Genomic DNA, 230,686 nt, shown 5'->3' with positions numbered 1-230,686 from the left:
GAAAACCATCCCAATATTTTCACGGACTAAATCAACATTGGTTTTTGGATCGGTTAGATCATATCCATTTACGGTAATTTGACCTTTTGTCACTTCTTCGAGGAGATTGAGACTACGTAGGAAGGTCGATTTACCAGAACCGGACGGTCCGATAATACAGACCACATCCCCTTCGTAGAATTTCGTTGAGATTCCTTTTAAGACCTCATTTTCACCATAGTATTTGTGGAGGTCATGGACATCAATTTTTAATTTAGCCATTAGTTAACCTTCTTTTCTAATTTTTTTGCAAATCGTGTTAGCAAGGTGATAATCACGAGGTAGAAAACGGCAAGGATAGCATACATCTTGAAACTTTGGTAGTTTCGAGCAATGATGATCTTACCAGTTTGGAAGAGTTCGACCAATCCGATCGCAGAAACGATCGTCGTATCTTTCAGGGCAATGACGAATTGGTTAACAAAGTTTGGAAGCATGAGTTTGGTTGCTTGTGGCAAGATGATCTTGCGCATGGTCTTGCCATAAGAGATCCCAAGGCTTCGGCTGGCTTCCATCTGTCCAATCGGTACAGCTTGGATCCCCCCACGAACAATTTCTGCGATATAGGCAGCAGCATTGAGAGAGAGGGCGATGGTACCTGCGACAAAGTCGTTGATTGGGGATTGATGACCTGTGACCGATTCAATCAAGTTTGGAATTCCCCAGAAGATGAAGGCAGCGAGGATCATGAGTGGGATCCCACGAATAACATCGACAAAGATTTCTGCTGTCCAGCGGAGCCACTTATAAGGGCTAACACTAAACATCCCAAAGATAACACCGATCACCATAGCAATCGCGAAAGAGAGAAGTGCAAGGGCAAGGGTTACACCCAAACCACTTAGCAATTGTTTGTAGTTGTTTTGGAGCAAGCCCCAGATTGTTGTTTCATCTACGGCTGTACTTGAAGTACTTGATTTGCTATCTGACTTAAGATATTTATCGAGAATCTTTTGGTATTGGCCATTTTTCTTCAAGTTTGCAAGACCGTTATTGAACATTTCGATCAATTCAGGATTTTCACCTTTTTTAACGGCAAATGCTAGTTGACCACTTGGAGTTCCTTCGATAGGTGTTTTGAATTTACGTCCTTGTTTAATAGAGTATTTGATGACGGGTTCGTCATCCATAATCGCAGCGACAGAACCTGAGTTCAAGCTATCATACATAGAAGCCCCGTCAGAGAAAGTTTTGATCTTGTAACCATATTTATTTTTATTCTTTTCAAGGAAGGTCTGTGATGCAGTTCCGTTTTTAACACCGACCGTCTTACCTTTTAAGTCATCGTAAGAATCAATCTTGCTATCTTCTTGGACTGCAAGAATAGAGTTAGCAGTATAATATGGTTCAGAAAAATCAAATGTTTCTTTCCGAGCATCGGTCACAGTCATCCCTGCGATCATTCCTTGTGCATGACCAGATTGGACATCACTTACCGCAGCGTCAAATCCAGGGTTATCAATTTCAATGGTAAATCCTTGGTCTTTGGCAATGGCCTTGATCAAGTCCATATCGATCCCTGTATACTTATTTTTCCCATTCTGGAAGACAAATGGTGCAAAAGATGAGTCACTTGAAATTACATATTTTGACTTTTTAGGCGTTGCTTTTTGTCCAGCAGGAGTTGTTGTTGTTGGAACAGCACTGTTAGCAGTTGATTGGCTTTCACCGGTCCATTTCTTGATGATCTCATCAAGTGTTCCATCAGCTTTCATTTGAGCGAGGGCCTTGTTAAATTCAGTGATCAACTTTTCATGATTTCCACCTTTTTTAACACCAAAGGCAAAGCCACCGACTGCTTCCCCGTCCATATTGATAGCTAGGTCCTGACCCTTTTGGATGGCATATTGAATAACAGGTTGATCATCCATGACTGCATCCACTGCACCAGCTGTTAAACTGTTGTACATGAGATCACCCGTATCAAAAGTCTTGATCTTGTAGCTATACTTGTCCTTGTTTTTATCGAGGAAGCGTTGGGCTGCAGTACCGTTTTTGACACCGACTGTCTTTCCTTTTAATTGGCTGTACTTCGTGATTTTGTCAGCTTTCTTTGTCGCAATGACAACTTTTGTATCGTAGTAAGTATCAGACATGGTGAAGACTTTTTCACGTTCAGTTGTTTTGGTCATTCCGGCCATAATGGCATCTGCTTGACCAGCTTGGACAGCATTGACTGCAGCATCAAATCCAGGGAAGGATTTCTCTAAATCCCAGCCATTGATTTCAGCGACCTTGTCCAAGATTTCTACGTCAATTCCTTTATAGGTTTGATCTGAATCTTTAAATTCAAATGGTGCATAAGCTGTGTCGAAAACGACCTTGATCGTCTCAGCATGAGCATGACCAGCGAATGCTACCAGTGGAAATAAGAAAAGCAAATAGGCTAGTAATTTTTTCTTCATTTCTGTCTCCTTTTTCTTCATTTCTCTTTGGGTATTTGACCCATGAGTGCATTGACCAAAGGATGGCCTGAAAAAACAAAACATTCATACCAAATAGAGTATGAATGATCTTATGTTTTTCTATAAAAGCTATTATATCAGAAAAGTATCAGTTTAGCAAGAAAAACCAGCTTTTGATGTTAGGTTTTCTGACATGAAGTGGTGTTGCAGGTCTGGATTTTCTTTGCTACAATGGACCTATCAGATAAATGGAGGTTACTAGATGAAGAAAGGGTTGATCATTCAAGGTATTAAAACGAAAACTTCTGTGTCAGTTTTCGTTTCTACACTATTCTACGTGTTTTTAGCTTCCTTCTTTATAGAAGGGGGGCTATGGCTCAGTAGTGAATTGGTGGTACCATTTTCCATTGCAATAGGTTATCTAGCCGAGTTCTTCTCACCAGGAAATAGGGTTGCAAGTATTCAAGAGTTTTTCTTCCATTATATTCTCTATTATGAGCTCTTCAGTTTTGTATTTATTCTCATCCTCTTTATTTTTTGGGTGAAAGTAATAGAGAAGAATTCCTTATCAACTTTAGGTTTTGTAAAAAAGAACTGGCTCAAGTATCTAGGTTTGGGGATCTTGCTTTCCCTTCTTCAAATGGGTGTGATTGCCCTTGTCTACCAAGTCAGTGGCATCGGGTCTTTTGTGTTAAATGAGCTCAGTTTAGAGCCCTTGCTTTTTATCCTAGGATTATTTCCATTTTGGCTCCTCCAAGGGGGGACGGAAGAAGTAGCGACGCGAGGTTGGCTTCTGACTCGGATTGCTGCAAGAACTAATCTGCCTTTAGCGATCGCGATTTCTAGTAGTCTCTTTGGCATTCTGCATATGGGAAATGCAGGAGTGACCTTCTTATCCGTTCTGAATATCATCCTCGATGGAGTGCTGGCTGGTCTGCTTTTTATCTATACGGATAGTATCTGGCTAGTGGTCGCCCAACACGGAACTTGGAACTATGTACAAGGAAATCTCCTTGGTTTTCAAGTCAGTGGCACAGGCGCAGATGCGTCTATCTTTAGTTTTACCATGGGAGATGGACCTGACTGGTTGACCGGAGGGGCATTTGGAGCAGAAGGATCAATCATCACCACTCTGGTTCTTCTTGTATCCCTAGTGATTGTCTATCGCTTAGGGGAGAGGAAAGAAAAGTTTGATGACTAACCTCTGTGTAATGTCTGAAAGTCATATATGAAAAAGACAAACACCAAAAATGACGTTTGTCTGCCTTCTGAGTCGAACACATATTGATGAGTTCGGCTTTTTCTATATAATAATGGGAATGATTAGCTTGACTTGTGCACCATTATGAATATTTTCTAAATGCATAGTTCCATTATGAAGTTTCATGACGCGTTTCACGAAAGATAAACCAAGTCCAAAGTGACTTTCTTGAGAGGGTGTTCTTGCTTGGTCCTCTTTATAGAAAAGATTTCCAGCATGGTGTAATACATTTTTTGAAAAAGTAGATTGATTATTCCATATGGTTAGAACTAATCGATTATTTTCTTGTGACATTGTTAGCTGGATCTTTGCATCATTTTCTTTTTGATGTTGTATTGCATTATTAATAATATTGGTGATTGCTCGAAAAAATAGATTGGAATGAATGGCAATTTGTGTTGATGGAGTTACTGTATTTGAAAAAACAAATTGTGTACTTCTAGGGAGTAACGGAGTAATATGTTCCTTCAATTGATGAGTTAATTGTTGAATCGATATATTTTCAAGTTGAATATCATGGTCGTAAAAGGTTTTGGAATATTGGATAAAGTGGTTAAAATAATCGTTTAACTGAATGCTTGCTTGCTCAAGATCTTTTAGACATTCCATTGTTTGAGGTGTTTGCTCAGTGGATTGTAAGAATTCAGCATTTCCTCTGATAACAGTTAGAGGGCTACGAAGATCATGTGCAGCGCTAGATACTTGAAACATGAGTTCTTTTTTTTGATCTTTTTCATTTTGAATTCTATTTTTTATATCAGATTGCATTTTTTCAATCAGATCGTTTGTTTCAATGAATTCTTTAATCTGCAAATGGTGATGTTCATTTTTGGTGAAATATAGTCCACTATGATAAACCATGTTCATTTCTTTTTGAATCTTGGTTAATAATTGTCTAATATTTATTACAATGATAAAAATTAAAATGATGCAAAGATAAATCCAAGAACTGACGCTAAAAAATAAAGCAAAGCGATTAGCATTTTTCTCATTGATTCCAGATACAGAAGATAGAAGAGCTGGAACTATGTAAAAAAGTATCAGACATAGAAGAAATTGCCAAATGATTTTAAGGTAGGTACGCTTAATGAGTTGCTTGATTGTCAATTCTTTTTCCATTTGTATCCTCCTCCCCATACTGTTTTGATGGGATCAATTTGATGAATCTTAAATTTTTGTCTGATTTGATAGATGTATTCAGTAATGGATCGTAGTTGTGCATCAGAGTCTACAGGATAAAGATAATTGTAAAGTTCTTCTATGCTAAATATTCGGTTTTCATTTTTTGCTAAAAGATAAAGTAAATCAAACTCTCGCTTGGTTAATGAAATTCTCTTTGATTGATAATAAACTTCTTGACTATCTCGATAAAAAGTTATATTTGAATCCATCTCTTCTTTAGAGGCGTTGTGAGATCTTTCTTCCCTCCGAAGATGCATTTGAATTCTTGCAATCAATTCCTTTATGCTGAATGGTTTTGTGATGTAATCATCGGCTCCGGCTTGTATTCCTTTTAGTAAATCTTCTTCAAAATCTTTAGCTGTTAGAAATAGAATTGGAGTAGTAATTTGTGAACGAATGGAACGACAGATTTCTAAACCAGAAATAGGCATCATGACGTCAAGTAAAATTAGATCGAATCCAGTAAAGTCACAGATATTAATCTCCTCTATATTTTTACGAGTTTCCACGTGAAAGTTGTTCGCTTTTAATGTATTCGCTATTAATCGTAAGATTTTTTCATCATCGTCAATGGCTAAAATTTTATACTTCATAGTTCCTCCAATTATATGAGCATATTATAGCAAATATAGAATGCAATTTGTTAGAAATGAAGAAAATAATTATTCTGATAATTTCCTGATTTTCTCCTGTTATACTTGCTCCAAGTGAAGGTGGAATTTCACTAAAAGTCAGAAGGGAAAAAGAATGAATGATAACAATTCAAAAGCTACATAAGGAATATAATAATAAAATTGTCCTTCAAAACGTGTCTTTCAAAGCTAAGAAAGGTGAGATTACTGGATTGATTGGACCGAATGGATCTGGAAAATCAACTTTAATCAGAATTTTACTTGGTTTAGAAAATAGTCAAATGGGAATGGCGTTGATCGATGGAAAAAAATACTCTCAATTGGGAGATAATCCTTTTGGTATTGTTGGATCGTTCCTTGACAGTTGCCAACCTTACCCAACCAGAACAGGATTTCAGCATCTTCGGTGGATTGGCTTGGCTTGTGGGGTTGATAGAAATAGGTGTAAGGAATGTTTAGAGTTGGTGGGGTTAAGTGAAGCTAAAAATAAAAAAGTAAAAGACTATTCATTAGGAATGAAGCAACGTCTTGGGTTAGCGACAGCCTTATTAGCAAATCCTGACATCTTAATTTTAGATGAACCAATCAATGGACTAGATCCAGAAGGAATTCGCTGGGTACGTAATTTTTTACAATCTTTTGTCAATGAAGGTAAAACTGTATTAATGACAAGTCATTATATGAGTGAGTTAGAATTAACTGTAGATCATTTGGTTGGTATTTCTAATGGCAAAATTGTTATTGATGCTCCTACAAAAGATATTTTGAAACAGTTTGGCTCTTTTGAGGAAGCATATTTTAAAGCACTCGAAGGGAAAGAAGGTGAATAATTTGTTGAAGCGTTCCTTTTTTAGTGACCTTTATAAATATAGTAGTTTACCTACTTTTAAAGTTACTTTTTTTCTTATTTTGGGAGTCAGCATATTTTTTTCAATTCAAAATATCCAGGTGATAAATGCCTTAGTAGAAGGAAATGGACAGGCGGTTAACCTTGATCCATCTATGTTATCATCGAATCCAGTGTATACAGTCAGGGATGCTCTCTTATCTTCACCCTACCAAGCAAGTGTTATTTTCTTGCCAATTCTTGTTTCACTTGTTTATTCAACCCATTATCAATTTGGTGATGATTATTTTAGCCAGTTATTGATTCCTAACTGGAAAGTTCGTCTTGCTGGGTTTATTGCAAGTTCGATTGTCCTATCGTTATTTTCTACTTTAATATTTTCTATAGTAAACGCTGTTATTTTATTCGTTTTTCTAGATTCAACTCTAAAGAATTTTTTAGAATTGACATTGTTTTTAGATGTCACGGTAAGAGTTATGATATTTGCAATCGTTCTTACTTTATTAGCTTTACTTTTCGTAATCGTAACAAAAAAATCAATTACTTCATTAATCGCAAACGTTTTATTATTAGTCATCACTTTGTCAGGTGTTTTAAGAGGAATTTCTTCGAAATTAGAGAATCTAATGCCTTTAATCGGAGCAAAATCATTTGCTTTTGGCCGAATTGAAGGGACTCAAACGAGTCAATTGTATGGATGTACTCTTTTAGTAGCTGAAGGGATCTTGTTCTTGGTATTAATAATCGTTGTAGAAAAGATTCGAATGGGGAGGAAGAATGGCAAGTCTATTTAGAAGTCTTATCGTCAAAAAATATAGTTTAAAACCTGTAAAGTACCAGATAGCCATACAGTCACTTTTAATAGTTTTCATATGTCTATTAGGTGTGTTACCAGTTGCAATTAATGGTACAATTGTAGAATTATCTTTAAAGCAAGCTCTTGTTTTTGCATCAATGCTCTCTGTTGGAATTGGATGTGTTAATGCATTTGTTGAGTTACAATCACACGAAACAAAACTAGTTTACTTGGTAAGCGGAAAAAGGATCTTGAGTTCAATTAGGATTCTGTTTGTAGAGTTATGTGATGTAGTACTACAATCAACCTTGTATTTCAATGTACTGCTTATATGGTTTCATTTTTTTAGTAGCGAAAATGGTGTCAGTTTAGATATTTTCAGCTTCTATTTGATTGGCTCCATCCAATACTTTTTGATTTCTTACTTTTTAAGTTATTTTTTCAAAAGTCCAATGGGGAGTTTAGCTATTTTATTGCTATTTCCTATTTTAGTACAACCATTCATAGAAAGAGTAGTGGAACCATTGACTAGTTACCTATTTTATAATATTGTTGCGGATACAATATTAGGGAGAGCTTCTTATTTGCAACTCTGTACTTACATTATTGGACTGGTATGTTCACTTGGAGCAACTCTCTACCTCTTGGTAAGGAATCAAGAAGTTAAGTAGTAAAGCGGTACGGAAAAATTGATACTGATGTTTATGACGTATTGTATTGTTTTAGAATAAAAGACAAGACTTTCGAAGGATTTTCGAGAGTCTTATTTAGTTCTCATGCTAAGACGTGTCCAATTTATTATATTTTAAATTAAGCATGTACTGAATTAATGGATTATGTTGTTACATCTTGTATCTCCATGTCATTTCCCATCTCAGAGAAATTTGGTGATTTATGGTAAAATAAGGTCTATATATGTGAGGACAAAGAGATGATTAACCGAATTACAGACAACAAATTTAAACTGGTCTCCAAATACCAACCGTCTGGGGATCAACCGCAGGCCATCGAGCAGTTGGTGGATAATATCGAGGGGGGCGAGAAGGCCCAAATCCTAATGGGGGCGACTGGTACGGGGAAGACCTATACCATGAGCCAGGTCATCGCCCAGGTCAATAAACCGACCTTGGTAATCGCCCATAATAAGACCCTTGCTGGCCAGCTTTATGGAGAGTTCAAGGAATTTTTCCCTGAAAATGCGGTCGAGTATTTCGTATCTTACTACGATTACTACCAGCCAGAAGCCTATGTGCCATCGAGCGATACCTACATCGAAAAAGATAGCTCGGTCAATGATGAGATTGACAAGCTTCGCCACTCAGCAACCTCCGCTCTTTTAGAGCGCAATGACGTCATTGTGGTCGCGTCTGTTTCCTGTATCTATGGGTTGGGTTCGCCTAAGGAATATTCCGACAGCGTGGTCAGTCTGCGTCCGGGTCTGGAGATTTCTCGTGATAAACTGCTCAATGACCTGGTGGATATCCAGTTTGAGCGCAATGACATCGATTTTCAACGGGGCAAGTTCCGTGTTCGAGGAGATGTAGTCGAGATTTTCCCAGCTTCGCGTGATGAGCATGCCTTTCGAGTCGAGTTTTTCGGGGATGAGATTGAGCGGATTCGTGAGATTGAAGCTTTGACCGGTCAAGTCCTCGGTGAAGTAGACCACTTAGCCATTTTCCCAGCCACTCACTTCGTGACCAATGACGACCATATGGAAGTGGCCATTGCCAAGATTCAGGCTGAACTGGAAGAGCAGTTAAAAGTTTTTGAAAAAGAAGGCAAGCTCTTGGAAGCTCAACGCCTGAAGCAACGGACCGAGTACGATATTGAAATGTTGCGAGAGATGGGTTACACCAATGGCGTGGAGAACTATTCCCGCCATATGGATGGACGGAGTGAAGGAGAACCACCGTACACCCTTCTGGACTTCTTCCCAGAAGATTTCCTCATTATGATCGATGAAAGCCACATGACTATGGGGCAAATCAAGGGCATGTACAATGGAGACCGCTCGCGTAAGGAGATGCTGGTCAACTATGGCTTCCGTTTGCCATCAGCCTTGGATAACCGGCCTCTGCGTCGTGAGGAGTTTGAAAGCCATGTCCACCAGATCGTCTATGTGTCAGCGACACCAGGTGACTACGAGATGGAACAAACCGATACCGTGATCGAGCAGATCATTCGTCCGACCGGCCTTCTGGATCCAGAGGTGGAAGTACGCCCTACCATGGGACAAATGGATGATCTCTTGGGTGAGATCAATGCACGTGTGGAACGTGGAGAGCGAACCTTTGTCACGACCTTAACCAAGAAGATGGCTGAAGATTTGACGGACTACTTCAAGGAAATGGGCGTCAAGGTCAAATACATGCACTCGGATATTAAGACCTTAGAACGGACGGAAATTATCCGTGATTTGCGTTTGGGTGTCTTTGATGTCTTGGTCGGTATCAACCTCCTTCGGGAAGGGATTGACGTTCCTGAGGTAAGCTTGGTTGCTATTCTCGATGCGGACAAGGAAGGATTCCTTCGTAACGAACGGGGCCTCATCCAGACCATTGGTCGTGCTGCCCGTAATAGTGAAGGCCATGTCATCATGTATGCGGACACCATGACCCAATCCATGCAAAAAGCCATTGATGAAACGGCTCGTCGTCGTCAGATTCAGATGGCCTATAATGAAGAGCATGGTATAGTCCCACAAACCATCAAGAAGGAAATCCGTGATCTTATCTCTGTTACCAAGGCAGTGGCCAAAGAAGAGGACAAGGAAGTGGATATCACCAGTCTCAACCGCCAAGAGCGCAAAGAACTGGTCAAGAAACTGCAAGGCCAAATGCAAGAAGCCGTCGAAGTGCTTGATTTCGAATTGGCAGCACAGATCCGCGATATGATGTTGGAAGTCAAGGCCTTGGATTAGATAGGATAAAGCGAATGAAGATTATCATTAAAACAATGGAAACACCTGAAGAGATAGAAGGAAAATCTCTCGTTCATTGGCAAACGTGGAGAGAGGCTTATGACGATCTTTTACCCGCGGATTTTCAGGAGACGATGACATTAGAAAAATGTCGATTCTTTAGTCAAAAATATCCAGAAAATACCTTGATTGCGATGGATGGAAAGAAGGTCGTTGGATTTATCAGCTATGGAAATTACCGTGATGAGACCATTCAAGCTGGTGAAATCATTGCCTTATATGTTTTAAAAGATTACTATGGAAAAGGTGTGAGTAAACAGTTAATGCATGCTGCATTTGTTGCTCTTGATCAATTCTCTGAAATTTATTTATGGGTATTGAAAGATAATAAGCGAGCCATTGCTTTCTATCAAAAAATGGGTTTTACTTTTGATGGCCAAGAACAAATACTTAAACTTGGAAAACCTGTTAAGGAATTGCGGATGATATGTTCTTCAAATAAAAATTCCTAAAGGACGTATCTATCAATCTTTGAGCCATTATCAATTAATCAAGTATAAAGAGTGAAAGAGATAGAACGAAAAAAAGAGTTGGAGGAGAATACGAATGAAAATATTAGTCATCCATGGGCACCCTGATAAGGAAAGTTACTGCCAAGCGATTTTTCAGACAATTGTAAGCAATTTGGATACAAGCCGTCATGAGATTATAACTATTAATCTTAATGAAGAGGATTTTGATCCTGTTTTACGTTATGGTTACCGAAAACGGATGGATGAAGATCCTTTTATCCTTCGTTCCCAAGAATTGATCCAGTGGGCGGATCACCTGATCTTTGTTTATCCCATCTGGTGGAGTAGTATGCCCAGTCTCCTGAAAGGTTGGATTGATCGGGTCTTTACACCGGGGATTGCCTACTCGGCCAATGCTCAGGGCAGCTTTATCTGGAATTACCTCAGAGGCAAACAATTTAAGAAGTTGCTCAAAGGGAAAACAGCCAGTATTTATGCGACTTCCATGGCCCCTACTTGGTGGTACAAGATTTTTTCAGGCCCTCTCAACATTCCTGATAGTTACGGCATTTCTGTCTTGAAAAATGCTGTCTTGAACCATTGTGGGATAAAAACCAAGCGTGTCTGTATTTTGGGTGAAGTCGGCCGGGATGTGAACACCGCTAGCATACGGGAACGGCATCTCCGAAAGGTCGCAGCAGAAGTGAAGAAACTCTGATCCTGTCCTCGTCTTTGTTGGACATGTCCAGGCAAGCGGTTGTATTCTTAACGGATGTTGGATAAAATAGGAATAAAATCTATTAGAAATAGGGGAAATAAATATGTTTCTATTTATGTATATGATCTATGTCATCTATTCCATTTCACAACTGAAAAAAGAAGATAAAAGGGTCTCTCTTATTACGAAGATTGTCGTTTATAGTTTATTGGTTTTATCATTGGTTAAGATCTATTTCGGCTTAGTGGCATTTATATTTTCCCCTTTACCACTAATTGGTTCTATAGTTTCTTTTGCTCTTGGCGGTATGAGACTCGTTCTTAGAATAGTTATAGCTCTTAGCTTACTTTTATTATCGCTAAGTCTATTTTTAGATAGTAAAAAAAATGATCCAGATGCGCCTCAAATTGATCATTGGATTCGATTGGGTTATCATATTCTGTTGATGTTTCTTTAGGAGATCCAGTTTAAACCAATTATTACGAAGGGGAGATCAAACATGAGAAAGTATCTGAACCTGTTTATGATCATGTATCTGATTTTGCTACTTTTTGTTTTTGTCAACTTCCTATTAAGATTGTTTGGCTACGCATTTACGCCACTTCTTTGGAATCCTTGGCTGTATCTTGGAGCTGGGACGGCTTTTGCTCACATCTGGCATCGATTCTATCGAAAACATGCTCCAAATTGGAAGAATCTTATTAGTGTTCTTTTGAGTCTCTTTGCTATGGTGATTTTGGTATTTTTCATTGAGTTGTTCTTTACCTTTGATGGCCATGGTCCGGTAACAATTCACTCGGAATATTCGTTAAAAGAGAAGACCATTGTCTTTGAGAGAGGCTTTCTTTTGGATATTTTTGATGAATACCATGAGCTGGTAAATCCCTTTGTGATGAAGAAAGAGGTAAAGAAAAAAGTTTATTTTGATTAATTGTTAACATTATAGAAAGGAAATTTATGTCACGCGCAACATCTACTGTACTTACCAATCTTTGTTTGGTAGAAGATCCTACGAATGGAAAAGTAGTCCTCCAATACCGCTCGCCAGATCGTTACAAGAAATGGTCTGGCTATGCCTTTCCTGGAGGCCATATTGAAGAAGGAGAAAGTCTTGCAGAATCCGTCATCCGTGAAGTCTATGAAGAGACAGGACTGACAATTGCAGATCCAAAACTCGTCGCAGTCAAAGATTGGCCACTAGACGATGGAGGCCGCTATATTGTCTTTTGCTACAAAGCGACAGAATTCACAGGCCAGCTCAGATCATCTGAGGAAGGAGAAGTTTCTTGGGTTGAGAAAGACCAATTAGAACAGTTGGACTTATCCTACGATATGCTTCCTCTGCTGGAAGTGATGGAAGACCCAGATTTGTCCGAGTACTATTATCGTAAACGGACAGACGATGATTGGGAAAAATTAAGATTTTAAGCAAAGGGCTAGAGGGATCTAGCTTTTTTGCTTGTAAGGTAAAAGAAGAAAGAATATTCCATTCGTGCTTGAATCTGCTTTAAAAAAGTACTATAGTATAAGCATAAAATACAATTGTAATCTTTCATACTGTGAATAGAAAGAAGGCAAGATATGAAATTACAATATAGAATCCTTATAGGAATTTGCTTCTTGATCGGTGCCTTAGTCTTTGCCTTTCAAAAGGAATGGTTATACGCTTTGCTGTTGCTTTTAGTTGGGGCTTCTTACCTTTATAAAGGAGTGCGTCGATGAAGAGTGAGTGTTTAAACATCAAGGGGCTAAATGTTTGGTATAAAAAAGACAAGCCCGTTATAAAAGACACGAATTTGCTTGTACCCAATCATTCTGTAGTAGGGTTGATTGGTCGAAATGGAGCAGGGAAGACAACCTTGCTAAAAGCTTTAAGTAGTGTCTTTGATCATCGGCAGTATGCAGTTGAGACTGTTACCATAGAAGACAAGGCGACCTCTTTTCATACGAATTACTATAAGAGCCGTACCTATACAGTTTTTACTGAAAACAATAGTTTTTTAAACTGGGATTTTGTTCATTATTTTAATTTTGTCTGTCGTTTGTATCATCGAAAGAGAGATGAAACGTTATTGCAGGACTTGATTTCAGGCTTTCATTTTGAAGAGTTTCTCAACACCGACATCGGTAGTTTGTCAACGGGAAACAAGAAGAAAGTCTTCCTGATCACAGCTTTTTATCTCAAACCTACCCTCCTTATATTGGACGAACCATTTGATGGCCTAGATTTTGATGCGACAGAATTTCTATATGGTTTGCTATTGCAGTATAAAGAAGAAGGCTCTATTCTGATGAGTTCGCATATCGCAGAGAGTATCGTTCGGGTCTGTGATACAGCTTATTCTATTGAAGATGGTCACCTAGACGCGATCGAATCGAATTTAGAAGATTGGTTTCATGACGTCAATCGTCAAAGGGGGTAGAGCATGCTACTAGCAATTTTTAGAGATTTGGTATCCAAAAATCGGCTCTTCTTGTTCTTGACTTCCTTAGCCTTTGCTCTTTATTACCATCTTGTTGGGGCCAAATTTTCTTCGAGTTTTCAAGTCTTGCTGATCAGTACGGCTATTGTTACTGCTCTATCAACCTTTCAATTGCTGTATTCCTACTTTTCGATGGAGAGGGTCCAGGCCTACTACCAGCTTCCTTTGTCTCTCAATCGTTTTAAAGGGTCTTTTCTGACGGTAACCTTTCTTCTCAATTTACTAGAGCGCGTGCTGTTATTGATCCTCTTTTTAGGAGTCAGGTTAGACCTGCTACAATCCTTTAAGCTCGTCCTCCTTTCTTTACTGGTGGTATTGAGTGTGTTTTATATCTTTATCCAGTTCAATACAAGGCTAAGTCTTCTAGGAGGAGTACTCATTTCTGTAACGACTGTTCTTACAGCATCTTCTTTATGGGTCCAACAAGTGTCCTATATGATCTTACTGTCAGCCCTCCTTACTGTCTTTATTTTTAAAAATGAGGACTTGATCGCGATTTCAAAAAATGATCAGCTGCTCGTTTCAAAGAGAAGAAGTGGAAATTATTTTTGGATTTCCTTGTTTCAAGAGCGCTATTTTTCCATCAATTTTGTCTTTACTCTCATCTTCCTCCTTCTCATTCTGATACAGGATTATGATGCTCCTTTAAAAATCATCATCCTGTTAACGATTGCTTCTGTCAATACGCCATTAACCACTCTCATTTCTGCTGATAAAGATTTGATTGATCATGTTAAGTCACTACCTAAGAGTCGGTTCTTTTACTTGATGTATTACCGTGTATTGCTGACCTATTTCCTATCTGTGAATCTATTTGTTGCTCTGTTATTAAAAATGGTGGTCATGCCTGACTTGGGGATCCTATTTTTGCTAGGAGTGATGATTCTAGCAGTAGTGGAAGCTGTTTTGCACTTACTGATTGAAATCTATTTCCCTTTAAGAAAATGGAATTTAAAGAGAGAATGTTGGAAGCACCCAAGAAAATACATTGTTCCTAGTATCGTCTTCTTACTTAGTTGGAGTCTCCTTTTCTGCTTCTAAGGAATTGCCCCTTTGCTTGTATCTGCTTCTTAATTGTAGTATGATAGAGGAGTTGAAAAGATGCTAGAAAAGGTGGCAAGTATATGAAAGATTTTCACTTTGATGCAATTGCTGCATTTGAAAATTATGAAATCGAAAAGATGAGAGATGGCCATGTAGTGGTGACAACCAAGGTCGTAGAATCATCGCTCAATTATTATGGAAATGCGCATGGAGGCTATCTCTTTACCCTGTGTGACCAAGTCAGTGGTTTGGTTGTTGTTTCTCAAGGTGTCGATGGGGTAACCTTGCAATCCTCCATCAATTACTTGAAAGCAGGGCGTCTGGGGGATGTCCTCACGATCCATGGTGAATGTGTCCACAGTGGACGGACGACTCGAGTTGTGGATGTCGATATTACCAATCAAGACGGGGCCAATGTCTGCAAGGCAACCTTTACGATGTTTGTTACGGGAGTGAGAGATGAGTCCGCACAAGTACGCATTTAAAAACTATATTTTTGATTTTTATGGAACCTTGGTCGACATCGAAACCGATGAGTCGAGTCCAATTTTATGGGATACTATGGCTCAGATCTACCAATCCTACGGGGCAAGCTACACAGGAGAAGGCTTGCGACTGCGTTATAAAGAGTTGGTGCAACAAGCCGAAGAAGACTTGGCCAAGGAAAAACAAGTTGCCTACCCAGAGATTGATCTGACGGTCATTTTTGTGCAATTGTATTTAGAAGGTCATCCAAGTGGGGATAGTGTTGCCCACCTCAAAGAGTGGGGGCGTTTGATTGCGCGAACTTTCCGTGTCCTTTCTCGCAAGCGGTTGGAGCTTTATCCTCATACGAAAGAAGTATTAGAGGATATGAAAGCTGCAGGTTGCCGAATCTTTCTCTTATCCAATGCCCAAGCAGATTTTACCAATCCGGAGATTGATTTGGTTGGTTTGAGAGAGCTTTTCCATGCCATTTACTTGTCGTCTGACGCAGGTATTCGTAAACCTCAGCCAGAGTTTCTCTTGGAAGTGATGAAAGAACACCAGTTGAACCCTGAGAAAACGGTCATGGTGGGGAATGACTTTACGACAGATGTCGCTGTTGCCCAAAGTATCGGGATGGAGAGTATCTTGATCAATACCTTCCCATACTCTGATGCTGAACTGCGCGAGAAGAATCAAGCAGGTGTGCGCGTGATTCGAGATATTCAAGAATTGCAGGAAGATTGAGAAATATCATCTATGTAGGGAGGCCAAGTCGCCTCCTTTTTTCTTGAAACTCCTACAGTCGAACAGAATTTGTCAAATTTTCGCTTTCATGGTATACTATGAAAGTTAATTTGAATAAGGAGATAAAAATGAATAACTTACCAAACTGTCCAAAATGTAACTCTGAATACGTCTATGAAGATGGAGCGCTCTTGGTGTGCCCAGAGTGTGCCTATGAATGGAACCCAGCTGAGGTCGAAGAAGAAGAGGGTGTCGTAGCGATTGATGCCAACGGAAACAAATTGGCTGATGGCGATACAGTGACCCTGATCAAAGATTTGAAAGTGAAGGGTGCACCAAAGGATTTGAAACAAGGAACGCGCGTGAAAAACATCCGTATCGTGGAAGGAGACCACAACATCGATTGTAAGATTGATGGCTTTGGCGCAATGAAACTCAAATCAGAATTTGTGAAGAAAATCTAAAGATAAGAAGAAATAGCTCTATATAAAGTTCAAAAACTAATAGAGTTGTTTAAGTTTATTATGGAACTTTCCGCTGTGAGAAAAGTAGTTGAAACAGTCTTGTTTCAACTACTCGGGAGTTTTGAAACTTTAGGTTCAAAACTAAGTCATGGAACTTCCTAGAAGTTCGCTGACGTCCGTCTTCACTTAAGGAAAGTTCCTGATTAAACCGAAGGGCCTAGCCCCTTTTCTTTCAGGAGAATACTATGAAATTCAAACTATTGTTTAGCTATCGTTTTCTATTGTTTATTTTGAGTGTCATCGGCGTTTATTTGCAACTCACCAAGCATGGTGGCTTTGGGATGATGCTCTATTACACTATTTTGTCCAACATGTTGGTCATGTTCTTCATGGGAGACATGGTTTGGCGCATGCTTCGTGGTCGTTCGACACAAATACAGGGCTATCTTCGCTTGAAGGGTGGTGTCACCATGTCAATCATGATCACCTGTGTCATCTACCACTTTATGCTAGCACCCATCGCGACACCTGAGAAGTTTTACCGCTTGGAAAACTTCCTCTGTCACTACATTGTTCCCTTGATGTTCTTCTTTGATACCCTGGTGATTGATAAGGCCAAACAGTACCGTAAGTCGGATCCGTTGGCTTGGACAGTGCTTCCCGTTCTTTATATGCTTTTTGCTCTTCTCAACGGTTTGGTTCTGAAGTGGCCAGTACCGGGTGCCAAAGATAGTCCCTTTGCCTATTTCTTTATCAATGTCAATAAATACGGCTGGGCCTTTGTTGGCAAATGGGTGGTGATCATCTTTATCGCTTACCTCTTAGCTGGCTATGTGCTCTATGGGATCAAAAATATCAAGCGAAAATCGGCTGTTTCTTAGTAAAAACCGAACGTTATTCGGGTGAAAAGTCATGTTTTTAAATTTTTTTGAAAAATGTTGAGTTTTTTCTTGCATGTCGTTTGAAACTGTGATATAGTTATCTCAATTAAATAAATCCTTTAATCCTGTCCCGTGAGGCAGGCAAGGAGACTGTGAAAAACAATGGCTAGGACCATAGGGCGAGACTCTATCCTCTTAGACCATTCATTTGCTGAACCTCCTTGAAAAAGGAGGTTTTTCTTTTACAACTAAGGAGGACTGAATGAAAACCAAAGAAGTCGTTGATGATTTGACGATGAAACGGGCCATTACCCGCATCACCTACGAAATCATTGAACGAAACAAAGATTTGAGCCAGATTGTGCTGGTGGGGATCAAGACGCGTGGTGTTTACATCGCTCGCCGGATCCAAGAACGCCTCTCTCAGCTGGAACAAATCGATGTCCCTGTAGCAGAACTAGATACCAAGCCTTTCCGAGATGACATGAAGGCGACAGAAGATACAACGGTTTTACCAGTTGATATCGCTCATAGAGAAGTCATTTTGATCGATGATGTCCTCTATACAGGTCGCACGATACGCGCTGCCATTGACAATTTGGTCAGTCACGGTCGTCCTGCTCGAGTGAGTCTTGCGGTTCTAGTTGACCGTGGGCATCGGGAGTTGCCGATTCGTCCGGACTTTGTTGGGAAAAATATCCCGACAAGTAAGTCAGAGGAAATCATTGTCGAGATGGTGGAGCTAGACGGCCAAGACCGCGTCCTCATCAAAGAAGCTTAAACAAATTGTAAACTATTTGCATTCACATTATAAAAGGAGAATCAACATGTCTGAAAATCAAATCGCTCTTAAAAACCTTGTCTCAATGGAAACTCTTACCAATGAAGAAGTAATGGCATTGATCAAACGTGGGATTGAGTTCAAAAACGGAGCAAAAGCAGCCTACGAAGACCAACACATCATCTCAAACCTTTTCTTTGAACCTTCAACTCGTACCCACAAAGCCTTTGAAGTGGCAGAGTTGAAATTGGGATGTGATCTCCTTGACTTTGATGTGAAGACAAGCTCTGTGAACAAAGGGGAAACACTTTACGATACCATCTTGACCATGTCAGCTCTTGGTGTAGATGTCTGCGTCATCCGTCACCCTGAAGTGGACTACTACAAAGAATTGGTTGAAAGCCCAACGATCACTGCATCTATCGTCAATGGTGGGGACGGTTCAGGTCAACACCCAAGCCAAAGCTTGCTTGATTTGATGACCATCTACCAAGAATTCGGTCACTTTGATGGTTTGAAAGTTTGTATCGCTGGGGACTTGGATCACTCACGTGTGGCTAAATCAAATATGCAAATCTTGAAACGTTTGGGAGCAACCCTCTACTTTGCAGGTCCAGACGAATGGAGAAGTGCGGAATTTGAAGACTATGGAACCTTCGTCACTATCGATGAAGTCATTGAAGAAGTGGATGTGATGATGTTCTTGCGTGTGCAACACGAACGTCATGATTACGAATCACTCTTCTCTAAAGAAAACTACCACCGTCTTCATGGCTTGACTCAAGAACGTTATGACCGTATGAAAGATACAGCGATCTTGATGCACCCAGCACCAGTCAACCGTGACGTTGAAATTGCGGACCACTTGGTAGAAGCTCCTAAATCTCGCATCGTAGAACAAATGACCAACGGTGTCTTTGTCCGTATGGCCATCATTGAAGCCGTTCTTAAAGGTCGCGGTGCAAAATAAGATAACTGACAATTCATTGAAAGGAAAGGAAGAGGACAGAGTAGACAGCTACATGGAATCTGACTTTCCTTTTTTTGAGGAACTATGATAAAATTGGATTAGTGTAAAAAGAAGGGAGGGGTTCGATGAAACGATTATTGGTCCTAGAGGATGGGACTGTATTTGAAGGAGAAGCCTTTGGTGCAGACTTATATGTGACTGGTGAATTGGTCTTTACGACAGCCATGACAGGCTATCAAGAATTGATCACGGATCAGGCTTTTAGTGGCCAGATCCTCTCCTTTACCTTTCCAGTTATTGGCGCAACAGGGATCAATCGAGATGATTCTGAATCGATTACGCCCACTTGTTTAGCAGTAGTCGTTCAGCATCTAGTGGAGATGCCGAGCAATTGGCGGTAGCAGATGACCTTGGATGAATTCTTGAAGCGAAAAAAAATCCCTGGTATTGTAGGGATTGATACGAAACAGGTGGCAAAAATTGTCCGCAAGTATGGACGGATGAAGGCGACTGTCATTAACAAGGGGGATTCGATCGAGCATATCTTGGATCAGTTGCGAGCAACGGTCCTTCCCAAAGACCAAGTGCGTCAAGTTTCTACAAAAACGGCCTATGCTGTACCAGGTTTTGGAAAGAGTATTGCCTTGATTGATCTAGGGGTCAAGCACTCTGTCTTACGCCAGCTGAGTCAAAGGGACTGTAATGTGACAGTTTATCCCTATGATATCTCTTATGATGAACTGATGGAACAGCAGCCCGATGGCGTTATTTTATCCAGTGGGCCTGGCGATCCCCATCAGGTGAAAAAACTCTGCCGCTTGATCAAAAAGCTCAATGGTCAGATTCCAATCTGGGGTATGGGCTTGGGAGCACAGGTATTGGCTCAAGCTTACGGGGCTGAGCTAGCTCCCATGGAAGTTGGGCATTTCGGTTTAAATATTCCTGTACGTGAAATTGCGACAGGGAAAATCGAGATAACGAGTCAAAATCACTTGTATAGTATCGCACGCGATAGCCTACCCCATGATTTATTGGTCACGCATGAAAACGTCAATGACCATAGTATCGAAGCTTTTCGCCATCGTTACCAACCGATTTTAGGGGTTCAATTCCAAGTGGATGCGAGTCCAGGGCCAAGGGAAAATCTCTATTTTTACGATGAATTTTTAGAATTGATTGATGCCAAAATTCACGAAAGTAGAAGGGAGAAGGAATGATGAAAGAAAACCAGAAATTGCTTCTCCTATGTGGAGATTCTTATCAGGATATTAGCCTCTTGGTTGCGGTAAAGGAAGCACAAAAACTTAATGCCAAGGATGGGAATGCTCTGGTCCTTTATCTGGGCGAAGAAAATACTATCACCCAAGAAGCTGGAAAACAGGTTGTAGTCAGTAAGCTTAAGCTGGATGCTCTTAGGACGATTCTTCTTTCTTATACTCGATCTCGCTTGCTCTTAGCTTTTGCGGATAAACAGATTTTAAATCTCTTATTTCGATTGGAAGAAACTGGATTTTTCAAAGAGGCATCGATTAGAATTGTGGGACCGAGCCTTCAACGTTACCGCACCTTTTATCAGCAGGCGGATCAACGACGTCTTTTTCAAGAGTTGGGCTATCAGGTACCCGCTTCCGCACTGGTTGGTTCTGTTCGAGAAGCCATTGAGTTTTCTGAAGGCATTCAATTTCCCATTATGATCTGGCCGGTAGCGAGTAAGCAAGGGCAGGGGCGAAAGATTGCTCATAACCTGGATGACTTGTGCGAAGCAGTAGAAACAGGACTTTCGGTCTCTCCAAGTCAGCAGTGTTTGCTAGAGTTTTCGACCTATGGCTTTAAGGAATTGGATTTTGTGGTCATGCGGGATCGCGAAGACAATCACTACCTGGCGGCCTCTATTGAAAGCATTGATCCTGTCGGGATCCACTCTAGTGACTCTTATCAATTTATGCCAGCGGTCACCCTGACTGACCGGGAGTTTCAAAATCTTCGTGAAGTAGCGATCCACATCAGTCGCTATTTGAAGCTGACAGGAGCCATTTCGATCAAGTTTGCTTTGGATCCGACGAGCTATGCTTTTTATATCCTAGAAGTTAATCCATTTGCTTCAGACAGTATCTCGATGGCCTCAATGGGCTTGGGCTATTCCTTGTTTGAGCAAGGTGTTCAGTTACAATTGGGACGCTCTCTCGAGCATCTGCCTCATCCCTTGTTAAAGGATTTAAAGGCCGTTTACGAACCAAGTTTGGACTATATCTTCTTTAAGATTCCGATTTTTTCTGATGCTGCTAAAAATGCCCGCCTCAATACCCAAATTCACTCTTATGGGGCGGTTTATGGATTTGGGAAGAGAATCGATGAGGCTTATCAACAAGCCCTAGAAACCATTAAAGACAAGAACTTGCTGACCGTTTTTCCTGAAGAAATGAGCGATGATGAATTAATCCAGAAAATTGCTCGTCATATGCCCCACCGGCTCTTCTATATCTTAGAGGCTCTGAAACGTGGTTTTGAGTTTGAGGAACTCTTGGATTTGAGTAAATTAGCACCTGTTTATTTGCAGGTCCTAGCCAACCTTGTAGCGATGGATAAAACAGAAGAAGTTGCAACAAGCCCAGCCTTTCTTCCGGTTGAGCCATCAGCTGGCTTATATGAGGTCAAAGTGGGAGCAGCCTATTATCTGACCCAGAATGGAACCAATGAATCATTGGGTTTGGACGCGCCTTGTGTCTTGGTGGATGATCTAGAAATCCGCGATGTCCAATTTTATGAGAAAGTCCGCCTACAAGTTCAAAAGCTGAAAGAAAAGGGACAAGAAGTGATCTTGCTCACCAATCGCCCTTTTACAGAATCCTTGGCAGATAAAGTCTACTATCTTCCGATCAATGAGACAAGCCTTCACCTGATTCAGAAAATTGATCAGGTCAAAGATATTGTCAAGCTTTCTAATAGACAATAAAGGATCCGGACAAACTATCCGAATCCTTTTTTGTTTCTTATTTTTTGGTCACAATACCGATAATGGTATCAACTGCGCGTTCCATGGTTTGGAGACTTACGTATTCAAAGCGACCATGCATGTTTTCGCCACCGGCAAAGATATTTGGTGTTGGAATCCCCATAAAGGAAATTTTAGATCCATCTGTACCACCACGGATTGGTTCAATGATTGGAGTGATTCCAAGATCTTCCATGACTTCCTTAGCAAGGGTAATCGGTGTCATATCTTTTTCAATCACTTGCTTCATGTTGTAATACTGATCTTTGAGGGTGAGGAGAACGCGTTCGCTACCGAGCTCCGCATTCATCTGATCGGCAATAGATTTCATAAGGTCTTTGCGTTTCTCAAAGCTTTCAGTTTCAAAGTCCCGAATGATGTAGCTGGCACTTGCTTCTTCGACAGTTCCATCGATGTTCATCAAGTGGTAGAAGCCTTCATAGCCTTCGGTTAATTCTGGACGTGCTCCTTCAGGGAGTTTGTTATGGAAATCAATGGCTAATTGAAGAGCGTTGATCATTTGACCTTTGGCTGTACCTGGGTGGACATTGCGTCCTTTGAAGGTAATTTCAGCCCCAGCTGCTGAGAAGGTTTCGTATTGAAGCTCTCCAAGAGGACCACCATCGACAGTATAGGCAAAGTCTACGTCAAAATCCTCTGCATCAAATTGATCTGCCCCGACTCCGATTTCTTCATCTGGACCAAAGCCGACACGGATTTCTCCGTGTTTGATTTCAGGATGAGCTGTCAGGTATTCAATAGCTGTCATGATTTCAGCGATACCTGACTTATCGTCTGCCCCCAGAAGAGTAGTACCATCCGTTGTGATCAAGGTTTGTCCCTTGTAGTTGTTCAAATGAGCAAAATCGGCTGGATCGAGTGTGAAACCAGAGTCACCAAGGGCAATGACACCCCCATCATAATTCTCAACGATTTGAGGATTGACATTTTCGGCATTGAAGTCAGCGGTATCCATGTGAGAGATAAATCCAATCTTGCGTGTAAAGCTTGGATCATTAGCTGGAAGTGTTCCAATGGCATAGCCGTTTGGCAAATAGTAGACGTTTTGAAGCCCCACGCGTTTCATTTCAGGGATCAAGACGTTTGTTGCAAAATCAACTTGTGATTGGGTACTTGGAGTGGTTGTAGAATTTTCATCTGAGCGTGTGTTAACTTTTACATAGGTAATAAAACGGTCCAACAAATTTTGGTATTTCATGATCATTCTCCTTTTTCAGTTTCAATTAATTTGTGAATAGCATGGGCCACACCATCCTCATCATTGGTCAGGGTGATGAAGTCTGCGATTTCCTTGACAGCAGCATTGCCATTTCCCATAGCAACGCTGTAACCAGCAAAACGTAGCATTTCAAGGTCATTATTGGCATCTCCAAGAGCCATAACCTGGTCTCTCCTGTAGCCCAATGTTTGACTTAATGCTTGAAGAGCAGAAGCCTTGCTCGCGCCTTTTGGCAAGATTTCAAACAAGATATCCTGTGAACGAACAGTGTTAAAATCGGCCTCTAATGCAGCCTCGTTCTGAGCTTGGAAGTCATCAATAGCAGAAGGATCTCCTACGTACATGGCTTGAAAAATAGGAACAAGGTTGGGTAGATCCTCTTCTGAGACAAGTGTCGGTTTACTATTAACAATGCCCGCATCCATCGTGACAAGTTCACTGGCTTCAGGTGCGACCACTAGGTAGTGATCTATGTCAAATAAGGTTAGCTGGACATCTGTATCTTCCGTCAAAACATGCAAGCGGTGCATATCCTCAAGGCTCAACTCTTCCTTGCCAATGATTTCCCAATTCTTAGTCGACAAGGTTGTACACCCGTTATTGATAATCATATAGTAGTTGCCATCAGGAAGACCAATCTCTTCAAAGATGGGCCGTACCCCCGCTAAGGGGCGACCAGTACAGATCACAATATCATAACCGGCTTCATGGGCCCGGTGGAGAGCTTCAATATTGCCTTTAGAGAGAGTCTTATCCTCATGCAAAAGAGTTCCGTCCAAGTCAATCGCAATTAATTTAATCATTTGATTTCCTCCAAATCAAGAGGAACAAAGCCATCAATCACTTTTCCAATCACCCCAGGTTCCTCATCTAGTGGAATGATTTGATCACTATATTTCTTATTGAGGGAAACCAGTCGAATACCGTTGGCCTCACGAAAGACACGTTTGATCAACGTTTGCCCATCAAAATCAATGGCATAAATAGCCCCTGCCTGATCATAATAGGTTTGCTTGATTAACACAACAGCCCCTTTTACGTATTTAGGCTCGAGGGAATCCGTATGAATCCAAAAAGCCAAATCGTAAGGAATCTTTTGATCAAACCAGACGATATCAGCTTGTTTCTGATTTTGGTAAGCTGCAAAAGAATCATAGACAGAATAAGAGTGGTATTGCTTTTCAATTTTCTGTCTTTCTTTCTGATGGGTCAAGAGACTCTTTCCATAAGAAAGAAGATTTTCTTGATTTCCTTCATCGAGCTTTTTATACAATCGTTCGATCTCTGAATCAATGACCACAAAATCATTGCGCAAACGAGGGTCAATTTCAGCAACTGCTACCTGGAAAAAGGCTGCAATCTTCTCTAAATTTTCAGGAACGGGAAGAGAAGTTCCTTTTACATATCCAGTCAGGGTACTTGCAGGGATTCCAGTAATACGAGATAATTCGATCTGTTTTTTTCCTTGTTCTTTCAGTAATTCTCTGATTTTTTCCGATATAATCCGTAATGCCTCTTTGTCTTGAGGGCTTGCTTTTCCACGACCTCTAGCCAACGTACTCACCTCCTTGTATTTACCCTTACTATTATAATGAATTAAATCGAAAAAGTAAATAGAAATCCCTGAGAAATGCGAAAAAAGATGAATTTGATCTAAATCGGATTTTCATTTTAAATTTTATCAGATATTCCTTTACTTTTTGAGGAAAAAGATCTAAGATAATACCAAAGGGTTCATGGAGGTGAAGGCATGATTCGTACTGTTCAAGTTAAAGATGCAGGTCAAATTAGAGATTTATGTCACCAAGCATTGGGGTATGATTCGACCCTGGAGAAAGTGGCAGCTCAGATTGATAAATTTAATTCGCCAGATTCGGATCATTTTTGCTTTGTTTATGAAGAGGACCAAACAGGCCATATTCTTGGCTATGTGGAAGCAGAAGTTTATGAAAGTCTCTATAGTGACGCCGGTCTGAATGTTTTGGGTCTAGCGGTTTTTCCATCTGCTCAAGGACGTGGGATTGGTCGCCAATTGATGGAGCGAGTTGAAGAACTTGCCAAAAGCAAGCATTATGCTTTTATCCGTTTAAATTCCGCCTCTCATCGAAAAGAAGCCCATCTCTTTTACGAACGAATAGGTTATGAGGGAAATAAAACGCAGAAGCGATTTTTGAAAATAATGAATTAAGATAGGCAAAGGCCTATCTTTTTTGTTATAATGAAGAGTACGATTAAATTTACTAGGAAGATGATTATGCCAAATTTTGAAGAATTAAAAAAACGACAAGAGAAGATTCGGAACTTCTCGATCATCGCCCATATTGACCATGGAAAGTCAACCTTGGCCGATCGAATCTTAGAAAAAACAGAAACCGTGTCTAGTCGGGAGATGCAAGCCCAACTCCTAGACAGTATGGACCTGGAACGGGAACGTGGGATTACCATTAAGCTGAATGCCATAGAGTTGAACTACACGGCTAAAGATGGGGAAACCTATATCTTCCACTTGATTGACACACCAGGACACGTGGACTTTACCTATGAGGTTTCGCGGTCGCTTGCTGCCTGTGAGGGAGCCATTCTCGTAGTAGATGCCGCTCAAGGGATTGAAGCCCAGACTCTAGCCAATGTTTACCTTGCTTTGGACAATGATTTAGAAATCCTGCCAGTCATTAATAAGATTGACTTGCCAGCTGCAGACCCAGAACGGGTGCGCACAGAAGTAGAAGATGTCATCGGTCTGGATGCTAGTGAAGCTGTCCTAGCCTCTGCCAAAGCTGGTATTGGGATTGAAGAAATTTTGGAGCAGATTGTTGAGAAAGTTCCAGCACCGACGGGTGATGTTGAAGCCCCTCTTCAAGCCTTGATCTTTGACTCTGTATATGATGCCTATCGTGGGGTGATTCTTCAGGTCCGAGTGGTCAATGGAATGGTTAAACCAGGCGATAAGATCCAACTCATGAGCAATGGTAAGACCTTTGATGTCACAGAAGTTGGGATCTTTACTCCTAAAGCAGTTGGACGTGATTTCCTTGCAACTGGAGACGTCGGCTATATTGCGGCTTCTATCAAAACCGTTGCGGACACCCGCGTCGGGGATACGGTGACCCTAGCTTCCAATCCGGCAAGTGAGCCACTACATGGATACAAGCAAATGAATCCAATGGTCTTTGCCGGTCTTTACCCAATCGAATCTAACAAATACAATGATCTTCGTGAAGCCTTGGAAAAATTGCAATTGAATGACGCCAGTCTTCAATTTGAACCGGAAACTTCTCAGGCCCTCGGTTTTGGTTTCCGTTGTGGTTTCTTGGGTCTCCTTCATATGGACGTTATCCAGGAGCGCTTGGAGCGCGAGTTCAACATTGACTTGATCATGACAGCACCGTCTGTTATCTACAAGGTCAATTTGACAGACGGAGAAGCACTGGATGTCTCAAACCCTTCTGAGTTTCCAGATCCAACCAAGATTGCTTCGATCGAAGAACCTTATGTCAAAGCACAAATCATGGTGCCACAAGAGTTTGTCGGTGCGGTTATGGAACTGGCCCAACGGAAACGCGGTGATTTTGTGACCATGGACTACATCGATGAAAATCGGGTGAATGTCATCTATCAAATTCCACTGGCGGAAATTGTCTTTGATTTCTTTGATAAATTGAAATCTTCTACTCGTGGCTATGCGAGCTTTGACTATGAGTTGTCTGAATACCGTCCTTCTAAATTGGTCAAAATGGATATCCTTCTCAATGGCGATACCGTCGATGCCCTCAGCTTTATCGTTCACAAGGACTTTGCTTATGAACGTGGTAAGTTGATCGTTGAGAAGCTCAAGAAGATTATCCCTCGTCAACAGTTTGAAGTGCCTATCCAAGCAGCGATCGGTCATAAGATCGTGGCCCGTACAGATATCAAGGCCCTTCGTAAGAATGTCTTGGCCAAGTGTTATGGTGGGGACGTCTCACGGAAACGCAAGCTTCTTGAAAAGCAAAAAGCTGGTAAGAAACGGATGAAGGCCATTGGATCTGTAGAAGTACCACAGGAAGCCTTCTTATCTGTCTTGTCAATGGATGAAGAATAACATTTAGAGAGTGGGACAGAAATCGGTAATTCGTTAGAATTCGATTTCGTCGTCCCACCTCCGCACAGTTGAGTAGGGCTGTAAAAGCTGATAAAATCAGCGTAGTAGAGCCCACTCAACCACTGCGTCTTGCTCGACAATCCAAAAATAATTGAGAGGCTAGGACTTTTGTCCCAGCCTTTTGTTTTAGGTTCAAAAGAAATAGACTGAATGAGAAAGGTTTCATCAGATGTGACACTTATCCTATTTTAAAATACCCACTTTCATGGTAGACTAGAGGAAAGAAAACGTTCTCAAGGAGGTTGAGCATGAAACACAAATTATGGGTCACATCACTGACGATTCTTTCTACCTGCACATTAATGGCTTGTAGTCACACCACTCAAAAGGACACAGCAGCTTCTTCTACAAAAGAAAGTAGCAGCAAAGTCGAAAAGCAAACAAGCAGCTCTTCGTCAAAGGATACTGCTTCTACAAAGAAAAACACTTCCAGTCAAGAAACCAAGCGGATTGGAAATGCAGATTATGGATACATCGATATTCCAAGTAAATGGTTCAAGTTCACGGATATCGATGGGACAGAAGCTGTCCAGTATACGGATGGGAGCGGCTATAATATTGTCACCTTGAATAGCTTTACGCGGGAAAAGGCCAAAGTTCCTGCGGATATCGAGTTTAATGCAGAATTTCTAGCCAAGAAACTGGCCGTTATGTGGCAAGATAACCAGGATGTTGGGAAGATGACGGGAGCGCGGACTAAAGTCGCAGGACTGGACGCCTACCAGCTTCAAATCATCATGAAATCTGGTCAATACCTGATTACTTGGATCTTCCAGAAGGGTGAAAAAGTTTATACCATTTCTTTTGAAGGGGATGCAGAAACCTTGAAAACCTTTATCCCATACATCGAAAACACTTGGAGCCTAGATGGAACAGGTGCTGTAACGGATTGATGAAGAGAGGCTAGAATCATTTCTAGTCTCTTTATGCTATAGAAATCGCACTTTCAAATCCTAGAAAATCATGGTAGACTAGAGGAAAGTAAATACATCATTGAGGAGAGAATATGAAAAATAAGTTCCTACTCGCGTCTGTTACGTTTTTGTCTGTTGTAAGCCTTTCTGCTTGTACTAGTCCAAAGAAAGCGTCTAGTAAATCATCGGTAGCATCTAGTTCCGCTAATGTGGTGAGAGAGACAACAAATTCAAGTAGTAATGTAGAGAAAAAAATTCCAGATAGTGATAAGGGGAATGTGAAAACGAAACGAATTGGATCAGCAGATTATGGCTATGTCAATATTCCAAGTGACTGGAAAAAGAATGATAGTATCCAAGTCGGAGATAATATTCAGTATACAGATAAAAACGCCTTCAATATTATTGTTTTAAATGCTGCCACTAGAGAAAAAGCAAATGTCCCTGAAGGAGTGGAATTTAATGCAGAGCTAATAGCTCAAAGATTGGAGAGTAGGTGGAATGATTATAAAATTGTTGAGAAAATGACAAAATCTACGACGACTGTTGGAGGAAATGAGTCGCTTAAAATACATATTTTTCTCAAGTCAGGCCTGCAGGTTGCTGGTTGGGTATTCCAAAAAGATGATAAGGTTTATTTGATTGTTGTTGAAGGATTTGAGAAAACAATAACTCAATTTACTCCTTATGTCGAAAACACTTGGAGCCTAGACGGAACAGGTGCTGTAACGGATTAATCAAGTGAGATAGATCTCAGGATCTATCTTTTTTTAGAGTCTTTGTGGTATAATCTTTCTATTGTTTAGAAGAGGAAATAGAGGATGACACAGGAAATTGATATTGAAAAATACCATCAGTTAGCTCTCCAAAAGCAAAAGGAGCACCGCAAGGTATTGACGAATCTCAAGAAGAAACCACCTAAGAATTTAGATAAAATAGCGCAAGAAATCCACGATGAAGTTTTCCAAGAAATCGACTGTACGGCTTGTGCCAATTGCTGCAAAACCTTAGGGCCCGATTTTAAGGAAGCCGATATCACACGGATCGCCAAATATTTTAAGATGAAACTTCCCGCCTTTGAGGCGGAATTTCTTCAAGTCGATGAAGATGGGGACAAGGTTTTTAAATCCATGCCTTGCCCCTTTCTTGGTGGGGACAATCTCTGTTCCATTTATGATGTACGCCCAAAAGCTTGTCGGGAATTCCCTCACACAGATCGCAAGAAGATTTATCAGATCAACCATCTGACCATCAAGAATACCCTCACTTGCCCAGCAGCTTATTTATTTGTAGAAAAATTGAAGGATCGTTTGTAATGGCATATACATTTTTACTTTTTGATTTGGACCATACCTTGTTGGACTTTGAATCTGCTGAAGAAACAGCCTTGACGCAGATGTTAGAAGACATGAATTTTCCATATGTACAGGCCTTTAAGGATTACTACAAACCCATGAACCAAGGTCTTTGGAAGGATTTGGAACAAAAGAAGTTGACCAAGCAAGAACTAGTGGATAGTCGGTTTGCGATTGGGTTTGCCCACTTTGGGATTTCTGTTGATGGGGCTGAGATGGCTCTTCACTACCAAGATTACATCAGTCTTCAAGGGCAGTCTTTCCCCGGTGCTGAGGACTTACTGGCTCGACTTGAAAAAGCAGGTTACCAGCTCTATGGTGCAACGAACGGAGTGACTGCCATTCAAGAAGGACGCTTGGCTCACTCTACAATCGCTTCTTATTTCAAAGAGGTCTTTATCTCTGAGCAGCTTCATACTCAGAAACCAGAACCTGCATTTTTTGACAAAGTTGGCCAACTGATTCCAGGTTTTAGCAAGGAAGAGACCCTTATGATCGGAGATTCCTTGACGGCGGATATCGCAGGAGGAAATGCTTCGGGGATTGATACCGTCTGGTATAATCCTGATCGTAAGGAAAATACCAGCCTGGTAGTACCGACTTATACCGTTAGCAACTATCAAGAAATCGCCGATTTACTGATAAAATAAAAAATTTTTAATAGTGTCAAGTTTTTTTCTTGACAGGTCTATAAAATGTGTTATAATAGATCATGTGCTAAATAGCTTGTCTATTTCACCGAAAATTAAAATATAGAAAAGAGACTTATAAAAATGGCAGTTAAAATTCGTTTGACTCGTATGGGTTCTAAGAAAAAACCTTACTACCGTATCAACGTAGCAGATTCACGTTCACCACGTGATGGTCGTTTCATCGAAACAGTTGGAACTTACAATCCACTTGTTGAAGAAAACCAAGTAACTTTGAAAGAAGACCGCGTTCTTGCATGGTTGGCTGATGGAGCTCAACCTTCAGATACAGTTCGCAACATCCTTTCAAAAGAAGGTGTCTTGAAGAAATTCCACGATTCTAAATTCTCAAAATAATCATAAAGTAGGTTGACGTATGGATACGATTGAAAATCTTATTATTGCAATTGTGAAACCTTTGATTTCACAACCGGATGCCTTAACCATCAAGATCGAAGATACTCCTGAACTCTTGGAGTACCACCTTGACCTTGATCCTAGCGATGTTGGTCGAGTGATCGGTCGGAAAGGTCGCACCATTTCTGCGATAAGAACGATTGTCTACTCTGTCCCAACTGAAGATAAAAAAGTAAGAATCGTTATTGACGAAAAATAAGAAAAGCGGGACAAGGTCTCGCTTTTTTTTGCAAGGAGAAGGAATGAAAGATTTAACAGTTAGACAACTAGAGGAATACTTACTTGATCATTACCAACAATCTAGAACAGAAGAAGGACTTTTTATCAAACTAGTAGAAGAAGTTGGAGAAGTCGCTGAGGTTTTAAATGGGCGTTCAGGTAGAAAAGAAGGTGTCCAAGATTCAAACGAGGAATTGGCAAAGGAGTTGGCAGATATCATTCACTACACAGTGGCAATTGCAGCTATCAACCATATCGACCTAACGAAGACCATTTTTGAAAAAGACAAGAAGGCAGCCATCAAGTATCAGCATGAACAAGATTTGGAAGGCTTTTTAGCAAAAAAGAGCATTTGAGAAAATCCCTTGAACGTGATAAAATAAAACCTAAGAATGTTAAGTGAATTGTTGTTTAGAAAGAGTTATTTTGATATGAACCGATTTGAAGTAACTACAAAGATTGGTTGTCTCTCTGTTACTTATAAAAAGAGAAATAAAGTACTAGTTTGTTTAAATGGTGCTGGTTTGATACCAAGTTATGAAAATTTCCTACCAATACTTGAAAAACTTCCTTCCTCAATAGGTTACTTAACGATTGATTTTCCGAATACAGGTAGGAGTCCGATTCATAGTCAAACAGGATTTACTTTGGATAATCTTGTTGAAGCGGTATACGAAATCCTGAAAGGATTGGAAATTTCCAATTATATACTTTGTGTTCATAGTTTAAGTGGTGTTTTGGCTTTAAAGTTAATGAGTAAACCAATTAAGTGTCAAGCTTTGATAGCAATTGAACCAACAACAAAAAATATAATGTTTGCTGATTTTTCAAAAAATCCTTATCCAGAAATGGAAGAACAAATGAGGATGATTGAAGAATGTGGTCCGGAAAATTATTTTAAGGGACTAACTCAAGCAACATTTGAACCTGAAACTGAAAGACTGATTTGGGAATTGATGGAAGAAAAGGGCTTAGAATTGGAAAAGCAAGTTCCTGGATTTCAGATATCTGTAACTATTACCGCTGAAGATTTTGATAGTTTGTCCTTAGCAGATAATATTCCTGTTTTCGTATTTTGTCAGGCGTACAGAGAAAAAGAGTACAGAGATTCAGAATATTGTAATTCTAATACAAAACTCATTTTAGGTGGAAACCACCACTATCTACAGTGGTCAGAATCGGAAAAAATTGCAGCTCTTATTAGAGAACTGTAGAGATAAATTAATTAAAAGAGGAATGTAAAGAATAAAATGAATTATTTTAACGTTGGGAAAATTGTCAATACCCAAGGCTTGCAAGGAGAGATGCGGGTCTTGTCTGTGACGGACTTTGCGGATGAGCGCTTTAAAAAAGGAGCGGAGTTAGCCCTCTTTGATGAGAAAGATCAGTTTGTCCAAACGGTGACCATTGCTAGTCATCGGAAGCACAAGAACTTCGATATCATCAAGTTTAAGGATATGTACCATATCAATGCCATCGAAAAGTTCAAGGGTTTTAGCCTCAAGGTTGCCGAAGAAGACTTGACAGATTTGGACGAGGGAGAGTTTTATTACCACGAGATTATCGGCCTTGATGTTTATGAAAATGACCTGCTCATCGGTCAGATCAAGGAGATCCTTCAACCAGGTGCCAATGACGTCTGGGTGGTCAAACGGAAAGGCAAACGAGACCTTCTCTTGCCTTATATCCCACCAGTGGTGCTCAATATCGATATCCCAGGCAATCGAGTCGATGTGGACATCTTAGAAGGGTTAGACGATGAAGATTGATATTTTAACCCTCTTTCCAGAAATGTTTTCACCCCTTGAGCATTCCATCGTTGGAAAGGCTCGTGAAAAAGGTCTATTAGAGATCAACTACCATAATTTCCGCGAAAATGCAGAGAAGGCGCGGCATGTGGATGATGAGCCCTATGGGGGCGGCCAAGGGATGCTTCTACGTGCTCAGCCGATCTTTGATGCCTTTGATGCCATTGAGAAAAAGAATCCGCGCGTGATCTTACTGGATCCAGCGGGTCGGACTTTTGATCAACGTTATGCAGAAGAGTTGGCTCAAGAGGAGGAATTGATCTTTATCTGCGGTCACTATGAGGGCTACGACGAACGAATCAAGACCTTGGTGACAGATGAGGTTTCTCTTGGAGATTACGTCCTGACCGGTGGGGAGTTAGCTGCCATGACCATGATCGATGCGACAGTCCGCTTGATTCCAGAAGTGATTGGAAAAGAGTCCAGCCACCAAGATGACAGTTTCTCATCTGGGCTTCTAGAATACCCTCAATACACACGACCTTATGATTACAGAGGGATGACGGTTCCAGATGTTCTCATGAGCGGTCACCATGAAAATATTCGTCAGTGGCGCCTCTATCAGAGTTTGAAAAAGACCTTAGAACGTCGGCCAGACTTGCTAGAAAACTATGAGTTGACAGCAGAAGAAGAGAAGATGTTGGAACAAATTAAACAAGAAGACTAACAGCGTCAGCTGTTTTTCTTTTGCCTAAAAAAATTATGAAAAAAACTTTTTAAACCTACTAGTTATTGGTAACAAAATGTGGTATGCTAAGGGGTAGAGAAACTTCAAGAAAATGATTAAGTTTTGGGGGTGAGTTTAATGGGAAAGAAATTAGGAAAATCGGTTTTCACGACTGGGATTGCTGCAACAACGGTCCTATCTGGTATGTTTAATCACAAGGCTAGTGCGGAAGAGGTGAAGCAAAATGAAAATGCAGAAACCAATAGTACGGAAGTAGTCGAAAAACCAATTACGGTTGATGAGTTGAAGCAAATCACAGCTCAAAAAGGCCAAGTGGTCAAAGATGTCCACTACCAAGAGCAAAAAGTGATCGATGCTCAAACGGAAGTCAAGGCTGCTGGACAAGAGCTGGAAGAAAAGAAAGCAGAAGTGACGGATGCGGAAAACCTCATCGCAACAACTTCGGATGCCCAAGTTCAAAATGCAGAAAATGACGTCAAGGTGGCTCAAGCCTATGTGACTATCGAAGAAAATAAGGTTCGAGAAGCAGAAGCTGCCCATGACCAAGTCGTAGAGGCTGTTCGTCAACAGGAAAATCAAGTTACGGCTCAGGAATCTTTGGTCGATGTAGCACAAAATGAATTGAACCAAGCCAAAGCACCGATTTCAAATGATGAGAATGTGCTCAACCAGGCTTTGTTGGAGCAAAGTCAAGTAGAGCAAAGTATCCGAGAATCTCAGAATTACCTTGCAACCTTGCAAGCGAGTCAGCAAACTGGCTCAGATACAGTGGCTCAAATTGAGAACGATATTCAACTGGCTCAAACGCGTCTGACAGATTTGAAAGCGGTCATCGCAACCAAAGAAGCAGAATTGGCAGCCTTAGAACAAGCAGCGGCCAATAGCCCAGTTCAGTTGAGTCAAGCAACCTATGAAGGTTATTTGCAACACTTGGCTGACAATGGTAATGAAGCTGCATCCAGTGCTTTAGCCCTTTACAAGCGTGGTCGGGAAGAAGACGGCTTGACAGTTGGAGAGTCTGGATCTTTGCAAGCCAACCTCCGAGCTCTTGAAATTGCCGATGCCATTAATAGTTATCGTCGCAATGCCGGCTTACCTGAATTGGAGCTGGATCCTTATTCCCTTCCTGCCAGCCAAGTACAGTTGGAATACTTCAAAAAAGCCAACTGGCATATGTTTAAGTATTTGCCAAACGAGAACATCGCTTATGGCTTCTCACCTGCTGGTGCGGTTGACTTTTGGTACAATGAAAAAGCGGCTTATCAAGACCTAGCAGCTCAATATGGTTTACCAACAGACGAAACACAAATCGATGCCAACGATATCTATATGAAGATTGGTGCTGAGGCCTTTGCTAAGGTTGGTCACTATCTCCAAATGGTAGACAACAAAGCGACAGCTTTATCAGTCGCTTATGACCCTAGCAATGCCATGTCAGAAGCAGCTTTCTTACACAGCCCGGTCAATTCAGCAGTGTCAACCAGTGCACTCGCTTACCAATTGCGTCAGGGAGCTGGGGCTACGACGACAAGATCAGATGTCAAAGCAAAATCTGATGAAGTCGCTAATCTCAAACTGAACAAGGCCAATCAAGAGTCACAAATCATTATCTTGCAAGGCAAGTTAGAAGATGCTCGCCATGCTAATTCGAATGTGGCAGTAGAAATGGCCAATGTCCAAAAGACCATCCAAAATTACAAGATTCTTCTCGTTAGCAAGGACCATGCGGTTGAAAAGGCGAAGGCGACTCTTGATGTATCTCGAGGTCGGATTGAAGCAGCCATCCAACCAAAAGAAGCAGCACTTCAAAAAGCGAAAGATTTGTTAGCAGCTGCGCGTGAGAAATTAGATCGATTAAAAGCAGAAGAAGCAGAAAAAGCCCAAGTCGTTCAAGAAGCGCATGAGGGCTTGAAGGCGGCGCAAGAGCGCCTGGTTGCTGCTGAAAAACGTCTTTCTGACTTTAAAAATGCACCAGAATTATTGGTCAAAGCCCAATCTGTTTTATCAGCTGCGGTGGCTAATTTAGAGAATAAAAAAGAAAAATTGGAAGCAGAATTTACAACCCTTCAATCTTATCAAAGTGTCGTGGAACTGTTGAATTCCCAATATGAAGATCTAGCCTCACGGATAGATCCAGCTATTTTAGAAGCAGCAGATATGCCAATGGATATCCGCTCAAGCAATCCAACTACTTTTTCGGATAGACCAACTGTTCTTCCAACAACTAGCAATAGTCCACAAGTGCAAGCACCAACAGCTAGTCCAGCGCCAAAACAAGAAGCTAAAGTAGAAGAAATCAAACCGAAAAAAGAAAACAGTCAAGCTGTGGCAAGTGCAGATTCTTCTAAATATGCAGTAGCAACAACAGGTGTTGCTGTCGGGCTACTTGCTGGATTGTTTGGTTTCAAGAAAAAGAAACAATCATCAAAAAATGATTAAGACATACCGAAGATAGAGTGGATGCTTAGAAATTTTATTGCTTAAACTCTTCAAAGAAGATATATGAGGGTGGGAAAAGAACTCGCTTAACAAAATGAGTTCTTTCCTGCTCTTTTTTTGTACAATTTTAGAATTTTTGAAAGAAAATGATAGAAAATGATAAAAAGTGTTGACATTTTTTGGAGATGGAGTATAATAGTCCTTGTAATCGATTGCAAAAGGAGGAGAAATGCTTAAGTCTGAACGAAAACAATTCATCCTCGAGAAGGTACTGAAGGAAAAATTTGTTTCCTTAGAAACCCTTGTACAAGAGCTAGGGACGTCTGAATCAACGGTTCGACGTGACTTGGATGAATTAGAAGCTGAAAGTAAACTTCGCCGGGTTCACGGCGGTGCGGAAAGCCTGCATTTTCTTCAAGAGGAAGAAAGCAATAAAGAAAAATCTATCAAAAACATTCAAGTTAAGTCAAAGATCGCTGTAAAAGCGGCGGAATTGATCAAAGATCATGATGTGATCTTTATCGATGCCGGGACGACCAATGAACTTTTGGTACAAGAAATTGTCAATCCAACAATAACCGTGGTGACCAACTCGATTCACCATGCGACCAAGTTGGTCGAGCGAAATGTTCCAACGGTCATCATCGGTGGGAAGGTAAAATCTTCTACAGATGCTAGTATCGGAGGGATCGCCCTCAATCAGATCGGTCAGTTGAATTTTGACAAGGCCTTTCTTGGAATGAATGGAATCGATGATGAATTTTACAGCACTCCAGACCTGGAAGAAGGATCTGTCAAGCGTGCGATTATCGAAAATGCAAAAAAAACCTATATCCTAGCGGATGATTCGAAAATTGGCGTGACATCCTTTGTCAAAGTGGCTCCTATCAAGCGAGCCATGATTATCACCAATCAATGTGAACCGCAACGATTAAAGGTTTTAAAAGAAAAAACGGAGGTTATAGAGGTTTGATTTATACAGTAACACTGAATCCAGCAATTGACTATATTGTCCGTCTCGATCATGTAGAGACTGGAGCGGTCAATCGGATGGCTTCGGAAGATAAATTCGCCGGTGGTAAGGGAATCAATGTCAGTCGTGTCTTGAAGCGGCTCGATATTGAGAACACAGCGACTGGATTTATCGGTGGTTTCACAGGACGCTTCATCGAAGACGTACTGACTAGCGAAGCCATTTCAACCAACTTTGTGACAGTGGATCAGGATACCCGGATCAATGTCAAGATCAAAGCTGATCAAGAAACAGAGATCAACGGGAACGGTCCAGAAGTGACAGAAGCGCAGTTGCAAGAATTACTCAGCATCCTATCAAGCTTAACAGCAGATGATGTGGTAGTCTTTGCAGGATCTGCCCCATCTTCACTTGGAAATGCCATTTACAAACAATTGATCGCAGCAACTCGTGCGACAGGAGCGCAAGTCGTTTGCGACTTTGAAGGGCAAACCTTGATTGATTCCTTGGAGTTCAATCCCCAATTGGTCAAACCAAACAACCATGAATTGGGAGATATCTTTGGCGTTACCTTGACGGAATTGCCAGAAATTGAACGCTATGCCAAAGAAATTTTGGCCAAGGGTGCACAAAACGTCATTATTTCCATGGCGGGTGATGGTGCTCTTCTGGTCAGTCCAAGCGGCACTTACTTCGCAAAACCAATCAAAGGGGAAGTGAAGAATTCTGTTGGAGCTGGAGATTCCATGGTAGCAGGCTTCACTGGGAAGCTCGCAACGACGGGAGATGTTATTGAAGCCTTCAAATGGGGAGTGGCTTGTGGAACAGCGACCACTTTCTCAGATGATTTGGCAACAGCTGATTATATAAAAGAAACTTATGAAAAAGTAGAGGTAGAAAAACTATGAAAATTCAAGACGTTTTAAATAAAAACGTGATGTTGTTTGACCTTCAAGCAACAGATAAAGAGGGCGTGATCAATGAGATGATTCAATCGCTCGTTGATAATGGTGTGGTGACAGATTTTGACACCTTCAAGGCTGGAATCATGAACCGTGAAGCACAAACTTCAACTGGTTTGGGTGACGGAATTGCTATGCCCCACAGCAAAAATGAAGCAGTCAAAGAAGCAACGGTCTTGTTTGCAAAATCAAACAAGGGTGTGGACTATGCTTCGCTTGATGGCCAACCAACAGACTTGTTTTTCATGATCGCAGCTCCAGAAGGGGCAAATGACACTCACTTGGCAGCCCTTGCTGAATTGTCTAAGTACTTGATGAAACCAGGATTTGCAGACAAACTTCGCCAAGCAAGCACTCCTGATCAAGTGATCGCAGCCTTTGATGCAGAAGAGCAAGAAGCTGCCGCTGAAGAAGCGAAAAAAGCAGAAGCAGTCAAAGAAGCAACTTCATCTGACAAGCCTCTCATCGTTGCCGTTACAGCATGTACAACTGGTATCGCCCACACTTACATGGCAGAAGAAGCCCTCATCAAAAAAGGTGAAGAAATGGGTGTTACGGTTCGTGTTGAAACAAATGGGGCATCAGGTGTCGGAAACCGATTGACAGCTGAAGAAATCGCAAAAGCTGAAGGAGTCATTATTGCAGCAGATAAAGCAGTTGAAACAGCTCGATTCGATGGCAAAAAATTGATCTCTAAACCAGTCGCAGCCGGTATTCGTCAGACAGAAGAATTGATTCAAACCATCTTGGATGGCAAAGCAGATGTCTTCCACGCTGAAAATGCGGCAGAAGCAAGCGCTAGCCAAGAAAAATTGAGCTTAGGTGGAGCCTTCTACAAACACTTGATGAGTGGGGTTTCTCAAATGCTTCCATTCGTTATCGGTGGTGGGATCTTGATTGCCCTTGCCTTCTTGATTGATCAAATCATGGGTGTGCCAACTGACCTTGAGTCTTTGAAACAACTTGGTTCTTATAACCAGCCTGCTGCTTACTTCATGACTGCCGGTAAAGCTGCCTTTGGTTTCATGTTGCCAATTCTAGCTGGATTTATTGGATTCTCTATTGCAGAAAAACCAGGTTTGGTTGCTGGTTTTGTAGCTGGTGCTATTGCTGATAGTGGTGCAGCCCTTGGAAATGTTGCATACGGAGCTACTAAAGCAACTATTCCTGCCGCGCAAAGTTCCGGTTTCCTTGGAGCCTTGGTTGGTGGTTTCCTTGCAGGTGGAGTGATTCTTGTTCTTCGTAAGGTTCTTGCAGGCCTTCCACGTTCACTAGACGGTATCCGTTCAATTCTTCTCTTGCCATTGCTTGGTGTTGGACTTACCGCAGCAATTATGTTTGTATTGAACATTCCAATGTCAGCAATTAATACTGGAATGAATACTTTCCTTACAAATCTTGGAGGAAGTTCAGCAGTTCTTCTTGGTCTTCTTGTCGGTGGTATGATGGCTGTCGATATGGGTGGACCAGTTAACAAAGCAGCTTATGTATTTGGTACAGGTACTTTGACAGCTTCAGCTCTTTCTGGTGGTGGTTCTACTGTTATGGCGGCCGTTATGGCAGCTGGTATGGTTCCTCCATTGGCAGTATTCGTAGCTACAGTCTTGTTCAAAGATAAATTTACTAAAGAAGAACGCGATTCTGGTTTGACTAACATTGTTATGGGACTTTCCTTCATCACAGAAGGTGCCATTCCATTTGGTGCAGCTGACCCAGCGCGTGCGATTCCAAGCTTCATCGTAGGTTCATCTTTGACAGGTGCCCTTGTTGGTCTCGCAGGATTGAAACTTATGGCTCCTCACGGAGGAATCTTCGTTATTGCCCTTACTTCAAATCCGCTTCTTTACATCTTGTTCGTATTGATCGGTGCAGTCGTAAGTGGTATCTTGTTCGGATTGCTTCGCAAACCTAAAAACTAATCATGACGAAAAGGTTGGGAATGCCCAACCTTTTTTACTGCGCAAAAACACCAACTAGTGATGAAGTTGCTTATCTCTATAGATTTCGATACAATTATTATAACTTTTCCTTTTCAAGGAGGACGGATCATGAAAAAAGGGAAATTGGTCATTCTTTTAGCAATCACTTCTGTATTAGCAGGAGGTGTGATTATCGCTAGTCAAAAACAAAATATCTTTTCAAATGACACGCACCCAAGTAAGCAACTTAGCGCTAGAAAGAAGCAACTAGCTTATTTAAAGGAACACGAAAAAGATATGGCCGATTTTGTAAAATCGATGAGCCCGAAAGTTGATAGTGTCCAGTTTGATTGGGATAGTATGGAAGTTGGTCAGGTAGGCAATGGGACACCTCATGGTGGTGGCTATATGTTAACACTGAGAGGAAAGGTGAATCAGAATAAACAAACGAAATTCATGGTTGGTTTTTCTTTAGATAATGCTAACAGCACACCAAAGGAATTTGGAATTTATGAAATGCAACCTATAAGAATTTTAAGAGATGGTGGGTGGTTTTTATATGACTAATCGTCATTCAAAAGCCTTTATCTTGTTTTTTCGAGCATGACAAAAGGATAATAAGCCAAACAAGCTAATAATTGATCAGAATTCGTTATCCTCTGTCTAAAGAATGGTCGGGCTTCCCCGGCTTTTTCTTCTTGTACTAGCGAAAAATTCACTTCATTCGGCGTTGGTATCTTGAGCTGAATTATGATATAATAAGCCTATCGCATATTTTTAGGAGAATAAAAATGGATATTCAACGTGAAAAAGAATTTGTCAGCCAATACCACTATGACGCTCGTAATTTTGAGTGGGAAAAAGAAAATGGCATTCCCGAAACAAAAGTAGATGTAAACTTTCAATTAATCAATCGTGATCAACAACAAAATACAACGTCTTTGATTGTGATTTTGAGCTACATGATTGTATTTGACGGCTTTGTGATCAGTGGAACCATCACTCAAATTAACCACTTGTTTGGTCGTTATGTCAATGAACCAAGCGAATTCAGCAAAGACGAAGTGGAAGAATTGGCTCGTCCTTGCTTAGATATGCTCAACCGTTTGACTTATGAAGTTACAGAAATTGCCCTTGATTTACCGGGTATTAATTTGGAGTTTTAATCAATGAAATTAGCAGTGATTACGGATTCGTCTGCCTATTTACCGCAGCACCTTCTCCATCACGACGACTTATTTATTTTAGACATTCCGATCTATATCGATGGAGAATCCTATGTGGAAGGGAAGAATCTGACACATGACGAGTTCTATCAAAAGATGGCTGCGTCTAAGGAATTACCAAAGACTAGCCAACCGAGTGTGGCAGCGTTAGAAGAACTCTTATCTGGTTTGACAGCTAAAGGTTATACGCATGCTCTTGGTCTCTTCTTGTCATCAGGTATCTCTGGATTCTACCAAAATATCCAATATTTGAAGGACGAATTTGAAGGCTTGACCGTCGAATTTCCTGACTCAAAAATCACTAGCGCTCCATTAGGAATGATGGTAGAAGATTGCTTGAAATGGGCTGGTGAAGGTCGTTTGTTTGATGAGATTGTGGCCAATGTCCAACACCAGATTGATGGGACCACTGCCTATATTATGGTCGATGATTTGAATCACTTGGTCAAGGGGGGACGCCTGTCAAATGGCGCTGCCATCATTGGCAATCTCTTGAGTATCAAGCCGATCCTTCACTTTAATGACCAAGGTGTCATCGAAGTTTTTGAAAAAGTCCGTACGGAAAAGAAAGCCATGAAACGTTTGGTGGAAATCGTTGATGAAGGACTCACCGGAGGGCATTACCAAGTCTTTATCATCCATGCTAATGTACCTGAAAAAGCCGAAGCGCTTCGTCAGATGTTGGTGGCTGAAGGGGTAGAGGGAGAAATTCCTTTTGCCACCTTTGGAGGCGTGATTGGGACGCACTTAGGTGACCATAGCTTAGCAGTTGGGTATATCCCTATCGTTTAAGGAGAATTCTATGTCAATTAAAGTCATTATCGCAGGTTTCAAGGGAAGAATGGGACAAGCAGCCTACCAGATGGTTTCTGAAGATCCTGAGCTAGAATTAGCTGGCTTGATCGATCCATTCACAGATGAGACTGACGTCGCAGGAGTCCCTGTCTTTAACCGCAAAGAAGATGTCGTGGGTCTTGAAGCAGATGTTTGGGTGGACTTTACCATGCCAAAGGTTGCTTACGAGAATACTCGCTTTGCAATTGAAAATGGCTTTGCTCCTGTTGTAGGGACAACTGGCTTTACGCCTGAGCAGATTCAGGATTTGACAGAGCTTTCGCGTGAAAAGGATTTAGGTGGCTTGATTGCTCCGAACTTTGCTATTGGAGCTGTGCTCTTGATGCAATTTGCAGCGCAAGCTGCCAAGTATTTCCCAAATGTGGAAATCATCGAATTGCACCATGATAAGAAGAAAGATGCACCGAGTGGAACAGCGATTAAGACAGCTGAGCTGATCTCTGAGAAGCGCGAGAAAATCCAGCAAGGTGCAGCAGATGAAGAAGAGTTGATGCCTGGAGCAAGAGGGGCAGATTTTGAAGGGATGCGCATCCATTCGGTTCGATTGCCTGGCCTAGTGGCTCACCAAGAGGTGATTTTTGGTAGCCAAGGTGAAGGCTTGACTCTCCGTCATGATTCCTATGATCGTGTTTCCTTCATGACAGGAGTAAATCTAGGGATTAAAGAAGTTGTCAAGCGTCATGAGCTTGTCTATGGTTTGGAACACTTACTATGAGATTAAAAAAGATGCCTTCTGAGTTTCAGGAGGCTTTACCAATATTAGAGAAGATTAAAGCAGCTGGTTTTGAGGCTTATTTTGTGGGAGGATCTGTCCGAGATGCTCTCTTGGATCGTCCGATTCACGATGTCGATATCGCTTCCTCCTCTTATCCAGAGGAAACCAAGGCGATTTTTGATCGAACAGTAGATATCGGTATCGAACACGGGACCGTCTTGGTTCTTGAAAATGGTCAAGAATATGAAATTACGACCTTCCGGACAGAGGATGTCTATGTCGATTATCGCCGTCCAAGCTCCGTGTCTTTTGTCCGCTCACTAGAAGAAGACCTCAAGCGCCGCGATTTCACCGTCAATGCCTTTGCCTTAAATGAAAAAGGAGAGATTGTTGACCTCTTTCAGGGGTTAGAAGATTTAGAAAACAAGGTCCTTCGGGCCGTTGGGCTTCCTTGTGAACGCTTTCATGAAGATGCGCTCCGCATCATGCGAGGCTTTCGTTTTCAAGCCAGTCTTGGCTTTGAATTAGAAGACGCAACCTTTGATGCTATGAAGGAGTGTGCTCCTTTGCTAGAGAAAATCTCTGTTGAGCGCACTTTCATCGAGTTCGATAAGCTCTTACTTTCTCCATATTGGAGACAAGGCTTGGAGGCCATGCTTTCAAGCAAAGCCTATCACTATCTACCAGAAATGAAGGATCGCAAAGAAGCACTTGAGCGTTTGTTTGACATAGAGTTGGAATATACCTTTTCAACTTCTGAGCAAGCCTGGGCTGCTTTAGTCTTAGCACTAGAGATTCAAGATATTCCAAAATTCTTTAAGAAATGGAAGACGTCTAGAGAGTTTGCCAAGACGGTGGAGCAGATCGTGGAGATTCTAAAGCTCCGAGGAAAAGGAAGTCTAGACAAGCGTGCCTGCTACAAGTATGAGAAGCCTTTGTTGCTACTAGCTGAAGAGCTCCGTGAAGCGTATGCCTTGAGTGTGGATTATATGGCCATCGAGCGCGTCTATGATAGCTTGACCATTCATGATAAGCATGAAGTAGTGGTTAATGGCGGTATGCTGATCAAAGACTACGGCTTTCAACCAGGTCCAGCCTTAGGAGACATTTTGACAAAGATCGAATATGCCATTGTCGATGGGGAACTGGCCAATGAAAAAGAGGCCATCATCGCCTATATCCAGCAAGCAAAAGAGGAGGAAAAATGAGCGATTTTATTGTCGATAAATTAACCAAATCTGTCGGAGATAAGACCGTCTTTCGTGAGATTTCCTTTATCATTCACGACTTGGATCGAATCGGATTGATCGGGGTCAATGGGACTGGAAAGACCACTCTGTTAGATGTGTTGTCAGGTCGCTCTGGCTTTGATGGAGATGTGAGTCCTTTTTCTGCAAAGAGTGATTATACGATTGGTTATTTGACTCAGGAACCAGACTTTGATGATCAAAAGACGGTTCTGGATACAGTGTTATCTAGTGATTTACGCGAAATGCAGCTGATTCGCGATTACGAGTTCTTGATGGCGGATTACCGAGAAGAGAACCAAGCACGTCTTGAAAAGGTCATGGCGGAGATGGATTCGCTCAATGCTTGGGAAATCGAGAGTCAGGTTAAGACAGTCCTTTCAAAGCTTGGAATTGAAGACTTGAACGCCAAAGTTGGGGATCTATCTGGGGGCTTGCGTCGTCGGGTGCAATTGGCACAGGTTTTGCTATCTCACCACGATCTGCTCTTACTAGATGAGCCGACCAACCACCTAGACATTGATACCATCGAATGGCTGACCAATTTCTTGAAGAACTCTAAGAAAACCGTGCTCTTCATTACCCACGATCGTTATTTCTTGGATAATATTTCAACACGGATCTTTGAGTTGGATCGAGCTAGTTTGATTGAGTATCAAGGCAATTACCAGGATTATGTCCGCTTAAAGGCTGAGCAAGATGAGCGTGATGCAGCCCTTCTTCATAAGAAGCAGCAACTCTATAAGCAGGAGTTGACCTGGATGCGGAGACAACCCCAGGCGCGTGCGACCAAGCAACAGGCTCGGATCAACCGTTTCCATGATCTTAAGCAAGACTTGTCTGGTCAAAGCAACCAGACGGATTTGGAGATGAACTTTGAGACCAGCCGGATCGGAAAGAAAGTCATCGAGTTTAAGAGTGTGAGTTTTGCTTTTGAAAATAAGCCGATTTTACATGACTTTAACCTCTTGGTGCAAAACAAGGACCGCATCGGGATCGTCGGGGATAATGGCGTCGGCAAATCAACCCTGCTCAATCTGATCACTGAGCGACTCCATCCTCAGTCTGGGCAAGTCATTATCGGGGAAACCGTCCGGGTGGCTTATTTCTCTCAACAGATTGATGGGTTGGATGAAAGCAAGCGCGTGATTAATTTCTTGCAAGAAGTTGCCGAGGAAGTAAAAACGACCGTCGGAACGACTTCGATCGCAGATCTCTTGGAGCAATTTCTCTTCCCACGTTCCATGCACGGAACCTTGATTGAAAAACTCTCCGGTGGGGAGAAGAAACGGCTCTTTCTCTTAAAACTCTTGATTGAAAAACCTAATGTGCTTCTCCTCGATGAGCCGACCAATGATTTGGATATCGCCACCTTGACGGTTTTGGAAAACTTCCTTCAAAACTTTGGAGGTCCCGTTATTACCGTTAGCCACGACCGCTATTTCCTAGACAAGGTGGCAAGCAAGATCCTGGCTTTTGAAAACGGGGGCATTCGGGAGTTCTTTGGCAATTATACGGATTACCTGGATGAAAAAGCCTTTGAAGCAGCCCAGGTAACGGCCAGTCACAAGCTTGAAAAAGAAAAACCTGTCAAGCCAAAAGAAGAGAAGAAGCGCATGAGCTACATGGAGAAGCAAGAGTGGGCAAGTATTGAGGCAGATATCGAAGCGATTGAAAATCGAATTGCAGAGATTGAAGTGGAGATGAATGAAAACGGCTCTGACTTTGGCAAATTGTCAGCTCTTCAAAAGGAATTGGATCAGGAAAATGAGCGACTACTTGAGAAGTACGATCGCTATGAATATCTGAGCGAATTAGATGAATAAGGAGGCCCTATGAATCAATTGAACCGGATATCCCTTGGGATTTCAGCCACTATTTTTACCATTATCGGTATCGTCTTGTTTATCAATCCAATTGAGCACATTGGCTCTTTTAGCTGGTTGATATCTTGTGGCTTCTTTTTAATCTCCCTTTCGCGTTTTTCACGCTATTACCGATTGCGTCAGGCTGGTATCATTCAGCAGCAACAGCTCTTTCATAGTATGGTCGCCTTGGTTTTTGCGGTCTACTTACTGCTCTATGGCTACAAGACCTTGCCGATTGTCTTTCCAGTCACTTTAGGAATTTGGCTGATCTACCGTTCGATTCTAAACTTCCGAAAAGCCAATTTCTACTCGAGAAAGGTTGAAGAACTGTCCAAGCGTTATATTTTCTTTGCCTTGCTACAGCTCTTCATCGGTTTATTCTTAATTGTTAGCCCACTCTCGATTAGTGTCTTTCTTTTAAATATTATTGGCTTGATTTTCCTCATTCTAGGATTTCAATCCTTTAGTCTCTTGTTAAAAAGTTAAGAAAAGTTACGTGCAAACCTTTGCGTTTGATAAAAAGTCTGATATAATAGAACTGTAAGTGTTTACAAGTTTGAAAGGAGTTACAGATGTCTAAAAAAATTATTGGGATTGACCTTGGGGGAACTTCAATTAAGTTTGCCATCCTTACTTTGGATGGGGAAGTTCAAGAAAAATGGTCTATTAAAACAAATATCTTGGATGAAGGTAGCCATATCGTAGATGATATGATCGAATCCATCGCGCATCGTTTGAAAATGCTTGAGCTTGATGCTTCTGAGTTCCAAGGAATTGGAATGGGATCACCTGGTGTCGTTGACCGTGAAAAAGGTACAGTTATCGGTGCCTACAACTTGAACTGGAAGACCCTTCAACCAGTCAAAGAAAAGATCGAAACTGCCCTTCATATTCCATTCTTTATCGATAATGATGCCAACGTTGCTGCTTTGGGTGAACGTTGGAAAGGGGCTGGTGAAAACCAACCAGATGTTGTCTTCATGACACTTGGTACTGGTGTTGGCGGCGGCATCGTCGCTGAAGGTCGTCTCTTGCACGGTGTACGTGGAGCTGCTGGGGAACTTGGTCACATCACTGTTGACTTTGATGATCCAATCCAATGTACCTGTGGTAAAAAAGGCTGTCTTGAAACGGTTGCATCTGCAACTGGGATCGTCAACTTGACTCGTCGCTACGCAGATGAGTACGAAGGGGACGCTCAATTGAAAGTCTTGATCGACAACGGAGAAGAAGTAACGGCTAAAACGGTCTTTGACCTGGCAAAAGAAGGCGATGCTCTTGCTTTGATCGTCTACAAGAACTTCTCACGTTACCTCGGACTTGCTGCTGCTAACATTGGTTCAACCCTGAACCCATCTAAGATCGTTATCGGTGGTGGGGTTTCTGCTGCTGGAGACTTCTTGTTGGATGGTGTGCGCAAGGTCTTTGAAGAAAACTCATTCCCACAAGTGCGTGAATCTACTCAATTGGCACTTGCTACTTTGGGAAATGACGCCGGTGTGATCGGTGCTGCATCCCTTGTATTACAATAAGATGAAATGGAGATCTGGCACGTGCTGGGATCTCCTTTTTTTCTGTCTCCTGTGATATAATGAAGACAAAACTGGATTCAAGGAGAGTATATGACAAAAGCAGATACAATTTTTAAAGAAAACATTCGAAAAATCATGGAAGAAGGAGTTTGGTCAGAGCAGGCGCGCCCTAAGTACAAGGATGGTAGAACGGCCAACTCCAAGTACATCACGGGAGCCTTTATGGAATTCGACCTCGCAAAAGGTGAGTTCCCTATCACGACCCTTCGTCCCATCGCGATTAAATCAGCTATCAAAGAAATGCTCTGGATCTACCAGGATCAGTCGAATAGCTTGGATCTTTTAGAAGACAAGTACAATGTCCATTATTGGAATGACTGGGAAGTAGGAGATAGCCGGACGATTGGACAACGCTACGGAGCTGTCGTCAAAAAGCATGACATTACGAATAAGATCCTCAAGCAATTAGAAGCCAATCCTTGGAATCGCCGCAATATCATCTCGCTCTGGGATTATGATGCTTTTGAGGAGACCGACGGACTCTTGCCTTGTGCTTTCCAGACTATGTTTGACGTACGGCGCGTTGATGGGGAGATCTATCTAGATGCAACCTTGACCCAGCGTTCGAATGATATGTTGGTGGCCCACCATATCAATGCTATGCAATATGTAGCCCTACAGATGATGATTGCTAAACACTTTGGCTGGAAGGTTGGCAAGTTCTTTTACTTCATTAATAACCTTCACATCTATGACAACCAATTCGAACAAGCAGAAGAATTGCTTCGTCGCGAGCCCTCTGATTGCCAACCGCGCTTGGTCTTGAATGTTCCTGACGGGACCAATTTCTTTGACATCAAACCAGAAGATTTTGAACTTGTCGATTATGACCCAGTGAAGCCACAGTTGAAGTTTGATCTTGCGATTTAGTGATAAATCAAGGTTTTTTGATGCCCTGATCTATGGGTGAAATCCTTTCAGAATTAAAACAATTTTAGCTAAAAATTTTTACTCATTTTTGAGTCAAAACATTTTGAAAATCGTTCGGGTTTTGTTAAAATAGATAAGGTTTGGAAAAACTAAACAATTTTAAAAAGAATGTTAATTTATAGATAAATATGGAGGTCCATTAGATGGGGAAAGACTTATTTAACGATCGTATTAGCAGATTCTCAATTCGTAAATTGAATGTGGGTGTTTGCTCAGTACTTTTGGGAACACTTGTCATGGTTGGGACAGCCGCAAGTGCAGCCGCAGAAGAAAAGAAAGATACGACAAATGAAAGTGTAGCGGCGGTTGCAACAGCGTCAGAAGCGCAAGCAACTTCAACAGCTGTTTCAGCAGCATCAACAGCTGAAACAACGAGCACAGCTCCAACAACTTATGAAGCAAACCCAGCTGTTACAGCAGCAGCGACTTCAACAGCACCTGCTTCAACTAGCGAAGTAAGTAGCACAAGTACAGCAGCTTCAGCAACATCAAGTGCTCCAGCTACTTCCGAAACAGCAAAATTGGAAGCTACTACGCCAGTAAACAAGGCAGCAGAAGCAGCTTCAACAACTGCAGATAAAAAAGAAACACCAACTCTTTCAGCTGGACAAGGTGTAACAGCAAACAATACAGTCGCAACGGAAGAGACAGCCAACACTTCTCGCCGTCGTACTCGCCGTGCGATCGGTGATCCTAATGACGAAAGCTTGATTGGGGATGATGTTGAAGATGCAACTTCAACTCCAAAAGTTGAAAAACCTGGCTTTACAACAAATGTTGATGCCAAATCTATGGCTAGCCAAATCTCATGGTTGGACTTTGGAGATGTAGCTAACTGGACAGGAACTACTACAGTATTAGTTCCTAAAAGTGAAGTTAAACCAACTGAGAACTTAGAAGAAAAATTGGCTCTTCAAGTTGGGTCTACCTATACCAAGGAAATCATGCCTGGTTATGTAGTTACTGTAAAAGTCAAATCCTTGAAACCTTTCCAAGCGACTGAAATCTATAAGAAACGGATGGAAAATCAAGGGGCTACAGAAGCTGAAAAAGCAACCTATGATCCAAATGCAAAAAATGGTTATGTAAGTGGAGTCACTTCAAATGCTGCTAAGCAAGCTTTTAACAATGGTGAAGAAGCCAAAATCGTCGCTGATGCCCAAAATAATTGGACTGAAATCAGATTTGAGAATATTGATACGAAAACCAAGAAGACTACCATAAGTTCAGCTTTGAATGGTGGAAATATTGGAGTTCAGTTTGAAATCTCTGCAACCTTCCGTGGCAAGACAGTTAAGCCAGCTATTGTTATGGCTGATGGGGAGTCTGCTAACCCAGGTGAATTAGTTATGTTTACTACCAATGGAGAAGGTTGGCAGCATATTGGAGAATGGAAAAAGTTTACCAGACCAAAAACTTCTGTAACTTATGAACCACAAGATACTGAAAATCTTTTTGGACCTAATCCTAAATTTAATAATACCAACTTAAACCAACTTCGTAGATCTACTGAAGTTGGACCAGAAAAGAAACCAGTAGCTTGGAAATACTTTGGAAATCCTGACAAAGTTACCGGTGGTTTAGGAACCGGTATCTTTGGACCAAACATTTCTGAAGGAAATAGAACGGTTCCAATCGTAATGACGCGCGGAGCATCTGAAGTGGGACTTTACATCGCTTCAGGTGGTAAACAGTCTGCTATGCTAGGATTCTTCCCACTTGATGAAGGGGATGCTCCTGAGTCATACGGTAAGGCAGTTCATACCATTGCAACTGTAGATGGCGTTACTGGAGCTAAAGTAAATCAACCGTATCTTGGTAACGTGAGTCCTGATATGGATGAGAATACGACTCTCGACTGGTTCGGTGATGATAAGGCAACTACGGCCGATGAAGGAATTAACCAATTGCTTCCAGATGAGCTTAAAGGTACAACCAATGAGATGATCAAGATGGACCGTACACGCCCAGGTAACTACAAGCTGTCAGTTCAAGCTCATACAGATGGAGCTTCAGAAGCACATATCTATGGTTGGGTAGACTTTAACCAAAATGGTAAATTCGATGAGGATGAACGCTCAAATCTCGCTACAATCACACAAGATGGCACTGTTGAGTTGACCTTTGCAAATAGCAAGACTTATATCGACCCTAGCGTTAAAGAACTAGGTGCTCGTGTTCGTATTGCCAAGAAAGCTACCGAGATTGAGAGCCCAACTGGTATGGCCTTCTCAGGGGAAGTGGAAGACTTCAGAACTCAAATTACGCACCCACCAAAAGGGGAATTCAAGGAAACAAGTGGTCCTCAAGGGGCAAAGCAAACTGCAACTGTAACCTTTACAGCACGTGGAGAACACAAGTATGAGCTTAATTCTAGTGCCGTTATTGACGAAACGGTAGAACCATACATCGTTGATAAAGATGGCAACCGTGCAACTCTTGATGCGGACGGTTACTATGTCGTTCCAGGACAAGGTAAGTACAAGATTACTGCCAACGGTAAAGATGTCGACGTTGAATTTATCCCAGAAGATAACTTCCTTGGAACAGCTGATGGTATTTCTATCCGTCGTTCAGATAACAACGGTTACGATACTGGTTGGTCAACAAAATTCCCAGATCAAGAAGCAAACATTAATGGTCAGTTGAATACCATGGATGGTCAATACGTTCCAACAGTCACTCCAATTGAAATCGAAGGAGTTGACAAAACTTCGACTGATGTTCAAGGTGCGACTCAAAAAGAAACTCCGACCTTTAACACAACTGCGACTAACTCAAATGGTGAAAAGATTGCAATCACTCCAAGTGCCGAATATCCTGCTAAGTTGGTGGATCCTGCCACAGGTCTCACTACTGATGCGCCATCTGTAACAGTTGAAGGGGAAGGAACTTATACGATTAATCCTTCAACGGGTGAAGTAACCTTCACTCCAGATCCAAGCTTTACTGGTACAGCCAAAGGTGTGGATGTTACATTGTCAGCGCCAGTTGGTCGAAACAAAGAAGGTAAGGTTCAAGAGGAGTACATTAAGACTGCAACAGCTAAGTACACTCCAACTGTCACACCAATCACAGTGACTCCTACAGACAAGGTTTCTGCGGATGTTCAAAACGTTCCTCAAACCCAAACACCAACCTTTGATTTGAGTAATGATAAGACTGCTGAAATCACAAGCAAGAAATTGGTGGATCCCGCAACTGGTCAACCAACTGATGAAACAACTGTGACAGTAGCAGGTGAAGGTAGCTATACTATCGACCCAACGACTGGAGCAGTAACATTTACGCCAGAAAAAGACTTTGTTGGTACTGCAAAAGGAGTAACTGTTCAGGCAACTGCTACCATTACAAATGCTAATGGCAAGACTGCAACCATTACTTCTGATGCGACTTACACACCAACTGTTGTGCCTGCAGTTCCAACTGCAAACCCAGCAACTTCTAAAGATGTGCAAGGTGCAACACAAACAGGGACACCAACCTTTGCAGGAACGACTGTCCAAGTAAATGGTGAAGATAAAGCTATTACGATTAAAGACAATAGCTATACACTCTTGGATAATGACGGGAACGAAGTTTCAAGCACACCAGCTTACGCTGAAGATGGTACAACACCAATCGGTACCTTCACTATTGACCCAGCAACTGGTCAAGTAACCTTCACACCAACTGATAAATCTTATACAGGTAAAGTAACTCCAGCTAAAGTTCAAGCCGAAAGTTCAAACGGTATCAAAGTTGATACAACTTACACACCTGAAATCGTTCCAGTAACCCCAACTGCAACTCCAGCAGAAACAACAGACATTCAAGGTGCAACTCAAACAGGTAAACCTGAATTCAAGGGTGGAACCGTAACGGTTGATGGCGTTGAGAAAACTGTTGAAATCAACGAAGCTGTTCCAGCAAAATTCGACGACGGCTCAACAACTAAGACTGTTGAAGGTATTGGTACATACACAGTAGCAGCAGATGGAACTGTGACATTTGTTCCTGAGAAATCATTTGTCGGAACTGCACCAGCAGTAACCGTTGTTCGTGAAGATAAGAACGGAACGAAAGCTTCTGCGACCTACACACCAACAGTATTACCTGTAACCCCAACTGCAACTCCAGCAGAAACAACAGACATTCAAGGTGCAACTCAAAAAGGTAAACCTGAATTCAAGGGTGGAACTGTGACTGTTGATGGCGTTGAGAAGACTGTTGAAATCAACGAAGATGTTCCAGCAACATTTGACGATGGCTCAACAACTAAGACAGTAGAAGGCGTTGGTACTTACACAGTAGCAGCAGACGGTACAGTTACATTTGTTCCTGAGAAATCATTCACAGGTAAAGCACCAGCCGTAACTGTTGTTCGTGAAGATAAGAATGGAACTAAAGCTTCTGCAACGTATACACCAACTGTAACTCCAGTAACACCTACTGCGAAACCAGTTGAAACAACTGATATTCAAGGTGCTACACAAACAGGTAAGCCTGTATTTACTGAAGGCGATAGCCGCGTGCCAATGAACGATGATGTTCCAGCCACATTTGACAATGGCTCAACTACGAAGACTGTTGACGGCGTTGGTACTTACACAGTAGCAGCAGACGGAACAGTGACATTCGTACCTGAGAAATCATTTACTGGTACTGCTCCAGCAGTGACGGTTGTTCGCGAAGATAAGAACGGAACAAAAGCTTCTGCAACTTATACACCAACTGTAACTCCTGTCACACCGACAGCGACACCAGTTGAAACAACAGGTAAGCAAGGTCAAACTCAAACAGGTAAGCCTGAATTTACTGAAGGCGACAGCCGAGTACCAATGAACGATGACGTTCCAGCTACTTTCGACGATGGCTCAACTACCAAGTCAGTAGATGGTGTTGGTACTTACACAGTAGCAGCCGACGGAACTGTAACCTTTGTTCCTGAAAAATCATTCACAGGTAAAGCACCAGCCGTAACAGTTGTTCGTGAAGATAAGAACGGAACAAAAGCTTCTGCAACTTACACACCAACTGTAACTCCAGTAACTCCAACTGCAACACCAGCTGAATCTACTGGACCTCAAGGTCTTGTTCAAACTGGCACTGTAACCTTCACTGAAGGTGATGAAGTAGCTCCAATTAACAAGGATTCGATTACTCTTCTTGATGAAAATGGTCAACCAGCAGCATCAGTAGAAGCGAAATCACCAGCAGGTGATGTGATCGGTACATACACAGTTGATAAAGATACAGGTGTAGTTACTTTCACACCAACAGATAAATCTTATTCAGGGGATGTTGTCCCAGTTAAGGTTCAAGCAGCTGATGCAAATGGAACTACAGTTGAAACAACTTATACACCGAAGATTACTCCGGTTGTTCCAACTTCTGAAGATGCTACATCGACAGATATTCAAGGTCAAACACAATCTGGTAAACCAACCTTCACGGAAGGCAATCCAAATGTTCCAATCGATGAAGATACTCCAGCTACCTTCGAAGATGGCTCAACCACTAAGACAGTAGATGGTGAAGGAACATATACTGTTGCTCCAGATGGAACCGTAACCTTCGTACCAGAAAAATCATTCACTGGAACTGCTACAGGCGTAACAGTGAAACGCGTGGACAAGAACGGTACTGAAATCACAGCTAAGTACACACCAACTGTGACACCAGTAACACCAACAGCAACACCAGCTGAATCAACAGATATCCAAGGTGCAACTCAAACTGGTAAACCTAAATTCACCGAAGGTGACAGCCGTGTGCCTATGAACGATGATGTTCCAGCAACCTTCGATGATGGATCAACTACGAAGACTATAGATGGCGTTGGTACTTACACAGTAGCAGCAGACGGTACAGTGACCTTCGTACCAGAAAAATCATTCGTTGGAACTGCTCCAGCTGTAACAGTGGTTCGTGAAGATAAGAACGGAACAAAAGCTTCTGCGACTTATACACCAACCGTAACACCAGTTACACCAACTGCAGAAGATACAACATCTACTGACAAACAAGGTCAAACGCAAACAGGTACACCAACCTTCACACCAGGTAATCCAAATGTTCCAATGGATGATGATACACCTGCAACATTTGAAGATGGCTCAACAACCAAGACTATTCCTGGTGAAGGAACTTACACTGTTGCTCCAGACGGAACCGTAACATTTGTTCCAGAAAAATCATTCACTGGAGAAGGTACAGGCGTAACGGTTAAACGTGTCGATAAGAACGGTACTCCAGTTACTGCTAAGTACACACCAACTGTAACACCAGTAACTCCAACAGCAAGTTCAGCTGAATCAGAAGCACCTCAAGGTGTGGTTCAAACTGGAACTGTAAACTTCACTGAAGGTGACCCAGTTGCACCAATCGACAAGGATACCATTACTCTTCTTGATGAAAATGGTCAACCAGCAGAATCTGTAGTTGCTAAATCACCAGAAGGTAAAGAAATTGGTACCTTCACCGTTGATAAAGAAACAGGTGTTGTGACCTTCACACCAACGGATAAATCTTACTCAGGTGATGTTGTTCCAGTTAAGGTTCAAGGTAAAGATACAAATGGAACTGTTGCTGAGACAACTTACACACCGAAGATCACTCCAGTTGTACCAACTGCTGATCCTGCAACATCGACAGATATCCAAGGTAAAACACAAACAGGTACACCAAGCTTCACACCTGGTAACCCTGCAATCCCAATGGATGATGATGTACCAGCTACCTTTGAAGATGGTTCAACAACAAAAGTTATTCCAGGAGAAGGAACTTACACAGTTGCTCCGGACGGAACCGTAACCTTCGTACCAGAAAAATCATTCACAGGAACAGGTACAGGCGTAACAGTGAAACGTGTTGATAAGAACGGTACTCCAGTTACTGCAACCTACACACCAACAGTTACACCAGTAACTCCAACAGCTAAGCCAACAACATCTACTGATATCCAAGGTGCAACACAAACTGGTAAACCTGAATTCACTGAAGGTGACAGTCGTGTACCAATGAACGATGATGTTCCAGCAACATTTGACGATGGTTCAACTACGAAGACAGTAGATGGCGTTGGTACTTATACTGTAGCCCCAGACGGAACAGTGACATTTGTACCAGAGAAATCATTTGTTGGAACTGCACCAGCAGTGACAGTGGTTCGTGAAGATAAGAACGGAACAAAAGCTTCTGCGACTTATACACCAACTGTAACGCCTGTTACACCAACTGCAACTCCAGCAGTATCTACTGACATCCAAGGTGCAACACAAACTGGTAAACCTGTATTTACTGAAGGTGACAGCCGTGTACCAATGAACGATGATGTTCCAGCAACATTTGACGATGGTTCAACTACGAAGACAGTTAAAGGTGTTGGTACTTACACAGTTGCTCCAGACGGAACCGTAACCTTCGTACCAGAAAAATCATTCGTCGGAACTGCACCAGCAGTGACAGTGGTTCGTGAAGATAAGAATGGAACCAAAGCTTCTGCAACTTATACACCAACAGTAACTCCTGTGACTCCAACAGCTGATCCTGCAACATCTACAGACATCCAAGGTCAAACCCAAACAGGTAAACCAAGCTTCACGCCTGGTAACCCAAGTGTGCCAATGGATGATGATGTACCAGCTACATTTGAAGATGGATCAACTACTAAAGTTATTCCAGGTGAAGGAACTTACACCGTTTCTCCAGATGGAACCGTAACCTTCGTACCAGAAAAATCATTCACAGGAACAGGTACAGGCGTAACCGTGAAACGTGTCGATAAGAACGGTACACCAATTACCGCAACTTACACACCAACTGTAAAACCAGTTACACCAACAGCAGAACCAGTTACTTCAATTGGTAAGAAGGGTCAAACCCAAACAGGCAAACCAACCTTCACAGAAGGCGATAGCCGTGTACCAATGAATGACGGAGTTCCAGCAACCTTTGAAGATGGTTCAACTACGAAGACAATTCCAGGTGTTGGTACATACACAGTAGCAGCAGATGGAACTGTAACCTTCACTCCAGAACCAGAATTCACTGGAACTGCACCAGCAGTAACAGTAGTTCGTGAAGATGTAAATGGAACCAAAGCTTCTGCAACTTACACACCAACTGTCCTTCCAATCACTAAGTTTGTTGATAAAGATGGTAAGGAAATCCCAGGATATCCTACAGTTGATGGAGAAGAACCAAAAGCTGAAATTCCAGGTTACCACTTTGTGGAAACGAAGAAATTGCCTAATGGTGATACTGAACACGTCTATGAAAAAGTTACGACTTCGTATGTAGACGAAAATGGGGACCCAATCCCAGGTAACCCAACAGAAGATGGGGAACAACCGAAGAAAGATATCCCAGGTTATGACTTCGTGAAGACTGTTGTAGATAAAGATGGAAACACTCAACATATCTACAAGAAGACTGTGACACCAACTCCAATGCCGGATCCAACTCCGACACCAGAGCCACAGCCACAGCCTACTCCACAACCACAACCGCAACCAACACCACAACCACAACCTAATCCACAACCAAAACCAGAAGAACCAACGATTCCTGTCGTTCCAGAAACGAAAGAAGAAGTGAAGTATATTGATCCACAAAATCCTACTGCACAACTTCCAAACACAGGAACAAAAGAATCTTCTACTGCTGGTCTTGCAATCTTTAGCGCTTTAGCAGGTCTCTCATTATTCGGATTTGCAAAACGCAAAAAAGAAGACTAAGCTAACTTGTGGCTAAGAAAAACCGCGAAATTCTCGCGGTTTTTTCTGTTTGTATTTAAAAAAATATCCTCCAAACTAGATAGTTGAAATCAGTCTTTTATAAGAAAATTTGATAAAATAGAAGTATCAGTGTAAAGGATGAGAGAATGAAAAAGATAATTGGTATCTGGGCTCAAACTGAAAATGGCATTATTGGGAAGGACCAAGTCATGCCTTGGCATTTGCCAGCTGAGCTTCAGCATTTCAAAGAAACGACCATGGGGCAAGCGATTCTTATGGGAAGAGTGACCTTTGATGGTATGAAAAAACGGGTTCTACCAGGTCGGACTAGCATTATCTTAACGCAAGATCAGGCTTATGATTCTGAAAATGATGCTGTACTCGTCATGCATAGCAAAGAAGAAGTCTTAGAGTGGTATCAGAACCAAGAGAAGAATCTTTACATTATTGGAGGCAGTCAGATTTTAAGGCTTTTCTCTGATCAGTTAGAAGAGTTGATCCAGACCATGATTCATGCAACGCTTGATGGCGATACATTGGCACCAAAATTTGATGAGAAACGTTATGAAAAGGTCCGTCAAGTTCCCCATCTGAAAGATGAGAAAAATCCATATGATTTTACGGTCAACTATTATAAGAGAAAGGATTTAGACTAATGGAGCGAAGTGTCTTTGGTTTTTTTACAGCTGTCCTATGTGTCATCTGTTTGATTTGCGCCTTACAAACCTTTCGTAAAAAACGGTTTGGCCTCGCTATTTTATTCTTACTAAATGCTTTTACCAATCTTGTGAATTCCATTCACGCCTTTTACATGACCTTATTTTAAACTAAATAGAAACAGAAAATGACAGAAAGAGGAAATACATGCCAACGAATCAAAACAATGATATGATGGTTTATTGCTCATTTTGCGGAAAGAGTCAAGATGAAGTCCAAAAAATCATTGCAGGAAACAATGCGTTTATCTGTAATGAATGTGTAGAATTAGCTCAAGAAATCATCCGCGAGGAGCTTGCTGAAGAAGTCCTAGCTGACCTTAGTGAAGTCCCAAAACCAATCGAATTGCTCAATATCTTGAACCACTATGTCATCGGTCAAGATCGGGCTAAACGTGCCCTTGCAGTAGCGGTATACAACCACTACAAACGCATTAACTTCCACGATACACGCGAAGATGAGACGGATGTTGAATTGCAAAAATCAAACATCCTCATGATTGGACCTACTGGTTCAGGAAAGACTTTCTTGGCCCAAACCTTGGCTCGTAGCCTGAATGTTCCATTTGCTATTGCAGATGCAAAAGCTTTAACTGAAGCTGGTTATGTGGGTGAAGACGTTGAAAATATTCTCTTAAAACTTCTTCAGGCAGCGGATTTCAATATTGAGCGTGCAGAACGTGGCATCATCTATGTCGATGAAATTGATAAGATCGCTAAGAAAAGTGAAAATGTCTCGATCACACGTGACGTTTCTGGTGAAGGAGTGCAACAAGCCCTCTTGAAAATTATCGAAGGGACAGTTGCTAGTGTTCCACCTCAAGGGGGACGCAAACACCCTCAACAAGAGATGATCCAAGTGGACACCAAGAACATCCTCTTTATCGTAGGAGGAGCCTTTGATGGGATCGAAGAAATTGTTAAGCAACGTCTCGGTGAAAAAGTCATCGGTTTCGGTAAGAACAATAAAGCTATAGATGAATCAAGCTCTTACATGCAAGAAATCGTTGCGGAAGATATTCAAAAATTTGGGATTATCCCAGAATTGATCGGACGTCTTCCAGTCTTTGCTGCTCTTGAGCAATTGACAGTTGACGATCTTGTCCGTATCTTGAAAGAGCCACGCAATGCTCTGGTAAAACAATACCAAACCTTACTCTCTTATGATAATGTTGAATTGGAATTTGATGACGAAGCACTTCAAGAGATTGCGAATAAAGCCATCGAAAGAAAAACAGGAGCTCGTGGACTTCGTTCGATTATCGAAGAAACCATGATGGATGTCATGTTTGAAATTCCAAGTCAAGAAGATGTCAAACTTGTTCGAATCACAAAAGAAGCTGTTGACGGAACAGAAAAACCAATTCTTGAAACAGCCTAGAAAGATAAAATATGGAAATTAACACACATAATGCGGATATCCTCTTAAGCGCTGCAAATAAGAGTCATTATCCTCAAGATGAGATTCCAGAAGTTGCACTTGCCGGTCGATCAAATGTCGGCAAGTCTTCTTTTATTAATACTCTCTTAAATCGAAAGAACCTGGCCAGAACATCTGGGAAACCAGGAAAAACCCAATTGCTAAATTTTTTCAATATCGATGATAAACTCCGTTTGGTAGACGTACCTGGTTATGGCTATGCACGTGTCTCTAAAAAAGAACGCGAGAAGTGGGGGCGGATGATTGAAGAATACCTCACCAGTCGTGAGAACTTAAAAGCAGTCGTTAGCCTAGTCGATTTTCGTCATGAACCTTCTGCAGATGATGTTCAGATGTATGAATTCTTAAAATATTATGAAATCCCTGTGATCTTAGTAGCAACCAAGGCAGATAAGATTCCACGTGGAAAATGGAACAAACATGAATCCATTATTAAGAAAAAACTGGATTTTGATCCAGCAGATACTTTCATTGTCTTTTCTTCGGTAACCAAGGAAGGACTAGAGGAGTCATGGGATGCTATTTTGGAAAATGCGTTTTACGAAATAAATTGAAATGACATGAAAATGTCATTTTTGTTTTGGATTTATCTCGCAATTGTAATAGAAGTGTAATATAAGTGGCTTTGTTTTCTTCTATTTATATGGTATAATCTCTATAAAGATAAAAGATGATAAAAAATTAATTGGAGATAAATTGTATTATGAAAAAGAAAATACGGAATAAAACGAAATTATTTGGTTTGTTCGTTTCTGTATTAGCGGTGGGGACATTTGCTGCTGCTATGAGCGAGCACGTAACATCAGTTGGTGCTAATGATGGAACTTACCAAGCATACTCGGACCCAACTGAAGCTTTCATCTCACAAATTGGTGAGTCAGCTCGTCAGCTTGGTCAAGAGAATGATCTTTATGCTTCCGTTATGATCGCACAAGCGATCTTGGAAAGTGGATCAGGACAGTCTGGTTTGGCTTCTTATCCACATTACAATCTTTTTGGGATTAAAGGAAGTTATGCTGGGCAATCTGCAGTGATGCAAACTTGGGAAGATGATGGTGCTGGAAATGCGTATACGATTAATGATGCTTTCTGTTCATACCCATCTTACTATGAATCATTGCAAGACTATGTAGCAGTTTTGAAACAAGGACATTTTGCAGGTGCTTGGAAGAGTAACACATCAAGTTATCAAGACGCAACAGCAGCTTTGACAGGTGTTTATGCGACAGATACTAGCTACTACGCAAAGCTCAATAATATCATTGAAACCTATAATTTGACTCAATATGATTCACCAAATGTTCAGGGTGGTATCACTGGTTCGGTATACAATCCATATCGTCAACAGTTCACTTCACAAGAAATCTTGAATTTGGATATCGCTTGGGCGAACCGTTTAAACTATTAAAAAAGAAAAGCAGGCAAATGCCTGTTTTTTATTATTTCCTGGTATATGATTTAAAACGTATATATTTTGAATTTAAGAATTCTTCCTGAAAACCTTTTCAAAGGCTTCTTTCTATGCTATAATGATTTTATTCACAAACATTTTATAAGGAGATTTTTATGTCTGAATCTAATTTCATTCAAAAAGTGGGAGCGGCGTGTAATAAGAAAGAGGACCTTTATCAGAAATCTAAGACTCGCTATGCAGTTCGCTCTATTTTTGCAGGAGGATTTCTTACTTTAAGTACGGCGGTCGGAGCAGTTGCAGCTGACTTATTAAATAGCTTTGTACCTGGAACGGGTCGTTTCCTATTTCCATTCATCTTTGCCTGGGGGTTGGTTTACCTCTTATTCTTAAATGCGGAATTAACCACCTCAAATATGATGTATTTGACGGCGGGAACCTATCTAAAGAAAATTCACTGGAAGAAAGCTTTGGAGATTTTACTTTATTGTACCTTCTTTAATTTAATTGGTGCTTTAATCGTAGCTTTTCTGTTCAATCAAACTACAGCCTTTGCTCATATCGATCCAAAAGGTTTCCTAGCTACGGTGGCAGAAAATAAACTCCAACGGAGCAATCAAGTGGTTTTCTTTGAAGGAGTCATTGCCAATATCTTTGTAAATATTGCTATTCTTTCTTATTTATATTTTAAAGATGAAACAGCGAAGGTGCTCTTAGCCCTATCTGCTATTTATATGTTTGTCTTTATGACCAATGAACACTTGGCGGCTAATTTTGCTTCTTTCTCATTATTAAGCTTTAATTCAGTATCTAGCCAATTGCCACATTTTGAATTTTTTAATATTTTACGCCACTATGGTGTTACCTTCTTTGCCAACTGGGTAGGAGGAGGAGTCCTAATGGGACTAGCCTATGCTTGGTTGAATAATATCAAGAGTCTTTACAACGATTAAAAAATATAAAAAAGTTTGCAAAAGTACTTGCATTCTTTTTTTATATGTGATAAACTAATTTACGGTTTGAAAAAACTGCCTAAGACAGTAGGGGAGCTCGACTCATAAAAATCCTACCGAGGACAAAACGTATCAATTAAAAGAAGCGTATTGTACTTTCGTGTCTAGGTTTGGGCGCGTTTTTCTTTTGGAAAAATTCCCCAAGCAAAATAATTACGGAGGTGAACACACTAATGAGTGAAGCAATTATTGCTAAAAAAGCGGAACTAGTTGACGTAGTAGCTGAAAAAATGAAAGCTGCTGCATCAATCGTCGTTGTAGATTCTCGCGGTTTGACAGTTGAGCAAGATACAGTTCTTCGTCGCAACCTTCGCGGAAGCGAAGTTGAGTTTAAAGTTATCAAAAACTCAATCTTGCGTCGTGCAGCTGAAAAAGCTGGTCTTGAAGATCTTGCATCTGTATTCGTTGGACCTTCTGCAGTAGCATTTTCTAACGAAGATGTTATCGCACCTGCGAAAATCTTGAACGATTTTGCAAAAGACGCTGAAGCACTTGAAATCAAAGGTGGTGCAATCGAAGGCGCTGTCGCATCTAAAGAAGAGATTCTTGCACTTGCAACTCTTCCAAACCGCGAAGGACTTCTTTCTATGCTCCTTTCTGTACTTCAAGCGCCAGTGCGCAACGTTGCTCTTGCAGTCAAAGCGGTTGCAGACAACAAAGAAGACGCAGCTTAATCTTAAGCTACGCAGCGTAGCCTAGCTACAAAATAATAAAAATATAAAATTTAAACTTATTTGGAGGAAATAACAATGGCATTGAACATTGAAAACATTATTGCTGAAATTAAAGAAGCTTCAATCCTTGAATTGAACGACCTTGTAAAAGCTATCGAAGAAGAATTTGGTGTAACTGCAGCTGCTCCTGTAGCTGTTGCTGCAGCTGGTGCTGCTGACGCAGGTGCTGCTAAAGATTCATTCGATATCGAATTGACATCTGCAGGCGACAAGAAAGTCGGCGTTATCAAAGTTGTACGTGAAATCACTGGTCTTGGTCTTAAAGAAGCTAAAGAACTTGTTGATGGTGCACCTGGTGTCATCAAAGAAGGTGTTGCAGCTGCTGAAGCTGAAGAAATCAAAGGTAAATTGGAAGAAGCTGGAGCTTCAGTTACTCTTAAATAATAGAGTTTCCAATCAAAATGAAAACCGAGGTTTAGGCCTTGGTTTTTTCGTGCATTCTTTCTTTTGTGACTTTTACAAGCCCTGTATTATCTAATCTTTCATTGAGATACGAAAAAATTATTGCTATAATAGGGATATTCGTTGAAACAAGGAGAAGGTATGAAAAATTTTAAACAGCTTCTTTTGGCTTTAGTTGCAGTTTTTGCAGCAGTCCTCTTGGTAGCCTGTGGTCTAAAAAGTGATAATGGGACTTATGTATTCGAACCCTCAACAGAAGAAGTGAGGGAGATGCTACCAAGTCAACTTGCTTATATCATTACAGATGATTATAAATTTAGGGTTTCGATTATCATTAAGGACAAAGAAGGCGTTATGAAGGTTCAAATAAAATCAAATGTTCAAAATACCAATCAATCCTATGATTTTAAGGTTGACCAAAAACACAAAATATTTGTAATGAAGAATGATGACAGTGGGACAAAGATGTCGTATAAAATTTCTAATCATATGCTAACCTTTATGGATGTGAAAGAATCAAACTCGAGTGGTTCTGATATTTTTATAAACTTTATAAAAATGGCTAAGTTTAAAAAAGTTAAATAATTTAGCGAAGGTAGGTACGGATCCTGCCTATTTAATCGTTACATATTAGTTGATAAATATATTACAAGAGTATTACATTTGTAATATTTCATTGCCGTGTGTCTGAATTGTTGATATAATAGGGTGAATCTAACTAAAAAGGAGAAGTTATGAAAAACTTTAAACGTATTCTTTTAGCTGTAGTAGCTGTTTTTGCAGCAGTCCTCTTGGTGGCATGTGGTGCCAAAAGTGATAACGGGACTTATGTCTACAAACCATCAAAAACTGAAGTGAAGGAAATCCTTGAAGAACAAGGTGCTCCAAGTTCAAGTGTAGATGCATTGATCGACAATGTTAAATTGGAAGTTTCAGTGACCATTAAAGACAAAACAGGTAGCCTTAAAATTAAAGGTGAAATGATGGGACAAAAGACTGACCAATCATTTGATATGAAAGTTGACCAACAAAAGAAAACTCTTCAATCTAAAACAGGTGAAGGTGAGAAGGTTAAATACAAAGTTTCAGGCGATGTGTTCACTTTTGATTTATCTGGTGAAAAGAGTTCAGGTCATGAAGCCGCTTTGGAAATGTTCAAAAACGCTAAATTCAAACGTACAAAATAATACAAGAGAAGGGCAGAGGGGATCTGCTCTTTTTCTTCTTTAAAATATCTTGAATCAGTATGAAAATAGTGGTAAAATCTCATTATAAAATACATTAGGAGATTGATTATGAAAAATATTAAACGTATTCTTTTAGCTTTCGTTGCAGTTTTTGCAGCAGTCCTCTTGGTGGCATGTGGTGCCAAAAGTGATAATGGGACTTATGTCTACAAACCAACAAAAACTGAACTCAAGAAGATTCTTGAAGAGCAGGGCTTATCAGGTAGTCAATTAGAGTCTATTGGAGACGTTATTAATTTTGAAGTTTCTATTAAGATCAAAGATTCTAAAGGAACCCTCAGCATCGCGGGTGAAGTCGCTGGTCAAAAGAATGAGCGATCTTATGATGTCAAAATCAATCAAAAAGAGAAAACAATCTCGTCAAATGATGGTAGTGGAGAAAAGATTACATATAAGGTCGATGGTGACTATTTGACATTTGATCTTTCTAAGTTAAGTAATAGCAACCAAGGGGATCTTATGATTCTTAAAAACGCTAAACTCAAACGCACGAAATAAAGCGACTGAAGAGCGGGGAAACCTGCTCTTTCGCTTTACTTTTATGACTGGTTTGATATAATAAATGAGACTACAGATGGGACTGAGGTAGGAATGATTTTCTTTGAAAATGATTTCGTCTCGCTCCCTCTTTTCTGTGTGATCAAGGTTATTATTTATGAAAAAGGAGAATCATCTATGCTATATATTTGGTCTTACTTGAAAAAGTATCCCAAGTGGCTAGCCCTGAATCTATTTTCAGCGGTCCTGTTTGTTATTGTCAATTTGGGCTTGCCAACGATTCTAGCTCGCATGATTGATGAGGGGATTAACCCGCGTGATGTGGATCGGCTGTATTTCTGGGGCTGGGTCATGTTTGCGATTATTTTACTTGGGATTGCGGGACGGATTATCTTGTCTTACGCGGTTGGTCAACTAACGACCACCATGGTCCGAGATATGCGAAATGACCTCTATGCTAAGTTACAGGAGTACTCGCATCGCGAGTATGAGCAAATTGGGGTATCGTCATTGGTCACTCGTTTGACTTCGGATGCCTTTGTTTTGATGCAGTTTGCGGATTCTATGTTGAAGATGGGGGTCATCACACCCTTGATGATGGTTTCCAGTGTTCTCTTGATTCTGACAACCAGTCCTTCTTTAGCGTGGATTGTAGCGGTATCTGTACCATTTCTTGCTGTCGTCGTCTGGTATGTAGCAGTTAAGACACGTCCACTTTCTGAGAAGCAACAAAAGACCCTCGACCATCTTAATCAGTTTGCGCGTGAAAATTTGACTGGACTTCGTGTGATTCGTGCCTTTGCCCGTGAAGAATTCCAGGAAGAGAAATTTGCGGCTGAAAATGCAGTCTACGCAGAAAACTCGAATAAATTGTTCAAACTAACTGGTTTGACAGAGCCCTTATTTGTGCAGATCATCATTGCTATGATTGTGGCGATTGTCTGGTTTGCTTTGGATCCTCTTCATGACGGTAGTTTGAAAATTGGGGATCTGGTTGCTTTTATTGAGTATAGCTTCCACGCGCTCTTATCTTTCCTCTTTTTAGCCAATCTCTTTACCATGTATCCTCGGACTGCGGTTTCTAGCCGTCGGCTCAAGGAAATCATGGACATGCCCATTTCGATCGATCCAAATGAGAATGGTGTAACAGAAACAACGTCTCGTGGCTATTTGGAATTTGACAATGTCACCTTTGCCTATCCAGGTGAGACGGAGAGTCCAGTTCTTCACAACATTTCCTTTCAAGCCAAACCTGGCGAAACGATTGCCTTTATCGGTTCGACCGGTTCTGGGAAATCTTCACTTGTGCAGTTGATTCCTCGATTCTATGATGTAACGCTTGGGAAAATTTTGGTGGATGGCGTGGATGTCCGTGACTACAATCTGAAAGCCCTTCGCCAAAAGATTGGTTTTATTCCGCAAAAGGCCTTGCTCTTTACAGGAACCATTGCTGAGAACCTTCGTTATGGGAAAGAAGATGCCTCTGTACAAGAGCTAGAACAAGCGGCTGAAATTTCCCAAGCCAAGGAATTTATCGACAGTCGTGAGGAACGCTTTGATACCCATTTGGCAGAAGGTGGTAGCAACCTTTCAGGTGGTCAAAAACAACGCTTATCCATCGCTCGTGCCGTTGTCAAAGATCCAGATGTCTTTATTTTTGATGATTCCTTCTCTGCCTTAGACTACAAGACGGATGCCACTTTGCGGAAGCGTCTCAAAGAAGTCACAGGAGATGCGACCGTCTTGATCGTAGCGCAACGCGTGGGAACCATTATGGATGCGGATCAAATTATTGTCTTGGACCAAGGGGAGATCGTTGGTCGAGGAACCCACGATGAATTGATGGAAAGCAATGAGATCTATCGTGAAATTGCCAATTCGCAGCTCGATAGTCCATCATTAACAGAGGAATAGAAAGGAGAAGCAGATGAAACAAGAACAAAACAGTTTTAGTAGACTATGGACTTATTTGAGAGCCTATCGCTTGGAAGTTTGCTTGTCCATTTTCTTAAAAATTCTAAGTGTCGTCATGAGTGTTGTCGAACCCTTTGTTTTGGGGCTTGCGATTACTGAGTTGACAAAAAATCTCATGGATATGGCAAAAGGCCTTGCGGGAGCTGGTCTTAATACCTCCTATATCGCGATCATTATGACGCTCTATCTATTCCGTGGGGTCCTCTATGAGTTGGGATCTTATTATTCCAACTATTTTATGACCAATGCTGTTCAAAAGACCGTTCAGGACATGCGAAATGATTTGTCTCATAAAATCAATCACATTCCCGTTTCTTATTTTGACCGGCATCAGTTCGGAGATTTACTGGGACGTTTTACTAGCGATGTCGAAACCGTCTCGAATGCCTTGCAACAGTCCTTCTTACAAATCGTTAATGCTATCTTTACCTTGCTTTTTGTCATCAGCATGGTATTATACTTAAACATCCAACTGGGGCTAGTGGTCATTTTGTCCATTCCGATCACTTATTTCAGTGCTCGATTTATCATGAAAAAATCTCAGCCTTACTTTAAAGAGCAGGCAGATGTTTTGGGGGCAATGAACGGCTTTGTGCAAGAAAATTTAACAGGCTTTAACGTCCTTAAGCTCTACGTTCGGGAAAAATCTTCTCAGGAAGAATTTCATGATATTACCCATCACCTTCAAAAAGTAGGGTTCAAGGCTAATTTCATTTCTGGCTTAATGATGCCGATTTTAAATGGGATTTCAGATTTGACTTATCTCATTATCGCTTTGTTTGGTGGCTTGCAAGTGATAGCAGGTCGTTTGACTGTCGGGAATATGCAGGCCTTCGTTCAATATGTTTGGCAGATCAACCAACCGATTCAAAACTTGACCCAATTGGCAGGTCAGCTACAAAGTGCTAAGTCGTCTCTAGACCGGATTTTCCAAGTCATGGATGAGCCAGATGAAGTAGCAGATGTGACAGAAACCCTCTCTGGAGATTTGACAGGGCAAGTCAGCTTTAAAAACGTTGATTTCCAATACGTAGCGGACAAACCCTTGATTCGCGATTTCAATCTAGAAGTCAAACCAGGTGAAATGGTGGCTATTGTCGGACCGACCGGAGCAGGGAAAACAACTCTGATTAATTTGCTCATGCGTTTTTACGATGTGACTGCGGGATCGATTACGGTGGATGGCCACGATATTCGCCATCTGTCACGCCAAGATTACCGCAAGCAATTTGGGATGGTACTTCAGGATGCCTGGTTGTACGAGGGAACCATCAAAGAAAACCTTCGCTTTGGTAACCTAGAAGCAACGGATGAAGAAATTGTGGAAGCCGCAAAAGCAGCCAATGTTGATCACTTTATCCGGACGCTTCCTGGTGGTTACAATATGGAAATGAACCAGGAGTCTAGCAATATTTCTCTAGGGCAAAAGCAGCTCCTAACCATTGCGCGTGCGCTCCTAGCGGATCCTAAAATATTGATTTTGGATGAAGCGACGTCTTCTGTCGATACGCGTTTAGAACTCTTGATTCAAAAAGCCATGAAGAATTTGATGAAAGGGCGGACTAGCTTTGTCATTGCTCACCGCCTGTCTACCATTCAAGAAGCAGATAAAATCCTTGTCCTCAAAGATGGCCAAATCATCGAGCAAGGAAATCACCAATCCTTGTTGGCAGACAAAGGATTCTACTATGAGCTCTACAATAGCCAATTTTCAAATAAAAAAGCGGAATAAGCTCGTGTCATCATAAGAGGTTTGAGAAAGCATTCTCAGCCTCTTTTTTCTTACTCACTTTTATTACTACATAAAAAGGTTAACATTTCTGCAACAAATTGATACAGAATATTCACACAATTCATCTTGTTTGTCATGATAATTTTTATTAGGATAGAATCGTTGTAAAAAATAAAAGGAGAAATATGTGATGTATCATTTAAACAAAGATATCATTTTTGGCATTCGCAAGTCTAAGCTTGGAGTCTTTTCTGTCGTAATTGCGATCATGGGGGCTTGTTTTTTGACTGGAAAATCTGTGGCAGCTGATCAAGTTGGAGAGCAAGCACAAGTCCAAACACAAGGGCAAGAAGCGACAACTTCTGATCCCGCAAGCTCTCAAGTAGATACCAGCCAATATGGAGCATCTATGCCTTACACCCGTTATGAAGCAGACAAAGGAAACCTCCTTGGAAAGGCAGAGGTAGAGCAGTCTCAAGACAGTCACTCAACAGCTATTGAAGCTTCTGATCAGACTCATGTCGCTTTAAAAGAAAAGGGAGATGGTGTTTCCTTTAAGGTCAATGAACCAGCCAATGCTTTAACCGTACGCTACACGGTACCAGATGGCGCAAGTGGACAACTCGATGTACAGGTGAATGGTCATAGTGTTCAACAATTGGATCTTTCGTCCTCATCAAACTGGCAGTACTTGAATGACAAAGGTGTACACGATAGTGCACAGGCAGATACACGTGCCCGCTTCCAATTTGATGAAGTGCATAGCCTCCTTCCAGACATTCAACTTCAAAAAGGAGATGTGGTTTCACTAGTGAAAAACAGGTCAGACGACGTCCATTACGGCCTTGACTTTGTGGAATTCGAGCAAGCTCCAGACCCGATTGCTCAAGGGGACAATGCTATCAATATTGTTTCAAAAGGAGCTACACCAAATGATGATACCGATGATAGCCAGGCCCTCTATGATGCGATTTATGAAGCCAAACAAACCGGAAAGAATGTCTATATCCCAGCTGGGCGATTTAATCTCAATCGAAAAGTCGGTATCGATGCTTCCGATATGAAGATTTCAGGGGCCGGTATCTGGCATACCCAACTGCATTTCACTAGTGACCAAGCTGGTGGCGGTGGTTTTGACTTCCTTCACCAAGACAACCATGTTGAATTTAGCGAAGTCTATCTGTCCTCTAACCTTCGTTCACGCTATGGTGAAAATGCTCAGTACAAGGCCATTTCTGGAACGCCAGGGAAGAATTCTCATATTCATGATATTTGGGCCGAACACTTTGAAGTCGGCATGTGGATTGGCGATTATGCTGGCAAAAACGATATGAAGTACACAGATGGTCTAGTAGTTGAAAATGTCCGTTTGCGAAACAATTTAGCTGACGGAGTCAACTTTGCCCAAGGGACTAAGAATTCGATTGTCCGCAATTCTAGTATCCGTGGGAATGGAGATGACGGACTTGCCAGCTGGTCAAGTATTGCGGATGGAACAGAATCAGCAGTAGCAGAAAATAATAAATTCTTGCACAATACGATTGAACTCGGTTGGCGCGCTGGAGGTGTGGGAATCTTTGGTGGGAAAGGCCATGAGATCGCCTACAATCGGATTAAAGACAATATCGGGGATGCCGGAATTCGCTTGACGACTGTCTTTAAAGGCCATAACTTTGATTTGAATGAAGAAGGGATTCGGGTTCACCACAATCTCTTGGAGCGTACAGGGACGAAGAGCGATATCTACAACAAGCATCGTGGATCGATTGATGTTGAAACGCGCTATGGAGATATTAAAAATGTCACCATTGAGGACAATGTATTTGTAGCGCCATTTGATACAGGTGTGACTGATCACCTCAATCCAAATGGAGGTATCCTAAACCATGTCGAAGTCAGAAACAATCAAACCATGAGTCAACTCTCTCATTCAGCTCAAGCAGGACTATCTGCTCCTGCTTCAAAACCAATTGGACAAGCCTTGAAGGTGAAAGAAAAACCCCTTCAAGCAAGCGCAGTGAAGGCTTCCCTTCAACCTTCGAAAGTTCAACCGTCTAAAAAACAAACCGGTCTGAATCTTAAACAAGCAAAGACAGTTACTAAAACAGTCAAACCTAACTATGTCTTAAAAGCAACAAATTCTAAGCAAAAGAGCTTTTTGAAGGCTCCGAGTGCTTTATTCCTTTACCGGATGATGGGGTTAAGTCAAACGGTTTAAGAAGGATGGAAATCCTGGATACAATTCCAGGATTTTTTGCTTGCTACTGGTCCTTCATTGACAGTGAGAAGGCTTATCGGTATACTAGCTATAATCTAATTAGGAGGCCACCATGATGATTCGACCCGTTCAGCTCAGCGATGCAGCAGCTATCCGAGCGATTTACCAACCTTATGTGACAGAGACAGCCATTACCTTTGAGGTTGATGTGCCGACTGTCCAGGAATTTGAAAGCCGCATCGCAAAAACGCTGACCCAATTTCCTTATTTGGTCGCAGAAGTGGATGGGAAAGTTGTGGGGTATGCCTATGCCTCGACCTATTATGCACGCGCTGCCTATGATTGGACCACTGAATTATCTATTTATGTAGCAAAGGAAGCGCGTGGACAAGGGATTGGATCGGCCCTTTATACGGCCTTAGAAGAAGAGCTACAAGCACGAGGCTACTTACGCTTTCTGGCCTGTATCGCAGTCCCGAACGAAGCGAGCATTTCCATGCATGAAAAGCGGGGCTATGTCCAAGTGGCTCATTTCCCAAAGATTGGCTATAAGTTTAACAAATGGCATGATATCGTCTGGATGCAAAAGACGATCGAAGGGCCGGTGAGAAAAATCAAGTAAGAGCTGTTAAGGAGTAGTAGCTAAATGAAATGAAAACTCCATATCACTTGAAATAATCCATAAATTATTCAGCATAGAAGATGTTTTTATACGAAAGAGGTTTTTATGACTCAAGAACAAAGTGCTAGACTGTTACCTCAAAAGCCCTCAAGATGGGCTAAAATTCTACTTAACCGAAAGGTTCCCATTCTCCTGTTCTTCTTACTGGAATTGGCCTTTCTTGTCTTTTCATATCTCAGCCTACAAGAGCATTTCCCATCCATTATCTTATGGGAACACTTGTTGAGTGTTTTTACCTTCTTTTACTTGCTCAATCGTTCCATGGATTCTCGTTCCAAATTGTCCTGGGTGATTATCATTGCCCTCTTTCCAATTTTTGGGACGGCTCTGCTTTACTTTTCGTTAGCTGATTTGGGTGTGAGACGCTTGAAGAAGCGGCTTGAGGATGCTACAGTGCAGGCATCCGACTATCTAAGCACCGATCCAGAAGTTGCTGATTATTTATCCCAAAGTGATCGCCAATTACAGAGATTAGCTTATTTTTTGGAGCATAGTCCAGCACAGTTTCCTATCTACAGAGACACAGAGGTTACCTATTTTCCACTTGGAGATGACATGCTTCCAGCCTTGTTGGAGGATTTGAAAAAGGCGGAGCGTTATATCTTCATGGAATATTTCATCATTGACGAAGGTATCATGTGGGGTGAGATTTTAGCCATTTTGGAGGAGAAGGCCAAGGCAGGTCTAGACGTTCGTGTCATGTTTGATGGGATGAATGAGATGACTACCTTGTCCTACGATTATATCGAGCGATTGCACAAGGTTGGGATTAAAGCCCAGGCCTTCTCACCAGTCAAGCCTATTCTATCAACCTATTACAATTACCGAGACCATCGAAAGATTACAGTGATTGATGGTCAAGTTGCTTATACTGGTGGCGTTAATATCGCTGATGAGTATGTCAATAAACGAGAACGCTTTGGTCATTGGAAGGACACGGCCCTTCGATTAGATGGTTCAGCAGTTCAAACGCTAAAAGCTCTCTTTTTGACCATGTGGACAGTGACTGGAATAGAAGATAAAAGGGATATGGAGCACTATCTACAAGAAAAACCTCAACAAAGAAAGAGTCAGGGCTTTGTACTCCCTTATGGCAATTCACCGTCGACCTACCACAAGGTTGCAGAAAATGTTTATTTACATCTTCTGAATACATCAACTAATTATGTCTATATCATGACGCCTTATTTGATTTTGGATGATGAATTGGTTCGAGCCATGACCTTTGCGGCCAGACGAGGTGTGGATGTTCGTATCATTATGCCAGGTATTCCAGATAAACAGTATGCCTTTGATATTGCGACGACCTATTTTAAAGCCCTCTTGGATGCTGGCGTCCGTATTTTCCGTTATACCCCAGGCTTTGTCCATGCTAAGGTTTATGTTTCTGATAGCCAACAAGCTGTGGTAGGAACCATTAATACAGACTACCGAAGCCTCTATCAAAATTTTGAAGATGGGGTTTATCTCTACAAAAATCTAGAAGTGCTTAAGATTGAAGAAGATTTTGAGAAAGCCCAGGCTCTCTCAGAGGAAGTCACTTTAGAAAGTTTATCAAAAATACCTATGGTTCATCGTCTGGGTGGCTATCTTTTTTCTTTGATTGGACCTTTGATGTAAAAAAGGAGGAATCATATGGATACAAAAATTCTTTTGAAATTGTTAGAAAACCAAGCTGATCCAGCGAAAGTCTCAGCAATGGAAGCTTATATGAAAAATAAATTCAGCTTTCTTGGCGTTCAAAAACCAATTCTCAAAAAGATTGAAAGAGAGTTTTTTAAACCCTTCATAAAGGATCCAATTGATTGGACTTTTGTGGAAGAGTGTTGGCAGCAACCTTACCGTGAGTTCCAATATATTGCTATGGATTATCTGGATAAAAAGAAGAAGGAGCTTAGACCTGAAGATTTTCCAAAGCTAAAGGAATTGGCTCAAACCAAATCATGGTGGGACAGTATAGATCAATTGGACCTTATCATCGGAGAGATTACTTTTCACTATCCAGAAACCAAGCAGGTTATGCTAGATTGGAGTAAGGATCAGGACTTTTGGTTGAGGCGGATTGCCATTGATCACCAGCTTATGAGGAAAGAAAAAACAGATACGGATTTGTTAGAAAAAGTGATCCTCAATAATCTAGGTCAAAGCGAGTTATTTATAAATAAGGCAATCGGCTGGAGTTTACGCAATTATTCCAAGGTTAATCCGGATTGGGTAGGGGCCTTTATCGACCGCTATCGAGAGCAGTTATCTCCTTTGAGTATTCGAGAAGGAAGCAAGTACCTACCTTCTTGACAGTTTGTGGATGTTCATGGTAAACTAGTTTCATGCGATGAGTCGATTGGCTCTTAGGAGCCTTTTGCGCTGAGGAGGTCTACATTCAATTGTAACGCAGGAGCGGACCTTGAACAGTTGTGTGAACCGGCTGTTCTCACCGAAAGGTGCCTCAAATCCTGGTCTTCGGATCAGGATTTTTTTGTGTCTTCAAAGGTCCAAAACTATTATAATACATTTGCTACAAAGTTATGTTGGTGTTATAATATAGTAAAGTGCCTAGGTCAGAAAGGAGTGGAGTTGATTGGGAGATTTCTATCATTCTAATGATTCAGCATCTACAGACTATTCGCAGAAAATTGAAGAGCTTGAAAACTCCAAACAATTTCAGGATGCCATCGGATTGATCCGAGAACAGATGAAGAACAATCTTCAGTGGAATGTTTTGCGATCCTTTGGTATTATTTGCGCCATACTGTCTCTCATTTTATTGCGTTTTGCAGCTATTCCTTTGATCCTTTTAGTTGTTGGTTTGTATTATTGGCCACAATATAAAAAACGAAAAGCCTTGTTTGGGGATCGAATTCGTTCGAACGATGAGATCTATCTTGATGATATCCTTTCGCCTGTATTAAAGGAAGTTTTTCCTCGAGCTTCGATCAAAGAGGACGGTTCCATCCCTTCTGAAGCTCTCTCGCATTTATGTCCTCGGTCGACTGATTTTCTATGTTTCAAAGAGCTATCATTTCATGATGACAAAGAGTTGACAGTGTCAAATCTCTATGCCCATCATACGGAGACTCGTTACCGGACATCTAATGGTCATACGAGGACGGAACATGTGGAAGTTACAGATTTCCTTGGACAAGTGTTCTCTTTACATCTACCGATCAATTTCTCAGGTCATCTTCGAGTTGTGCCAACCAAGAAATCCTTTCTTTTTAAGAGGGAGGTGAATGGGGTTTATCCTGGAGCCAGAGGAGATGAAGTTCAGATTGAAACCGAGGATATTCGCAATAACGAGAATTACAATATTTACTGCACGGATGAACTGTCTGCCCGTAAATTTCTCACCCCTAAGATGTTGGAATGGTTTGATCGACAAATTTCTCAAAATGTCATGTGTGTATTTTTGAAAGACAAGAAACTATTTATTTCTTTGTATACCGATCGCTATATCTTTCCGACGCCCCAAAAACCGGAAGATATTGATCAACTATCTTTGGTATCTGAATATCATAAATTATGCAAAGAACTAGCTTTAATTAAGGAAATAACAGCAATTTTTGAAGGAGAAGCATCATGAATCTCATTATTGGAATCATCCTATTATTTCTTGCCCTATTGGCCATTTGGTTTATTAGTGTAGGAAATCGCCTCAATCGTTATCTAGTAACCATCGAAGAATCAAAGAGAACGGTTGATATCGTTCTCGTAAAACGCTATGATACCATTTCGGAAATGCTAAAAGTAGCCAAAGCCTATGCCAAACACGAGCAAGAGATTTTTACTGATTTAGTTGCTTTACGCCAAGGAGCGACTATTCAAGAATCCAACCAAGTCATTACCAATCAAAATGATGTCTTGGCACAAATTCGTGCAGTCGGTGAAAACTATCCAGAGCTCTTGTCTTCTAACCAATTCTTGGCCTTGCAAAAGGAAATTGCTGACGAAAATGAAGATCTTGCTGCAGCGAAGCGAATTGTCAACAGTAATGTCAGCCATATCAATCAAGAAATTGTTTCATTTCCGGCGTCTATCGTAGCAGGTGTAAAGGGGATCCATCAAGTTCCATTTCTTGCTGAAGAAACACAAGGTAAGAAAGATTTAAGTGACTTGAACTATGACCTGAACTAACGAGCTATTTATGATAAATAACCATCAACAATCCTGGTCTTAGAATCGGGATTTTTTCCTACTGTTGGTACTTTTCATTTATGCCAAAAAATTGTATAATGGTACAAATACTCAATTTTTAGAAAATTTTGAAAGAGGATTTACTATGGGATACACAGTTGCTGTTGTCGGTGCTACAGGTGCCGTTGGTGCTCAAATGATCAAAATGTTGGAAGAATCTACTCTTCCAATCGATAAAATTCGCTACCTTGCGTCAGCACGTTCTGCAGGAAAAGTCTTGCAATTTAAAGGGCAAGACGTGACCATCGAGGAAACGACTGAAGATGCTTTTGAAGGGGTTGATATTGCTCTCTTCTCAGCTGGTGGTTCAACATCTGCCAAATATGCACCTTATGCGGTAAAAGCAGGCGCAGTAGTGGTTGATAACACTTCTTATTTCCGTCAAAATCCGGATGTCCCATTGGTTGTTCCTGAAGTGAATGCCCATGCTCTTGATGCTCACAACGGAATCATCTCTTGTCCAAACTGTTCAACCATTCAAATGATGGTAGCTCTTGAGCCAGTTCGTCAAAAATGGGGCTTGGACCGTATCATCGTGTCTACTTACCAAGCTGTTTCAGGTGCTGGTATGGGAGCTATTCTTGAAACCCAACGTGAGTTGAAAGAAGTCTTAAATGATGGAGTTAATCCACGTGATGTTAAAGCAGAAATCTTACCTTCAGGTGGAGATAAGAAACACTATCCAATCGCCTTCAACGCTCTTCCACAAATTGATGTCTTCACAGATAATGACTACACATACGAAGAAATGAAGATGACAAACGAGACTAAGAAAATTATGGAAGACGATAGCATTGCTGTTTCAGCAACTTGTGTGCGGATTCCAGTCTTGTCAGCTCACTCAGAGTCAGTCTACATTGAAACAAAAGAAGTGGCACCAATTGACGAAGTGAAAGCTGCTATTGCAGAATTTCCAGGTGCAGTCCTTGAAGATGATGTTGCTCACCAAATCTATCCTCAAGCAGTCAATGCTGTAGGTTCACGTGATACCTTCGTTGGACGGATTCGTAGAGACTTGGATGCTGAAAAAGGAATCCACATGTGGGTTGTTTCAGATAACCTCCTTAAAGGAGCTGCTTGGAACTCAGTCCAAATCGCAGAAACCCTTCACGAACGTGGACTCGTACGTCCAACAGCTGAATTGAAGTTTGAATTGAAATAGGGAGAAAAACAGAAATCAGTAACTCGAAGAGTTTGATTTCGTAGTTTTTCCCCCGCACAGTTGATTAGGAAGTACGAATGTTGCAAACATGAGTAGTTCCAATCAACCACTGCGTCACGATTCAGAAATCTGCAACTCGAAGAGTTTGATTTCTTCCTCAGCTTTCTAACGAATCAACTTGTTTTATGAACAGATCATGAGGCAAAGGCAAGCAAGCCCCAGCCTCTTTCTTATATAGAGAAAGGTTTTTCTATGTCTTATAATGATTTAAAAGATTGTAAAATCATCACTGCATTTATCACCCCCTTCCATGAAGATGGAACCATTAATTTTGACGCTCTTCCTGACTTGGTCGAGCACCTCTTGGCTCATCATACAGACGGGATTCTCTTAGCTGGAACGACTGCGGAAAGTCCAACTCTGACCCACGATGAGGAATTGCAACTCTTTGCGGCTGTTCAAAAGATTGTCAATGGTCGAGTTCCTTTGATCGCTGGTGTCGGAACCAATGAAACCCGCGACTCGATTGAGTTCGTTAAAGAAGTGGATGCTTTTGGTGGCTTTGCAGCAGGATTGGCTATCGTTCCTTACTACAACAAACCATCCCAAGAAGGAATGTATCAACACTTTAAAGCAATTGCGGATGCATCTAATCTTCCGATTATTATCTACAATATTCCTGGACGCGTGGTAGTAGAAATGACACCTGAAACCATGCTTCGTTTGGCAGAACACCCAAATATCATTGGGGTCAAAGAGTGTACAACTCTTGCTAATATGGCCTATTTGATTGAACACAAGCCAGAAGAATTTCTCGTCTATACAGGGGAAGATGGAGATGCTTTCCATGCGATGAATCTTGGTGCAGATGGAGTGATCTCAGTGGCTTCTCATACAAATGGAGATGAAATACATGAGATGTTCCAAGCTATTGAACACAACGATATTAAAAAGGCTGCGGCTATCCAACGTCAATTTATCCCTAAAGTCAATGCTCTCTTCTCTTATCCGAGTCCAGCTCCTGTCAAAGCTGTCTTAAACTATATGGGCTTTGAAGCAGGGCCGACCCGTTTACCATTGGTGCCAGCACCGGCAGAAGAAGCGAAGCGCATCATCAAGGTTGTAGTAGATGGGGATTACCATGCAACCAAAGAGATCATTACGGGAGTTCTTCGTCCGGATTATTAATAAAATTGTCATGAGGAATGTATGTCAGAGTTAGAGAAAACGGATTCAGAAAAATTAGAACTAGAAAAATTTAAAGAACGTCATAGCCTTGATAAGTTAGATGGTGTGATAATCTATGATAAACCGACCATTAAAACAGGCGAAAAAGCTGGATGCATCGGTGCACTCTTACTTTTAATTGGATTTGGTACAGGAATTATTTTGTTGCTCCTTCATTTCATATTTGACTTCGATTCCAAGCTACTCAATCTTCTTTGGGAATCAATAGCAGCTTTAGGATTCATTTTTAGTTTAGCAGGGGCTTTTCAAATCGGTCCTCTTACAATACACCGCTACTCAAGAGAAGCTGATAAGGATAAACATTTTGAAATTGATAGAGCCTATAATCTCTATAATGTTCTGTATAAACCGACTAAAACAGTCCTTCTCCAATATGATAGCGATGAAGATCAGCTGATTGCGGTCAATGCTGGTGGTGAACTACTAGTGGAACTCCTTAGAAAAGTAGAGATGGAGAAGTTACCTCTGGAGAAAATTTTGAAGACCTTCCGTTTGGACCATGTCTCTGACCATCTTTGGAGATTGACCTACAGCTATAAAAAAGAAGATGTGGTCATGGAAAAAAGTGATCGTTAGATTTTTTCATTCAATTAACCACACTAAGTCCTGAAAAGAGCTTTGATTCTTGTCAAAAAAATTATATAATAAAGTAGTAGGTCTTCATTTCATTATAAAGGAAATGGAGTATTCATGAAAATTTAAAATAAAGGAGACTCCGATGGAAGTCATTAAACGTAGTGGAGAAGTGGTTGAATTCAACCCAGATAAAATTTACCAAGCTATTTTGAAAGCTGCGCAAGTTGTCTATGTTTTGACAGATGATTTGCGACAAAACCTAGCTCAAGTGACCAAGAAAGTTGCCATGGATTTGGATGAAGCCCAAGTAGAACGCGCAACCATCAGCATGATCCAATCAATGGTTGAGCACCGTTTACTTGGTGCTGGTTATATTACCATTGCAGAACACTACATTTCTTATCGCTTGCAACGTGATTTGGAACGGAGCGGCTATGGTGATCATATCGCCGTGCATTTGCATTTTGAGCAAATTCGCTAAGCCACTAAGCTAGAGAAGTGCTCGCGAAGTAGATGCAATCGTGTTTGAACCACCCTTATAGGGTGGTTTTGACTGTCTAGCCAATTAGTTTATTTCGAAAGGTTTACATGTATGCAAAACCCAACCATCTATACCTATCTAAATCAGGATTTTACAGCTATTCCACTTTTTGATGGATTGAGCGTTGATGGTATTTCTCAAGAAAGTCAGGCAGATTTGCATCTGGCTGATGATTTTCAGTCCCCCTCTAAAGCTGTTTTCCATTTTCTAAACGGTCAATGGTTTCTGGAATGTTTGTCTGGAATGATTGAGGTGGATGGTGTCACCTATCCGAAAAATCAACGTGTTTTATTAAATCATCGTTCCATTATTCATCTTTGTGACGCTGACGGCCATGTTTTTCGCTCAAAATTCATCATTGTTGAAATGCAATCCCTTGAATGGAAGACCATTGCAAAAGATGCTTTTCCGATGGATCTGTCCTCGCTTGCTAGGATTGATTGTGCAGTATTATCAAATCAGTTGGTTGTCCAACTAGGAGAACAGATCATTTACCAAGATCTTCAGGCAGCAACTGCAGATCCATCTGTTTCAACTAGGGAGCGCGAGGATTTTTCTCATTCATCACTAACGATTGCTATTCAAGATGTAACAGTCGGAAATCTCTTAAATCGTAAGACCATCCTCAAGGATATTCAGGTAGAATTTAAACCCAAGGAAATGATCTTAATTCTGGGTGGTTCTGGTGCTGGAAAATCAACCTTTATGGAAGCAGTGACAGGACTTGTTCATTCAAATACCAGTGCTTATTTTAATGGCGTAGATCTGTTAAATGATGGGAAGAAACAAGGGGTCATCACCCTGGCACCTCAATCTCCTGATGAGCATTACCGAATGGAAGACACGGTCTATAAGAATCTAGAAGATGCGGCTAAACTCTATGGTCCATCTGAATTAGCAGACCATCCTGAACTTCGCAAAGAAGAAGTGCTATCTGTTCTGAAAAAGCTGGATTTGGAATCTGTTAAAGGATCCAAGTGTTCTTCTCTATCTGGCGGACAAAAGAAAAAACTCACGATAGCCATGGAATACATCACGCGCCCCGAAATCCTCTTTATGGATGAGCCGGATTCCGGTGTCGATGGAAGCATGGTTATGGAGGTCATGACCACACTGAGAGAGATTACAGATGAAGGAAAGATCTTATGTGTCATCACGCATACGCCCGATCGTATTCGTCATCTCTTTGACAAGGTTATGGTGGTCGGAAAGAGTTCGGAAGGGTGTGGTAGACTGTGTTACTTTGGCTCCGTAGACAATGCCCTGAAAGTCTTTGCTGCTCAGAGTTTAGAAGAAATCGTCCATAAAATTTCAGGTGCTGAAAATGCAGCTCTTGTTGACCAATATGTTCAATGGTTTGAAAATGAAAGGAGAGGTGGCCATGCTGGATAAGAAGCAAGTCTCGATTTATTTTAGAAAATTCCTTCGACTCCTTATCAACAAAAAATCTCTATTTTTTGTCTTAGAAGCGATTCTTCTTCCTTTCATCATTTCGATCGCTTTTAATGCCAATGAAGTTTTTGATAAATACCATATTACGAGAACTTCTTCCATTATGTTTATTTCTGCAGCACTCTGGATTGGTCTCTTTAATTCAGTGACCAGTATTTGTAATGAGCGTAAAGTCATCAAGTTTGAGTACCAAATTAAAGGCTTGTCCTTACCTTCTTATGTGACGGCGCGCGTGCTGACAGAGTTGGTTCTCTGTTTCGCGGAAGCGATCCTAATGATTGGAACCATTGTTGTGCGCTATCCACGTATCCAAGGAAACAGTAGCCAGATATTCCTTTTTGGGATCACTTTGTTTTTGGTGATCTTTACTTCAGATATGTTGGCCTTAATGATTTCAGCTTTTGTAAAAAAATCATCTCAAGCGATGACAGCCATGCCGCTAGTATTGATGGTTCAATTGCTGTTTTCAAATTTTCTCCAATCCTTGGATGAAAAAATTCCATTTTTAGTGTGGATCTCACATGCGACCATTACGAGATGGGGAACAACGGCCTTCTTTCGGATTGCAAACATGAACAATATGGTCCCGTCTCAAGGTCATACTGACTGGCAAGTTTATCAAAAAGATGGGGTAGGAACCTATGCTTATGATCTACTTGCGATTCTTGGAAATTGGGGAGCCTTGCTTGCTTTTGCCGCTCTATTTATAGTCGCAACTTCCCTCGTATTGACTTCTGTCCGTAAGGACGCTCGATAAACAATAAGGAGATGATTTATGAAAAACTGTACCAATTGCCAGGCACCTATTAATGCCGGTGATGCATTTTGTTCTAAGTGTGGAGCTAAAGTTCAAGTAGCTGCCCAAGCTGAACCAAAAGCTGTTGCTTTTCAACCAAAGACAGTGCAATTAGGGCCAAGTCCAACTCAAGCCCCAGCACCTAAAAAATCAAAAAGAAACATGAAAGGAATTTTAGCAGGGATTTTTGTCCTTCTTGCTGTCATTACTCTTGCAGGTTATTTCTTATTAAACCGTGGTAGCAGTGACACCATTAATTTAGAGGACTATATAAAGCTAGAATTTGAAGGGACTGATGGTGAAGGATCGATTGTTGAGAAGTCGCTTAGTTTGAATAAGAAGAATTTAGATCGGGATATCAAGAAAAAGATAGAAGCAGAAGGCTTGAATACTGAGAATTCAAACTACAATATCGATCAGCTAGTTTCAAAAGTAAAATTTAGTGTTTATAAAGGCGATGAACTGATCGAGGCAGAGAAGCGAAAGAACCTAAACAATCACGATAAAATTACGGTCAAATTACTTTACGATAAAAGCGATCTTGAAGACATGATACCTGGCCTTCACTTTACCGGTACATCTGTAACTCAGGAGGCGGATCTTATCCCGCTTGTAGGTTTTGACCCCTTTAAGGGTTTTTATCCAAAAATTAAGGGGATTTCTCCAAATGGAAGTTTATCAAAACCATCTCAATTTGAAGGAAAAGATCTAGATTTTATTGCAAAAGCAACCGCTAAATATGGCTTCCCATTTGATTATTATCTGAACGGTAAAGAAATATCAAGTAATGATCCTATTGCAGTTGGAGATGAAATTGAGATTCGTCTCAATGAAAGTGGTAAAAATGCATTGAAAGAACAAGGTAAAACTGTTGAGAAAGGAAAAGACAGTAAGAAATACAAGGTCACTTTGGCTGATTTTGAGGAAGGAGCTTATGTGACTTCCTTGTCAAAAGTGGATGAGGATACACAAGAAGCCATCTCTAAGAATGTAGAGGATGCAGCAAAGGCTTATGCAGCTGACCGCAATTATAAAGACCTTCCAAAATTTGAAGGGATGGCTTTTGCGGCAATCAAAGATGGAGTTGATTGGGGAGGTACATTTGATTCCAAAATCCCGCAATTGGTCTATGTATACTCTATTACCGATACATCTTATGGTAAATCAAAAACAAGTTATTTTGTCATTTCAAAGATAGCGGTTATTGAACAGGTCGAAAACCATGGAAAAGCCAACGTTCATAAAAAACCTGGAAAAACCATTCAAACCTTTGAGAAAAATGCTAAGAAGTACGATTTCCAAAGCATGTCTGATGAGAATGACTTGAAGAACTACTTTACTAGAAATATCGACACCTATACCTATACAATGGACGATCAATTGAAATCGTTGATAAATTGGACAGAATAGAAGAAAAATGAAGTTACCTAGGTAGCTTCATTTTTGTATTCTCGTTTAAGGCTGAGAATTCAGGAAAACATGGTATAATAGAAGAGATTGAACTGGAAAGGAATGGAGAACATGGCAACTATACAATGGTTTCCTGGACACATGTCCAAAGCTAGAAGACAAGTACAAGAAAATTTAAAATTTGTGGATTTTGTGACGGTTCTGGTAGATGCTCGTTTGCCCCTATCAAGCCAAAATCCTATGTTAACCAAAATTGTTGGTGATAAGCCTAAATTAATGATTTTGAACAAGGTAGACTTGGCAGATCCTGTGGCAACAAAAGAATGGCAGGACTATTTTGAGTCTCAAGGCATCAAAACCTTGGCTATCAACTCCAAAGAGCAATCTACGGTTAAGAAGGTCACAGATGCTGCTAAGTCTTTGATGGCCGATAAAATTGCTCGTCAGAAGGAACGAGGGATTCAGATTGAAACCCTTCGGACTATGATCATCGGGATTCCTAATGCTGGGAAATCAACTCTTATGAACCGCTTAGCAGGGAAAAAGATTGCTGTTGTAGGAAATAAACCAGGGGTGACCAAGGGGCAACAATGGTTGAAAACCAATAAGGATCTTGAAATCTTGGATACTCCAGGGATTCTCTGGCCCAAGTTTGAAGATGAAGAAGTGGCCTTAAAGCTCGCTTTAACAGGCGCCATCAAGGACCAGTTGCTTCCGATGGATGAAGTGACTATCTTTGGTCTTAACTATTTTAAAGAGCACTACCCAGCAGTTTTGCAAGGGCGTTTTAAACAAATGGATCTGGAACAAGAAGCTCCTGAAATCATTATGGAAATGACCCAGAAATTAGGATTTCGTGAAGATTACGACCGTTTTTACCAACTCTTTGTTAAAGACGTCCGCGATGGAAAATTGGGACGCTATACGCTGGATCGTGTAGGGGAAATTGATGGCAACAATTAAAGAAGTTAAAGAGCGTTTGGCAATGATTGACGAGCTAGATCATCCCTTCTTTGAAGAGTTGATCCTTGATGGTCGAGCAGGCGTTCAAGCGGCTATCAGCAAACGAAAACGCGAACTCCAAAAACAAGTGGACGAAGATTTGCGTTTGGAAAAAATGCTAGCCTATGAAAAAGAACTTTATACTCAAGGGATTCAGCTCATTGCAGGAGTGGATGAAGTGGGACGTGGTCCATTAGCGGGACCAGTTGTTGCAGCAGCCGTCATTCTGCCGAAAGCTTGTAAGATTCCCGGACTCAACGATAGTAAAAAGATTCCAAAATCCAAACACAAGGAAATCTATGAAGCTGTGCTCCAAAACGCCGTTGCGATCGGAATCGGCATCAAGGATAATCAAGTGATAGACCAGGTTAATATCTATGAAGCTACGAAGCTAGCCATGATGGAGGCCATTGGTCAGCTAGAGCCTCAACCCCAACATCTTTTGATTGATGCCATGAGGTTAGATCTTCCTATTTCCCAAACTAGTATCATCAAAGGGGATGCCAACTCCTTATCCATTGCTGCAGCATCCATCGTAGCCAAGGTGACTCGGGATCAGATGATGGAAGAGTTTGATCGAGAATATCCGGGTTATGATTTTGCTCAGAACGCTGGCTATGGGACGTCGAACCATCTGGCTGGCCTCGACCAACTGGGAGTGACCCCTATCCATCGGCGTTCGTTTGAACCCGTCAAATCAATGTGTGAGGATTAGGTTATGCTATTTACTATCGATATCGGAGGGACCTTTATAAAGTACGGTCTGATGGACGCAGACTATCAATTGGTTCATACAGACAAGATCCCAACACCACCTACGATTGAGGAGTTTTGGCAAGGATTAGAAGAAATCGTTACACCCGTAAGGGAAGAAATCGAGGGAATCGCCATTTCATGCCCTGGTGAGATCCAAAAGAGCCTTGGCTTTGTCTTTCGAGGTGGTCTCATTCCATATTTACGAGGCATTCCTCTAGCAAGTAGACTCGAACAAACATTTCAAGTACCCGTCACTGTTCTCAATGATGGAGAAGCCGCAGGTTTAGCGGAAGCAAGGCTTGGCAATCTAAAAGATTGTCCTTGCGGTGCGACCTTGGTCTTAGGGACAGGAGTCGGCCTCGCTCTTCTTTCGAATGGTGACCTATTGAGAGGATGGCAACTGACAGAATACATTCGGTCTATTGATAAGGCAGAAAGAACACCAGAAAATCGCCGCTTTCATCGCGAACTCTTTTTGCAAGGCATTTCCAATCTTTTGGAAAACACCGGTTCTGCTGTTCAATTTGTTGAGAAAGCTAGTCACATCTTGAACCTAGAAAAGGCAGATGGTATAGCTGTTTTCAAAGCTCTTGATCAAGAGGGCAACGAGGAGCTGACATCCTTGTTTCAGGAGTATTGTCATGATATTGCTATTCTGATTTTTAATCTTCAATCTTTGCTCTTGCTTGAAAAGGTGACGATTGGCGGGGGCATTAGTGGTCAACCACTACTGATCGATGAGATCAGTCGACAATACCATGAGCTGCTCTCTCAAAAAGGTCATAAACAATTTGAGGCCTTGCCGATCCAAGCGGCTCGCTTCCATAATGAAAGCAACTTGATTGGTGCCGCATCTTACTTTTATTTTTCGACACATTAAAAAAAGTTCTAGGAATAGAGCTTTTTTTCTTTTCTTTTTCGAATAAATAAGTGAGAGGAAGTAGAAGGTGACCATGGAGAAATTTGAAATCTTTAAATTAAAAGAAGCCGGTTTATCAAATGAGCAAGTCTTGAGAGTCTTGGACTACTGTAGGAAAGAGCAAGTCTTACCAAGCTTAGAAGAGATAGCAAGGATCGCTCGCTGTCGCAGTATCCTTCATTTTGTAGACAAATACCGGCAACTAGATGAAGACCATTTACACAAGGAGTTTGAACGGTTCCCATCTCTATCCATTTTTGATCCAGAATACCCTGAGGAATTGCTACAGATCTACAATCCTCCTGTACTCCTTTTTTACCAAGGGGATTTGGAGCTGTTAACCAGACCGAAGATCGCAGTTGTTGGAGCTCGGGAGACCACGCGAGAAGGGGTTCGTTCTGTAGAGAAGATTATTAAGGAACTTGGGAATGAATTGGTCATTGTTAGTGGACTTGCTAAGGGAATTGATGCGACCGCTCATTATGCCAGTATCCGAAATGGTGGCAAGACCATCGGAGTGATAGGAACGGGACTGGATGTCTTTTATCCTAAGAGCAATCAAAGACTGCAGGCGCATATGGGGGAACACCATCTGATCTTGAGCGAGTATGGTCCAGGTCAGGCACCACTTAAGTTTCATTTTCCTGAGCGAAACCGCATCATTGCAGGTCTCTGTCAGGCAGTGATTGTGGCAGAAGCTCGACTCCGTTCAGGCAGTTTGATTACTTGTGAGCGTGCTATGGAAGAAGGACGAGACGTTTTTGCTATTCCAGGAAATATTTTAGATGGAAAATCTGCAGGCTGCCATCATCTGATTCAAGAAGGTGCAAAGCTTGTCACCTCAGGCCAGGACATTCTTGATGAATTGAAATACGAATTGTGATTTTCCTATAGGAGAAGTTCCTAGTTGACATCTTTCTTAAAATGTATTAAACTCAATGAGATTTATACAATACAGAGGGATAAAACGTGGTAACAAAAAAGAAAAGCAGTACAACCAAGAAAAATTTGGTGATTGTGGAGTCTCCTGCTAAGGCCAAAACAATCGAGAAATACCTTGGTCGTAACTACAAAGTCATGGCTAGTGTTGGCCATATTCGGGACCTGAAAAAATCTACGATGTCGATTGACTTCGACAATAACTATGAACCGGAGTATATCAATATTCGCGGGAAAGGTCCCTTGATCAATGATTTGAAAAAAGAAGCTAAAAAAGCCAAACAAGTCTTTCTCGCAAGTGACCCGGACCGAGAAGGAGAAGCTATTTCTTGGCATTTAGCGCATATTTTGAACTTGGATGCTAAAGAAAAAAACCGTGTGGTCTTTAACGAAATCACCAAGGATGCCGTTAAAAATGCCTTTAAAGAACCGCGCCAAATCGATATGGACTTGGTCGATGCCCAACAAGCACGTCGTGTCTTGGACCGGATTGTAGGGTATTCCATTTCGCCTATTCTTTGGAAAAAGGTCAAAAAAGGACTTTCTGCAGGGCGCGTGCAATCTGTTGCCCTCAAATTAATCATTGATCGTGAAAATGAAATCAATGATTTCAAGCCGGAAGAATACTGGACCATTGATGGTGTCTTTAAAAAAGGGACCAAGCAATTCCAAGCTAGCTTCTATGGGATTGATGGCAAGAAGATGAAGCTCAACACCAATGAAGAGGTGAAAGCTGTTCTTGAACGCTTAGATGGCAAAGATTTTACCGTTGAAAAAGTTGAAAAGAAAGAACGTCGTCGGAATGCGCCACTTCCATACACCACCTCTTCCATGCAGATGGATGCTGCCAATAAGATCAACTTCCGTACACGCAAGACCATGATGGTTGCTCAGCAATTGTATGAAGGAATCAATATTGGCTCGGGTGTTCAAGGTTTGATTACCTATATGCGTACCGATTCCACACGGATCAGTCCAGTTGCGCAAAATGAGGCAGCTAACTTTATCGTGGATCGCTTTGGTGAGAAATACTCTAAGCATGGAAGCCGTGTGAAGAATGCTTCTGGAGCCCAAGATGCCCACGAAGCGATTCGTCCATCCAGCGTCTTCAATACTCCTGAAAGCATTGCTAAATACTTGGACAAAGACCAATTAAAACTCTACACCTTAATTTGGAACCGCTTTGTAGCTAGTCAAATGACAGCAGCTGTCTTTGATACCATGAATGTCCGTTTAGGTCAAAATGGGGTTCATTATACGGCAAATGGGAGCCAGGTGAAGTTTGATGGTTATTTGGCTATTTATAACGACTCAGATAAGAACAAGATGTTGCCGGATATGGTAGAAGGCGATATCGTTAAGCAAGTCAATAGCAAGCCTGAGCAACACTTTACCCAACCACCTGCTCGATATTCTGAAGCGACCTTGATTAAGACCTTAGAAGAAAATGGGGTTGGTCGTCCTTCAACCTATGCTCCGACGATTGAGACCATTCAAAAACGCTATTATGTGAAGCTGGTAGCCAAACGTTTTGAACCAACAGAGTTAGGGGGGATCGTCAATAAACTGATCGTTGAATTCTTCCCAGATATTGTCAACGTGACCTTCACAGCAGAAATGGAAGGGAAACTCGATGATGTCGAACTTGGAAAAGAAGAGTGGCAAAAAGTCATCGATGCCTTCTACAAACCATTCTCTAAAGAAGTCGCAAAGGCTGAAGAAGAGATGGAAAAAATCCAAATCAAAGACGAACCAGCTGGTTTTGATTGTGAAGTCTGTGGCAGTCCGATGGTGATTAAATTAGGACGTTTTGGTAAGTTCTATGCTTGTAGTAATTTCCCAGATTGTCGTCATACTCAGGCCATTGTCAAAGAAATCGGCGTGGAGTGTCCTGATTGTCATCAGGGACAAATCATCGAACGCAAAACCAAGCGCAACCGTATCTTCTATGGATGCAATCGCTATCCGGAGTGTGAATTTACCTCTTGGGATAAGCCGATCGGTCGGGATTGTCCAAAATGTGGCCACTACTTAGTTGAGAAAAAAGTTCGTGGTGGCGGCAAACAAGTCGTATGTAGCAATGGTGACTACGAAGAAGAAAAAGTGAAATAAGTTATTAAATGTCTGTTATAACAGCAATTTTTATAAATGTCTGTTATAATAGACATTCGTTGGACAGGAAGGAAAAGCCTTCCTGTCTTTTTATTTGGCTTTTTGGTATAATGGAGCAAGTAGAAAATTAGAAAGATTTGTGGGTGTCAAAACAGTCCATCAGGGTGTTTTGATACCCAAAGAGGTATTAGTGTCATGTCTCAATCTTATATCAATGTCATCGGTGCGGGCCTTGCAGGCTCTGAAGCAGCTTATCAGATTGCCCAACAGGGTATTCCGGTCAAGATTTACGAAATGCGGGGGGTCAAATCCACTCCGCAACATAAAACAGACAACTTTGCGGAGCTAGTTTGTTCCAACTCTCTTCGTGGGGATTCTCTCACCAATGCTGTCGGGCTCCTCAAAAAAGAAATGCGCCGTCTGGGTTCTGTCATCCTTGAAGCAGCGGAAGCGACTCGTGTACCAGCCGGTGGAGCACTTGCTGTGGACCGAGAAGGTTTTGCTAGCCGGGTGACGGAGAAGGTGTCCCAACATCCTCTTATTGAAGTCATTCGTGATGAAATTACTGAATTGCCGACAGATGCCATCACAGTGGTCGCAACGGGGCCTCTAACCAGCGATGCCTTGGCAGAAAAGATCCATGCCCTTAATGGTGGCGATGGTTTCTATTTCTATGATGCAGCAGCTCCAATCATCGATGTCAATACTGTCGATATGAACAAGGTTTACCTCAAGTCTCGTTATGACAAGGGAGAAGCGGCGTATCTCAACTGCCCAATGACCAAACAAGAATTTATGGATTTTCACGATGCCTTGGTCAATGCAGAAGAAGCCCCGCTCAACTCTTTTGAAAAAGAAAAGTATTTTGAAGGTTGTATGCCCATTGAAGTCATGGCTAAACGAGGCATCAAAACCATGCTCTATGGTCCTATGAAGCCAGTCGGACTCGAGTATCCAGATGACTACAAAGGGCCACGTGATGGGGAGTTTAAGACACCCTATGCAGTTGTTCAGTTACGTCAAGACAATGCGGCAGCTAGCCTATACAATATCGTCGGCTTCCAAACTCACCTTAAATGGGGTGAGCAAAAACGGGTTTTCCAAATGATTCCAGGTTTGGAACATGCGGAGTTTGTGAGATACGGCGTCATGCACCGCAATTCCTACATGGATTCTCCAAATCTGCTTGAACAAACTTATCGTTCTAAGAAACAAGCTAATCTCTTCTTTGCAGGTCAAATGACAGGGGTAGAAGGCTATGTGGAGTCAGCTGCCTCAGGTTTGGTAGCTGGAATCAATGCAGCTCGCCTTTTCAAAGGAGAAGAAGCAGCGATTTTCCCTGAAACGACAGCCATCGGAAGTCTGGCTCACTATATCACTCATGCCGACAGCAAGCATTTCCAACCCATGAATGTCAACTTCGGGATTATCAAAGAGCTAGAAGGACCACGCATTCGGGATAAAAAGGAACGTTATGAGAAAATTGCCGAACGTTCTTTACAAGATTTGGCTCAGTTTATGGAAAAATAACCCAATAAAGGAAAAAGTTTGGAGAAAATCCAGACTTTTTCTTCTAAAAATGGTATAATGAATAAAATTTAGAATATAGAGAGTTTTCTGACAATGAACAAATCCTATTTTTATTTAGATATGAAGACACACGAGTTGAAAGTGCCTTATACCGGAAAACTCCGTCGTGTGCGAGTCTTATTACCTAAGAATTATGAAACGGATACAGATAGACGTTACCCTGTGGTTTATTTCCACGATGGGCAAAACGTTTTGTACAGCAAGGAAGCTTATGCGGGTCATTCCTGGAAAGTCATTCCAGCCATTAAGCGGAATCCAGATATTAGTCGCATGATTGTTATTGCGATCGATAATGATGGTTTCCAACGCATGAACGAATACTCTGCCTGGAAGTACAAGGAATCCAATATTCCTGGCATGCAATTTGGTGGCAAGGGAGTTGAGTACGGCGAATTTGTCATGGAGGTGGTGAAACCTTTTATCGACCAAGAATACCGGACTCTTGCTGATCGAGAACATACGGCCATGATTGGTTCTTCCTTGGGGGGAAATATTACTCAATTCTTGGGATTAGAGTACCAAGATCAAATCGGTTGTTTAGGGGTCTTTTCATCCGCTAACTGGCTACACCAAGATGCCTTCAATCATTATATCGAACGCAAAAAATTATATGCAGACCAACGGATCTACATCTATGTGGGGACTGAAGAGGCGGATGATACAGATAAAACTTTGATGGCAGGAAACATCAAGCAAGCCTATATTGATTCATCTCTTCGTTATTACCACGACGTCATTCAACAAGGGGTGGCTTTGGAAAATATTGCCATTCGGATTCAATCTGGGGCTATTCACCACGAAGAAGCATGGGCCGAACATTTACCAGAATGCCTTCGTTTTTTGGCAGAAAATTGGGATTAATAGACTGTAAATAAAGAAATAAAGGAAAGAGGAAACTTATGAATATTGAACATTTAAGCCACTGGAGTGGCCAACTCAACCGTGAAATGTATTTGAACCGCTATGGACACGCAGGTATTCCTGTTGTGGTCTTTGCTTCCTCAGGTGGAAGCCATAACGAATACTATGACTTTGGTATGATTGATGCTTGTGCTCAGTTTATCGAAGAAGGACGGGTTCAATTCTTTACCCTTTCTAGTGTGGATAGTGATAGTTGGCTTTGTAATTGGAAGAATCCTCACGATCGTGCCGAAATGCACCGTGCTTATGAACGCTATGTGATTGAAGAAGCCATTCCTTTTATCAAACACAAAACAGGCTGGTTTGATCCGATGATGACAACTGGTTGCTCTATGGGAGCCTACCACGCGCTTAATTTCTTCTTGCAACATCCAGATGTCTTTTACAAAGTGATTGCCTTGAGTGGTGTCTATGACGCTCGTTTCTTTGTTGGTGATTTTGGAGGCGATGAAGCCATTTATCAAAACTCGCCATCTGATTATATTTGGAACCAAAATGATGGCTGGTTTATCGATCGTTACCGTCAGGCGGAAATCGTTGTTTGTACTGGTTTAGGAGCTTGGGAACAAGATGGACTTCCATCTTTCTACAAACTGAAAGAAGCCTTTGATCACAAAAATATTCCTGCATGGTTCGCTGAATGGGGACATGATGTCGCCCACGATTGGGAATGGTGGCGCAAACAAATGCCATATTTCCTAGGTCAAATGCATCTATAAGTAAAAAGGGAGGAGACCTCAATGAATTATATCGTTATTTCACCATATTACCCACAAAACTTCCAACAATTTACCATCGAACTAGCTAATAAAGGGATCACTGTTTTGGGAATTGGTCAAGAGCCATATGAACAGTTAGATGAGCCTTTGCGCAACAGCTTAACAGAATATTTCCGTGTTGAAAATTTGGAAAATCTGGATGAAGTGAAGCGTGCAGTAGCCTTTCTTTTCTACAAACATGGCCCAATCGATCGTATCGAATCCCACAATGAGTACTGGTTGGAATTGGATGCAGCGCTTCGGGAGCAATTCAATGTCTTCGGAGCTAAACCAAAAGATCTGAAGAAAACCAAGTTCAAATCAGAAATGAAGAAACTCTTCAAGAAGGCTGGAGTCCCAGTCGTACCTGGTGCAGTAGTTAAAACAGAAAAAGACATTGATAAGGCTGTGAAGAAGATTGGGTTACCATTGATTGCTAAGCCTGACAATGGGGTAGGAGCAGCAGCAACCTTCAAGATCGAAACGCCAGAAGATGTGGACCATTTCAAGGCAGAATGGGATGGCCATACTGAGTATTTCTTTGAGAAATTCGTCACTTCTAGTGAGATTTGTACCTTTGATGGTCTGGTCGATCGCGATGGTAATATTGTCTTTTCGACTACTTTTGACTATGCCTATACGCCACTCGATTTGATGCTCTACAAGATGGACAATTCTTATTATGTCCTCAAAGAGATGGATCCAAAATTGCGTCAATACGGGGAAGCCATTGTCAAAGCTTTTGGCATGAAGGAACGTTTCTTCCACATTGAGTTCTTCCGCGATGGGGACGACTATATTGCGATCGAGTACAATAATCGCCCTGCAGGTGGCTTTACCATCGATGTCTACAACTACGCTCACTCGATTGATTTGTACCGTGGCTATGCTGCCATCGTAGCAGGAGAACCTTTCCCAGCTTCTGAGTTTGAGCCCCTTTATTGCTTGGCAACTTCTCGTCGTGCCAATGCGGCCTATGCTCTGTCAGAGGAAGAAGTTTTGGCTAAATACCATGATCAATTCCGTGTCAAGAAAGATATGCCAGCGGCCTTTGCGGAACTTCAGGGAGATTACCTCTATATGCTTACAACACCTAGTCGTGAAGTATTGGAACAAATGATTCATGACTTTGGTCAACGCCGATCATAAGATAACAACCGGTAGGATAGGATCCTATCGGTTTTTTTATATGTATAGCAAAGGAAGAAGAGAAAATATTGTGAAATATTGTATTTGGATTTTAAAAAGCTTATAAAACCTTCTTACAAGGAATAAAGTTTGTGAAATCATATGAGCATTATTTTTGACAGTGCTTTCATTTTTGGCTAGAATGAAAGAGAATGAATAAATGCTAAGAAAGGCGAAATGATGGCAACATTAGATAAAAGTCTCTTATTGGAAATGTTCCGTAAAATGGAAGAAATCCGTCGCATGGACTTAAAAATTGCACAGTTAGTAAAAAAAGGGAAAGTGCCAGGAATGACGCACTTTTCTGTTGGGGAAGAAGCGGCTAACGTTGGAGCTATGTTGGCTTTAAACAATGATGATTTGCTGACATCTAACCACCGTGGTCACGGACAAGCCATTGCTAAAGGAATCGATTTGAATGGCATGATGGCTGAGATCCTGGGGAAATATACGGGTACTTGTAAAGGGAAAGGTGGCTCCATGCATATCGCTGACTTGGATGCCGGAAACCTTGGCGCTAACGGGATCGTTGGTGGCGGTATGGGAATTGCAGTAGGTGCTGCCCTTACACAACAAATGAAAAAGACTGGTAAGATTGTCGTCTGCTTCTTTGGCGATGGTGCAACCAATGAAGGTGTCTTCCACGAAGCGGTGAATATGGCTTCTATTTGGAATCTTCCAGTAATTTTCTACTGTATCAATAACGGTTATGGAATCTCTGCTGACATCAAGAAAATGACCAATATCCAGCATATCCACGAACGTAGTGCTGCTTACGGCATTCCTGGAATGTTTATTCCTGATGGAAATAACGTTATCGATGTCTATGAAGGATTCCAAAAAGCTGTTGAACACGTCCGCTCTGGTAAAGGACCTGTCTTGATTGAAAGTGTCACCTATCGTTGGCTTGGTCACTCTTCATCTGACCCTGGTAAATACCGGACTCGTGAAGAAGTAGAAGAGTGGAAGAAGAAAGATCCAATCGAAAACCTTCGCAAGTATCTCCTTGAAAATGAGATTGCGAGCGCAGAAGAATTGGATCAAATCCAAGAAGAAGTGAAAGAAGCAGTGGAAGCTTCAGTGAAATTTGCGGAAGAAAGCCCATTCCCTCCACTTGAATCAGCTTTCGAAGATATTTACGCAGACTAAGGGGGAGTAGAGAATTATGGAAACTAAATTAATGTCTTTCCGCGATACCATTATCCTTGCTATGTCTGAGGAAATGCGTCGCGACGAAAATGTATTGTTGATGGGAGAAGATGTCGGAGTTTTCGGTGGAGACTTCGGAACTTCTGTAGGGATGCTGGAAGAGTTTGGTCCAGAACGTGTCCGTGACTGTCCGATTTCTGAGGCCGCGATTTCAGGTGCGGCAGCAGGGGCAGCCATGACTGGACTTCGCCCAATCGTTGATATGACCTTCATGGATTTCTCAGTAATTGCCATGGATGCTATTGTCAACCAAGCTGCTAAAACTCGCTACATGTTTGGTGGTAAAGGTCAAGTGCCGATGACTATTCGCTGTGCTGCTGGGAATGGAGTTGGTTCTGCAGCCCAACACTCCCAATCGTTAGAATCATGGTTTACTCTTATTCCTGGTTTGAAAGTTGTTGCTCCTGGTACGCCAGCGGATATGAAGGGACTGCTTAAGTCTTCTATTCGCGACAACAACCCCGTTATCATTCTTGAATATAAATCAGAATTCAACCAAAAAGGGGAAGTGCCAGTTGATCCAGACTACACGATTCCACTTGGTGTCGGAGAAATCAAACGTGAAGGAACTGACGTCACTGTCGTAACCTACGGAAAAATGCTTCGTCGCGTGATGCAAGCTGCTGAAGAATTAGCAGAAGAAGGGATCTCAGTAGAAGTAGTAGACCCACGTACCTTGGTTCCACTTGATAAAGAGATCATCATTAATTCTGTCAAGAAGACAGGAAAAGTAGTCCTTGTCAATGATGCCCACAAAACAAGTGGCTATATTGGTGAAATTTCAGCTATTATTTCTGAATCAGAAGCATTTGATTACTTGGATGCACCAATCCGCCGTTGTGCGGGGGAAGATGTGCCAATGCCTTACGCACAAAACCTTGAAAATGCAATGATTCCAACAGTTGAAAGCATCAAAGATGCTATTCGTAAAACATACAACAAAGAATAATACAAAATTTAAATTATGTAATATATTCGTAGTTTTATCTTTCATTTTGAAATAGATAAAATGCGACATGAGTGAGTCGAATCGATTCTATTCGACGAACGAATTAGTAAGTCTACTAGGTTGACCGCCTGATAGCGGCAACCGTAGCAACTTGAGACACGTTCCGTGTCCAAGTTGCTTGTAGAGTTGAATCCGGACGGAGGACTGTGAAAAAAAGATAGATTTCCTCGTGTTCATGTAACACAGCGTCAATCTCCTATTTTTTCTTTGTCCTCTACGTCCTTAATATCTTGTAATAGAATAGGAGAAGTCATGGCTGATGATAAGCTAAGAGCGACTCCTGCGGCTAGAAAATTAGCGGATGATCTTGGGATCAACCTCTATGATGTTTCTGGTTCAGGCGCAAACGGTCGTGTCCACAAAGAAGACGTGGAAACATATAAAGACACAAATGTGGTTCGCATTTCACCACTTGCAAAACGAATTGCTTTAGAACACAATATTGCTTGGCAAGAGATTCAAGGAACTGGTCATCGTGGTAAGATCATGAAGAAGGACGTCCTTGCTTTCCTTCCTGAAAATATTGAGAATGAGACCATTAAGTCACCTGCTGAAATCGAGAAGGTGGAGGAAGCTCCAGATAATGTGACACCTTATGGTGAGATCGAGCGGATTCCGATGACACCAATGCGGAAGGTGATCTCTCAACGGATGGTGGAATCTTACTTGACAGCACCAACCTTTACTTTGAACTATGACGTTGATATGTCTCAAATGTTGGCCCTTCGTAAGAAGGTATTGGATCCAATTATGGAGGCCACTGGCAAGAAAGTCACTGTAACAGATTTGCTTTCTCTAGCAGTGGTTAAGACCTTGATGAAACACCCATACATCAATGCGTCATTGACAGAAGATGGCAAAACCATCATCACTCACAATTATGTCAACTTAGCGATAGCAGTTGGGATGGACAATGGCTTGATGACTCCAGTTGTCTACAATGCTGAAAAGATGACCTTGTCAGAGTTGGTGGTAGCCTTCAAGGACGTTATCGGACGTACTTTGGATGGTAAGCTTGCGCCAAGTGAATTGCAAAACTCAACTTTTACCATCAGTAACTTAGGAATGTTTGGCGTTCAATCATTTGGACCGATTATCAACCAACCAAACTCTGCCATCCTTGGAGTTAGTGCAACGGTTGAAAAACCAGTGGTTGTGAATGGTGAAATCGTTATTCGTCCAATCATGAGCTTGGGCTTGACCATTGACCACCGCGTCGTCGATGGAATGGCCGGTGCCAAATTCATGAAAGACTTGAAAGCCTTGATTGAAGACCCGATTTCAATGTTGGTCTAATCAACGAGAGAGAATAGAAACAAGAAAAAGAGGGAAATAAAATGGCCTTAGAAGTAATTATGCCAAAAGCCGGCGTAGATATGACCGAAGGACAAATCGTTCAGTGGAATAAAAAAGTCGGCGAATTTGTAAAAGAAGGAGAAGTGCTCCTTGAAATCATGACAGACAAAGTCAGCATGGAGTTGGAAGCGGAAGAAGACGGCTACTTGATCGCTATCTTGAAAGGGGACGGAGAAACGGTTCCTGTAACAGAAGTAATCGGTTATCTTGGTGAAGAAGGGGAAAACATCCCAACCGCTGGAGCAGCACCAGAAGCGAGTCCAGCACCAGCTGCAGCAAGTGCTTCAAACGATGACAATAAGAGCGATGATGCTTATGATATCGTAGTGATCGGTGGGGGTCCTGCTGGTTACGTATCTGCTATTAAGGCAGCTCAACTAGGTGGTAAGGTTGCTCTTGTTGAGAAATCTGAACTTGGTGGAACGTGCTTGAACCGCGGATGTATCCCAACTAAGACTTACCTCCACAACGCTGAAATTATCGAAAATATCGGACATGCAGCCAACCGTGGTATTATCATTGAAAATCCAAGTTTCTCAGTAGATATGGATAAACTTTTAGAAACTAAATCTAAAGTTGTTAATACCCTCGTCGGTGGAGTCGCAGGACTTCTTCGTAGCTACGGAGTAGATGTTCATAAAGGTATCGGTACCATTACGAAAGATAAGAATGTCTTGGTAAACGGTTCTGAATTGCTTGAAACCAAGAAAATCATCCTTGCTGGTGGTTCAAAAGTAAGCAAAATCAACGTTCCTGGTATGGAATCATCCCTTGTCATGACCAGTGATGATATCCTTGAAATGAACGAAGTACCAGAAAGCCTTGTTATCATCGGTGGTGGGGTTGTCGGTATCGAACTTGGTCAAGCCTTCATGACTTTTGGTTCAAAAGTTACGGTTATTGAAATGATGGACCGCATCGTTCCAGCTATGGATGCGGAAGTATCTAAGAACCTTCGCTTGATCCTTGAACGTAAAGGTATGACAATCTTGACCGATACGAAATTGCAAGAAATCATTGAAGAAGATGGTAAACTCCGTATCAAGGTTGAAGGCAAAGATGATATCATCGCAAACAAAGCTCTTCTTTCAATCGGTCGTGTTCCTGATCTTGAAGGAATCGGTGAAGTTGAGTTTGAATTGGATCGTGGACGGATCAAGGTCAATGAATACATGGAAACGTCTGTTCCAGGTATCTATGCGCCAGGTGATATCAACGGTACCAAGATGTTGGCTCACGCTGCCTTCCGTATGGGTGAAGTAGCGGCCGAAAATGCTCTTAAGGGAAATCATGCTGTTGCAAAATTGAACTTGACTCCTGCAGCCATCTACACCCTTCCAGAAGTTGCGGCTGTTGGTTTGACAGAAGAACAAGCTCGTGAGAAATACGATGTTCAAATCGGTAAGTTTAACTTTGCGGCGAACGGTCGTGCCATTGCATCAGACGCGGCTCAAGGATTTGTTAAAGTCATTGCAGACAAGAAATACGGTGAAGTTCTTGGGGTTCACATCATTGGTCCAGCAGCAGCTGAATTGATCAACGAAGCTTCAACCATCATTGAGATGGAAATCACTGTGGAAGAAATGCTCAAGACCATCCACGGACACCCTACCTTCTCAGAAGTGATGTACGAAGCTTTTGCGGATGTACTTGGCTTGGCTGTTCATTCACCTAAGAAGAAATAGTATTTGAAATGATAGAATGGCTGGACAGCAAATGCTGGACCAGTCTCTATCGTATATAAAGGAATCTTATGAAATACATTATTAATTATTCAAATGATACTGCTTTTAATATTGCTTTAGAAGAGTATGCTTTTAAGCATCTGTTAGATGAGGATCAAATCTTCCTTCTTTGGATTAACAAACCTTCGATTATCGTTGGTCGTCACCAAAATACCATCGAAGAAATCAACCGTGACTACGTTCGGGAGCATGGGATTGAAGTGGTTCGCCGGATCAGTGGTGGTGGGGCTGTTTATCACGATTTGAACAACCTCAACTACACCATCATTTCAAAAGAAGATGAAAACAAAGCCTTTGACTTCAAGAGCTTTTCAACTCCCGTGATCAACACCTTGGCTCAACTTGGGGTTAAGGCTGAATTCACGGGTCGTAACGACTTAGAGATTGATGGCAAGAAATTCTGTGGAAATGCCCAAGCTTACATCAATGGTCGGATCATGCACCATGGTTGCCTTCTTTTTGACGTTGATTTGTCAGTCCTTGCCAATGCTCTCAAGGTATCTAAAGACAAGTTTGAGTCCAAAGGGGTTAAATCAGTCCGTGCTCGTGTGACCAATATTATCGATGAGTTGCCAGAAAAAATCACGGTGGAAGAGTTCCGTGACCTACTTTTGGACTACATGAAGAAAGAATACCCTGAGATGACGGAATATGTCTTCTCGGATGAAGAATTGGCTGAAATCAATCGTATCAAGGAAACCAAGTTCGGTACCTGGGACTGGAACTATGGAAAGTCTCCTGAATACAATGTCCGTCGTGGCACCAAATTCCCAAGCGGTAAGGTTGAAATCTTCGCCAACGTCATTGAATCAAAAATCCAAGACATCAAGATCTACGGTGACTTCTTTGGTATCGAAGATGTTGCAGCAGTAGAAGAGGTACTTCGTGGCGTTAAATATGAACGTGAAGACGTCCTCAAAGCCCTTCAAACCATTAACCTAGGTCGTTACTTTGCAGGTATCACTGCAGAGGAAATCGCTGAGGCAGTGGTGGAATAAAGTCAAAAGAGATTCGCAGTAGCGGATCTCTTTTTTGAAACTAGTTTCGCATAGAAATTATTGTTTTCCAAAGGATTTTGTAGTATAGTAAAGGTGGAAAAGTGTATTCGTTTACAATAATATAATTAAAATTTTTATACTCAGTAATCACGATACAATTAAATTAATTGACTAGCTAGGTATTACTTTCCTTTTCTGCTTTAGAAAGTGTGATGATATGAAACGTGTCTTTATTATTTTATCAAACCTTTTCATCTCTAGCTTTTTGATTTGGATTGCCTTTATTTCTCCAAATACGGTTATCCACCACAGTCTTCCGGTAGTAGGGGTGCAGAGACAAGAAAAGAGCGTCACATATGAAGAATTATCTTCCAGTTTAGACCGCTTGGCAAGGGAAAATCATAGTATAATTGCCTGTCAGATACAAAGAACAGATTCTAAGGGTCAGGTTGTTTTCACCTATGATATCTACGGAGAGGGAAAACTTCCTCATGGAATTAAAAGAGAGAAGAAAGAACTGGCTGCCAAAGAAAGCCTGTTAACGAATTATTATGTATTAACAGGTGATTTAGAAACTGAAAAGCTGGATCAAACGCTTCATAATCTTGGCTTCTCACAAACTTTTATTGAGAAACCGAATTCTCTGCAGACCTTTATTGCCTTTTTTGGCTCCGGTTCACAATCACTTGCCTTAGTTATTTTTATCATTAGTTTTAGCGCTTTGACGATTATTCAAAAAACACTCGAAATGAGAAGCGCTGGGATTCGATATATCTCAGGAATGAGACGCTTGCAACTTTTCGGACATTCTCTAAAAGATGATAGTATAGAGTTGCTTTTGGGATGTATTGGCGCAAGTATAATGGGTGCTGTTCTGATTTATTGCTTTCAATTGACACCTTTTTCCTATTCCCTCGTCATTTCCAGTAGTATTATTTACAATGGGATTTTACTAATTTTGTCTGTTTTCTTATCCTTCCTCTTTGCATATAGTATTCAAACGATTCATTTAGTCCCCCTTTTAAAAGGGAAGGTTCCATTGAAGCGCATATTGGTTTTCCTCTTTATTTGTCAATTTCTCGCTGTGGCATTAATTGGCCTTGCGATTCATCGAATCAGTATTTATGGATCAGTCTGGCAAACTCACCAAGAGGGAAGTGAGGCTTGGTTAAAACAATCGAATTGGGTCCAAATTAGTACAAGTCGGGAGGATTTTTCACAGAAAACAAACAAAGAGACGCAAATTGAGGACAGAGCAAAATGGTCTAAGCTCATCGAGTCTGGTATTGAAAATGGTGGTCTTTTAGCTTACCATCACCTCGTATTTTTTAGTCCAAAAGGAGTTATGACGGATCCTAGTACAGGTAAAGAGTTTTCAATCACAGATTACGATCCTCTTGCCAATAGCCTGTATGTCACTCCAAATTATCTTGATATCCAAAGGATCTCAGTTTCCCCTGAGGAAAAAGAGCGCTTGAATCACTTGCAAGCTGGAGAATTTGGACTCTTGCTCCCTGAAAAGTTGAAGGGTCAAGAAGAGGAGCTGAAAAAACGGTATGAAGATTATCTGACTCCTAAAGATGAACAAGGAAAGGGTCAGTTGCCCATGAAAGCACGGGTGACCTATCTTCCTAACAACCGAAAACGCTTTATTTATAACAATACACCTATGAACTATCAGCAATTCTTGACCGATCCGATTTTAGTGGTTATTCAACCTGAAAGTTTTGGAGGCTATGAGAATCCATATTTCACTCATCTAAATTCCTACCTTTATTTTAATGGACTTCAGAATAGTAAGAAGCTAGTCGCTGAGTATAATCTTGAAAAAAGTGTTAGTCAGTACGACTATGCAGTAGACGTTTACCAGCAAATGGCCCAATTCATCCAAATAGAAAATCTCATGATAATTGCAGGAGGAGTCTTTGGTATAGCAACCTCTGTTCTTCTCTTTAACACCATGAATTTCCTTTATTTTGAAGAGTTTAGAAAACAAATCTTCTTGAAGAAGATTGCAGGTCTGGGATTTGTAAACATTCACCAAACGATTTTGCTCTCAGAAAGTGTCCTCTTACTATTAGGAAGCTTCCTTGTATTCATTCTCACTTCGGAATGGTGGATTGCTCTTGTCACTCTCTTTCTATTTCTTACTAATGCTTGGTTTATTCTCCTGTACCGGTCTCATAAAGAAGACCACTTGTTAGCAACTGTACTGAAAGGAGCCTAATATGATTAGCGTAGAACATTTAACCAAATCATTTGGCCAACGAACGGTCTTTCAAGATTTGAGCTTGCAATTTACAGAAGGTAAGGTCTATGCTCTGACCGGAAATAGTGGGTGTGGTAAAACAACCTTGCTTAATATTTTGGCTAAGATAGAGCCTTATGAAGAAGGGAGTATAAGCTATCAAGGGCAGGAACTGAAACAAATCAAACAACATCACTTTTTTAAGCATGAATTAGGCTATCTCTTTCAAAACTTTGGCCTACTTGAAAACGAAACGATCGCTAAAAATTTAGATTTGGGATTGATTGGTCAAAAATTAACAAAAAAGGAGAAGAAGCAGCAAGAAGAAGAAGTACTCAAAAAAGTAGGACTGGCTTACCTTTCTCTGGATCAAAAGATTTATGAATTATCTGGTGGCGAGGCACAACGTGTTGCATTGGCTAAAGTTATTTTAAAGGATCCACCTTTGATTTTAGCGGATGAACTAACTGCAGCACTTGATCCAGAAACTTCTCGAGAGGTGATGGACTTGCTCTTGACGTTAAAGAAGCAAGATCGTTTAATCATTATTGCAACCCATAATCCAGTAATTTGGGAACAAGCTGACGAAGTAATAAGGCTCAACTAGTCCATGGTTGAAGAATGGTAGGATCTTCTAGATTATCTTTTATAGCTATCCAGGAGGTATAGGCTGATGAAGAAAACAGATCATATTTATAAAGATTCTCATACGTTTATATAATTAATAAAAGAGCGGTAGACATTCAAAAAATCTATCGCTCTTTTTAAAACTAATATATTACATAATTTACGTTATGTAATATCACAAACTATCCAAAGCATTTTTCTGCTCATCATTAACGATATGCGTATACAAGTCTGTAACTTGTGTGCTAGCATGTCCCAGCTGGTGGCTGACCAAAACCTGTGATTTGGTTGCATCATAGAGACGGGTTGCTAATGTATGGCGAAGTTTATGGGGTGTCACGCGGACTTTGAAGTCTTCTGAATACTTGGCGACCATCTTTTCAACGCTAGAAGCATCAATTCGGTTTGGACCACCTCGATACAAGGTCAGAAAGAGGGCTGTATCAGTCTTTTCAGTCTTGTAACGTTTGTCTCGAATAGCAAGATATTGCTCCAGATAAGGCTTAGCAAAGGCAGCAACATTGACTGAGTCACGTTTCCCACCTTTTCGAGTAACATCAATCACCATCATCTTAAGATTGAGGTCACGAAGGTCCAAGTTGACTGCCTCAGATAAACGGACACCAGATGCAAGAAGGAGTGCGATAATGGCTAAATCTCGCTCTTTATTCTTATTAAAGGAAGATAAGGCGCGATTTGAGAGTGTTTTAGGGTATTCCTCATCGATATAATTCAAAAATCCCTCAGTTTCATCCCCTAAAAAGAGCTTTTGTTTGATATTTTCAGCACGAGCCGCCAAGGTTTCTTTCTTTTTCTTGGTAGCAACCTTCTTCATGACATTACGGTAGAAATAAGGTTCCCCTTGCTCATTTTCAACTTCCTCGGTCAAATACTTATAAAGGCTAGAAAGTGCAGATAAAGTGCGGTTAATCGTTGTTTGGGAAACCCCGTTTTTTGTTGTATTGGCATTGAGCAGAGGGCGTTCACGTAAGTAAAGAATAAAGGATTCCATGTCTTTCTTGGTCATGTGCTCCAGAACGTCTAAGGGGATCTCGGCCATGGTGTCAGCATCTGATATACCAGATTCCAAAACCCAGGTGAAAAATCGATCGTATTCCTTTAAGTATTCGTACAAGGTCGTAAAACTGTATGGAACGGCCAGTTTCGATTGGTAATATTCCAAAACGTACCAGGGCATGACTTGTTTGAGTTTATCAATCCGTTCTAATAAGATCTCGCGTTTCATGTTTTTCTCCAAATCTTTCTATACTAGTAGTATAGCATAGCCAGATATATTTTTCAAGAAAATTATAGTTTTTCGGAAAGATGTTATAGGGGCTCTATAGGACTGTTTTGTATCCCTTTCTATACACCCTTATAACTGGAATTTTTTTTCATCAAGAAAATAGTCAATTTTATACTTTATAAAAGTGAAAACTGGAAAATTTTCAAACCTGAATTTTAGTGAAAATGTACTTTACTAAATTCAAAAAACTGATTAAATCAAAGTTTCTATGCCTACAAGGGGGTTAAAAGGGACTATTTTGATACATTACGCATCTAAGCTACTCAATCAAAAAATGTACTTTATCCAGCATTAAAATAAAGTACATTTCGATTATAAAGTACATTTTTCAAAGAGTGTACATTACGCCTTAAACTCAGTCGTGTCAAGGGTTTATCCACTGTCTAGGGTAAAGTACAAAAAATTTTAGTTTTTAGATCCCTTTTAAACACAATAAAATCAGCAAACCTCATGGATTTACTGATTGGTTTCTTCTGTAACTTATTTTTCTACATATTGAAATGGAATCTTGCTACCACAGAGCCAATTATAGACTCGATCATTGACTTGAACGTTCATTGCTTCGTGGGCATATTCTGGCATGATTAAATGCTCTTTTGGACCTTCTAATCGATTATAAATGGCAAACTGCGTTTCAGGATAACAGACATCATCATCTAGACCTGTAATCATGTGAACCTGTCCTTTGATACGATGGGCAAAATTTTTCACATCAATATAGGCCAAAGTCTGCATCAAACGATCTTCCGTTTCATGGAATGGATCATGGAACTTGAAATAACGGAAAAGCTCGTCATAGGCCTCACTGGTATTTCCGATCTCTAATACCCGTCTGAAATCCGATAAGAATGGATAAATGGCGACTGTTCGTTGGATTCGGGGATTTAATCCAGCAGCAATCAGGGCCAGGGCACCACCTTGAGAGGCTCCGTAGCTGGCAAGTTTGCTGTCATCTACTTGAGGAAGGCTGGCTACAATTTCAATTAACTGGTAAAGATCTAAGTAGATATCCTTATAAAAGAGCTCTTCCGGACCTTCCACGGCTCCACGGATAATCTGTCCTTTTACCGTATTACCAAGTGGTGAACGGTCACCGTCTGTTGAGTAGCCTGACTGCCCTCTTACGTCCATAGACACAACACCATAGCCGGCTACTGTATAAGCCAACATATCAGCCCAATCCCAACAACGTCCCATATAGCCATGAAAATGGAAAATTACTGGAATCTTTTGATCCGTTTTTGGAAGAATCATTCTTGAATAGACAAGGCCATTTCTGGTTCCTTTAAAGGTTAATTCATAACAAATCACATTTGGAATGCTGAAATCTCGTTCTTCAAGCTTGTATTCAGGCAGTTCAGTCATCTTTGCTAGGGTTTGATTCCAAAAATTATCAAAATCATCAGGAACATCATCCCGTCCCTTGTATGCTTTCATTGTCTCTAGTAATTTAGGATCTTTCATAAAATCCTCCTTAGGTATGTGTAATCGCTACCAAAAATGTACCATATTTACTTAAGGATTGCAAGAGACAAATAAAAATTACATAACCTAAATTATGTAATTTACTTACAGATTCAAAAATAGACTTAATTGTTTCACTAGATCTGGATTAGTGGGTAAAGCTGAATGATGAGCCTTGCGTCCTTTTAAATTTACTTCTGTATAGGCTTGTTTCTCAAAAATAGATTTTGCTGCTTGTGCACTAGAGAGAGGGACGATGCCATCTGATTTTCCAGCAAAGCTACCAACAAAGTTAAGGACCTCTACTTCTTTTCCTAGGCGATGTTTCCATTTTTGAAAATCGTCATACATATCTTGATTGAATTGGTAAGGACTGCCAATAATAGCGAGCTTCCTTACGGTCAGCTTTTTCTTTTCTAAAAAGCCACTTTCCAGTAAACCAGTCAAAACTAGTCCACCATTGGAGTGCCCGACTGCCTTGAACTCTGTAAAATAATAGTGATCAAGGAGGTAGGTGATGGCGATCTTAAGGGATTCGATTTGCTGCTTGATATTGCTGTAGCCATCTCGATTGTTCTCAAAGCCAATCACAATCATAGGGTTTGGCTCTTTTGTATTTAGTCTTCCTTCCATCTCTATAGAATCATCTTTATTGACCTTTATTTTTAAGAGACTTTGCTTTTTTCTAGAAAAGCGATGGAGCATGCGAATGGTTCCATTGAATCGCTGGATACTTGCTGAACTCCCGGGGACAAAGATGATTGGTCTGATCGGTGGTTTCTTCGACCCTTTAGGGAATTCAAAGGGCTTGCTGTGCGAAGAAAACAATCTTGCAAAGAAACGAATGACTTGTTGAAATAGTTTTTTTAACATCTTTCCTCTAGTAGTAGTTTCTAAAAGAACCCAGAACAGTTTGTTCCAGGCCCTTATTAGAAAGAATTATTTCCGTTTTTTCTTATTTTTGCGCATTTGTTTGGCCATCTTGTTCATCGCCCGTTTCATCATAAATTCGCCGGCTTTTCCTTTGAGACCACCACCAAACATTTGGCTCATATCAGGCATTCCAGCGCCTCCGCCAAGAGCTGACAAGTCAGGCATGCCACCTTGTCCCATCATGCCTTCGAGGGCAGACATATCTGGCATTCCGCCAGGCATATTTTTCGGCATGTTATTCGGATTAAGCCCCATTTGTTTCATCATCTTGTTCATATCGCCAGAGAGGACGCCTTGCATCATCTGCTTAGCTTGGTTAAAGTCCTTGATGAATTTATTGACTTCGACAAAGCTATTTCCTGAACCAGCCGCAATCCGACGACGACGGCTTGGATTTAATAAATCTGGATTTTCGCGTTCAGCTGGTGTCATGGATGATACGATCGCGCGTTTGCGAGCAATTTCTCGTTCATCGACTTTGAGGTTCTTCATGGCAGGGTTATTGGCCATCCCTGGAAGCATCTTGAGCAGATCTTCCATTGGTCCCATATTTTGAACTTGGTCTAACTGATCAATGAAGTCATTGAAATCGAAGGTATTTTCCCGCATTTTTTCAGCGAGTTCAAGAGAGCGTTTTTCATCGTATTCTTGAGAAGCCTTCTCGATCAGTGTCAGCATATCCCCCATACCGAGGATCCGACCAGACATGCGGTCTGGGTGGAAGGTTTCGATATCAGTGATTTTTTCACCAGTACCAGTGAACTTGATTGGCTTCCCAGTAATCTGACGGACAGAAAGGGCCGCACCACCACGGGTATCCCCATCGATCTTGGTCAAGATGACCCCAGTCACTTCGAGCTGTTCATTGAACTCACGCGCCACATTGGCTGCTTCTTGACCGATCATGGCATCGACAACCAAGAGGATTTCATTTGGCTCGGCAAGGGCTTTGACATCCCGCAACTCGCCCATGAGTTTTTCATCGATTTGCAGACGACCAGCCGTATCGATCAAGACATAGTCATTGTGGTTGGCTCTCGCCTGCTCCAAACCTTGACGAACGATCTCTACTGCAGGGACTTCTGTACCAAGTGAGAAGACAGGGACATTGATCTGTTGACCAAGAGTCTTCAACTGGTCGATGGCTGCTGGACGATAGATATCGGCCGCAATCATCAAAGGACGTGCATTCTCTTCCTTGACCAATTTGTTGGCCAATTTACCCGCAAAGGTTGTTTTACCAGCCCCTTGAAGACCGACCATCATGATAATGGTTGGAATCTTAGGTGATTTGATAATTTCTGCTGTTTCTGAACCCAAAATCGCTGTCAATTCTTCATCGACAATCTTCACGATTTGTTGGGCAGGGTTCAAGGTTTCGATGACTTCATGACCTACAGCCCGCTCGCGGACGCGTTTGATGAAGTCTTTTACAACAGGAAGGGCAACGTCGGCCTCTAAGAGGGCTAGACGAATCTCTTTGGTTGCCTCTTGGACATCCGCTTCAGAGATTTTCCCTTTCTTACGAAGATTTTTAAAGACGTTTTGTAAACGTTCGGTTAAACTTTCAAATGCCATACTCTTTCTCCTAGTTAAGTCTTATATTTATTTAGTCTCGATTATCGATACTGGAAAGCACAGAAATTTGTTCCTGTAAAAAAGGATCTTCAGGGTATTTTTCAGAAATCTGATCCAAAATCTGACTACGAACAATGTAATCGGAATAGATATGGAGTTTCATTTCGTAATCTTCCAAAATTTTTTCTGTACGTTTAATATTGTCATAGACCGCCTGACGGCTCACTCCAAACTCTTCCGCGATCTCAGCCAAGCTGTAGTCATCTGCGTAGTAGAGCTCGATGTAGTTCATCTGCTTGTCCGTCAAGAGCGCTGCATAAAACTCAAAGAGCGCATTCATTCGGTTGGTTTTCTCAATTTCCATACCTTTCATTATATCAAAAAAGCCCGCTAAAGACTAGCGGGACTTGATGCTTTTTGAGCTTGAAATAAGAGGATCCGTCATTAAAGTTTCAGTGCCAACATATTGACCGTCATCCCTGCTGCAGTTCCCATCAAGAAGATGGTATCTCCTTCCTTCACATAGCCATGATCCAATGCATAGGCTAGGCCGAAAGGCACGGCTACCGAAACCATATTTCCATAATCACTGACAATATTAAGGTACTTGTCTTTGCCAACGCCTAATTTGTCCATGACCAGTGGCAAGGCACGGCTTGCTTGGTGAGGAATAATATAGTCTACAGCATCTTTAGAAATGCCTGATTTCTCTTGGAATTCTTGGAACATTTCTGGAATAACACGGGCAGAAAGCAAAAGAATCTTCTTCCCTTTCATATCAAACATGAAATCAGTCTTGGTTGCTTCAGAGTACAATTTCGGATGATAAGCTGTCAAACCACCACGAATTTCAGTATCATGGGCTCCCTCAGACCAGGTACGTTGCATACTGGCAATGATTCCTTTATCTTCCTTTGTTGCTTCAAAAATAAAGGCTGCAGCTCCATCACTAAACAATTCAAAGCTTTCTTTTTGTTTAGGATTCAGCCCTAGGCTCCCTACTTCACTAGATACAATCAGAACCCGTTGGTATTCACAACCTTCAATCAGATAAGAAACAGTGCTTAAAGCAGATACAAAACTGGTACAGGTGGTATTGATATCCATAGCAGGAATCGTTAGTCCCTTGGCCACGCGCTCATGGATCAGAGCTGCTGTACAAGGAATGGGCTGAACGCCAACAGCACTAGCCGAAACCAGGCAGTCGATGTCTGCCATCTTAAGTCCTGCATGGTTTAAAGCAGCTTTAATCGCACGCGCTGCAAGATCAATCTGTGTTTCTTCTCCTTCTTTCACGCGGTAACGAGTCTGGTCTTTGAAAGAAACTGTATGAGCTGGAAGCGCTGTTCCATAGCCTTTAATTTGCAAATGTCTTTTTACGGTAGTCATAGGATTCTCCTTTTATTGAAGTCGTTGAACACGTTTTAATTTACGTGTTGGGTCCCATTGGTAATCAATAAATTGAATACTTGGGAGAATGAATTGTTTTTGCTGAGCTAAGAGTTCAAATTGAGCAAAGATCGCTTGCTCCATAGACTCTGTCCGGTGACTCAAGGCAATGGTAATGGATCCATCTGCCAACTGAGTTACTTGATAGTCCTGAATATTTTCGACAAAGAGGATGCACCGTCGAATAAAATCCGGATAGATCATCTGGCTACTGCCATCTTCTTTTTTGAAATAAAAGATATCGTCCGATCGTCCTTCGATCTTTGCGATTCGAGTAAAGACGGAACCACAAGGACAAGGTGACTTATCTTCCACCAAAATATCATTGAGGCGGTAGCGATAGATGGGTTGACTGGTTCGTTTGAAATCCGTAATAATCGGATAAAAGCGACTATCATCAAGGTACTCTTTTTCGACATACAAAATATCTTCGTTAAGATGTAGATTGCCTTCTGAACAGGTACAAGCTAAAAATCCCTCTGTCGCTTGGTAGACCTGATCAACCTTGTCTAGTTGAAAAGCTTTGGCGATGGTCTGAGCATCTCGATCTTCTAGAATCTCTGCGACAGAAACAACCTTGACAGGTTGGATCGCAAGTTGCTGATTGCTGACATAGTTGGCTAACTCAATCAAGGTTGAAGCTGGTGCGACCACAATGGTTGGTTGATAGTCTTTGAGACGCTCTAAATGCTCCTTGCTATCCTTGAAAATATCAAAATATTCCAAGCGGATAAGGCCTGAATTAATGGTTTGATAGAGTTCATTGTCCGCTCGTAAGAAAAAGGCAATGCGATGACCAAACAGTTTTCCTTTCGGTAGCATCTTGGCTAGAATCGCTGCAGCCCACATACTTCTTTCTTTTTCTGTGGTGACAAAAACTCCTCGGTGGCCTGAAGTCCCAGAAGACAAGCCTACTGCTACTTCTCCATTCATCTCGGTAAAATCTCGTGTTTGTTCTCCGCGAATCGCCATTTCTAAAGCCTGATCTCGATCCACCCCTAGGGTATTGAGTTCATTGAAATGTGACATCATGAAGGTTTTATCCATGGTTCCAAATGATTCGGGAGAATGGGTTTGAAAATAGGGAGATTGAGAAGTGATAAAAGCATGGTAGCGTGCCAATTGTTTATCTTGGTATCGCTTCAAGGCCTCCTTAGAACGGAATCGGTGGCACCATCTGGTTTCAATAAAGGTTTTCAGAAAGACTGTTTTTTTCATTTAAAATCCTTTCAATCCGTTCTTGCGGGTCGTGGCTGACCAAAACTTGAATGCCCTCTTGCAAGAGTGTTTCCAGCAAATCAGCTCCTTTTAAATAAGCCTTCTTATCATCCTGAACCAAGGATGGAATGAGACGCATTTGCCGTGTGTAAGGCAAGAGCTCTACTCCCCAAGAAAGATCTGCTCCGATGAAGAGTTTGAACTCATCCAGATAAAGACAACCTTGCCCTCTCGCATGTCCATCGATGGACGAAACAAGGATGCTCCCATCTCCAAAAAGATCCGCGGTCGGGCGATAGGGGAAAGCAGGATGCCTTTGATCTGCTTTGAGACAAGTCACCCGATCTTTGAAATCAGCTGGCAAAAACTCTTTAAAAATCAGATCTTTAAACTTCGGTTTTTGGTACACCTCATAGACTTCCTGGGTGACAAAGAAATGAGCATTTGGAAAAAGTGCTGCTCCGCCGAGATGGTCAGGGTGCAGATGCGAAAGAATCACATAAGTAATTTCTGCTGGATCAATCCCACGCTCTTGCAATAAATAATCGATCTGGTCTTCTTTTTTCATCTGCATTGGGGTGGCTAGACGGTACCAGAAATACCGAGCTTTTTTCTTAATCTCGTAGTGATAGCCGGTATCGTACAAAATATAGCCTTTTTCACGATGATGAATCAAAAAGACACCTGCCGGAAATTGCATTTTTTCATTTGGAATTCCTTTAAATAAGAGACCAGAATGACTGCTACAATAGCCTGCTGGAAAATAATCAATGCGCTTGATCATGTTGGACATAGTTGTCAATCCCTTCTTCAATAGTCATTTTTGCATAGTAGCCAAGTTCGGTTTGGGCCTTTTGAATATCGAGGGTTTGGCTATATCGAAGGAGATAATAGGTATAGCGAGTCAATGGAGGTTCAGTTTTCAGATGGAATAATCGATACACTCCTTCAAGGCTATAGGCCGCACCTGCTACAAGACCTGCCGGAATTTTCCGATAGCGAATCGGCTCTCCCAATCCCTTTAGTGTGGTTTCGATCAAATACTTAAAGGTCTTTGGTTCCCCATTTGTAATATTATAAACCTGCCCGTGTGCTTCTTTTGCTTCCAGAGCCAAGCGAATGGCTAGGGCAACATTTTCCACACAGGTCATATCCATCAGCTGCTCTCCTTCTCGAATCAAAGGAATTCCAATTTTTCGACTGAGGCGTAAGACACGAGGCAAAATGCTGGTATCCCCCACACCAAATAATCCTCTAGGACGCAAGATGATACTTGGCACATCCGGATAGTCAGAAAAAAGTTTTTCAGACGCCAATTTACTTCGGATGTAATTGTTGAGGTGATTTTCTTTTGGAGCATCACTTTCCATGATGTTTAATTGATCTTTTCCAGCTGCGTAAATACTAGGAGAAGATACGTAAACCAAGCGTTTTACCGCATATTCACGGCACAATTCAAGGACATTTTTAGTGCCAACTACATTCGCCTGATAGAAGGCCTTCCAAGGTCCCCAAGCTGAAGATAAAGCGCCAGCGTGAACCACAGCATCGACATGCTGAAAGGCTTGTCTTAATTCCTCTGTAGAGCTCAAATTCCCTTTCACAAATTGGACGCGCTCATTTTCCAGAGTCTTCCCAATTTTTTCATTTCGGCCAAAGGCTACAATGTTATAATCGTGAGCCAACAACTCATCGATCACATATTTTCCAAGGAAGCCAGTCGCACCTGTTACAAGTATTTTCATAGTTTCCCATCCGTTCCACGTCTTAATAATCGTTGAATTTCAAACTCTAAAGTATCCAACGGCTTGTAGGTTTTTGAAAGTTTGTTTAGTCTTTCTAACTTTTCCCAAGATTCTTTTTCTAATAGGGCATTGAAACCTGCTTGAATCTCTTCGGTGCGATTGCGATGAGCTTGAAAGGCAATTCCTGCTTCTACTCCTCGAATCGCATAGTCAAATTGGTCATAATCATGTGGCAAGATCAAGGCTGGTTTTTTAAATTCGATACACTGATAAAAGATTCCAGCTCCTCCATGGTGAATGACATAGTCCATCTGCGGAATATATTCTTTGTAGGGCAGATAAGAGACGACCGTCACATTTGGTGCTACTTCTTCTTCAGAAAAGTCTTTTGCTCCATCTCCTAAGGTGACGAAAAAGTGGCATTCTGGATGGTCTTTGGCCAACTGCTTGGTTTGCTGGAGCAAGTTCTCTTTTGCCCAAGGCAACTGGGTTCCACATGTCACGAGTACCTTCGTCTTGTCCTCGTAAGGACTAAGATCTAAAGGATAATCTTCTGCTTTTTCAAGAGAAGTCCCCAAAGGGCCAAGCCAGGCATATTGATGAGGGAAGTGTGTCTTCAACTCTAGCTCCATCATACCAATTCCAAAGATGGCATAAGGAGAGTAGATGGTCTCCACTCCATTTTGATTGTACAACTTGAAATTGTAACGTTTTAAGCGTTTGCGTAAGAGGAAAGCCCCACAGTATTTTCCAATGCGCGTGAGTTTACGGCATAGTGCTTGGATCTTCTCTTCTTTCTTTGTGCGCGGGATTCCCATCCCTCCGAAGAAGCAAGGAGGACCATAAGGAGTTTCGATTGCAAATTGGGTTGCCATGGTGGTAATCCAAGGAATTTCCAACTTTTCTGCCACAAAACCAGCTGATAGAGTGATAAAATCAGCAATCACAATATCTGGACGATTGACGCGCCACTCCTCTAGCAATTGATCCGATACATGATTAATCAAATCGAGGCTCTTGGACAATTGACGATAGGCTGAAAAGATATTGAGTTTTTTATCGTTATTCGCCGCACGTTCAAATTCTTCTACTTTGTCCTCTAGAATTGGAACGACAGTGAAGCCAAGGTTTTCTGCAACGGCCTTTTTCTGAGGCCCTGTGAAAACCCGGATCTCCATCGAAGGATCATCTAACAAGGGTTTAACGAGATTTAAAGTTGGGTACAGATGCCCGCTCAAGGGAACAACTACCACATCGATTTTAATTTTTTTCATTTTTTCCTGCCTTATATCTTTTTTTAGATCTAAAACTAGCTTCTATCTATTAATTCGTAAAAAAAATCAAAAATTGAAGAAAAAATAAAAATTTTTAAAAATTTTTTTCAAATCTTTTTTTGACCATACTATCACTATTTAGAAAGAATGACTTCAACCTAAAAAAGCTCCCAAATGCCAAAGAGAGAGAGTCTCTCAAACATTTGAAGAGTTTTTTTATTACTGTGAATTGTGAGTTTAATTGTTTTCCAAATAAAATTCGAAACGTTCGCCGACATACTGGCTTTTCACATACTCAAAAGCCGTCCCGTCTTCAAAATAGGAAACCTGTGTCAATCCTAAAATAGCCTGTCCTTTTGAAATCTGTAAGTAGTCCGCAATCTTATCTTTAGCTAATCGCGCATAGATGGTCTGGTGCGACTTTCCAATCTTATAACCATGACGCTCCAAGGTTTGGAAGAAATGGCTGGTAACCTCTTCACGATTGAAATTCTTAATAAATTTCTCTGGAATAGAGGCCACTTCATAAACAACAGGGATCCCATCAGCATACCGGACCCGTTCCATCCGAATGATGGTCTCTGTCTTATCGATGCCCAATTTGTCCACTTCTTGAAGGCTAGGAATGGTTTTCCGGTAAGAAATCACTTGGCTAGAAGGTTCCTTGCCTTGCGATTTCATAATCTCTGTAAAACTGGTTGTTCCCCGCATTTTTTCTTGGACGCGCGTGCTGGTGATAAAGGTACCACTTCCTACTCGTCTTTCAAGCACTCCCTCTTCAACCAGAAGGGTAATGGCCTGCCTAAGCGTCATCCGACTCACCTGAAATTTCTCAGCTAGATCGCGTTCGCTGGGAAGACGCTCCCCGATTTTCCATATTTTTTGATCAATCTCAGACTTAATCTGATCATGAATTTGAATGTAAGCTGGAATCATAACCTTGCTCTTTCTCTGTGTTATCTCTATTGTAGCGTAAAATTCCTAATTCTTCAATCAGAGATTGGTAAAGACAAGGCTTTTGTGTTAGAATAGAGGAAAGTAAATTTCTTTAAGAAGGGGATAAGATGACAAACCTATCAACTGATTTGCATGATGTTGAAAAAATCATCGTGCTTGACTACGGTAGCCAATACAATCAGCTTATTTCACGTCGGATTCGTGAAATTGGAGTCTTCTCAGAATTGAAGAGCCATAAGATTTCTGCTGATGAAGTTCGTGCAATCAATCCAGTTGGGATCGTTCTTTCAGGCGGACCAAACTCTGTATACGAGGAAGGTTCTTTTGATATCGATCCTGAAATTTTCGAACTCGGTATTCCAATCCTTGGAATCTGTTACGGAATGCAATTGTTGACCCATAAATTGGGCGGGAAGGTCGTTCCTGCAGGTGATGCTGGTAACCGCGAATATGGTCAATCTGAACTGACTTTGACAGAATCTTCTGCTCTTTTTGCCGGCACACCAGACAAACAATTAGTCTTGATGAGCCATGGAGATGCTGTTACAGAAATTCCGACTGACTTTATCCGCACTGGTACTTCCGCTGACTGTCCATTCGCTTCGATTGAAAATCCAGACAAGAAAATCTACGGAATCCAATTCCACCCTGAGGTTCGTCACTCTGTTCACGGTTATGATATCTTGCGTAACTTTGCCTTGAACATCTGTGGGGCTAAAGGCGACTGGACCATGGACAACTTCATTGACATGCAGATCAAAAAAATCCGTGAAACCGTCGGAGACAAACGTGTCCTTCTTGGTCTTTCAGGTGGTGTTGACTCTTCCGTTGTTGGGGTTCTCCTTCAAAAAGCCATCGGCGATCAATTGATCTGTATCTTTGTAGACCACGGTCTTCTTCGTAAAGGAGAAGCTGACCAAGTTATGGAGATGCTTGGTGGCAAGTTTGGTTTGAACATAGTCAAAGCAGATGCTGCAAAACGTTTCCTTGATAAGTTAGCTGGTGTATCTGATCCTGAGAAAAAACGGAAGATCATCGGTAACGAGTTTGTTTATGTTTTTGATGACGAAGCAAGTAAACTCAAAGATGTGAAATTCTTGGCACAAGGAACTCTCTACACTGACGTGATCGAGTCTGGTACGGATACTGCTCAAACCATCAAGTCTCACCACAATGTGGGTGGACTTCCAGAGGATATGCAGTTTGAACTGATCGAACCACTCAACACTCTTTACAAGGATGAGGTTCGTGCTCTTGGTACAGAGCTTGGTATGCCAGACCACATCGTATGGCGCCAACCATTCCCAGGCCCAGGACTTGCCATCCGTGTTATGGGAGAAATCACTGAAGAAAAACTTGAAACCGTTCGTGAATCAGATGCTATTCTTCGTGAAGAAATCGCCAAAGCTGGTCTTGACCGTGATATCTGGCAATACTTCACTGTCAACACAGGCGTTCGTTCAGTAGGTGTTATGGGTGACGGCCGTACCTACGACTACACTATCGCTATCCGCGCTATCACTTCTATCGATGGAATGACAGCAGACTTTGCGAAGATTCCATGGGAAGTCCTCCAAAAAATCTCTGTTCGTATCGTAAACGAAGTTGACCACGTTAACCGCATCGTCTACGATATCACAAGCAAACCACCTGCAACTGTAGAGTGGGAGTAGAGTAGGTTATTCAAAAAAACGCTTGAAATCAATGATTTCAGCGTTTTTATTTTCTTTATAGCACCAATTAAGCACCAAAAACTATTTTTCAATATCTAAATCTAAAATCTTTTTAACAGTTTCAGTACTCTCTTTATACATACCCTTCTTTGATTCTCTAACAATTCTGATATAATCACTACCATCTTCATCTAATTCGTAAACTCGGTATAAATCATTTTTATACTCAAATTCACAACTTAACTCTTTGTTCTGATTCATATCAACCTCATTAAATCATGTTCTTATTTATATATTTATTATAAAACTTCCTACTTTTTTAGCAAATTAATCGGATTTTAGATTTATTTTTCCTTTCACGATATCTGGTATAAACTTCGATGTTATTTCATATTCAATTGTTCTAGGAACATTTTTAAATAATAGTTTAGAAGGAAATGCCATTGAAGTGTTATGTTTCAAATACTCAATATCAAACCTTAAAATATCAGATTCTGGTTTATCAAAATATCTGTATATAAATATATCGTTTAATGAATCTTTATAATAGTTTTTTTGGCTTTCATAACTAGATGTTCTATTATATGTTAGAAGTGGAGAAACATTTATTTCTTCTGACCGTAATAAGGGTTGCTGAGGATAATCATATGCACAAACCGAATCAGTTTCACTAATTTTAAATAGTATTTCTTCTATTTTAATTTCCTGTACCTCCTCTATTATATTTTCCCCTGGATATAATAGGTCATGATGTTTTAAAAGACAACCTTTAGGTACTATTAATTTAATATCAATATCTTCATCATATGACTTACCTATATTAGAAACCATTAACTCTATATATTCAATGTTATCCATGAATGTAAAATATTCCGTGTATTCATTGAATGACACTATTTCCCAGTATAATTTTTTTAATAAAGAAAATCGGTTCCTTTCTTCATCGGTTCCAATATAAGAAGGCGCACTTTTTCCGAAAGGCGTTGGCATTTGAAGTTTATTTTTTTTCAAATTTCCTAAACACCAGAATTTCTCATGTAGTTTGATTTCCTCTTTGATAGCAAAGTCGTTTATGAGTTTTTTAAAATCATCACTAATAGTCACATCATCAGCTATTTTAGAAAGAAGAATAACGTTATCTTCTTCTTTTAGAGAACGAGTCAACTTTTTAGTATTATTATCTACTTTAGCTGGAACTTCAGAAATAACAGTTTTATTTAATTTTTCAAAATAGTCAATAATTTTCTGGTAGTTTTTATTTAAAAATTCTGAATCTAGTAAATTAAATTTTATAGGAACACAACATTCGTCAGAAGATGTATTCTTATCTCTTATTGTTAAAAGAGGTTTTAATGGTTCATTTTGAAAAGTTTCTTTTTCATTAACTAAATTTAAAAAATATAATGTTAAATGATTTGTAAAATGGCGTTTAAATTCACTTTTGTCCTTAACTGTAAAAAATATTCCTCTATCCTTATATCTTTCTTTGAAATTCTTTACAGCAGCAAATTGCTCCTCATTTATTTCTGAAGGATTTATAGGAGTATCTAGAAAATACATAAAAACTTGTTTTTTTGCTAATAACATCTCCTCAATTTCTTCTTCCGTTCCAGAACCATACCTATCTGTTGCTGTACCAAATCTTGTCCAAAATATAGCAACAGCTGCATCACAGTTCCTAACAATTTGCTTATTTAATAATTCCTGTGGTTTATCACCCGACTCAGGAAAACTATCCGTTGACCAATGCTTGACTGATACTTGTATATTATTCAAACTACCATAAAGTTTATTAAAGTTATCAACAGCTTCTTTAATTAACTCAAGATATTCATTAACATCTCCAGGGCAAGAAATTAATAAATCGTAAACAGCAACTCCTTCTCTTGGCATCAATGCCCCCCCAATAACTTAATACAATATTACATAGTTTTATGTTTTATATTAGATATACTTCTAAACAAAAAATGTAAGTTTAACCTATTATAATTATAAATTAAAATAACAGTAAAATCAATTCATTTACTGTTATATTATTAGTTAGAGATACAGAATTCACTTATCTATTTATCGCAATTTAATTCTATGCTGATTACCATTAAATCTAGTCTTTCTGATATTATTATCACTCACCACTACTTTCCCAGTCATTCTAGTAGCTACTTCTTTCATTGCATTTGGTCTTAAATGAGAGTACGTTCCAAGTGTGGTCTTAATATCAGCATGTCCTAGACGATTTTGCATTTCTAGATCATTCATTTTAAGTAGATTTTGGTTATTTACCATGTCTACTTAAGAGGTATCATATCACATCTTGTCAGGAGTGCTTTCCTGCTATTTTTAACCAACCAAACCACTAAAGAATTTGACGATGGCATTCCAGATGGCTCCGAAGAAGCCGGCAATGGCATTCCACGCATTTGTGAAGAAGTTTCCACTGTCTTTTAAAATGGCATTGGTATCAAAATTGAGATTGATATTGTTAAAGGTATCGCCTGCCTTGTCTACGATACTATCTTTCAGATCCGACAAGGTCTTCGTAAAGCTTTTGCTACTGATGACGCTACTCTTTGAGAGGTTGACTGCGAAATTCACGATCAAATTAATCTGATCACCTGTCACAGTTGTATCCAGCTTATAATTTTTCAGGGTTTCTTCGACGATCTTTCGAATATCATCCTTGCTTAAATCCTGATTGTTCTGTTTGGCATTGGCTACTGCCGTTTTTATGTCGGTCAATGCTACGTTTAACTTATCCGCATCGAAGTTTTTCTTTCCCGCGTTCTCTTCATTGATCCCTGATAGAGTCTTTAACTCTTCTTGGGCCAGATCTTTGCTTTCTTGAGAAACTTTGGCACCATTTTTTTCAAGCGAGTAATAAATACCAGCCAAGGCACTTTCTCCGGTCACTTGGATAGGAGAAGCTACTGTAATTTGAGCATGCTCTAATCCAAGTGTAACGGCTGCATTACGATACATATCTGAAGTGACCTTGGTGATATTTTGAGGTGTCACGATATTCACTTCTAGTGGCTTATTTTTGCCTAATTTTTGAATTTTAACAGAGGAATAAAGTTCCAAACTATCATCGTTGGCAACGTTCATAATCGAAGAATAAACCTCTGGTGTCATGGTTTTCCACTCTTCTTTATCTTTTGAACTATCGTAGTTCAAGAGACTCAAGGTTTGTTCGATTTGACTTTGGTCCAGCGAATAGCCCAAAACATAGTCTGGCTTGACATAGGTTTCATCAATGACTTTCTGCACATTGCTATCTGCAAAAACACGTGGGACAGCTGTCAACAAGGCCAAAGTCGTCGTTACAAACAGTGCAATCTTCTTTAATTTCATCTTTTTCTTCTTTCTAACTCAAATCAACTTTGGGTATCTCTTATTACCTTTCTCACCTCACTAGAGATGAAAAAAGAAGTAAATAAAGAGTTTACCCACTTCGATTTTCATTATACAGTTGATTTCTTAAAACTAGCTTACAGTTTTTTTAAGAATGCATGACATTTTTATTATCCCTCAAAATCGGAGGCAGAACTGATCAGCTTAAAAAAGAGCCAATCGGCTCTCTGGAAAATGATTAAAACCATGAAAATAACTTCATAATCGTCATATTGGTTTCTACTAAACGAGAATAATAAATGTTCCCCCCATTAATGTAGAGTTCCATCCCGTTTAAAAGAGAGATAGGGTGGAGGTAAAGATAAGTTTCACCGGTTACATTGCCAAGACTTGGTGCCACTACATCTCGTGAATAAGCGCGGGCCAACTCGAGGGAATTTGTTCCACCGTGTTTTGCGACGTAATCGATGTAGTCTTTCCCAAAATTATAGGCTTGAACCGCTGTCCAGCTATCAACGCCTTTTTTCTTGGCTTCTTTTAACTCATCTGAAAGAGTTTGAATTCCTTGGCGAATGCTGGCCTTATTATCACTAATAGTATTGGTCTCACCACTTGCACTCTCACTCGCCTGCATGACATCGTCCTCTCGACCTTTGGTCTCCGTATAGATCATAGCAAGAATGAGGTTTTCATTGGCCGTGGTGTCCTCCTCAGCAAGGACTTCTCTAACCAGGGAGCGGTACTGCATGACTTGTTTGACATCATGGTGGATCTGAACCCCCTTGTAGATTCCAAATATTAGTAAGATGAATAAGAAGATCTTCACTATACGTTTAATCATTATTTACTCTGTATATCCTCAATATTTTTGATCAAAATAGAATAGGTTCCGTTCTCGTTTAGAATAAATTCAACAGATTCTGCATCTTCATAGACATTATTCGGAACGATTAGTTCAATTCCATTTGACAATGACAATTTCTGATTTTCGAACTTCTTCAACTGGCGACTTGCATCAATCTCTTCAAAGGTGACAGGCTCTGGTACAGCTTCTTTAACTTGGTCAATAAAACTAAGGCGAGCTGTCAGATTGTCGTCGAAGAGATAATCCGCTAATTTCTCTGGAGAGAGTTTATTTTCTTCCTCAATATGGTTAAAAATAGCTGATTTAACCTTTGATTGAAATTGAAAATCGTCTGTGTTAAAGCTTTCCGCAATCTTCTGAGCTGTTTTTTCTAGTGCCTTGATCGATTTTTTAGGGGAGATCTTGGGTTGCGTCTGCAAGAGATTCTCAGAAAAATAGTTCAAGAAAGTCCCATTGTACTTGATCCGTTTTTCAATCAAGTGGTATTTGCGACTTTGAAGATTGATGACCAAGGCCTCATCAGCACCAGTGCCAAAACCAGGTAGATTATTTTGCGTCAGCTTAATCGGATTATCCACTTCACCACCAAGATGCGTCAGGGTTTCCCGTAAGGCAATCCGAAGAAAGGCAAAATGGTCCACCCCTTCTTTTGAGAATTGAATGAACACCAAATCGTTGGTTTTTTGATTCTCAGAGACGACAAATTCTTCCTTCCAACGATTCGCTACTGCGACCGAAGTTTCTAGTAGGTCATCTGAAATCATCTCAAGAAAAGGATTGTCCTCTTCGAAAATACCGGTCCTGGCTTCATCAGAATAAACCCGTTCAATCTTTTTGCGCAAGTATTCCTCAATTTTAGGCGTGATATTGAGCAATTTATCTGCCAGATAAAGATCGGTATCGTCGGGGCTAAATTGATGAATGATGGCTTTTTTTACGTAAATATCCATAAGATGGTTTAGTCCTCGTAAAGTGGAAAGGCGTCTGTCAAGGCTTTAACTTGGCTACGCACTTCGTCTAATACTTCTTGATTGTCCGCATTCTTCAGCGCTTTGATCATCAGTTCAGCAACGGTGCGACTTTCTTTTTCACCAAAACCACGAGCGGTGATGGCCGCTGCACCAATCCGAATCCCACTGGTCTTAAATGGAGACAAGGTTTCATAAGGAATAGAGTTCTTGTTGAGGGTGATATTGACTTCATCCAACAAGTTTTGCGCCACTTTCCCATTTTCAACGACTTTAGTGACGTCGACAAGGAAAAGGTGGTTCTCTGTTCCGCCTGAAATAACGCGGAAATCAGGATCTTGCAAGAAGACATCAGCCATGGCCTGACTATTCTTAATCACATTAGCTGCATACTCTTTAAAGGCAGGATCCAGCGCTTCTTTGAAAGCGACAGCTTTGGCTGCAATGACATGCTCCAACGGTCCTCCTTGAATACCAGGGAAAATAGCAGAGTTAATTTTCTTAGCTAATTCCTCGTCATTGGTCAAGATCAGACCTCCACGAGGTCCACGAAGGGTCTTGTGAGTGGTCGTAGTCGTGATGTGGGCATAAGGAACTGGACTTGGATGAAGACCCGCTGCCACGAGACCAGCAATATGGGCCATGTCAACCATGAGCTTAGCTCCTACTGCATCTGCAATCTCACGGAATTTTGAGAAATCAATAATATGAGAGTAGGCTGAGGCACCAGCAACGATGAGTTTTGGCTTCACTTCTTGGGCTTGTTTTAAGATGGCATCAAAATCCAAGAGCTCTGTTTCAGGATCTACACTATAAGACACAAAGTTATAAGTTTGACCAGAGAAGCTCACAGTAGCTCCGTGCGTCAAATGCCCACCGGCAGCTAGATCCATCCCCATGACGGTATCACCAGGCTCAATCAAGGCCATATAGGCAGCACAGTTTGCCTGACTTCCTGAATGCGGTTGAACGTTCGCAAATTTAGCGCCAAAGATTTCTTTGGCCCGTTCGATCGCGAGACTTTCGACCACATCGACCACATCTGTCCCGCCATAGTAACGACGACCAGGATAGCCTTCGGCATATTTATTGGTCAGAATAGACCCTTGAGCAGCCATCACTGCCTTAGAGACGACATTTTCAGAAGCAATCAATTCAATATTGTTTTGTTGACGCTCTTCTTCTTTAGCGATCGCATTCCATAGGTCTGCATCATAGGCTTTGTAATCTTCTTTATCAAAAATCATCGGTCTACTCCTTTATAAAAAATTATTTATGTACATTATCACTGAGGAAGTTTATCATCCTCAAAGGAAAGCTCTGGCACTTGTGCAAGCAAATCAGCTTGTGTAATCGAACCTTGCCGCAAAATCCTGGCTTTAGAACCAGAGATATCCAAAATAGTTGAATCTTGGCCAGTCAAGAAGTCATCATCCTCTATACCAGGAACCACTTGATCAAATTCGCTTACAATAGCCTCATACTTTGTTCCACTTGCATGACCTGAAAGATTAGCCGAGGGACCAACCAAAGGACCGTACTTACGAATTAATTCCAACGTTTTTGGGTGAGCCGGAATACGGAAGCCAACTGTATCCAATCCTGAATGAATCCAGCCAGGTACCTTGTCATTCGCCTGAAGGATAATAGTCAGAGGTCCTGGTAAAAATGAATCAACCAGTTTTGTTAAATAACTAGGTTGATTTTTCGAATAAAGTCGAATTGCTTTTTCATCGGCTACATTTAAATTCAGAGCCTTGTCTCTAGGTCTACGTTTTAACTCGTATATATAATCGACTGCCTCTTGATTCAAAGCTTTGGCAAAAATACCATAGACTGTTTCAGTTGGCAGAATAACCGCACGTCCTGCTTCTAATTCTTTCTCAATGTGATCCATTGTCTACTACTACCATTCTATCTTGTCCAAATTGGTCTTTCAGAACGCGAACGCGTTTGTCGGGAAATGCCTCTTGAAAAAGCTCTTTTACCTTGCTTCCTTGCTTATAGCCAATTTCTAGGTAAATCTTTCCATCTGGTGTTAAAACACTTGGTGCTTGCTGGGCAATCTTTTCGTAGATGGCATATCCATCACGATCCGCAAAAAGAGCTAAGTGGGGTTCAGAGGCTAAAACATTGGCTCCAACCTCTTCTACATCATCCCGAGAGATATAGGGAGGGTTGGATACAATCAGGTCATAAGGACCTTCTAGTTGATCCAGTACATCTGACGACTTGAAGGCAAGGACTGCTTCTAGCTGCTTGGCATTTTTTTGAGCCAGGGCTAAAGCCTCTTCTGATACATCGCTAGCTTGAACCCGCCAGGCAGGTCTAGCAAGGGCTAAGCTAATAGCGATAGCACCACTTCCTGTACCAATATCCAGAACTCGTAAGGCTTTCTCATCGTTTTCTTCGAGAATTAGAGCCACCAACTCCTCTGTTTCTGGGCGTGGAATCAGCACGCGCTCATCCACTGTAAAAATATGGCCACAGAATTCTGCACTGCCAATAATATATTGGGCTGGGACGTGATATTTCAACTGCTCAAAGATGGATTCAAGCAAGGCCTGATCCTCTACTTCCACTTCTTTTTGCAAGGCAAGGACAAAGTCTGTAAAAGTCCAGTTTTTTAAAGCTCGATACGCGAAGGAGAGGCTTTCTGCTTCCTCTCCAACGGCTATTAATTCTTCTTCATACTGGGCTAATAATGGTCCCAACAACATTATTTGTTCAACTCTTCTAGTTTTTGTGTTTGATCATACAAGACCAAAGCATCGACCACTTCATCTAATTTACCAGATAAGATGGTATCCAGTTTTTGAAGGGTCAAGCCAATCCGGTGATCGGTCACACGGTTTTGAGGGAAGTTGTAAGTCCGGATCCGCTCTGAACGGTCACCAGTCCCGATAGTAGACTTCCGCTCAGCGTCTTGCTCGTCTTGGGCAATCTGAGCAAAGTGGTCAGCCACACGCGCACGGATGATCTTCATGGCTTTTTCGCGGTTCTTCTGTTGCGTCCGTTCTTCCTGCATCTCAACCTTGATATTGGTTGGCAAGTGGACGATACGAACGGCTGTTGCGACCTTGTTGACGTTCTGTCCACCCGCACCAGATGCGTGGTAGATATCAATCCGAAGGTCTTTTGGATCAATGTCGTACTCGACTTCTTCAATTTCTGGCATGACCAGAACGGTTGCTGTAGAGGTATGGACACGCCCTTGGCTTTCAGTCACTGGAACCCGTTGTACCCGGTGGGCACCAGATTCATACTTGAGTTTTGAATAAACCGATTGACCAGAAACCATGGCTACGACTTCTTTGATCCCACCAACGCCATTGTAGGAAGCTTCCATAACTTCAAAGCGCCAACCTTGGCTTTCCGCGTATTTTTGGTACATCTGCAAGAGGTCACCAGCAAACAATTGGGCTTCGTCTCCTCCAGCTGCTCCACGGATTTCCAAGATAATGTTCTTGTCATCGTTTGGATCTTTTGGAAGAAGTAAGATCTTCAGTTTTTCTTCGTACTCTTCTTTTTCAGCCTTAGCATCTTTTAGCTCTTGCTTGGCCATTTCTTCCAAGTCCGCATCGCCGCCTGCTTCCTTAATCATTTCCTCAGCGTCAACAATGTTTTGAAGGACTTGCTTGTACTCACGGTATGCTGTCACCGTATCACGAGTGGAAGCTTCTTCTTTTGAAAGCTCCATAAAGCGTTTGGTATCAGAGACCACATCGGGGTCACTCAATAATTCTCCTAACTCTTCGTATCGGTCTTCTACAGCTTGTAGTTGATCATAGATATTCATTTTCGCTCCTTAATTCTTGGTTGTTAGATCATAGATTGCTACAATTTCGTTTTCTATGACTTCGCCAGTTTCTTTAAATCCATAATGGAGATAGCAAGATCTCGCTTGATTATTTTCCGGTTCATAAGATAACCAAAGACTTGTTGCTTTTCCAGCTGGTTCTTTTCGAACAAAGTCAATGACTGCATCCATAGTCGGTTTAAAATAGCCTAAACCTTGAAATCGTTTATCGATCATAAAACGAAATAACAAGTAGTTCCCCTTGCTGATCCCAATTTTCTGGTCATAGGCAATCATAACAAAACCAACTAATACTTCCTTATCATAAACTGCTAAGGGAGCTATAAAATCACCATTTTTATCATATACATAGGCTTCAGCTAAGCTAATGGAATTGGATGCAATAAAATTCCTTTGATTTGGATGAACTTCTAGATTTAAAACGTCAAAATAATTCTCTATCGTAATATCTTTTAAACAAATAGACATTATTATCCTCTCTAAAACGTTCTAGACGCTTTCGGTTGGTATGTCTGGATTAAAATAATGCTTGCGGCAAACCGAGATATAGGTCTCGTGTCCACCGATCTGGATCTGCTCTCCATCATAGACAGGTTTACCCGCTTGGGTACGCAAGACCATGGTTGCCTTGCGGGAACAGTATTGGCAGATGGTTTTGATCTCCTCGATCTTGTCGGCTAACAAGAGGAGGTGTTTGGAACCTTCAAAGAGTTCATTTCGGAAATCATTTTTGAGGCCAAAAGCCATAACCGGTACATCCAGTTCATCCACGACTCTTGCCAAGTCATAGACATGGTGGCGTTTCAAAAACTGAGCTTCATCGATTAACACACAGTAAGGTTTGATTGTTTGGTTTTTAATAAAGCCAAAGATATCCGTATCGTCTTCAATTGCAACGGCTTCTCGTTTCATACCGATCCGACTAGAAACCACTCCTACTCCATCTCGTGTATCGATTGCCGAGGTCATGATGACGACGCTCTTGCCTTGCTCTTCATAATTATGGGCCACCTTCAAGATCTCAATGGTTTTTCCCGAGTTCATGGTCCCATATTTATAATATAATTGTGCCATTTTCCTTTTGTTCTCTCTAAAATGTGTTTCATTATCATTTTACCATAATTTCGCTAAGCTTTGTATCCCAAAATGTGATAAAATAGTCCTATAAAAAATTTAGGAGGTGGCCATATGCCATTTGTACGAATTGACCTATTTGAAGGACGCACCTTGGAACAAAAGAAAGCCCTCGCTAAAGAAGTAACCGAAGCTGTTGTTCGCAATACTGGTGCTCCTCAGTCAGCAGTTCACGTTATCATTAACGATATGCCTGAAGGAACCTACTTCCCTCAAGGTGAAATGCGCACCAAATAATGGTTCCACTAAAAAAGCCTTTCTTGCTTGTGATATCACATAGCAGGAAAGGCTTTTTCTTATTTTTCTTGGGCTTGACGTTCTGCTTTCCGTTCTTCGAATTCTTCGTCACTCATCAAGGTTCCGCCGACATTGGCTGATTTGGCAAAGGCTGTATAACGACGCAACCAACCGCTGGAGATTTTTGATTTGAAAGGTTTCAAATGTTTGCGACGTTCTGCAAGAGTGGCATCATCGACAAGCAAATCAATAGTACGATTTGGAAGGTCAATCACGATTTCGTCCCCATCTTCAATCAAGGCGATATTACCACCTTCTGCCGCTTCTGGAGAAACGTGACCAATAGCAATCCCACGAGTAGCTCCTGAGAAACGACCATCCGTAATCAGTGCCACATCCTTACCAAGACCGCGTCCGACAATCTTAGAAGTTGGTGCTAGCATCTCTGGCATACCAGGTCCACCCTGAGGACCCTCGTAACGAATGACAACGACATGTCCCTTCTTGACTGTTCCATTGTCAATCAACTCAAGGGCTTGATCTTGTGAATCGCAACAGATGGCCTTTCCGCGGAAAGTGGTCACAGATGGATCGACCCCACCGACCTTGATAACCGCCCCATCCTGAGCGATATTTCCATAAAGGATCGACAAACCACCTACAGGTGAAATCGGATGCTCGATTGGATGGATAATTTCTTGATTTTTGATTTCAGCACCAGCTACGTTTTCTTTCAAGGTTTTACCAGTAACTGTGATACGATCACCCTTAATGGCACCTTTTTTGATCAACTGATTGATAATGGCTGGAACACCACCAGCTTCATGCACATCATGCATAGTGTAAACACTTGAAGGAGCAATTTTAGAGAGATAAGGTGTCTTCTTAGCAATCTCGTTGATATCTTTGAGATCATAGTCAATCCCTGCTTCACGCGCAATAGCCAGCGTATGAAGCACCGTATTGGTTGAACCACCCATGGCCATATCGAGCGCAAAAGCATCGTTGATGGCTTCTTTGGTCACGATATCCCGTGGACGGATACCCTTTTTAATATTCTCTACCAATTGTTTGGCTGCTTGACGAACCAATTCCCGGCGTTCATCTGAAACAGCTAGGATAGTACCATTTCCAGGAAGAGCAAGGCCTAATACTTCCATCAAACAGTTCATGGAATTGGCAGTAAACATACCAGAGCAAGAGCCACAAGTTGGACAGGCATTTTTTTCCAAGAAATCCAGCTCATCCATGCTCATATCACCAGCTTGATAAGTACCTACAGCTTCAAACAAACTTGAGAGCGTCGCTTGATGCCCCGTCATGTCAACGCCGCCCTTCATGGGTCCACCAGAACAAAATACGGCTGGTACATTGGTCCGCATAGCTGCCAAAATCATTCCTGGTGTAATCTTATCACAGTTGGGAATATAGAAAACACCGTCAAACCAGTGGGCATTGATGACCGTTTCAGCAGCATCTGCGATCAACTCGCGAGATGGCAAACTATAACGCATCCCGATATGGCCCATAGCAATCCCATCATCCACACCGATGGTATTAAATTCAAAAGGAATCCCACCAGCCTCGCGAATATCTTCCTTGGCAACATCTGCTAATTCACGCAGGTGAACATGGCCTGGAACGATATCAATATAGGAGTTACAAATGGCAATAAAGGGCTTTTGCATATCCTTTGCTGATTTTACTTGCCCTGTCGCATAGAGGAGACCACGCGCTGGTGCTCGGTCGATCCCCATTTTGATCATATCACTTCTCATCTTGTTCTCCTTCTAGTTCTTCATTTCTACCTCCTAATCTTACCACTTTGACATCAATTGTCAAGAACTTTCAGAAAATTTATAATATTCACGGTACATAAAAAGCCTGGTTTCCCAGACTTCATTTTAGTTTGTTTGTTTTTTTTCGATCTGCCAGAGCCGAAGTTGGTAACAAATTCCACTCACGACAAGGCTAGAAATAAGGCCGATCCAATAAGCATAGGGACCGAGGTTGGTCACATGGTCAAGGAAAATCCCTAGTGGGATAGAGATACACCAATAACTAAAGACTCCTAATAAGAATGGAACGGTTGTATCCTTATATCCCCGCAAAATCCCTTGAAGGGGTGCTGCGAAGGTATCGGCTACTTGGAAAAAGAGGCTATAGGTCATGAAAATAGCTGTTTGTTGCACAAAGACTGGGTCCTTGCCGTATAGCCCTGCCAGTTGGAAGCGGAATGTATAGAGAAAGACGAGGGTGACAATCGCAAAGCCAAAGGCTGTCAGTCGTCCCAAACGGCAATATTGTTTGACCACTTCTGGTCTTCCTGCTCCCAGTTCGTAAGATACGATAATCGCCATAGTACTGGAGATACTAACTGGGAAAGCATACATCAGGGTAGAAAAATTCATGGCCGATTGGTGGCTCGCAATGGTCAGTGATGGGAATTTTGCCATTAACAAACCAACCAGCGAGAAGATGATGACTTCTGCAAAAACAATTCCACCAATTGGAAGCCCAAGGCGCAGTACTTCTTTCATCCCTTTAAAATCATAAGGTTGAGGCTTCCACAATTGGAAAGGTGCTACCTTGGGGTGTTTGCACAAGATCAAAACCGCAATGGCCAACAAGACCCAGTAGGCCAGAGAGGTTCCAAGACCTGCTCCTGCTCCTCCCATCTCAGGAAAACCAAATGCTCCATAGATCAGGATATAGTTAAAACAAGCATTGAAAGGCAAGAGCAAGAGCATCAAGTACATGGATAGACGCGTCATGCCCAAGGTATCGAGGAAGGTCCGCACGATACTAAAGAGCAACAAAGGTAAGATTCCTAGAGAAAGGAAATATAAGTAGCGAATGGCTATTTGAGCAACAACATTTTCTAAGCCGATCTGCTTGAGAATCATGGGTGCAATCCCCCAAACAAAGCCTATTAAGAGAATGGCCATACCAAATGACAGATAGAGGAATTGGTAAAAATCGCCAGCAATCCGTTCTTTATTTCCCTTTCCTAAATGATGCCCAACAATCGGTGTCAGCGCAGAGACAATCCCTGTCAGGAAAGTAAATAATGGATTCCACAGACTGGTAGCTGTAGAAACACCAGCCAAATCAAGGGTCCGGTACTGACCGGTCATGGCTGTATCGACAAAGCTGGCTGAATAATTGGCCAATTGGTAGATTAAAATCGGCAAAAATAAACTCAAAAACAAGCGCAAGCGCTCTTTAAAGTGATAGGTTAAATACATGATTCTAACTCTCTTCTCATCAAATAAGATTCTCTCCTCTTCCACTCTACTATATGTTTCCTTAAAAGTCAAAAAAACCGAAGATCCAAGGACCTCCGGTTCATGTGAGATTAGTGTTTATTGCGGTTTAAAATAGCATTGAGAACGATCGCTAAGACACTGGCAACGACAATTCCGTTTGCAAAGAACATTTGGAATCCTGTTGGAAGGCCATTGAAGAGGGTGCTGTTGTTCAAACCAACCCCTGCAGCAATCGATACAGCAGCGATCAAGAAATTGTGCTCATTGTGTTCAAAATCAACACGCGCAAGAATCTGCATCCCTTGAATCGATACAAAACCAAACATCACTAGCATCGCTCCCCCAAGAACTGGACTTGGAATGATTTGTGCTAAAGCTCCAAACTTAGGAAGGAGACCAAGAAGAACAAGGAAACCAGCCGCATAGTAGATTGGAAGACGAGTCTTGATACCAGACAATTTCACCAAGCCGACGTTTTGTGAGAATCCGGTGTAAGGGAAGGTGTTGAAGATACCACCGAGGAGAACGGCCAACCCTTCAGCACGATAACCATTGCGAAGGCGCGTGCTATTAATTGGATCTTTGGTAATATCAGAAAGAGCAAGATAGACACCAGTCGATTCAACCATGGAAACCGTCGCGATAATACACATCATCAAGATTGAGGTGATTTCAAACTTAGGAGCTCCAAAGAAGAAAGGTGTTGGAACGTGAACGACTGGTGCTTGCGTCACAGGTGTGAAGTCTACCAAGCCCATAGAAGCCGCAATGGCAGTACCTACGATCAAACCAATCAAAATTGAAATGGATTTAATAAAACCAGTCGTATAGATATTAACGACTAAAATGATGAGAATAGTCACCACAGCCAAAATCAAGCTTTGAACGGTTGGTTTTGGCGCATTATTTCCCATATTTCCAATCGCTACTGGAATCAAAGTCAAACCAATGGTTGTAATAACGGATCCCGTTACAATTGATGGGAAGAGATTGGCAATCTTAGAGAAGAAACCAGAGACAAGGATGACATAAATCCCTGAAACAATCAAGGCACCAAACATGGCCCCACTACCATGGCTAGCCCCGATCATGCTGAGAGGTGCCACAGACTGGAAGGCAACCCCAAGGACTACCGGAAGACCGATCCCAAAGTATTTATTGAGCTGCACTTGAAGGAAAGTTGCTACCCCACACATGAAGATATCTGTAGAGATGAGGTAGGTTAGTTGATGAGCGTTATAGCCCAAAGCTCCTGCGATCATGATCGGCACCAAAATAGATCCCGAATACATGGCCAAAAGATGTTGCAAGCCTAGAATGGCCGCCTGTGAATGGCTTTCTTGTTTTTGCATTAGATGTCTGCCTCCTTAAATACAACCTGACCATTTTCAAAACGGTCCAAACGTGCGAGGGATACAACTGGATATCCCAACTCTTCTAACAATCCTCGTCCATCTTGGAAGGATTTTTCAATCACAATCCCAATCGCTTCGACTTGAGCCCCGGCTTGTTCGATGATTTGAATCAATCCTTTGGCTGCTTGACCATTTGCGAGGAAATCGTCAATGATCAAAACCTTATCTGATGGATCCAAGAATTTACCAGCAATCGAAACGGTGCTGGTGACTTGCTTGGTAAAGGAATAAACCTCAGCCGTCAAGATGCCTTCATTCATCGTGATGTTTTTCGCCTTCTTAGCAAAGATCATGGGAACATCCAAGGCTTCAGCTACATAAAGGGCAGGTGCAATCCCAGATGCTTCAATGGTCACGACTTTGGTCACACCAGCATCTTTGAACCGGTCCGCAAAAGTCTGACCAATTTCTTTCATCAATTTGAAATCCACTTGGTGGGTCAAAAAGGAGTCCACCTTGAGGATATTCTCACCTAAAACATTGCCATCTTTTAAGATGCGCTCTTCAAGTAATTTCATACTTCCTCCTACTTTTTTAAAAAATCCTCTACTTCATTCACAAAATACAAAAAGGCCTGCTAAGCAAGCCTTGAAATCTCTCTAGAAAGAGAAATAATCCCGACTTACTTATTGTTAGGTGTTCCGGCACCTTGTAGAAACATCACGCCTATTCGTGAAATAAATAAGTAATTCAATTAGTGTGCATCGCCATTCCAGATAGAATTCTTAACGATCACATAGTCAACATGTTTCAAATCTGCTAATTTTCGGCCTCCTGCATAAGAGATCGAACTTTGCAAATCTTGTTCCATTTCTGTCAAGGTATCTTGCAAATGACCCTTGGCAGGCAATAAAATCTTCTTACCTTCGACGTTTTTATAAGCACCTTTTTGGTACTCTGAAGCAGATCCATAGTACTCTTTGAAAGACTCTCCATCAATCTCTACTGTTTTACCAGGACTTTCGATATGTCCTGCAAAGAGAGAACCGATCATGACCATAGACGCCCCGAAACGAATCGATTTGGCAATATCACCGTGGGTCCGAATACCACCGTCCGCAATGATTGGCTTGCGCGCTGCTTTTGAGCACCAGCGAAGAGCAGCCAATTGCCAACCACCTGTACCAAATCCAGTCTTAACTTTGGTGATACAAACCTTACCAGGACCAATCCCGACCTTGGTCGCATCAGCTCCCGCATTTTCCAATTCACGAACAGCTTCAGGTGTTCCAACATTTCCAGCAATGACAAAGGTATCTGGTAATTCTTTCTTGATGTGTTGAATCATTCGAATGACACTATCCGCATGACCATGTGCGATATCAATGGTAATGTACTCAGGCGCATCTTCCTTCAATTGACTCACAAAGTCGTATTCGTATTCCTTAACACCGACCGAAATAGAAGCGATCAAACCTTGATCATGCATACGTTTGACAAAAGGAATCCGACCTGCTTCATCAAAGCGGTGCATGATATAGAAGTATCCACCACGCGCCAACTGTTCTGCCACATCCTCATCTAGAATGGTCTGCATATTAGCTGGAACAACTGGTAGCTTGAAGGTATGCTTTCCAAATTGAACGGTTGTGTCTGCTTCAGACCGGCTATTGATGATACATTTGTTGGGAATCAACTGGATATCTTCATAGTCGAAAATAGGAAATTCATTTAACATAGATTGAAAAATCTCTTTTCTAAAAACTGACCTACCTATGCGCAAGCGCATCGCTACGTCTCTTGACGTTTCCTTGATAGATTATATCAAAGATACGGACTTAATGCAACGGGAATGATTTTATAGGAAATAACGTTCGGAAATTAAAAGATAAAACCTGTTTCAAAAAGAGAAACAGGTTTTATTTATGAACATTTTGGAGCCAATTGTTGATTTCTCTAGCTACAATTTCTGGTGCCTCTGTATACAGTTCGTGCCCCAAGCCTTCTAGCAAGACTTGCTTGATCTTGGGATCTAGTTGATTCAGAGCTGCTTTCCTCCATTCTGGTTCTTCTTGGTATCGAGGTCCAATAAAGAGGACAGGCAGGTCCGCCAGTGGAATCTGGTAAGTCTTGATCTGACGCCGTAGACGCAATAAGCCCAAGACCTTTTCTAGATCCAGATTTAATTCATATTGTCCACTCGCTGGATTCCAGCGATAGCTAGCCTCTACTGCTTTTCGCGCTATAGGCGTAGGATCTGCTCCAGAACCAAGTTCTGCTAACACTGCTTCTTCCAATGTCGAAAAGACTTGCTGCTGCATGAAGGACGACGTGCCTTCTAGCTCTTCTTCAAGAGGCAGGATCTTTTCCATATCCAGATAGCCACCATCCAAGAGAATCAGAGCTCGAATCTGAAGAAATTCACTAGCCAGATAACGAGCCAAATCTCCACCCAAGGAATGCCCCAATAAACAGATCTCTTCATCTTGTCCAATCTGATCTTGAAACCAAGCACAAAGATCTTTTTCTGTCTGAATCATTTCCCTGTAAGGATCTAGAAAGGTTACAGGAAAGCCGAGCTCATCAATTAGTGGCGCCAAATGGTAGCCATTCCCACCTAAGCCACCAATAAAATAAAACTGCATGTGTTTTGTCTCTTCCTTTTTATTTTATAATTAATTCCTTCATTGGTTAGCGCCAGTCTTTTCAATCCAATATTGCTCCTCTTTTGGGATCAAATGATCGAATTTCCCTGAAAAAATCTTCCATCCGTTCGGAACATATCTTTCGTAGTTTTTCATCCCCAGATGGTTTGAATAAAACTCCTCTTTATCAAAATCGATTAAAAGATCCGGGAGTAAACCTTTTCCTTCAAAAATAATCTCTGAATGTAAGTCCTCACAATCTATTGAGCGTTTGATCATTTCGATCAATTCTTCAACCGTCACCTTCAGCCAATCATCTTTATACATTTCTAAGTAGCTCTCAAGATTGCTTTTTGTAATCACATGAAGATTCTGTTGAATCTCAGGTAAATAGGAGAAATCAACATTCAGACCTGCTTCCTGGTATGCCTGAATATATTTATCGATATCCATTGTCCACATATCGTTTGAACAAATATACCAGTTAAACTGATGATTTGCAATAACCCCAACAATATTTATTTCTGGTTTCTCTATCAATTGGTCTTTATCCACTAGTTTTTCTCCTCTTCTCCTATCTAATTGTTCCGAACTGACAATAGGGCTACTTACCAAGCATTATATATCTATGATACCGAATTATACTTTGACAAGCAAGTTAGTGACCGAGTCGCTAGCAAAAAAAGACAGCTAAAAGGGTTTAGCTGACTGATGTCATATCTAATAAAAATTTTTCTCTGCTAGATCATCTAGCAGAGAAAGCAAGTATTCCACATTCATAAATAGATCTAACTGACCTAGGCACTCTATCAATTTTTGACATTTTTCATCGATCAATTCTCTATTCACCAATTGTTGTCCCCATTTATCTGGAATACCTTCCAGTTTATAGAGAGCTCCAGCAAAGCTTCCTGTGATGCCACCAATCGTATCGGTGTCATTTCCGAGATTGACCGCTTTTAAAGCAGCTCCTTCAAAAGTCTCTGTTGTCCCTAGACACCAGAGACTAGCTTTCAGACTATCAACCACATAGCCTGTAGACATTATTTCTTCTCGTTGTTTTTGATAAAAATCCTTGTCAAATAGCTCTCTGAACTGATCTTGGTATTCTTTCCAGTATTCTGAATTAGCTCTCAAATAATCCTCTAACAGAGGTTGAAGGTCTTCTTGGAATTCTGTCAATATTTTGGACACATTTTGGGAGAAAAATTTGAAGGATAGCGCCCTCAGGTTGCTGGACCCCTTCTACGAGATTGTAAAATGAATTTTATAATCTCGTAGAAGGAGTGCTATTAACTAAGCAATTTGTTTTTCAAATTCATTCGGACTAAAAACTCTTTCTTCTTCAAGCTTATCCTCTACTACTGTTTTCTCTTGCCCATTCCGGGTTACTATAATAGCGTACATAGAAATTAGGTTTGCCACCAGCTTCATCAATTTTATCTTTAATGTTAATTTCTGAATGCGTGACTTCTCCTGTTTTTGTAAAATACTCTCCGATTTTACCCGTGCTATTTTGAAGCCCCCACGCTACATCATTTCCTTGAATGGCAGCTAAGAAGCCATGGTTCTGCACGAAGTTAAAGAATTCAGCAACAGTGAGGCTTTCTGGCACCTCGAATGTCATCTCATGGTTGTAAATATCATCTCCGGCACAAACTGAATCTCGATCAACTATAATTTTCATCTGGCCACTTCCTCTAATGAAATACTTGTTACTCCATTATACCATATCCGTATTCTATTTTCTTATATTCTATAAAACAAAAAAGCACTCTGCAGAAACAGAGTGCTAAGATCTTGTAAGTAATTCCAGTAACGAATTAACCTTTACTAAATTGTGATGCTTTACGAGCTTTTTTTAAGTCTGGTTTGGAAAGTATGAGTTTCAGTTGGACTAAAAATAGCGTAATTTCAATATTCTATAGTTTTCAACTATCTTTTTATTTGCCCTGTTGAAAAATGAAGTGCAACACAAAAGACATGTTCATCTGATATACTAGAGTTGCGAAAAATAGGATATAGGAAGATTAGCATTTTGTCGTGTATATATTAGTGAGAGGCGTTTGAAATACTAGTTAGCAACTCTTGCGAGTTTTCCCTATTTATTGATAGCAATATAAATTGAAAATAGGCATGAAAAAGACGATAGATTTTTTATTTCTAACGTCTTTATTACTTTATATTCCGTTCGACAAACTTGAAATTGTTTACTTACAGTACTCCTCTATTTTGTAGCTATATTCTTTTAGAAGTCCCCGTGAATAAATTTTTTTATTTTTTGAATCTCTAACTTCATTCCAAAGGATAGCCGCAACTTTTAACTTGTTGGAGTAATGATTGCTAAATTCATCTGCACAAAAGTCTTTTAGAAATTGATTCCATTGGCAAGCTGAATTATCATACTTGGCGTAGTCTGACTCTCCATAGTATATTTTAATCATATCTTTGATTGTAAAATTTATGTTGTTGTCCCGTTTTACTTTTCTCCAAGCAGTTGCCATATCAGCATTAAACTTAAACGGATTAACACCTGTTACAGCTGAAAAATAATCACGAAATTTCTGATTAAAGGAAAACCCACATTCAAGTAATGATGTATTTAGGGTTATTATTTCGGTTTGATTTTTGTTTCTTTTCCTCAAAAATTTTTCTACTCTATTTCCCTTAAAATATTGTTCTATAATATGATTTAATTCTTTTTTTGTACATCTGTATTCTAATCCAAGGTACTTACAAATTTGTGAAAGCTCTTCTCGATACCAGTAGTATCTGTTAAATTCTTCAAATGATTTAATATCTCTAAAATCAGGTCTATGTCCTTCCAAATGCTCACCTCTACAACTCCAAATTTATCTCATTATACCATAGATAATAAAAGTTATATCAATTTATACCCATGCCACATAAAGCTATAACAGAAAATATTAGAATCTTGTAATTACTGTATTTCTATTAAGCTTAACTTTCTTATAAAATAGATAAGAAAAACAAACGATATAGTCCATCACTAGTAACAAAAAATACTAGGAGTTGAAAGATATAAAAACATTGAAATGGAAAGCATAGCAATAAACAAAACAGTCAGTAAAACGATGGTTTTGTTGTGTTGTTTCACTTGCTTTCTAAATTCCTATTTTGACTTTGTCCGCTGACGTCCTTTGTATCTTGATTTAGTCATGGAACTTCTAAGAAGTTCGCTGACGTCCGTACTCACTTAAGGAAAGTTTTTATATGACTTTATCTTCAATCTGAGACCGTTAAAACCTCTTTGTTTTAATCTTTCTAACTGAATTGGATACAAAAAATCCACTCACACAGGGTGAAATGGATTATTTCTTTATTAACGGTTCAATAAGAAATTGAACAATTTTTCGACAATTTTTACGACTAACCAGCATAAGAATCCGATATAGCTGAAATAGAAAATGAGTGACAAAATCGTAATAATCATAGTTTCCTCCTTCGTCGATTGCAAGTCCTTGTCTTATTATACCTTTTTATGCAATCGAACTCAATAGAATTTTAAAAATTGTCTGATTATTCTTTTTCTTTCTTGTCTTCTTTTGCGTCATGATCATCTTCTTCACTGCCTTTATTGACAGCTGTCTTAAATTCAGCAAACATTTTGCCGATGGACTGACCCAACTCTGGCAGGCGTTTTGGTCCAAAAATCAAGAGGGCGCCCAGGATGATGATGATCAAACCTGGTGCTCCAATATCACGTAAAATTCCCATTAGTTTCTCCTTTTTCTTAAATAGATGACTTTACTGATGGCGACACTGACTTCGAATAAGAGGATCAAAGGGAGTGTCATGGCCAAGTCACTGATAAAGTCTGCAGGGGTTAACACGACGGCTAAGACCAGCAGAACAAAGTAAGCGTAACGACGGTAGGTGATTAAAAACTGCGGTGTCAAAAGTCCAATCGAGGTCAGAAAAGCTACCAAAACTGGTAACTCGAACAAGACCCCTAAAGGCAAGGTGGTGTGCCATAAGAAGGTTAAATAATTTTGTGCCGTTAATTGGGTATCAAACAACCCTTCTCCCAAGCGCATCAGGACCTCTAAAATAGCTGGACTGACAAAGAAATAACCAAATGCAAGCCCCAGCACAAAGCAAATAAAGCTAGCTGGGATGTAAGCAAAGACTGCACGCGCCTCCTTCTCCTTCAAAGCCGGCCTTACAAATTGCCAGATCTGGTAGACAATAAAGGGCAAGGTCAGGCTAAAGGCTGTGAGATTAGCCAGCGATACATAGATCCAGAGGATATCATTTGGTCCCAGTACCAGCAGTTTTTGATGCAGGCTAGCCGTCAAGGCTTGGTAAAGCTCTCCACCAAATACAAAAGCCACCAGAAAGACGATAATATAACACAAGACCACTGCGATCAATCGTTTTCGAAATTCGACCAAGTGCTCAACAATGGTCATTTCATCTGCTCTACTCTTTGCCATGCTGTCTCACCGTGATAAGGGCGATCAAGGCCACAAACATTAACTGAGGAAGAAGAACTTCCCAGCTTGGATAGATCCCCGCCCAATCGATGGTTGGAAGTCCATTGACCAAATGGCTAGGTAGGATATTGGTCAACTGAAGGGCGTGGATGCTGACACCGAGCATCTTGAAGGCCAAAGCGTAAATCAACCACGTCAGAATGAAAAAGATTCGATGAGGTTGGATAGCTTGACTAGCCTTGGTCATGGCCACTGCAATAATGATGAGAACAGCTATAGCAAGCCCGATTCCCAGTAAGAAATTCGCAGTTGTAATCCGCGGAATGATCCCGACATAAAAGAGAATAGTCTCAGCCCCTTCACGAAAGACTGCTAAGAAACTGAGGGCAAACATAGAGACAAAGCTTCCTGTAGCCGTCACTGTCTTCATTTGACGGTCCATAAAGGCATTCCACTGTTTGACAGAGGACTTGCTGTGGAGCCAAATTCCGATGAGGATCATCATGACCACAGCGAAAATCCCAACGCCACCTTCAATGATTTCCCGATTAGACCCCGAAGTAACAGCTGGAAATGCTACTTGCAGAACAAGAGCAATCGCTGCACTGGCAAGAACACCAGCAATAGCTCCACCATAAACCCATTTGAGTCCTTTCCTCATCTTAGCAGCCTTAAGGGTCGTCACAAGCGCCATCACGATCAGAAGGGCTTCTACTCCTTCACGCAGAAGGATCAACATGGCATCAAAGGCGTTGTAAGAAGCTGTCGTATCGACCGCAGACAGATCCCTGATCAAGGCTTGTAATTTCTCTTGATAGGCCTTTTCTTTCCCCTTGACCATAATGACCGGGGATTCGCTCTCTACGCGCGTGTAAAGACTGGGATTGGTCGTGCTGACATCCCCCTCGATAGTTGGCCAGATCGTGATGAACTGCTTCATAGTTGCTGCGGCAGATTTATCATCGCCGGATTGGAATTGGCTTTGCGCCTTCTCCAAAAGCTTGATCCCATCGTTCAACGTCAAATCCGTACTGGCACTGCTAACGGCTTCTCCTTTTACAAAGGCATCAATCCCATTTTTGAGGTCATCATAAGAGGACTGGATGTTGATAAAATCGGTAGGCTCTGTTTCAATACTACTGCGCAAGAGCGAAATGGCCGTCTCGATTTTGCCATAGTAGGCTGTGCTGTGATCTCTTACCACCGCTTCGTTTCGCGTCCATGTGTTATTGAGATCTGCATAGGTTTGACGGGTTTTATCCAGATCCTTAGCTGTAATGGCCTCTTGTAGGTTCTTAAAATAAGGTGCGAGGCGACTCACGAGTTTGTCTTTTTCCGCCTCTAAATCGACCGGATTTTGCTCTTTTTCAAAAGCGAGCAAGGCTGATGAGATCTTGGTAAGATCGTCTTTGGTTACCTCCCCTTTTATAGCCAGGGCTTGGCTAACTTTTTTTCCTGCCTTGGAATCATGGTGGTCTTTGGATTCAAAATCAGCCTGAATCTCAGCGATCAATTCCTTGGCCTTATCCTGGTCCTTATTTTCTACAGCGGTTGTTGCATCTGTGATCTTGATAAAGAGATCGCTATAAGATTCCGCAGCTACTGGATGAGTCCAGAACAAGGCAAGAAGGCCGAACAAGATCAAGAGTTTATTCAAAGAGTGCTTGACCAAGATACCCTCCTTTCTCAACGCCTGCAAAGCAAGCAAAGAGTCCACTTCCGATATGGGTGATGTACTCGTTCATTTTGTCCACTGCGCCTAAGTTGGTTTGGATTTTGACAAAGCTGTTCGGATCCTTTTGAAAGGCGATAAAGATCAAGCCAGCATCAAATTGCCCAGTCTGTTCATTGATGCCATCCGAATAAGAATAAGAACGCCGTAAAATCGGACGATCGACTTCTTTGGCCAAACGAACATGTGAATCTACAGGTAGTTTAGATAAATCTACCTCATCAAATTCGTTGGTTTTACCAAAGGGAGCACCGGACTCCTTGTAGCGACCAAAAGTGTTTTCCTGCTCCTGCAAATTGGTTCGGTCCCAAGTTTCCAAGTGCATTTGCACTAGGCGAAGAGCCATATAGGAACCACCCTTCATCCAATCCTTGCTGTCTGTCCAGACGACCTTATCAAAATCCTTCTCCGTCGTGACATTTGCTGTTCCATCCTTGAAACCAAAGAGGTTACGCGGCGTTTCTTTTCTGTCACCAATCGCCGCAAAACCGGACTTGCTCCACTTCATGGTGATGGTATTGCGACCTTTGCGGATGAGATTTCGGACCGCATGAAAGGCTACTTGCTCATCGTCGGCACAGGCCTGAATGACGATATCACCACCAGTGTATTTGTCCTGCAACTGCTCCTTTGGAAATGGAGGCAAATCACGAAAGAGCTTGGGACGTTTGGACTCCAAACCTAATTTCTTGAGAAAGCTGGCAGAGACACCAAACGTCAGGCTCAAGCGATAGGGATTGAGTCCTACTGTTTCACCTGTATCTGTTGGAGGCAAGAGGGCATTGGCGCCATCTTTTTTGACCAATTCTCCTTCGACTAATTTACTACTATAGTCGGTCCAGTCTTTAAAAAGCTGGATGATTTCTTTTTTGTCCGTCGTGTGAAGGTCTAATACCACCAAGTAGCAAGCCTTCTGCATAGGAGTCGTAATCCCTGCTTGGTGCTTGCCATAAAAGGAGATGTCTTCATCCCCATCATAAGCTTTTTTGCTGGAACTGTCTTGATTAGCGAAAAAAGCAGATGCACCAGAGAGGCCCAGCGCTAGACCAGCCCCTCCAATACCTGCTTTTTTAAGAAATTCACGACGGTCCATTTTTTTATCTAAAAATTTTTCGTCAGCCATTTTTCTTATTTCCCATCTAAAATCACACCCATTTGAGACAAGGGTTCACCAAGTTTGGTCACAGCTTCTGCCAATTCCTTGGTATCTTCCTTGGATAAATCTGTGTAAGACTTATAGTTTGAATCATCTGTCATGTGTTTGTCCAATAAAGCATTAACATTCTTGAATTCTGATTCCAAGGTTTTAACCAATTTGGCATCTTTTTTCTCAATCAGGGGTTTAAAGAGAGAGAAGATCTTTTCAGCCCCTTCAATATTGGCGCGGAAGTCGTAAAGATCTGTATGAGAGAAGACTTCTTCTTCACCCGTAATCTTTTGCGTTGCCACTTCGTTGAGCAAATCGACAGCTCCGGTCAACATGATATCCGGTGTGACTTCTACTGTAGCAATTTTAGCTTTCAACTCCTTGATATCGTTCACCAGTTGGTCAGCATATTTGTCTGTTCCATCTGTAGTATTGTTTTCCCAAAGGATACGCTCAATCCGGTGGAAACCTGACCAGCCATCTTCTGATTTATTTTCATCCACATAATCCACCAAGCGGTAGTCGATCTTGACATCCGATTCTCCGAAAGTTTCAGCGATCGGTTCGGAACGTTCATAGGCCATACGGATCAAGGGGTATTGCTTTTTGGCTTCTTCCAAATTCCCGTCTTTTAGGGTAGCTCGGAATCCTTCTGTATCCTTGAGCAATTGGTCAATTTGCATTTCAACAAAGTCTTTGTATTCAGCTGTCGCATTGTCCAAGGTCTTCTGGTCAGCCTTTGACAAGTGCACCGTTGAGCTGGTTTGCGTCTTTTGACTCGACTGTTTGCTAGTAGAATTTGCACACCCTGCTAAAAGAGCAACACTCAATAAGAGTAGACTATATTTTTTCATGAAAGACCTCTCCTCATTTGTTCTTGCCCTTATTTTACCAGATATTTTCTCATTTTTCAATAATTGTCTGAAAATTTAATAATAGAAAAACTTTTCTAAAAATCTGTCTTTTACAAAAGAATATCTTTGACCCGTCCGATTTCGGATTCTTTAACCACCACAAAGATGCTATCCCCTAGATACAAGCGAGTCGCGCCATTGACCGTATAGCTCTTACCGCTTCGCATTTGCGTGGTGATCAAGATATCTTGAGGGAGGTGCAGTTCATGAACTTGCTTACCTGCAATCTTTTCTGATACAGGGATCTCAATTAAAGTCAACTCTCCTTCTTCTTGCGCCTTATCCGGCAACAATTGCTCGAGCATGGCTTCATAGACTGGCGCTCCATGGAAGAGATCCATGATCATATAAGCCAGCAAGGTCACCATACCTAGGGGCATTAAACTGCGAATATCACCGACCATCTCTGTTACCAAGATCATCGCTGTTAAAGGTGCTTTTGAAATAGCTCCAAAATACCCACTCATTCCTAAAATGATGAAAAGAGGCAGCTGATTTTGAGAGATAAAGCCAATGTTTTGGAGGAAGGTTCCAACGATGGCCCCTAAAAGTGATCCTAATGCTAGTATGGGCAGGAAGATGCCACCTGGTAAGCCACTACCATAGCTCAACATACTCCAGATGAAACGGATCGCAAAATAAAGAAGGATGGTCAGCACTGTATACGGTACTCGAGCTAAATCCAAGACTAATTGGTTCCCACCACCAAGAATTTGAGGAAGAAAATAGCCGATTGGAAGAATCAAGACAAAGGCAAATAAAGAAGAATAATGAGAAGGAACATGGAAAATCTTCTCTAGCAAACGATAGAGTCGACCGATATTAAGGACCACTATTTCGTAGACATACCCTGCTGCCCCTAAAAAGACTCCAAGAAAAAGATAAATCCAGTACTGAGACAGATGGAGTGGTGGAATATTTTGAGGCATATGAAGCACTGGTGTTTGACCAAAGACATTGAGTGAAATGAAATTAGCAGTCAAACTAGCAGCCAAGGTCGAAATCCAAAAGAAACGTGAAAAATGATGGTAGACCTCTTCAACAACAAATAAGAGCCCCGCTATAGGTGCATTAAAGGCAGCTGCAAGACCAGCAGCAGCCCCACTTGCAATTAAAGACCGCTCCTCAACCGGGCTGACCTTCAAATGATGGGCCACTCCTTTTCCACCCATTGCCCCTAATTGAATACTAGGACCTTCACGACCAAGCATCAAGCCACTTCCGATGGCCAAGACACCTAGAATATACTTCTTCCACAAGGTATCCCACCAGCTCACCGCCAAGAGGCCCTTAAGCTCCGCTTCGACTTGCGGAATTCCTGATCCCTTGATATCCCGATTGGTGCGAATGAGGCGACCAGCAAGCAGTACGATCACCCCATACCCCAACAGCATCGCCAGCAAATAGAGTGGTTGACCAGACATCTCCTTGTAAACACCTTGAACGAAATGAAAAATATGTTCGATCAAAAAGCGAAAACTTGAGACGATGCAGCCCACAACGATCCCAACCAGAACACCTCTGACAATATGGGCCACAATTGAACTAGATGCAAATTGAAATTCATTTTTAAAGGCTTCTTCTTTTGCAGACATTCCCTAACTCCTTCAAACTCTTATCCTATTCATTATACCTTATTTCACTGCCTCTGAATACATGTAAAGACAGAAAAAAACAAAACCACCCTTGTTAGTTTTGTTTAGAATGTAGACAAACCATTTTATCAAGTAAAATAAGTTAAGAAATTCAAAAAAGAAATATAAATATGTTCTATTTATTATGGAACGAATAAAGAAAAGTCAAAACTTTCCGCTGTGAGAAAAGTGCCTGAAACAATACAGTTTCAGGCACTCGGAATTATTGAGACCTTAGGCTCAATAATTAGTCTTGGAACTTCGAAGAAGTTCGCTGACGTCCGTACTCACCTAAGGAAAGTTTTTAATAGAACTTTAGCTATTATTCAGCAGTTAAAGCTGCCATTGTGATGTAGTTGTATGGTTTGTTGAAGTGTGGCAAGAAGAACAAGTCTGTCAAGGCCAATTTATCAATCGTCACGTGTTCTTGAATCGCAAGTGAGAACATGTGGATAGCCATTGAGATGGCGCTATCACGTGATACCATTTGAGCTCCAAGGATTTGACGAGTATCTTTATCATAGACGATCTTGATACCAACTTCATAGTTATCGTGTTTGATAAATTCAGGTTTTTGAAGGTCGTTAAAGCCAGTTTCAGTGGCATTGAAGCCTGCAGCTTTCGCTTTTTCAAGCGTCAAACCAGTTGAAACCATGTGAAGGCCGTAGATAGAGATACCGTTAGAACCTTGAACACCGATTCCTTCTAATTCATGACCAGTCGCATTGTAGGCACCGACAATACCTGAACGAACCGCATTAGATGCAAGAGCAATGTAGCTCATTTCGTTACGAGCGTTATCGAAGATAGTCGCACAGTCACCAACTGCGTAGACACCTGGAAGTGAAGTTTCTTGTTTCTTATCAACAAGGAAAGCACCGTTGCGGAAGAGTTCGATCTTACCATCAGCAAGAGCTGTATTAGGACGGAAACCAACAGCCAAGATAACCATATCTACATCGAAGGTTTCTTTATCGGTTACAAGGCGTTCCACCTTACCATCTCCTTCAACCGCTTGAACTGTTTGTCCAAGTGCCAAACGGATGTTGTGGTCTTCCAAGTTTTTCGCCATGATGTCAGTGAAGTCTTTGTCGTAGTAACCATTCAAGACAGTGTCCACGATATCCACCAAGACAACATCTTTACCAAGACGTTCGAAAGCTTCAGCAAGTTCAACACCGATGTAACCACCACCAACTACGGCGATACGGTTCAAGTGTTTGCTGTTGTCTTTCAATTTTTCGATGACTTCTTCAGCATTTTGGTACAATTTAACGAATTGAAGATTTTCAAGTGTTGCTTTGAATTCGCGGTTACCAGGTACGATTTCAACTCCTTTAATTGGAGGAATGATTGGTGTTGATCCAGTCGCAAAGATCAATTTTTCGTAAGATTCTTTGTGTTCTTTTCCATCAACTTCTGCAGTCACCACTTTGTTGTCATAGTCAATTGAAAGAACAGGTGAATTCATGTAGACTTTTGCACCTTTTGCTTCCAATTTTTCTTTGTCAGAGTAGAAAAGACCTTCAGGACCATCGATTTGCTCACCGATCCAAAGCGCCATCCCACATCCAAGGAATGAAATGTTTGAGTTTTGGTCAAAAACTACAATTTCATTTTCATTTCCGAAATTATCTAACATAGTGTTGATACAAGCTGTTCCGGCATGGTTAGCCCCTACAACAACGATTTTACTCATAGAATAAATCCTACCTTTAATTTAATTTACTTCTTGAGTATATCGCAAAAATGATATCGGTTACAATTATTTTGCTCAGAATTTGTGATATTTTTTTCAATTTTCCAGAAAATCACACTTCACATGTTTCAAAAAATGTCAAACAATATGCTCGAAAGGATTGTGAAAACGATATCTTTTTGATATACTGTAAGTGAGTGAAAATAGGAAAGGATAGATTTTTAGTGGACCTAAGTAGTCGATCCGAACGTTTGATGGGTACGACCATCACTGTTTCGATCTGTCACCCACAAGCGAATGAACTCTTAGCCCGCTGCTTTGAACTTCTTCGCTCCTACGAACATCGCTTCAGTGCTAATGATGCAAGTTCTGAACTCATGGAGGTCAATCACCAAGCTGGTATTGCTCCTGTCCAAGTTCATCCAGATCTTTTTGAACTGATTGCATTAGGTACCTTGCATAGTCAAGCTCAAGACAGCCATTTAAACATCGCCATTGGTCCTCTTGTACAGACCTGGCGAATTGGATTTTCAGATGCTAGACGTCCCCAGCAAGGGGAAATTGATCAAGCCCTGGCCAAGATCGATCCTAACCAAATCCAGCTCGACCCAGAAAACCATACAGTCTTTCTGACGCGTCCTGGAATGAAGATTGATTTAGGAGCTTTGGCCAAGGGCTATAGTGCAGACTGTATTGCAACCTTTTTAAAGAGTCAGGGAGTAACAGATGCCTTAATCGATCTTGGAGGAAATATCCTCACTGTCGGTCAACACCCTATCAAACAACAGCCTTGGCGGATTGGCATTCAAAATCCAGTCGAAAAAAGGGGTCAGCACCTACTGGTCCTCTCTGTCAAGGATAAATCTATTGTCACCTCTGGCATCTACGAGCGTCATTTAGAAGTTGACGGCCAGTCGTTTCACCACATCTTTGATAGCGCGACGGGCTATCCGGTCGAGACAGACTTAGCTAGTATCACCATCATATCTGATCGATCCGTAGACGGGGAGATATGGACTACCCGCTTGTTCGGGGAATCTCCTGCTTCTATCCTCAACACTGTTGAATCACTTCCTGGTATAGATACCTTATTGGTTTCTCAATCAGGCAAGATTGCCTATACAAGTGGGCTTCAATCTTATTTATAATTCTCCTATCAGAAAGGAATTTTCCATGATAAAACTTATTGCGATTGTGGGGACTAACTCCAAACGTTCTACAAACCGTCAACTGCTTCAATACATGCAAAAACATTTTGCTGACAAGGCTGAGATCGAATTGGTCGAAATTAAAGATATCCCTGTCTTTAACAAACCAGCCGACAAACAAGTGCCTGAAGCTGTCTTAGAGATTGTTGCCAAAATTGAAGAAGCTGATGGGGTGATTATTGGGACTCCAGAATACGACCACTCTATTCCAGCAGTCTTGATGAGTGCACTCGCTTGGCTGTCATACGGAGTCTTCCCATTGTTAAACAAACCGGTCATGATTACTGGGGCTTCATACGGTACGTTGGGATCTTCACGCGCCCAACTCCAACTTCGCCAAATCTTAAATGCTCCAGAAATCAAAGCGAATGTCTTGCCAGATGAATTCTTGCTCTCCCATTCATTGCAAGCCTTTGATCAAAATGGAGACTTGGTGGATTTAGATGTCATTCAAAAATTAGATGCCGTCTTCAATGATTTCCGTGTGTTTGTAAAAATCACAGACAAATTGCGCAGCGCCCAAGAATTACTTCGCAAAGATGCTGAAGAATTTGACTGGGAAAACTTGTAAGATAGGAGACAGAAAAGAATGAAATTTGTTGGACTTGTAGGATCGAACTACGATCAATCATATAACCGTAAACTTTTGGAATTCATTCGCCGCCAATTTAAAATCAAATTTGAATTGGAAGTTCTTGAAATCGACGAAGTTCCAATGTTTAACCAAGATGAAAAATGGGACGAAAGTTTCCAATTACGTCTCTTATATAACAAAATCACTCGTGCAGATGGTGTTATCATTGCCACTCCAGAGCACAACCATACAATCTCTGCTGCTCTCAAGTCTGTTCTTGAATGGCTATCTTTCGAGGTGCATCCATTTGAAAACAAACCAGTCATGATCGTCGGTGCTTCTTACTACGATCAAGGGACTTCACGTGCACAAGTTCACCTCCGTAAGATCCTAGATGCCCCAGGTGTCAATGCTTATACCCTTCCAGGAAATGAATTCCTTCTTGGAAAAGCAAAAGAAGCTTTTGACGAAAACGGCAATATCATCAACGAGGGAACCGTCAAATTCCTTGAAACCTGCTTGGATAATTTTATGAAATACGTTGAGGTTGTATCGAAATTGAAAAAACCAAAACCAATTGAACCAGAAGACTTGGATTGTAATCATCCAATCGCTACAACTGTTACTGAAGTCGATCCTGACGATCCAGATTGGGTAGAAAAAGTAGCTGAAATCACTGGTGCCGTTTCTGGCGATACCTATGTCAAACTCGACCACGGTATCCTAACTGTTAACCAAATTGATATGTTCTTAAAGGCTATGCCATTTGAATTGACTTATGCCGATGATAACAACCAATTCCTCTACTACAACAATGCCCATCAAGATCCAGATACCATGTTTGCTAAACGCGTGCCACCTCAATCAGGAAGCCGGATGTCAACCGTTCACGGCTCCCTACCACCAGCACGTATGAAAAACGTGGAATGGGTGATTGGTACCCTTCGTAACGGTAACCAAGACTATGTTCGGACCATTGTTCCAGGATCTCCTGAAGGCGTGATCAACACTCACAACTACCAAGCTATGTACTATGAAGATGGTTCTTACGCTGGTATCAATGAGATTGTCTTCAACTTCAAACCATGGTTGGACTGGTACCTGCAAACAACAGGTCAACGTCTAGTTGGCGGAAGCGGTCCATTTGCTCCTGCTGGTGGACACGGTAGTGCAGATGCAACTTCTGGTGCTTCTGATGCTGGAGGACATGGTGACGGAGGGCACGGAGATGCCGATGCCACTTCTGGTGCAAGCAACTAAGAAACTAGAAAAAATGAAGCTTCGTGCTTCATTTTTTTATTGTAACTCCTTGATGATCTTCTTAGCATCTTCGTTTGAAATAGCCCCTAATTGGACATGTCCAATTTTCCCATGACTGTCTATAAAGACTTCTGTAGGAATAGAGCGAACCTGATAATCTGCAAATGCAGAACCATCTGGATTGTACAAGACCGGTACGGACTTGTAATCTTGTTGATCAAACCATTTAACGAATTCTTCTTCTGTTTTTTCACCTTGGAGTCCTGGTGCCATAATGGTCAGAATTTCAAAGTCTCTATCCGTATCCTTGACCAGTTTCTCTAGTTCAGGCATACTTTGCCGGCAAGGGCCACACCAGGTTGCCCAAAATTTCAAATAAACCTTCTTCCCTTTGTAGTCTGAAAGTTTAACCGTATTCCCCTTCATATCTTTTAGTTCAAAGTCACTAGCGTCTTTTCCTACCAAAGCATTCTTATTCGTTGTTGTATTCATTGTTGGCTGATTGTCCATACTACTCTCACTGGATTGATTCATGGAACAAGCTGACAGCAAAGCTAAAGAGAGAACTGAGAAACAAGCGTATTTAATACCTTTCATCATGCGTTAAACCTCCGGATTATTTTATGAAAAGATAGATGACAAACTGTTCAATTGTCCCAAAAGTAAGAGAATTCCCATCAGAATAATGATGGCTCCGCCGATTTTCTTCAGCAACAACAAATGGGGTTTGAGACGATTAAAGTAAGGTAGGACCAGACTAGATGCTAAGGCCAACAGTAAAAACGGAAGAGCCATTCCCAAGGTATAAACAAGGAGATAAATAGCTCCCATAAGAGCATCTTGCCCATCCGATGCTGCTAGAGCAAGAACTGATCCCAATACAGGGCCGATACAAGGCGTCCAACCAAAACTAAAGCCAAGACCAAGGAGAAAAGCTGAAAACAACTCATTCTTCTGTTTGTTGGCTCCAAAATCCATTGTTTTTTGCTTCTCAAGGAAATGAAAGTGAAAGACTTCCATCTGATGAAGACCAAGGATAATGATGAGGGCTCCCATCAGATAACGGAACCAATTGGTGTACATGATCTTTCCAAGCAAGCCCGCTCCAAAACCAATGAGGAGGAAAATAACAGAAATACCAGCAATAAAACATAGGGTTTTCAGCAAGCCATGCCAGCGAATTTTTTTCCCGAACAATTGGATAGCCTTTTCCTGATCACTTCCTAGCAAGATTCCAATATAAACAGGTAGCAAAGGAAAGACACAGGGAGAAAAGAAAGACAGAATACCCGCAAGAAAAACTGTCAATGAAAAAATGATTGGATTCATAGTTCACTCCGTATATTGATATGCTACATTCAGTATAACATTGACTGACAAAAAATAAAAATTTCTGCTACGTTTTTTTACTAAAGTTTGGATTTAGATACTAGTTTCGAAAGAAAAACCCTAAAGCACAAAACTTTAGAGTTTTTAATATAACTTATTCTTCTGCCGTTTGTTTATTTGGTAATACGAGCGATAAAAGAATCCCGATGACTACCGGCACTAACCATGGAAGAGATTGAGCCGCAAATGGAAGCAAGGCAATCCCCTTTTCTACTAGTGAAATTTTAAAGGTACTTGCCAGAACACTTGCAAGAGAAACCAAGCTGGCCAAGAAAATAGTCAGTTGCATTCCTGGTTTTGAAAGAGCCACAAATTTATTCACTATCACAATCAATACAATGGTAATGGTGATTGGGTAAAGAATCATCAAGACTGGCAATGAGAAAGCAATAATGGCATTCAAGCCAAGGTTTGCAATCGCAAAACCAATCAAAGTGAAGACACTTGCATAGACCTTGTAAGAAACCTTAGGGAAGGTGCTATGGAAGAATTCACTGGTAGAGACGATCAAACCAGCTGTTGTGGTAAAGCAAGTTACCGTCACCATTCCTGCTAGGAAAATCTGAGCAGTCGGACCAAAGATCGCTTTGGTCGCTTCTGATAATACATACACCCCTTTATTGGTATCAGATGCCATAACAGAAGCCGGAATTGGAAAATGATTCCCCAAATATCCTAAACCGATATACAGCACACTAAAACCAAGTGCTACGACAATCCCAACCATCCAAATGGTCTTGATATATTCTTTCTTACTTGAAAATCCAAGTTGATTCAAGGTAGTCACCGCGATTACACTAAAGGCAACAGATGCCAAGGCATCCAAGGTATTGTACCCCTCTAAAAATCCTTGCCCAAAGGCAGATGCCTGATAGGCTTTTGTGGCCACCATTGGAGCATGTCCACTGTATTTCAGAGCCCCAAGAACGACCAAGATCAAAATGAGAATCGCAAAGATCGGGGTCAATATACGACCAATCCGATCTAGAATCTTAGATGGATTCAAAGCAATCAGAAAGGCTAGCAAAAAGTAGACCAGGGTAAAAATGAAAAGTGCTAAACTGGCATTCATTCCACCTAATAAGGGGGCTATCCCCACTTCGAAAGATACCGTCGCCGTTCTTGGAATGGCAAAGAAAGGACCAATCGAAAGATACAGCGCAACTAAGTATACAATCGCGAAAACAGGTGAAATCTTACGAGAAATCTCATCAATATAACCTTTAGGATTGAGTGTCCCGATAATCAAGGTCACAATGGCAATTCCCACGCCTGAAAGGACAAACCCAGCAATAGCTGGCCAAAATTGATTACCCGATAAAGCACCAAGAGCCGGTGGGAAAATCAGGTTTCCAGCACCAAAAAAAATACCAAACAGTAATAAACCTGTCAGGGAACCCTTTCGTAACATACGATCTCCTTAAAAAAACGATAATCTTAACTTTATCAAATTCATTTGAAGAATGCAACTTATTTGCATGAACAATCCGCTATTTCTATCAGTCATTATGGTACAATGGATGTAAGATTTTACGAGGGGCAAAACATGTATCTATATCTATTCTGGTTATTTCCAGTTCTTATTTTTTTATTGTTCTTTATGAGTGATCGCAGAAGGCTTTTCAATGCTTATCTCTTTTCGATAAACCTGGGGCTTCTTCTACTGATTTCTGCATTTCTACTAGTCGTTCGAACTGAGCTATGGTTTAATCAACAAATTGCAATGATTGTCTTTGTTGTGATTTCCATCCTCGTTTTTCTCAGCATTATTTTCTCATCTATCTTTCTCCTTTTTAACGGCCGTCAAATGATGCTTTTTGAAGGAAAAAGACTGGCCAACCTCCTCTCTCTGCTTTATGGACTGTTTATTATCGGAGCTTTGGCACTACATTTTCTACCCTATTTCCCAGGGAATGACATCCTCATTTATCTGACTGACTTTGCCCTGTTTTACATGACCTTTCTCTACCTCTCTTATGTATCCTATGGAACTTTTTGCAATCTCTTTCCAATTCGCAAAGAGCCAGACGCCATCATCATCCTTGGTTCAGGTTTGATTGGAGACAAGGTTCCCCCACTCTTGGCCCAGCGTCTTGAGAAGGGAAAGGCCATCTATGAGAAGTTTGAGAGACGACCAAAGCTGATTGTTTCTGGTGGTCAAGGGTCAGATGAGCTGATCGCTGAGGCGGAAGCTATGGCCGGATACTTGATAGAACACGGGGTTCCAGAAGACGCCATTCTCATCGAGAATCGCTCTCGTACTACTTTTGAAAACCTGACCTTTAGCAAGCGTATCCTTGAAGAAGAGGGTCTTGGTAAGAGAGTCCTTGTGGTAACCAATTCTTTTCACGCGCTCCGTGCAGGTGTCTTTATGAGACGATTTAAAATACCTGGTCGAAGTATCGGTTCAAGAACAGCTTTTTACTATCTCCCATCCGCTTGGATTCGAGAAACCGTTGGCTTGGTTTCACTTTATTGGAAACGGCATGTTACCTTCCTAGCTCTTCTATTTCTGCCTTGGTTCTTTACACAAATCATGAAACTGATTGAGTTCTTCATTAAATATCTAAACTAAAAGAGGCTGGGCAAAAACTGTCCAGCCTTCTATGCTTGATAGAAGTAACTATATGACGCAGTGGTTGATTGGCATCTTTGTTCGCTTTTCAAGCTACAAAGATGACCTAATCAACTGTGCGGGGGTGGGAATACGAACTCTTTTTAACTAATCAGAGTTCTTTCCCACTCCCTTTCTTGTCTAGTGATCACTAAAGTGTCTATATTTAATGCGGAAATCGAAATAATTTTCTTCCTGCAGTTTACGAAAAATATCGCGATAAGCCTCTTCGTCAAAGTGATCACCCCGATAGAGAATTTCAAAGCTCAGTCCTTCGTATTCTAAAAAAGCATTAGCAGTTTTAAAACCATTACGCTTATAGAAATCCATCCGAGACTGACGTTGCTCTAGATTGTCACATTCTTCATCTAAACGTTCCACTTCAAGAATCATGGTTCTTTGGTAAAATTCTACCAATTTTTCAATGATTTCTTGACCATAACCGTGGCTACGTAGGTGGGGCATAATGGCAAAGAAGCTAACATAAAAAACTTTCTGATTATAGATAGAAAAAGCAAATCCTACAAATTCTTCTTCGTTATAAAAAGCAAAAAAATTAGCATCGTCATTGTCCGTATAACGCAGGTATTCCGACAAAGGAACTCGCTCTTCTTCTGGAAATGCCTCGATATTCAGCCTCTCGACCTTGTCCAGATCTGGGAACGTTTCCGTGATTAATTGGCTGGTTAAGCTCATAAAAGCCTCCTTTTCTGCCCTGATTATACCAAAAAATGTAAGGGCCTTCAACTATCGACGCTTGTCGCTAGTTCCTGAAGTTGGTATAATGACACTATGAAAAGAATTCAACGTGTGGACCTCATAGATGGTCCTATTTTACCCGCTCTTTTGAGTTTCGCCTTTCCTATTCTTTTGTCCAATATCTTTCAACAACTCTACAATACCTCGGATGTTATGATTGTAGGGCGTTTTTTAGGTCAAAAATCATTGGCTGCCGTTGGAGCAACCTCTGCCATATTTGATTTGATCGTTGGATTTGCTGTCGGTGTTGGAAATGGGATGGGCATCATTATCGCGAGAAATTATGGAGCCAAAAACGAAGACCAATTACGAAAATCAGTCGCCGCAACTGCTATTATTGGTGGCATCCTCGGTCTCTTTGTGATCTTCATTGGTGCTGTCGGACTTTTTCCCCTGCTCCAATTTTTAGGGACCCCATCAGCCATTGTGTCTCAGTCTTATCTCTATATCGCTACTATTGTTAATGGTGTGGCTGTGACCTTTGCCTATAATCTTTGTGCCGGACTTCTTAGAGCAGTCGGCGATAGCTTAGCGGCACTCTACTTCCTGATTATCGCTGCCATTCTCAATATTCTTCTCGATCTATATTTTATTACCCAACTTCATCTCGGAGTTCAATCCGCAGGAATTGCGACCATTATTGCCCAGGGTATTTCGGCCCTTCTTTGTCTTCTCTATATTCGTAAGAAGGTCCCTTTTCTGCTCCCGCATCGCAAGGATTTTGTTTGGGACAAGGAGCTTAATAAGGATCTGCTAAGTCAGGGCCTTGCCATGGGTCTCATGACTTCCATCGTTTCGATTGGAACAGTTATCCTCCAATCCGCTATTAATCAGCTTGGAACAACCATTATCAGTGCACAGGTCGCAGCCCGTCGCATCATGTCCTTTGCCGTTTTACCGATTACAGCTATCGTCTCAAGTATCACAACCTTTATCTCGCAGAATTTTGGCGCAGAGCAATTCCAGCGGATCAAAAAAGGCGTTACCATTGCCAACCTTCTTTCTTGGGTTTGGTCTGTCTTGGTTGCTGCTCTTCTATTCTTCACAAGTCCGTCTTTAACCAGCTTTATTTCCGGCTCGACAAATCCTGATCTCATTGCAAATGCCAGTCTTTATCTCCAGATCAGCTCTTGCTTTTATCCTATTTTGGCGAGTCTCATCATCCTGAGAAATGCCCTACAGGGAATGGGTAAAAAATTAACCCCACTCACATCCAGTTTTATTGAATTGTTTGGAAAAATTTTCTTCGTTCTGTGGATTATTCCTCACACCGGCTACATGGGGGTCATTCTCTGCGAACCCCTTATCTGGATTCCCATGACCCTACAGCTCATCATAATCTATCGAAAAATCAGGTACCAACTCCTTACTGAATAGTGATTGATTAACAAGACCAAAATAACTTCTGCTCATTTGAACAGAAGTTGTTTTTAGATATCTAGCTATTAGAACAAACCGATGGCTGTTCCATCAGCAGCCACATCCATATTCAAAGCAGCTGGACGTTTTGGTAAACCAGGCATGGTCATGACATCCCCAGTCAAAGCGACAATAAAGCCTGCTCCCAATTTTGGAACCACTTCACGGATAGTGATTTCAAAGTTTTCAGGAGCTCCCAAGGCATTTGGATTATCAGAGAAGCTATATTGTGTTTTGGCCATACAGATTGGCAACTTATCCCAACCATTTTTCACGATTTGAGCAATTTGTGTCTTGGCTTTCTTCTCAAAATTCACCTTCGTACCGCGGTAAATCTCTGTAACAATCTTTTCAATTTTTTCTTCAACAGAAAGGTTGTTATCATACAAGCGTGTGTAGTTAGCTGAACTTGTTTCGATGGTCTTAACCAAGGTTTCAGCAAGGTCAACTCCACCGTCCGCACCATTCGCCCATACACTCGCAAGCTCAACTGGAACATCAATTTCAGCACACAATTCTTTCAAAGCAGCAATTTCTGCTTCTGTATCAGTGATAAATTCATTGATGGCAACCACTGCAGGAATGCCAAACTTACGGATATTTTCAACGTGACGTTTCAAGTTGGCAAAACCAGCACGAACAGCCTCTACATTTTCTTCAGTCAAAGCATCCTTGGTCACTCCACCGTTCATCTTAAGAGCACGGAGAGTTGCTACGATCACAACCGCATCTGGTGATGTAGGCAAGTTTGGAGTTTTAATATCGAGGAATTTTTCAGCGCCAAGGTCAGCCCCAAAACCTGCTTCTGTAATCGTATAGTCTGCTAAATGAAGAGCTGTCGTCGTTGCTAACACAGAGTTACATCCATGGGCGATATTGGCAAATGGACCACCGTGGACAAAGGCAGGTGTTCCATAGATGGTTTGAACCAAGTTTGGCTTGATCGCATCTTTGAGGATCAAGGCAAGAGCCCCTTCCACTTCCAAATCACGGACATAAACCGGGCTACGATCATAACGGTAACCAATCACGATGTTGGCCAAACGACGTTTCAAATCTTCAATATCTGTCGCCAGGCAAAGGATGGCCATGATCTCAGAAGCAACGGTAATATCAAAACCGTCTTCACGCGGAATCCCATTTAAAGGACCACCAAGACCGACAGAGACATGACGAAGAGCGCGGTCATTCAAGTCCACTACCCGTTTCCAGATAATCCGACGTTGGTCAATACCTAGCTCATTTCCTTGATGCAAATGATTATCAATCAATGCTGAGAGGGCGTTATTAGCCGTTGTGATCGCATGCATATCCCCTGTGAAATGAAGGTTGATGTCTTCCATCGGTAGAACTTGGGCATAGCCACCACCAGCAGCACCACCTTTAATCCCCATAACCGGACCTAAAGAAGGTTCGCGAATAGCAATCATGGTTTTTTTACCGATTTTATTCAAAGCATCTGCTAGACCAATGGTAATGGTTGATTTTCCTTCTCCAGCTGGAGTTGGGTTGATCGCAGTGACTAAGATAAGTTTTCCTACTGGATTTTTCTCAACTTCACGAATCTTATCAAAGCTCAATTTTGCCTTGTATTTTCCATACAATTCAAGATCATCGTCAACCAAACCAATCTTCTTAACAACGTCAACAATCGGTTGGAGTTCAATGCTTTGAGCAATTTCGATATCTGTTTTCATAAGGGACTCCTTTATATTTGATAGATCTATTATACCTAAAATTCGCGAAAATAACATGGTTTTCCCACCTTTTGAATCGAACGTTCGTTTTTTATCTAAATTTTATGGCTACACATAGCTAATCCTAATAGCTTCAGAACTTTACTTACGTATCTTTTTTGTGTAAAATAAGCATATGCATATTTTAATTACATCAGGCGGGACGAGCGAAGCCATTGATAGTGTTCGTTCAATCACCAATCATTCCACCGGGAGCCTAGGGAAAATCCTTGCAGAAACAGTTCTTGCTAAGGGACATCAGGTGACCTTGATCACAACGCCTACCGCGCTTAAACCTGATCCTCACCCACAGCTTCGTCTTCTATTGATCCAGAATGTCGAAGAACTAGTCGCACAAATGAAAACAGAAGTCCCTCATCATCAGGTTTTGATTCACGCTATGGCTGTTTCAGACTATACACCTGTTTACATGACAGGCCTTGAGGAAGTTGAGAAAGCTCAGGATCTCCATAGCTTTCTACATCGCGAAAATCAGGAAACCAAAATCTCTTCCAAAGAAGAATACCAAGTACTCTTTCTAAAGAAAAATCCGAAGATTATCTCGCTCGTTAAAGAATGGAACCCTGCTATTCAACTGATCGGCTTTAAGCTATTAGTCGACGTTTCTTCTGAAGAGTTGATCCAGGTAGCGCGTGAAAGCCTGGTTAAAAATCATGCCAGCATGATCATTGCCAATGATCTGACCAAGATTCAGAACGGTCAGCATCAAGCCTATCTAGTGACAGATGATCACGTCCTAGAAGCTTCTACGAAAACAGAAATCGCAGAGGCTATCCTACGTTATATCAAATAAAAAGGAACATATGACACACATTACTTTAGCGGTTACCGGTAGTATTTCCGCCTATAAGGCTGCTGATATTACCAGCCAACTAACCAAATTGGGCTTTGAAGTGAAGGTCCTCATGACTCCTTCAGCCCAAAAATTTATCACCCCTTTAACCTTGCAAGTTCTTTCAAAAAATCAAGTAGGGCTAGATGTTATGATGGAAGACGATCCACAGCGGATCGAGCACATCAACATTGGGAAAGAAACTGACCTCTTTCTTGTCGCGCCAGCCAGTGCCAATACCATTGCTAAATTGGCTATGGGACTGGCAGATAATATGGTCACAAGCACAGCTCTAGCCTTGCCTCAAAGAACTAAAAAATTACTGGCCCCTGCGATGAATACAAAAATGCTAGAACATCCCGCTACCCAACGAAATCTAAAACTCTTACAAGACTATGGTTACCAGATTATCCAACCTCGTGATGCTGTTCTTGCTTGTGGGGACAAAGGTGCTGGAGCTCTAGCGCCTGTAGAAACTATTGTAGAAACTGTTAAGGAGAATTGTTTATGAGAAAATCATCTTCTATTTCACGAATTGCCATCTTTTTTGCGGTGATGATCACCATTCACTTTGTGACGTCCTTCATTCTGCAATTTGTTCCATCAGGAATTCAACCAACCTTGGTTCATATTCCTGTCGTGATCGCCTCTATCATATACGGTCCACGGATTGGAGCTATCTTAGGACTCCTCATGGGACTCTTTAGCCTCACTATGAATACCCTGATTATAACACCAGCCAGCTATCTCTTTAGTCCCTTTGTTCCTCACGGGAATCTCTACTCCCTTATCATTGCCATAGTCCCTCGGATTCTCATCGGGGTAACCCCTTACTTCGTCTATCGTTGGATTCGCAATCGTACAGGACTTGTGATCGCTGGAATTGTCGGCTCTATGACCAATACTATTTTCGTTCTAAGTGGGATTTATTTCTTCTTTGGAAATAGCTTCGGTGGTGGGATTCAACATTTCCTAGCCTTGATTGTATCTACCAACTCTCTCATCGAAGTCATTGCGACAGTACTCATTACCAGTGCAGTCGTTCCATCTCTTGAAAAATTAAAATAACCTTTCAAGCCAAGACCAATTTATCTTGGCTTTTTTTGATGGTGAATTAGCTCTATTTTTTTTGAAAAGATTTACAATTATCGCTAGAATTTTCTGAAAAAATTTGCTATAATGTAAGCGATTAAATTATAAGCAAAAAGGAGACGCTTGCATGACCTATCAAGAAAACTACCAAAAATGGCTCGACTTTGCTGAATTACCAGCTTACCTTCGTGATGAGTTGGTCGCAATGGATGAAAAAACAAAAGAAGATGCCTTCTATACCAACCTTGAATTCGGTACAGCTGGTATGCGTGGATTGATTGGTGCTGGTACTAACCGCATTAACATTTACGTTGTTCGCCAAGCAACTGAAGGTTTGGCCCAATTGATCGACTCAAAAGGTGAGGAAGCGAAGAAACGCGGAGTTGCGATCGCTTACGATAGCCGTCACTTCTCTCCTGAGTTTGCTTTTGAATCTGCTCAAGTTTTGGCTGCACACGGTATCAAATCGTATGTATTTGAAAGCCTTCGTCCAACACCTGAATTATCATTTGCTGTTCGTTATCTCCACACATTTGCTGGGATCATGGTAACAGCTAGCCACAACCCTGCTCCATTTAACGGATACAAGGTTTACGGTGAAGACGGTGGACAAATGCCACCTGCAGATGCTGATGCATTGACAGATTACATCCGTGCTATCGAAAATCCTTTCACTGTAAAATTGGCTGACCTTGAAGAAAGCAAGGCTAGCGGTCTCATCGAAGTTATCGGTGAAAATGTCGACGCTGAATACTTGAAAGAAGTGAAAGGCGTTAACATCAACCAAGACTTGATCAATGAATACGGTCGTGACATGAAGATTGTCTACACTCCACTTCATGGTACTGGTGAAATGTTGGCTCGTCGTGCTCTTGCCCAAGCTGGATTTGAAGCTGTTCAAGTTGTTGAAGCTCAAGCTGTTCCAGATGCTGACTTCTCAACTGTTAAATCTCCAAACCCTGAAAACCAAGCTGCCTTTGCTCTTGCTGAAGAGCTTGGTCGCAAAGTAGACGCTGATGTATTGGTTGCAACTGACCCAGATGCTGACCGCCTTGGTGTTGAAATCCGCCAACCAGACGGTTCTTACCTAAACCTTTCTGGTAACCAAATCGGAGCGATCATTGCTAAATACATTCTTGAAGCTCACAAAACAGCTGGTACACTTCCTGCCAATGCTGCCCTCTGTAAATCCATCGTATCAACTGAGTTGGTGACTAAGATTGCAGAAAGCTACGGCGCAACAATGTTTAACGTCTTGACTGGTTTCAAATTTATCGGTGAAAAAATCCATGAATTTGAAACACAACACAACCATACTTACATGCTTGGTTTCGAAGAAAGCTTCGGTTACCTGATCAAACCATTCGTACGTGACAAAGACGCTATCCAAGCCGTTCTTATCGTTGCTGAAATCGCAGCTTACTACCGCTCACGTGGTATGACTTTGGCAGATGGTATCGAAGAAATCTACAAACAATACGGCTACTTCGCAGAAAAAACAATCTCTGTTACCCTTTCAGGTGTTGACGGGGCTGCTGAAATCAAGAAAATCATGGATAAATTCCGTGGCAATGCTCCTAAACAATTTAACAAGACAGACATTGCTAAGACAGAAGACTTCTTGGAACAAACAGCTACTACTGCTGACGGCGTTGAAAAATTGACAACTCCTCCAAGTAACGTTCTTAAATACATCTTGGCTGATGATTCATGGTTTGCCGTTCGTCCTTCAGGTACAGAACCAAAAATCAAATTCTACATCGCTACAGTTGGTGAATCTGAAGCAGATGCTAAAGAAAAAATTGCTAATATCGAAGCAGAAATCAATGCTTTTGTAGGCTAAAACATGAGGCTGGGACAAAAGTCCTAGCCTCTCAATTATTTTTTGATTGTTGAGCAAGACGCAGTGGTTGAGTGGGCTCTACTACGCTGATTTCATCAGCTTTTACAGCCCCACTCAACTGTGCGGAGGTGGGACGACGAAATCGAATTCTAACGAATAACCGATTTCTGTCCCACTCTCTCTTTCTTTCGTAGCAAATACCAGCGATTTTATAGAAAATATGGCATACTAGACATAGAAGAAAGCGAGGTAATCTCATGGAACAATTTTTAGAAGATATTAAAGATCTTGAAGTCACAACTGTCGCGCGTGCGCAAGAAGCGATCGATCAAAAAGAAACAGCAACCTTCTTTATCGGACGCAAGACTTGTCCTTACTGCCGGAAGTTCGCTGCTAAGTTGGCAACTGTCGTAGCTGAAACAAAAGCTCATATCTACTTCATTAATAGTGAAGAACCAAGTCAGCTAGACGCATTACAAGCCTTCCGTTCAACTTACGGCATTCCAACTGTCCCAGGATTTTTACATGTCGAATCTGGCGAAGTCACTGTTCGTTGCGACTCATCTATGTCTGAAGAAGAAATCAAAGCATTCGCTCATTTATAAAAAAATAGCTAGAGATCAGTCTCTAGCTATTTTTCATTTTCCGAAAAAGATGTCCAAATCTTCTGCTGAGGTTTAGCAAAAGGATAGTCCGAAAATTCTTCTGGTGTTAACCAAACCGTCGATTCACTTGCTAACTCTTCACCTTCTTTTACCAGACCATATCGGATCTGAACCTGCCACTTGCGATGCGAAAAGACATGCTGGACGATAGGATACGATCTGTCCTGCCAATCAATGGCTAAGTCATAGTCCTGTTCAAAAGAAAGAATTTCTGGGTTGCTCTCTGCTTCCCCCTTACTATCCAGTAATGATAATTGGCCTAGGTTCTCAGACAGGCAATCCACTTCGATCAAGGGGAAATGCCAGAAACCCGATAAAAGCCCTTCTCGCTCATTTTTCTCCAGCAAATAGCGTCCTTGACTATCCTTGATAATAAAGGCTGTGAGATAGACAGGTAGTGGTTTCTTCTTAGGAGCCTTAATGGGATAACGATCCATAGTCCCATGTTGGTAGGCCGCGCTAAACTCCTTGACAGGACTCTCTTCCGGACGTGGATTGACTGGGGACTCAATATCTGAGCCCAAATCCATCAAAGCCTGATTAAAATCACCAGGACGGTCTGGATCAATCAAGACTTCCATCATAGCTTGAAAAATCTTACGATTGGTTGGGATTCCTATATCGTAGTCCACCTCAAACAAGCGGGCTAGAACCCGCATGACATTGCCATCCACTGCTGGCTCTGGTAATCCAAAGGCAATACTAGCAATGGCACCAACTGTATAAGGCCCAATTCCCTTGAGTTTTGAGATTTCGTCATAGCTTGATGGAAAAACACCCCCATGGTCCTCCATGATCTGCTGGGCAGCCTTCTGCATGTTGCGGACACGTGAGTAATATCCCAAGCCTTCCCAAGCTTTTAAGAGTTTTTCTTCAGGAGCTTGAGCCAAATCAGCGACCGTCGGAAACCAGTCTAAAAAAAGCTCATAATAAGGAATCACCGTATCGACACGTGTCTGCTGGAGCATAATCTCTGAGATCCAAATTTTATAAGGATCCTGGGTCCTTCTCCAGGGGAGATCCCGTTTATGGGCATCATACCAGGCTAATAACTTTTCTCGGAAAGAGGCGATTTTTTCCTCCTCCCACATGGTAATCCCGTAATCTTTTACATCTAACATATTCCTAGTATACCATAGAATGAGTTAGAGTTTAGAAATTCTGATTTTATAAAGAAAAAGAGGCTGGGACAAAAGTCCTAGCCTCTCAATTATTTTTGGATTGTCGAGCAAGACGCAGTGGTTGAGTGGGCTCTACTACGCTGATTTCATCAGCTTTTACAGCCCTACTCAACTGTGCGGAGGTGGGACGACGAAATCGAATTTTAACGAATTACCGATTTCTGTCCCACTCTCTAAATGCATTACTTATTGTTCTACAGCTTGAGCTGCTGTAATCAAGGTTAATTTGTAAACGTCATCTGCATTACATCCACGAGAAAGGTCGTTGACAGGTTTGTTCAACCCTTGCAAAACTGGACCTACCGCCGCAAAGCCACCAAGACGTTCTGCCATCTTGTATCCAATGTTACCTGCTTCAATACCAGGGAAGATAAAGACATTGGCTTGACCTGCTACCTTGCTTCCTGGAGCCTTCAAGGCTGCAGTTGCAGGGACAAAGGCTGCGTCAAATTGCAATTCCCCGTCAATTTCAAGGTCTGGACGAAGTTCATGGGCAAGCTTAGTCGCTTCTACAACCTTATCAACACTATCACCGAAACCAGATCCTTTTGTTGAATAGCTCAACATAGCAATTTTTGGATCAATACCAAACATCTTGGCTGTGATAGCTGAATTGATAGCAATTTCGGCTAATCCTTCAGCATCTGGATTGATGTTGATGGCACAGTCGCCGAACAAGTAGCGTTCAGATCCACGAACCATAAGGAAAGCCCCTGAAGTCCGTTTTACATTTGGACGAGTTTTGATAATTTGAAGAGCCGGACGAACAGTTGCGGCTGTTGAGTGAATCGCACCAGATACCATCCCATCAACAATTCCCATGTGCACTAACATGACACCAAAATAGTTAACGTCATCTTTCAAGACTTGACGCGCTTCTTCTTCTGTCATTTTGCCCTTACGACGTTCTACTAAGGAAGCTACCATTTCTTCAAAACCTGGATAAGAATGAGGATCGATGACTTCATATCCATCCAAAATCCCTTCGATTTCAAGATAAATCCGAATTTTATCCGGATTACCAAGCAAGACAGGGGTTACTTCTGTCTCGTTCACAATGCGTTTTGTCGCTTGGAGGATACGAGGTTCTTCACCTTCTGGTAATACAATACGTGCATTCTTACCAACGAGGTTGGCTTTGAGATTTTCGAAAACTTCCATGAGTTTTACTCCTTTTAATAATTAATAACTTATTTGAAGCTGTGTTAATACAGCTTGGAAATCTGGAGGCAGTGGACTTTCTATGACCAATTCTTCCTCTAGAAATGGATGATAATAGGATAGACGATGACAATGAAGGGCTTGGCGCTCAATGCCGTCTTCTAAACTTCCACCATAGAGATCATCTCCCAAGAGCGGAAAACCAATATGGGAAAAATGAACGCGGATCTGATGGGTTCGACCTGTGTGTAACTGAATATCCACTAGGTGAATATCACCAAAAGATTGAACAACCTGGTAGCTTGTATGAGCATACTTGCCACCTTTAGCTACCTTTCGGGTGATAATTGAATCTTCATCACGCGCAATCGGAGCAATAATCTCTCCGACAGGATCAAGCTTCCCAGATCCCTTGACCAAGGCATAATAGCGTTTCTGAATCGTTTTAGACTGCAATTGCTTATCCAAGCGGGCATGGGCATAGCCATGTTTGGCAAAAAGCATGACGCCACTAGTATCCTTGTCCAGGCGAGTGACAATGTGAACCTGCTGGTTCTCGTAGCCCTGTTTCACATAATAGCCTTTTACAAAATTGGCTAAGGTATTGGAATGAATCGCACTTGGAATAGAAGCAATCCCAAAGGGTTTGTTTAAGACCAAAAAATGATCATCTTCAAACAAAATATCCAAAGGCCGATCCATGGGCTTTAGGGTTTCGAAACCTTCTTCTGCTGGAATATCAATGACCAAGCGATCCCCAATATCCAACAAATAAATTGCATTCTCCGGACGTCCATTGACAAGGATCTGGCCACCACGAAACTTAATCTTTGCTAAGAGACCCTTAGAAACCTCGTGCTTTTTCAGGAAGGTCTTGATCTTGACATGCTCATCGACAGTGAATTCAAATCTCATTCTCTATCATCTCCGATAAAGGCATCCTTGACCCGATTCCAGAAGCTGGTGTGACTGGAACTTGCCACAAAATTAATCTTATGGTTGTCAATCTGGTATTCTACCTTTGCAATATTGCGATAAGAATAGGTTGAATTGTCAACAGAGATAATGTGAAAGCCAGGACGCGTCGGTGTAATCTCGATCTTATCCTTTTTAGGGACAATGACAGAAGAACCCAAGGTACGATAAACGCGGTTGTTGAGACTGGCGATCTCCGCAATCTGCAGCGCCTCAATAGTTGGGTGAAGGACTGCTCCTCCCAAGGATTTGTTGTAAGCCGTACTTCCTGTAGGAGTCGAAACGGTAATCCCGTCTCCTCTGAAGCGCTCAAAATCCACTCCATTAATCGTGAGATCAGCAACCATGGTCCGGTCGCTTCTCTTAATCGTTGCTTCGTTCAACGCTCTCATGGTACGGGTTTCCCCATTTTCGAAAGTAATCTTGACATTCAAAATAGGGTAGGAAACCTTAGCGCCTGTATCATATTTTAAGTTCTCAACCAGCTTATCGATTTCACTGTCTAAGTAATCCGTATAGAATCCTAAGTGTCCGGTATGGACGCCAACAAATCGCACCCGATCCAACTGGTGTTCATACTTGTGAAAGGCTGATAGCAACATCCCATCGCCACCAATTGAAATCACAATATCCGGGTGCTTCTCCGTCAAAATAAAATTATTTTTCCGAAGCTTGTAGCGCAACTGCTGAAAAACCTCTTCACTTTGACGCTTGCGATTGCGAATAATGGATACTTTTTTACCTGTAGTCTTCATCTGTGTCATCACTATTTCCAACGCCATCATTTAACTTACGATGAAGTGGATCAAACAGGGCTTGAGCTTCCTGAATCGCATCCCGAATTGCCCCCATCTCTTCATCCAAGAGATAGGCCAGGTTTGCTGTCGTCTCTAAGCGTTTTTTGATCTCGTCTGGAAAGTCTCCTTTATATTTATAATTGAGCGAGTGTTCAATGGTTGCCCAAAAATTCATGGACAAGGTCCGAATTTGAATCTCTGCTAAGATCGTTTCATTTCCATCAATGGTATCGACCGGGTACTCGACAACGACGTGGTAACTCCGGTAGCCACTTGATTTCTTATGGCGGATGTAGTCTCGCTCTTGGACCACGCGCATATCCTGCCGTTGTCTCAGAACCTCTAGGATCTCTTCGACGTCATCTACGAACTGGACCATGATGCGAAGACCAGCAATATCTTGCATATCCTGAGCCAAATTTTCTTCAGAAATATTTCTTCGGATCATCTTTTCACGGATGCTCTCAATCGGCTTGACCCGACCTGTGACAAACTCAATTGGAGAATGCTTTTGCTGTTTACGATATTGCTTACGAATCCCACGCAGTTTGATTTTTAATTCCCCAACTGCTTGGATATACGGATCTAAGAAGTTTTCCCAATCAATTGCCATCCTACCACCTTGTAATCTGAACCATTTTTGTATACAATAAACACATCTCTTATTATATCATGAATCGCTTTCGAAAAAAAGCAAAGGACTACAAAATGAACCATTTAGAAATTGAATACAAAACCTTGCTAGACAAGGAGGAATACCAATCCCTTCTTCCACTTTTTGCTGATACAGATTTGGTTGTTCAAACCAATCACTATATCGATACACCCGACCAGCTCATCCGTAAGGAAAAAATGGCCTTGCGGGTGCGTACTTTCACAGATCAGGCTGAATTGACTCTCAAGGTCCCTGAAGCAGTTGGCCATTTCGAGTACAATCAAGACCTCAGCCCAGAAGAAACCGAAGCGATCCTTCAACACCAACAGTTTCCTGACGGGGAAATCAAAAACCTCTTGATATCTAAAGAAATCCCTGTTGAGCAACTCGCTGTCTGGGGAAGCCTAACAACAGAACGCTTCGAAAAAGAAACAGCTGCAGGATTGGTGGCACTAGACCACAGTCTCTATTTAGACACTGAAGATTATGAATTAGAAATCGAGGTCGAAACTGCTGAGCAGGAAGAAAATTTCCATCAGTTCATCAAAGAGCATGGAATCGTCTACAAAGCTGCAAAAAATAAAATCGCCAGATTGGCGGAAAGATTGTAAAATAGCTGAAATTATCGCAAATTTTTGCTAAAATAGTGCTAAGATCAAAAATCTAAATGAGGTTGGAATCACATGTCAGATAAAAAAAATATGAAGCTCTTCTCTCTCAATTCAAATCCAGAGATTGCGCAAAAAATCGCGGATCATGCTGGGGTTCCACTTGGGAAAATTTCATCCCGTCAATTCTCAGATGGTGAAATCCAAGTCAATATTGAGGAAAGTGTTCGTGGATATGATATTTATATCATTCAATCAACCAGTTTCCCTGTGAACAATCATTTGATGGAACTGTTAATTATGGTAGATGCTTGCCAACGGGCCAGCGCAAATACTGTCAATGTGGTCATGCCTTACTTCGGTTATGCCCGCCAAGACCGGACTGCTGCTCCTCGTGAACCAATCACTGCTAAACTCGTCGCAAACATGTTGGTCAAAGCTGGGGTGGATCGCGTCGTCACACTGGATCTCCATGCAGTGCAAGTTCAAGGTTTCTTCGATATTGCCGTAGATAACCTCTTTACCATTCCACTTTTTGCAGAGCACTACATCAACAAAGGTCTAACTGGTCCTGATGTTGTAGTCGTCAGCCCTAAAAACTCAGGTGTTAAACGGGCTCGTAGTTTAGCTGAATATCTTGATGCACCGATTGCGATCATTGATTACGAGCAAGATGATGCAAACCGTGATTATGGCTATATTATCGGGGATGTCAAAGATAAGAAAGCGATCTTGATTGACGATATCCTCAATACTGGTAAGACATTCTCAGAAGCTGCGAAAATCGTCGAACGCGAAGGTGCTACTGAAATTTATGCTGTATCAAGCCATGGTTTATTTGTAAAAGGAGCTGTTGAATTATTAGACCAAGCTCCGATCAAAGAAATCTTAGTAACCGATTCTGTTGCTCCAAATGGACCAACACCAAAAAATATTAACTATCTGACAGCTAGCGAACTGATCGCTGAAGCTATTGTTCGCATTCAAGAAAGAAAACCTGTTAGTCCTCTATTTGCCTACCACAAGAAATAAGGTCTTAATGTGATATATTTTGATAATGCCGCAACAACTCCCCTTCTACCTGAAGTCATTGATAAAATGTCTGAAACTATGAAGACCACTTTTGGAAATCCATCGAGCCTTCATGCTCATGGACGGATGGCTAGTAAACTTCTCCGAGAATCTCGCGAGCAGATTGCTCAGTCTCTCCATACTCTTCCAAATCGTATTTTCTTCACTTCAGGTGGATCAGAAAGTAATAATACCGTTATAAAAGGCTACTGCTTGAAACACCAAGCAGATGGCAAACACATCATTACGACCGCTTTGGAACACCATGCGGTTCTCGAACCCATCGAATACCTTGTAGAACGTTTCGGATTTGAAGTTACGATCGTCCAACCAAGAGATGGACGCATTCAGGCTAGTGATATCAAGGCTGCACTTAGACCGGATACCATTCTTGTCTCTACCATGTTTGCCAATAACGAGACAGGCGATCTTCTACCGATTAAAGAAATCGGAGAATTCTTAAAAGATCATCCAGCTGCCTTTCACGTTGATGCGGTCCAAGCAATCGGAAAGGTCCCTGTCTATCCCGAAGAGTTGGGAATTGATTTTCTCAGTGCTTCTGCCCACAAATTCCACGGACCAAAGGGCGTCGGTTTCCTTTATGCAACCTCCCCAGATTTTGATAATCTTTTACATGGTGGGGATCAGGAAAGTAAGATGAGAGCCAGTACGGAAAATCTCATTTCTATTGTCGGGATGGCAACCGCGCTTCAGCAAGCTACACTTCGTCAAGAAGAAAATTTCAACCAGGTTCAAAAACTCGGCCAAGAACTAGTCAATGGTTTAGGGACATACGATTACTATGTAAATGCTAGTGACGATCATCTTCCATTTGTTTGGAATCTTGGCTTCCCAGGCGTCCAAAATGATGTCTTATTGATGCGACTTGATCTTGCTGGAATTTCTGTCTCTACAGGTTCTGCTTGTACCGCTGGTACAGTTCAACCCAGCCATGTCCTTGAGGCGCTCTATGGAAAAGATAGTTCACGCCTAAAAGAATCCATTCGAATTAGTTTTTCAGAACTCAATACCATAGAGGAGGTCCAAGACTTCCTCACAAAGCTTAAAGAAATTTTATCATAGGAGAACAATATGGCTTTTGAAACAAGTGTTTCATTGAAAGACTGCAAATATACCTATAGTCTACACCCAAATGTAAAAAAATATACCTTACGTGACAATACATTCGCTGTTACAAAAGTTGGAAATTACGAGTTAAATCGTTTGCTCGAAGCCGTTCCAAATAGCGGCGAAGGCTTCCTACTTAAAATCATTTTCAATAAAGATTTGACAGGTTTTAAGATCAATATTACAGACAAGTCTGGGCTTCGCCTGGTTAATATCTTTAAAAATCCAGAAAATGATATTATCCAACAAAAATTCTATTTCTTAATGGATAGTCTCGTCGAAAGAGAAATTTTCAACAAAACAGAGGTTTAATATGGTAACCCTAACTTATATCGACGCTTACCAAGTAGAACGAACAACTACTTATCCCAACCTTGCAGCCTGCATCCTAGCTTTTTCAGGCTGTGTAACCTTGCCTGACTCTTACTCAATCGTATCCATTGAATACAAGGGAGAAAAACTCCCCTATACAGGACGAGTCGATGGACTCTATGCTTTTTTGAAAAAGGTAGAGCAAGCTGAAAACTAAGCTGATGATGATGGAACTCTCCATCGCCATCAGCTTTTTCTTTAGACAAAAATATTTTTGAAAAAACACTCTAGATAGTTGATTTTTTCACAATCTTCCTATACAATAAGAGGGAAAGGTTGTGATATTGTGAAACATGATAAAAATACTCCAATTCCACGCGCAACAGCAAAACGCTTATCGCTCTACTACCGAATTTTTAAACGCTTTAACTCTGAAAAAATAGAGCGCGCCAATTCCAAGCAAATTGCTGATGCAATTGGGATTGACTCTGCTACCGTTCGCCGAGATTTTTCTTATTTTGGTGAATTAGGAAGACGTGGATTTGGTTATGACGTAAAAAAACTGATGAACTTCTTTGCCGATCTCTTAAATGACAATGCCATTACCAATGTCGCTATTGTGGGGATCGGAAATATGGGAAGTGCGCTCCTCAACTATCGCTTCCATGAACGCAATAAGATGAAAATTGTCATGGCTTTTGATGTAGATGATCATGAACTGATTAATACCAAAAGTAAGGATGGGATCCCCATTTATGGGATTTCTACGATCAAAGAGAATCTCAAAAAAGAAGGCATTCAAACAGCAATTTTAACTGTCCCAAGTATTAAAGCGCAGGAAGTTGCTAGTCTTTTAGTAGATGCCGGTGTCAAAGGAATTCTAAGCTTTTCTCCAGTCCATCTGACAGTTCCTAAAGAGGTTGTTGTCCAATATGTCGATCTTACTAGTGAATTGCAAACACTTCTTTATTTTATGCGTAAAAACGAAGAATAAAGACTTATACTTCAACAACAAAAAGGTTGGAACAAGAAGGTTCCAACCTTTTTTATACCAAATAATCCGTTTCTTCTCGATAACTATAGTAGTTTTCTTCGGATACAATCAAATGATCCAATAGGGTCAACCCCATTACTTCACAGGCCTCTAAGACTCGCTGAGTGACTTCATCATCATTTTTACTGGGGAACACAGCACCAGATGGATGATTGTGAGCCAAGATAATGGAGGTTGCCATGTGCTTCAGTGCATAATGCAGGATTTCACGCGGCTCCGCGATACTTCGATTCACTGTTCCAATAAAGATCGTCTGTTGATGAATAATTTCATTTTGGGTATTCAAATAAAGGGCAACTAGGTGCTCCTGCTTTTTATGGCCAATTTCCTGTTGAATTTTATGGGCCAATTTCTGACTACTCATGATTTGTTCGGAACTCATTAGTTCATCTTTATGAATCCTTCGTCCAAACTCAATAACAGCCTGAAGTTCGATGGCCTTCACTCGCCCAATGCCAGAGATTTCCTGTAGCTCCTCTAGGGTTAATTGCCCTAACTCCTTTAAACTATTTACCGAGCTCAAAAGACCTTGTGCAATCTCATAAACGCTTTTTTGCTTGTTACCTGTCCGTAAGAGAATGGATAACAATTCCTGATGACTTAGCTTATCCACCCCTTCAGAAACTAAGCGCTCCCTAGGAAGCAAAGATGGTTCAATAAATGATATGTCGTACATAATTTCCTCCTCACTTATTAATTCGTAATAAATTGAGAAAATAACGACCTTTCATTATTTACTGGCGATTTCTTGCTTCAAATCATCTAACACTAAGACTTCATCTTTATTAAAGCGGATCTGATAACCTGTTTGAACTTGTTCAAGCTCCTTTAAAAACTGTTGAATTTCACAGCGGATCAAGTACTCCTGACTCTGAGGAATGGCTTCTAAGGTTTGGTAGACTTGCTCTACTTCGTAGATTCCTTTCGTAATTAATCCATTTCGTGGAAAATCATTTATTAAGAGATTATAGAAATGATGCAAGAGATGATAAATTCGCTCTTTTGTCACTATTCTACCTCCTTATCATACTCTTTCTCCTCTTATTATATACCTATTTTCCCTCAATATTATGACAAATTCCTTACATTATATTACCAATCGCTTACAATTTTACAAGAATCCTTTAGTTATTTCATGCCATACTATAAAGAAAAAAGCCCCGGCATCTCTGTACTGACCCCAAAAAGTTAGACAAATAATTTAAGTTAAGGATTTAGTCCTGTATTGCACAGGACTAAGTCCTTTTAGTTTTACCTTAATTCGTTTGTTGTTGTAATAGTCAATATAGTTTACAATAGCTTGTTCCAATTGGTTAAGTGACTTAAATGTATTCTCGTAACCATAAAACATTTCCGATTTCAAAATGCCAAAGAAGGATTCCATCATGCCGTTGTCTGGGCTGTTTCCTTTACGTGACATGGACGGTTGAATTCCTTTATCCTCTAAAAAACGATGATAATACTGGTGTTGATACTGCCATCCTTGATCACTATGAAGAATTGTATTTGTGTAATGATTCTCAGTAAAGGCCTGGTCTAACATAGCTTTCACTTGTTCTAAATTCGGTGAAGTCGAAAGATTATAGGCGATAATTTCGCTATTAAAACCATCTAAAACTGGCGATAAATAAAGTTTTTGATTGCTTGCTGGAATGGCAAACTCGGTCACATCTGTGTAGCACTTTTCCATTGGCTTGGTTGCTTCAAATTGGCGTTGAATAAGATTATCTGCTTTCTTACCAATCTCTCCTTGGTATGAAGAATACTTCCGTTTACGACGAATACGAGCACTTAAACCAAGGACCTTCATCAGACGTTGGACCTTCTTATGATTCACTACAAAACCACGATTCCTCAATTCAAGAGTCATTCGACGATAGCCGTAATTCCCTTTATGCTCAGTAAAAATAGATTGAATTTCAACTTTAACATCATAATCCTTATCGCTTTGATCGAGCTGTTTTAAATGATAATAATAAGTTGAACGGGCAAGCTTAATAATCTTTAGAAGAATCTCTAAAGCAAACTCTGTTACCAATCCTCGGACAATTTCCGTTTTTCTTCTTGCTCTTTTTCGTCCCTCAATCGGAGTTCTCTCAACTTTTTTAGAACCGCATTCTCCGCTCTCAAGTACTCATTTTCTGCTTGAAGACGTTCTAGTTCTGTCATCTCTTCGGGTTTCTTCTTTGGCTTACGTCCCATTTTAGGTATCCTTCCTCTTGTTTTCTCAACAATAGTATACCCGTTTTTCTTATATTGTGCTATCCAATTATGCAACATTCCAACACTTGGAAGAGCATAATCTAGAGATACCTTTATTTGTGAACGACTTTCAAGCAGAACTTTATCAATGATTTCTTGTTTTAGTTCGGGAGAATAGTAACAATTCTTTCCTTTTTTGACGATTTCTATTCCATAACGATCAATCAATTTAATCATGTACTTAAGATTAGAAATGTTTATCCCAAATTGATTTGAAAGCTCTTTGAAGCTTCGCCCTTGTTTTTTATGTTCATAGATCTGAACTTTATCTTCATAAGTTAATTTCATAATAAAAACACCCCAAAAGTTAGATTTTTTTCTGTCTAACTTTTGGGGTGCAGTTCACTCTGCCTCGGGCTTTATTTTCTTAAAGTTGCATTTGATTATAAGACTTGCTGAATGAATCCAGGATGTCTTTTGGAGCCTTGTCATAGTCAACAGAGGTTTCCAAATTTCCTTTTACAATCGTACGGTAAGTCGCTGCAGCATCCTCACAAGTCACCAAGGTGATCTCATTGACACCTTCACGATCTTGAATGACATCTACACGGTCTGGAGTCACTGTCTCAACAGACGAGATGACATAAGTATAGATTTTTTCTTTATCCGTGATGTAGATCTTCATACCCGCCTTGGCTTTCTCTAATGGTGAGAATAACATGGCATTTGCTCCAGTTAGACCAAACACGTGGTGACTAGCAAGAGAATAATTGCCTTGCCCCATGACTTGGTTTTCCTTCATGGTCCCTGCTCCGTAGTAGAGGGCTACATTTTCAAGCCCCTTAAAGATCGGAAGGTTCATGTTTAATTCAGGAATCGAAATCCCCCCAATTACTGGTAGCTTTTGAGCTTGCCATTAGGCATTGATGACGGCTTCCGTCGAGAGTGACTGGACATGTTGGAAATCAAAGCTCGTCTTCACTTCTTTATTCTTGTCAATGGTTTTTTTATCGACCTTGCTAACCTGGTATTGGTTGGTATGCCAAACCATAATCATATTTCGGATCGGAGCATTGAAAATCAAGAGAAGCGAGAGAATAATCAAAAGTGTTGCAACGATGTTGATAAGAGTATTGCGTAAACTCTTTTTCTTTTTTCTTTTGCGTGACATGCTGTCCCCTTATCTATTCGTTTTCTTCCACTACTTCTTCATCTTTTTCATCAGGCTGGACAGTTGTAAAGGTCACAATTTTCGCATCCTGATCCAGTCTCATGACTTTCACACCCTGAGTTGAACGACCCGTTTGAGAAATGTTAGCCACACCTGTCCGGATCATAACTCCGGTATCGGTAATGATCATCAGATCTTCATCCCCTTTAACAGTTAAAAGACCAGCTAAGGGACCATTTTTCTCTGTGATATTGGCTGTCTTGATTCCTTTACCGCCACGGCCTTTGGTTGGGTATTCGCTAGCCATTGTACGTTTACCATACCCTTTTTCAGTGATGATCAATACTTCATCTTGATCCGTAACGACACTAGCACCAACAACCTTGTCTCCTTCACGGAGATTCACACCACGTACACCTGTAGCAGAGCGTCCCATATTCCGAACTACAGCCTCATTAAAGCGGACAGAATAACCATACTTGGTACCGATAATGACGTCAGCATTGCCATCTGTAAGGAAGACATTGATCAATTCATCCTCATCGCGCAGATTCAGAGCTTTGAGACCGTTCTGACGGATATTTGAAAATTCAGCTACATTGGTCCGCTTGACCAAACCTTGTCGCGTCGTAAAGAAGAGATAAGCCTCGTCACTGCGATCTTGCTCCACATTGATAATGGTTTGAATCGATTCACCTTCGTCCAATTTTAAGAGGTTGACGATTGGTAATCCTTTGGCTGTCCGGCCATATTCTGGAATCTCATAACCTTTCAGACGATAGACACGCCCTTTATTGGTAAAGAAGAGCAAATGATCATGGGTGCTCGTAGAGACCAGTTCACGGACAAAGTCATCATCTTTGACACCAGTTCCCTGAACACCACGTCCACCACGTTTTTGAGCCGTAAATTCCGCTTGGTCCAAACGTTTGATGTAGCCTTTGTTAGAAAGGGTGATCAAGACATCTGTTTCTTCAATCAAGTCCTCATCTTCAAGAGAAAGGACTTCTCCAACCATCAACTCAGTTCGACGAGCATCGCCAAACTTGCGTTTGACTTCTTCCAGTTCTTCCTTGATGATGGTAGCCACACGTTCTGGTTTCGCCAAAATATCAGCCAAATCAGCAATCAGGGCAACCAAATCATCGTATTCACTTTGGATCTTGTCTCGTTCCAAACCAGTCAAACGACGAAGACGCATGTCCAAAATGGCTTGACTTTGACGTTCAGAGAGCTTGAATTTAGCCATCAATTCAGCTTGTGCTTCAGCGTCTGTCTGGCTATTGCGGATGATCCGGATCACTTCATCGATGTGATCCAAGGCAATGAGCAAACCTTCTAAGATATGGGCACGTGCTTCCGCTTTTTCTTTATCAAAGATGGTCCGTCGAGTCACCACTTCTTTCTGGTGCTCAATATAAGCACCTAAAATTTGGCGAAGAGAAAGAATCTTTGGAACTCCATTTTGGATCGCCAACATATTGAATCCAAAATTGGTTTGCATTTGTGTCATCTTAAAGAGGTTGTTCAAAATAACGTTAGCCGAAGCATCTCGGCGGACCTCAATCACAAAACGAACCCCTTCACGGTTTGATTCATCACGTACAGCTGTAATCCCTTCGATCCGTTTTTCTTGCACCAAGCGAACGATGTGCTCGTGAACCTTGGTTTTATTGACCATATAAGGGAACTCAGTGACAACAATCCGTTCACGGCCACTCTTAGTTACTTCAATTTCTGTACGAGAACGAAGAACAATTGAGCCTTTTCCTGTTTCATAGGCTTTGTGGATACCTGATTTCCCCATGACCAAAGCACCTGTCGGAAAATCTGGACCAGGAAGAACTTCCATAAGTTCACGGGTCGTTACCTCAGGATTATCCATCATCAGCTTCACTGCGTCAATGGTTTCTCCCAGATTGTGTGGAGGAATATTTGTGGCCATCCCAACAGCAATCCCAGTAGCACCATTGACAAGAAGATTAGGAAAACGTGCAGGTAAGACCAAAGGTTCGCGCTCGCTGGCATCATAGTTATCAGTGAAATCAACTGTATTTTTGTTAATATCCCGCAACATTTCAAGAGCGATCCTACTCATACGGGCTTCGGTATACCGTTGTGCAGCGGCACCATCACCGTCCATGGAACCAAAGTTTCCATGACCGTCCACTAACATGTAGCGATAACTCCACCATTGCGCCATCCGAACCATGGCTTCATAAATAGAGGAATCCCCGTGTGGGTGGTATTTACCCATAACATCCCCTGTGATACGGGCTGACTTCTTATGTGGTTTATCTGGCGAAACACCCAATTCATTCATTCCGTACAAAATACGACGGTGAACGGGTTTTAAACCATCCCGAACATCAGGGAGGGCACGAGCAACGATAACACTCATGGCATAATCGATAAAACTCGTCTTCATTTCTGATGTTAAATTCACATCAATTAGATTCTTATCCTGCATTCAAAAAATGCCTCTCTTTACTTAATTCACCATACTATTATAACACATTTTAGCCTATTTTTCTTCTTAGGAACACAAACGTAAAAACGTTTACATCAAGGATTCATACTGTTTCAGATGACAAAGACTTTCAAAAGTGGTAGAATGAAATCGTATGAGAATCTATCTCAAAAAAAAATGAAGGAGACGTTTAGACTCATGGATTTGACTAAACAACACAAAAAAGTTATCCTTGTCGGTGACGGTGCCGTAGGTTCATCTTATGCATTTGCACTTGTCAACCAAGGAATTGCACAAGAGCTTGGAATTATCGAAATTCCTCAATTGCACGAAAAAGCTGTCGGAGATGCGCTTGACCTTAGCCACGCCCTTGCCTTCACTTCACCTAAGAAGATCTATGCGGCTGAGTACGCTGACTGTGCGGATGCTGACCTTGTTGTAATTACTGCAGGTGCTCCTCAAAAACCAGGTGAAACTCGCCTTGATCTTGTTGGTAAAAACCTTGCCATTAACAAGTCAATCGTAACACAAGTTATTGAATCAGGATTCAACGGTATCTTCCTTGTAGCTGCTAACCCAGTTGACGTTTTGACATACTCTACATGGAAATTCTCAGGATTCCCTAAAGAACGCGTTATCGGTTCTGGTACTTCTCTTGACTCAGCTCGTTTCCGTCAAGCACTTGCTGAAAAATTGGACGTTGATGCTCGTTCAGTACACGCCTACATCATGGGTGAACACGGGGACTCAGAATTCGCTGTATGGTCACACGCTAACATCGCTGGTGTAAACCTTGAAGAATTCCTTAAAGACACTCAAAACGTTCAAGAAACTGAATTGATCGAATTGTTCGAAGGTGTTCGTGATGCTGCTTACACTATCATCAACAAAAAAGGTGCTACATACTACGGTATCGCTGTTGCCCTTGCTCGTATCACTAAAGCAATCCTTGATGACGAAAATGCAGTACTTCCACTTTCTGTATTCCAAGAAGGTCAATATGGTGTTAGCAACGTCTTTATCGGTCAACCTGCCATCGTAGGTGCACACGGTATTGTACGTCCAGTGAACATCCCATTGAACGATGCAGAACAACAAAAAATGAAAGCTTCTGCTGATGAATTGCAAGCAATCATTGATGAAGCATGGAAAAACCCTGAATTCCAAGAAGCTTCTAAAAACTAAGAAAAAAACATCTCCTTATTAAAAGGGGATGTTTTTTAGCTGCTTTATTTGGATTTGTCAGCAAGGATTTCAAGCAAATAAGGCACAACGAGATTGCTCTCTATGTCTTTCAAAGAAGAAATCCATTTAAAGTCTGTATGCTCTTCTGGATCTAATATAAAATCACGCTCTTCCAAAATCTCGCCAGCATAAACTAGGCGTGTAAAGACAGTATCTTTGCTGGCATCAAATTGACTATCTTCGTGGATAATCTTATTAATCCGAAGCTTTTGATTAACCTCCTCAATAGCCTCACGTAGAGCAGCCTCTCTGGGCAATTCATTCTCTTCTACACTTCCACCTGGAATATCCCAATAAGATGGATAGACATTAGGGAGACCTCGCTTTATTTTCGAGCGTTTGATAAGCAGATACTTCCCGTCTTTCTCAATCAAGGTATGGGCGATTAATTTTACTGTCATTGCATGTTCCTCCAAGAAAGAGCAAAAAAGACTCCGAGGAGCCTCGTTATGAATCATCCACCCTGAGGGAATCGAACCCCCATCTCAAGAACCGGAATCTTACGTGATATCCATTACACTAAGGGTGGCAACTATTATAGTATATCAAATTTTTAAAGATTTTACAAGTAAAAAAGAGAGTGGGACAGAAATCGGTAATTCGTTAGAATTCGATTTCGTCGTCCCACCACCGCACAGTTGAGTAGGGCTGTAAAAGCTGATGAAATCAGCGTAGTAGAGCCCACTCAACCACTGCGTCTTGCACGACAATCCAAAAATAATTGAGAGGCTAGGACTTTTGTCCCAGCCTCTTTTAAATATTACAATTCGATATCGCCAAACAAGTCAGCCATTGAGAATCCAGTTTGAGTTTCTGGAAGATCAAAGTCGCGTTTTTCTTGTTTTGGACGACGTGGGCGAGATTGACGTTTTTCTTGTTTTTCGCCTTCTTCTTGAGCTGGACGTTCTTCAAGAGCTTTGATAGAAAGTGATACACGTTCATCTGCAGCATTTACTTCAAGAACTTTAACAGTTACTTCTTGTCCAACTTTAAGAACATCTTTTGGATTTTCAACACGTTTGTGTGAAATTTGTGAGATGTGTACAAGTCCGTCGATACCTGGCAATACCTCAACGAATGCACCGAAGTCAGTCAAACGTTTAACAGTTCCTTCGATAACATCACCAGCAGCCAATTTTTGTTCAACGCCATCCCAAGGTCCAGGGGTTGTAGCTTTCAATGAAAGTGATACACGACCTTCTTCTTCGTTCAAGTCAAGAACTTTCACTTGGATTTCTTCACCAACAGTTACAACTGATTTAGGTGATACGTTGCGTTCGTGTGATAATTCTGTCAAGTGAACCAATCCATCAACACCACCAAGGTCAATGAAGGCACCGAAGCTTGTGATACGTGCAACTTTACCAGTTACGACATCACCAACGTTCAATTTACCAAATACTTCTGCGCGTGCTGCAGCTGATTCAGCTTCAACAACTTCACGACGTGAAAGGATAAAGCGGTTTTCTTTTGGATCTACTTCTTTGATTTTAGCATCAAATTCTTGACCTACGAAACGTTCAGTGTTACGTACAAAACGAGTATCAAGCATTGAAGCTGGAATAAATCCACGAAGTCCTTCAAATTCTACTGAAAGTCCGCCCTTAACAGCGCGAGTTCCTTTAACAGTAACAACTTCTTCTTCACGTCCGACCAATTTGTCCCATGCTTTGCGAGCTTCCAAACGTTTTTTAGATACAAGGTAAGTTACTGTATCAGTATCTTTACCAACTACTTGACGAAGAACAAGCAATTCAAGTGTTTCACCTGGTTTTACCAAGTCGTTGATGTCAGCATCACGATCGTTTGTCAATTCGCGAAGAGTCAAGACACCTTCGACACCAGTTCCAGAGATTGCAACGTTAGCTTGGTTCGCGTCAACTGTCAATACTTCAGCAGTAACAACGTCACCTGGTTCAACTTGGCTAACACTGTTTAGCAAATCTTCAAATTCATTCATCTAAAAAATCCTCCAACAATCAAGTTTTCTAAAACTTGACATACTTATAATTATTTTTCCTAAGCAAGCACTCGCAATGAGATCATCTACAATCTTTAACGACTCATCCTATAAAGAAATAAAATACCTGGATAGATATTTTATCACTTATCTGATATTACCTAAGAACTGGGGTAGCTGGATTCGAACCAACGCATGAGGGAGTCAAAGTCCCTTGCCTTACCGCTTGGCTATACCCCATGAATGAAATGGAGAGAGAGGGATTCGAACCCCCGAACCCGAAGGAGCGGATTTACAGTCCGCCGCGTTTAGCCTCTTCGCTATCTCTCCATATAAATCAACAGGATCTATTATACCATTGATTTATTATGATTGCAAGCCCTTATTTATTCAAATTATAATTTTCTATCAAAATTTCAACGGCTTTTTCAAGTTTTTTGTAAAGAGAATCCACATTTCCATTTTTGATAATGGCAAATTGCCCACCCATGTCTGCAATTTCACCAATCGTTTTCTTGCCAATGGACAAAGTGAATCCATCAAAAGTGTCTTTTCCGACGGTTACTTTACTATCAACGATTTGAATCTCAATTTTCTTATCTTTTTTACTCATTTCAACCCTCTTTTCACTTTTTCTATTTTACAAAAATTCTCTTGATGACGCAAGAGAAAAGGGAGTGGGCAGAAAGAATTTAGTTAGAAATTCCTTCTTTCTCCCACCCCCGAAAAGGTCATTCGGCACTCTTTTGAGCCTAAAAGCGAATGAAGAGAAACTTTAGCTACTACGTCCTTCGTTAAGACTCGTTCTCATTGAAGCCTGGACACTTTTATCTCAGATGCTTTCGGTTTAATCGACTTTGACAATCCATCCTTCTGGCGCTTCGACATCGCCAAATTGGATACCGGTCAACTCGTCATAGAGCTTACGTGTGATAGGACCTACTTCTGTTTCAGAATAGAAGACATGGAAGTCATCACCGTGTTGAACACCTCCGATCGGAGAGATGACAGCTGCGGTACCACAAGCTCCTGCTTCTACAAAGCGATCCAGCTCATTAATAAAGACATCCCCTTCAATTGGTGTCATACCAAGACGGTGTTCTGCCAAGTAAAGCAAAGAGTACTTGGTGATCGATGGCAAAATAGACGGACTCAATGGCGTCACAAATTCGTTATTAGCAGTGATACCAAAGAAGTTTGCAGAACCAACTTCTTCAATCTTGGTGTGAGTCGCTGGATCGAGGTAAATCACGTCAGAGAAGTTACGATCATGCGCAATCTTACCTGGCAACATACTAGCTGCGTAGTTCCCACCAACTTTTGCAGCCCCTGTACCATGTGGTGCAGCACGGTCATACTCATCTTGAATCAAGAAGTTCGTTGGGACCAAACCACCTTTAAAATAGTTACCGACAGGCATGGCAAAGATGGTAAAGATATACTCATCTGCTGGATGCACACCAATAATATCACCAACCCCAATCAAAAGTGGACGAAGGTAAAGGGTAGCTCCTGTACCATATGGTGGAACATACTCTTCATTGGCTTTTACCACTGCCTTACAAGCATCTACAAACATGTCAACAGGTACTTGAGGCATCAGCAACCGATCTGCTGTGCGTTGCAAACGTTTAGCGTTTTGATCTGGACGGAACAATTGGACGCTTCCATCTTTTGTACGGTAGGCTTTCAACCCTTCAAAGGCTTGCTGACCGTAATGCAAACTTGGAGAAGATTCGGACAAATGCAAAGTCGCATCTTCTGTCAATTCCCCTTTTTCCCAAGCTCCATTGCGATAATATGCCAAATAGCGATAAGGTAATTTCATATATGAAAAGCCAAGGTTTTCCCAATCAAGTGATACTGTCATGATAATGCTCCTTTTAATTCTTTCTATTCCTAGTCGATCTGATGCAGGTCGATTCAGTTTCTCAATCTATGTACACTATTGTACACCATTTCATGAGAATTTCAAGCGAAATTTTCAATTTTCAGAAAATTTATTTTTAAAGAAAGTCAGTCCTAGAATGGACCGACGCTTTCTTTTATTTGATGGTAGCTGAAAAAACTTCTTGATCCGAAATGGTATCGTTGACAAAGGATCCATTGCTTGTTCTTTCAGAAATGCTTAATTGCGTCAAATCAATTTCTGTCACCTGCCCTGTTGTAGAAGTGATCTGAAGAATTTGATCTTGTTCTGCCACTTCATCTTGGCTCGTAAAGAGATCAAAATCTCCCTGGTCAGTGAAGACTGGACCTGCCTTGAAGACGCGGTGTGGTTTATTTTTCAACTCACGCAAGACCTGTAGTCCCCGTTTAGCCCGACTGGTCACAGGAATATCGTCTTGTAACATCCGTTTGAGACTACCTCGTTGAGTCAGAATGTACATGCTTGGAGTCGTTGACTTAAAGGCGGCAGCAACTTGATCTCCGTCTTTGAGGTTAATGGCTTTGACCCCTGCTGCTTTGGCTCCTACGACGGGGACCTCCTCAATATTGAAGCGCAACCCATAACCATTTTTAGTAATGATCATGATATCTTCCAGTACAACTGGTGCTACTGCTACAATACGGTCGTCTTGGTCTTTTAGCTTAGCATACTTAGTCGATTTAGAACGATAAGTCCGCCATGGGCTCAATTCTTTTCGTTCAAAACGCTTGATTTGTCCTTGTTGAGTTGCCGCAAAGTAGGTTACTCCCTCAAACTGATCCACAATCTCCGCAAAGAGAATTTCTTCCTCTTGCTCAAAATTGGTCAAGGTCTGACTGAGGTGCTCTCCGATATCCTTCCACTTGGTATCTGTCAATTCGTGAATTGGTCGATAAATGGCATTCCCCAAGTTGGTAAAGAGTAAGAGATGCTGAGTGGTCTTAGCAGGCTCTACAAAAATCAACTCGTCATCGTCTCGCTTACCGACTTCTTCCAGTGTTGAGGCATTGAAAGAACGAGGCGAGGTCCGTTTAATATAACCAGCACGGGTTACGCTGACAAAGGTTTCCTCTTCAACAATGAGACTGGCTGTATCAATCTCAATCGTCTTAGCAGTGTCTTGCAATTCACTGCGACGCTGATTCCCAAAGAGCTTCTTGACTTCACGCAACTCCTTCTTCATAAGGTTAAACATAGTCCGTTCATCCCCAATGATGGCTGCCAAGGTCGCGATTTGCTCCTTGAGACTAGCATGCTCTTCTTCCAAGGTGACAATATCCGTATTGGTCAAGCGGTACAATTGCAAGGTAACGATAGCTTCAGCTTGTTCTTCCGTGAAATCGTAGCTGACCTTGAGGTTTTCCTTAGCATCTGCCTTATTATCAGAAGCTCGGATCAAGGCAATGACTTCATCAAGGATAGAAATGACGCGGATCAAGCCCTCTACGATATGGAGGCGTCGTTCTGCCTTTTCCTTATCAAAGCGCGAGCGAGCGACAATGATATCCCGACGGTGTGCAATGTAGCTAGAGAGAATCGGTACAATCCCCACCTGACGTGGTGTGTAGTTGTCAATTGCCACCATATTGAAGTTGTAGTTGACCTGCAAATCCGTATACTTGAACAAGTAGTTCAAGATCAAATCTGCATTGGCATCTTTCTTCAACTCAATCGCAATGCGAAGACCATCTCGGTCAGACTCATCCCGGACTTCTGCGATACCGGCAACCTTGTTACTAACACGAACATCGTCGATCTTCTTGACCAAGACTGCCTTGTTGATCTCATAAGGAATCTCGGTGACAACGATTTGTTGCTTACCGCCTTTGAGTTGCTCGATCTCTGTTTTAGAGCGGACAACCACCCTGCCCTTACCAGTTTCATAGGCTTTCTTGATCTCATCCCGTCCCTGGATAATGGCACCAGTTGGGAAATCAGGTCCAGGTAAAAACTCCATGAGTTTGTCTACTTTGGCAGATGGATGGTCGATCATGTAGACCACAGCATCGATGACTTCTGCAAGGTTGTGTGGCGGAATATCAGTCGCGTAACCAGCTGAAATCCCTGTAGCTCCATTGACCAAGAGGTTTGGAAAGGCTGCCGGCAAAACAGTTGGCTCTTTTTCTGTATCGTCAAAGTTCCAGGCAAATGGTACTGTGTTCTTTTCGATATCTTGCAGGAGATATCCTGCAATTTCAGATAAACGCGCCTCGGTATAACGCATGGCTGCTGGTGGATCACCGTCCATGGAACCATTGTTTCCGTGCATTTCAACTAAAATTTCACGGTTCTTCCAGTCCTGAGACATGCGGACCATGGCATCGTAGATGGAACTGTCCCCGTGAGGGTGGAAATTCCCCATGATATTTCCAACAGACTTGGCAGACTTGCGGTAGCCCTTGTCATGGGTATTGCCATCCTTATTCATAGAATAAAGAATCCGCCGTTGAACAGGTTTCAAGCCATCCCGAATATCAGGAAGAGCCCGTTCTTGAATAATGTATTTGGAGTAGCGACCAAAGCGCTCCCCCATGATGTCCTCCAAGGACATATTTTGAATATTAGACATAAGATACAAAGCCCGTAAAATACAAAGTGAAAATAAGAAATTTATCTTTTTCACACAGCACTCAGGGCGTGTTCAACTCCTTTCAAAGAATGTTGAGTAGTCTTTTATATATAGAGGAATTCAGTTACACCAAGTAACCAAAGGATCCTTTTTTTAGTTTAAAATAGATTCATTAATGATTTGAAAGTTTCTCTTTAGCATAAGCTATCATCTTCTCAGCCACTTCCTTATCGTAAGTAAATCCCATCTTTTGGGCCAGAATTTGAGCTTCTCGATCGAATAGCCCCATGGTAGCAAATAAAGACTGAATGATTTTATCGAAACTGGATAAATCAAGCAAAGCTGAGAACTCCTTCTCTTGCTCAGCTGGTAGATACTGGAAGAGGTACTTGTAGTTCTTTCCGATATCAACTACTCCCCTATCGCTTGTCACCTGCCAAGCTAAGACCTTGAGCAGTTCTTGCTGGCAAATGCCATAGAGGTGATCGGTCGCATAGATAAGCTGATTTCTTCGAATGGCCTTGACGACATATGCCGATACCCACCAAAATTCATTGCAGGCGGCTGCAAATTCCTCTTCAGTAGGCGGAGCGGTCCAATAGCGCTTGGAATTAGGCTGATAGGCTTCAAACAAGCCTTTGTCGTCTTTTATAACTTCAAAATTTGCTTCGCTGTCCACCCACTCTTGGATAGACTCCTTGGGACAGAGGGTCAAATCGATACGGTTGCCATCTTCAAAGAGCATGAGATACAGACGACGGTGTCCCAGTCGGTTGTGCTGTTCGATGAGTCGGTTTCCGTACTGATCCAACCAGGATAAATCTGAAATCAGGTCTTCTAGATCATCAACGATATAGACCACATCATAATCTTGAAACTCGTCTTTGGGTGCCCGAGGATTGGCTCGCGAACCGGATAAGGCCACTGCTTCCACTTGCAAGGACTCAGCTATCTGCAAAATCAGATTCATCATTTCTGTATCAGTTCTCATGTCGATTCCTTACCATTTCTACATCCCAGCTTATTTAATTTATAAGTAGAAAGTGATTAAAAAACTGTATTTTCTTCTAAGGTAAACTTAACGTTATCTTCAATCCATTGACGACGTGGTGCAGCCTTATCTCCCATAAGGACGGAGACACGGCGTTCTGCACGCGCTAAATCATCAATGGTGACACGGATCAGGGTACGAGTTTCTGGATTCATGGTCGTTTCCCAAAGCTGATCCGCATTCATTTCCCCCAACCCTTTGTACCGTTGGAGGGTTGCTCCACGGCCAAAGGTCCGACGCAACTCTTCTAATTCGCTATCTGTCCAAGCATAGGCTACTTCTTCTATCTTGCCTTTGCCTTTCGACATCTTATAAAGAGGAGGAAGTGCAATGTAGACATGACCTGCTTCTACCAAAGGGCGCATATAGCGATAGAAGAAGGTTAGGAGGAGGGTTTGAATGTGGGCACCATCCGTATCCGCGTCGGTCATGATAATGATCTTATCGTAGTTGGCGTCTTCCACTGAGAAATCTGCCCCAACGCCAGCACCGATGGTGTAGATCATGGTGTTGATTTCCTCGTTTTTGAGGATATCACTCATATTGGCCTTCTCAGTATTAAGAACCTTCCCACGAAGGGGAAGAATCGCTTGGAATTTCCGGTCTCGACCTTGCTTAGCCGAACCACCGGCTGAATCTCCTTCGACTAGATAGAGTTCGTTTTTCTTAGGATTTTTAGACTGGGCTGGTGTCAATTTACCAGATAAAAGTCCTTTGTCTTTTTTGCTCTTCTTGCCATTTCGACTTTCATCTCGCGCTTTTCGAGCAGCTTCACGCGCATCCCGGGCTTTAATAGCCTTACGAATGAGATTAGAAGCCAACTCCCCATTTTCCATGAGGAAGAAGGTCAATTTATCAGAAACAATGCTATCTACTACCGGACGAGCCAAGGGACTTCCTAATTTGTCTTTGGTTTGCCCTTCAAATTGCAAATGGGCTTCAGGGACCAAGATTGAAAGAACGGCAGACAAACCTTCGCGGTAGTCTGATCCTTCTAGATTTTTGTCTTTTTCCTTGAGAAGTCCTGTCTTTCTTGCATAGTCGTTCATGGCCTTGGTAATGGCTGTCTTCAGACCTGTCTCGTGGGTTCCCCCATCTTTGGTGCGGACATTATTTACGAAGGACAAGATATTATCTGAGTAACCATCATTGTATTGCATGGCTACTTCTACCTGAAAACCATCTGATTCTCCACTAAAGTAGAGAACAGGTGTCAAAGTTTCCTTATCTTCGTTCAAGTACTCTACAAAATCTTGGACACCATTTTCATAGTGGAAGGCCACATGGTTGTCTTCTTCTTTACGGAGGTCGGTCAGCGTCAGCGTCACGTCCTTAAGCAAGAAGGCTGATTCTTTGATCCGTTCCGCAATGGTATTAAATTTGAAATCCGTCGTTGAAAAGATGGTTGGATCCGGCATGAAGGTGACCTTGGTCCCTGTCTTAGACTTGGGAGCCGTTCCTATCTTCTCAAGAGTAGTGACAGGCTTCCCGCCATCTTCAAAGCGTTGCTTGTAGACAGCTCCATCACGGGTAATTTCTACCTCAAGCCAACTAGAAAGGGCATTGACGACAGAAGATCCTACTCCGTGAAGACCTCCAGATGTCTTATAACCTCCTTGGCCAAACTTCCCTCCGGCGTGGAGGACCGTAAAAATCACTTCAACGGTTGGTTTGCCCATAGCATGCATTCCTGTCGGCATTCCACGTCCCTGGTCTTCTACCGATAGAGAACCATCTTTATTAATCGTGACATCGATTTGTGAGCCAAAGCCAGACAAGGCTTCATCGACCGCATTGTCAACGATCTCCCAGACCATGTGATGCAAGCCGTTTCCATCGGTCGATCCGATATACATTCCTGGACGTTTACGGACTGCATCCAACCCTTCTAGTACCTGAATGGCATCGTCATTATAATTATTAATATTGATTTCCTTTTTTGCCACAAGGAACCTCCTGTTTGTTCATCTTTTCTATATTACAGTTTTTTAGGAAATTTTGCAAAATTTTTTCTCTTTATATGGAGATTTCTATATCTCAGTATAAAATACTGGCTGAGCACTTTCTTCAGATGTCACACTTGAACTCCAAAAATTGCTTTTTCTATTGATGGCTTTTTGTTATAATGAAAGTATGATAAAAGAAATAAGTGTTTTAATTTTAGCCTATCTATTAGGCTCCATTCCTTCGGGATTATGGATTGGGAAAATCTTTTTCCATATTAATTTACGGGAACATGGCTCGGGCAATACAGGAACGACCAATACCTTTCGGATTTTAGGGAAGAAAGCTGGGATCATCGTCTTTGCGATTGATTTCTTAAAAGGGACTTTAGCCGTTCTCCTTCCGACTTTCTTCGGAATTCAAGGGATCTCACCGATGGTCTTTGGTCTCTTAGCTGTTTTAGGTCACACTTTTCCAATTTTTGCTGGATTCAAGGGGGGAAAAGCAGTGGCGACAAGTGCTGGTGTATTACTTGGCTTCTCGCCTATCCTACTACTAATTTTAGCTGTGTATTTTGTAGCCAGCCTGTATTTAACCAGTATGATCTCGTTTTCGAGTGTTACCGTTGCGCTACTCGCCATTCTATCTGTCCTCCTTCTCCCTTTGACTGGATGGATCTTGCACGATTATGACCTGCTTTTTACAGTCATTGTCTTGGCCTTAGCGACCTTGATCATTTTTCGTCACAAAGACAATATCCAACGGATCAAAGAGAAAAAAGAAAATCTCATCCCTTGGGGGAAGAACATCACCCATCAACAACCAAAAAACTAGAGCCTGCGCTCTAGTTTTTTTGATTTGATCCCCCTTATACTTTTGAACAGATCCTCATTATAAAGCATCGACTAGGTCCATCAGTATTTCCATAGGAGTTTTTTTCCTACGACCATTAACAGTTTCGATCATGTGATAAACTTTTAAACGATTGTCATTGCTAAAGACAAACTCAAAGCGAAATTGGCGTCCATTGGGTGCCACTGTATCAAATTTCGTTTTATATTTATCATGAACGGGGCTAACTGGAAACTTATTGAAGAGCAAGCGTCGTTTCTCCCCTGCTTCTTTCAAACAGTTTTCTAGTTCTTGACAATAGTTATAAAACAGCTGATAGAGGTCTTCTTCTGAAATTCTTCTTCTCCGAACCAATGATTTAAAATCCGAAAAATTTCTGCGCGGGATTTCAATGCTAAATGAAAATCCCTCCTGATTGATTCTTTCTAAAAATTCATCTCTTGAAATCATAGAACCACTCCTTCTTTTATCAATCTATAGTGAACCCTTATTGTTTCTATACATCGTCAATCCATAATGTAATCAAGCAGATCCATCAAGGTTAGTTTCTTCCGACCATTGACTGTCTCAAATAGATTATAAACTCTTAGTACTTGATTCTTTTTGAATACAAACTCAAAGCGAAACTCGCGACCATTGCATGCACCTACATAAAATCCAGTCTGATACTTCCTCTCGTCCTCTAGAGCTTGCATTCTCCGGCCTTCTATCTCCCTACAAAGTGAAAGAAACAGCTGATAGAGTTGCTCCTCAGAGAGCCTTTTTTTCCAAACCAATAACTTGAAGTCTTTATACCACCACCATGGGATTTGGATGTTGAAGGAAAAACCTTCCTGATTTACTTTATCGATAAATGCTTTTCTGGAGATCATACCAATTCCCTTTCTATTGGAACATCGTTTGTCTCTATTATACCATCTTTTATCCTTTCACAAAAAAGCATCCCAAATGGAATGCTTTTTTCTGTTTCTTAATAGTATTCTCCTTGGCGGTAGTTCCAAGAGTTGAAATGATCGGATAAGTGCATCATGATCTTATCGATATCCAATCCTTTACGGATGACGACTGGACAAGTATTGACAGAACGGCTACCTGCTCCTTGTTCTGGGATCAGTTTACCTTCTGCATCCACCATAGAAACCATCACACCTTGTTCATAGCGCGTTTCAATGGTCTTATCTGGTTGGATAGAAGCTACATAATCATCAGCTTCGATAACCAAGTCCACGGCACCTTCGATCCGCTCACCGATTCCTTCGACCTTCCCGCGGTTCCCTTTACCGGATGGGTTAGCTGAAGAGGCGTAAACCATCTTACCTTCTTTTTCCCACATTTCTTTGGCGATTTGCTCACCAGCTTTACCAAATTTGATGACAAAACAGCTAGTACCACGAACGTCTGTCATGAGTTCTTCACGTCCATCTCCGAAAGCCTGCAATTTTGCATAAGCATCTTCGCGCCATGGAAGGATACAACCAAGCAAAATATCTTCATCCCAATGTTTTTGGTAGAAGGCTTCAATTTCAGGATTCAATTGCGCAAGGGCACGAAGTTCATCCATGCTTCCACAAAGAACCACACCAGGTTTGTTACGGTTGCGTTCTTTGGCTTCGAACTTCCGTTCCAATCCAGCCTTGTCGCTGGTCATGATGATGTAGCCAACTTTTGTAGGGCAGACGATACAGCCACCCTCTCCTTTCAAAATATCAAATCCTTCTTGTGAAAGTTGTCCGTCCCATTGAATGTGTTTTGTCATAAGTCTCTTTCCTTTTCTATTCTTTTTAGTATTGTATCAAAAAACAGTCTCAAATTCAATATATTTTCAGAAAATTCGTAATTCAGTATACAATTTTATCATTGCCAGTAAGCTGGCCTGTTCTTCTCATAAGCTGCGATCAAGTCTTCATACTGAAGTGTAATCCCGATATCATCCAACCCGTTGAGCAATTTGTGCTTCCAATCTTGATCGATCTCAAAGCGAAACTCTCCAACAGGCGAGAGGATCTTCTGCTCTTCCAAATCTACCGTCACTGGATCTGCCGGCTTCAAACTTGCCAATTTTTGACGAACCTCTAGCGGTTGGACAATCGGCAGCATGCCATTATTGAGCTCATTATTGTAATGGATATCTCCGAAGGATCCGGCGATAACGACTTTAAAGCCATAATCAGCTAAAGCCCAGGCTGCGTGTTCCCGAGAGGAACCAGCCCCAAAATTGTCACCAGTGATCAAAATGGTCGCCTTGCGGTATTCTGGCTTGTTAAAGATAAAATCTGGATCCTCAGTATATTGGTCATCCAAATAGCGCCAAGCATACATGAGGTATTTCCCAAAACCTTTTTTATCAATTAACTTTAAGAATTGCTTGGGGAGGATTTGGTCAGTATCAATATTATCGTTCATCAAAGGAACTGTAGTTCCCGTATAACTGGTAAATTTCTCCATGCTTCCTCCTTTTACTCGACTTCTGGCATTTGGCGCACATCGACAAAGCGACCAGCGATTGCTGCTGCAGCGGCCATTGCTGGGCTACAGAGATGGGTCTTAGCCCCAAATCCTTGACGATCTTCAAAGTTCCGGTTGCTAGTAGAAGCACAGTGGACGCCATCTGGAACCTTGTCTGGGTTCATTCCTAGACACATGGAGCATCCTGGATCACGCCATTCAAAGCCCGCATCCATGAAGATCTTGTCTAAGCCTAATTTTTCAGCGGCTTGCTTAACTGGACGAGAGCCAGGTACCACAATAGCAGTTAAGTTTGGCGCAATTTTTTTGCCTTTCACAAACTTGGCTGCCAACTCCAAATCGCTGAGACGCGCATTGGTACAAGAACCGATAAAGATATAGCCTAATTCAATGTCTGCTGGTTTTTGGCCAGGTTCAAGATCCATATAATGATAAGCCCGTTCATCATTCATGTCCCGAATCTCTGGAAATGGAGTCTCAAAGTCCACTCCCATAGAAGGATTGGTCCCCCAAGTCACCATCGGAGCAAGATCAGATACATCCATACGGATGACCTTATCATAAACGGCATCGTCATCACTGACTATAGTCTTCCAATCAGCTACTGCGGCCTCAAAATCATCTGGCACACATTCGCGTCCCCGGAGGTAGTCAAAAGTCGTCTCATCTGGATTCATGATCCCCATTTTGGACCCGAACTCGATTGACATGTTACAGATGGTCATGCGTTCTTCCATGGTCAAGCGATCAATTGCTTCACCCCGATATTCTACGACATAGCCAACTCCACAAGCAACACCGTAGCGCGCTATCAAAGCTAGGATGTAATCCTTTGAATAGATCCCTTTTTGTGGGGTTCCGGTGAATTCAACCAACATTTTCTTTGGTTTGACTTGCCAGATGGTTTGGGTAGCAAAGACATGCTCCACTTCACTGGTTCCAATCCCAAAGGCAATGGCTCCAAAGGCACCGTGGGTGGCGGTATGACTATCTCCACAGACAATAAATTTTCCAGGCTGGGTCCGACCGGTTTCAGGGCCCACCATATGAACGATTCCTTGCTTAGCAGAACCATGGGCAGCATGATCAATCCCAAAGTCCACCACATTCTCAGCTAATTTATCAATCTGGGCTTTTGAAATCACATCTCGAATATCAAAAATATTGACCGTTGGAACATTGTGATCAAAGGTTCCAAAGGTTAAATCGGGTCGTCGAACCTTGCGTCCTGCATCCCGTAATCCTTGAAAGGCTTGCGGACTCGTCACTTCGTGGATGTAGTGTTGGTCCACATACATGAGTTGGGGTTGCCCTTCCACTCCTGTAATCACGTGGCGGTCCCAAAGTTTATCAAAGATAGATTTTCCACTCATCGTCTTTCTCCATTTATCTTCTTGTTAGGAAATCCATTGAAGGATTAGAAAGAGGACACCTGCTAAAAGAAGGCTACTGCCCCACCAGGTGGCTTGAAAATACCATTTCCGCACCTTGTGGTGAAAAAGATATCCACCTAGTAGAGCTCCAAATCCACCAAGCAGCCAGCTCTCAAGTAACAGGACCTTTTCAGGAATCCGCCACCTGTTTTGGATAGCTTTTCGTTTATCTAAACCATAGGTCAGAAATACGATACTATTCCAAATAGCAATAAGAACTAAACAGCGATCTCTCCAAGTCATCTTAGAGATTCCCAATAATGGCTGCAGTCATCTCAGCAGTAGAAGCCTGACCACCTAGATCTCGCGTCAAGATTCCTTGATTCAAGGTTTGATTGACAGCTTCTTCGATCATTTCTGCACCTGCTGTTTCTCCAAAACTGTCTCGGAGCATCATGGCAACGGACAGAATCATGGAAATCGGATTGGCAATGCCTTGACCTGCAATATCAGGTGCTGAACCATGAATCGGTTCGTACATACTTGGTCCTTGGTCAGAATGACTAGCAGATGGCATCACGCCTAGTGTTCCTGGAAGGACGCTGGATTCATCAGATAAGATATCTCCGAATAGATTCTCTGTCACTACAACATCAAAGCGGGCTGGATTGGTAATCATGATCATGGCCGCACTATCGACAAGCTGGTGCTCTAAGGTCACATCTGGAAATTCTTTAGCCACTTCTTCTGCCACTTGGCGCCACAATTTAGAAGTTGCAAGGACATTTTGCTTATCGATACTGGTCACTTTCTTACCACGTCCTTGCGCGATCTTGAAGGCTTGGCGCATAATCCGACGGATTTCTTCTGCACTGTAATCATTGATATCGCGCGCTGTATCTTCTTTCAAGATATGCTCTCCAAAGTAAATCCCACCTGTCAATTCACGCACGACCACAAAGTCAACACCCTCGATACGCTCTGGCTTCAAAGGAGACAAGTGTTTCAAGGCGTCAAAAATCCGTACAGGACGAATATTGGCAAAGAGATTTAATTCCTTACGAATAGCGAGCAGGCCTTGTTCTGGACGAACAGGAGCATTGTCATATTCCGGACTCCCGATGGCTGCGAGAAGAATAGCATCCGCTCCTTTAGCTACTTTGAGAGTATCTTGGGGAAGTGGGTGACCAGCGGCATCAATCCCAGCACCCCCAAAAGGTTTGTCTTCTAGACTATAATCAAAGCCAATTTTGGGAGCAACGGCTGCGAGGACCTCTAGTCCAGCTGCCATGATCTCAGGGCCAATCCCATCTCCTGCAAGTGTTACAATTTTCTTTGTCATGTTCAGTTCCTCTTAGGCTTGTGGAAGATCACGGTAGGAGACAGCTCGTCCCATCTCACCCGCATTCTCTTTTTGAACCAGCGTGTTGGCATTGATATAAGCGATGGCAGAAGCTTTCAATACGTCGAAGTCCAAACCAGAGGCATTGAAAATCGTATCGGTATCGACATTTTCCACGGATACCAAGACACGGGCTTGAGCATCGATCCCATCTGTCACTGCATCGATATTGTATGAGGTCAAGCGAACAGTTTGGTTGAAGAATTTATCAATCGCATTAAAGATCGCTTCAACCGACCCTTGACCATTGGCAAGGAATTCAAGTACTTCCCCTTCTTCATTGCGGAGGCTAACCGCTGCTGTAATCGTTTCGTCTGCATTGGTGGTTAAGCGAAGATCATTAAATTGGAATCCTTCTGGATTTTCCACTGCTGTACCGGCAACAAGGGCGCGGATATCGGCATCTGTGATCTCGTGTTTCTTGTCTGCCAGAGATTTGAACTTAGCAAACAACGGCTTGATGTCCTCTTCTGTAAATTCCAGTCCCAACTCATGCAGTTTTTCGACAAAGGCATGGCGACCAGACAATTTTCCAAGAGGGAGGCTATTGCTCTTGACACCCACCAGCTCAGGGGTGATGATTTCATAAGTAAGAGGATTTTTAAGAACCCCGTCTTGGTGAATACCAGACTCGTGTGAGAAGGCATTGCCACCAACAACCGCCTTGTTTTTAGGAATTGGAATCCCAGAGTAACGAGAGAGCAACTCAGAAGTGTTGATGGTTTCATTAAGGACGATCGGACTTTCAACTTGGAAATAGTCTTCACGGATATTGAGAGCAACCGCTACTTCTTCAAGTGCCGCATTGCCGGCCCGCTCCCCGATCCCATTAATGGTTCCTTCGACACGACGGGCACCATTTTTAACAGCAGCGAGGCTATTCGCCACGGCCATACCTAGGTCATCATGGCAATGAGGGGAATAGATAATCTCGCGGTCTGTCTTGACATGGTCGATCAAGTATTTGAAAATGGCTCCGTACTCTGCTGGTGTCGTGAAACCGACTGTATCAGGAATATTGATGTAGCTAGCACCAGCATCGACTGCAGTTTGGACAACTTGCAAGAGGAAATCCAATTCTGTCCGGGTCGCATCTTCGGGAGAGAACTCTACAATCTCAAATTTTGAGCGAGCGTAAGAAACGTGCTCTTTGATTGTTTCAAGGATTTCTTCCTTGGTTTTGTTGAGTTTAAACTCCCGGTGAATGGGACTGGTTGCGATAAAGACGTGAACTTGCGGATACTTAGCATCCTTCAAGGCTTCATAACAAGCATCAATATCTGATTTGACAGAACGGGCCAAGCCTGTCACGGCTGTCTTGGTCAAGACCTTGGCAATCTCTTGAACAGCAGTGAAGGAGTCCGGACTAGCTGCAGGAAAACCTGCTTCAATAGCAGAAATACCCCACTTTTCCAATTGTTTAGCAATGGCAATCTTTTCTTTGATAGAGAAATTAACTCCTGGAGTCTGTTCGCCATCCCGAAGGCTGGTATCTAAAAATTCAACTTTACGCATAGGGTCTCCTCATTTCTATGTAGTGGATATAAAGAAAAACATCTCACTCGGTCAACCAAGCGAGATGTTTTTGCCCGCTTGGTAAGCCAAACAGGACTAATGCTTCTGCACTAGCCCTTATACCTCAACAACAAAGCAAATTGAATAAACTTAGCTGTTTTCATGTTTGACTTTCTCCTTTGTTCAATGTCTTGTTTAGTATTTTAGCATAGGGAAAAAGCAATGTCAAGAATTTTCTACAATATTCAGAATTTTTTGAATAGAAACAAAATAGAGCTTTCATTTCTAGTTAGATTGAAGATAAAGTCATCTTAGAAACTTTCCGTCATGAGAAAAGTGCTAGAAACACTATTGTTTCTAGCACTCGGAATTATTGAACCTAAGGAAAGTTTTTAAGATGACTTTGAATTCAATTTGAATAGCCTCTTTCACCCTACTTCTTCTGATACAAATCGAAAACGATCTTGTCATTATAGAGGTCAATGGTATTGGCCTTGACATAGATTCCAAAGTCATTGTCAATTTCTGGCAATACAATGGTGATGGTAGACTGCTTGGGTGAGATCTGAACAAATTTTGGGATATTTTTATTTTTACTCAAGAGCTGCAAGACCATCCTTTGTGGAATTTGAAAGGTTCCAACTGAAAAATCCTTCACCGTCAAGAGGATGTTCCCATTTTCCAATTTGGATGGTTGGAAGTAAATGTATAAGGGATAATCCTTCCCCAAGAGACTCAACTGCCCTTCTAATAGGATTTGCTGATTGTCCGCATAGACCTTGTAGTCGGACAGCTTATATTTTTTCAGTAGCGATTTGATAGTATCATTGAGTTGATCCCGAGTCGTTGTCATGGTTCCAACTTTGACATCTTTGATGCCAACTGCTTGATGAAGCTGGCTAACATCTTCTCTTGGCGTCGCTAAGCGTCCTTGCACAACTATAGCGAAGGCTAAGAGAAGGCTGACCAAACCTAAAAATAACCATTTCCAAATATTGATTTTTTGAAGGAAGGGGACCTTCTCTTTGATGGGATTATTTTTGACTCCAAGTTTTTTTCGTGGCATTGATTTTCTCCAATATTGCTTGTTTCATCTTTTCATAGCCCGTATTGTTGGGGTGAAAGCTATCCTCTTCATACAGGGCATCATTGATAACAGTTGTCTTCCCGTCACTGATTTCTGATACGCCCATTTTGCCATCAATTCCTTTATAGAGCAGATCATTGATCGGAACGAAATAGACCTGATCAAATTGCGCGATGGTTTCTTCCGTCGTCTCATTCCAACGATCTACAGCCGTCTGAATACTGGTTAATTCAGGGAAATTCAGGTAAAGAGGATTGTAGATCCCCACTACATAAATAGGAAGATGGGGATTGTCCTTTCTTGCTTTTGTGATAATTTCTTTGAGGTTAGCTGTATAATTCTTGAGCGGTTTTCGGATATCTGATAGAGAAAAATCACTCAGATGATCGACAACGACTTTGCGCAGATCATTTCCTCCAACCGTTAAGGTCATGACATGCGCCTTCTTGAGATCCTTCTGAAGGTCTGTTTGCTTCTTGAGTCGATCTAAAATCTGAGCACTTGTATTTCCAGCTACACCATAGTTGACAGGCTGGTACTGGCCGTCATTTTCATTGGACAGACTTTGAGCAAGGATGGGCACAAAGCCCCCTTGATTGGTACTATCTCCAACACCTTTGGTCAGTGAATCTCCTAGAGCTACATATGTATAGGTGATTTCTTTCTCAGCCGTTTTGGGCTTGGTCATACGAGGAGACGCAGTTGGTAGCAAAGCTCGAAATAGAAAGACAAAGACAAGAAGGCTGGTTATAAAGAAAACCAAGCCTTGCATCATTTTTTTAAGATTCATATGAATACGATCGCCTATCCTTGAAAAATCACTTGTCCATCACAGATCGTATAAGCAACTTTTCCTTTTAATGATTCACCCACAAATGGTGAATTGCCCGCTTTTGAAGCGAAATGATCCGATACCAGACGATCTGCTTCTGGATCAAAGATGGTCAAATCTGCCGGTCCATCCACTGCGATATAGCCAGCATCAAAATCATAGAGACGTGCTGGATTATAGGACATCTTTTCAAGCAAATGCATCAGGCTTAAATGGCCAGCATGCACCAAGTAGGTCAAACCAAGAGAAAGCGAAGTTTCAAGCCCAGTCATTCCAGATGGTGCTTTGGTAATATCAGGAACATTCTTCTCATCAGCATGGTGAGGCGCGTGGTCAGTCGCAATCACGGAGATAACGCCTGACTTCAAGCCTTCAATCACTGCTAGACGGTCAGATTCCAAGCGAAGAGGTGGATTCATCTTAGCATTGCTTCCTTTAGTCAAGAGCAGACTTTCTGTTTTCGAAAAGTGTTGAGGTGCCACTTCTGCCGTCACATGAGCTCCTAATCCTTGGGCAAATTCCACCACCTTGACACTTTCTTCCTTGGAAAGGTGTTGGATATGGAGGTGAGCACCTGTCGCATGGGCAATCATAGCATCACGCGCAGTCATTGAATATTCGGCTACACCCGTCGCACCACAGACATGGAAGTGTTCCTTGGCAATGTTCTCATTCAAACCAAGAATGCCATTCAACTCAGGGTCTTCTTCATGCAGACTGATAAAGGTTCCTAGACGCTTAGCTTCTTCCAAAGCTTCACGGACAACCTTAGTGCTTTGAAGGGGAATCCCATCATCTGAAAATCCCACTGCACCTGCCTTAAGCAGTCCTTCAAAATCTGTCAGGTGTTGACCGTCAAAGTTCTTAGTCACCGTCGCAACCGTATGAATGTGAAGATTTTCCTTGGCTGCAGAAGCTAAGACTTCCTCTAAAGTTGCAATATCTGAAATGGTCGGATTGGTATTGGCCATCATGACCACTCGAGTAAAACCACCAGCAGCTGCAGCTAAGGCACCCGTATGGATGTCTTCTTTATGAGTTTGACCGGGTTCGCGGAAATGCACGTGTACATCGATCAAACCAGGAGCAACCACCAGACCAGTAGCATCAAGGACTTCTTGTCCATCCGTTGGGAGGTTTTCAGCGATCTCTACAATTTTCTTTCCTTCGATACGAAGGTCACAGACTTGATCCAAGCCGGTCTTGGGATCCATTACGCGACCATTTTTAATGACAACCATTGCATTCTCCTTTATTCATAAAAATCAACATGCGACTCTAACAAGCGGTCGCCGTCATAGCGAAACATTGCTGAAAAGAAGGGTTTATCCTCCAACAACCACTCGACAAAGGTGTGGTCCCCTTCCCAGGTTGGTTTTGAGAGGACTTGATCATAAGGTACCCACTCCAAGGTCCCTTCGTTACACTCGATCAGTTCTCCCTCAAAATCCGTTACCTTGAAGACATAGGTGTACCAGTCCAAATCTGGAGTAAACTCCGGAAAGGTAATAATCCCTTTCAAAACTGGCTTGGCTCTAAGGCCCGTCTCCTCAAAAATCTCACGCGCCGCACACTCCTGTGGGGTTTCCCCGCGTTCTAATTTTCCTCCAACTCCGATCCATTTACCTTCATGGACATCATTGGGCTTTTTATTGCGATGCAACATGAGAAATTCTTTCCCATTGTCAATGTAACAAATCGTTGCTAATTGTGGCATTTTTTCTCCTATCTTAACCAATCAATCGGCTCGCGTCCCGCCTCTTTCAAAAATTGATTGGTTTTTGAAAAGGGTTGGGAACCAAAGAATCCTCGGTAGGCCGATAAGGGACTTGGGTGAGCTGATTCAAGGACCAAATGTCGATCGTGGGTAATCAGAGGCTTTTTCTTACGGGCATAAGATCCCCAGAGGATAAAGACAACAGGCTACTCCAACTCATTAACCACCTTGATCACAGCATCTGTGAAAGGCTCCCAAATTTGTCCTGCATGACCATTGGCCTGACCAGCAGGCACCGTCAAACAGGCATTGAGCAAGAGCACTCCTTGCTCTGCCCAAGAAGTCAGATCATGGGAACGCTTCTCTCCGATATCTGAGCGCAATTCTTTGAGAATATTTTGCAAAGAAGGTGGCGCTGGTACATGATCTGGAACAGAAAAACTTAAGCCCTGCGCTTGATCCGGTCCATGGTAGGGATCTTGGCCTAAGATCAAGACCTTGACCTGATCCATGTCTGTCGTCTGCAAGGCCTTAAAGACCTTGTCACGCGGTGGATAAACCACTCCTTTGCTATAGACTTCATTCATAAAGTCATTGATCTGGTGAAAATACCCTTCTGGAAGATGGGATTTGATGGCTTCATGCCAGGGTGAATGCTGCATGGAAACTCTCCGCTATCCAATAAATTCTTACCTTTCATTATACCACATTTGGCGCAGATCCACTGGATAAAAAAGAGGCTGGACATTTTTGTCCAACCTCTTTTTCTGCTTGTCAAACAAGCAGGAGCTTTTAGATATTTTCTTTCTTGGTAAATCCTGCTAGACCGATCGAAGCGACTAGTAAAATTTGCGGTAAGAATTGGATGAGGTAGCGGGTCTTCCCACCTTCAAAGATGGTTAAGAAGAGCAAACCACCAAAGACTGCTAAGGAAAGGAAGTTAAAGTCATCTGTATCTCGACGTTTGAGATAAGCCCCAACCAAACCAGCCGATAGGACGATCCAGATCACCTGCTTGACAAATTCATAATACTTGTACTGCGGGCGATCAATGCTGAGGAAATAAGTCCGCACCCATTTTGCCAGACCATTATTTTTAGTCAGGGGTGCATAGAGAGGATTGATAAAAGGCGTCTTCTCATACTCTACATCTCGGTAGAGCCAGCCCAGGGTCCCTTCTGCTACCGTCAAGGATTGCTTGTAGTAGATATGCCCGATCAAACCGAACGGTCCGTACTCCTTGAGACGGCGCTTGATTTCTTTGATCACATTTTCTTTTTTAAAGAGGCCATTGTTGTAATCCGAGCGCTTATCCTCATCGATATAGGCCAACAAGCCTTCTTTCATATCTTCTTGGTTATGCCCCATATCCGTCAAGCCCAGATTGATAAATAAGAGCGGTCCTTTAGCCAGCCCTTCTTGTTTCAAGATCGGCACAACTCTTTGATGATTGACCGCTGTATTCAATCCTGCAAAGACAAAACCCGTCATCATCACGGTCACCGTAGCAATCTTTCCAAAGGCCTTCCAATTTCCTCTGAAGAAGAGTACAGCCCAAAAGGCAATCATGACAATAATCGTCGTTGGACGGATCAACATGGTCACGCCAGATAAGATCCCCAAGCCAACAATCTTCTTCCAGGAGACTGCTTGATCTTCCTTTAAGAGATCCAAAACCCACCATAACTGAAGAGCGATCAAAGGAAGTGGCGGAATGTCCGTGTACATGGAATAGAAATAAGGCGAGTAACAGATCAAGCTCACATAGAAGAGATAGGCTAGATCAGCCGTTTTTTGATTGAAATGCTTCTGGGACAGCTTGTACAAGAGGACTGCTCCCAGATTGACATAGAGGATATTGAGAGCCTGCATGACCCACAGACCGCTAGAGCCAAATAAGACATAGAAAAACTTCTCGTAAAGAAAGAGCGGAATGTTATTGGGATTGCGACTGAGGTAGTTGGTTATGGAAGATTGCTTCAGAAGATCAAAAGCCCCTTTGAAAACAACTGCAGCATCCCGACGGATAAAAAGCTCCGCACAGACCATGACAATCAACTGAAAGACAAGGGCACCAAGTAAGAAGCCTTTTTTGTGCCGAGTCAACCAAGCAAAGGCACTCTTTAGCCCATCTCGTTTCAACCAGGCTAGCAGAAATAGCAATCCAGCACCTAAAATGGCTAGCCATGAAATCTCTCTCAGATAGGTCACACTGATCAAGAACCAGTGGACCATCACTAGCAACATGACAACATGAAGCATCCCAAATAGAATACGTTTACTTTTCGATAACATAGGTCCATTATATCAAAAAAACAGCATTTCTGCTGTTATGGGGTGGTAGGAAATCATTAAGGTTGGGGAATAATCTTTAATCTTTAGGATCTTCCTTAAAATCAAACTCTATTTCCCGAGGCTCTGTGAATTCAAGGCCTCTATAAAAGAGAACGACCAACAAATATAAAATCAATCCCAAAAACAAGCGCATTTGAACAAAATATGCTAAAAACAGGACTATCATGCTTAAACAAACCAGGGCAAACAATTGACGTTTTCTTATTTTTCGCATTCACCACACCTCGATTCCATTTGCTGTTTTTTGAAGATACTCTACTGGTTTTATCTGACCAACAAATACTAGTTCTGCTTCATTTTTCTTAACAAACCGTTTCAACTGCACATATCTAGCAATAGCGACCAGCCATAAAGTGATCATAACTGCAAATAGAAACAAAAAGACATTTATCGCCCCTTCTCTAACATTCAAATCAAGATTTGCTTTCCCAAAGAAAAGGTCCATGGGAAGGATCTTTCTAAATGTCCTTGCTAATAATAGGCCTAGTGGAACACCAATCAAAGAATAAATATTTGCTGGTGCTTTCTTTGAAAAAATTTGATCTTTAAACGAATGGTTGGTCTGGTACACTTTTCGGTACTTGTCGAAAGGGATTTTACTATTGCGTTTGACGATGAATTCTTCCCCTTGATCTGTCACCAACAAAAAGTACCCCCAGAGTGGCCTTTTCCCATTCAAACTGATATTAAAACATTGACCTCTTTTGATCATTGAAAATCCTCTCATTCAACCAAACATATATGAATGTGCTTTTTATTTCAGATAGGTCGGAACAATTCAACCTAACAAAGCTAGAATACATACTAACCCAAGATAAATTCCAACCGTTAGAATCATTCCGATTTTATAGAAACCGACTAAGCCGGCATATCGTTCGACAAAACCAAGCTGTGGATCGACTGGATTATAAAAAACTGTCATAGGAGACCCAATTGGGAATATCATCCGCAAATCCAGATTTTTGCCGGCTCCAAGAACATAGGTTCTATCGAAAACATTGGCCTGCCTAGATTTGGAAGAAGTCTCCCTAAAATAAGCGTAGGAAAAGGTCTTTTGGTATCTTTCACCCTCGACTTGATACTCCACCACAGGCAGAGAAATAAGCAGTTGATTTTTGGAATCAAAAGCAACTACTTCTCCCAGAACTTTTGCGGTTGATTCTGTTTTCACTTTTATTTCACGGCGATACAAGGTGTAAAAGATAAGCAGCATGATCAAGAAAACAAGGGTCAAGATTCCCAAACTAAGCCAGAATGTTGTTACTGTCATTTGTTTTTTACCCTTTCACATAAACTAGTTGAATTCAAACCACTTGAAAAGTCATCTTATTCTCCTCTTTTCAACCAATTCTGTTGCTGCGCTTTTTCTGCAAGATCTTTTGCTTTGTTTATATCTAGTGAATTTGAATCTGATGGAGCATTGGATTCGATTTCTTCCTTCAATTCTTGTAAGGTTTGAACATCCTGAGGAGTTAAATCGGAGACCGTCCTAGATTCTTTGTCTGTTGAACTATCCGGAACAGTCTGAATCTCCCGATAGGTTTTGATCACTTCAGTTCCTGCGTCTGTTGTCGGAAGAGGACGATAGAACATGAAGAAACCAATAATGACAATCAGAAGAGCCGTAGCTGATACCAAAACCCCTTTCTGCAGATTCTCCGCAGGAAGTTTAGTATCTTTAGTAGACAAGCTCTTCCATTCTGGATGTTCTTCCTCAGCTTCTTTTTTGGCGTTGAAAACAGGGGTAACCAAGACTTGGTTCATCAAAGTCAGTGCCCCCAAGGCCATCAATAAAAATGGGATATGACGTGATTTACTAATGACCACTAAAATTCCTCCCACAATAGCGATCAAACTGATGACGATATTAACGGTAAACCAGACCCGAGCCTGTTTCTTCATTTGCAAATAATGTTCTTTTGACATCTTCTTCTCCCTTAAAAATAGTTTTTCTTTCATCCATAAGAACAATTACTACTATCATACCGGATTTTACTTTGAGATTCAAGTTAACCACCAACTAGTGAAAAGAGTATAAAAAAGAAGCGTTAGAAACGCTTCAGTTGTATTATTTATTTTGCCAAGTTTCTTGGTTTTCCTTGAAACGGTGCAACAACTCTAAACCTTCAGAAGTGATGTAACCTTGTTCTTCTGCCAAATGAATCAATTCAGTATAGTTAGACAAGGTTTCAAGTTGAACGCCAGCTTCCGCAAATTTCTTATCGGCTTTCTCCAATTGGTAGGTGAAGATGGCTACGACACCAAGAACGTCCGCCCCTTCACGCTTGGCAGCTGCGACAGCATCCAAAACAGAACCACCAGTAGAAATCAAATCTTCCACTACGACCATCTTTTGGCCTTGTGGTACACGGCCTTCGATTTGATTACCAGCACCGTGGTCTTTTGGTTTGCTACGAATGTAGGCAAATGGCAAATTCATCTTGTCCGCAATAATCGCACCGTGAGGAATCCCTGCAGTTGCAGTTCCTGCAATCACTTCTACTTCAGGGAAAGCTTCCTTGATTTTATCTACAAATCCATTTTCGATCAAGGTACGAGTTTCTGGATAAGCAAGGGTCACGCGGTTATCCGTATAAATAGGGGACTTGATTCCAGAAGCCCAAGTAAAAGGTTCTTCTGGTTTCAAATAAACGGCTTCAATTTTTAGAAGATGGCTAGCAATATCTTTAGCTAATGACATGATAACTCCTTTTTACGATTTTAATCATATACGAATTAAATCAACAGATGATTTAAACAACAACAGTACAGGTTAGTAAGTAAGTTAGAGAAGGTCCCATAGGACTTCCCGTAGAGCTACAAAAGTTCCACTTTTAATAGCGACACGTATTCCGACACTTAGTTGAAAGAAACGATATTTTTCTTTCCTCTAATCTAGTGAATAGTTTAGGAAAGGTCCCATAGGACTTCCCGTAGAGCTACAAAAGTTCCACTTTTAGTAGCGATTGGTATTCCGACGATTTAGAGGATAAAACGATTATTTTGATCCTCTAAATCTAGTGAATGCGTTAGGGAAGGTCCCGTAGGGCTTCCCGTAGAGCTACAAAAGTTTCACTTTTAGTAGCTCTTACGCATTCCACTGTCTCTTAATTTCATGGTAAGCGTCCCATGGGTTTTCTGCTTGGATGATTGGGCGTCCAACGACAATATAGTCAGATCCAATTTTATGAGCTTCTTGTGGCGTCATGACCCGTTTTTGGTCGCCGATTTCAGCTCCAGCAGGACGAATCCCTGGTGTTACACAGACAAAGTCTGATGAAGTGGCATCCTTGATCAAGGCTACTTCATGAGCTGAGCAGACAACGCCATCCAAGCCTGCTTCTTGGGCCTTGCGAGCATAATTGACTACAGATTCTTGGACCGTTGTTTGGATGTTTTGGCAATCACGCATGTCTTCTTCACTGGTAGAAGTCAACTGGGTCACGGCTACCAATTTAGCTCCTTCACCAAGAGCTGCCTTGGCTTCGCGCATCATCTCTACACCACCGGCTGCGTGGACCGTCACCATATCTACTCCGAAGGTCCCCAGTACGGACATGGCTGATTTGACTGTATTTGGGATATCATGCAATTTTAAATCAAGGAAAATACTGTGTCCAAGCCCTTTGAGGTAATGTACAATTTCAGGACCAACTGCATAGAAAAATTCCATTCCGATTTTTACAAATAATTTTTCGTCTTCTGGAAAATGCTCTAAAAAGTGTTTGACATCCTCGAAAGCTGGGAAGTCAAGGGCGATAATAGGACGTTCTTCACGCATGGATTACTCCTTTTTTGATTGATCATTTTGTCTACAAAAAAACCTTGCCCGAGGCAAGGTTACACGAAAATTAGGTAGGAACAACTACCATGATTCACCGTCTAGACCTTAGGAGCCTCTCTGGACTGCTTTAAAGGTTTTTATTTATTGTAGTACGATATTTGGGAAAAGTCAAGGATTTACAGTAGATTTTCCCGTACATGTTTTCGGAAGTTCTCAAGGGTGTCAATACCATAGCGATCCATGACCTGTGGCAGATCTTCGATGATGGTTGGACATGCATAAGGATCGGTGAAATTAGCAGTTCCAACTCCAATCGCAGAGGCACCTGCAATCATCATTTCTATGGCTGCTTCTGCTGAATCCACACCTCCCATTCCGATAATCGGAAGTTTAGTGGATTGGGCAACCTGACGGATGAGTTTTAATGCAACTGGAAAAACAGCTGGTCCCGACATACCTCCTGTGCCATTGGCAATGATGGGCTTACCAGTCTTGAGGTCAAAGCGCATCCCAACCAAGGTATTGATCATGGTTAAGCCAGTCGCCCCTGCATCTTCTGCTGCTTTTGCGACCTGCGTGATGTCTGCCACACTAGGCGTTAACTTGACATAGACAGGGACGGAGGACGCTTCTACCGCTGCTTTCACAGCCGCATAGGCCAACTCAGGAACCTGCCCGATTAAGAGGCCGTTGTTCCCATGGTCTACGTTTGGACAAGAGATATTGAGCTCAATGGCCTTGACATTTGGTGCTTGCGAGATCTTCCTAGATACCGTTGCATACTCTTCATTGGAGAAGCCGGCTACGTTGGCAATAATCGGTAGGTCTGGATAATGTTGGGCCAACCAAGGGAGTTTCTCTGCTAGGACCACGTCTACGCCTGGATTTTGGAGCCCAATGGCATTGAGCATGCCTGCCGGTGTCTCAGCAACTCGTGGAGTCGAATTTCCGAAGCGTGCCTCAGCAGTTGTCGCCTTGATCATGATGGATCCAAGCAGGTCTAAGTCATAGTATTTGGCATATTCTTGACCAAAGCCAAAACAGCCAGATGCCGGAATAATCGGGTTTTTCAAGTCTAAACCAGGTAAGGATACGGTTAGTCGATTTGCTGTCATAAGGTCCTCCTACATCACAATCGTACCGGTTTCAAAGACCGGTCCGTCTTCACACACGCGCTTATTGGCTGCTTGGCTTTCATTTTCTAGATGCACCACACAGGCATAGCAAGCACCCATCCCACAAGCCATACGCGATTCCATAGAAATGTAGGCGCGGGGATGGTCATGGAATTTGGTATTGACATATTTGAGCATGCCAGGTGCCCCACAAGAATAGATAGCGTCAAACTCCTGGTCCATCTGATCAATGACCGTAGAAACATAGCCCTTAGTGCCATAAGTCCCATCGTCTGTCGTTACAGTGACATGAGCCACCTGAGAAAGTTCTTCTTCCAAAATGACAGCTTCTTTGGTCGCAAAGCCGACAACCACTTCAACTTCCACGCCTTGCTCATGGAGTTGTTTGGCCACTTGGACCAAAGGAGGAACACCAATCCCGCCACCGATGATCAAGGCTTTCTGACCTTGGCCGAGATTGGTGAGGTCAAAGCCATTTCCCTGAGGCCCCATGACACTGAGTTTGCTACCGATTGGCAACTGGGAAAAGATAGCTGTCCCCCCACCTTCGATGCGGTAGATCAAGCGACACGTCTGTGTCTCAGGATCAATCTCAGAAATTGAAATCGGACGGCGAAGGAGCTTGGACCCATCAGGGACGCGGATATGAAGGAATTGACCTGGTAGCATCTGCGCCACCATTTCTCCTTTTAATATCATAGAATAGATGCGGGGAGCAATCTCTTCTTGAGCGACTAGCTCCATCTCCTCCATCATGATTTTGCCAAAGCGTTTTTTACAACTGTCACTGACCATTGATATCCTCTTCTTTCTATCAGCAAAAAAGACCTCGCAAAAGCAAGGCCCTACAAATGATCAGCTAGACACAGTCTGCTGATCTTTTTTCTGTCTTTCCTTGCAGGCCTCTCTGGACCTCTTAAAGGTTAAATTTGTCTCATTATATCGCGCTCCTTCTCGCTTGTCAAGTAAAATCAGTAACTCAGGATGCTTTACGAGGGTCGAAATCTTCTGGGATCGGTTTGATGTATTGCATGGCGATTCGGTTTTCAGGCTTGCGATCAACTAGATAAAGAACCAGTAAAAAGAGCCATTCCAACGGTTTCATCAGGTAATAGATCAGGTCCATAGCCCATTTCTTCTTGATATGTTTGGCAAAGGGATAACCATAGCGGTCATAATTGCGACGCAAGAAGCGATGGAAACGTGGCGTCTTTTCTTCTAGCACCTGTTCAAAGGCATTGGCAATACAAAGCTGGCGATTGACAACGACTGGATGACCCTGGCGGACACCCATCCGCTGGGGCTTGACAACATTTTCATGACCACCAGCCGCAACCGTACAGAGATAGTGCTCATCAATGATGAGATTCTGAGGAGGGATCTTCTGTGAGAAGGCCCAGTCAGCTGTATTGGTCCAGGCCTTGATCATGGAATCCGGTTGCTGCCCAAAGAGCATGAGAACGAGGACAACGAGAGCAAGGGTTGGAAGGGCAACAAGAACTGCTAGCCATGGCCAGTTACGCGACTTGTTTAAGAGCTGATGGAGCCATTGAAGCAGACGATTCTCATAGCTTATCTCTGTTCGATCTTCCTGCCACTCCTTGATGCGAACCCATAAGAGATGGATGGAATAGATCAGTAAGAAAAAGGTGTGAAAACTTGCTACCTGCAGTTGATTATCAAAAACTAAGAGGAGAACCACTCCTCCTAGAATGCCACTGATGCAGAAGACATTTGCTAACGGCGAGAGTGAATTCGCATCCCGGTAGGAATAGATAATCAAGGCTAGTAAAGTAAGAGCTGCCAGTGTGAAGAAGGTCGGATAGGCGCCAGACCAGATCAGGGCATGCTTCTGAGAATTGACCAAACTCTCACTCCAATCGTAAAAGGTCATCTCCTTGACGATGTAAATGAAAATCGCTTCGAGAAAGCAACCAAAGAGACCAAACCAAAGAACAATTGTAGGCTGTTGCTTTTTCTTTTTGACAGGCTTAGGATTAGGTGATTCTTGCTTTTCCTTCATAAGAGATGCGTCATCTTCTCTTGTCCCTTCTCCTTCCTTCGGCACCCTATCTTCAAACAAATCCGGATCTTCGAGAGCTTCTTCCTCAGCTTCTTTGTACTGGAGGCTAGACCACCGACCGATCCCATAAATGATAACAAAAATATTGGGGACAAAGAGGGCTAAGGTCACACCATAGGGCAAAACCTCCATCGTAAAGGACACTATAGCAAGAAAACTAAATTGAATGAATGGATCCTTTATTGCATAGATCGACTCACTAACAACAAAATAGATGTAAAAGGCTAATAGAATCAGTGCATTGGTCACAAAATTGATCTGCAACAGACCGGATGTGAAATGGGTTTCCAATTCCTTATCCTTTTTCTTATACCAGGACACTAGTTTTTTCATAAGATCTCCTCAATCAATTTTTTACCATTCTATCAATCAGCTCACCCCTTAATCAAGGCAAAACTGTATTTTTCCATCAAAATCAGTCCCCAGATGGAGATTTTGTTTCCAATTTTCTATTTTTTAAATGTTTGATCTAGCCTACTTCCTATTACCTCCCTCAGCCTGTCTTATTCTCTGATACAGTCCTTGAAAGACCACATTTTACGGGAAAAACGCGCTTTTTTATGTTAAAATAAAAGCATGAGAATACAACAATTACAATACATTATCAAAATCGTCGAAACCGGCTCTATGAATGAGGCCGCAAAACAACTCTTCATCACGCAACCTAGCCTTTCCAATGCCGTTAAGGACTTGGAAAATGAGATGGGGATTGAAATCTTTATCCGGAATCCTAAAGGGATCACTTTGACCCGCGATGGGATGGAGTTCCTCTCTTATGCCCGCCAGGTGGTGGAGCAGATCGACCTCTTGTCCGAGCGATATAAAAATCCTGTGGGCTCTCGTGAGCTTTTCAGCGTCTCTTCACAGCACTACGCCTTCGTGGTTGAGGCCTTCGTTTCACTATTGAAGAAAAGCGACATGGAAAAATACGAGCTCTTCCTACGGGAGACGCGGACTTGGGAGATCATCGATGACGTCAAGAATTTCCGAAGCGAGGTTGGCGTACTCTTTTTGAATAGCTACAACCGAGATGTCCTCTCTAAGATGCTGGATGATAATCACCTGATTGCCACCCACCTCTTTACAGCGCAACCTCATATCTTTGTCAGCAAGACCAATCCTCTTGCCAAGAAAGAGATCGTTCACTTGTCAGATCTGGAAGATTTCCCATACCTTAGCTATGACCAAGGGACCCACAACTCCTTCTACTTCTCAGAAGAGATCCTCTCTCAAGAGCATCATAAGAAATCCATCGTCGTCAGTGACCGCGCGACCCTCTTTAATCTCTTGATTGGTCTGGATGGCTACACCATTGCGACCGGGATCCTCAACAGCAATCTCAACGGGAATAACATCGTCTCCATTCCCCTTGATATCGAAGACCCGATCGAGCTGGTCTACATCAAACATGAAAAAACAGCCCTCTCAAAAATGGGAGAAAAATTCATCGAGTACTTGCTTGAGGAAGTGAAGTTTGATAAGTAAAAAATATCTGAGTGTCTCATGTTCACTCAGATATTTTTTATTGTCTTAATTGTGAAAACACTTGGCCAATTTTTCCTTCGATAACCAGGTCTGCTTGCTTGTCTTGTGGGATACTGGTTTTATTGATGACAACCAGCTTCTTCCCTTGGAAATACTGGATCAAACTGGCTGCTGGGTAGACCACAAGAGAGGTACCACCGATAATCAGGAGATCAGCCTCTTGGATGGCTTGGGCTGCTCGGCTAAAGACCTCCATATCGAGAGGCTCCTCGTAGAGAGTCACATCAGGCTTGACCACCTTGCCACAGTCCAGACAGTGTGGAACCGGGCCTTCCAAAGCTAAAAAAGCTTCCAAATCATAAAATCGCTGGCAACCCGTACAGTAATTGCGATCGGCGCTGCCGTGGAGCTTCAAAACTTTTTTAGAACCAGCCATTTCATGAAGACTATCGATATTTTGTGTCACCACTGCCTTGAGCTTACCGGTCTCTTCAAGCCGAGCCAGATAGCGATGAGCAGCATTGGGTTTGGCATCTGGGTAGAGCAAGTATTTCTTATAGAAGTCGAAAAAGTCCTCAGGATAGCGCTCAAACATGGTATGGGAGACCAATTGCTCGGCTGTCAAATGCCGCCCTACCTGAACACTATAGACCCCGTCTGAGCTTCGAAAATCTGGAATATTTGACTCCGTGGAAACTCCTGCCCCTCCGAAAAACACGATCCGTTGACTCTGATCAATCATCTCCTGTAGTTGAGCAATCTTATCCATCTACTTCTCCTTTAGTAGCTCTTCCATGACAGCATTGGCCTGATCAAAATAAAAGTTAACTTGATCATAATGAATGCCTGTGTAGCTTGCAAGGTCAATCAAATTTTTCATAAAATCCTGAGAAGAGAAACCCGTCGTCCGATGGAGCTCTTCCTCATCAAAGGGCTTGATCAAGTGGGCCAAGGGGTTGCGAACTGATTTTTCTAACTCCCGCAATTGTTGAGCCGCAACTTTGACGCTATCTGGTAAGTCCAACTGCACAATCAACTCCGTCAAACTGGATGAATTGACCACACTTTCACTGTGAAATTGCTGCAGGATAGGGTTTTCTGACGCATGCAGGCTCTCAAACTTCCAACGGTCATAACTGGATTCTTTGGAGTTATGAATATAGTTGGTTATATCAGGAATTTTCAACTGAATCAATCGCATAAAGATCCTATAGATGGCTGGGCTAACGGCACGAACAAAGTCAATAATCTGCTCATTTCGCAACTTCGCTTCGAGATCATAGAGGTAATTGGCCAACTGCTCATCTTCTGGTTCTTCATGCCAAAAAAGCTGAAAACCAGTCGCTTCTAGCAACTCGGTTCTCAACTTTTGATTCATGACGGGTTGGATATTGAGCTCTCGACGCTCCGCCATTAACTGCAGTAAACTCACCAACAAATCCGGTACTTCTTCCTGCTGCTTGATAGAACGCAGAGCCCGGCTGTAGTGATAATTTTGGAGATCGTAGAGCCATTCATCATGAAAGAATTTTGCCATTAGTCTGCAATCAAGGTCTCAAGACCAACTTTCATCATGTCTGTGAAAGTAGTTTGACGTTCTTCAGCAGTTGTGTCCTCATCTGGATTGACCAAACTATCTGAAATCGTCATGATAGCAAGGGCATCAACATGGTGTTGAGCAGCAAGATAGTAAAGAGCCGCTGCTTCCATTTCCACAGCTTTGACGCCCCATTTACCAAGCTCGATGTTCTTTTCACCATAGTTTGAATAGAAAACATCTGATGACAAGACATTGCCGACGTGAGTTGTCATACCAAGGTCTTTGGCAATGTGGTAAGCCTTGTCTAAAAGATCAAAGCTAGCGATTTGTGGGAAATCGTATTGAGGCCAGTCGTTACGGATAATGTTTGAGTTGGTTGCAGCTGCTTGTGCCAAGACCAATTCACGAACATGCACATCCTCATTCAAAGAACCAGCCGTTCCCACACGGATCAATTTCTTCACGCCGTAGTCGACAATCAACTCACGCGCATAAATAGAGATCGATGGCATCCCCATCCCAGTTCCCATAACAGAAACACGGTGACCTTTGTAAGTCCCTGTGTAACCAAACATGTTACGGACCTCGTTGAAGCAAACAGCGTCTTCAAGGAAATTCTCAGCAATAAATTTCGCACGAAGAGGATCTCCAGGAAGAAGAATTTTATCAGCAATTTCACCTTGCTTAGCAGCAATATGGATAGACATAGTTTATGATACAAAGAGCGACCAGAAAGCGACTGAAAATTAGGAATCTGACGAGAAATCCTGATTTCTCAGTCAGATTATCTATTTTCCGAGCTTTCCGCTCGTGTTCAAATTAGAACACATGCTCTACCTTTCTTTTTTATTTTTTAGAATAGGCATTAAAGAGGCAAAGTAAAAATAGGAAACTGACGACGCATCGCAGATGCTAGACAGTTTATCTTTTTTACACAGTTCTCCGCCCGTATTCAGTTCAGCGAATACGGTAAACCCATCCTTTCTTTTTTTATTGAGTAATTAGGAGAGCTTTCCGCTCGTGTTCAAATTAGAACACATGCTCTACCTTTCTTTTTTATTTATTTTGTTAATGAATCCAAAAACGCAAAGAGTTTGGCATTCATTTCTCGATAATCGTAAGCACGAATGGCTTCAGGTTTTTGAACAAAGGTCAGGTTTTGACTTTGTTCTTCCAAAACAGCTTCACCGTCAGCAGCAATCAAGAGATTGACTGCTTCTGTATCAAATTCCAAGTGAGCTTGGAAGGCATAATGTTTAGGACTGAAGCGAATCATCTGACGTGGACACCCTTGACTAGTCGCAAGAACGACAGCATCTTCTGTCAATCCGGGCATATCACCATGCCAGTGACCAGTTTCAAGAGTTCCTCCAAACTCACCGAAATGTGGATCTTTGAGTCCTTCAGGCGTCAAGGTCACGGGATAAACCCCAATCTCACGTTCCGGACTATGCTCATACTTCGCTCCATAGGCAACAGACAGGAGCTGGGCACCCAGACAGACCCCGACAATATAACGATCTGCCTTGATGGCCTTTTGAATCAGCTCGATCTCTGCTTGAGGATCGTAGTATGGAAAAGTTTCCCGATCTTCGTCTGGCGATTGAGGACCTCCCATCACAATTAAGAAGTCGATCTCATCCACTGTCTCTGGTAGGGCTTCATTCTCATAGACTTTAGTCGTGGTCACTTGATGGCCACGCTCCTGCGCCCATTTTAGATAAGCGCCCGGCACTTCAAAGGTTTCATGCAGTACAAAATGTACCTTCATCATTTCTTCTCCCATTTCTTTCGAATCGTGTATGACAGACCAGCCGCAAGTACAAGCGGGATTGTCAAACTCCAAGCTTGGCCAGTAAATCCAAGACTCAGGGCAATAGCTGTCAGAGGAGCATCTAAGGTCGTTCCTAAAAAGACGGTCGCTCCAAGTAACATCCCTATAGCTGGATCTAGATGAATCCCAAGAACTGTCAAAAGCAAGGTCACTAGATAGCCAGATCCAATCCCAAGGGCAAATGATGGTGTCAAGGTTCCCCCATAAGCACCATTGCGCAAGAGGAGATAAACCAGAAGCCCCTTCACTACAAGAGTCAGTGGAAGATAAGGAATCGACTGGCTAGACAAGAGGGCTTGCGCTAGTACCTGGCCATTTCCCATAAAGATAGGGAAAAAGGCTACTAGGCTCCCCAGCACTAGAAAGGCTAGAGGAAGAGCCCAAAGAATCGTCCTATCCTTCCGCCGTTTTTGACTAGCCCGCTTGGCGAGGAAAGCAAAGACCAGAGCCAAGGGAGTGACCAAGAAAGCAATCACAATAGCCTGTAAGAAGCCGCTAGCCGACCATGAGACTGCGGACAGGTGATAAACAGCCTCCTGACCAACGATGGACTGAGCGACCCAGGTTGCCAGATAAGTACTGGTCAAAACCAGTAGAAAGTTCTGCCAACTGAAGGCGAGCCCTAAGGTCTCAAAGACGAACAAGCTACTGGCAAAGGGAACCTGATAGACGGCAGCCAAACCAGCTCCAGCACCACAGGCGATCAAGACTTTTCGCTCTTTGAGGGCTAGTGAGAATCCCTTCGCCAAGCGACCAGCTAGAAGAGCCCCGACCTCACGTGGGGCTCCTTCTTTTCCGACCGATGCGCCTGCTCCAACAATTGCCACCTGCATCCCTGAATGAAGGAGGTGTGCGAAGAGCGCTGGTTCCCTGTCTCCAGCTAAGTCAATTTGCTGGCGAATAGACAGGATCTGATAACGCCTTTGCAGGACATACCAGAAGCCAGCTGCCAAGCACCCAGTCACACACAAAACCAGAAATCTACGTAACCCTCCAGCTTCTTGGAATTGCTGGAGCAAATTGGAACTAGCTTGGCCAAAAGCCAGCTCTTGCACCCCTTCTAGTAGATAATGGCAGGCAATTCCGACCAGACCTGTCCCGATCCCTAATGATAAGGTGGCTAGAAGCAACCTCAGTCCGTAGGGCAGCCTTTGGAGTCGTACTTTCATTGGATTAGAGTTCAGCAAGAATCGCTTTCAGCAATCCTTTGAAGTCGCCTTTGATGCGCTCTGTCACTTCTACTACTTCTTCGTGGTTGAGCTCTTCTTGGAAACCAGCCGCAAAGTTGGTAATACATGAAATACCAAGAACCTTCAAGCCAGAATGCGCTGCAATGATGACTTCAGGAACGGTTGACATTCCGACAGCATCTGCGCCAAGTGTCTTATACGCACGGATTTCAGCTGGAGTTTCATAAGTTGGACCAGTCACACCGATATAAACCCCATCATCCAATTTGATACCCAATTTGTCTGCTACTTGATGAGCTGTCTCACGGTATTCAGGTGTGTAAGCTTTAGACATATCTGGGAAACGTGGACCAAAGTCATCCAAGTTTTCACCGATCAATGGGTTTTGACCTGTCATATTGATGTGGTCAGTGATAGCCATCAAAGTACCAGGACCAAAGCCAATACCACCGGCAGCGTTGGTGACAAGAACCCCTTCACAACCCAATACTTTCATGACACGAACTGGGAAAGTCACCACTTCTAGTGGGTTTCCTTCGTAGAAGTGGAAACGACCTTGAAGGGCCAAGACTTTACGTCCAGCAAGATCACCGTAGACCAATTTACCAGCATGGCCGACAACCGTTGAACGACCCCAGTTTGGAATTTCAGAGTAGTCTACTACGACGGCATTTTCGATTTCTTCAGCCAGTTCTCCAAGACCTGATCCAAGGATCAAGCCAAACTCAGGTGCTTCCATTCCTTTGCCTTTCAAAAAAGCAGCTGTTTCATTGATTTTTGCTAATAATGTCATTGCATATCTCCTTTATGATTTCCTTAAAAATTGGCCAATTTTGTCAAATGTATTGGCATTGCGAATGGTCAACAGACGGTAATCCGGCATCTTGAGGACTTGTCTGTGGTAAGCGGTCTTTGTATAGGTTTCTTTTGAGTATTTGCCCCAGTAGATCCCTAGATTCCCACGATGGATGATTTCATCACCGAGCGAAAAAGAGGAGACCAGCTCCCAGACAGCATCCTGATTGAGGCCTTCTGTGTAAAAGAGAACATCCTTGCGGGCCAGATCCTCCTGCCACCATCCTGGTAGAGCAGCGAGATCTTGCGCATAGTCCTCAGCTGAAAAGAGAGAAAAAGACTGGATAAAGGGATAGTGATCACGAAAGAAATGTCCCAGCAAATCTACCAATTCTGCTTTAGAACTAGCAGATTCAAAGAAGATATTGCCACTATTGATGTAGGTCTCTACCCCATCCAGCCCGATCGTTTGAAGCTCCTCTCGAAGTTCTGCCATCACGACCTTGTTTTTCCCGCCAACATTGATCCCTCTTACGAGGAGAGCGAAGCGTGTCATCTTAGTTCAATTTGTCTAAGAAGCTTTCACCGATCATGGCTTTTTCAACACCAAAGTTCTCTGCAATCGTTGCAGAGATATCAGAGAAATGTCCGACTGGAATCACACCATTGCCCTTGAAGTATGGGCTATAAGCCAAGAATGGGATGTATTCACGCGTATGGTCTGTACCAGCGTAGGTTGGGTCATTCCCGTGGTCTGCTGTGATCATCAAGAGGTCATCTTCACGCATGGCTGCAATGATTTCTGGCAAGCGTTCGTCAAATTCATGCAAGCAATCGCGGTAGCCGTGAGCATTGCGACGGTGACCATAAAGAGCATCGAAGTCTACCAAGTTGGTAAATGAGAACCCTTCTTGGAACTCAGGAAGTCCCATGGTCTTAATCAAGGTATCCATACCGTGGCTATTTGATTTGTTGTGGCCCATATCGTGGTTGATACCAGCTCCGTTGAAGATGTCGTTGATCTTACCAACTGCATAAGTATCAATACCTGCTTCGTTCAATTTGTCCAAAACAGTTGGCGCAAATGGTGAAACAGCTAAGTCACGACGATTGGCTGTCCGTGTGAAGTTTCCTGGTTCCCCAACATAAGGACGCGCAATGATTCGACCAAGAAGAGCTGGACGTTCCAAAGTGATGGAACGAGCGTATTCACAGATACGGTAGAGTTCATCCAAAGGAATGATGTCTTCGTGAGCTGCGATTTGAAGAACAGGGTCTGCTGACGTATAAATGATCAACTCACCAGTTTCCATTTGACGTGGCCCAAAGTCATCGATGACCGCTGTACCAGAATAAGGCTTGTTAGCTTCACGAATGACCTTACGTCCTGAGAATTCTTCAATTTTAGTCAAAATTTCTTCAGGGAAACCATTCCAGAAGGTATCAAAAGGTTCTGTAATGTTGAGCCCCATGATTTCCCAGTGACCAGTCATGGTGTCTTTCCCAAGAGAAACTTCTTGCAATTTTGTCGCATAACCAGTTGGGTTGCTTTCAGCTGGCACAGTCTTCAATGGTACTTCACGAGGAATATTTCCAAGACCGATTTTGGCCATGTTTGGTACATTCAAACCGACGGTTTTAGAGATGTGTCCCAATGTATCAGATGCTCCATCTGGAACTCCTGCATTGACAAAGTTATTGGCATCTGGTGCAGCACCGATCCCAACTGAATCCAGCACAACTAAGTGCATGCGTTTAAATTTTGACATATACTGCCTCTTTCCTTTATTAAACTAGCTATATTATACCATATCCCTATAAGAAGAGAGCCGTTGATTGATCCGAGGCTGGGACAAAAGTCTTAGCCTCTCAATTATTTTTGGATTGTCGAGCAAGACGCAGTGGTTGAGTGGGCTCTACTACGCTAATTTCATCAGCTTTTACAGCCCTACTCAACTGTGCGGAGGTGGGACGACGAAATCGAATTCTAACGAATTACCGATTTCTGTCCCACTCTCTATTTTTCGATGATGACAGGGCCATCTGGTGTCCCTACAATCACTTTTGAAATCATGTTCAAGAATAAACCGTGCTCTACGACGCCTACGGTGTGATCCAGTTCATTGGATAGAGCTTCTGCATCCTCGATCACCTTGAGATCCAAGTCAATGATAAAGTTACCTTGGTCGGTGACAAATCGTTGATCATCCGCCTGACGGAAAGCAGGATGGTAGCCTTTTTGCTCAAAATGACGGAAAAGATTTTCAGCCCCGTATTGCACTACTTCCACTGGAAGTTTGAAAGCACCAAGAGTTGCAACTTGTTTGGATTCATCCACGATCCAAATGCAATCTTTTGAATTGGTTGCGACGATTTTTTCCATGAGGAGAGCCCCACCGCCACCTTTGATCCCGTTTAATTGAGGATCCACTTCATCTGCGCCATCCACTGTCACATCTACCACTTCGACATCGTCGATAGCCTTGAGCGGGATGCCTAAACTTTCAGCCTGATCATAGGTCACACTCGACGTTGTGACAGCTGTGATCTGCAAGCCTTCTTCTTTGATGCGACGACCCAATTCAGCCACAAAATAATAAGCAGTTGACCCTGTACCGAGACCGACAATCATGCCGTCTTTGACAAACTCAGCCGCTTTAATTCCTACCTGTTCCTTTAGGTTTACCATCATAGACCTCCTTTTATATTCTATTACAGTATAGCATATTCTGTAAGAGATTTCACTAATTAATTGAAACCCTTTCCAAGTTTTAGTTCTAAAAGCAAAACCTTGCCCGTCTGCTGACTTTACGATAGAATAGAGATGAATCTACAGGAAAAGAGAAAGACATGATTACTAAAGAATTTGATACCATCGCTGCCATCTCGACCCCTCTTGGTGAGGGGGCTATCGGGATCGTCCGCTTGAGCGGGACAGACAGCTTTGCCATCGCGCAAAAGATCTTCAAAGGGAAAGATTTAAGCAAAGTCGCTAGCCACACCCTCAACTACGGTCATATCGTAGATCCAGATAAGGACGAGATTCTCGACGAAGTCATGGTGGGAGCCATGCGCTCGCCGAAGACCTTCACCCGTGAGGACATCATCGAGATCAATACCCACGGTGGGATTGCTGTGACCAATGAAATCCTGCAATTGGTCATCCGTGAAGGCGCTCGATTAGCTGAGCCTGGTGAGTTTACCAAGCGGGCCTTTCTGAACGGTCGGGTCGATTTAACCCAGGCCGAAGCCGTCATGGACATCATCCGCGCCAAGACCGACAAGGCTATGAACATCGCCGTTAAGCAACTAGACGGTTCCCTGTCTGATCTCATCAACAACACGCGCCAAGAGATCCTCAATACCCTTGCCCAGGTTGAAGTCAACATCGACTATCCTGAGTACGATGATGTCGAAGAAGCAACCACTGAGATCATCCGCGAAAAGACCAGTGAATTTGAAGCCCTCTTGACCAATCTCCTCAAGACTGCCCGTCGTGGCAAGATCTTGCGTGAAGGGATTTCTACTGCTATCATAGGCCGTCCAAACGTCGGCAAGTCGAGCCTCCTCAACAACCTCCTGCGCGAAGAAAAAGCCATTGTTACCGATATCGAAGGAACCACCCGTGACGTTATCGAGGAATACGTCAACATCAACGGCGTTCCCCTCAAACTGGTCGATACGGCTGGGATTCGGGAGACTGAAGACATCGTCGAGCAAATCGGTGTCGAACGTTCGAAAAAAGCCCTCAAGGAAGCTGATCTGGTCCTCCTGGTCCTCAATGCTAGCGAACCCCTGACCGATCAAGATCGCCAGCTCCTTGAGATCTCTCAAGATAGCAACCGCATCATCCTCCTCAACAAGGTTGACCTTCCAGAGAAGATCGAAATCGACCAACTGCCGGAAGATCATATCAAGATTTCCGTTCTGAAAAATCAAAACATCGATCAAATCGAAGACCGGATCAACGCCCTCTTCTTCGAAAATGCTGGGCTGGTTGAGCAAGATGCGACTTATCTTTCTAACGCTCGTCACATCTCCCTCATCGAAAAAGCTGTTGAAAGCCTGCAAGCGGTCAACGAGGGCTTGGCTCTCGGTATGCCGGTCGACCTGCTTCAAGTCGACCTCACCCGCACCTGGGAAATCCTCGGAGAAATCACAGGGGATGCTGCTCCAGATGAGCTCATCACCCAACTCTTCAGCCAGTTCTGTCTTGGAAAATAACAAAAATGCGTATGTTTCCACACATACGCATTTTTTGTTTTATTTTGCTTGTTCTAATCGCTCGACGGTTTGATAAGCTTGGTAGATTAGGAAGAGCCCAGTAGCATTCAAGACTGGAATCGCAATCGGCAACTCGGTCACGATTTGTGAGAAGGGTGAATTGCCAACAAAATGAAGTCCAAACCCAGCTACTAAGTATCCCCAGCCTGCTAGACGTAAATCCTTGCGTCCTCTGCTTGCTTGGACAATTAGGAAGAGCCCTAGCATGACAAGTCCTGTGTAGACCCAGTGAGACATAGGCGCATTAGCCACACGACCGAGAATTCCTGACACCGTGTAAGAGAAACCTTCCGGTAGGTCCTGACGGATATAGGCAAAGTCCTCCACAATCTGGAAACCAAGACCAGAGGCAATAGCCAAAAGGAAGATCGACTTGAGGCGACGAACACTGAACAAATAGAGGACAAAGAAGATAGGAATCAACTTAAAGGGTTCCTCAAAGAGTGGCGCAGCGATGGCACTCTCGTACTGGTTCCAAAAGTCGCTATTTGGAGCGATCGCTTGAATCATGTCATGGAAATAGGTATTGGCAAAGCTAGACAACCAACCGGCAACAAAGCCCCCACCTAATAAAGAAAAGAGAACCGGTACCCAAGATAACTTCCACTTCTTAGCAAAATGAAAGAGAGCCCAGACAGCAGGAATTGCATAGACCAAAAGGATCAAGGTTGAAAGTCCCACAATCCCGTACTGGCTACCAGACATCCAGCCTTCTGTCAGTGACTGGGTCTCATAAGCCAAGCCAATCGCTAGCAAGAGTAAATAGAGAAACAAAATCGATTTGCGTTTCATAAAAGACCTTTCTATAGTGAAATGAAAAAGGCTGGAAGACCAGTCTTTTCCGTGTAGTATCATTGTAACAGGATCAGCTTAAAAAAACAATAAATGTGGATTAGTGAGAAAAATGTAAAACACAGATGCCGCCAGATGGTTGACTGAATTTAGTTACTTAACCACCAAAGCTCCATTTTCCTCCGTCGCCAAGAGCTTCTCATCTTTATCATATATTTTAAGTTTTATACTACTTGGTGTTTTTTGAGTTGCATTGTATTGCTTTACTATCTCTTCTTTTAAATCAAAAAGCGTCTTACAATAATCTTTTGGATTTATATTTGCTAAAGATAGCATATTTTCTGATGCAGATAAGACAAGGACCAGATATTCTTCATTATAATACACTTTCCCCATCTCAATTTCGCCATTGATTTGATTTTGAAGCATATAAGCAAATACTACATTAGGTTTTTCATTTCCAACCAATGAGGTAGGGGCTTGATTCATTCCTTTGACCACTGATTCTTTACTTTCCTTTGTAGAATCTTTTACACTCTGTTCAGTAGACTGCTCTTTTTTGTCTTCATTCTTCACTTCTTTTTGCGCGCACGATGACAGAAATAGCGAGAGAATGGTCATTGTTGCAAACATAGTTTTTTTCATAGATTGCCTCCTTTTAATTTTTAACAAGTCGAAAATGACCTGTAATTGACCAAAATTAGATAAAGCTTCCAGTAAAAGACATTCCAAAATTTTAATTTTATAATCTTATAAGTACTTAGATATTTAACAGTTTAAAAATTATCATTTAATATTATTCTACCATACTCTCTCTCTTACTTCAGTACGGCAAGAATCTGACGAATCATATCTGGATCCCCATCTGGCAAAGTCACCGTCTCTGCATGATCCAAGATTCCTTGGGTAAATTGCGTCATAAACTCTTCACTATTGAGTTCATCTGCAGACTGTTGCCAGTGACTTGGTACAGGGTAGATCGTCACCGTCCCATCACCATTGGATGCATAGGTGATATTTCCTTCAGCTGAATATGAACCAAATAGATGACGCACATCTTTTGGATAATCAACGCCTAAGCCACCATTATAAATCTTTGTTCCAGCTGCACTATTTGAAATATTTAACTCTGATGGCACGTTCTTGATCACATAAGCCCAGACACGAGCAGCTTCAACCTGAGCAGCGGTGTAGCCTGGATAATCATTCTGATCCGACTTCTTCGAAGATTTAACCTCGCTATCCGATCGAGTATTCCACTTCTTGGCCTTACTCGTCTTTGTCGTACTACTGCTATCGTCTGTATCAGCTTGCTCCCGATCTTTCGGTTGCTCTTTCTTACGATAGTAGAAATTGTCATCATCGCCATAAGCCGGTGACTGACCAGCCCAGATCCGATCCTTGGACTTATCCGAAGCATCGTCTTTGCCCGCTTTCTGACCTTTTGGAAGGAGCAAAAGACCATAACCTCCAACACCCGACTTAGCACTAACCGTCATCTCAGCGATCTGGTCCTTCTGCTTAAAGCTCGATGCATCAAGCTCAACATCCTCGCTGACCAAGCCCTTATCATCAAAGACCAGTTCATTGCCACGACCATCGATCCAAGTCCCCTTGATACTCGAGTAGTCCTTAGCCTTGATGGCTTTCAAATCCATACCAGACTGTTTCTTTTCTGAAGTGCTGGTCTGCTTGGAATCCGAACTCTTAGACATCACCATCCTCTGAGGACGACCACACGAAGCCAAGACCAAAGCAGAAAGCACAATTACTAAACCTTTTTTCATATCAATCTCCCTTCACATACCTATTATTTTAGAAAAATAAGAAAGGAGAGTCAATGGAAAAGGGTAGTGTAATCAATTTTTCGTATGGCTTTCACTGAGCATTAATAAATATCAATCCTTCTAACACGAAATTCAACAAATTCACCATTCTCAAGATCATTTGGAATTCCTCCACCTATATTAATCAAAAATTCTCCTACCTGAGCGATATTTCTTGTTTTATCAAATATTTTAGCAATTATAAAATATTCAAAATTATTCAGGTGCTTTACTAGAAATAGATTATCTTCGCTTTTATATACGTCTCCATCAACAATAGCATATAGCATGTCATCAAACTTTCCGCCAATCTTTCCAAAAAATTCATCTGAAAAGCAAACTAATTCATATTGATTATCCGATAGAGTGACATCCGCTTCTTTGGTATCAATATCTATCCATTCTATTTTTTTTACAAAAATCATTAAATTTCTCCTTAACGTTAAAGTCCTACGACTCAAAATAGTCAATACTTCTGTAAATCATTAATTCTATCACTTGATTATCTCTTAGTAGACTTTAGGCTTCTGGCCCTTCTTTAACCAAATCATAAGGGAAATACGGAATACCTTCCAACTCTTTGTAATCCAAACCCTTGAGCTTGCAGAGAGCACCCGATTCAAAAGACCAATAACCTACATGGTTTTTTACATTCTGCTTATGCAAATCATACCAGCCTACATCTCTGCTCCCTTGATACCATTTATTAGTCAAATATTCTTTCAGCAGTTTAAGAGCATGTTCAGCATTTTCTTCTTCAATAATATTTCGAGTAAAGCCATAAGGTATTGGAAAATTATAGTTTATCCGAATCTTCCAATCTGGATGACGATATTGAATCAAGTAATCAATCAAATAATCCTCTGGATCATCTTTTTTAACCAAGTCTACTAGATGATTAAAAATTTCTTCATCAATTTCTAACAGAAGACCAATAGAAAGCGCCCAAATCATTTGCTCATATCCCCATTCCTTTCGCCATATCGGAACTAAACAAGCCACAAATAATATGTATTCCTCTTTAAACTCTGATAAAGAATCCCCCCTAGAATAAGTAGCAAATAAAATGTCTTTTTGATAAGACAATATAGTCGCTAAAGTTGAGTTGTAAACCTCTTTTGTGGGCTTCTTATAGTTTTCGATTCCATTATCTAAATCAATTTGAAGTTTTATTAATTTCTCTTGAAAATACTGTAATGCCTCTTTATTTGACATTAGACCAGCTTTATAATTCTCTTCTGTATTTAAAGTATCGCGTATATCCATTTTCTATCTCCTCTGTCATTTACCAAATATCTACTGATTTATTATTCCTTATTGCAAATGAACTATCTTTTGAAACTTCATCTAAATTCTATTGGCTGTTTTTATAATGTCATCCAATTTGCTATAAAGGCCAGCGCCCTGTTTCAGCATAAATCATGACTTCATATGCTCCCCTAGAAGATTCAAATGCTTTATCCATCAGTTCCTTAGTAATAGGATAGCAAACTTCTGGACCCATGGCTCCGCCAATTTCTTTAAAGAAGCTAATTTCGTAATAGCCATCTGTCTCATATACAATAAATCCATTACCTCTATGTACAATCGTATCTGAATGATTATAATCATCTAACTCATCTGTCTTTGGCCAACGATGATGTTCACAATAAAACATTACTTCTAAAGAATCTATTTCTGATTTTGAAACACGTTCTGCTAATTCCTGGCTCATGGGAAAATTAAGCACTTCTTTCCCTCTACTCCACAGAATCTGATAATCATTATTGTTTTTTAATACCGTACAATTTTTGTATTGTTGAATTTCTGTTGTCATACTATTTCTTTTTGCCTATTTCAATGGCGATACATAATCGTCTGGAAGTTTGCCTTCAGATTCAATCCACATTTGCTCAGCAATCGGAATTAATTTTTCAAGTTCTTCTTTAGTAAATAAATCTCTAGTTTCAGGTAAATCAATTAAAGATGTAGGACTCTCTTCTATGAATCGTTTCTCACTAGCTTTCTTTTCTTCTTCCGTTGGTGGCCAAGAATCGTTCCGAATCTTCCAAGATACTTCGAGTAGCGTTCTCTCCCCACTTTCCAGTAAGGCAAATAACTCATTTGGCAATTCATAAACCACTCGCTGAGGGGCAATTCCTCCCTCCTCTGTAACGTAATAAAGATTACTGCCATTTCTCCAAATGTGCTGACCATAACCTTTTACTTCTTCAAACTGGATAACATCTTCCCATTCTAGTTTTGTTGGTTTCATTTGTATTCTCCTAGCGCAAGTTCTTCTCTCAACCAGAATATCGTAAAAATCAGGTTTCTATTTCTCTTCCTCAATAGGCTACACCATCTTTTATCCATTAATCCAATCTCATTATAAAGTAAGAGCTTACCAATAGTTTATCGGTAAACTCTTGTTTCATTTATTCTATCATAAAAGGGGGAGTTGTTCTGATTGTTGTCCAATAATAAGAACTATTTTGATTGTTTATATAAGTGTTCCAGTAATTGCCGACATTTTTCGTCAATCAATTCTCTATTAGCCAGCTGTTGAATCCATTTTTCTGGGATGCCTTCCAGTTGATAGTGGGCTCCAGCCAAGGTACCTGTAATGGCACCGATGGTATCAGTATCCCCTCCAAGATTAACGGCTTTTAGAACAGCTTCTTCAAAACTATCTGTTGTACCTAAACACCAGAGACAAGCCTTCAAGGTATCAACAACATAACCTGTGGAAGCAATATCTTCCCTAGCTTTTTGATAAAATTCTCTATCAAATATTTCTCTAAAATGTTCCTGATACTCTTCCCAGTATTCTGGTTTTTTCTTGAAATAATCTTCAAAATAAGGTTTTGATTGACAAAGTAATTTTTCTAAACGAATGTTAAGAAGAAAACCGATTAAAAGCTGGACATAAAGAATAGATGCCACGATAGACCTTGGATGAGCATGGGTCAGCTTAGTATATTGCTCAATTATTTTTGATCTATAACTGAAATCAAAATTTTCATATAAGAGCAAAGCTAAGGGAGATATCCTCATCAAAGCTCCATTGCCATTGTCTCTCTCGCTAGTCCCTCCACATTTCTCTGGAGAAACTCCCGCTAAATACCGTTCAATTGCCTGATTAGTCGAAACACCAATATCAAAACAATATCCAAAAGGTGTGAGGTAGCCCTGACGGTAAGCTACAAATTTATCCATCAACCCATTCAAATCAGAATCTTCACATAGGTGTTCAATAAGTGCTAAGGATAAAGAAGTATCATCTGACCAGGTACCAGCTGGTTGATTATAGGTTCCATAACCCACCATATCTGAAATATGATAAGTATCTCTATCTCTAAACTCTACAGGAACTCCCAGTGCATCACCTATAGCTAGACCAAAAATAACCGAATTTATCTTTTGTTTAAGATTATATCTTCTATACTGATTTGAATCATCTTCCCATTTATCTCTTAATCTCATAGCCTTCTCCTACTCTAACTCAGATAAATTCGATTTGAATTGTTTGCTCAGTCGTCATGGATTTCGCATCCTCAATAAGTTTATCGATCTCTTTTTGTGAGATACGAATGTGATTGTATGGTGGTTCCCAATTCTGCATGCTTGACCTATATACAAGAAAACTATTATCAGTCAACAACTCTCCCTCTGCTTTTAAAACATAGCCATTTTCATAGTCGAAAGTAATGTTACCGCTTGTCCCAGAAATTTTCATTCTATTACCTTCTTTACTAAAACATCATGATTCCTTCTCAGGAATCTAATTCCTAACCTTAATCCGATCTCATTATCAGGAGAGAAATCCCAATCAAATTAGTACTTATACTTTCTCCTATTATACCACACCATGGATATCTTATGAACTTGTTCAAAATTTGGTCAAAGAAAAGAGAGTGGGACAGAAATCGGTAATTCGTTAGAATTCGATTTCGTCGTCCCACCTCCGCATAGTTGAGTAGGGCTGTAAAAGCTGATGAAATCAGCGTAGAAGAGCCCACTCAACCACTGCGTCTTTCTCTACAACCCAAAAACAATTGAGAGGCTAGGACTTTTGTCCTAGCCTCTTGTGATTAAATTATTGTCCCCTGCCGGAATCGAACCAGCAACTACTCCTTAGGAGGGAGTTGTTATATCCATTGAACTAAGGGGACCTATAAAAAAAGAAGCGAGATCACTCCCGCCTCCTTGTTCGTCTTAACGACGGATTTCTTTAATACGAGCTGCTTTACCTTGCAATGCACGAAGGTAGTACAATTTCGCACGACGTACTTTACCGTAACGTACAACTTCAATCTTTTCTACACGAGGAGTGTGTACTGGGAATGTACGTTCAACACCGACACCGTTAGAGATTTTACGAACAGTGTACATTTCAGTGTGTCCTTGACCTTTACGAGCGATAACAACGCCTTCAAAGATCTGGATACGTTCACGAGATCCTTCGACAACTTTCGCGTGTACACGAACAGTGTCACCAGGACGGAATGCAGGGATATCAGTACGAAGTTGACCTTCAGTCAAGCTTTGGATTAATGGATTCATTTTATTCTCCTATCTTCGTCAATCTTGAGGGACCTCCCTCAGCGGATAAACTGTATTTTTGTGCTTCCATTACGCACAGAAACTATCATATCAGATAATTTCAGGTTTGTAAAGCTCTTTTCTCTACTTTTTCGCAACTTTTTGACCAGAATAAATGCTCCACTCTTTTGGTAAGCAATAGGCGATGGCGCAAGCAATGACGAAGAATGGCAGGTTGGCATAGCCAAAGACTTCTCCTCCGATTAAGATCGGTGCGAGCAAGGTCGTCGTCGCACTGCCAAAGACACTGGCATATCCGATAGCGGCCACGACTAAGACTGGTAGACCTAACATCGGAGCAAGAAAGACTCCAAGTGTAGCTCCGATCGCAAAGAGCGGTGTCACTTCTCCTCCTTGGTATCCAGCAGAGATCGTCACTACGGTAAAGAGGAGCTTCAAGATCCAGTCATAACTCTGCGCACTGCCCTGATGAAAAGCTACATCAATCAGATTGGTTCCAAGTCCACTATAAGTGCCGACCTTGGTCAGCTGGAGGGTCAAGAGGACCAAGCTGAGTCCGGCCCCTATAAGGGCAATCCGGATATAAGGATTGGGCAAGACTTGAGCGACCGTTTTCTTCAACCAGGAAAGGCTAATTGCAAAGAGTTTCCCAGCAAGGCCAAAAGCCAGGCCAAGAATGGCAACTTTGATCAAGGTCTCTGGTGTCCAGCTCAGCGTTTCTCTTAGTGGCACAGCAAATTTCTCTAAACCAAGGGCATGAGAGGTGAAGCTAGCCACGATTGAGGCAATGAGCGCTGGATAGAGAGCCATCAACTGCAACTCCCCAACTGTCAAGACTTCAAGGGCAAAAAAGGTTGCTGCCAGTGGCGTCTGAAAGAGCCCCGCAAAACCAGCGGCCATCCCGGTCATGAGAAAAATACGCGAAGCATCCGGGATCTTGATATGACGGGCAAAACGGTGCGAAAGGGTCGCTCCGATCTGGACTGCTACACCTTCCCGACCGACCGAACCACCAAAGAGATGGCTCATCCAGGTCGTCAGCATGATCAAAGGCACCAAGACCAAGGGGATTTTCTCCTCACGCGCGTGTCCGACATCAAAGATGAGGCCCATCCCTTTTGAAGCCTTGCCACCAAAACGTTTATAGAGATAAACGATGACAAGCCCCGCTAAGGCCAGAAAAAGAATCAAGGGCCAATGCTGGCTTCGGAAATCCCCGATCAGGAGCAATCCTTGACCAAAAATCATGTCAATAGCACCGACCAAGAGACCAATGAAAAGCGCCATCCCTGTTAGGACCACATACTGTTGTGCTTTTTGCTTGATCGATAGACTAGTCACGCGCCCTCACCTCCTCTTGGAAGTTTCTCGAGCGCTTCATCATATCTTGAAACTGGGCTTGAATGGTCGCCCGATACTGCTCATCCGCCACAAGAGAGCCGACTTTCTCAAGCACCTCTCTTTCCCTTCCTTGATCGAGCACAGGTAAGCCCTGCTGCTCCTTATATTCTACAATCTGACCGACACAGACCATCCGTCTTTCCAGCAAGGCTACAATCTCTTGATCGATCTGGTCAATGTCCTTACGAATCTGATCTAAATCCATGTTTCTCCTCTTTATTTTGGATATAAATCGAGGCTGTAATCCATCGATCCAACCTCTTTGTCATTAATTTGCTTTTGCTACAAGTTCTTCCGCAAAGGCTTCTAATTTTTCAATGTCTTCGTCTTCTGCAGACAAATCAACTTTGACACACTCAGAACCTTTTTCAGCACCAGTCGCAGCGAAGCAACGGTCGAAATCATCAACTGCTTTACAGAATTCATCGTAGAAGGTATCCCCTGATCCTACAACACCATAAAGTTTGCCTTTGAGATCAAGGCCAGCCAAATCTTCGTAGAAATCTTGGATCTCATCTGGAAGCTCTCCATCACCGTATGTATAAGTTGCTACCACCGCGATATCGGCCTCAAGGAAGTCCTCCGCGTCCACAGTTGTACACTCATCCACATCTACTTCGACACCAAGATCACGGAATTTATTCGCTACGATATCGGCGATTTCTTCAGTATTTCCAGTCATACTAGCAAAAACAATCTTCGCTACAGTCATAATTTCCTCCCAAAATCTATTTTCCGTATTATACCATTTTTTCAAGCATTTTGCACGAAACCTTTCCCGAGAAGATGAAAGTCATGGCTCAATCAAAGAAATTGGTCCGATTGAATCTAATCACCCTCGTTTTCTTTTTGAATTTCTTTAATCGTCCAATATTATCCGTTTTTCTTCTCCAACTCGTATTCCTCTTTAATATCTTTGATACGCTGGATTTCTTCATCTAATTTTTTATTAAATTCAGATTCAGTCTTATATGGATAAGAAAAACGACTCCAGGTATACCACTTCAACCCATCTTTCCCTTTAAAATACCATTCAAGTTTGACTGGCAAGTAATCACGATTATAGATGATTCGCACTTTGGAAAATTGATTCTTTTTATTTAAAACTTTGGCTTCAAAATCAGGTGTCTTACCTTCCTTCACTAGAGATTTAGTAATCAACGATTTCGGATCTCGCTCAATGATAAAGTTTGAGTTCTCGATCTCATCTTTTGAAACCTTTAAATTCAGAATTGCGGAAGTAATATTTCGGTATAAGTCTCTATGATACCTATCGGATGGTTTTTCGTCCGAATAACTGCCATATTTTTTCCCATTTTTTACTACTACTTGAGTTATACTATAAAAATTATTGCTCCTCAAATCATAGCCATTCTCAAAATTAAATCGATAAGAATTTTCATATTCCGCACTATCCACAACAATAAACCGCTGTTGTTCTAATATCGATTTTGAATCTTCTTGAATCTTACCTCTTTGAACAACTATGAAAATTCCAGCAACAACTACAAGAATCAAAGCAACTAGAAAAACTTTGAAATTGAATCGCTTCTTTTTAATTTCTATCATCATCTCTCTCATTCTAACAAAATATCTATCCAATGTAAAACCGCTTCCACTGCCCCTACATAGTGATAAACGCTTGCTGGATGGGCCTTTTTTATGTTAAAATTGACAGAGAAAATGAGGTATTGTATGAACGTAATGAATGACATTCTTGAAAAGATTCAAGCTTATGACACGATTATTATCCACCGTCATCAAAATCCGGATCCGGATGCGATTGGTAGCCAAGTAGGCTTGCGGGATCTTCTGCGTGCGCACTTCCCTCAAAAGCGGGTCTTGGCAACTGGCTATGATGAACCGACCTTGACCTGGCTTGCTGAAATGGATGAAGTCAAAGATGAGGACTATGCTGGAGCTTTGGTGATTGTCTGTGACACGGCCAATACTCCCCGCATCGATGACAAGCGCTATACGAACGGTGATTTCCTGATCAAGATCGACCACCACCCAAATGACGATGCTTATGGCGATCTGCTCTGGGTCGATACTGAGTCTAGCTCTACCAGTGAGTTGATCGCACTTTTTGCTAAAGAATTGGAGCTCGAACTTCCTGTAAGTGCTGCGCGTCTTCTATATGCTGGGATTGTCGGAGATACAGGTCGCTTCCTTTATCCTGCTACTTCGACTCGGACCTTTGAGATCGCTGCAACTCTTCGAAGCATTCCCTTTGATTTTACAGCACTTGCTCGTCAGATGGATACGATCAATCTCAAAACAGCTAAGCTTCAAGGCTATGTCTATGACCATCTTGAGATCGATGAACATGGTGCTGCGCGTGTGACCTTGACACAAGAGCTCTTGAAGAAATTCGATCTACGGGATTCAGAGACTGCTGCAATTGTCGGTGCCCCTGGACGCATCGATACCGTATCTGTTTGGGCCATCTTTGTCGAGCAGGCCGACGGTCACTTCCGTGTCCGGATGCGTAGCAAACGAAAAGTGATCAACGAAATTGCCAAACGTCATAATGGTGGTGGCCATCCACTAGCTAGCGGAGCTAACTCCTACTCCCTCGAAGAAAACGACCAAATCTACAAAGAGCTACAAGAAGTGGCTCGCACGAACGAAGGCTGAGAACGGTTTCTCAGCCTTTTTATCTTGGTCATGGGGTTTTCATTTGATATTTCTTATGGTAAAATAAAGCTAATAAATTTTAAGGAGACTTATTATGGAAAAAAATCGTTTGTTTATCATTATCTCTGCTGCGGTAGCGATTCTTAGCTCTTTCTTGCCATGGGCAAGCCTTAATGCTGGTGCCTTTGGTTCATACAGCTGGAATGGCCTTCACGGAGATGGATGGTTCGTTATTATCTTCGCAGTCGTTGCGATTGTCCTTGCTTGCTTGAACGATGTGAAATCTTCACTACCAAAAGGTTTTGCAATTGGTGTTATCGTATCAGGGGCTCTCTCAACTATCGTAACATTGATCGATCTATTTGGTGTAAACAAATATGCTGTTAACTTCAATGGTTATGGCGTTTCAATTGGCTTTGGTTTGATCCTTGCTTTAATCGCATCAATCGCTATTGTTGTAACTGGTCTCTTGGCGATGTCAGGTGGTAAAATCACTAAAGGAACCTTCGAAGAACTTGCTGAATCTGGTAAAGGATTTGCCCAATCAGTTGGACGTGTGACAACTTCTACTGTAAAAACTGCTGTAGATGAAATCAAAAAAGAAACTCACGAACACACTGAGGGACAAGCTGATCAACCGGTTGAAGCACCAAAAGATCCAAATCAATCTGAACAATAATAATATCAGAATCACCTTGGCTTAGCCAGGGTGATTTTTTTGACCATTATTTTAAATAAAATTAGTGAAAATACTTGTCAAGATCCTGGAAATTTGGTAAACTAGCTTAGTAACAATCTATGGCTCGGAAAGAGACCATGGCAGAAAGGAAATATTGCAAAATGAAAAAAGATATCCATCTAGAATATCGCCCTGTTGTCTTCATGGACACTACTACTGGTTACAAGTTCGTCAGCGGTTCAACTAAGTACTCTAGCGAAACAGTTGAATTCGAAGGTGAAACTTACCCATTGATCCGTGTTGAAATTTCATCAGACTCACACCCATTCTACACTGGACGTCAAAAGTTCACTCAAGCAGATGGACGTGTGGATCGTTTCAACAAAAAATACGGTCTCAAATAAGAACCAACACAAAACCACTTCCCTTTTGGGAGTGGTTTTTTTGATCTCTGTTTCTTTTATTGTGAACGCACAAAATAAGAGGTTAGGATGTTGATCCCAACCTCTGTTTTTTATCTTAATGGAACTGCATTCCACCATCCACGATAATGGTTTGACCTGTGATGTAGTTTGAGTCAGGTCCAGCAAGGAAGCTGACAGCCGCTGCTACATCTTCTGGTTCAGAAAGACGTTTCAAAGTGATATCTTTAGCGAATGTTTGCATACCCCATTCGTCGTCTTTGCCTGCGTTCTTCCCAACTTCATGAGCAATGTCAAACATCATTGGAGTCTTAACAATACCTGGTGCATAAGCATTGACAGTGATGCCTGAATCTGCCAAGTCACGCGCCAAAGTCTGTGTGATACCACGAACTGCAAATTTAGTACCACCATAAACAGTCAAGTTAGGGTTACCTACAACACCTGCTTGTGAAGTCGCATTGATGATCTTTCCACCATGACCGAGTGCTTTGAACTGAGCTTGAGCTGCTTGTGCACCCCAAATCACGCCACCAACGTTAATAGCAAATGTACGTGTAAATTGTTCTTCTGTAATTGTATCAAGTGGTGTAGTTGGCGCAACACCTGCATTGTTCACGACAACATTCAAATCTCCAAAATGGTCAACAACTTTTTGGAAAGCTGCAGCCACTTCTGCTTGTTTTGATACATCGGCAACGACTGCAAAAGCATGATCTGCTGATAACTCAGCAACTGCTTTTTCAGCTGTTTCAGCATTGTAGTCCAATACTCCGACCTTGAAGCCATCTTGCACCAAACGTTTTGCGATTGCAAAACCGATTCCTTGACCAGCACCTGTGACAATAGCTACTTTAGACATATGATTCCTCCTTGGTATCCCTGATACCAGCAAATGTTCATAGAAGAACAGCAAAGGTTGACAACTAGTTTTAATGGGATCTTTTATAAATATCCGACAAAACTATGCTAACAGTATACTCTTTTGTGAAAAATATTTCAATCTCTAGCCTATTTTTTCAAAAAAATAGTTTATTTATATGATATTTTTATTTAG

223 protein-coding genes, 4 tRNA genes, 4 pseudogenes, 1 riboswitch and 1 other annotated feature (1 of these 233 running past the window's edge) are annotated in these 230,686 nt (G+C 41.7%); of the genes and pseudogenes, 112 read left to right on the top strand and 119 right to left on the bottom strand.

The features are described from left to right. Together LPB220_RS06335 and LPB220_RS06330 are read right to left on the bottom strand one after the other, a co-directional pair. Positions 1-261, bottom strand: the beginning of a protein-coding gene (locus LPB220_RS06335; protein WP_150906220.1) for an amino acid ABC transporter ATP-binding protein. It extends 480 nt beyond the left edge of the window; the window shows 261 of its 741 coding nt (coding positions 1-261); its start codon is at positions 259-261; its stop codon lies off the left edge, out of view. Next, positions 261-2,444 (bottom strand): amino acid ABC transporter substrate-binding protein/permease, encoded by a 2,184-nt coding sequence (locus tag LPB220_RS06330; protein ID WP_150906218.1) that lies wholly within the window; start codon positions 2,442-2,444, stop codon positions 261-263. The genes LPB220_RS06335 and LPB220_RS06330 overlap by 1 nt, the downstream gene beginning before the upstream one ends. Before the next feature lie 262 nt (positions 2,445-2,706). Between LPB220_RS06330 and LPB220_RS06325 the strand changes: the two genes are divergently transcribed. Beyond that, positions 2,707-3,645, top strand: a complete 939-nt coding sequence (locus LPB220_RS06325; protein WP_150906216.1) for a CPBP family intramembrane glutamic endopeptidase — start codon at positions 2,707-2,709, stop codon at positions 3,643-3,645. Between the two features lie 102 nt (positions 3,646-3,747). Here the strand turns inward: LPB220_RS06325 and LPB220_RS06320 are convergent, their stop codons facing one another. Together LPB220_RS06320 and LPB220_RS06315 are read right to left on the bottom strand one after the other, a co-directional pair. Further along, entirely contained in the window at positions 3,748-4,824 is a 1,077-nt protein-coding gene (locus tag LPB220_RS06320) for a sensor histidine kinase (RefSeq protein WP_023918271.1), read from the bottom strand. Then, positions 4,809-5,480, bottom strand: a complete 672-nt coding sequence (locus LPB220_RS06315) for a response regulator transcription factor (protein ID WP_031575109.1) — start codon at positions 5,478-5,480, stop codon at positions 4,809-4,811. Before LPB220_RS06315 ends, LPB220_RS06320 begins: the two co-directional genes overlap by 16 nt. A 158-nt stretch (positions 5,481-5,638) precedes the next feature. Here LPB220_RS06315 and LPB220_RS06310 point away from each other — a divergent pair, with 158 nt between their 5' ends. From LPB220_RS06310 to LPB220_RS06220, 19 genes and pseudogenes are all read left to right on the top strand, one after another. Beyond that, entirely contained in the window at positions 5,639-6,349 is a 711-nt protein-coding gene (locus LPB220_RS06310) for an ABC transporter ATP-binding protein (RefSeq protein ID WP_150906214.1), read from the top strand. A 1-nt stretch (position 6,350) separates the two neighbouring features. Next, positions 6,351-7,160 (top strand): hypothetical protein, encoded by an 810-nt coding sequence (locus LPB220_RS06305; protein ID WP_191904628.1) that lies wholly within the window; start codon positions 6,351-6,353, stop codon positions 7,158-7,160. Then, positions 7,144-7,833, top strand: a complete 690-nt coding sequence (locus LPB220_RS06300) for a hypothetical protein (protein ID WP_150906210.1) — start codon at positions 7,144-7,146, stop codon at positions 7,831-7,833. The genes LPB220_RS06305 and LPB220_RS06300 overlap by 17 nt, the downstream gene beginning before the upstream one ends. Positions 7,834-8,093: 260 nt before the next feature. After that, entirely contained in the window at positions 8,094-10,082 is a 1,989-nt protein-coding gene (gene uvrB / locus LPB220_RS06295; RefSeq protein ID WP_150906208.1) for an excinuclease ABC subunit UvrB, read from the top strand. A 14-nt stretch (positions 10,083-10,096) separates the two neighbouring features. Beyond that, a complete protein-coding gene (locus LPB220_RS06290; RefSeq protein WP_120701880.1) occupies positions 10,097-10,594 on the top strand; it encodes a GNAT family N-acetyltransferase in 498 nt (165 codons plus the stop codon). Between the two features lie 94 nt (positions 10,595-10,688). Continuing rightward, complete coding sequence (locus LPB220_RS06285) at positions 10,689-11,312, top strand: NAD(P)H-dependent oxidoreductase (RefSeq protein WP_150906206.1); 624 nt, start codon at positions 10,689-10,691, stop codon at positions 11,310-11,312. A gap of 103 nt (positions 11,313-11,415) precedes the next feature. After that, positions 11,416-11,769, top strand: coding sequence for a diacylglyceryl transferase (locus LPB220_RS06280; protein WP_150906204.1), 354 nt, complete (start codon positions 11,416-11,418; stop codon positions 11,767-11,769). Positions 11,770-11,811: 42 nt separating this feature from the next. Then, positions 11,812-12,243: a hypothetical protein gene (locus LPB220_RS06275; protein WP_150906202.1), complete on the top strand. Its 432-nt coding sequence runs from the start codon at positions 11,812-11,814 to the stop codon at positions 12,241-12,243. Between the two features lie 26 nt (positions 12,244-12,269). After that, entirely contained in the window at positions 12,270-12,740 is a 471-nt protein-coding gene (locus LPB220_RS06270; RefSeq protein ID WP_191904593.1) for an 8-oxo-dGTP diphosphatase, read from the top strand. 290 nt (positions 12,741-13,030) lie between these two features. Then, positions 13,031-13,735, top strand: coding sequence for an ABC transporter ATP-binding protein (locus tag LPB220_RS06265; protein WP_150906200.1), 705 nt, complete (start codon positions 13,031-13,033; stop codon positions 13,733-13,735). A 3-nt stretch (positions 13,736-13,738) separates the two neighbouring features. Beyond that, positions 13,739-14,836, top strand: coding sequence for a hypothetical protein (locus LPB220_RS06260; RefSeq protein ID WP_150906198.1), 1,098 nt, complete (start codon positions 13,739-13,741; stop codon positions 14,834-14,836). Between the two features lie 83 nt (positions 14,837-14,919). Then, positions 14,920-15,324, top strand: a complete 405-nt coding sequence (locus LPB220_RS06255) for a PaaI family thioesterase (protein WP_003016342.1) — start codon at positions 14,920-14,922, stop codon at positions 15,322-15,324. Further along, on the top strand, positions 15,299-16,051 hold the full coding sequence (locus tag LPB220_RS06250; protein ID WP_150906196.1) for an HAD family hydrolase: 753 nt from the start codon (positions 15,299-15,301) through the stop codon (positions 16,049-16,051). Before LPB220_RS06255 ends, LPB220_RS06250 begins: the two co-directional genes overlap by 26 nt. A 128-nt stretch (positions 16,052-16,179) precedes the next feature. Further along, on the top strand, positions 16,180-16,515 hold the full coding sequence (locus LPB220_RS06245) for a zinc ribbon domain-containing protein YjdM (protein WP_003016288.1): 336 nt from the start codon (positions 16,180-16,182) through the stop codon (positions 16,513-16,515). 245 nt (positions 16,516-16,760) lie between these two features. Beyond that, positions 16,761-17,396: a Pr6Pr family membrane protein gene (locus LPB220_RS06240; RefSeq protein ID WP_150906194.1), complete on the top strand. Its 636-nt coding sequence runs from the start codon at positions 16,761-16,763 to the stop codon at positions 17,394-17,396. 262 nt (positions 17,397-17,658) lie between these two features. Next, the gene (gene pyrR, locus LPB220_RS06235; protein ID WP_003001719.1) at positions 17,659-18,177 is read left to right on the top strand and encodes a bifunctional pyr operon transcriptional regulator/uracil phosphoribosyltransferase PyrR; all 519 of its coding nucleotides are present in this window, start codon (positions 17,659-17,661) and stop codon (positions 18,175-18,177) included. A 46-nt stretch (positions 18,178-18,223) separates the two neighbouring features. After that, complete coding sequence (locus LPB220_RS06230) at positions 18,224-19,147, top strand: aspartate carbamoyltransferase catalytic subunit (protein WP_003016291.1); 924 nt, start codon at positions 18,224-18,226, stop codon at positions 19,145-19,147. Positions 19,148-19,272: 125 nt separating this feature from the next. Beyond that, positions 19,273-20,364: pseudogene (locus tag LPB220_RS06225) on the top strand (carbamoyl phosphate synthase small subunit). Next, positions 20,361-22,100, top strand: coding sequence for an ATP-grasp domain-containing protein (locus LPB220_RS06220; protein WP_150906192.1), 1,740 nt, complete (start codon positions 20,361-20,363; stop codon positions 22,098-22,100). The pseudogene LPB220_RS06225 and the gene LPB220_RS06220 overlap by 4 nt, the downstream one beginning before the upstream one ends. A gap of 37 nt (positions 22,101-22,137) precedes the next feature. Here the strand turns inward: LPB220_RS06220 and pepT are convergent, their stop codons facing one another. Genes pepT through LPB220_RS06205 form a run of 3 tightly spaced genes read right to left on the bottom strand, consistent with a single transcriptional unit; the run spans position 22,138 to position 24,934 of the window. Continuing rightward, positions 22,138-23,358, bottom strand: a complete 1,221-nt coding sequence (gene pepT, locus LPB220_RS06215; protein WP_003011473.1) for a peptidase T — start codon at positions 23,356-23,358, stop codon at positions 22,138-22,140. A 2-nt stretch (positions 23,359-23,360) separates the two neighbouring features. Continuing rightward, positions 23,361-24,182: a Cof-type HAD-IIB family hydrolase gene (locus LPB220_RS06210; RefSeq protein ID WP_150906190.1), complete on the bottom strand. Its 822-nt coding sequence runs from the start codon at positions 24,180-24,182 to the stop codon at positions 23,361-23,363. Beyond that, complete coding sequence (locus tag LPB220_RS06205) at positions 24,179-24,934, bottom strand: helix-turn-helix transcriptional regulator (protein ID WP_024056088.1); 756 nt, start codon at positions 24,932-24,934, stop codon at positions 24,179-24,181. Before LPB220_RS06205 ends, LPB220_RS06210 begins: the two co-directional genes overlap by 4 nt. Before the next feature lie 195 nt (positions 24,935-25,129). Between LPB220_RS06205 and LPB220_RS06200 the strand changes: the two genes are divergently transcribed. The 67 genes from LPB220_RS06200 (at position 25,130) to LPB220_RS05860 (ending at position 101,857) form a co-directional block, all read left to right on the top strand. Further along, positions 25,130-25,567, top strand: coding sequence for a GNAT family N-acetyltransferase (locus tag LPB220_RS06200; RefSeq protein ID WP_150906188.1), 438 nt, complete (start codon positions 25,130-25,132; stop codon positions 25,565-25,567). Between the two features lie 66 nt (positions 25,568-25,633). Continuing rightward, entirely contained in the window at positions 25,634-27,460 is a 1,827-nt protein-coding gene (gene lepA, locus LPB220_RS06195; RefSeq protein WP_031577086.1) for a translation elongation factor 4, read from the top strand. 308 nt (positions 27,461-27,768) lie between these two features. Then, complete coding sequence (locus LPB220_RS06185) at positions 27,769-28,413, top strand: hypothetical protein (protein WP_150906186.1); 645 nt, start codon at positions 27,769-27,771, stop codon at positions 28,411-28,413. Positions 28,414-28,526: 113 nt separating this feature from the next. Then, entirely contained in the window at positions 28,527-29,171 is a 645-nt protein-coding gene (locus LPB220_RS06180; protein WP_070466026.1) for a hypothetical protein, read from the top strand. Between the two features lie 84 nt (positions 29,172-29,255). Continuing rightward, positions 29,256-29,750, top strand: a complete 495-nt coding sequence (locus LPB220_RS06175; RefSeq protein WP_003016346.1) for a YkgJ family cysteine cluster protein — start codon at positions 29,256-29,258, stop codon at positions 29,748-29,750. Further along, positions 29,750-30,439, top strand: coding sequence for a YjjG family noncanonical pyrimidine nucleotidase (locus LPB220_RS06170; RefSeq protein ID WP_150906184.1), 690 nt, complete (start codon positions 29,750-29,752; stop codon positions 30,437-30,439). Before LPB220_RS06175 ends, LPB220_RS06170 begins: the two co-directional genes overlap by 1 nt. Before the next feature lie 123 nt (positions 30,440-30,562). Then, positions 30,563-30,835 (top strand): 30S ribosomal protein S16, encoded by a 273-nt coding sequence (gene rpsP, locus LPB220_RS06165; protein WP_006596292.1) that lies wholly within the window; start codon positions 30,563-30,565, stop codon positions 30,833-30,835. 19 nt (positions 30,836-30,854) lie between these two features. Next, entirely contained in the window at positions 30,855-31,094 is a 240-nt protein-coding gene (gene kphA, locus LPB220_RS06160) for an RNA-binding protein KphA (protein WP_150906182.1), read from the top strand. A gap of 43 nt (positions 31,095-31,137) precedes the next feature. Beyond that, complete coding sequence (locus LPB220_RS06155; RefSeq protein ID WP_150906180.1) at positions 31,138-31,470, top strand: MazG nucleotide pyrophosphohydrolase domain-containing protein; 333 nt, start codon at positions 31,138-31,140, stop codon at positions 31,468-31,470. Positions 31,471-31,545: 75 nt separating this feature from the next. Continuing rightward, positions 31,546-32,328, top strand: a complete 783-nt coding sequence (locus LPB220_RS06150) for an alpha/beta fold hydrolase (RefSeq protein WP_150906178.1) — start codon at positions 31,546-31,548, stop codon at positions 32,326-32,328. A 36-nt stretch (positions 32,329-32,364) separates the two neighbouring features. After that, complete coding sequence (gene rimM, locus LPB220_RS06145) at positions 32,365-32,883, top strand: ribosome maturation factor RimM (RefSeq protein WP_150906176.1); 519 nt, start codon at positions 32,365-32,367, stop codon at positions 32,881-32,883. Then, the gene (gene trmD / locus LPB220_RS06140) at positions 32,873-33,589 is read left to right on the top strand and encodes a tRNA (guanosine(37)-N1)-methyltransferase TrmD (RefSeq protein WP_150906174.1); all 717 of its coding nucleotides are present in this window, start codon (positions 32,873-32,875) and stop codon (positions 33,587-33,589) included. Before rimM ends, trmD begins: the two co-directional genes overlap by 11 nt. Before the next feature lie 138 nt (positions 33,590-33,727). Beyond that, positions 33,728-36,049 carry a CAP domain-containing protein gene (locus LPB220_RS06135; protein ID WP_150906172.1) on the top strand — a complete coding sequence of 774 codons (2,322 nt, stop codon included), beginning with the start codon at positions 33,728-33,730 and terminating at the stop codon, positions 36,047-36,049. 229 nt (positions 36,050-36,278) lie between these two features. After that, complete coding sequence (locus tag LPB220_RS06130; RefSeq protein ID WP_150906170.1) at positions 36,279-37,022, top strand: DeoR/GlpR family DNA-binding transcription regulator; 744 nt, start codon at positions 36,279-36,281, stop codon at positions 37,020-37,022. After that, positions 37,019-37,930 carry a 1-phosphofructokinase gene (gene pfkB / locus LPB220_RS06125; protein WP_150906168.1) on the top strand — a complete coding sequence of 304 codons (912 nt, stop codon included), beginning with the start codon at positions 37,019-37,021 and terminating at the stop codon, positions 37,928-37,930. Before LPB220_RS06130 ends, pfkB begins: the two co-directional genes overlap by 4 nt. After that, positions 37,927-39,903 carry a fructose-specific PTS transporter subunit EIIC gene (locus LPB220_RS06120; protein WP_150906166.1) on the top strand — a complete coding sequence of 659 codons (1,977 nt, stop codon included), beginning with the start codon at positions 37,927-37,929 and terminating at the stop codon, positions 39,901-39,903. Before pfkB ends, LPB220_RS06120 begins: the two co-directional genes overlap by 4 nt. A gap of 129 nt (positions 39,904-40,032) precedes the next feature. Next, positions 40,033-40,470, top strand: a complete 438-nt coding sequence (locus LPB220_RS06115; RefSeq protein WP_150906164.1) for a hypothetical protein — start codon at positions 40,033-40,035, stop codon at positions 40,468-40,470. A 224-nt stretch (positions 40,471-40,694) separates the two neighbouring features. After that, positions 40,695-41,069 (top strand): DUF1149 family protein, encoded by a 375-nt coding sequence (locus LPB220_RS06110; RefSeq protein ID WP_009731099.1) that lies wholly within the window; start codon positions 40,695-40,697, stop codon positions 41,067-41,069. A gap of 3 nt (positions 41,070-41,072) precedes the next feature. Beyond that, a complete protein-coding gene (locus LPB220_RS06105; protein ID WP_009731098.1) occupies positions 41,073-41,921 on the top strand; it encodes a DegV family protein in 849 nt (282 codons plus the stop codon). A 10-nt stretch (positions 41,922-41,931) separates the two neighbouring features. Continuing rightward, positions 41,932-42,699 carry a 4-hydroxy-tetrahydrodipicolinate reductase gene (gene dapB / locus LPB220_RS06100; RefSeq protein WP_150906162.1) on the top strand — a complete coding sequence of 256 codons (768 nt, stop codon included), beginning with the start codon at positions 41,932-41,934 and terminating at the stop codon, positions 42,697-42,699. Next, on the top strand, positions 42,696-43,907 hold the full coding sequence (locus LPB220_RS06095; protein ID WP_150906160.1) for a CCA tRNA nucleotidyltransferase: 1,212 nt from the start codon (positions 42,696-42,698) through the stop codon (positions 43,905-43,907). Before dapB ends, LPB220_RS06095 begins: the two co-directional genes overlap by 4 nt. Then, positions 43,904-45,772: an ABC-F family ATP-binding cassette domain-containing protein gene (locus LPB220_RS06090; protein ID WP_150906158.1), complete on the top strand. Its 1,869-nt coding sequence runs from the start codon at positions 43,904-43,906 to the stop codon at positions 45,770-45,772. Before LPB220_RS06095 ends, LPB220_RS06090 begins: the two co-directional genes overlap by 4 nt. 9 nt (positions 45,773-45,781) lie before the next feature. Next, entirely contained in the window at positions 45,782-46,300 is a 519-nt protein-coding gene (locus LPB220_RS06085; RefSeq protein WP_024055631.1) for a hypothetical protein, read from the top strand. An 86-nt stretch (positions 46,301-46,386) separates the two neighbouring features. After that, positions 46,387-47,346: an ROK family glucokinase gene (locus LPB220_RS06080; protein WP_031573100.1), complete on the top strand. Its 960-nt coding sequence runs from the start codon at positions 46,387-46,389 to the stop codon at positions 47,344-47,346. 90 nt (positions 47,347-47,436) lie between these two features. Continuing rightward, a complete protein-coding gene (locus LPB220_RS06075) occupies positions 47,437-48,276 on the top strand; it encodes a thymidylate synthase (RefSeq protein ID WP_150906156.1) in 840 nt (279 codons plus the stop codon). Positions 48,277-48,479: 203 nt separating this feature from the next. Continuing rightward, on the top strand, positions 48,480-57,056 hold the full coding sequence (locus LPB220_RS06070) for a CshA/CshB family fibrillar adhesin-related protein (protein ID WP_150906154.1): 8,577 nt from the start codon (positions 48,480-48,482) through the stop codon (positions 57,054-57,056). A gap of 146 nt (positions 57,057-57,202) precedes the next feature. After that, complete coding sequence (locus LPB220_RS06065) at positions 57,203-57,712, top strand: dihydrofolate reductase (RefSeq protein WP_049507821.1); 510 nt, start codon at positions 57,203-57,205, stop codon at positions 57,710-57,712. 208 nt (positions 57,713-57,920) lie between these two features. Then, positions 57,921-59,153, top strand: a complete 1,233-nt coding sequence (clpX, locus tag LPB220_RS06055) for an ATP-dependent Clp protease ATP-binding subunit ClpX (RefSeq protein ID WP_150906152.1) — start codon at positions 57,921-57,923, stop codon at positions 59,151-59,153. Between the two features lie 11 nt (positions 59,154-59,164). Then, positions 59,165-59,767: a ribosome biogenesis GTP-binding protein YihA/YsxC gene (gene yihA / locus LPB220_RS06050; RefSeq protein ID WP_150906150.1), complete on the top strand. Its 603-nt coding sequence runs from the start codon at positions 59,165-59,167 to the stop codon at positions 59,765-59,767. Between the two features lie 149 nt (positions 59,768-59,916). Then, entirely contained in the window at positions 59,917-60,621 is a 705-nt protein-coding gene (locus tag LPB220_RS06045; protein ID WP_150906148.1) for a glucosaminidase domain-containing protein, read from the top strand. Between the two features lie 158 nt (positions 60,622-60,779). Continuing rightward, positions 60,780-61,577 (top strand): formate/nitrite transporter family protein, encoded by a 798-nt coding sequence (locus LPB220_RS06040; RefSeq protein ID WP_150906146.1) that lies wholly within the window; start codon positions 60,780-60,782, stop codon positions 61,575-61,577. 60 nt (positions 61,578-61,637) lie between these two features. Next, positions 61,638-61,772: a sequence feature (ribosomal protein L10 leader region), on the top strand. Between the two features lie 38 nt (positions 61,773-61,810). Then, positions 61,811-62,311, top strand: coding sequence for a 50S ribosomal protein L10 (gene rplJ, locus LPB220_RS06035; protein WP_003001722.1), 501 nt, complete (start codon positions 61,811-61,813; stop codon positions 62,309-62,311). Positions 62,312-62,386: 75 nt separating this feature from the next. Further along, on the top strand, positions 62,387-62,755 hold the full coding sequence (gene rplL / locus LPB220_RS06030; RefSeq protein WP_003001622.1) for a 50S ribosomal protein L7/L12: 369 nt from the start codon (positions 62,387-62,389) through the stop codon (positions 62,753-62,755). Between the two features lie 159 nt (positions 62,756-62,914). Continuing rightward, positions 62,915-63,358, top strand: a complete 444-nt coding sequence (locus LPB220_RS06025; protein ID WP_150906144.1) for a hypothetical protein — start codon at positions 62,915-62,917, stop codon at positions 63,356-63,358. 149 nt (positions 63,359-63,507) lie between these two features. Further along, on the top strand, positions 63,508-63,960 hold the full coding sequence (locus tag LPB220_RS06020; RefSeq protein WP_003007432.1) for a hypothetical protein: 453 nt from the start codon (positions 63,508-63,510) through the stop codon (positions 63,958-63,960). A 108-nt stretch (positions 63,961-64,068) separates the two neighbouring features. After that, entirely contained in the window at positions 64,069-64,518 is a 450-nt protein-coding gene (locus LPB220_RS06015) for a hypothetical protein (protein WP_003007430.1), read from the top strand. A gap of 177 nt (positions 64,519-64,695) precedes the next feature. Further along, positions 64,696-66,432 carry an ABC transporter ATP-binding protein gene (locus LPB220_RS06010; RefSeq protein ID WP_150906142.1) on the top strand — a complete coding sequence of 579 codons (1,737 nt, stop codon included), beginning with the start codon at positions 64,696-64,698 and terminating at the stop codon, positions 66,430-66,432. Between the two features lie 13 nt (positions 66,433-66,445). Continuing rightward, positions 66,446-68,224, top strand: coding sequence for an ABC transporter ATP-binding protein (locus tag LPB220_RS06005; RefSeq protein WP_070673966.1), 1,779 nt, complete (start codon positions 66,446-66,448; stop codon positions 68,222-68,224). 190 nt (positions 68,225-68,414) lie between these two features. Continuing rightward, positions 68,415-70,442 (top strand): right-handed parallel beta-helix repeat-containing protein, encoded by a 2,028-nt coding sequence (locus tag LPB220_RS06000; protein WP_150906140.1) that lies wholly within the window; start codon positions 68,415-68,417, stop codon positions 70,440-70,442. A 112-nt stretch (positions 70,443-70,554) separates the two neighbouring features. After that, the gene (locus LPB220_RS05995) at positions 70,555-71,064 is read left to right on the top strand and encodes a GNAT family N-acetyltransferase (protein ID WP_150906137.1); all 510 of its coding nucleotides are present in this window, start codon (positions 70,555-70,557) and stop codon (positions 71,062-71,064) included. Between the two features lie 105 nt (positions 71,065-71,169). Next, the gene (gene cls / locus LPB220_RS05990; protein ID WP_150906135.1) at positions 71,170-72,744 is read left to right on the top strand and encodes a cardiolipin synthase; all 1,575 of its coding nucleotides are present in this window, start codon (positions 71,170-71,172) and stop codon (positions 72,742-72,744) included. 15 nt (positions 72,745-72,759) lie between these two features. Next, positions 72,760-73,419, top strand: a complete 660-nt coding sequence (locus LPB220_RS05985; protein ID WP_150906133.1) for a DNA alkylation repair protein — start codon at positions 72,760-72,762, stop codon at positions 73,417-73,419. 283 nt (positions 73,420-73,702) lie between these two features. Beyond that, a complete protein-coding gene (locus tag LPB220_RS05980) occupies positions 73,703-74,704 on the top strand; it encodes a DUF3137 domain-containing protein (protein WP_070673963.1) in 1,002 nt (333 codons plus the stop codon). Continuing rightward, positions 74,701-75,255 carry a LemA family protein gene (locus tag LPB220_RS05975; protein WP_150906131.1) on the top strand — a complete coding sequence of 185 codons (555 nt, stop codon included), beginning with the start codon at positions 74,701-74,703 and terminating at the stop codon, positions 75,253-75,255. The genes LPB220_RS05980 and LPB220_RS05975 overlap by 4 nt, the downstream gene beginning before the upstream one ends. A 145-nt stretch (positions 75,256-75,400) precedes the next feature. After that, the gene (locus LPB220_RS05970) at positions 75,401-76,477 is read left to right on the top strand and encodes an aspartate-semialdehyde dehydrogenase (RefSeq protein WP_036757608.1); all 1,077 of its coding nucleotides are present in this window, start codon (positions 75,401-75,403) and stop codon (positions 76,475-76,477) included. A 252-nt stretch (positions 76,478-76,729) separates the two neighbouring features. After that, entirely contained in the window at positions 76,730-77,665 is a 936-nt protein-coding gene (gene dapA / locus LPB220_RS05965) for a 4-hydroxy-tetrahydrodipicolinate synthase (RefSeq protein ID WP_150906129.1), read from the top strand. Positions 77,666-77,686: 21 nt separating this feature from the next. Next, positions 77,687-78,301: a hypothetical protein gene (locus LPB220_RS05960; RefSeq protein ID WP_061591203.1), complete on the top strand. Its 615-nt coding sequence runs from the start codon at positions 77,687-77,689 to the stop codon at positions 78,299-78,301. Between the two features lie 142 nt (positions 78,302-78,443). Then, on the top strand, positions 78,444-78,782 hold the full coding sequence (locus tag LPB220_RS05955) for an ATP cone domain-containing protein (RefSeq protein ID WP_049514815.1): 339 nt from the start codon (positions 78,444-78,446) through the stop codon (positions 78,780-78,782). A gap of 111 nt (positions 78,783-78,893) precedes the next feature. Then, complete coding sequence (locus LPB220_RS05950; protein ID WP_150906127.1) at positions 78,894-80,234, top strand: ATP-binding cassette domain-containing protein; 1,341 nt, start codon at positions 78,894-78,896, stop codon at positions 80,232-80,234. Then, positions 80,167-81,051 (top strand): ABC transporter permease, encoded by an 885-nt coding sequence (locus tag LPB220_RS05945; protein ID WP_225305900.1) that lies wholly within the window; start codon positions 80,167-80,169, stop codon positions 81,049-81,051. The genes LPB220_RS05950 and LPB220_RS05945 overlap by 68 nt, the downstream gene beginning before the upstream one ends. Before the next feature lie 18 nt (positions 81,052-81,069). Further along, on the top strand, positions 81,070-82,500 hold the full coding sequence (locus LPB220_RS05940) for a zinc-ribbon domain-containing protein (RefSeq protein WP_150906125.1): 1,431 nt from the start codon (positions 81,070-81,072) through the stop codon (positions 82,498-82,500). Between the two features lie 111 nt (positions 82,501-82,611). Continuing rightward, positions 82,612-83,463, top strand: coding sequence for a ribosome biogenesis GTPase YlqF (ylqF, locus tag LPB220_RS05935; RefSeq protein WP_150906123.1), 852 nt, complete (start codon positions 82,612-82,614; stop codon positions 83,461-83,463). Then, positions 83,450-84,217, top strand: a complete 768-nt coding sequence (locus tag LPB220_RS05930; protein WP_150906121.1) for a ribonuclease HII — start codon at positions 83,450-83,452, stop codon at positions 84,215-84,217. The genes ylqF and LPB220_RS05930 overlap by 14 nt, the downstream gene beginning before the upstream one ends. A gap of 3 nt (positions 84,218-84,220) precedes the next feature. After that, a complete protein-coding gene (locus LPB220_RS05925; RefSeq protein ID WP_150906119.1) occupies positions 84,221-85,138 on the top strand; it encodes an ROK family protein in 918 nt (305 codons plus the stop codon). Between the two features lie 73 nt (positions 85,139-85,211). Further along, complete coding sequence (gene dprA / locus LPB220_RS05920) at positions 85,212-86,060, top strand: DNA-processing protein DprA (protein WP_150906117.1); 849 nt, start codon at positions 85,212-85,214, stop codon at positions 86,058-86,060. An 86-nt stretch (positions 86,061-86,146) separates the two neighbouring features. After that, the gene (gene topA / locus LPB220_RS05915; RefSeq protein ID WP_150906115.1) at positions 86,147-88,228 is read left to right on the top strand and encodes a type I DNA topoisomerase; all 2,082 of its coding nucleotides are present in this window, start codon (positions 86,147-86,149) and stop codon (positions 88,226-88,228) included. Positions 88,229-88,423: 195 nt separating this feature from the next. After that, positions 88,424-89,758 carry a methylenetetrahydrofolate--tRNA-(uracil(54)-C(5))-methyltransferase (FADH(2)-oxidizing) TrmFO gene (gene trmFO, locus LPB220_RS05910; protein ID WP_150906113.1) on the top strand — a complete coding sequence of 445 codons (1,335 nt, stop codon included), beginning with the start codon at positions 88,424-88,426 and terminating at the stop codon, positions 89,756-89,758. A 93-nt stretch (positions 89,759-89,851) separates the two neighbouring features. After that, on the top strand, positions 89,852-90,679 hold the full coding sequence (locus LPB220_RS05905) for an alpha/beta hydrolase (protein WP_150906112.1): 828 nt from the start codon (positions 89,852-89,854) through the stop codon (positions 90,677-90,679). 38 nt (positions 90,680-90,717) lie between these two features. After that, the gene (locus LPB220_RS05900; RefSeq protein WP_150906110.1) at positions 90,718-91,458 is read left to right on the top strand and encodes an esterase family protein; all 741 of its coding nucleotides are present in this window, start codon (positions 90,718-90,720) and stop codon (positions 91,456-91,458) included. A gap of 21 nt (positions 91,459-91,479) precedes the next feature. Then, a complete protein-coding gene (locus LPB220_RS05895; RefSeq protein ID WP_150906108.1) occupies positions 91,480-92,646 on the top strand; it encodes an ATP-grasp domain-containing protein in 1,167 nt (388 codons plus the stop codon). A gap of 219 nt (positions 92,647-92,865) precedes the next feature. Beyond that, positions 92,866-93,834 (top strand): thiamine pyrophosphate-dependent dehydrogenase E1 component subunit alpha, encoded by a 969-nt coding sequence (locus LPB220_RS05890; protein ID WP_150906809.1) that lies wholly within the window; start codon positions 92,866-92,868, stop codon positions 93,832-93,834. Between the two features lie 16 nt (positions 93,835-93,850). Then, positions 93,851-94,843: an alpha-ketoacid dehydrogenase subunit beta gene (locus tag LPB220_RS05885; protein WP_150906106.1), complete on the top strand. Its 993-nt coding sequence runs from the start codon at positions 93,851-93,853 to the stop codon at positions 94,841-94,843. Positions 94,844-95,155: 312 nt separating this feature from the next. Further along, on the top strand, positions 95,156-96,199 hold the full coding sequence (locus LPB220_RS05880) for a dihydrolipoamide acetyltransferase (protein ID WP_150906104.1): 1,044 nt from the start codon (positions 95,156-95,158) through the stop codon (positions 96,197-96,199). A 41-nt stretch (positions 96,200-96,240) separates the two neighbouring features. After that, positions 96,241-97,944, top strand: coding sequence for a dihydrolipoyl dehydrogenase (lpdA, locus tag LPB220_RS05875; RefSeq protein WP_150906102.1), 1,704 nt, complete (start codon positions 96,241-96,243; stop codon positions 97,942-97,944). 68 nt (positions 97,945-98,012) lie between these two features. Further along, positions 98,013-99,002 (top strand): lipoate--protein ligase, encoded by a 990-nt coding sequence (locus LPB220_RS05870; protein WP_003001407.1) that lies wholly within the window; start codon positions 98,013-98,015, stop codon positions 99,000-99,002. A gap of 217 nt (positions 99,003-99,219) precedes the next feature. Then, complete coding sequence (locus LPB220_RS05865; protein ID WP_150906100.1) at positions 99,220-101,229, top strand: DUF1430 domain-containing protein; 2,010 nt, start codon at positions 99,220-99,222, stop codon at positions 101,227-101,229. A gap of 1 nt (position 101,230) precedes the next feature. Beyond that, a complete protein-coding gene (locus LPB220_RS05860; RefSeq protein WP_150906098.1) occupies positions 101,231-101,857 on the top strand; it encodes an ABC transporter ATP-binding protein in 627 nt (208 codons plus the stop codon). 195 nt (positions 101,858-102,052) lie between these two features. Here the strand turns inward: LPB220_RS05860 and xerS are convergent, their stop codons facing one another. The 11 genes from xerS to LPB220_RS05805 form a co-directional block, all read right to left on the bottom strand. Continuing rightward, positions 102,053-103,123 carry a tyrosine recombinase XerS gene (gene xerS / locus LPB220_RS05855; RefSeq protein WP_023918153.1) on the bottom strand — a complete coding sequence of 357 codons (1,071 nt, stop codon included), beginning with the start codon at positions 103,121-103,123 and terminating at the stop codon, positions 102,053-102,055. Positions 103,124-103,663: 540 nt separating this feature from the next. Further along, entirely contained in the window at positions 103,664-104,647 is a 984-nt protein-coding gene (locus tag LPB220_RS05850; protein WP_150906096.1) for an acetylxylan esterase, read from the bottom strand. Positions 104,648-104,752: 105 nt separating this feature from the next. After that, positions 104,753-105,520 (bottom strand): alpha/beta hydrolase, encoded by a 768-nt coding sequence (locus tag LPB220_RS05845; protein ID WP_150906094.1) that lies wholly within the window; start codon positions 105,518-105,520, stop codon positions 104,753-104,755. A gap of 66 nt (positions 105,521-105,586) precedes the next feature. Continuing rightward, positions 105,587-107,158, bottom strand: a complete 1,572-nt coding sequence (gene ffh / locus LPB220_RS05840; protein WP_024055635.1) for a signal recognition particle protein — start codon at positions 107,156-107,158, stop codon at positions 105,587-105,589. Between the two features lie 31 nt (positions 107,159-107,189). Continuing rightward, positions 107,190-107,522 (bottom strand): putative DNA-binding protein, encoded by a 333-nt coding sequence (locus LPB220_RS05835; protein WP_150906092.1) that lies wholly within the window; start codon positions 107,520-107,522, stop codon positions 107,190-107,192. Positions 107,523-107,602: 80 nt separating this feature from the next. Further along, positions 107,603-108,547 (bottom strand): 3-oxoacyl-[acyl-carrier-protein] synthase III C-terminal domain-containing protein, encoded by a 945-nt coding sequence (locus tag LPB220_RS05830; RefSeq protein WP_150906090.1) that lies wholly within the window; start codon positions 108,545-108,547, stop codon positions 107,603-107,605. Between the two features lie 12 nt (positions 108,548-108,559). After that, positions 108,560-109,825, bottom strand: coding sequence for a F390 synthetase-related protein (locus tag LPB220_RS05825; RefSeq protein ID WP_150906088.1), 1,266 nt, complete (start codon positions 109,823-109,825; stop codon positions 108,560-108,562). After that, positions 109,791-110,618 (bottom strand): MBL fold metallo-hydrolase, encoded by an 828-nt coding sequence (locus LPB220_RS05820; protein ID WP_150906086.1) that lies wholly within the window; start codon positions 110,616-110,618, stop codon positions 109,791-109,793. The genes LPB220_RS05825 and LPB220_RS05820 overlap by 35 nt, the downstream gene beginning before the upstream one ends. Then, positions 110,593-111,570 (bottom strand): NAD-dependent epimerase/dehydratase family protein, encoded by a 978-nt coding sequence (locus tag LPB220_RS05815; RefSeq protein ID WP_150906084.1) that lies wholly within the window; start codon positions 111,568-111,570, stop codon positions 110,593-110,595. The genes LPB220_RS05820 and LPB220_RS05815 overlap by 26 nt, the downstream gene beginning before the upstream one ends. Continuing rightward, positions 111,567-112,844 (bottom strand): glycosyltransferase, encoded by a 1,278-nt coding sequence (locus LPB220_RS05810; protein ID WP_150906082.1) that lies wholly within the window; start codon positions 112,842-112,844, stop codon positions 111,567-111,569. The genes LPB220_RS05815 and LPB220_RS05810 overlap by 4 nt, the downstream gene beginning before the upstream one ends. A gap of 237 nt (positions 112,845-113,081) precedes the next feature. Next, the gene (locus LPB220_RS05805) at positions 113,082-113,780 is read right to left on the bottom strand and encodes a GntR family transcriptional regulator (protein ID WP_003016564.1); all 699 of its coding nucleotides are present in this window, start codon (positions 113,778-113,780) and stop codon (positions 113,082-113,084) included. A gap of 128 nt (positions 113,781-113,908) precedes the next feature. On the opposite strand from LPB220_RS05805, the gene guaA reads away from it, so the two are divergent. Further along, complete coding sequence (gene guaA, locus LPB220_RS05800; protein ID WP_150906081.1) at positions 113,909-115,474, top strand: glutamine-hydrolyzing GMP synthase; 1,566 nt, start codon at positions 113,909-113,911, stop codon at positions 115,472-115,474. 81 nt (positions 115,475-115,555) lie between these two features. Here the strand turns inward: guaA and LPB220_RS05795 are convergent, their stop codons facing one another. The 12 genes and pseudogenes from LPB220_RS05795 to LPB220_RS05740 form a co-directional block, all read right to left on the bottom strand. Continuing rightward, positions 115,556-115,735 carry a hypothetical protein gene (locus LPB220_RS05795; RefSeq protein ID WP_150906079.1) on the bottom strand — a complete coding sequence of 60 codons (180 nt, stop codon included), beginning with the start codon at positions 115,733-115,735 and terminating at the stop codon, positions 115,556-115,558. Positions 115,736-115,801: 66 nt separating this feature from the next. Beyond that, the gene (locus tag LPB220_RS05790; RefSeq protein ID WP_150906077.1) at positions 115,802-117,367 is read right to left on the bottom strand and encodes a hypothetical protein; all 1,566 of its coding nucleotides are present in this window, start codon (positions 117,365-117,367) and stop codon (positions 115,802-115,804) included. Positions 117,368-117,541: 174 nt separating this feature from the next. Continuing rightward, positions 117,542-117,739 (bottom strand): annotated as a pseudogene (locus LPB220_RS05785) (site-specific integrase); the annotation flags it as partial. Positions 117,740-117,814: 75 nt separating this feature from the next. Then, positions 117,815-118,825: a DUF1002 domain-containing protein gene (locus LPB220_RS05780; protein ID WP_150906075.1), complete on the bottom strand. Its 1,011-nt coding sequence runs from the start codon at positions 118,823-118,825 to the stop codon at positions 117,815-117,817. 238 nt (positions 118,826-119,063) lie between these two features. Then, complete coding sequence (locus LPB220_RS05775; protein WP_023918108.1) at positions 119,064-119,666, bottom strand: lysozyme family protein; 603 nt, start codon at positions 119,664-119,666, stop codon at positions 119,064-119,066. Further along, entirely contained in the window at positions 119,666-120,640 is a 975-nt protein-coding gene (locus tag LPB220_RS05770) for a nucleoid-associated protein (protein WP_150906073.1), read from the bottom strand. The genes LPB220_RS05775 and LPB220_RS05770 overlap by 1 nt, the downstream gene beginning before the upstream one ends. An 8-nt stretch (positions 120,641-120,648) precedes the next feature. Next, positions 120,649-121,905 (bottom strand): serine hydroxymethyltransferase, encoded by a 1,257-nt coding sequence (gene glyA, locus LPB220_RS05765; protein ID WP_150906071.1) that lies wholly within the window; start codon positions 121,903-121,905, stop codon positions 120,649-120,651. Between the two features lie 38 nt (positions 121,906-121,943). After that, complete coding sequence (locus LPB220_RS05760; protein ID WP_150906069.1) at positions 121,944-122,555, bottom strand: L-threonylcarbamoyladenylate synthase; 612 nt, start codon at positions 122,553-122,555, stop codon at positions 121,944-121,946. Beyond that, entirely contained in the window at positions 122,542-123,378 is an 837-nt protein-coding gene (gene prmC / locus LPB220_RS05755) for a peptide chain release factor N(5)-glutamine methyltransferase (protein ID WP_150906067.1), read from the bottom strand. The genes LPB220_RS05760 and prmC overlap by 14 nt, the downstream gene beginning before the upstream one ends. After that, positions 123,378-124,457, bottom strand: a complete 1,080-nt coding sequence (gene prfA, locus LPB220_RS05750; RefSeq protein ID WP_003007273.1) for a peptide chain release factor 1 — start codon at positions 124,455-124,457, stop codon at positions 123,378-123,380. Before prfA ends, prmC begins: the two co-directional genes overlap by 1 nt. Positions 124,458-124,466: 9 nt before the next feature. After that, entirely contained in the window at positions 124,467-124,946 is a 480-nt protein-coding gene (locus LPB220_RS05745; protein WP_150906065.1) for a GNAT family N-acetyltransferase, read from the bottom strand. Between the two features lie 21 nt (positions 124,947-124,967). Beyond that, the gene (locus LPB220_RS05740; RefSeq protein WP_003007269.1) at positions 124,968-125,552 is read right to left on the bottom strand and encodes a thymidine kinase; all 585 of its coding nucleotides are present in this window, start codon (positions 125,550-125,552) and stop codon (positions 124,968-124,970) included. A gap of 114 nt (positions 125,553-125,666) precedes the next feature. Here LPB220_RS05740 and LPB220_RS05735 point away from each other — a divergent pair, with 114 nt between their 5' ends. Next, a complete protein-coding gene (locus tag LPB220_RS05735; protein WP_001117401.1) occupies positions 125,667-125,849 on the top strand; it encodes a 4-oxalocrotonate tautomerase in 183 nt (60 codons plus the stop codon). Positions 125,850-125,908: 59 nt separating this feature from the next. Here the strand turns inward: LPB220_RS05735 and ilvD are convergent, their stop codons facing one another. The 17 genes from ilvD to nox form a co-directional block, all read right to left on the bottom strand. Next, positions 125,909-127,627 (bottom strand): dihydroxy-acid dehydratase, encoded by a 1,719-nt coding sequence (gene ilvD, locus LPB220_RS05730; RefSeq protein WP_150906063.1) that lies wholly within the window; start codon positions 127,625-127,627, stop codon positions 125,909-125,911. Between the two features lie 126 nt (positions 127,628-127,753). Then, entirely contained in the window at positions 127,754-129,097 is a 1,344-nt protein-coding gene (locus tag LPB220_RS05725) for an MATE family efflux transporter (RefSeq protein WP_150906061.1), read from the bottom strand. A gap of 110 nt (positions 129,098-129,207) precedes the next feature. Continuing rightward, positions 129,208-130,470, bottom strand: a complete 1,263-nt coding sequence (locus LPB220_RS05720; protein ID WP_021153180.1) for a nucleobase:cation symporter-2 family protein — start codon at positions 130,468-130,470, stop codon at positions 129,208-129,210. Beyond that, complete coding sequence (locus tag LPB220_RS05715) at positions 130,470-131,051, bottom strand: xanthine phosphoribosyltransferase (protein ID WP_003001484.1); 582 nt, start codon at positions 131,049-131,051, stop codon at positions 130,470-130,472. Before LPB220_RS05715 ends, LPB220_RS05720 begins: the two co-directional genes overlap by 1 nt. A 91-nt stretch (positions 131,052-131,142) precedes the next feature. Next, positions 131,143-131,238: riboswitch (purine riboswitch) on the bottom strand. Further along, entirely contained in the window at positions 131,228-132,211 is a 984-nt protein-coding gene (guaC, locus tag LPB220_RS05710; RefSeq protein WP_150906059.1) for a GMP reductase, read from the bottom strand. Its footprint overlaps the riboswitch before it by 11 nt. A 181-nt stretch (positions 132,212-132,392) precedes the next feature. After that, positions 132,393-133,118: an acyl-CoA thioester hydrolase/BAAT C-terminal domain-containing protein gene (locus LPB220_RS05705; RefSeq protein ID WP_150906057.1), complete on the bottom strand. Its 726-nt coding sequence runs from the start codon at positions 133,116-133,118 to the stop codon at positions 132,393-132,395. A gap of 39 nt (positions 133,119-133,157) precedes the next feature. Further along, positions 133,158-133,673 (bottom strand): hypothetical protein, encoded by a 516-nt coding sequence (locus LPB220_RS05700; protein ID WP_021153177.1) that lies wholly within the window; start codon positions 133,671-133,673, stop codon positions 133,158-133,160. Positions 133,674-133,838: 165 nt separating this feature from the next. Then, positions 133,839-134,300, bottom strand: coding sequence for an ADP-ribosylglycohydrolase family protein (locus tag LPB220_RS05695; RefSeq protein WP_225305899.1), 462 nt, complete (start codon positions 134,298-134,300; stop codon positions 133,839-133,841). Between the two features lie 169 nt (positions 134,301-134,469). Beyond that, positions 134,470-134,805: a hypothetical protein gene (locus LPB220_RS05690; RefSeq protein WP_024055827.1), complete on the bottom strand. Its 336-nt coding sequence runs from the start codon at positions 134,803-134,805 to the stop codon at positions 134,470-134,472. Between the two features lie 523 nt (positions 134,806-135,328). Beyond that, on the bottom strand, positions 135,329-135,946 hold the full coding sequence (locus tag LPB220_RS05680; RefSeq protein WP_024055493.1) for an SAP domain-containing protein: 618 nt from the start codon (positions 135,944-135,946) through the stop codon (positions 135,329-135,331). Between the two features lie 712 nt (positions 135,947-136,658). Beyond that, positions 136,659-136,856, bottom strand: a complete 198-nt coding sequence (locus tag LPB220_RS05670) for a twin-arginine translocase TatA/TatE family subunit (RefSeq protein WP_150906055.1) — start codon at positions 136,854-136,856, stop codon at positions 136,659-136,661. Next, the gene (tatC, locus tag LPB220_RS05665; RefSeq protein WP_150906053.1) at positions 136,856-137,575 is read right to left on the bottom strand and encodes a twin-arginine translocase subunit TatC; all 720 of its coding nucleotides are present in this window, start codon (positions 137,573-137,575) and stop codon (positions 136,856-136,858) included. Before tatC ends, LPB220_RS05670 begins: the two co-directional genes overlap by 1 nt. Continuing rightward, positions 137,562-139,247, bottom strand: a complete 1,686-nt coding sequence (locus LPB220_RS05660; RefSeq protein ID WP_150906050.1) for an FTR1 family iron permease — start codon at positions 139,245-139,247, stop codon at positions 137,562-137,564. The genes tatC and LPB220_RS05660 overlap by 14 nt, the downstream gene beginning before the upstream one ends. After that, positions 139,225-140,430 (bottom strand): iron uptake transporter deferrochelatase/peroxidase subunit, encoded by a 1,206-nt coding sequence (gene efeB, locus LPB220_RS05655; protein ID WP_150906048.1) that lies wholly within the window; start codon positions 140,428-140,430, stop codon positions 139,225-139,227. Before efeB ends, LPB220_RS05660 begins: the two co-directional genes overlap by 23 nt. 5 nt (positions 140,431-140,435) lie before the next feature. Further along, a complete protein-coding gene (gene efeO, locus LPB220_RS05650) occupies positions 140,436-141,308 on the bottom strand; it encodes an iron uptake system protein EfeO (RefSeq protein ID WP_150906046.1) in 873 nt (290 codons plus the stop codon). A gap of 110 nt (positions 141,309-141,418) precedes the next feature. Then, the gene (locus LPB220_RS05645) at positions 141,419-142,963 is read right to left on the bottom strand and encodes a ClC family H(+)/Cl(-) exchange transporter (RefSeq protein WP_150906044.1); all 1,545 of its coding nucleotides are present in this window, start codon (positions 142,961-142,963) and stop codon (positions 141,419-141,421) included. Positions 142,964-143,324: 361 nt separating this feature from the next. Beyond that, positions 143,325-144,701, bottom strand: a complete 1,377-nt coding sequence (nox, locus tag LPB220_RS05640; RefSeq protein ID WP_003001563.1) for a H2O-forming NADH oxidase — start codon at positions 144,699-144,701, stop codon at positions 143,325-143,327. A gap of 224 nt (positions 144,702-144,925) precedes the next feature. On the opposite strand from nox, the gene LPB220_RS05635 reads away from it, so the two are divergent. The 3 genes from LPB220_RS05635 to LPB220_RS05625 are packed head-to-tail and all read left to right on the top strand — an operon-like array spanning position 144,926 to position 147,743. Beyond that, positions 144,926-145,849, top strand: coding sequence for an FAD:protein FMN transferase (locus LPB220_RS05635; protein WP_318527164.1), 924 nt, complete (start codon positions 144,926-144,928; stop codon positions 145,847-145,849). Positions 145,850-145,874: 25 nt separating this feature from the next. Further along, complete coding sequence (locus LPB220_RS05630) at positions 145,875-146,480, top strand: NADPH-dependent FMN reductase (RefSeq protein WP_150906042.1); 606 nt, start codon at positions 145,875-145,877, stop codon at positions 146,478-146,480. A gap of 18 nt (positions 146,481-146,498) precedes the next feature. Then, positions 146,499-147,743: an NAD(P)H-dependent oxidoreductase gene (locus LPB220_RS05625; RefSeq protein ID WP_049507732.1), complete on the top strand. Its 1,245-nt coding sequence runs from the start codon at positions 146,499-146,501 to the stop codon at positions 147,741-147,743. 36 nt (positions 147,744-147,779) lie between these two features. Here LPB220_RS05625 and LPB220_RS05620 read toward each other — a convergent pair whose 3' ends face one another. The 3 genes from LPB220_RS05620 to brnQ form a co-directional block, all read right to left on the bottom strand. Next, a complete protein-coding gene (locus LPB220_RS05620) occupies positions 147,780-148,340 on the bottom strand; it encodes a TlpA family protein disulfide reductase (RefSeq protein ID WP_191904627.1) in 561 nt (186 codons plus the stop codon). Positions 148,341-148,364: 24 nt separating this feature from the next. Then, entirely contained in the window at positions 148,365-149,072 is a 708-nt protein-coding gene (gene ccdA2 / locus LPB220_RS05615; RefSeq protein WP_150906038.1) for a thiol-disulfide oxidoreductase-associated membrane protein CcdA2, read from the bottom strand. 154 nt (positions 149,073-149,226) lie between these two features. Further along, the gene (gene brnQ / locus LPB220_RS05610; RefSeq protein WP_150906036.1) at positions 149,227-150,543 is read right to left on the bottom strand and encodes a branched-chain amino acid transport system II carrier protein; all 1,317 of its coding nucleotides are present in this window, start codon (positions 150,541-150,543) and stop codon (positions 149,227-149,229) included. Positions 150,544-150,678: 135 nt separating this feature from the next. Here brnQ and LPB220_RS05605 point away from each other — a divergent pair, with 135 nt between their 5' ends. Next, the gene (locus tag LPB220_RS05605) at positions 150,679-151,707 is read left to right on the top strand and encodes a YdcF family protein (RefSeq protein WP_150906034.1); all 1,029 of its coding nucleotides are present in this window, start codon (positions 150,679-150,681) and stop codon (positions 151,705-151,707) included. Positions 151,708-151,887: 180 nt separating this feature from the next. Here LPB220_RS05605 and LPB220_RS05600 read toward each other — a convergent pair whose 3' ends face one another. Continuing rightward, entirely contained in the window at positions 151,888-152,442 is a 555-nt protein-coding gene (locus LPB220_RS05600; RefSeq protein ID WP_150906032.1) for a GNAT family N-acetyltransferase, read from the bottom strand. Between the two features lie 96 nt (positions 152,443-152,538). On the opposite strand from LPB220_RS05600, the gene LPB220_RS05595 reads away from it, so the two are divergent. Continuing rightward, positions 152,539-153,882 carry an MATE family efflux transporter gene (locus LPB220_RS05595; protein WP_150906030.1) on the top strand — a complete coding sequence of 448 codons (1,344 nt, stop codon included), beginning with the start codon at positions 152,539-152,541 and terminating at the stop codon, positions 153,880-153,882. A gap of 68 nt (positions 153,883-153,950) precedes the next feature. On the opposite strand, the gene LPB220_RS05590 is transcribed toward LPB220_RS05595, so the two are convergent. Beyond that, positions 153,951-155,621: a formate--tetrahydrofolate ligase gene (locus tag LPB220_RS05590; RefSeq protein WP_150906028.1), complete on the bottom strand. Its 1,671-nt coding sequence runs from the start codon at positions 155,619-155,621 to the stop codon at positions 153,951-153,953. 175 nt (positions 155,622-155,796) lie between these two features. Here LPB220_RS05590 and LPB220_RS05585 point away from each other — a divergent pair, with 175 nt between their 5' ends. From LPB220_RS05585 to LPB220_RS05560, 5 genes are all read left to right on the top strand, one after another. Then, the gene (locus LPB220_RS05585; RefSeq protein ID WP_150906026.1) at positions 155,797-156,474 is read left to right on the top strand and encodes a phosphopantothenate--cysteine ligase; all 678 of its coding nucleotides are present in this window, start codon (positions 155,797-155,799) and stop codon (positions 156,472-156,474) included. 10 nt (positions 156,475-156,484) lie between these two features. Further along, the gene (gene coaC, locus LPB220_RS05580; RefSeq protein WP_003012082.1) at positions 156,485-157,024 is read left to right on the top strand and encodes a phosphopantothenoylcysteine decarboxylase; all 540 of its coding nucleotides are present in this window, start codon (positions 156,485-156,487) and stop codon (positions 157,022-157,024) included. Next, positions 157,021-157,581: an ECF transporter S component gene (locus LPB220_RS05575; protein WP_150906024.1), complete on the top strand. Its 561-nt coding sequence runs from the start codon at positions 157,021-157,023 to the stop codon at positions 157,579-157,581. The genes coaC and LPB220_RS05575 overlap by 4 nt, the downstream gene beginning before the upstream one ends. 151 nt (positions 157,582-157,732) lie before the next feature. Then, complete coding sequence (locus tag LPB220_RS05570) at positions 157,733-159,448, top strand: phospho-sugar mutase (protein ID WP_150906022.1); 1,716 nt, start codon at positions 157,733-157,735, stop codon at positions 159,446-159,448. Positions 159,449-159,705: 257 nt separating this feature from the next. Beyond that, entirely contained in the window at positions 159,706-160,053 is a 348-nt protein-coding gene (locus LPB220_RS05560) for a thiol reductase thioredoxin (protein WP_003011784.1), read from the top strand. A 26-nt stretch (positions 160,054-160,079) separates the two neighbouring features. Here the strand turns inward: LPB220_RS05560 and mutY are convergent, their stop codons facing one another. From mutY to LPB220_RS05530, 5 genes are all read right to left on the bottom strand, one after another. After that, the gene (gene mutY, locus LPB220_RS05555) at positions 160,080-161,234 is read right to left on the bottom strand and encodes an A/G-specific adenine glycosylase (protein WP_150906020.1); all 1,155 of its coding nucleotides are present in this window, start codon (positions 161,232-161,234) and stop codon (positions 160,080-160,082) included. A gap of 246 nt (positions 161,235-161,480) precedes the next feature. After that, complete coding sequence (pta, locus tag LPB220_RS05545; protein ID WP_150906018.1) at positions 161,481-162,455, bottom strand: phosphate acetyltransferase; 975 nt, start codon at positions 162,453-162,455, stop codon at positions 161,481-161,483. 21 nt (positions 162,456-162,476) lie between these two features. Continuing rightward, positions 162,477-163,370: an RluA family pseudouridine synthase gene (locus LPB220_RS05540; RefSeq protein ID WP_070665866.1), complete on the bottom strand. Its 894-nt coding sequence runs from the start codon at positions 163,368-163,370 to the stop codon at positions 162,477-162,479. Continuing rightward, on the bottom strand, positions 163,367-164,185 hold the full coding sequence (locus tag LPB220_RS05535) for an NAD kinase (protein ID WP_282188909.1): 819 nt from the start codon (positions 164,183-164,185) through the stop codon (positions 163,367-163,369). Before LPB220_RS05535 ends, LPB220_RS05540 begins: the two co-directional genes overlap by 4 nt. Continuing rightward, complete coding sequence (locus tag LPB220_RS05530) at positions 164,169-164,840, bottom strand: GTP pyrophosphokinase family protein (protein WP_023918039.1); 672 nt, start codon at positions 164,838-164,840, stop codon at positions 164,169-164,171. The genes LPB220_RS05535 and LPB220_RS05530 overlap by 17 nt, the downstream gene beginning before the upstream one ends. Before the next feature lie 95 nt (positions 164,841-164,935). On the opposite strand from LPB220_RS05530, the gene LPB220_RS05525 reads away from it, so the two are divergent. The 6 genes from LPB220_RS05525 to LPB220_RS05500 all read left to right on the top strand — a co-directional run bounded on the left by LPB220_RS05525 (position 164,936) and on the right by LPB220_RS05500 (position 168,995). Further along, positions 164,936-165,493 carry a CYTH domain-containing protein gene (locus tag LPB220_RS05525; protein WP_150906016.1) on the top strand — a complete coding sequence of 186 codons (558 nt, stop codon included), beginning with the start codon at positions 164,936-164,938 and terminating at the stop codon, positions 165,491-165,493. A 72-nt stretch (positions 165,494-165,565) separates the two neighbouring features. Beyond that, complete coding sequence (locus LPB220_RS05520) at positions 165,566-166,522, top strand: ribose-phosphate diphosphokinase (RefSeq protein WP_003007186.1); 957 nt, start codon at positions 165,566-165,568, stop codon at positions 166,520-166,522. A 9-nt stretch (positions 166,523-166,531) separates the two neighbouring features. Continuing rightward, complete coding sequence (locus tag LPB220_RS05515) at positions 166,532-167,644, top strand: cysteine desulfurase family protein (RefSeq protein WP_150906014.1); 1,113 nt, start codon at positions 166,532-166,534, stop codon at positions 167,642-167,644. Between the two features lie 9 nt (positions 167,645-167,653). Further along, positions 167,654-168,001, top strand: coding sequence for a DUF1831 domain-containing protein (locus LPB220_RS05510; protein ID WP_003015156.1), 348 nt, complete (start codon positions 167,654-167,656; stop codon positions 167,999-168,001). A 1-nt stretch (position 168,002) separates the two neighbouring features. Then, complete coding sequence (locus tag LPB220_RS05505) at positions 168,003-168,218, top strand: DUF4649 family protein (RefSeq protein WP_003007180.1); 216 nt, start codon at positions 168,003-168,005, stop codon at positions 168,216-168,218. Between the two features lie 129 nt (positions 168,219-168,347). After that, positions 168,348-168,995, top strand: coding sequence for a redox-sensing transcriptional repressor Rex (locus LPB220_RS05500; protein ID WP_150906012.1), 648 nt, complete (start codon positions 168,348-168,350; stop codon positions 168,993-168,995). Positions 168,996-169,047: 52 nt separating this feature from the next. On the opposite strand, the gene radC is transcribed toward LPB220_RS05500, so the two are convergent. The 5 genes and pseudogenes from radC to gyrA all read right to left on the bottom strand — a co-directional run bounded on the left by radC (position 169,048) and on the right by gyrA (position 174,898). Beyond that, positions 169,048-169,731, bottom strand: a complete 684-nt coding sequence (radC, locus tag LPB220_RS05495; protein WP_049506208.1) for a RadC family protein — start codon at positions 169,729-169,731, stop codon at positions 169,048-169,050. Between the two features lie 54 nt (positions 169,732-169,785). Beyond that, positions 169,786-170,064, bottom strand: coding sequence for a hypothetical protein (locus tag LPB220_RS05490; protein WP_021153142.1), 279 nt, complete (start codon positions 170,062-170,064; stop codon positions 169,786-169,788). A gap of 192 nt (positions 170,065-170,256) precedes the next feature. Continuing rightward, a protein-coding gene (locus LPB220_RS05485; RefSeq protein ID WP_118398572.1) for an IS3 family transposase occupies positions 170,257-171,605 on the bottom strand; the annotation gives its coding sequence in 2 pieces (ribosomal slippage) (positions 170,257-171,164 and positions 171,164-171,605; 1,350 coding nt in all). 79 nt (positions 171,606-171,684) lie between these two features. Then, positions 171,685-172,428: pseudogene (locus LPB220_RS05480) on the bottom strand (class A sortase). 13 nt (positions 172,429-172,441) lie between these two features. Further along, positions 172,442-174,898, bottom strand: coding sequence for a DNA gyrase subunit A (gyrA, locus tag LPB220_RS05475; protein WP_150906010.1), 2,457 nt, complete (start codon positions 174,896-174,898; stop codon positions 172,442-172,444). A 198-nt stretch (positions 174,899-175,096) separates the two neighbouring features. Between gyrA and LPB220_RS05470 the strand changes: the two genes are divergently transcribed. Next, positions 175,097-176,083, top strand: coding sequence for an L-lactate dehydrogenase (locus LPB220_RS05470; RefSeq protein ID WP_021153137.1), 987 nt, complete (start codon positions 175,097-175,099; stop codon positions 176,081-176,083). 44 nt (positions 176,084-176,127) lie between these two features. Here LPB220_RS05470 and LPB220_RS05465 read toward each other — a convergent pair whose 3' ends face one another. The 10 genes from LPB220_RS05465 to parE form a co-directional block, all read right to left on the bottom strand. Further along, a complete protein-coding gene (locus LPB220_RS05465; protein ID WP_045759394.1) occupies positions 176,128-176,544 on the bottom strand; it encodes an NUDIX hydrolase in 417 nt (138 codons plus the stop codon). A 56-nt stretch (positions 176,545-176,600) separates the two neighbouring features. Further along, positions 176,601-176,672 (bottom strand) — tRNA-Arg (locus LPB220_RS05460). Positions 176,673-176,903: 231 nt separating this feature from the next. Further along, positions 176,904-178,103 carry a 30S ribosomal protein S1 gene (gene rpsA / locus LPB220_RS05450; RefSeq protein ID WP_003011990.1) on the bottom strand — a complete coding sequence of 400 codons (1,200 nt, stop codon included), beginning with the start codon at positions 178,101-178,103 and terminating at the stop codon, positions 176,904-176,906. A 168-nt stretch (positions 178,104-178,271) separates the two neighbouring features. Next, positions 178,272-178,343, bottom strand: a tRNA-Gln gene (locus tag LPB220_RS05445). Between the two features lie 9 nt (positions 178,344-178,352). Beyond that, positions 178,353-178,433 (bottom strand) — tRNA-Tyr (locus tag LPB220_RS05440). A gap of 52 nt (positions 178,434-178,485) precedes the next feature. Further along, a complete protein-coding gene (locus tag LPB220_RS05435) occupies positions 178,486-178,716 on the bottom strand; it encodes a DUF2969 domain-containing protein (protein ID WP_021153135.1) in 231 nt (76 codons plus the stop codon). A 234-nt stretch (positions 178,717-178,950) separates the two neighbouring features. Next, positions 178,951-179,973: a branched-chain amino acid aminotransferase gene (locus tag LPB220_RS05430; RefSeq protein ID WP_021153134.1), complete on the bottom strand. Its 1,023-nt coding sequence runs from the start codon at positions 179,971-179,973 to the stop codon at positions 178,951-178,953. Between the two features lie 175 nt (positions 179,974-180,148). After that, positions 180,149-182,602 (bottom strand): DNA topoisomerase IV subunit A, encoded by a 2,454-nt coding sequence (gene parC / locus LPB220_RS05425; RefSeq protein WP_150906008.1) that lies wholly within the window; start codon positions 182,600-182,602, stop codon positions 180,149-180,151. Between the two features lie 172 nt (positions 182,603-182,774). Beyond that, positions 182,775-183,593 carry an aminoglycoside 6-adenylyltransferase gene (locus LPB220_RS05420; protein WP_150906006.1) on the bottom strand — a complete coding sequence of 273 codons (819 nt, stop codon included), beginning with the start codon at positions 183,591-183,593 and terminating at the stop codon, positions 182,775-182,777. 56 nt (positions 183,594-183,649) lie between these two features. After that, on the bottom strand, positions 183,650-185,599 hold the full coding sequence (gene parE / locus LPB220_RS05415) for a DNA topoisomerase IV subunit B (RefSeq protein WP_150906004.1): 1,950 nt from the start codon (positions 185,597-185,599) through the stop codon (positions 183,650-183,652). Between the two features lie 187 nt (positions 185,600-185,786). Here parE and plsY point away from each other — a divergent pair, with 187 nt between their 5' ends. Then, a complete protein-coding gene (gene plsY, locus LPB220_RS05410; RefSeq protein WP_150906002.1) occupies positions 185,787-186,431 on the top strand; it encodes a glycerol-3-phosphate 1-O-acyltransferase PlsY in 645 nt (214 codons plus the stop codon). Positions 186,432-186,488: 57 nt separating this feature from the next. Here plsY and LPB220_RS05405 read toward each other — a convergent pair whose 3' ends face one another. The 22 genes and pseudogenes from LPB220_RS05405 to LPB220_RS05295 form a co-directional block, all read right to left on the bottom strand. After that, positions 186,489-186,899: a hypothetical protein gene (locus LPB220_RS05405; protein ID WP_150906000.1), complete on the bottom strand. Its 411-nt coding sequence runs from the start codon at positions 186,897-186,899 to the stop codon at positions 186,489-186,491. Positions 186,900-186,955: 56 nt separating this feature from the next. Beyond that, positions 186,956-187,321, bottom strand: a complete 366-nt coding sequence (locus tag LPB220_RS05400) for a hypothetical protein (protein ID WP_150905998.1) — start codon at positions 187,319-187,321, stop codon at positions 186,956-186,958. A gap of 98 nt (positions 187,322-187,419) precedes the next feature. Continuing rightward, on the bottom strand, positions 187,420-188,205 hold the full coding sequence (locus tag LPB220_RS05395; protein ID WP_003003291.1) for an L-threonylcarbamoyladenylate synthase: 786 nt from the start codon (positions 188,203-188,205) through the stop codon (positions 187,420-187,422). Positions 188,206-188,303: 98 nt separating this feature from the next. After that, on the bottom strand, positions 188,304-188,894 hold the full coding sequence (gene leuD / locus LPB220_RS05390; protein ID WP_070665884.1) for a 3-isopropylmalate dehydratase small subunit: 591 nt from the start codon (positions 188,892-188,894) through the stop codon (positions 188,304-188,306). An 11-nt stretch (positions 188,895-188,905) separates the two neighbouring features. Next, positions 188,906-190,288 carry a 3-isopropylmalate dehydratase large subunit gene (leuC, locus tag LPB220_RS05385; RefSeq protein WP_024055810.1) on the bottom strand — a complete coding sequence of 461 codons (1,383 nt, stop codon included), beginning with the start codon at positions 190,286-190,288 and terminating at the stop codon, positions 188,906-188,908. 24 nt (positions 190,289-190,312) lie between these two features. After that, positions 190,313-190,591 (bottom strand): DUF1294 domain-containing protein, encoded by a 279-nt coding sequence (locus tag LPB220_RS05380; RefSeq protein ID WP_150905996.1) that lies wholly within the window; start codon positions 190,589-190,591, stop codon positions 190,313-190,315. A 1-nt stretch (position 190,592) separates the two neighbouring features. Then, positions 190,593-191,630, bottom strand: a complete 1,038-nt coding sequence (gene leuB, locus LPB220_RS05375; protein ID WP_031576974.1) for a 3-isopropylmalate dehydrogenase — start codon at positions 191,628-191,630, stop codon at positions 190,593-190,595. 12 nt (positions 191,631-191,642) lie between these two features. Next, complete coding sequence (locus LPB220_RS05370; RefSeq protein ID WP_150905994.1) at positions 191,643-193,205, bottom strand: 2-isopropylmalate synthase; 1,563 nt, start codon at positions 193,203-193,205, stop codon at positions 191,643-191,645. Positions 193,206-193,638: 433 nt separating this feature from the next. After that, on the bottom strand, positions 193,639-194,271 hold the full coding sequence (locus tag LPB220_RS05365; protein WP_049483123.1) for a YpmS family protein: 633 nt from the start codon (positions 194,269-194,271) through the stop codon (positions 193,639-193,641). Beyond that, complete coding sequence (locus LPB220_RS05360; protein WP_150905992.1) at positions 194,240-195,082, bottom strand: SGNH/GDSL hydrolase family protein; 843 nt, start codon at positions 195,080-195,082, stop codon at positions 194,240-194,242. Before LPB220_RS05360 ends, LPB220_RS05365 begins: the two co-directional genes overlap by 32 nt. Positions 195,083-195,096: 14 nt before the next feature. Beyond that, positions 195,097-196,365, bottom strand: coding sequence for a dihydroorotase (locus LPB220_RS05355; RefSeq protein ID WP_150905990.1), 1,269 nt, complete (start codon positions 196,363-196,365; stop codon positions 195,097-195,099). An 11-nt stretch (positions 196,366-196,376) separates the two neighbouring features. Then, positions 196,377-196,841: an NUDIX hydrolase gene (locus tag LPB220_RS05350; protein WP_003003493.1), complete on the bottom strand. Its 465-nt coding sequence runs from the start codon at positions 196,839-196,841 to the stop codon at positions 196,377-196,379. Between the two features lie 8 nt (positions 196,842-196,849). Continuing rightward, positions 196,850-197,503, bottom strand: a pseudogene (locus tag LPB220_RS05345) (uracil-DNA glycosylase). A gap of 130 nt (positions 197,504-197,633) precedes the next feature. Beyond that, on the bottom strand, positions 197,634-199,136 hold the full coding sequence (locus tag LPB220_RS05340; RefSeq protein WP_070594539.1) for a glycosyltransferase family 39 protein: 1,503 nt from the start codon (positions 199,134-199,136) through the stop codon (positions 197,634-197,636). Between the two features lie 274 nt (positions 199,137-199,410). After that, positions 199,411-199,908, bottom strand: a complete 498-nt coding sequence (locus LPB220_RS05330) for a hypothetical protein (RefSeq protein ID WP_225305932.1) — start codon at positions 199,906-199,908, stop codon at positions 199,411-199,413. A 66-nt stretch (positions 199,909-199,974) separates the two neighbouring features. Beyond that, complete coding sequence (locus LPB220_RS05325; RefSeq protein WP_070594537.1) at positions 199,975-200,466, bottom strand: DUF3592 domain-containing protein; 492 nt, start codon at positions 200,464-200,466, stop codon at positions 199,975-199,977. A gap of 56 nt (positions 200,467-200,522) precedes the next feature. After that, on the bottom strand, positions 200,523-201,122 hold the full coding sequence (locus tag LPB220_RS05320; protein ID WP_070594536.1) for a hypothetical protein: 600 nt from the start codon (positions 201,120-201,122) through the stop codon (positions 200,523-200,525). Between the two features lie 142 nt (positions 201,123-201,264). Continuing rightward, positions 201,265-201,897: an orotate phosphoribosyltransferase gene (gene pyrE / locus LPB220_RS05315; RefSeq protein ID WP_003003338.1), complete on the bottom strand. Its 633-nt coding sequence runs from the start codon at positions 201,895-201,897 to the stop codon at positions 201,265-201,267. A gap of 387 nt (positions 201,898-202,284) precedes the next feature. Further along, positions 202,285-202,977 carry an orotidine-5'-phosphate decarboxylase gene (gene pyrF, locus LPB220_RS05310; RefSeq protein ID WP_003003278.1) on the bottom strand — a complete coding sequence of 231 codons (693 nt, stop codon included), beginning with the start codon at positions 202,975-202,977 and terminating at the stop codon, positions 202,285-202,287. Between the two features lie 179 nt (positions 202,978-203,156). Further along, positions 203,157-204,095 carry a dihydroorotate dehydrogenase gene (locus LPB220_RS05305; protein ID WP_150905988.1) on the bottom strand — a complete coding sequence of 313 codons (939 nt, stop codon included), beginning with the start codon at positions 204,093-204,095 and terminating at the stop codon, positions 203,157-203,159. A gap of 9 nt (positions 204,096-204,104) precedes the next feature. After that, positions 204,105-204,911: a dihydroorotate dehydrogenase electron transfer subunit gene (locus LPB220_RS05300; protein ID WP_150905986.1), complete on the bottom strand. Its 807-nt coding sequence runs from the start codon at positions 204,909-204,911 to the stop codon at positions 204,105-204,107. 184 nt (positions 204,912-205,095) lie between these two features. Continuing rightward, positions 205,096-206,532 (bottom strand): DUF6688 family protein, encoded by a 1,437-nt coding sequence (locus LPB220_RS05295; RefSeq protein ID WP_150905984.1) that lies wholly within the window; start codon positions 206,530-206,532, stop codon positions 205,096-205,098. 243 nt (positions 206,533-206,775) lie between these two features. Here LPB220_RS05295 and LPB220_RS05290 point away from each other — a divergent pair, with 243 nt between their 5' ends. Beyond that, positions 206,776-207,684 carry a LysR family transcriptional regulator gene (locus LPB220_RS05290; protein WP_003003594.1) on the top strand — a complete coding sequence of 303 codons (909 nt, stop codon included), beginning with the start codon at positions 206,776-206,778 and terminating at the stop codon, positions 207,682-207,684. Positions 207,685-207,721: 37 nt separating this feature from the next. On the opposite strand, the gene LPB220_RS05285 is transcribed toward LPB220_RS05290, so the two are convergent. The 9 genes from LPB220_RS05285 to rpiA all read right to left on the bottom strand — a co-directional run bounded on the left by LPB220_RS05285 (position 207,722) and on the right by rpiA (position 215,732). Continuing rightward, a complete protein-coding gene (locus LPB220_RS05285; RefSeq protein ID WP_150905982.1) occupies positions 207,722-208,453 on the bottom strand; it encodes an NAD-dependent protein deacylase in 732 nt (243 codons plus the stop codon). Next, positions 208,454-209,221, bottom strand: a complete 768-nt coding sequence (locus tag LPB220_RS05280) for a hypothetical protein (RefSeq protein ID WP_150905980.1) — start codon at positions 209,219-209,221, stop codon at positions 208,454-208,456. Continuing rightward, complete coding sequence (gene deoD / locus LPB220_RS05275) at positions 209,221-209,931, bottom strand: purine-nucleoside phosphorylase (protein ID WP_070586244.1); 711 nt, start codon at positions 209,929-209,931, stop codon at positions 209,221-209,223. Before deoD ends, LPB220_RS05280 begins: the two co-directional genes overlap by 1 nt. A 353-nt stretch (positions 209,932-210,284) precedes the next feature. After that, a complete protein-coding gene (locus LPB220_RS05270; RefSeq protein ID WP_150905978.1) occupies positions 210,285-210,998 on the bottom strand; it encodes a type 1 glutamine amidotransferase in 714 nt (237 codons plus the stop codon). Next, complete coding sequence (locus LPB220_RS05265) at positions 210,995-212,227, bottom strand: chloride channel protein (RefSeq protein ID WP_191904623.1); 1,233 nt, start codon at positions 212,225-212,227, stop codon at positions 210,995-210,997. Before LPB220_RS05265 ends, LPB220_RS05270 begins: the two co-directional genes overlap by 4 nt. A 4-nt stretch (positions 212,228-212,231) precedes the next feature. Further along, positions 212,232-213,041 carry a purine-nucleoside phosphorylase gene (locus LPB220_RS05260; RefSeq protein WP_070589124.1) on the bottom strand — a complete coding sequence of 270 codons (810 nt, stop codon included), beginning with the start codon at positions 213,039-213,041 and terminating at the stop codon, positions 212,232-212,234. Positions 213,042-213,053: 12 nt separating this feature from the next. Next, positions 213,054-213,599 (bottom strand): DUF1697 domain-containing protein, encoded by a 546-nt coding sequence (locus LPB220_RS05255; protein WP_125826313.1) that lies wholly within the window; start codon positions 213,597-213,599, stop codon positions 213,054-213,056. 1 nt (position 213,600) lies between these two features. Continuing rightward, positions 213,601-214,812, bottom strand: a complete 1,212-nt coding sequence (locus LPB220_RS05250) for a phosphopentomutase (RefSeq protein WP_150905974.1) — start codon at positions 214,810-214,812, stop codon at positions 213,601-213,603. A 248-nt stretch (positions 214,813-215,060) separates the two neighbouring features. Beyond that, positions 215,061-215,732, bottom strand: coding sequence for a ribose-5-phosphate isomerase RpiA (gene rpiA / locus LPB220_RS05240; protein ID WP_150906803.1), 672 nt, complete (start codon positions 215,730-215,732; stop codon positions 215,061-215,063). Between the two features lie 161 nt (positions 215,733-215,893). On the opposite strand from rpiA, the gene mnmE reads away from it, so the two are divergent. Continuing rightward, a complete protein-coding gene (gene mnmE, locus LPB220_RS05235) occupies positions 215,894-217,267 on the top strand; it encodes a tRNA uridine-5-carboxymethylaminomethyl(34) synthesis GTPase MnmE (protein WP_037607860.1) in 1,374 nt (457 codons plus the stop codon). A gap of 39 nt (positions 217,268-217,306) precedes the next feature. Here mnmE and LPB220_RS05230 read toward each other — a convergent pair whose 3' ends face one another. The 15 genes from LPB220_RS05230 to LPB220_RS05155 form a co-directional block, all read right to left on the bottom strand. After that, positions 217,307-218,119 (bottom strand): PrsW family glutamic-type intramembrane protease, encoded by an 813-nt coding sequence (locus LPB220_RS05230; RefSeq protein WP_070589127.1) that lies wholly within the window; start codon positions 218,117-218,119, stop codon positions 217,307-217,309. A gap of 153 nt (positions 218,120-218,272) precedes the next feature. After that, on the bottom strand, positions 218,273-218,764 hold the full coding sequence (locus LPB220_RS05225) for a hypothetical protein (RefSeq protein ID WP_150905972.1): 492 nt from the start codon (positions 218,762-218,764) through the stop codon (positions 218,273-218,275). A gap of 173 nt (positions 218,765-218,937) precedes the next feature. Beyond that, positions 218,938-219,906: a DUF6287 domain-containing protein gene (locus LPB220_RS05220; RefSeq protein WP_150905970.1), complete on the bottom strand. Its 969-nt coding sequence runs from the start codon at positions 219,904-219,906 to the stop codon at positions 218,938-218,940. Positions 219,907-220,007: 101 nt separating this feature from the next. Then, positions 220,008-220,370 carry a hypothetical protein gene (locus LPB220_RS05215; protein ID WP_150905968.1) on the bottom strand — a complete coding sequence of 121 codons (363 nt, stop codon included), beginning with the start codon at positions 220,368-220,370 and terminating at the stop codon, positions 220,008-220,010. 94 nt (positions 220,371-220,464) lie between these two features. Further along, on the bottom strand, positions 220,465-221,211 hold the full coding sequence (locus LPB220_RS05210) for a PoNe immunity protein domain-containing protein (RefSeq protein ID WP_150905966.1): 747 nt from the start codon (positions 221,209-221,211) through the stop codon (positions 220,465-220,467). A gap of 121 nt (positions 221,212-221,332) precedes the next feature. After that, positions 221,333-221,761 (bottom strand): hypothetical protein, encoded by a 429-nt coding sequence (locus LPB220_RS05205; RefSeq protein WP_150905964.1) that lies wholly within the window; start codon positions 221,759-221,761, stop codon positions 221,333-221,335. Positions 221,762-221,776: 15 nt separating this feature from the next. Then, the gene (locus LPB220_RS05200; protein WP_150905962.1) at positions 221,777-222,199 is read right to left on the bottom strand and encodes a hypothetical protein; all 423 of its coding nucleotides are present in this window, start codon (positions 222,197-222,199) and stop codon (positions 221,777-221,779) included. Between the two features lie 212 nt (positions 222,200-222,411). Continuing rightward, on the bottom strand, positions 222,412-223,407 hold the full coding sequence (locus LPB220_RS05195; protein ID WP_150905960.1) for an ADP-ribosylglycohydrolase family protein: 996 nt from the start codon (positions 223,405-223,407) through the stop codon (positions 222,412-222,414). A 19-nt stretch (positions 223,408-223,426) separates the two neighbouring features. After that, positions 223,427-223,660 carry a hypothetical protein gene (locus LPB220_RS05190; RefSeq protein WP_150905958.1) on the bottom strand — a complete coding sequence of 78 codons (234 nt, stop codon included), beginning with the start codon at positions 223,658-223,660 and terminating at the stop codon, positions 223,427-223,429. Between the two features lie 364 nt (positions 223,661-224,024). Further along, positions 224,025-224,096: transfer RNA gene (locus LPB220_RS05180), tRNA-Arg, on the bottom strand. 43 nt (positions 224,097-224,139) lie between these two features. Further along, positions 224,140-224,487 carry a 50S ribosomal protein L19 gene (rplS, locus tag LPB220_RS05175; protein WP_003003254.1) on the bottom strand — a complete coding sequence of 116 codons (348 nt, stop codon included), beginning with the start codon at positions 224,485-224,487 and terminating at the stop codon, positions 224,140-224,142. A 123-nt stretch (positions 224,488-224,610) separates the two neighbouring features. Continuing rightward, positions 224,611-225,774 (bottom strand): chloride channel protein, encoded by a 1,164-nt coding sequence (locus LPB220_RS05170; protein ID WP_185755149.1) that lies wholly within the window; start codon positions 225,772-225,774, stop codon positions 224,611-224,613. 46 nt (positions 225,775-225,820) lie between these two features. Further along, positions 225,821-226,093: a chorismate mutase gene (locus tag LPB220_RS05165; RefSeq protein WP_049474864.1), complete on the bottom strand. Its 273-nt coding sequence runs from the start codon at positions 226,091-226,093 to the stop codon at positions 225,821-225,823. A 63-nt stretch (positions 226,094-226,156) separates the two neighbouring features. Further along, positions 226,157-226,600, bottom strand: a complete 444-nt coding sequence (locus LPB220_RS05160) for a flavodoxin (protein WP_150905956.1) — start codon at positions 226,598-226,600, stop codon at positions 226,157-226,159. Between the two features lie 161 nt (positions 226,601-226,761). Then, complete coding sequence (locus LPB220_RS05155) at positions 226,762-227,460, bottom strand: hypothetical protein (RefSeq protein WP_225305931.1); 699 nt, start codon at positions 227,458-227,460, stop codon at positions 226,762-226,764. 123 nt (positions 227,461-227,583) lie between these two features. On the opposite strand from LPB220_RS05155, the gene LPB220_RS05150 reads away from it, so the two are divergent. From LPB220_RS05150 to LPB220_RS05140, 3 genes are all read left to right on the top strand, one after another. After that, positions 227,584-228,528: a DHH family phosphoesterase gene (locus LPB220_RS05150; RefSeq protein WP_150905954.1), complete on the top strand. Its 945-nt coding sequence runs from the start codon at positions 227,584-227,586 to the stop codon at positions 228,526-228,528. Between the two features lie 94 nt (positions 228,529-228,622). Beyond that, positions 228,623-229,207: a 34 kDa antigenic family protein gene (locus LPB220_RS05145; protein ID WP_150905952.1), complete on the top strand. Its 585-nt coding sequence runs from the start codon at positions 228,623-228,625 to the stop codon at positions 229,205-229,207. A gap of 161 nt (positions 229,208-229,368) precedes the next feature. Continuing rightward, a complete protein-coding gene (locus LPB220_RS05140; RefSeq protein WP_318527163.1) occupies positions 229,369-229,611 on the top strand; it encodes a type B 50S ribosomal protein L31 in 243 nt (80 codons plus the stop codon). A 115-nt stretch (positions 229,612-229,726) separates the two neighbouring features. On the opposite strand, the gene LPB220_RS05135 is transcribed toward LPB220_RS05140, so the two are convergent. Next, positions 229,727-230,491 (bottom strand): (S)-acetoin forming diacetyl reductase, encoded by a 765-nt coding sequence (locus tag LPB220_RS05135; protein ID WP_150905948.1) that lies wholly within the window; start codon positions 230,489-230,491, stop codon positions 229,727-229,729. Between the last annotated feature and the right edge of the window lie 195 nt (positions 230,492-230,686).

Source organism: Streptococcus sp. LPB0220 (assembly GCF_008727815.1).
In the GTDB taxonomy this organism is placed as follows: domain Bacteria; phylum Bacillota; class Bacilli; order Lactobacillales; family Streptococcaceae; genus Streptococcus.
This window is presented reverse-complemented; position numbering and strand designations above follow the sequence as displayed.

What these genes read in the sequence shown, in the direction of transcription:
- LPB220_RS06330 (WP_150906218.1), bottom strand. Translation starts at nt 2,444, where the DNA reads ATGAAGAAAAAATTACTAGCCTATTTGCTTTTCTTATTTCCACTGGTA.
- LPB220_RS06325 (WP_150906216.1), top strand. Translation starts at nt 2,707, where the DNA reads ATGAAGAAAGGGTTGATCATTCAAGGTATTAAAACGAAAACTTCTGTG.
- LPB220_RS06320 (WP_023918271.1), bottom strand. Translation starts at nt 4,824, where the DNA reads ATGGAAAAAGAATTGACAATCAAGCAACTCATTAAGCGTACCTACCTT.
- LPB220_RS06315 (WP_031575109.1), bottom strand. Translation starts at nt 5,480, where the DNA reads ATGAAGTATAAAATTTTAGCCATTGACGATGATGAAAAAATCTTACGA.
- LPB220_RS06310 (WP_150906214.1), top strand. Translation starts at nt 5,639, where the DNA reads ATGATAACAATTCAAAAGCTACATAAGGAATATAATAATAAAATTGTC.
- LPB220_RS06300 (WP_150906210.1), top strand. Translation starts at nt 7,144, where the DNA reads ATGGCAAGTCTATTTAGAAGTCTTATCGTCAAAAAATATAGTTTAAAA.
- uvrB (WP_150906208.1), top strand. Translation starts at nt 8,094, where the DNA reads ATGATTAACCGAATTACAGACAACAAATTTAAACTGGTCTCCAAATAC.
- LPB220_RS06290 (WP_120701880.1), top strand. Translation starts at nt 10,097, where the DNA reads ATGAAGATTATCATTAAAACAATGGAAACACCTGAAGAGATAGAAGGA.
- LPB220_RS06285 (WP_150906206.1), top strand. Translation starts at nt 10,689, where the DNA reads ATGAAAATATTAGTCATCCATGGGCACCCTGATAAGGAAAGTTACTGC.
- LPB220_RS06280 (WP_150906204.1), top strand. Translation starts at nt 11,416, where the DNA reads ATGTTTCTATTTATGTATATGATCTATGTCATCTATTCCATTTCACAA.
- LPB220_RS06275 (WP_150906202.1), top strand. Translation starts at nt 11,812, where the DNA reads ATGAGAAAGTATCTGAACCTGTTTATGATCATGTATCTGATTTTGCTA.
- LPB220_RS06270 (WP_191904593.1), top strand. Translation starts at nt 12,270, where the DNA reads ATGTCACGCGCAACATCTACTGTACTTACCAATCTTTGTTTGGTAGAA.
- LPB220_RS06265 (WP_150906200.1), top strand. Translation starts at nt 13,031, where the DNA reads ATGAAGAGTGAGTGTTTAAACATCAAGGGGCTAAATGTTTGGTATAAA.
- LPB220_RS06260 (WP_150906198.1), top strand. Translation starts at nt 13,739, where the DNA reads ATGCTACTAGCAATTTTTAGAGATTTGGTATCCAAAAATCGGCTCTTC.
- LPB220_RS06255 (WP_003016342.1), top strand. Translation starts at nt 14,920, where the DNA reads ATGAAAGATTTTCACTTTGATGCAATTGCTGCATTTGAAAATTATGAA.
- LPB220_RS06250 (WP_150906196.1), top strand. Translation starts at nt 15,299, where the DNA reads ATGAGTCCGCACAAGTACGCATTTAAAAACTATATTTTTGATTTTTAT.
- LPB220_RS06245 (WP_003016288.1), top strand. Translation starts at nt 16,180, where the DNA reads ATGAATAACTTACCAAACTGTCCAAAATGTAACTCTGAATACGTCTAT.
- LPB220_RS06240 (WP_150906194.1), top strand. Translation starts at nt 16,761, where the DNA reads ATGAAATTCAAACTATTGTTTAGCTATCGTTTTCTATTGTTTATTTTG.
- pyrR (WP_003001719.1), top strand. Translation starts at nt 17,659, where the DNA reads ATGAAAACCAAAGAAGTCGTTGATGATTTGACGATGAAACGGGCCATT.
- LPB220_RS06230 (WP_003016291.1), top strand. Translation starts at nt 18,224, where the DNA reads ATGTCTGAAAATCAAATCGCTCTTAAAAACCTTGTCTCAATGGAAACT.
- LPB220_RS06220 (WP_150906192.1), top strand. Translation starts at nt 20,361, where the DNA reads ATGATGAAAGAAAACCAGAAATTGCTTCTCCTATGTGGAGATTCTTAT.
- pepT (WP_003011473.1), bottom strand. Translation starts at nt 23,358, where the DNA reads ATGAAATACCAAAATTTGTTGGACCGTTTTATTACCTATGTAAAAGTT.
- LPB220_RS06210 (WP_150906190.1), bottom strand. Translation starts at nt 24,182, where the DNA reads ATGATTAAATTAATTGCGATTGACTTGGACGGAACTCTTTTGCATGAG.
- LPB220_RS06200 (WP_150906188.1), top strand. Translation starts at nt 25,130, where the DNA reads ATGATTCGTACTGTTCAAGTTAAAGATGCAGGTCAAATTAGAGATTTA.
- lepA (WP_031577086.1), top strand. Translation starts at nt 25,634, where the DNA reads ATGCCAAATTTTGAAGAATTAAAAAAACGACAAGAGAAGATTCGGAAC.
- LPB220_RS06185 (WP_150906186.1), top strand. Translation starts at nt 27,769, where the DNA reads ATGAAACACAAATTATGGGTCACATCACTGACGATTCTTTCTACCTGC.
- LPB220_RS06180 (WP_070466026.1), top strand. Translation starts at nt 28,527, where the DNA reads ATGAAAAATAAGTTCCTACTCGCGTCTGTTACGTTTTTGTCTGTTGTA.
- LPB220_RS06175 (WP_003016346.1), top strand. Translation starts at nt 29,256, where the DNA reads ATGACACAGGAAATTGATATTGAAAAATACCATCAGTTAGCTCTCCAA.
- LPB220_RS06170 (WP_150906184.1), top strand. Translation starts at nt 29,750, where the DNA reads ATGGCATATACATTTTTACTTTTTGATTTGGACCATACCTTGTTGGAC.
- rpsP (WP_006596292.1), top strand. Translation starts at nt 30,563, where the DNA reads ATGGCAGTTAAAATTCGTTTGACTCGTATGGGTTCTAAGAAAAAACCT.
- kphA (WP_150906182.1), top strand. Translation starts at nt 30,855, where the DNA reads ATGGATACGATTGAAAATCTTATTATTGCAATTGTGAAACCTTTGATT.
- LPB220_RS06155 (WP_150906180.1), top strand. Translation starts at nt 31,138, where the DNA reads ATGAAAGATTTAACAGTTAGACAACTAGAGGAATACTTACTTGATCAT.
- LPB220_RS06150 (WP_150906178.1), top strand. Translation starts at nt 31,546, where the DNA reads ATGAACCGATTTGAAGTAACTACAAAGATTGGTTGTCTCTCTGTTACT.
- rimM (WP_150906176.1), top strand. Translation starts at nt 32,365, where the DNA reads ATGAATTATTTTAACGTTGGGAAAATTGTCAATACCCAAGGCTTGCAA.
- trmD (WP_150906174.1), top strand. Translation starts at nt 32,873, where the DNA reads ATGAAGATTGATATTTTAACCCTCTTTCCAGAAATGTTTTCACCCCTT.
- LPB220_RS06135 (WP_150906172.1), top strand. Translation starts at nt 33,728, where the DNA reads ATGGGAAAGAAATTAGGAAAATCGGTTTTCACGACTGGGATTGCTGCA.
- LPB220_RS06130 (WP_150906170.1), top strand. Translation starts at nt 36,279, where the DNA reads ATGCTTAAGTCTGAACGAAAACAATTCATCCTCGAGAAGGTACTGAAG.
- LPB220_RS06120 (WP_150906166.1), top strand. Translation starts at nt 37,927, where the DNA reads ATGAAAATTCAAGACGTTTTAAATAAAAACGTGATGTTGTTTGACCTT.
- LPB220_RS06115 (WP_150906164.1), top strand. Translation starts at nt 40,033, where the DNA reads ATGAAAAAAGGGAAATTGGTCATTCTTTTAGCAATCACTTCTGTATTA.
- LPB220_RS06110 (WP_009731099.1), top strand. Translation starts at nt 40,695, where the DNA reads ATGGATATTCAACGTGAAAAAGAATTTGTCAGCCAATACCACTATGAC.
- LPB220_RS06105 (WP_009731098.1), top strand. Translation starts at nt 41,073, where the DNA reads ATGAAATTAGCAGTGATTACGGATTCGTCTGCCTATTTACCGCAGCAC.
- dapB (WP_150906162.1), top strand. Translation starts at nt 41,932, where the DNA reads ATGTCAATTAAAGTCATTATCGCAGGTTTCAAGGGAAGAATGGGACAA.
- LPB220_RS06095 (WP_150906160.1), top strand. Translation starts at nt 42,696, where the DNA reads ATGAGATTAAAAAAGATGCCTTCTGAGTTTCAGGAGGCTTTACCAATA.
- LPB220_RS06090 (WP_150906158.1), top strand. Translation starts at nt 43,904, where the DNA reads ATGAGCGATTTTATTGTCGATAAATTAACCAAATCTGTCGGAGATAAG.
- LPB220_RS06085 (WP_024055631.1), top strand. Translation starts at nt 45,782, where the DNA reads ATGAATCAATTGAACCGGATATCCCTTGGGATTTCAGCCACTATTTTT.
- LPB220_RS06080 (WP_031573100.1), top strand. Translation starts at nt 46,387, where the DNA reads ATGTCTAAAAAAATTATTGGGATTGACCTTGGGGGAACTTCAATTAAG.
- LPB220_RS06075 (WP_150906156.1), top strand. Translation starts at nt 47,437, where the DNA reads ATGACAAAAGCAGATACAATTTTTAAAGAAAACATTCGAAAAATCATG.
- LPB220_RS06070 (WP_150906154.1), top strand. Translation starts at nt 48,480, where the DNA reads ATGGGGAAAGACTTATTTAACGATCGTATTAGCAGATTCTCAATTCGT.
- LPB220_RS06065 (WP_049507821.1), top strand. Translation starts at nt 57,203, where the DNA reads ATGAAAAAGATAATTGGTATCTGGGCTCAAACTGAAAATGGCATTATT.
- clpX (WP_150906152.1), top strand. Translation starts at nt 57,921, where the DNA reads ATGCCAACGAATCAAAACAATGATATGATGGTTTATTGCTCATTTTGC.
- yihA (WP_150906150.1), top strand. Translation starts at nt 59,165, where the DNA reads ATGGAAATTAACACACATAATGCGGATATCCTCTTAAGCGCTGCAAAT.
- LPB220_RS06045 (WP_150906148.1), top strand. Translation starts at nt 59,917, where the DNA reads ATGAAAAAGAAAATACGGAATAAAACGAAATTATTTGGTTTGTTCGTT.
- LPB220_RS06040 (WP_150906146.1), top strand. Translation starts at nt 60,780, where the DNA reads ATGTCTGAATCTAATTTCATTCAAAAAGTGGGAGCGGCGTGTAATAAG.
- rplJ (WP_003001722.1), top strand. Translation starts at nt 61,811, where the DNA reads ATGAGTGAAGCAATTATTGCTAAAAAAGCGGAACTAGTTGACGTAGTA.
- rplL (WP_003001622.1), top strand. Translation starts at nt 62,387, where the DNA reads ATGGCATTGAACATTGAAAACATTATTGCTGAAATTAAAGAAGCTTCA.
- LPB220_RS06025 (WP_150906144.1), top strand. Translation starts at nt 62,915, where the DNA reads ATGAAAAATTTTAAACAGCTTCTTTTGGCTTTAGTTGCAGTTTTTGCA.
- LPB220_RS06020 (WP_003007432.1), top strand. Translation starts at nt 63,508, where the DNA reads ATGAAAAACTTTAAACGTATTCTTTTAGCTGTAGTAGCTGTTTTTGCA.
- LPB220_RS06015 (WP_003007430.1), top strand. Translation starts at nt 64,069, where the DNA reads ATGAAAAATATTAAACGTATTCTTTTAGCTTTCGTTGCAGTTTTTGCA.
- LPB220_RS06010 (WP_150906142.1), top strand. Translation starts at nt 64,696, where the DNA reads ATGCTATATATTTGGTCTTACTTGAAAAAGTATCCCAAGTGGCTAGCC.
- LPB220_RS06005 (WP_070673966.1), top strand. Translation starts at nt 66,446, where the DNA reads ATGAAACAAGAACAAAACAGTTTTAGTAGACTATGGACTTATTTGAGA.
- LPB220_RS06000 (WP_150906140.1), top strand. Translation starts at nt 68,415, where the DNA reads ATGTATCATTTAAACAAAGATATCATTTTTGGCATTCGCAAGTCTAAG.
- LPB220_RS05995 (WP_150906137.1), top strand. Translation starts at nt 70,555, where the DNA reads ATGATGATTCGACCCGTTCAGCTCAGCGATGCAGCAGCTATCCGAGCG.
- cls (WP_150906135.1), top strand. Translation starts at nt 71,170, where the DNA reads ATGACTCAAGAACAAAGTGCTAGACTGTTACCTCAAAAGCCCTCAAGA.
- LPB220_RS05985 (WP_150906133.1), top strand. Translation starts at nt 72,760, where the DNA reads ATGGATACAAAAATTCTTTTGAAATTGTTAGAAAACCAAGCTGATCCA.
- LPB220_RS05975 (WP_150906131.1), top strand. Translation starts at nt 74,701, where the DNA reads ATGAATCTCATTATTGGAATCATCCTATTATTTCTTGCCCTATTGGCC.
- LPB220_RS05970 (WP_036757608.1), top strand. Translation starts at nt 75,401, where the DNA reads ATGGGATACACAGTTGCTGTTGTCGGTGCTACAGGTGCCGTTGGTGCT.
- dapA (WP_150906129.1), top strand. Translation starts at nt 76,730, where the DNA reads ATGTCTTATAATGATTTAAAAGATTGTAAAATCATCACTGCATTTATC.
- LPB220_RS05960 (WP_061591203.1), top strand. Translation starts at nt 77,687, where the DNA reads ATGTCAGAGTTAGAGAAAACGGATTCAGAAAAATTAGAACTAGAAAAA.
- LPB220_RS05955 (WP_049514815.1), top strand. Translation starts at nt 78,444, where the DNA reads ATGGAAGTCATTAAACGTAGTGGAGAAGTGGTTGAATTCAACCCAGAT.
- LPB220_RS05950 (WP_150906127.1), top strand. Translation starts at nt 78,894, where the DNA reads ATGCAAAACCCAACCATCTATACCTATCTAAATCAGGATTTTACAGCT.
- LPB220_RS05945 (WP_225305900.1), top strand. Translation starts at nt 80,167, where the DNA reads ATGCAGCTCTTGTTGACCAATATGTTCAATGGTTTGAAAATGAAAGGA.
- LPB220_RS05940 (WP_150906125.1), top strand. Translation starts at nt 81,070, where the DNA reads ATGAAAAACTGTACCAATTGCCAGGCACCTATTAATGCCGGTGATGCA.
- ylqF (WP_150906123.1), top strand. Translation starts at nt 82,612, where the DNA reads ATGGCAACTATACAATGGTTTCCTGGACACATGTCCAAAGCTAGAAGA.
- LPB220_RS05930 (WP_150906121.1), top strand. Translation starts at nt 83,450, where the DNA reads ATGGCAACAATTAAAGAAGTTAAAGAGCGTTTGGCAATGATTGACGAG.
- LPB220_RS05925 (WP_150906119.1), top strand. Translation starts at nt 84,221, where the DNA reads ATGCTATTTACTATCGATATCGGAGGGACCTTTATAAAGTACGGTCTG.
- dprA (WP_150906117.1), top strand. Translation starts at nt 85,212, where the DNA reads ATGGAGAAATTTGAAATCTTTAAATTAAAAGAAGCCGGTTTATCAAAT.
- trmFO (WP_150906113.1), top strand. Translation starts at nt 88,424, where the DNA reads ATGTCTCAATCTTATATCAATGTCATCGGTGCGGGCCTTGCAGGCTCT.
- LPB220_RS05905 (WP_150906112.1), top strand. Translation starts at nt 89,852, where the DNA reads ATGAACAAATCCTATTTTTATTTAGATATGAAGACACACGAGTTGAAA.
- LPB220_RS05900 (WP_150906110.1), top strand. Translation starts at nt 90,718, where the DNA reads ATGAATATTGAACATTTAAGCCACTGGAGTGGCCAACTCAACCGTGAA.
- LPB220_RS05895 (WP_150906108.1), top strand. Translation starts at nt 91,480, where the DNA reads ATGAATTATATCGTTATTTCACCATATTACCCACAAAACTTCCAACAA.
- LPB220_RS05890 (WP_150906809.1), top strand. Translation starts at nt 92,866, where the DNA reads ATGGCAACATTAGATAAAAGTCTCTTATTGGAAATGTTCCGTAAAATG.
- LPB220_RS05885 (WP_150906106.1), top strand. Translation starts at nt 93,851, where the DNA reads ATGGAAACTAAATTAATGTCTTTCCGCGATACCATTATCCTTGCTATG.
- LPB220_RS05880 (WP_150906104.1), top strand. Translation starts at nt 95,156, where the DNA reads ATGGCTGATGATAAGCTAAGAGCGACTCCTGCGGCTAGAAAATTAGCG.
- lpdA (WP_150906102.1), top strand. Translation starts at nt 96,241, where the DNA reads ATGGCCTTAGAAGTAATTATGCCAAAAGCCGGCGTAGATATGACCGAA.
- LPB220_RS05870 (WP_003001407.1), top strand. Translation starts at nt 98,013, where the DNA reads ATGAAATACATTATTAATTATTCAAATGATACTGCTTTTAATATTGCT.
- LPB220_RS05865 (WP_150906100.1), top strand. Translation starts at nt 99,220, where the DNA reads ATGAAACGTGTCTTTATTATTTTATCAAACCTTTTCATCTCTAGCTTT.
- LPB220_RS05860 (WP_150906098.1), top strand. Translation starts at nt 101,231, where the DNA reads ATGATTAGCGTAGAACATTTAACCAAATCATTTGGCCAACGAACGGTC.
- xerS (WP_023918153.1), bottom strand. Translation starts at nt 103,123, where the DNA reads ATGAAACGCGAGATCTTATTAGAACGGATTGATAAACTCAAACAAGTC.
- LPB220_RS05850 (WP_150906096.1), bottom strand. Translation starts at nt 104,647, where the DNA reads ATGAAAGATCCTAAATTACTAGAGACAATGAAAGCATACAAGGGACGG.
- LPB220_RS05845 (WP_150906094.1), bottom strand. Translation starts at nt 105,520, where the DNA reads ATGTTAAAAAAACTATTTCAACAAGTCATTCGTTTCTTTGCAAGATTG.
- ffh (WP_024055635.1), bottom strand. Translation starts at nt 107,158, where the DNA reads ATGGCATTTGAAAGTTTAACCGAACGTTTACAAAACGTCTTTAAAAAT.
- LPB220_RS05835 (WP_150906092.1), bottom strand. Translation starts at nt 107,522, where the DNA reads ATGGAAATTGAGAAAACCAACCGAATGAATGCGCTCTTTGAGTTTTAT.
- LPB220_RS05830 (WP_150906090.1), bottom strand. Translation starts at nt 108,547, where the DNA reads ATGACTACCGTAAAAAGACATTTGCAAATTAAAGGCTATGGAACAGCG.
- LPB220_RS05825 (WP_150906088.1), bottom strand. Translation starts at nt 109,825, where the DNA reads ATGAAAAAAACAGTCTTTCTGAAAACCTTTATTGAAACCAGATGGTGC.
- LPB220_RS05820 (WP_150906086.1), bottom strand. Translation starts at nt 110,618, where the DNA reads ATGTCCAACATGATCAAGCGCATTGATTATTTTCCAGCAGGCTATTGT.
- LPB220_RS05815 (WP_150906084.1), bottom strand. Translation starts at nt 111,570, where the DNA reads ATGAAAATACTTGTAACAGGTGCGACTGGCTTCCTTGGAAAATATGTG.
- LPB220_RS05810 (WP_150906082.1), bottom strand. Translation starts at nt 112,844, where the DNA reads ATGAAAAAAATTAAAATCGATGTGGTAGTTGTTCCCTTGAGCGGGCAT.
- LPB220_RS05805 (WP_003016564.1), bottom strand. Translation starts at nt 113,780, where the DNA reads ATGATTCCAGCTTACATTCAAATTCATGATCAGATTAAGTCTGAGATT.
- guaA (WP_150906081.1), top strand. Translation starts at nt 113,909, where the DNA reads ATGACAAACCTATCAACTGATTTGCATGATGTTGAAAAAATCATCGTG.
- LPB220_RS05795 (WP_150906079.1), bottom strand. Translation starts at nt 115,735, where the DNA reads ATGAATCAGAACAAAGAGTTAAGTTGTGAATTTGAGTATAAAAATGAT.
- LPB220_RS05790 (WP_150906077.1), bottom strand. Translation starts at nt 117,367, where the DNA reads ATGCCAAGAGAAGGAGTTGCTGTTTACGATTTATTAATTTCTTGCCCT.
- LPB220_RS05780 (WP_150906075.1), bottom strand. Translation starts at nt 118,825, where the DNA reads ATGAAATTAAAGAAGATTGCACTGTTTGTAACGACGACTTTGGCCTTG.
- LPB220_RS05775 (WP_023918108.1), bottom strand. Translation starts at nt 119,666, where the DNA reads ATGATTAAACGTATAGTGAAGATCTTCTTATTCATCTTACTAATATTT.
- LPB220_RS05770 (WP_150906073.1), bottom strand. Translation starts at nt 120,640, where the DNA reads ATGGATATTTACGTAAAAAAAGCCATCATTCATCAATTTAGCCCCGAC.
- glyA (WP_150906071.1), bottom strand. Translation starts at nt 121,905, where the DNA reads ATGATTTTTGATAAAGAAGATTACAAAGCCTATGATGCAGACCTATGG.
- LPB220_RS05760 (WP_150906069.1), bottom strand. Translation starts at nt 122,555, where the DNA reads ATGGATCACATTGAGAAAGAATTAGAAGCAGGACGTGCGGTTATTCTG.
- prmC (WP_150906067.1), bottom strand. Translation starts at nt 123,378, where the DNA reads ATGTTGTTGGGACCATTATTAGCCCAGTATGAAGAAGAATTAATAGCC.
- prfA (WP_003007273.1), bottom strand. Translation starts at nt 124,457, where the DNA reads ATGAATATCTATGATCAACTACAAGCTGTAGAAGACCGATACGAAGAG.
- LPB220_RS05745 (WP_150906065.1), bottom strand. Translation starts at nt 124,946, where the DNA reads ATGTCTATTTGTTTAAAAGATATTACGATAGAGAATTATTTTGACGTT.
- LPB220_RS05740 (WP_003007269.1), bottom strand. Translation starts at nt 125,552, where the DNA reads ATGGCACAATTATATTATAAATATGGGACCATGAACTCGGGAAAAACC.
- LPB220_RS05735 (WP_001117401.1), top strand. Translation starts at nt 125,667, where the DNA reads ATGCCATTTGTACGAATTGACCTATTTGAAGGACGCACCTTGGAACAA.
- ilvD (WP_150906063.1), bottom strand. Translation starts at nt 127,627, where the DNA reads ATGAGAAGTGATATGATCAAAATGGGGATCGACCGAGCACCAGCGCGT.
- LPB220_RS05725 (WP_150906061.1), bottom strand. Translation starts at nt 129,097, where the DNA reads ATGTATTTAACCTATCACTTTAAAGAGCGCTTGCGCTTGTTTTTGAGT.
- LPB220_RS05720 (WP_021153180.1), bottom strand. Translation starts at nt 130,470, where the DNA reads ATGCAAAAACAAGAAAGCCATTCACAGGCGGCCATTCTAGGCTTGCAA.
- LPB220_RS05715 (WP_003001484.1), bottom strand. Translation starts at nt 131,051, where the DNA reads ATGAAATTACTTGAAGAGCGCATCTTAAAAGATGGCAATGTTTTAGGT.
- guaC (WP_150906059.1), bottom strand. Translation starts at nt 132,211, where the DNA reads ATGTTAAATGAATTTCCTATTTTCGACTATGAAGATATCCAGTTGATT.
- LPB220_RS05705 (WP_150906057.1), bottom strand. Translation starts at nt 133,118, where the DNA reads ATGCAGTTTTATTTTATTGGTGGCTTAGGTGGGAATGGCTACCATTTG.
- LPB220_RS05690 (WP_024055827.1), bottom strand. Translation starts at nt 134,805, where the DNA reads ATGAAAATTATAGTTGATCGAGATTCAGTTTGTGCCGGAGATGATATT.
- LPB220_RS05670 (WP_150906055.1), bottom strand. Translation starts at nt 136,856, where the DNA reads ATGGGAATTTTACGTGATATTGGAGCACCAGGTTTGATCATCATCATC.
- tatC (WP_150906053.1), bottom strand. Translation starts at nt 137,575, where the DNA reads ATGGCAAAGAGTAGAGCAGATGAAATGACCATTGTTGAGCACTTGGTC.
- efeB (WP_150906048.1), bottom strand. Translation starts at nt 140,430, where the DNA reads ATGGCTGACGAAAAATTTTTAGATAAAAAAATGGACCGTCGTGAATTT.
- efeO (WP_150906046.1), bottom strand. Translation starts at nt 141,308, where the DNA reads ATGAAAAAATATAGTCTACTCTTATTGAGTGTTGCTCTTTTAGCAGGG.
- LPB220_RS05645 (WP_150906044.1), bottom strand. Translation starts at nt 142,963, where the DNA reads ATGTCTGCAAAAGAAGAAGCCTTTAAAAATGAATTTCAATTTGCATCT.
- nox (WP_003001563.1), bottom strand. Translation starts at nt 144,701, where the DNA reads ATGAGTAAAATCGTTGTTGTAGGGGCTAACCATGCCGGAACAGCTTGT.
- LPB220_RS05630 (WP_150906042.1), top strand. Translation starts at nt 145,875, where the DNA reads ATGATAAAACTTATTGCGATTGTGGGGACTAACTCCAAACGTTCTACA.
- LPB220_RS05625 (WP_049507732.1), top strand. Translation starts at nt 146,499, where the DNA reads ATGAAATTTGTTGGACTTGTAGGATCGAACTACGATCAATCATATAAC.
- LPB220_RS05620 (WP_191904627.1), bottom strand. Translation starts at nt 148,340, where the DNA reads ATGAAAGGTATTAAATACGCTTGTTTCTCAGTTCTCTCTTTAGCTTTG.
- ccdA2 (WP_150906038.1), bottom strand. Translation starts at nt 149,072, where the DNA reads ATGAATCCAATCATTTTTTCATTGACAGTTTTTCTTGCGGGTATTCTG.
- brnQ (WP_150906036.1), bottom strand. Translation starts at nt 150,543, where the DNA reads ATGTTACGAAAGGGTTCCCTGACAGGTTTATTACTGTTTGGTATTTTT.
- LPB220_RS05605 (WP_150906034.1), top strand. Translation starts at nt 150,679, where the DNA reads ATGTATCTATATCTATTCTGGTTATTTCCAGTTCTTATTTTTTTATTG.
- LPB220_RS05600 (WP_150906032.1), bottom strand. Translation starts at nt 152,442, where the DNA reads ATGAGCTTAACCAGCCAATTAATCACGGAAACGTTCCCAGATCTGGAC.
- LPB220_RS05595 (WP_150906030.1), top strand. Translation starts at nt 152,539, where the DNA reads ATGAAAAGAATTCAACGTGTGGACCTCATAGATGGTCCTATTTTACCC.
- LPB220_RS05590 (WP_150906028.1), bottom strand. Translation starts at nt 155,621, where the DNA reads ATGAAAACAGATATCGAAATTGCTCAAAGCATTGAACTCCAACCGATT.
- LPB220_RS05585 (WP_150906026.1), top strand. Translation starts at nt 155,797, where the DNA reads ATGCATATTTTAATTACATCAGGCGGGACGAGCGAAGCCATTGATAGT.
- coaC (WP_003012082.1), top strand. Translation starts at nt 156,485, where the DNA reads ATGACACACATTACTTTAGCGGTTACCGGTAGTATTTCCGCCTATAAG.
- LPB220_RS05575 (WP_150906024.1), top strand. Translation starts at nt 157,021, where the DNA reads ATGAGAAAATCATCTTCTATTTCACGAATTGCCATCTTTTTTGCGGTG.
- LPB220_RS05570 (WP_150906022.1), top strand. Translation starts at nt 157,733, where the DNA reads ATGACCTATCAAGAAAACTACCAAAAATGGCTCGACTTTGCTGAATTA.
- LPB220_RS05560 (WP_003011784.1), top strand. Translation starts at nt 159,706, where the DNA reads ATGGAACAATTTTTAGAAGATATTAAAGATCTTGAAGTCACAACTGTC.
- mutY (WP_150906020.1), bottom strand. Translation starts at nt 161,234, where the DNA reads ATGTTAGATGTAAAAGATTACGGGATTACCATGTGGGAGGAGGAAAAA.
- pta (WP_150906018.1), bottom strand. Translation starts at nt 162,455, where the DNA reads ATGGAAGTTTTCGAAAATCTCAAAGCCAACCTCGTTGGTAAGAATGCA.
- LPB220_RS05540 (WP_070665866.1), bottom strand. Translation starts at nt 163,370, where the DNA reads ATGAGATTTGAATTCACTGTCGATGAGCATGTCAAGATCAAGACCTTC.
- LPB220_RS05535 (WP_282188909.1), bottom strand. Translation starts at nt 164,185, where the DNA reads ATGAAGACTACAGGTAAAAAAGTATCCATTATTCGCAATCGCAAGCGT.
- LPB220_RS05530 (WP_023918039.1), bottom strand. Translation starts at nt 164,840, where the DNA reads ATGGCAATTGATTGGGAAAACTTCTTAGATCCGTATATCCAAGCAGTT.
- LPB220_RS05525 (WP_150906016.1), top strand. Translation starts at nt 164,936, where the DNA reads ATGAACCATTTAGAAATTGAATACAAAACCTTGCTAGACAAGGAGGAA.
- LPB220_RS05520 (WP_003007186.1), top strand. Translation starts at nt 165,566, where the DNA reads ATGTCAGATAAAAAAAATATGAAGCTCTTCTCTCTCAATTCAAATCCA.
- LPB220_RS05510 (WP_003015156.1), top strand. Translation starts at nt 167,654, where the DNA reads ATGGCTTTTGAAACAAGTGTTTCATTGAAAGACTGCAAATATACCTAT.
- LPB220_RS05505 (WP_003007180.1), top strand. Translation starts at nt 168,003, where the DNA reads ATGGTAACCCTAACTTATATCGACGCTTACCAAGTAGAACGAACAACT.
- radC (WP_049506208.1), bottom strand. Translation starts at nt 169,731, where the DNA reads ATGTACGACATATCATTTATTGAACCATCTTTGCTTCCTAGGGAGCGC.
- gyrA (WP_150906010.1), bottom strand. Translation starts at nt 174,898, where the DNA reads ATGCAGGATAAGAATCTAATTGATGTGAATTTAACATCAGAAATGAAG.
- LPB220_RS05470 (WP_021153137.1), top strand. Translation starts at nt 175,097, where the DNA reads ATGGATTTGACTAAACAACACAAAAAAGTTATCCTTGTCGGTGACGGT.
- LPB220_RS05465 (WP_045759394.1), bottom strand. Translation starts at nt 176,544, where the DNA reads ATGACAGTAAAATTAATCGCCCATACCTTGATTGAGAAAGACGGGAAG.
- rpsA (WP_003011990.1), bottom strand. Translation starts at nt 178,103, where the DNA reads ATGAATGAATTTGAAGATTTGCTAAACAGTGTTAGCCAAGTTGAACCA.
- LPB220_RS05435 (WP_021153135.1), bottom strand. Translation starts at nt 178,716, where the DNA reads ATGAGTAAAAAAGATAAGAAAATTGAGATTCAAATCGTTGATAGTAAA.
- LPB220_RS05430 (WP_021153134.1), bottom strand. Translation starts at nt 179,973, where the DNA reads ATGACAGTATCACTTGATTGGGAAAACCTTGGCTTTTCATATATGAAA.
- parC (WP_150906008.1), bottom strand. Translation starts at nt 182,602, where the DNA reads ATGTCTAATATTCAAAATATGTCCTTGGAGGACATCATGGGGGAGCGC.
- LPB220_RS05420 (WP_150906006.1), bottom strand. Translation starts at nt 183,593, where the DNA reads ATGAGAACTGATACAGAAATGATGAATCTGATTTTGCAGATAGCTGAG.
- plsY (WP_150906002.1), top strand. Translation starts at nt 185,787, where the DNA reads ATGATAAAAGAAATAAGTGTTTTAATTTTAGCCTATCTATTAGGCTCC.
- LPB220_RS05405 (WP_150906000.1), bottom strand. Translation starts at nt 186,899, where the DNA reads ATGATTTCAAGAGATGAATTTTTAGAAAGAATCAATCAGGAGGGATTT.
- LPB220_RS05400 (WP_150905998.1), bottom strand. Translation starts at nt 187,321, where the DNA reads ATGATCTCCAGAAAAGCATTTATCGATAAAGTAAATCAGGAAGGTTTT.
- LPB220_RS05395 (WP_003003291.1), bottom strand. Translation starts at nt 188,205, where the DNA reads ATGACAAAACACATTCAATGGGACGGACAACTTTCACAAGAAGGATTT.
- leuD (WP_070665884.1), bottom strand. Translation starts at nt 188,894, where the DNA reads ATGGAGAAATTTACCAGTTATACGGGAACTACAGTTCCTTTGATGAAC.
- leuC (WP_024055810.1), bottom strand. Translation starts at nt 190,288, where the DNA reads ATGAGTGGAAAATCTATCTTTGATAAACTTTGGGACCGCCACGTGATT.
- LPB220_RS05380 (WP_150905996.1), bottom strand. Translation starts at nt 190,591, where the DNA reads ATGACTTGGAGAGATCGCTGTTTAGTTCTTATTGCTATTTGGAATAGT.
- leuB (WP_031576974.1), bottom strand. Translation starts at nt 191,630, where the DNA reads ATGACAAAGAAAATTGTAACACTTGCAGGAGATGGGATTGGCCCTGAG.
- LPB220_RS05370 (WP_150905994.1), bottom strand. Translation starts at nt 193,205, where the DNA reads ATGCGTAAAGTTGAATTTTTAGATACCAGCCTTCGGGATGGCGAACAG.
- LPB220_RS05365 (WP_049483123.1), bottom strand. Translation starts at nt 194,271, where the DNA reads ATGCCACGAAAAAAACTTGGAGTCAAAAATAATCCCATCAAAGAGAAG.
- LPB220_RS05360 (WP_150905992.1), bottom strand. Translation starts at nt 195,082, where the DNA reads ATGAATCTTAAAAAAATGATGCAAGGCTTGGTTTTCTTTATAACCAGC.
- LPB220_RS05355 (WP_150905990.1), bottom strand. Translation starts at nt 196,365, where the DNA reads ATGGTTGTCATTAAAAATGGTCGCGTAATGGATCCCAAGACCGGCTTG.
- LPB220_RS05350 (WP_003003493.1), bottom strand. Translation starts at nt 196,841, where the DNA reads ATGCCACAATTAGCAACGATTTGTTACATTGACAATGGGAAAGAATTT.
- LPB220_RS05340 (WP_070594539.1), bottom strand. Translation starts at nt 199,136, where the DNA reads ATGTTATCGAAAAGTAAACGTATTCTATTTGGGATGCTTCATGTTGTC.
- LPB220_RS05330 (WP_225305932.1), bottom strand. Translation starts at nt 199,908, where the DNA reads ATGATCAAAAGAGGTCAATGTTTTAATATCAGTTTGAATGGGAAAAGG.
- LPB220_RS05325 (WP_070594537.1), bottom strand. Translation starts at nt 200,466, where the DNA reads ATGACAGTAACAACATTCTGGCTTAGTTTGGGAATCTTGACCCTTGTT.
- LPB220_RS05320 (WP_070594536.1), bottom strand. Translation starts at nt 201,122, where the DNA reads ATGTCAAAAGAACATTATTTGCAAATGAAGAAACAGGCTCGGGTCTGG.
- pyrE (WP_003003338.1), bottom strand. Translation starts at nt 201,897, where the DNA reads ATGTCATTAGCTAAAGATATTGCTAGCCATCTTCTAAAAATTGAAGCC.
- pyrF (WP_003003278.1), bottom strand. Translation starts at nt 202,977, where the DNA reads ATGCGTGAAGAACGTCCTATTATCGCCCTTGACTTCCCAGCTTTCGAG.
- LPB220_RS05305 (WP_150905988.1), bottom strand. Translation starts at nt 204,095, where the DNA reads ATGACAGCAAATCGACTAACCGTATCCTTACCTGGTTTAGACTTGAAA.
- LPB220_RS05300 (WP_150905986.1), bottom strand. Translation starts at nt 204,911, where the DNA reads ATGGTCAGTGACAGTTGTAAAAAACGCTTTGGCAAAATCATGATGGAG.
- LPB220_RS05295 (WP_150905984.1), bottom strand. Translation starts at nt 206,532, where the DNA reads ATGAAAAAACTAGTGTCCTGGTATAAGAAAAAGGATAAGGAATTGGAA.
- LPB220_RS05290 (WP_003003594.1), top strand. Translation starts at nt 206,776, where the DNA reads ATGAGAATACAACAATTACAATACATTATCAAAATCGTCGAAACCGGC.
- LPB220_RS05285 (WP_150905982.1), bottom strand. Translation starts at nt 208,453, where the DNA reads ATGGATAAGATTGCTCAACTACAGGAGATGATTGATCAGAGTCAACGG.
- LPB220_RS05280 (WP_150905980.1), bottom strand. Translation starts at nt 209,221, where the DNA reads ATGGCAAAATTCTTTCATGATGAATGGCTCTACGATCTCCAAAATTAT.
- deoD (WP_070586244.1), bottom strand. Translation starts at nt 209,931, where the DNA reads ATGTCTATCCATATTGCTGCTAAGCAAGGTGAAATTGCTGATAAAATT.
- LPB220_RS05270 (WP_150905978.1), bottom strand. Translation starts at nt 210,998, where the DNA reads ATGATGAAGGTACATTTTGTACTGCATGAAACCTTTGAAGTGCCGGGC.
- LPB220_RS05265 (WP_191904623.1), bottom strand. Translation starts at nt 212,227, where the DNA reads ATGAAAGTACGACTCCAAAGGCTGCCCTACGGACTGAGGTTGCTTCTA.
- LPB220_RS05260 (WP_070589124.1), bottom strand. Translation starts at nt 213,041, where the DNA reads ATGACATTATTAGCAAAAATCAATGAAACAGCTGCTTTTTTGAAAGGC.
- LPB220_RS05255 (WP_125826313.1), bottom strand. Translation starts at nt 213,599, where the DNA reads ATGACACGCTTCGCTCTCCTCGTAAGAGGGATCAATGTTGGCGGGAAA.
- LPB220_RS05250 (WP_150905974.1), bottom strand. Translation starts at nt 214,812, where the DNA reads ATGTCAAAATTTAAACGCATGCACTTAGTTGTGCTGGATTCAGTTGGG.
- rpiA (WP_150906803.1), bottom strand. Translation starts at nt 215,732, where the DNA reads ATGGTAAACCTAAAGGAACAGGTAGGAATTAAAGCGGCTGAGTTTGTC.
- mnmE (WP_037607860.1), top strand. Translation starts at nt 215,894, where the DNA reads ATGATTACTAAAGAATTTGATACCATCGCTGCCATCTCGACCCCTCTT.
- LPB220_RS05230 (WP_070589127.1), bottom strand. Translation starts at nt 218,119, where the DNA reads ATGAAACGCAAATCGATTTTGTTTCTCTATTTACTCTTGCTAGCGATT.
- LPB220_RS05225 (WP_150905972.1), bottom strand. Translation starts at nt 218,764, where the DNA reads ATGAAAAAAACTATGTTTGCAACAATGACCATTCTCTCGCTATTTCTG.
- LPB220_RS05220 (WP_150905970.1), bottom strand. Translation starts at nt 219,906, where the DNA reads ATGAAAAAAGGTTTAGTAATTGTGCTTTCTGCTTTGGTCTTGGCTTCG.
- LPB220_RS05215 (WP_150905968.1), bottom strand. Translation starts at nt 220,370, where the DNA reads ATGATTTTTGTAAAAAAAATAGAATGGATAGATATTGATACCAAAGAA.
- LPB220_RS05210 (WP_150905966.1), bottom strand. Translation starts at nt 221,211, where the DNA reads ATGGATATACGCGATACTTTAAATACAGAAGAGAATTATAAAGCTGGT.
- LPB220_RS05205 (WP_150905964.1), bottom strand. Translation starts at nt 221,761, where the DNA reads ATGACAACAGAAATTCAACAATACAAAAATTGTACGGTATTAAAAAAC.
- LPB220_RS05200 (WP_150905962.1), bottom strand. Translation starts at nt 222,199, where the DNA reads ATGAAACCAACAAAACTAGAATGGGAAGATGTTATCCAGTTTGAAGAA.
- LPB220_RS05195 (WP_150905960.1), bottom strand. Translation starts at nt 223,407, where the DNA reads ATGAGATTAAGAGATAAATGGGAAGATGATTCAAATCAGTATAGAAGA.
- LPB220_RS05190 (WP_150905958.1), bottom strand. Translation starts at nt 223,660, where the DNA reads ATGAAAATTTCTGGGACAAGCGGTAACATTACTTTCGACTATGAAAAT.
- rplS (WP_003003254.1), bottom strand. Translation starts at nt 224,487, where the DNA reads ATGAATCCATTAATCCAAAGCTTGACTGAAGGTCAACTTCGTACTGAT.
- LPB220_RS05170 (WP_185755149.1), bottom strand. Translation starts at nt 225,774, where the DNA reads ATGGCGCTTTTCATTGGTCTCTTGGTCGGTGCTATTGACATGATTTTT.
- LPB220_RS05165 (WP_049474864.1), bottom strand. Translation starts at nt 226,093, where the DNA reads ATGGATTTAGATCAGATTCGTAAGGACATTGACCAGATCGATCAAGAG.
- LPB220_RS05160 (WP_150905956.1), bottom strand. Translation starts at nt 226,600, where the DNA reads ATGACTGTAGCGAAGATTGTTTTTGCTAGTATGACTGGAAATACTGAA.
- LPB220_RS05155 (WP_225305931.1), bottom strand. Translation starts at nt 227,460, where the DNA reads ATGATGATAGAAATTAAAAAGAAGCGATTCAATTTCAAAGTTTTTCTA.
- LPB220_RS05150 (WP_150905954.1), top strand. Translation starts at nt 227,584, where the DNA reads ATGAACGTAATGAATGACATTCTTGAAAAGATTCAAGCTTATGACACG.
- LPB220_RS05145 (WP_150905952.1), top strand. Translation starts at nt 228,623, where the DNA reads ATGGAAAAAAATCGTTTGTTTATCATTATCTCTGCTGCGGTAGCGATT.
- LPB220_RS05140 (WP_318527163.1), top strand. Translation starts at nt 229,369, where the DNA reads ATGAAAAAAGATATCCATCTAGAATATCGCCCTGTTGTCTTCATGGAC.
- LPB220_RS05135 (WP_150905948.1), bottom strand. Translation starts at nt 230,491, where the DNA reads ATGTCTAAAGTAGCTATTGTCACAGGTGCTGGTCAAGGAATCGGTTTT.